This window comes from Streptomyces sp. NPDC052236 (genome assembly GCF_044548015.1).
Taxonomy (GTDB): domain Bacteria; phylum Actinomycetota; class Actinomycetes; order Streptomycetales; family Streptomycetaceae; genus Streptomyces.
In genome coordinates, this window is record NZ_JBIUBL010000002.1 from 276,760 (window position 1) to 505,059 (window position 228,300).

Genomic DNA, 228,300 nt, shown 5'->3' on the forward strand with positions numbered 1-228,300 from the left:
TCGTCGTACACATCCGGACAGCAGAGCCCGACGTCGCACGTGTCCCAGCACACGTCACCGCACAGCACCCCGATGCGCTCGGAGCACACGCCTGCCCAGGTACCACTTCCCCCGCCGGCGGCGGCATCCGGAGGGTTCCCCGCCCTCCCCACTCCGGCGGCATCGGCGATTCTGCGGGTCGTCGTCGCCGACGACAACCCGGTCGTACGAGCGGGGCTGCGCGTCCTGCTCTCCGGCCGCGAGGACATCGCGGTGGTCGCCGAGGCCGCCGATGGGCGCGAGGCTTACGAGATGGCCCGGCAGCACCGCCCGGACGTGGTGCTGCTCGATGTGCGGATGCCGGGCGTCGACGGTATTTCGGCGCTGCCGCATCTGGTGCGCATCGCACCGGTGATGATGCTGACGTACAGCCGCGAGAGCGAGATCGTGCAGGAGGCGTTGCGCCTGGGGGCGGGCGGCTACCTGGTCCACGGGGAGTTCAGCGCGGACCAGCTCGTCGACGCCGTACGGGACACCCGGCACGGCGGGGCCCACTTCACGGTCACGGCGGCGAACGCGCTGCTGGCCCATGTGCGGGGCGAGGCGGCGTCGACGGAACCGCAGCCGCTGCCGGAGGGTCTGGGGCAGGCCTTCACGACGCAAGGTGCGACTGCACACGCTCCGCCATCGCAAACTGATCCGCCGTGGGCTATCAACTCCAGCCTCAGGGGCGGGCCATACGCGGCAAATGTATCGAGCTCGTTTCAGTCGCCGCATGAGACTTCGCGTATGCAATCAACTATGGGACAGTCTAGAGACGGGTTCGGTCTGAGTTCGCGAGAGGTGGAGGTCATGGATCTGATCGCGTCGGGCATGACCAACCAGCAGATCGCCGCCACCTGCTTCATCAGCGAGAAGACGGTCAAGAACCACATCAACCGCATCTTCGCCAAATTGCAGAGCACCAGCCGCAGTGAGGCCATCGCCGTATGGCTCGGCACGGCACGGGGTCACGGCGGCGGCGGTGCGCCCGAGGGGGGAGGCAGGCCATGACGGACAGGATGGCGAAGCGGGGCGCGGGCCCAGGGACCTCCCGGCTGTTGAGCGGAGAGGCCCAATTTCCCCTTTGGGCCTCGGATTGGGCCCTGGGGCCCTCTTGCAGGGCGGGCGATCCAGCGTACGTTTCTCGTGCTGGAAGCGGCACCGGCCAGGAGGAAGCCGGAAACGCGGAAGGCGCCCAGGAGACTTGCGAACCGGCCGGTGTGCGGCCGGCCGGACCCGGAGGGGAACACCATGTCGAAGAACACCGCGCTCAAGGCGGCCGTCGCGACGCAGCTTCGTGTGAGCGGCTGGAAGAACACCGCGATCGAGCGGCTGAACCGCAGGGCGGACAAGGGTCAGACCTCGGTGGAGTACATCGGCATGCTGGTGGCGGTCATCGCGATCATCGCGATTGTCGCGACCATGAGTTCGGACATCGGCGACGCGATCGGCACCAAGATCAAGACAGTCATTGGCACGTCCGGCAAGTCCGGCGGCTAATCGCTGGAGTAACGAGCAGGCAGCGCGAGGCAGGGCAGGCTTTCCCCATCTACATCACGGTGGTGGCGGGCCTGCTCTTCCTCGCGTTCGCGTATTTCGTGGTCGGCGCGTCCGCCGACCAGCGCAATGGCGCCCAGGGCGCTGCTGACGCCGCCGCGCTGGCGGCGGCGCGGGAGGCGCGGGATCAGCTGGTGGGTGACCTGCTCGCGGAGGAGCTTCCCAAGAACTGGGCGGATCTCATCCTGGGGCGGGGGAACTTCGACACCTTTGGCCCATGTGGCGCTGCCGTTGACTACGCGAACAAGAACGGCTCGGACCTTGCTGGCCGCCGCTGTGAGGCCTATTTCGGGGAGTACTGGGGCTTCACCGTCGGCGTCGAAACCCAGAAGACCCTCGGTGATTCGGTCATCCCGGGTACAGCGGACGAGAAGGGGACAGCCGAGGCCACAGGTGTCGTGGTGCCGAAATGTTTGGTGAGCGACGCGAAACTCGATTGCGACGGCCTTGGCTCGTTGATCGACCCCAGTGATCTCGGTAGCGTGCCGGATCTGGCTGATCTCTTCACTGTCCGTCTGATCGACCCGAACTGACCACGTGACACCTAGACCACGTGACACCTAGCAGAGGAAACGCAGAGATGAGCATGCGGCAGATCTCACGGGCGCACAGGGCGGCGGCGGCCGTCACCGCGGCAGCGGCGCTGACCTTCGCGCTGGCCGCGTGCGGCAGCGACGGTGACAAGCCCGAGAAGAGCACCACCGCCGGCCAGTCGTCGGCTCCCGACAACGGGGGCGCGGTCGACAAGGGGCAGAGTGGAGACCCGGGCAGCGCGAACGCGCTACCGGACAAGGTCATCGCCACCCTGAACGGCACAAAGGGAATCGAGCTGGATATCACCGCCGCGGTCCGGGACTCCGGCGGCTTCGTGACGGTGCAGGGAAACCTTCGGAATACGACGGGCGAGGATTTCTTCGAGACCGCGGCCTGGCGCGGGTCCGAGCTGGAGATCTCTCAGGCTGTCGGCGGCGGCTCGCTGGCCGGGGCGACCCTGGTGGATTCCAAGGAGAAGAAGCGCTACTACGTTCTCCGGGACACTGAGAACAGGCCGCTCGTCACCACACTCGGCAGCGTCAAGGCCAAGTCCACCGTCCCGGTCTTCATGCAGTTCCCGGCGCCTCCCGAGACGGTGAATCAGGTTCTGTTCTCGCTGCCGACCTTCCAGGCCGTGACGCTCCGCCTCGGAAGCGAGTAACGGCATGAAAGTCAGTTCAGGATTCGTTCGTGGCAGGGCCGTGTTCATCGGCTCCCTCGCCCTCGCTCTGACCGTGGTCGCCCTCCCGTCCGCAAGCGCCGAAGACGGACCCCGCCCCAAGGCCACCTCGGTCTTCCAGGGAGAGATCGACGTCACCGACCCCGACCTCAAGATGGTCGACGGTGCGACGCTCGCTCCGGGCAAGGTTCTGGAGATCAAGCAGGTCGTCGGCGACGAGGCGGGTAGCGAGCAGCGCGAGGATTCCAACTCCGAGGTCAAGTTCAGCCTTCAGGCCGAAGTCCTGTTCGGGAAGGACAGCGCCAAACTGAGCAGCGACGCCAACGCCCGCATCAGGGCGATCGCGGATGAGATCAAGAAGCAGAACGCCAAAAAGGTCCGGGTGTTCGGCTTTACGGACGACCTGGGGTCGGCGGCGCACGGAGATGTGCTCTCCAAGCAGCGTGCCACTGCCGTGCACGGGGTGCTCTCGCGGGAACTCGCCGCGGCGGGCATCAGCTACGAGATCCGGGGCTACGGCGAACAGTTCCCGATCGCCGAGAACAACTCCGAGGAGAACCGCAAGAAGAACCGGCGGGTCGAGGTGTCCTTCCCTCGCGGAGCGGCCTCCTAGCGATCCGAGCCAGCGGGCCCCGCCGCGGATTTCTTGCGGTGGGGCCCACTGCTGGCTTTGGGCCCTGGGGCCCACGACTGCGCACGGCAGCTGTCATAGCGTCAGGCGCATGTCGCGTATGGGGGTAGTGCGTCAGCTTCGACGGCGGTTGCGTGCGTTGATGCCGCGAACAGATGCCCGGGCGTTGGGGCTGCGGCGAACGCAGTCGGGGCAGACGGCCGTGGAGTACATCGGTCTGGTCGTGGTGGTGATCGCGATCATGGGCGCGCTGGTGGCGACCGGTGGCGTTCCCGAGGCGGGCAAGGCGCTCGGGAACAAGATCTGCCAGGCGGTCGGCGGGAGCTGCGGCGCCGACGACGGGGTAGACACCCAGGTGCAGGGCGACCAGGGCGACGACCCGGGTAACCCCGACCCCGACCCCAACGGCGACCCGGTCACCGACGACGAAGGCGACGGCGGGCAGAAGACCCAGACCGCGATCGACTACGAGAACGCCCTCAAAGAGCTCCAGGACGCCCAGGCCGCCGAGAAGGCCGATCGCGACAAAGCCATCGAGGCCGCCAAGGAACTCGCGAAGATCCTCGCCGACGAGCTCGGGATCACCGATGCGCTCGACTGCATCACCAAGGGCGACATGGGCGCCTGCACCGAGACGCTCGTCAATGTGCTCCTCAGCCTGGTCGGCGGCGCGGTCGGAAAACTCGCCGCGAAGTACGGCGCGCCCTGGAAGTGGAAGAAAGCCGTCGAGCTCGTCCAGAAGCTCAAGAAACACGGCGGCGATCTGTATGACGGTCTCAGGGGTCTCATCAAGAACCGTAAGCGGGTCGGGGACGCCGAGGACAAGCTTGCCGACGCAAAGAGGAAGCTCGACGCGGAGAAGAAGGAAAAACCGGCCGCGTGTCCGGTCGGCCACAGCTTCCTGCCCGGTACGCCGGTGCTCCTCGCGGGCGGACTCAGCGTCCCCATCCAAGCGGTACGCGTGGGGGACCGGGTCATCGCGACCGATCCGGCGAATGGTGTCACGGCGTCGCGCCGCGTCACCCAGACCTTCACGACATACGACGACAAGCACTTCACCCGGATCAGTACCCCCGTAGGCGCGGTCACGGCCACGGACACGCACCCCTTCTGGCTCCCCGACGAGCGGCGGTGGGCCGAAGCGGGCGCGCTCGCGGCCGGCGATGAACTGCGCCTGCCGGACGGGACCCCGCTCAAGGTCACCGCGGTCTCCCGGTACACCCAGCGGCAGACCACCCACGACCTGGCGGTCGCAGACGTCCACGCGTATTACGTGGGGATCGGGTCCGCGTACGCCCTCGTGCACAACAACGATCCCTGTAAGGAGTGGGCCGCAGATCCCGGCGTCAGGGGGCCCGCGGCCGGGAAGACGCTCAAGCCTCCGCATAAGCGTCATACCGTCGCCGGTGCGAAGAACGGCATAGTGAAGCCGAAGAACACCATCATCCTCAAGGGCCGCGAGGCGGAGATCGACGCCGACATCAAGGGCATCGCGGAGGGCAAGGCCAAGCTCGTCGACAACGGCAACGCGTACGAGATCAATGGCCGCAAGTACGGTGTCGAGGAGAGCGGCCGGACCTTCCCGATCGGGGGCGACGGGCTGGTGCAGCTGGACCGGTTCGAGTACGCGGCGCTCAAGGAGATCGCCAAGGCAGGCGGTAGAACGGACTTGCCTCCGTTGACGAGGGACCCGAAGTTCACTCCCGAGATGGTGGCGAAAGCGAAGAAGATCTACGACGGGACCTATCCATGACGGGTGATCTGTTCACGGTGGGCGTGCTCGCCCCTGCTGAGCTGGTGGCGGCCCTTGCCGAGGCCGTGGGCGTAAGCCCCACCGAGGTCGATGTGGCCGATGCGGACAAGGACCAGGAGAGGCGGAGGTGGGACGCGCCGGTGTTGTGCGCGTACACCCGGCTGCCCGCTGGCGGGCTCGGTCTGCTGCTCGATGTGTACGTCGCGGAGGAGAAGGCCCCCGGTCCGTCGCTCACCGAGCCCGAGCTGGCGCGGCGGCTCGCGGCGCGGGGCGGGACGACCGTGCTGTATCCGGCCGAACCGTTCCCGCCGAGCGCGTACTGGGCGGTGACCCCAGACGGTCTGGTGACGCGCGCCAGGCTGCTGGACCCGGACGAGGACGGGGATCCGTACACCGTCGACGCGGTCGAGGCGCCGGTGCCGGAGCTGCCCGGCGCCGAGGTGACCGTACTGCCGGAGATCCTGCGCGAGGAGAGCATCCCCCTTCCGGTGACCGACGCGTTCAACGCGGCGGTCCCGGACAGTTCCGCGGGAAGCGAAGCGGACGCCGCCCGCGTCGGGCTGCTGATCTGGGAGCGGCTGGCGCGGCGGCTGGAACGGGACTGGGCCCCGTCCGGGCGGTATCGCGCGGATCTGTACGAAGAGGATCTGGCCGCGCGCGACGAGCTGGAAGTGCTTGGCCCGCGGCTGCCCGAGGCGTATGTGCGACCCTTCCATACGGCACTGGAGCAGGTCGACGCCCTGTTCCGCGCGCATACGAGTCCGGGCGAAGGCAGCGGTGGATGGTGGCGATGCCGCCGGCCGCGGCGCGTCCCCTGGGGCGGAGGGTGAATGACAACGGTCGGCGTGCCTTTTGACGTGCCGTTCGGGGCGCGGCTGCGGGACGAGCTGGGTACGCCCCGGCGGGTGCGGCTGCTCGACAGCAGTCCGCGGTCCGCCGTATGGCGCGTCGAGCTGCCCGGCGGCCCCGCCGTCGTCAAGCAGCTCGTCGCCGGCGCGGACGCCGAGGACCGGTACGCGCGCGAGGTGACCTCGCTGCGGCTCGCCGCCAGGGTCGATCCACCCGTCGTGCCGCGGCTGCTCGGGGTGGACGCGGACACGCGCGTACTGGTGCTGGAGTACGTCGAGCACGAGCGGCCCCGCAAGGGGTGGGAGGTCGCGTACGCGACAGCACTCGCCCGGCTGCACGCGGCGGGTGAGGGTGAGGGTGAAGGCAGGCCGGGAAGTGAACTGCCGCCCTGGGCGGGGCCCGGCGCGGGAGACGTCGCCTCCTTTCTGGGGTTCGCGGGCGAGCTCGGGGTCGGCGTACCGGCGCGGGTCGAGGACGAGCTGAACCAACTCGTCGTGCGGCTGGGCAGGTTCAGCGGGCGGACCGCTCTGCTGCACGGCGACCCGTGTCCCGGCAACGATCTGCACACCGCCGACGGAATCCGCTTCGTCGACTTCGAGCAGGCATGTCTGGGTAACGGCCTCATGGAACTCGCGTATCTGCGCATCGGCTTTCCGACCTGCTGGTGTGTGACCGCCGCCCCCGAACCGCTGCTGGCCGAGGCCGAAGCGGCGTACCGCACCACCTGGCGCGAGGCGACCGGTACGGACGTCGAGGGCGAGCTCGCCGACGCCTGCGCTGGCTGGCTCATCCGGGGCGACGCGCTGGTCGAGCGCGCGCACCGGGGGACCGTCGACCAGCTGGCGCGGGCCGTGGAAGGCGACTGGACGTGGGGGACGGTGAGCGCGCGCGAGCGGCTGCTGCACCGGCTCGGGGTCGTCGCCCGGATGACCGAGGGCAGCGACACGCTGGGCGGACTGAGCCGGGTCGGTACGGAGCTGCGGCGGCGCATGCGCGAGTGCTGGGCCGCGCTCGCGGCGGCCCCGAGCCGTCGGCCGTAGAAGGGCGTGGTTTGGGCCCGTGGGCCCATGTGGTGGCGGGAACAGCGCTGTTAGCGTGCGTGCGGCGACGACGACGACGCGGGAAGTGGGGCGCGGATGAGGCAGCGCACGGCAGTGGCGGCAGCGGCCCTCGCCCTGGCGATGGGGCTTACGGCCGCCTGCGGCGCCGGGAGCGAGGACGGCGGCGGCAGTAGCAGCGACAAGGCCGCCCATACGACGAGTCCGAAGGCCGAACAGCCGAAGCCCAAGCCAACGCCAGAGCCGGAGACCTCGGCCACGCCCACGGGGGCTGCCCCCAAGAACCTCTCCCAGGCCGAACTGGACAAGGCGATCCTCGCCAAGGGCGATGTGCCCGGCTTCAACGTCGGGCCGATGGACGCCCCACCGCCCCAGGGCGAGACCCCCGACAAGGCCGAGTGCGCCCCGCTCACCTCCGTCATCAGCGGCAGGCCCGAGCCCCTCGCCCAGGCCTCCGCCTACCGTCAGCTCACCGGCCCCAAGGACGACCGGCCCGCCGTCTCGGAGTTCCTCACCGCCCATGGCCAACAGGGCGCGGTGAGTGTGCTCAGCCGGCTGCGGGCCGCCGTCGAGGCGTGCGAGGGCGGCTTCAAGGCGACTGGCGCCGAAGGGCCGTCGACGTACACCGGCGTGAAAGCGCTGCCCGTCGCCAGGGTCGGGGACGACGCGGTCGCCTACCAGGTGACCGGCGACTTCGCGGGCGCGCCCGTGCCCCTCGTCTTCGAGGTCGTACGCTCCGGCTCCACGCTGGCGACCTTCTACACCGCGAACTTCGAGGGGCCGCGGACACCGCGGGTCCCGCCCGCCCTGCTCACCGCCCAGGTCGCCAAGCTCAGCCGCTGATCGTCAGCTGTACGCCCGGACGCAGGCCCCACTCCGCCATCGCCCCGGCCTCCGCCTCCAGCACATGCCGGGCCCGGAACCGGGGCCTGCCGAGCCGCCCCGGCTTGATCGTGTGGACGTCGATGACCCGCAACTTCTCGTCCAGGTACGCCACATCGATGGTGAAGCGCATCCGGAAGGTGTGCACGCTGTTGCACGGGGTCAGCAGGATCGCGCCCTTGATTCCGTCCCGCCCCAGCAGCCCGCGCCGTCGCGGCCCGTACGTCGCCGCGATTTCCACCGAAACCGGCACCGGCACCGATGCCTCAGTAATGCGCAACGTCCCCGTGCCGTTGTGCCATTGCCGCCGTCGACCCATGGTCGTAGACCGTAGCGCTCAGCACCGGCAATGGGTCCCCGGGCCCATGACCGGACGGGCAGGTCCGCCTACGCTCGCTGCCGTGTACGTCACGCTGATCGCCGTCGCCGCCCTCTGGGGCGCCGCCGCGGGGCTTCTCGTCCCGCGCGCCGCGTACCGGCTCTCTGTCGAGCCGGAGGAGCCGTGGCGCACCGCCTGCCCCGCAGGGCACGCCTTCACCGGGCCCGCGCGCGGCTGGCTCGGGCCCGCGCGCTGCCCGGTCTGTGTGGCTGCCGCCGCCGTGCCCGTCGCGGCGGCGCCCCGTACGGGCGACCCGGCGGACCTCGCAACTCCGGCAGACCCCGTCACCCCGGCCAACCCGGCGAACCCCGCGACCCTGGGGGACCCTGCGGATCCTGGTGGTCCAGGCGAACTCCGCGACCCCGCCGGCCCCGCGGGCCCCGCCGACAGGGCGGCACTCCCCGGACGCCTCCTCGTCCCCGCCCTCCTCGCCCTCTCCTGCGCCGTCCTCGCCGCCGCCACCGGCCCACGTCCCGAGCTCGCCGCCTGGCTGCTCCTCGCGCCCTTCGCCGTGCTCCTCGCCCTCGTCGACCGCCGCGTCCACCGCCTGCCCGACCAGGTGACGCTGCCGCTCGCCGCCGCGGCGGCCGTACTGCTCGGGCTCGCCGCGCTGCTCCCCGGCGGCGCGGGCTCCTGGCCCGCCGCCCTGCTCGGCGGGCTCGTCCTCGGCGCCGCCTACCTCGTGCTCTTTCTGATCCACCCGAACGGCATGGGTTTCGGCGACGTCAAACTCGCCCTCTCGCTCGGCGTCGCCCTCGGCTGGTACGGCTGGGCGGTCCTCTTCGCCGGCGCCTTCGCGGGCTTTGTGCTGGGTTCGCTGTACGGGATCGGGCTGCTGGTCCTGGGCCGCGCGAACCGCAAGACGGGGATCCCGTTCGGGCCGTTCATGATCGTGGGCGCGCTGGCCGGGCTGCTGCTCGGAGCCCTCGCCGGAAGGGCATGACGGGCGCGCGTAAACCACAGGACAACGCGCCCGCCCCCGCGTCACCATGGAACTCATGGCCGACCCCAAGCGTACGTTCGACGAGCTCATCGCCGAGGCCGAAGCCGTCTCCGTCGACGGCTGGGACTTCTCCTGGCTGGAGGGCCGGGCCACCGAGCAGCGCCCCTCCTGGGGCTACGCCCGCTCGATGGCCGAGCGGCTGGCGCGCGCCTCCGCCGCCCTCGACATCCAGACCGGCGGGGGCGAAGTCCTCGCCTCCGCGCCGAAGCTGCCGCCGCTGACCGTGGCCACGGAATCCTGGCCGCCGAACCTCGCCCGCGCCACCGCCCTCCTCCACCCGCTCGGCGTGGCGGTCGTCGCCGACCCGGACGAGCCCCCGCTGCCCTTCGCGGACGAGGCATTCGATCTCGTCGTCAGCCGCCATCCCGTCAGGGCCTGGTGGGGCGAGATCGCCCGGGTCCTGCGTCCCGGCGGTACGTACTTCTCCCAGGAGGTCGGTCCGGCCAGCGTCTTCGAACTGGTCGAGTACTTCCTCGGGCCGCAGCCGCCCGAGTCCAGGCAAGCCCGCGACCCGGAAAACGCCAGGGCCGAGGCCGAGGCGGCGGGTCTCGATGTCATCGACCTGCGCGCCGAGTCGCTGCGTACGGAGTTCTACGACATCGGGGCGGTCGTCTACTTCCTGCGCAAAGTCATCTGGATGGTGCCCGGCTTCACCGTCGGCCAGTACCGCCCCCAACTGGCCGCCCTCCACGACCAGATCCAGTCCGAAGGGCGATTCGCCGCCACCACGACGCGTTTCCTCATCGAGGCAGTCAAGCCCGACTAGCACCGATTCCCCCGTCTAGCATCGGGGCACATGCGGACATTCTCTGACAATGCGACGATGCGGCGCGGCACGCTGTGCTCCCTCGTCCCTGCCTCCTCCGCGGGGCCCGTTTCCCGCGCCGCTGCCCGCTTTCCCGCGGCTCTGCTCCCCTGGGGCTGGGCCGCGGTGTTCTTCGCGCTCTACGCCACCGTCGCCGTACGCCGTCACACGCTGCTCCGTACCACCGGCTACGACCTGGGCATCTTCGAACAGGCCGTACGCGCCTACGCCCAACTGCGCTCCCCGATCGTGCCGTTGCGCGGCGAGGGCTTCAATCTGCTCGGCGACCACTTCCACCCGGGGCTCGCCGTCCTCGCGCCCCTCTACCGGCTCTGGCCGTCGCCGCTCTGCCTGCTCCTCGCCCAGTCCGCGCTGCTCGCCCTCGCCGTCGTGCCCCTCGCCCGCTGGGCCATGCGTACGCTCGGCCGGCCCGCGGCCCATGCTGTCGCCCTCGGCTACGGCCTGAGCTGGGGCATCGCCTCGGCCGCCGCCTTCGACTTCCACGAGGTCGCGCTCGCCGTGCCGCTGCTCTCCTTCGCCCTGGCGGCGCTGGGGCGGCGGCGCTGGGGCCCCGCCGTCGCCTGGGCGGCCCCGCTCGTCCTGGTCAAGGAGGACCTGGGGCTCACCGTCGCCGCCCTCGGCTGCTACATCGCCTGGAAGGGCCCGCGCCCCCTGGGCGCCCTCACCGCCGTGGCCGGTCTGGCCGCATCGGCTGTCGAGATCAAGCTGCTGCTACCGGCCGTCAACCCGGCGGGCGGCTACGCGCACGGCGCCAACCTCGCTGAGGGCGCCCACAGCTCGCTCCTGTCCACCATCGCCTTCGCCCCGCTCGACGCGCTGCGCCCCGACATCAAGGCCATGACCCTGGTCCTGGTCTTCGCCCCGTCCGCGCTGCTCGCGCTGCGCTCGCCGCTCGCGCTCCTCGCGCTGCCCACGCTGGCCTGGCGGATGCTGTCGCAGATCGACTTCCACTGGGGCACGGCGTTCCACTACAGCGCCGTACTGATGCCCATCGTCTTCGCCGGCCTCATCGACACGCTCCGGCAGTGGCGCGGCTCGCCCGCCGCCCCCGCCACCCCGATCGCCGCCCGTCATGTCCGCGCCTCGCTCGCCACCGTCCTGGCCGTGACCGTCGTCATGCTGCCGTCGTTCCCGCTCGCCCAGCTGGCCCAGCGCGCCACCTGGCGCACCACGCCCCATGTCGAGGCCGCCCGCGCGCTGCTGGCCCGGATCCCGGACGGGGCGAGAGTCGCCGCCTCCAACCGCCTGGTGCCGCAGCTCACCTCGCGCTGTCACGTCGTCCTCTTCCCGGCGTTCCCGGTCGACGCGCGGCTGTACGAGTACGACACGACCCGGCTGCCCCGCCCCACCGCCGAGTGGATCATCCACGACAGCCGTGCGCCGGAGGCCTGGCCGTACCGTACGGGCCACTGGCCCTACCCGGCCGAGCGGCAGGAGGCCGAGCTCGCCGCCGCGGAGCGGACGTACGGCTACGAGCGCGTCGCGCGGCGCGACGGCATCACCCTGCTGCGTCTCAGGTCCGCTCCCGCTGCCACGCCCGCGGCCCGGATGTGAATGTCCACACCCTTCACTCCCGTATTGTGGAGTACTGCCGAAATGGTAAGTGACTGAAAAGTCGAGGAGTTGCCATGAGCAAGGCCAAACCTTCCTACACCTGCGGTCTCGACGCCGCGGTGGACGTCGTCGGCGGAAAGTGGAAGCCGCTCATTCTGTGGGCGCTGCACGACGGGACGCACCGCTTCGGGGAGCTGAAGCGCCATGTGAGCGGCGTCAGCGAGAAGATGCTGATCCAGCAGCTGCGCGAGCTGGAGGCCGACGGCATCGTGCACCGCGAGGTGTACCGGGAGGTCCCGCCGCGTGTCGAGTACTCCCTCACCGAGCTGGGCGAGGCCCTGAACGCGGCGCTGACGCCGCTCGGCGAGTGGGGCGACACCTTCATGGAGCTGATTCTCGCCAATAAATCCAAGGAGCCCGTGGCCTGAGAAGCCCCGGGCGGGCCGGGCCGTCAATGCGGCGCCTGTGAGCAGGGGTCCCTCGTGTGGGGGACGGGCCCGGGTGCGCGGCCCGGCCCGGATCCAGCCACTCACCGGGCCGGACCCGCGCCCACACCGCCGTAGAACCCATTCGGAGCGTGGTTACGGCATGGCGTGGCACACAGCAGCACTTACGAAGGGTTATGGTGGAAACCCCCCCTCGGGCCGGTCCGTATCCCCCCCACGGACCGGCCCGTTTTAATTTCTCCCGTTCCCGGGGGTCTCGCGCCCGCCGGCTCAGCCCCGCCCGGCCCAGATGTTCGTACCCTCGGTGTCCACGGCGAAGGCGTCGATCTCCTGCAGCTCCTCGTCGCTCAGCGGCGCTCCCGCCAGCGCGGCGATGTTCTCCTCCAGCTGACGCACGCTGGACGCGCCGATCAGCGCGGAGGTCATCCGCTCGTCCCGCAGCACCCAGGACAGCGCCAGCTGGGCCAGCGACTGACCGCGCCGGGCGGCGATGTCGTTCAGCCCGTTCAGCCGCCGTACGACCTCACCCGAGAGCAGATCCGGGTCCAGCGACTTGCCCTGGGTGGCCCGCGAGCCCTCCGGGATGCCCTTGAGGTACTTGCCGGTGAGCAGTCCCTGCGCGAGCGGTACGAAGGAGATGCAGCCCATGCCCGCGGACTCCAGCGTGTCGAGCAGTCCGTCGTCCTCGATCCAGCGGTTGATCATCGAGTACGAGGGCTGGTGGATCAGCGCCGGGACACCGAGCTCCTTGAGCAGCCGCGCCGCCTCGGCGGTCTGCTCCGCGTTGTACGACGACACGCCCGCGTACAGCGCCTTGCCCTGCTGTACGGCGCTGGCCAGCGCCCCCATCGTCTCTTCGAGCGGGGTGTGCGGGTCGAAGCGGTGCGAGTAGAAGATGTCGACGTACTCCAGGCCCATCCGCTGCAGGGACGCGTCGAGCGAGGAGAGCAGGTACTTCCGCGAGCCCCACTCGCCGTAGGGCCCGGGGTGCATCAGATAGCCGGCTTTGGTCGAGATGACCAGTTCATCGCGGTATGGGGTAAAATCCTGTGCGAAGATCTTCCCAAAGTTCAGCTCTGCGGAGCCGGGCGGCGGACCGTAGTTGTTGGCCAGGTCGAAGTGCGTCACACCGAGATCGAAAGCGCGGCGCAGCAGGGCGCGCTGCGAGTCGAGCGTCCGGTCGTCGCCGAAGTTGTGCCAGAGGCCGAGCGAGATCGCCGGGAGCTTGAGCCCGGAGCGGCCGGTACGCCGGTACTCCATCGACTCGTAGCGGTCGGCGGCGGCTCGGTAAGAAGGGGTATCAGTCACACAACCCTCCCTATCACGGACTTGTGACAGGCCGGGTTGGGCCCCCAAGGCCCGTGAGCAGTACTGTGGCGCCTCCGGGGACTGCCGCATGGCCGGAATCAAGGCCTGTGTCGCGTCTCGCGGGGACCGTGCCAGAGGGCTGTGACAGCAGCGGCCGGCGCCGCGGGCCCCCGGACCCCGGGCAGCGGGCAGGCAGCCCGACGGAAACCGAGAGGTGAACTCAGTGAACTTGCGCGACCTGGTGTACGGGCTCTACGCACGCCGGGTGGAAGCCCGCCTCGACCACGACCAGGTGCCCAAGCACATCGGTGTCATCCTCGACGGCAACCGTCGCTGGGCGAGGGCGTCGGGCGGCACGGCCGAGCAGGGGCACAAGGCGGGCGCCAGCAAGATCCAGGAGATGCTGGGCTGGTGCGCCGAGACCGATGTCGAGGTCGTCACCCTCTGGATGCTCTCCACGGAGAACCTGGACCGCCCCGAGGTGGAACTGACCCCCCTCCTCGGCATCATCGAGAACGCGGTCCGCGACCTCGCGGCGGACGGCCGCTGGCGTGTGCACCACGTCGGCACGCTGGACCTGCTGCCCGGCCGTACCCAGTCCGTACTGAAAGAGGCGGAACAGGACACAATCGGCAGAGACGGCATACTCGTGAATGTCGCCGTCGGTTACGGCGGCCGACAGGAGATCGCCGACGCGGTCCGTTCCCTTCTGCTGGAACACTCCGACAAGGGCACGAGCTTCGAGGAGCTCGCCGAGATCGTCGACGTCGAGCACATCTCCGAGCACCTCTACACCCGCGGTCAGCCCGACCCCGACCTGGTCATCCGTACCAGCGGCGAGCAGCGTCTGTCCGGATTCATGCTCTGGCAGAGCGCCCACTCCGAGTACTACTTCTGCGAAGTCTTCTGGCCCGCCTTCCGTAAGGTCGACTTCCTGCGCGCGCTGCGTGACTACGCCGCGCGCCACCGCCGCTACGGCGGCTGACGCGCGGCTGACACGAGAAAAGGCGCTCCGCACGGGTCCGCTGTGGCGGGTGCACCGGCTGTTCATCTGCGTGTCGTCATATGCCCTGGCATGGCTGCGCGTGTTCGAGGGAATACCCCTTCCAGGTCGACGTCCGATCCACGAACGTCGTTTCTCAGTGAGCGGCAGAGTCCGCTCACCCGGGAGGCCCCTTGCACACGAAGGACCGCACCCTGCGTGCGGACTACGCGGAGGGCCGGAGCCGGTCCCGCGCACGGGGGCCCGAGCCCGGCCCGTCTCCTGCTCTCAGGCAGGGGACACTGTCCGCGACGCCGTCGCACCCCAACCTCATTCGAGGGGGTACGTCCTTCCGTGGTGAACAGCACAAAGCGCCGCATGCCCGACCGGCGCACCTACGTTCTCGACACCAGCGTCCTGCTGGCCGATCCCAGCGCCCTCACCCGCTTCGACGAGCACGAAGTAGTGCTCCCGATCGTGGTGATCACAGAACTGGAGGCCAAGAGGCACCACCCGGAGCTCGGATACTTCGCCCGCCAGGCGCTGCGCCTGCTGGACGACTTCCGTATCCGCTTCGGTCGCCTCGACGCCCCCATCCCGCTGGGCGACCTCGGCGGCACGCTCCGCGTCGAGCTCAACCACTCCGATCCCGGCGTCCTTCCGGCCGGCTTTAGATTGGGGGACAACGACTCGCGGATTCTGGCGGTAGCGCGCAATCTGCAGGCCGAGGGGTACGACGTCACGGTCGTCTCGAAGGACCTGCCGCTCCGTATCAAGGCCTCGTCCGTCGGCCTGCTGGCCGAGGAGTACCGGGCGGAGCTGGCCATCACCGACTCCGGCTGGACCGGAATGGCCGAACTGCCCCTCACCGCCGATCAGGTGGACCTGCTGTACGGAGAGGAGACGCTGTACGTCCCGGAGGCATCCGCGCTCCCCGTCCACACCGGTCTGGTCCTCCAGTCCGAGCGGGGCAAGGCGCTGGGCCGGATCTCGGCCGAGGGCAATGTGCAACTGGTCCGCGGCGACCGGGAGGCCTTCGGCATCCACGGCCGCAGCGCCGAGCAGCGCATCGCCCTCGATCTGCTCCTCGATCCGGACGTCGGCATCGTCTCGCTCGGCGGCCGGGCGGGCACCGGCAAGTCGGCGCTCGCGCTCTGCGCGGGTCTGGAGGCGGTCCTGGAGCGCAGGCAGCATCAGAAGGTGATGGTCTTCCGGCCGTTGTACGCGGTCGGCGGGCAGGAGCTCGGCTATCTGCCGGGCACCGAGGCCGAGAAGATGAGCCCTTGGGCGCAGGCGGTCTTCGACACCCTCTCGGCCGTGGCGGGCCGTGAAATCATCGAGGAAGTGCTGGGCCGCGGCATGCTGGAGGTCCTGCCGCTCACCCATATCCGCGGTCGTTCGCTGCACGACGCGTTCGTCATCGTCGACGAGGCCCAGTCGCTGGAACGGAACGTCCTGCTGACCGTTCTGTCCCGTATCGGCGCCGGCTCCCGGGTCGTCCTGACGCATGACGTGGCGCAACGGGACAATCTGCGCGTCGGCCGGTACGACGGAGTCGTGGCCGTCGTCGAGAAGTTGAAGGGCCATCCGCTGTTCGCCCATGTCACCCTCACCCGCTCCGAGCGCTCACCGATCGCGGCGCTGGTGACCGAAATGCTGGAGGACGGGCACATCTAGGTATAACTCGGCACAAGTTGCTGCCGCCCGGCGAAGCGCGAAAGCTTAGCCGGGCGGCATCGCGCTGTCCGCCGCTTCCCGAAAAGCACCGGGCCCACGCCGGGTGTGAGCTTTCACACCCGGCGATTAATTGCCTTGCGGTGCGGGCTTCCGGCAGAGTCTTGCTTCCGTCAGGCCCCGCATACGACAACTCCCGCACCTCCCAAGGCGCACAGCACCACACAACTCAACAACAGCCGTCGTATGCCGCCCGCGAGCTTTACGCGGCGACTCCCGCAGGGGAGTTGCCCACCGGGCCCGCGCCTCCCGTGACCAGTACGGAGGCCAGCGTCAGGGGCACGATTGCGCCCGCGAGGTCACTCAAGCGGGCGTTGCTGGAAGGAAACCGTGTGAGCCGGATCTCGGTCCGGGGATTCGCCGTGGCATCTGCCACCGCGGTCACCACCGTTGGCGCTGTCGTGGGCGTCGCCTCAGGCGACACCCTGCCCTCGAACGACAATCTTGAGACGTCCGCAGCGGATATGACGCTCCTCGCGGACATCCCCATGGGTGAGCAGGCCCAGGTTCAGGTCTCGTCCCTGGCGCAGCAGGCCGACGCACAGGCCGCTGCCGCCGACGACACCGCGCGGAAGTCCGCGGAGGAAGCGGCTCGTGCCCAAGCGGCCAAGGCCGCCCTGGACAAGAAGGAAGCCGCAGACGACAAGGTCGCCGCCGATCGCGCGGCCGCGCAGGCGCGCGCAAGCCGTGACGCGGCGAGCGACACCATTGGCGACACCACTAGCTTCACCCAGCAGGCCTCGTACACCGTCGCCGAGGTCAAGGCGATAGCGCGGCAGATAATCCCCGCGGACCAGTTCCAGTGCTTCAGCAACATCGTGGACCACGAGTCCACCTGGAACTACCGCGCGCAGAACCCGTCCTCCGGTGCGTACGGTCTCGTCCAGGCATACCCGGGTTCGAAGATGTCCTCGGTCGGCGACGACTGGCGGACCAACCCGGCGACCCAGATCAAATGGGGCCTGAAGTACATGAACGAGAGGTACGACAGCCCCTGCGGCGCGTGGGAGTTCTGGCAGGCCAACAAGTCTTACTGAGTTCCCCCACGGCTCAACTTCACGGAGCCCCTCGCCGTCCTACGGTGAGGGGCTTTGTGCGTGTACGGTCGAGCGGGAAGGTCCGGGGGAGCCGTGGGGGGAAGAGGAACGATCATGTCGAGACTGCCAGGGTGGCTCGCCGGGCTGGGTGGACGACTGTCCCGGATCGGGGAGCGCTTGGAGGCGCGCCGCAGCGAGGAATCCGACGAGGAACGCCCGGGTCCTGACGCGGGGTCCGACGCGAAGGCCGGGGCGGGGGCCCAGGCGGGATCCGAGCCGGGATCCGAGGCGGGGCCTCCTGCTGGGTCCGGTCCGGGTCCGGCCGCTGGTCCGCCTGCCGGTCCGCCCGCGGTGGAGAGCGTCCCGCTGCCGCCCGCGTACGCTCCCGCCGTCCCCCGCATGCCGGACCCCGTCGCCGCGATCCCCTGGGGCCTCCGCGTCGGGGCCGAGGCCGGCTGGCGGCTGCTCGTACTGGCGGGCACGCTCTGGGTGTTGATGCGCGTCATCAGCGCCGTACAGCTGGTGGTGCTCGCCTTCGTCTCGGCGCTGCTGGTCACCGCGATGCTCCAGCCCACCGTGTCCCGGCTGAGGAAGCTGGGTCTGCCGCGCGGGCTCGCCACCGCCGTCACCGCGATCGCCGGGTTCGTCCTGATGGCCCTGGTCGGCTGGTTTGTGGTCTGGCAGGTCATGGACAACCTCGACGACCTCTCCGACCGGGTCAGGGACGGCATCGAGGAGCTCAAGCGCTGGCTGCTGGACAGCCCGTTCCATGTCACCGAGCAGCAGATCAACGACATCGCGAAGAACCTGAGCGACACCATCGGGACCAACACCGAGGAGATCACCTCGGCCGGTCTGCAGGGCGTGACGGTGATGGTCGAGATCCTCACCGGGATGCTGCTGGCGATGTTCTCCACGCTCTTCCTGCTGTACGACGGGAAGCGCATCTGGAACTGGGCGCTCAAGCTGGTCCCGGCGCAGGCCCGCGACGGGGTCGCGGCGGCGGGACCGCGCGCGTGGCGCACGCTGACCGCGTATGTGCGCGGCACGGTGATAGTGGCTCTGATCGACGCGATCTTCATCGGCCTCGGCATCTACTTCCTCGATGTGCCGATGGCCGTGCCACTGGCCGTCTTCATCTTCCTGTTCGCCTTCATCCCGCTGGTCGGCGCGGTCGTCTCGGGCGCGCTGGCGGTCGTCGTCGCGCTGGTCACCCAGGGCGTGTTCACCGCCCTGATGGTCCTGATAGTGGTCCTCGCCGTGCAGCAGCTCGAAGGGCATGTGCTGCAACCCTTCATCCTGGGCCGGGCCGTCCGCGTCCACCCGCTGGCCGTCGTCCTCTCGGTCGCGGCGGGCGGGCTGACGGCGGGCATCGGCGGCGCGGTGGTGGCGGTGCCGCTGGTGGCGGTGACCAATACGGTGGTCGGCTCGCTGCGCGCGTACAGCAAGGAGCAGGCGCTGCGGGCGGCGCCTGCTCCTGCGCCTGCTGCTCCTCCCCCTCCCGAATAGCTGACGTACTACTGCTCCGTCTCCTACTCCGTACGCAGGCCGTCCGGGCGCATCATGTGCCACAGCGGCGGCAGCGAGAGCAGGGTCACCACCAGGATCAGCGCCGCCCCGACGCCTGTGATCGGCAGGAACGCCCACCAGTCGGCGACCTGTTTGCCGACCAGCTTCAGCAGGACGAGCCCGAGGCCGATGCCGCCCGTGACCGCGAGGACGAGCCCCAGCGCGATCGGGACGGCGGTCTGCCACAGCACCGACCAGCTCAGCGTGGACCGCCGGGTGCCGAAGGCGACCAGCACCGACAGCAGCCGCTTGCGGTCGCGCAGTTGCTCCAGTGTGGAGACGAGCATCGAGGCGGCGATCAGCAGCATCGTCGCGGTCGCGCCGACGAACAGGCCGGTGCGTACGCTGGAGAACTGGCTGTCGCGTTCGAGGTTCTGGAGCGTGGAGACCCGGGTCAGCGGGTCGATGGCCGCCGCGGTGTTCCTGGCGTACTCGGCGGCGTCCGCCACCTTCGGGTCGAGCCTGATCATCGCGGTGGCCGTGGGAGCCGCCAGCTGCGACACATCGATGGCGGACGGCGTGGCCATGACGCCGAAGGACATGTCGCCCATCGGGTCGGTACGCGAGTCCACGGTCCGGGCGGTGGCGGGCAGCCGCCACAGCAAGGGCTCGGTCTTGACGGGCATGCCGTCCGGCGCCCGCTGCGGCAGGCGCAGGTTGACCTGGGCGCCGGGCCTGGCGGTCTCGGCGAGATAGGCGTCGTCGGGCCCCTGATGGCCATGGGGCTGGGCGATGAAGACGTCGCCGTCCTTGCACGACGGCAGGGTCGCCAGCTCCCGCAGGGACGCGCAGTCGCCGACCGTGAGCACGGTGGAGGGGGTGAAAGATTCGCCCGCGCGCTGCGGTCCCGCCCGCTCGACGGACGCTTCGATGATCCCGATCACCCCCAGGACGCCCTTGGTCGCCGAGTACTTCTCGATCATCTCGCGGGCCGCGGAACCGTCGGCGGCGTTCGCGGTCGTCTCCAGCTGGGCGCGGGCCGCGTCCATGCCGGTCGGCTTCATGAAGTCGCTCTGCACGGCGGCGAACAGCATCTGGAGCGCGATCGCACCGGCCGCCGCGACGACGATGCCGCTGACCGCGCGGGCCGCCGTACCGCTGCTCAGCTGGAGCCTTCGGACGGCCAGTTGCCACGACACAGGGCCACCGCGCAGGCGGCCGACCACGGCCTCCACCAGCCACGGCAGCAGCGCGGTGACGCCGATCAGCACCAGCAGCGCGCCAACGGCGATCTGATGCGCGGCGAACTCGGTGTCGCTCAGGCCGACCTGGCCGATCTGCGGCAGCAGCAGGGCGAGACCGGCGACCGGCAGCAGCACCCGCCACCACACCCGGCGGCGGCGCGGGACCGTGTTCCGTACGACGCCGAGCGGCTCGATCGACACATTGCGCAGCGTGAAGAGGGTGACGCCGATCGCGGAGGCAGGTACGGCGAGGACGATCAGTGCGGTCAGCGCCGCGCCTGGCACGACGTCGGAGGGAAAGGCATTGACGTCCCAGACCGTCACCGAGCCGACGAACTGCCGGATCAGCGCGAGGAATCCGGCGCCCGCGGCCAGCCCGAGCAGCGCGCCGGACAGTGACTCACCGGCGGCGATCCGCCGGGTCATCGCCTGGTCGGAGCCGACCAGGCGGAGCGCGGCGAGCCGCCGATCGCGCTGTTCGCCGCCGAAGCGTACGGCGGTGGCGATGAACACGGCCACCGGCAGGAGCAGCGCCACGCAGGCCATCAGGATGACCAGCAGGAGCACCGCGCTCATCGGTTCTATCGCGTCCGTGTTGCCGCCGAAGCTGTCCGAGCGGCCGGCTGCCTTCTCCAGCGAGAGGGTGGAACTGCCCGCGTAGTAACGGAGCTCGCTGGGGCCGACCAGTCCCCGGTCCTGGATGGTGGCGCTGATCCGGTACGGCAGCCGTTCCTTCAGCAGGGCCCCTTCGGGGGAGGCGAGGAGCTTGCCGAGGGCGGGGGAGACGGCCATCTCGCCGGGGTCCGGGAGCTCGGCGAGGCCGGGCGGCACGGGGGCCTCGCCGCCGTCGGGCTGGAGTGCCGTGCCCCTGATGGTGTCCCCGCGGTAGTCGGTTTGGGTGTCGGCGAAGAGGAACGAGCGCTCGGAAGGGGTCACGCCATAGCCGAAGGTGACGTTGCGTTCCGAGACGCGGGTGTCGCGGCTCTGGACGAGATGCGGGATGGAGGCGGCGACCAGGAGCAGAGAGACGCCGAGGCCGACGCCGACGGCGGTGAGGATCGTACGGGTCCAGCCGCGCGGGCCACCGGTGAGGGCGAACCGGGCGCCGAGACTGAGATCGCGTATCCACGCGCGGCCTCGCCCGGTGATGCCGCTTCCGCTCATGCGGCGCCCGCCATGTCGCGCACCTTGCCGTCGCGGACGACGACCTCGCGGTCGGAGTACGCGGCCACCCGTGCCTCGTGCGTCACCAGGACGACCGCGGCGTTGGTGTCGCGGGCGGCGTCGGTGAGCAGCTGCATCACGCGCTCGCCGTTGAGCGAGTCGAGGGCGCCGGTGGGCTCATCGGCGAAGAGCACGCGCGGCGAGGTGACGAGCGCGCGGGCGACGGCGATGCGCTGCCCCTGGCCGCCGGAGACTTCGCCGGGCCGCTTGTGCCCGACCTCGGCGACCTCCAGGCGCTCCATCCACTCCAGGGCGGCGCGCTCGGCGTCCTTGCGGCGGGTGCCGTTCAGCCGCAGGGGCAGGGCGACGTTCTCGGTGCAGGTCAGCTCGGGAACGAGCTGGCCGAACTGGAAGACGAAGCCGTAGTCGCTGCGGCGCAGGGCGCTGCGCCCGGCGTCGGGCATAGCGGTGAGGTCGCGCCCGCCGTAGGTGATGGTGCCGGAGTCGGGCTGGACGATCCCGGCGAGGCAGTGCAGCAGCGTGGACTTGCCGGACCCGGAGGGCCCCATCACGGCGACGACCTCGCCGGGGTGGATGGAGAAGGACGCGCCGTCGAGTGCGGGGGTGGCCCCGTACGCCTTGTGCAGCCCGGCGGCGACGAGGAGAGAGCCGACGGGGGTCATCCGCGCACCTGCCGACCGAGCTGGTCGAGCCGGGCGGCGGTCAGTTCCAGCCAGCGGAGATCGGCTTCGAGGTGGAAAAGGGCGTGATCGCAGATGAGCTGATCGGCGAGGTCGCCGCGGCGCTTGCGGTCGGTGAGGACCCGCATCAGCCGCAGATGCTCGGCCCGCTGCGTATCGAGCAGCTCGGCGGCGCCGCGGCCGGTGAGCAGGGCGAGGACGACCTTGGTGTAGAGGGTCGACTGGAGGTAGGGCTCGGGTTTCTCGGGCTGCGTGAGCCACTGCGAGACGTCGGTGATCCCGGCGTCGGTGATGGCATACCGCTTACGGTCGGGCCCGCCGCCGGCCTCGATGCCGTCGACCTCGACGAGGCCGTTCTTGAGGAGGCGGGACATGGTCGCGTAGACCTGCCCGTAGTGGAGGGGCCGGTCGTGACCGAATTTTTCGTCGAAGGCGCGCTTGAGGTCGTAGCCGTGGCGCGGGCCGGACTCAAGGAGCCCGAGGAGAGTGTGACCGATGGACATGGGTGGGACTATACACACCATGTATACGCGGTGTGTATAGCGGTGCGTATGGCCGCCTTTCCCTCGGCTCGCCCCAGGGGGACGGGAGATGCACGCTGGTGGGAGGAGGGCTTTGGCCCTACGAGCCAACGAGCAACCGGAGGTGGCGGGCGATGACCACATTCATGGACGTCCACCACAACATGCAGGGCATTACGGCCGAACAGCTTTCGGCGGCGCACCGGGCGGACCTGGCGATCGAGGCGGAGGAGGGAGTGCACTTCGAGCGGGCCTGGGCGGACCCCGACGGCGGAGTGGTGTACTGCCTGTCCGAGGCGCCGTCGGCGGACGCCGTACGGCGCATCCACGAGCGAACGGGCCACCCGGCGGCGGAGATCCACGCGGTGCCGCTGTCGGTCTAGCGACCCCTCGGGCCCTTGTCGGGGGCTCCGCCCCCGAACCCGCCCCCTACGCCCTGGCGGGCGTGGGGGGGACCCCCAGCGCCTCAATCGCCGGCGAGGCTTGAATTGCTGGGCAATTCAAGCCCGTCTGGGGGTACCTCCCATGCCGAAGGCTATGGGGGAGATTGAGGACACCGCCCGAAGGGCGGTACGGGGTCTGGGGCGGAGCCCCAGTTACGGGAAAGGGCGGGGTGGGGAAAGGCCCGCCGCAGGCGCACCACAGGCCAGGCCTCAGTGCACCGCTGACGCGTGGGCCCCCGGCACGGGGGCATCGGGTGCCTCGTACCCGCTACTCCCCGTCCCCCTCCGGTGGCGGTGGCCGCCTCGGCGGCCGCCCCCGGCGCGCCACCGGCGGCACACCCCCCGGCAACCGCCCCGCCTCCGCCAGGGCACGGCGCAGAATGAACTCGATCTGCGCGTTCGCGCTCCGCAGTTCGTCCGATGCCCACCGCGCCAGCGCCTCGTACACCGCTGGATCCAGCCGCAGCAGCACCTGCTTCCGCTCCGGTGGCGGGGTCACTGGTAGAGCGTGCCCGTGTTGAGGACCGGCTGAGCCGAGCGGTCGCCGCACAGCACCACCAGCAGATTCGACACCATCGCCGCCTTCCGCTCGCCGTCCAGCTCCACGAGCCCCCGCTCCTCGATCCTGGCCAGCGCCGCCTCGACCATCCCCACCGCACCGTCCACGATCTCCCGCCGCGCCGCTACCACCGCGCCCGCCTGCTGGCGTTGCAGCATCGCCGACGCGATCTCCGGCGCGTACGCCAGGTGTGTGAAGCGCGACTCGATGATGTGGACGCCCGCCGCCTCGACCCTCGCGCGCAGCTCGACCGCCAGCTTCTCGGTGATCTCCTCCGCGTTGCCGCGCAGCGACAGACCGGCCTCGTCGTGCGAGTCGTAGGGGTACTCGATCGCGATGTGCCGTACCGCCGCCTCCGTCTGCGTGGAGACGAACTCAAGGAAGTCGTCCACCTCGAACATCGCCTGCGCGGTGTCCTTGACCTTCCACACCACCACCGCCGCCAGCTCGATCGGGTTGCCGTACGCGTCGTTCACCTTCAGCACCGCGGTCTCGTGGTTCCGCACTCGCGTCGAGATCTTCTCCCGCGAGGTGAGCGGGTTGACCCACCGCAGACCGTCTGTACGGATCGTGCCCCGGTAGCGCCCGAAGAGCTGGACCACTCGCGCCTCGCCGGGCGCGACCGTGTTCAGCCCGCCCATCGCGAAGAACGCGGCGGCCATGACCACGGCGCCGGCCGCGATCAGCCCGGCCTTCGCCCCCGCCGAGAAGACCGTCGCCCCGACGACAATGAGTGCCGCCCCGCCGACGACTCCGATCAGGCCGAGCAGCAGCGCAGCGCCTCCGTGGACGCTGTGCGCCGGAAGTTCGCGTACCTGAGGCGTCACCCGCAATGTGACGTCGTCCGTGGCCGGCGTGCTGGTGGCAGGCATGATCGCTCCCCGTTCGCGCGGTCGGCGACAGCCGCCGACCTACTATCTAAGTGATATCACATTAACTTTCTTCACAACCTTGCGTGCCTGTCATGAGTCGGTTCCTTGAGACAGGGTGTGGATTGTCACGCCCGGAAAAGACCGGATCGGTAACCCTTTGTCTGCAAGTCCGGTGTTAGCTTGCTGCGCTGATCCGACGTAACCAGCGCGACCACAGATCACATATGACCGGAAGAACCGAAGAGCGGAGCTACGAAGCGATGGGCCGAGCGGAAGCGCGACAAGCCCGGCAGCGCGGCGCGCGCCGGGCGGAGAAGCCCAAGCCCACAGGCATACGGCGCTTCTTCACCTGGAAGAAGCTGCTCGGCACCTTCTTCGGCTTCTGCCTGCTGGCGATAGGCACCTTCTTCGTGATCTATCTGATCGTTCCGGTGCCCTCGGCCAACGCCCGGGCCGAGATGCAGAGCAACGTCTACAAGTACAGCGACGGCAAGATCCTCGCCCGCACCGGCAAGGTCAACCGGGAGATCGTCGAGCTGGAGAAGATCCCCAAGGACGTCCAGTACACCTTTGTCGCGGCCGAGAACAAGACCTTCTTCAAGGACGCCGGAGTGGACCTCAAGGGCACCACCCGCGGCCTGATGAACACCCTCACCGGCAAGGGCAAGCAGGGCGGCTCGACCATCACCCAGCAGTACGTCAAGAACTACTACCTCGACCAGGACCAGACGGTCACCCGCAAGCTCAAAGAGCTGGTGATCTCGCTCAAGGTGGACCGCAAGAAGAGCAAGAACGAGATCCTCGCCGGGTACATCAACACCAGTTACTACGGGCGCAACGCGTACGGAATCCAGGCCGCCGCCCAGGCGTACTACGGCGTCGACGCCGGCAAACTGGACGTCGCCCAGGGCGCGTACCTTGCCGCGCTGCTCCAGGCCCCCAGCCAGTACGACTGGGCCGTCGCCTCGCCCACCAGCAAGAAGCTGGTGACCGAGCGCTGGAACTACGTACTCGACAACATGGTCGGGGAGGACTGGCTCGACTCCGCCGAGCGCGCCACGCTCAAGTTCCCCACGCCGAAGGAACCCAAGGGCGCCCCCGGCATGGAGGGACAGACCGGCTACCTCGTCGAGGCCGCCAACAAGGAGCTCGCGAGCCAGGGTGTCAGCGAGGAGGACATCAACGCCGGCGGCTGGACGATCACGCTCAACATCGACTCCAAGCGGCAGAAGGCGCTGGAGGAGTCGGTCAAGCGACAGCTGGAGGACGATCTCGATCGCAAGGGCAACAAGGTCGACGCGACCGTGCAGGCCGGTGCGACCTCCGTCGAGCCCGAGACGGGCAAGGTTGTCGCACTCTACGGCGGTGTGGACTACGTGAAGCACTATCTGAACAACGCCACCCGCAGCGACTACCAGCCCGCGTCGACCTTCAAGCCGATCGTGTTCGCCTCCGCGCTGGAGAACGACTCCGAGACGCAGGACGGCGACAAGATCGGCGTCAACACGATCTACGACGGCACCAGCAAGCGGCCGGTCGTCGGCAGCGACACCCCCTTCAACCCCGAGAACGAGGACGACCGCGACTACGGCCCCGTCAACGTCCAGAAGGCCATGAACAGCTCCATCAACTCGGTCTTCGCCCAGATGATCGTGGACGTGACCCCCGCCGAGGTGAAGAAGACCGCACTCGAACTCGGCATGAAGGACGGCGACGACTTCCCCGAGCGCCCCGCGATCTCGCTGGGCACCATGGGCGCCTCGACCTGGGACATGGCCGGGGTGTACGCGACCCTCGACAACCACGGCAAGAAGGTCACGCCCACCATCGTCGCCAAGGCCGAGCACAAGGACCGCGAGGTCGAGCCGGCCGATCCGATCGGCAGCCAGGTGATCAGCCGCGAGACGGCCGACACGGTCACCAGCGTGCTGACCGGCGTGGTCAAGAACGGCTCCGGCGACGAGGCCAAGTCGAACGCCTACGAGGCGGCCGGCAAGACCGGCACCTCGGAGGACAACAAGTCGGCCTGGTTCGCGGGCTACACCCCCGAGCTCACCACAGTGGTCGCTCTGTTCGGCGAGTCGACCGCCGAGGGCGGCGGGCAGGTCACACTGACCGGTACCGCCAACTCCGGGCGTGCCAACGGCGGCGGCTTCCCCGCCAAGATCTGGGCGGACTACACGCTGGGCGCGCTCGGTGGCGGCTCCGACGCCAAGTTCGACCTGGAGGTCGACGAGATCGCGACCGCGGACCCGGACCCGGACCCGACGCCGACCCGGTCGCCGTCCCAGTCGGCCACGAAGAGTCCGAGCCGGGAGCCGGAGGACACTCCGCCGCCCACGCCGACGAAGACGCCCACGAGTACGCCGCCGCCCACGCCGACGAAGACCCCTACGAGTACGCCGCCGCCCACGCCGACGACCACCCCGCCGACCGACCCGGCCGACGGCGACCCCGGCGGGCCGGACGGCGATCCGGGCGACAGCCTCCTCCAGCCCTGACGGCATGACCGTGCCCGCGGACCTCAGCGTCCGCGGGCACGGTCATGTTGTCGGCAAGCCGCGGTTCACGCCTCGTACGGCGGCAGCTGCGCGTCGCCTACGGGCGCGTGGACAGCTCGAACCACACCACCTTGCCGCTCGACAGCCGCGTCGCTCCCCACCGTCTGGCCAGCCGGTTCACCAGGAAGAGCCCGCGCCCGCCCTCGTCCGTGTCCCGCGCCCGCCGCTGCCTCGGCAACTGCGGGGAGTCGTCGCCGACCTCGCAGCGCAGTACGTCCGTACGCAGCAGACGCAGCGTCACCGGCCGCTCGGCGTACCGGACGGCGTTGGTCACCACCTCGCTGACCAGCAGCTCCACGGAGTCGCTCAGCTCCTCCAAGCCCCAGCGGGTCAGCGCCCGCCGGGCCAGCCGCCGCGCCCGGCCCGGCGCGGCGTCCTCCGGCTCCAGGAACCAGTAGGCGACATCGCTCGGCGCGATCCCGATGAAGCGGGCGGCGAGCAGCGCGATGTCGTCGTCCCGGTCGCCGGGGCCCAGCACGTCGAGGACGTCGTCGCAGAGGGCTTCCAGGGGCGGCGGGTGGTCGGGTCCGGTCAGCTGTGCGGTGGCGGCGAGCCGCTCCCGCAGCTGCTCGATGCCCGTCCATACGTCGCGCAGCCGGGACTCGACCAGACCGTCGGTGTACAGCAGCAGCGTCGCGCCGGCCGGGGCGTCGAGTTCCACGGCCTCGAAGTCCACCCCGCCGACGCCGATGGGGGCGCCGGGCGGTACGCGCAGTACCTCGGCCCGCCCGCCCAGGTGCAGCAGGATGGGCGGCGGGTGGCCCGCGTTGGCGATGGTGATGCGGTGCGCGACCGGGTCGTACACCGCGTACATGCAGGTGGCCATCCGGTCCGTGCCGAGCCGCTGGGCCTGCTCGTCGAGGTGGTGCAGGACCTCCTGCGGCGGCAGGTCGAGACCGGCCAGCGTCTGCGCGGTGGTGCGCAGCTGGCCCATGATCGCGGCGGAGGTCATGGAGTGGCCCATGACGTCGCCGACGACCAGCGCCACGCGGCTGCCCGGCAGCGGGATCGCGTCGTACCAGTCGCCGCCGACCCGCGCGGTCTCGGCGGCGGGCAGATAGCGCGAAGCGAGCCGTACGCCGGTGGGCTGCGGCAGCGAGTCGGGCAGCATGGTGCGCTGCAGCTCGTCCGCGATGTACGCCTCGCGGCCGTACAGCACGGCCTTGTCGATGCCCAGCGCGGTGTGCGTGGCCAGCTGAGCCGCCACCAGCAGGTCGTTCGGCTCGAAGGCGGGCCGGTCGGGCCTGCGCAGGAACACGGCCGCGCCGATCACGCGCCGCCTGCCCCGGAGCGGGGCGAGTATCGCGCGATGGCCGCCCGGCACCGAGCGCCCGTCGCCGAGCAGTTCGGGCAGCGCGGCGCGAGCCGCCGCGGAATCGCCGAACACCGGCCGTACGCCACGCAGCACCTCGGACAGTGCCCCGCCGGAACGCACCTCGCACCGCTCGGCCGCCGGTGTGAGGGCGGTCTGCGGATCGATGCCCGGAATGGGGACGGCGGTGCCGGGATCGGCGTCCTCACCGGCTAAACGCAGCCGGTCGGTACGGCGCAGGCGTAGCACGAACGGCTCGACAGGCCGCTCGTCGCCGACTGGCAGCGGGTCACGCAGATAGACGAGGATCGCATCCGAGAACGTCGGCACGGTCGCCCGGCACAGCCCGAGCACGATTTCGTCCAGATCTATGCCCCGCGCGATACGCCGGGTGGCGGCCCCTACGAAACGCAGCCGGTCGCCCTCGCGGCGCGCCGTCCCGGCGAGATCCTGGGGCGGCGGCCCGGCGGGCGCGGGCACAGCCGAGGCCCCGGTCGCCTCCGCCCGCGGCCGGGTGCGTTCCTGCGGCCGGGCAGCCAGGGGCTGCCGGCCTTCGTGGGAGGTGGGGTGCTCCGTCACGCGTGGGATTCCGTCCGTCCGGGCCGGTGATGCGATGCGATCGCCTCGTGAGGCGGTATACCCGCTCTGCGGGCGCCGTCGACTGGGTGGCGGGCATCCGGCACTGCTCCACCCCCTGCAATGACTCGTGGTGACTTACGGTCAGGTCGTGCGCTGCGGTTAATAGTCGCTGGTAGTTGCTGGTAGGGCGAGTGTTGCGGAGGCCGATCCTACGTTTGTCCCCTGGGGGTTCATCAAGAGTCTCACGAGGTCCTCTGCGCCGGAGGGTCTTCGCGGGCCGAAATCAGTCACTTGGCAGGCGGCACACGCGCGGGCAGCGAGCCGGGCTTCTCGGCGGGCGGGGTGGTCAGGAGGCCAGCCTCGCGGGCGTACGGCCCCAGTCCGCGGGCAGCCGCGGCACCTGCCACGCCGGGTCCGGCCGCCACCGCTCCCACCCCTCGGAGAACGGCGCGCCCCACTCGCTGATCACCTCGACCGCGGCCTGCCCCGCCTCCCGTACCCGCTCGGCCTTCGCCGCGTCCATCAGCCCGACCTGCTGGGCCTGGTCGAACTCGTCCTCGTCCAGCCACTGCCAACTGCGGTCCGGCTGGACCAGGATGTCCAGGAAGTGATCCTCGGAGTCGATGCCGCCCGCCCAACGGGTGTGCGGCTCCTCCAGGTTCACGTACCAGTTCTTGAACCGCCACCCCCGCTGCCAGAACAGCCACACCGACCACGGCTGCCCGGGCCGCGCCAGCTTCAGCACTCCCGTGCCGGACCAGCGGGCGCGGGCGACCGTGCGCGGGGCGGTGTAGCGGGTGTCGAGCGGCTCCTGATGCACGGGCGTGCCGTCCGCGAGGACGGGCTTCACGCACTCCGTGCCCGGAGCCATCCACACGGCCAGCAGCTCGTCCGTGTCGCGTACGACGGTGACGGGCCGGCAGATGTGCACGCTGGGGCCGCCTGAGCCATGGCCGGTGTAGCGCCAGAGGATGTGGTCCCCGGGCGTCCAGCGCGCGACGCGTTCCGTACCTGTCATGAACAGATCTTAGGAGTACGGGCGGGAGCCCCGCAGCGACCCACGTCACCCGTCACCGGCGCCGCCTCACGGACGCGTCATACGCAGCACATCCAGCGCCTCGTCCAACTGCTCGGTGGTGAGATCGCCCCGCTCCACATAGCCGGACTCGAGGACCACCTCGCGGATCGTCTTCCGCTCGGCCAGCGACTTCTTGACGACCTTCGCCGCCTCCTCGTAGCCGATGTACTTGTTCAGCGGGGTGACGACGGAGGGTGAGGACTCCGCGTACTCACGGGCCCGCTCGACGTTGGCTGTGATGCCGTCGACGGTACGGTCCGCCAGCAGGCGCGAGACGTTGGCGAGGAGCCTGACCGACTCCAGCAGGTTCTTGCCGATCACCGGCAGCATGACGTTCAGCTCGAAGTTCCCGGCGGCTCCGGCCGTGGCGACCGTGGTGTCGTTGCCGGTCACCTGGGCGGCCACCATCAGCACGGCCTCCGGGATGACCGGGTTGACCTTGCCGGGCATGATCGAGGAGCCGGGCTGGAGGTCGGGCAGATTGATCTCGGCGAGGCCCGTGCGCGGGCCCGACGCCATCCAGCGCAGGTCGTTGGAGATCTTGGTGAGCGAGACCGCGATCGTACGCAGCTGGCCGGAGGTCTCCACGAGCCCGTCGCGCGCGCCCTGCGCCTCGAAGTGGTCGCGGGCCTCGGTCAGCGGCAGCCCGGTCATCCGGGCGACCTCGGCGATGACGGCGGCGGAGAAGCCGGGCGGGGTGTTGATGCCGGTGCCCACCGCCGTACCGCCGAGGGGCAGTTCGGCGAGGCGGGGGAGGGCGGATTCAAGCCGCTCCACGCCGTACCGGATCTGGGCCGCGTAGCCGCCGAACTCCTGGCCCAGGGTGACGGGCGTCGCGTCCATCAGATGCGTACGGCCGGACTTGACGACGTCCGCGAACTCGGCGGACTTGCGCTCCAGCGAGGCCGCGAGGTGAGCGAGCGCCGGGATGAGATCACCGGTCACGGCTGCGGTCGCCGCGATGTGGATGGAGGAGGGGAAGACGTCGTTGGACGACTGGGAGGCGTTGACGTGGTCGTTGGGATGCACCGCGCGCCCGAGCCGCTCGGTGGCGAGCGTGGCGAGAACCTCGTTGGTGTTCATATTGGAGGAGGTGCCGGAGCCTGTCTGAAAGACGTCCACCGGAAAGTGCTCGTCCCAGCGGCCTTCCGCGACCTCTTCGGCGACGTGGATGATCGCCGCGGCGATCTCTTTGTCGACGACGCCGAGCTGCGCGTTGACGCCGGCGGCGGCGGCCTTGATACGGGCGAGGGCCTGGATGTGGGCGCGTTCGAGGCGCTGCCCGGAGATGGGGAAGTTGTCGAGGGCGCGCTGGGTCTGGGCGCGCCATTTGGCGTGGGCGGGGACGTGTACGGGGCCCATGGAGTCGTGCTCGGTCCGGTATCCGGTCATACGGCTTATAGTGCGGGCGCGAGGTGGCTTTGTTCCCGAGCGGCGCCGGGGGCGTGTCGGGGGCGCTGCCCCCGAACCCTCCCTCTACGCCGGACGGGCTTGAATTGCCGGGCCACCGGCAACCTGAGCCCCGCCGGCGATTGAGGCGCGGGGTCTGGGGCGGAGCGCCCCAGTTCGCGGCTACCCGAGGCCCGGGCCCCGCACCGGGATCGAGGTGAACGTCGGCGCCGCCGCCGGCTCCGTAAAGAAGTCATTCCCCTTGTCGTCCACGACAATGAACGCCGGGAAGTCCTCGACCTCGATCCTCCACACCGCCTCCATCCCCAGCTCCTCGTACTCGACGACCTCGACCTTCTTGATGCAGTCCTGCGCGAGCCTGGCCGCGGGTCCGCCGATCGAGCCCAGGTAGAAGCCCCCGTGCGCCCCACACGCGTCCGTGACCTGCTTCGACCGGTTCCCCTTGGCCAGCATTACCTTCGAGCCCCCCGCCGCCTGGAACTGCTCGACGTACGAGTCCATCCGTCCCGCCGTCGTCGGGCCGAAGGAGCCCGAGGCGTAGCCCTCGGGGGTCTTGGCCGGACCGGCGTAGTAGACGGGGTGGTCGCGAAGGTACTGCGGCATCTCCTCGCCCGCGTCCAGCCGCTCCTTGATCTTCGCGTGTGCGATGTCGCGCGCCACGACCAGCGGCCCCGACAGCGACAGCCGCGTCTTGACCGGGTACTTCGTCAGCTCGGCGAGCACGTCGTCCATCGGCCGGTTCAGGTCGACGCGTACGACGTCACTCTCATCCAGCTGCTCATCCGTCATCTCCGGCAGGAACCGCGCGGGATCCGTCTCCAGCTGCTCCAGGAACACACCCTCCGCGGTGATCTTCGCCGTCGCCTGGCGGTCCGCCGAGCAGGAGACCGCGATCGCGACCGGTAGCGACGCCCCGTGGCGCGGCAGCCGGACGACCCGGACGTCGTGGCAGAAGTACTTGCCGCCGAACTGCGCGCCGATGCCGATTTTCTGCGTGAGTTCGAAGACCTTCTCCTCCAGCTCCTTGTCCCTGAAGCCGTGACCGGCCGGGGACCCCTCGGCGGGCAGCTCGTCCAGGTAGTGCGCGGAGGCGTACTTCGCGGTCTTCAGCGCGAACTCCGCGGACGTGCCGCCCACGACGATCGCGAGGTGGTACGGCGGGCACGCGGCCGTGCCGAGCGAGCGGATCTTCTCCTCCAGGAACTTCATCATGGAGGCCTCGTTCAGGACCGCCTTGGTCTCCTGGTAGAGGAACGACTTGTTGGCGGAGCCGCCGCCCTTCGCCATGAAGAGGAATTTGTAGGCGCCGCCGTCCGTCGCGTACAGCTCGATCTGCGCCGGGAGGTTGGAGCCGGTGTTCTTCTCCTCCCACATGGTGACGGGAGCCATCTGCGAGTAGCGAAGGTTGAGCTTGGTGTACGCGTCGTAGATGCCGTGCGAGAGCGCTTCCTCGTCGCCGCCGGCCGTCAGGACGTGCTGGCCGCGCTTGCCCATCACGATCGCCGTGCCGGTGTCCTGGCACATGGGCAGTACGCCCGCGGCGGCGATGTTCGCGTTCTTCAGCAGGTCGAGCGCGACGAACTTGTCGTTGGAGGAGGCCTCCGGGTCGTCGATGATGCGGCGCAGCTGTGCGAGGTGCGCGGGCCGCAGGTAGTGCGAGATGTCGTGCATGGCCTCGGCGGCGAGCGTGCGCAGCGCCTCCGGCTCGACCTTGAGGAACGTACGCCCGTCGGCCTCGAAGGTGGAGACCCCCTCGGCGGTCACCAGGCGGTAGGGCGTGGTGTCGTCTCCCAGGGGGAGCAGATCGGAGTACGTAAACTCTGGCATTACGGGCCATTCCTCACTCGGCAGGCGGCGACGCGGCCTCCATTGGCAACGCGCCCAACGCGCCCTTCAGCGTAGAACGCGGCGGTCCGCGCCAGCTTGTGAGGTAAGGCTCACTCGCCCCAGGGGCCCGCCCGAGAGCCCGGCGCGGAACTCCCTCCGCGTTCGGTCCGCTTGCCCTCCGCGCGACGCCCCCGGGCGCGTACCACTAGTCGCGATCTATCGCGTTTCGCTACGCTGGCTATGTGGACCTCGAAAAGCACCCCCAGAAGCCGGTCGCCCCCGCGGAGCCCGGGGACGCCATCCGTGCCTCGGATGCCGACCGTGACCGGATCGCCGACATTCTCCGGGACGCCCTGGCCGACGGCCGGCTGGACGCCGAAGAGCACTCCGAGCGGATCGACGCCGTCTACCGGGCCAAGACGGTCGGGGAGCTGGAGCCGCTGGTCCGGGACCTGCCCACGACGCGTACGCGCACGGACACCAGTACGTACGCGTACGGCCCTGACGAGCCCGACGGCCCCGCCGAGAACCTGATCGCTGTCTTCTCCAGCACCACCCGCAAGGGCCGCTGGCGCGTCGGCCGCCGCACCAACGCGTTCTCGCTCTTCGGCAACATTGAGATCGATCTCACCGAGGCGCTCTTCGGGCAGCGGCTGACCGTCATCAACGCGACCTCCATCTTCGGCAATGTCGAAGTGACGGTCCCGGAGAACATCTCGCTGCGCGGCAGCGGCAGCGGGGTCTTCGGCAACTTCGACGTGCTCACCCTGGAGGCTCCCGATCCGGAGGCCCCGGTGGTCGTCGTGAACGGGTATTCGGTTTTCGGCAACGTCGAGGCCAAGCCGAAGCGGGGCCGCCTGATCGCCGATCTCCACAACCGCCTGCGGAAACACCTCGGCTGACGACTCCGTGCCGGAGCGCTTTTCGGCCGCGAGCGCCCATCCGCAATTCCGTACCTCGGAACTCAGTGCCACTCAATGAATAGGAGTGCGCACAGCGGGTAGGGACTGCTGCATCGTCTCTCGCTCGCGAAGCCGTCGTCAGGAGTAGACCGTGCTGCAACTGCCGCATCAGTCCTTGCAGGTCGCCGCCGTAACGCCGCAGCGAATTCCTGCTCGGGAAGATCAGGCCGGCCCCTGGCATGCGGAGGCGGTGTGCCGCCGGGACGAGGCCGGACTGTTCTTCGCGCCGTCCAAGGAGCCGACGGCCGCGAGGCTGTCGCGTGAGGAGGCCGCGAAGCGGGTCTGCGCCCGCTGCCCCGTGATGGTCGAATGCCGGGAGCACGCGCTGCTCCAGCCTGAACCGTACGGGGTGTGGGGCGGGCTGACCGCGGCCGAGCGCCGGGTGGTGCTGGCGCGGCGCAGGCGGCGCGAGGTCGAGGTCGAGGTCGAGAAGCCCGCGTCGGCGGCCTGACGCGGCCTGATTCGTGGCGTACGCAGAGAGGGACTAGGGGTCCGGAGGGGCGCTCCCACCGCACGGCGGTCGGGGGGCGCCCCTTCGGTGTTCTCCGGCTCTTCCGGCTCTGCTGCTTCTTACGGGTCTTCCGGGTCTTCCGGATTTATTGCGCGCGGTCGAAGTCGATGGCGCTGTACGCGCGCAGCTTCGACAGACGATGGGTCGAGTCGATCTGACGGATCGTGCCCGACTTGGAGCGCATCACCAGCGATTGGGTGGTCGCGGTCTCCGAGCGGTACCGCACCCCGCGCAGCAGCTCGCCGTCCGTGATGCCGGTGGCGACGAAGAAGACGTTGTCGCCGCTGACCAGGTCGTTCGTGTGCAGCACCCGGTCCAGATCGTGCCCGGCGTCGATCGCGCGCTGCCGCTCGGCCTCGTCCTTCGGCCACAGCTTGCCCTGGATCGTGCCGCCGAGGCACTTGATCGCGCAGGCGGAGATGATGCCCTCGGGCGTGCCCCCGATGCCCATCAGCATGTCGACGCCTGTGCCTTCGCGTACGGCCATGACCGAGCCCGCGACATCGCCGTCCGTGATGAATTTGATGCGCGCGCCGGTCTCGCGGATCTCCTTGACGATGCCTTCGTGGCGGGGGCGGTCGAGGATGACGACCGTGACGTCGTCGGGCGTGGAGTGCTTGGCCTTGGCGAGCCGGCGGATATTGACGGCGACGGGGGCGTTGATGTCCACGAAGTCGGCGGCCTCGGGGCCGGTGACCAGCTTGTCCATGTAGAAGACCGCGGACGGGTCGAACATGGCCCCGCGGTCGGCGGCGGCGAGAACGGCGATGGCGTTGGGCATGCCCTTGGCGTTGAGCGTGGTGCCGTCGATCGGGTCCACGGCGATGTCGACCTCGGGGCCGGTTCCGTCGCCGACCCGCTCGCCGTTGAACAGCATCGGGGCTTCGTCCTTCTCGCCCTCGCCGATGACGACGATGCCGTTCATCGAGACGGTGGAGACGAGGGTCCGCATGGCCTTGACGGCGGCTCCGTCCGCGCCGATCTTGTCGCCGCGGCCTACCCACCTGCCGGCGGCCATGGCGGCGGCTTCGGTGACCCTGACGAGCTCCAGGGCGAGGTTGCGGTCGGGAGCCTCGGGTGAGACCTCCAACTGGGAGGGCAGATTGTTGTGCTCGGTCATCGGAACGCACCCTTCTGTACGGCGACGGCCGGAAGAGAGCCGGGAGAGACGAGAAAGAGCCAGAAAAGTCGGTGCTGTGACTCTATCTCCAGATCGATAGATTGAGCAGAGGGGCCCACGTTTGAGCGCGCCATGGTGATGCGACCATGGAGGCGTGGCAGGTATGCGAGGCAGGCAGACGGTGCGGGACATGATGCTGTCGATGGTGGTGATCGGCGCCGTCGTGGCAGGGATCTACATATTCATTCCGCATGACGAGGACGCGGACCCGATCAAGGCGGTCGACTACCAGGTGGAGCTGCTGACGGTACGGCGCGCGGCGCCGTACCCGGTGGCGGCGCCGGAGGGCCTGGGGGCGGGCTGGAAGCCGACCTCCGTCTCGTACAGCCGTGCGAACGGGGATGCCTGGCATCTGGGCTTCCTGGACCCGGACGGCGAGTACGTCGCGGTTGAACAGTCCACGGCGCCCGCCGGGAAGTACATCGCGAAGGTCAGCCAGCATGCTCAGGAGACGAAGCAGAGCCGACAGGTGGACGGCGAGACCTGGCGGCGCTGGGAGGGCACGAAGTACGACGCGCTGGTGCGCGCGGACAAGGGCTCGACGACGGTGGTCACGGGGACGGCGTCGCCGGAGCGGCTGGCGGAGATGGCGGCGGCGCTGGAGTCGAAGAACACGCCCTGAGCAGGTCTCCATGTCCCGGCGCGGCGCGGGCATCCCGGAAGCAGGGCCCGGGGCGCGGCACGCGGTCCATGTGAGGGTCACGGGGGCGTCCCCGTGGCTCGCCCCGCCGCGGACGGGCGGCCCTCCGTCCCTCCGCTATCCCTCCGCTATCCCTCCGCGGGTTCCTCGCTGTCCGCCCCCGCCAGCGCCGCGTCCAGGCGGGCGCGGGCGCCTTCAAGCCAGTGGCGGCAGACCTTGGCCAGCTCCTCGCCGCGCTCCCACAGGGCCAGCGACTCCTCCAGCGTGGTGCCGCCCGCCTCCAGGCGGCGTACGACCTCGATCAGCTCGTCCCGTGCCTGCTCGTAGCCGAGCGTGCCCTCTTCTGTCTTGGCTGCCATGCGAATCACCCTATGTGTGCGGTCTCAGCGTGCGATCTTGACGTGTGGGGGTGCGGTACGTGCGGTAGTGCGTAGGCGCGGTACGGCAACGGGGGTCACTCGGCGACCCGCACCGCGAACTCCCCCTCCGACACCCGCGCCCGCAGTTCGTCGCCCGCCGCGACGTCCTCCGGAGAGCGGACGACCTTCCCGTCCGCCCGTTGCAGCACCGCGTACCCCCGCTCCAGCGTCGCCGCCGGTGACAGCGAGAGCACCCGTGCCCGGGTGTGCGACAACTCGGAGTCCGCGCGGTCCAGAAGGTGCCCCAGCACGCGCCGGCTGCGGGCCACCAGCGCGTCCACCTCCGTCTCGCGCTCGTCCACCATCCGGTGGGGCCGCTCCATCGACGGCCGGGCCAGCGCATGGGCGAGCCCCCGCTCCTCGCGGTCGAGCAGCCCCTGTACGGTGCGCAGCGCGCGGTCCCGGAGCAGCCGGACCCGGTCCAGCTCCTCGCCCACGTCCGGGACGACCTTCTTCGCCGCGTCGGTCGGCGTCGACGCCCGCAGGTCGGCGACCAGGTCCAGCAGCGGCGCGTCCGGCTCGTGCCCGATCGCCGACACCACCGGCGTACGGCACTCGGACACCGCGCGCAGCAGCTGCTCGTCCGAGAACGGCAGCAGATCCTCCACGCTGCCCCCGCCCCGCGCCACGATGATCACGTCGACCTCCGGGAGCGCGTCCAGCTCCTTGACCGCCTGGACGACCTGGGTCACCGCGTGTACGCCCTGCACGGCCACATTGCGCACCTCGAAGCGGACGGCGGGCCACCGCCGCCGCGCGTTTTCCAGTACGTCGCGTTCGGCGGCGGAGGCCCGGCCACTGATCAGCCCCACCCGGTGCGGCAGGAACGGCAGCGGCTTCTTCCGGTCGAGGGCGAACAGGCCCTCCGCCGCCAGGGTCCGCTTCAGCTGCTCCAGCCGCGCCAGCAGTTCGCCGATGCCCACCGGCCGTATCTCCACGGCGCGCAGCGACAGCTGCCCGCGTGGCGCGTACCACTCCGGCTTGGCGTACACCACGACGCGCGCGCCCTCCGCCACCACATCCGCGACCGCGTCGAAGACCTGCCGGAAGCAGGTGACGCCGACGGAGATGTCGTACGAGGGGTCGCGCAGCGTCAGGAAGACAACCCCGGCACCCGGCCGCCGGGACAGCTGGGTGATCTGCCCCTCCACCCAGACCGCCCCGAGCCGGTCGATCCACCCCCCGATCAGCCGTGACACCTCGCCGACTGGCAGGGGAGCTTCCGCGGATGTGTTGAGAACCATACGAACGAGCGTATCGGCCGGGTACGACAACGCTTCCCGCTCAGTGCGTCTTCGGGCGGCCTTACGATGGTGGGCATGACTGCTACGACTCCCGCCCGACGCGTCCTGCTCGCCGCTCCCCGTGGCTACTGCGCGGGTGTGGACCGTGCCGTGATCGCCGTGGAGAAGGCCCTGGAGCAGTACGGGTCGCCCATTTATGTCCGGCACGAGATCGTCCACAACAAATACGTCGTACAGACCCTTGAGAGGAAGGGCGCGATCTTCGTGGAGGAGACGGCGGAGGTCCCGGAGGGATCGATCGTCATGTTCTCGGCGCACGGAGTCGCTCCTGTCGTCCACCAGGAAGCCGCCGACCGCCGGCTCGCGACCATCGACGCGACCTGCCCGCTGGTCACCAAGGTTCACAAGGAAGCCGTCCGGTTCGCGAACGAGGACTACGACATCCTGCTGATCGGCCACGACGGCCACGAGGAAGTCATCGGCACGTCCGGCGAGGCCCCCGAGTACATCACTCTGGTCGACGGTCCGAAGGACGTCGCCAACATCAAGGTGCGCGACGAGTCGAAGGTGGTCTGGCTCTCGCAGACCACGCTCTCGGTGGACGAGACGATGGAGACGGTGGACAAGCTGAAGGAGAAGTTCCCGCAGCTGATCTCCCCGCCCAGCGACGACATCTGTTACGCCACACAGAACCGCCAGATCGCGGTCAAGCAGATGAGCGACCAGGCGGACCTGGTCATCGTCGTCGGCTCGAAGAACTCATCGAACTCCATCCGGCTGGTCGAGGTGGCCCTGGGCGCGGGCGCGCGCGATGCCCGCCTGGTGGACTTCGCCTCGGAGATCGACGAAGCGTGGCTGGAGGGCGTCTCGACGGTCGGGCTCACGTCCGGCGCCTCGGTTCCGGAGGTCCTGGTCGAAGACGTACTGGAGTGGCTCGGCAAGCGCGGATTCGAGGATGTCGAGATCGTCAAGGCGGCCGAGGAGTCGATCATTTTCTCGCTGCCCAAGGAGCTCCGCCGCGATCTGCGCGCGGAGGCGGCGGAGCTGTCGAAGCAGCAGTCGGGGCCGACGGAGTGACTGTCAGCGGTTCCCCGTAACGTTGTGTCCATGAACGTGTTCGGAGTGGACATCGGCGGTTCGGGCATCAAGGGCGCACCTGTGGACCTTGAGCGGGGTGAGCTGGCGCAGGAGCGTCATAAAGTCCTGACCCCGCAGCCCTCGTCGCCTGCCGCGGTGGCGGACGCCGTCGCCGAGGTGGTCGGGAATTTCGGCTGGTCGGGCCCGGTCGGCATCACCTTCCCCGGCGTCGTCACGAGCGGCGTCACCCGTACGGCGGCCAATGTCGACAAGGGCTGGATCGACATGGACGCGTCGCGGCTGCTCGGCGACCGGCTCGGGGGCATGCCGGTCACGGTGCTCAATGACGCGGACGCGGCGGGCGTCGCGGAGGTGACGTTCGGGGCGGGCCGTGGCCGCAAGGGCACGGTGATCCTGCTGACCTTCGGTACGGGGATCGGCAGCGCGCTCTTCATCGACGGCCGGCTGGTCCCCAACACCGAGCTGGGCCACCTGGAGCTGCACGGCCACGACGCGGAGAGCCACGCCTCCACGAAGGCCAAGGAGGACGAGGACCTCAGCTGGCAGCACTGGGCGCACCGGGTCCAGAAGTATCTGGCGCATGTGGAGATGCTGTTCTCGCCGGAGCTGTTCATCATCGGCGGCGGAGTGAGCCGTAAGGCGGAGAAGTTCCTGCCGCTGATCGAGGGCATCAGGGCGGAGATAGTCCCGGCGGAACTGCGGAACGACGCGGGGATCGTGGGCGCGGCAATGGCGGCGGCGGGCCGGTAGGCGATACGCGTAGGGCTTGCGTTCAGCCGCGCCGGGTGGGCGGTGCCGGGCGGCGGCGCGGCCTGCGGCCCATCGTCCGTACCTTCCGTACGCAGGTGATCAACCCGGCCACCAGCGTGCCGCCGTACAGCCAGCCCGCGTGCACGGCGAGCGCGGTGACCACAGCCATGATCTGCCCGCCCATGCCTCCGGTTCCGCCGGAGATCGGCACGATCCCCACGGCGAAGGCGATCGGCACACTGATCGGCGCGGTGACCAGGTCGGCTTCCCGCACCCACAGTGCGGTCAGCGCGCAGACCGGCAGGAACAGCAGCCCGTACACCACGGCGGAGCCGTCGAGGAGCAACCAGTCCAGGCAGCCGAGCACGAACATCGTCACGGCGCTGAAGAACCCGCCGCCGAGTCCGGTCAGCCGGGGGCTGGGCAGTCTGCGCAGCGCCAGCACCACGGGAGGCACGGGGCGGGCGGCGGGCCGCGCGGCGACCCGGTACACGGGGGCGCTCTCGGCGAGCGCGCCTTCGGCGAGGGCGCCCTGCGGGGCGAGGGGGACTTGTGGGGGAAGAGGGGCGGCCTGTGGCCGCTGTCGGGGCTGAGGGTGACTTCTCCTGTGCTGCTCCACGTTGACAACGTAGGACGAAAAGGGGGAGGAATCAGGCATGGGACACGCCCTTGCGGTGAACATGGCGTTGTATTCGACTCCGGGCGGCCGTCGTGGAGCGGCTTGACCCGCCCGTAAACTGGGGGATCGGCCCGCCTGCGGGCGTCCCCCTTTTCCCCACTCCTTACTTCAGGAAGTCGCCAACGTGTCGCTCACGATCGGAATCGTCGGCCTGCCGAATGTCGGCAAGTCGACCCTGTTCAACGCCCTGACCAAGAACGACGTGCTGGCGGCCAACTACCCGTTCGCCACGATCGAGCCGAACATCGGCGTCGTCGGCGTCCCGGATCCCCGTCTCGCCAAGCTCGCCGAGATCTTCGGCTCGCAGCGGATCCTTCCGGCGACGGTGGACTTCGTCGACATCGCGGGCATTGTGCGCGGCGCGAGCGAGGGTGAGGGCCTGGGCAACAAGTTCCTGGCGAACATTCGTGAGTCCGACGCGATCTGCCAGGTCATCCGGGCCTTCAAGGACGAGAATGTCGTACACGTCGACGGCAAGGTATCGCCGAAGGACGACATCGAGACGATCAACACGGAGCTGATCCTCGCCGACATGCAGTCGGTCGAGAAGGCGGTGCCGCGCCTGGAGAAGGAGTCCCGCCTCCAGAAGGAAAAGGTCGCGGTCCTCGCGGCGGTCGCGGAGGCGCAGAAGATCCTCGAATCGGGCACGACACTTTTCGCGGCGGGCATCACGGCCGGTACGGAGAAGGGCCGTCTCCTCCACGAGCTGCACCTGCTCACCACCAAGCCCTTCCTCTACGTCTTCAATGTGGACGAGGACGAGCTGGTCGACGAGGACTTCAAGAACGAGCAGCGCGCGCTGGTGGCCCCGGCCGAGGCGATCTTCCTCAACGCCAAGATCGAGTCCGAGCTGATCGAGCTGGACGACGAGGAGGCGCTGGAACTGCTCCAGGCGATGGGCCAGGAGGAGCCGGGCCTGGCCACGCTGGGCCGGGTCGGCTTCGACATCCTGGGTCTCCAGACGTACCTGACGGCGGGCCCGAAGGAGACCCGCGCCTGGACGATCAAGAAGGGCGCGACGGCTCCGGAGGCGGCCGGTGTGATCCACACCGACTTCCAGAAGGGCTTCATCAAGGCCGAGGTGATCTCGTTCGCCGACCTGGTGGAGACGGGTTCGGTGGCGGAGGCCCGCGCCAAGGGCAAGGCGCGCATCGAGGGCAAGGACTACGTCATGCAGGACGGCGACGTGGTCGAGTTCCGCTTCAATGTGTAATTACATCGTTACTGTGCGCTAAGTGACCCGTCAAGCGTGCAGGTCGGAAGGGGTTGGGCTCCGCTGAGCCCGGCCCCTTCTGTGATCCCGTGCTGACTTGGTGCTGACCTCGGAGGGTGCCTCGCCGTTGGGGTTAATGTCGTTATGGTGAGTGAACGAATGCGAATTGTAACTTTCGTTGGGCGCTTGATATCCTGCGCGCAATGAAAGTATCCCCGAGCCTGCTCCCCATCCTCCGGTCCCGTATGCAAGGTGAGCTGCTCGCCCTGGTGCTCCTGCACCCGGAGCGTGAGTACGGCATCACCGAGCTCGCCACCGATTTCAGCGTGACGCCCACGGCTGTCCTGCGTGAGGTGGTCCGGTTGGTCGACGGTGGCATCCTGGCTGATCGGCGAGTAGGACGCAGCCGCCTGGTCAGGGCTCGCACGGACACGCCTCTGTTTCGCCCGCTGAGCGACCTCATGGCCGTCTCCTTCGGTCCCATGCCTCTGCTCGCCGAGGCGCTGGCGGGACTCGAAGGTGTACGGCGGGCCTACATTTACGGTTCTTGGGCCGCTCGGTACAACGGTGAGCCCGGGCCGCCGCCCGCTGATGTCGATGTCCTCGTTGTGGGTTCTCCCGATGCTGACGCGCTCTTCGACCTTGTCGAGGAGGTCTCCCGGCGTCTGCGCCGTGAGGTCAACGTTCATCGGGTTTCCGCCGAGGCGTGGGAGTCGCACACGGATGATCCATTCCTCACCAGCGTTCGCGAACGTCCGCTGGTCCAGCTGAACCTCGGCCAGGAGGCGCAATGACGCGTTGGAATCCAGGGCGGGCGACGGTCGACGCACTCATCGGCAGTGGCGAGCTTGAACGCGTACCCGCTTCCCAGCAAGCCGCTGAATCGGAATTGGTCCGGGCGCGTAAGCATGTCGGCTCCGTGCAGCAGTTGCTGGCCACGGACCCGGAGGGCGCGTACACACTGGCTTATGACGCCGCACGCAGAGCGCTGGCAGCGGTATTGCAGAACCAGGGACTGCGCGCTACGAGTCGTGGTGGTCATACCGCCATCTACGAGGCCGTGCGCGCCCAACTCGATCCGCCGCTCGGGTCCATTCTGCGCCCCTTCAATCGCATGCGCGCCCGGCGCAACGAGGTCGAGTACCGGTCGTCAGAGGCCCCCACCGTGACGCCGGAGGAGGTCGCGGCCGACCTGGTGAAGGTGGAGGCGCTCATCGAACTCGCGGAGAAGGCGATCCCGAACATGCCGCGCTATTGAGGGCTTGTCACCTGGGCCGAGTTGACTGTCGCCTCGGCCACGGTCTCGCAGTCCTCGGCGAAGACGATCTCGGCCTCGATCGCCTGCGCGGCAAGCACTTGAGGCAACCAGTACCGAGCGTCGTCCCACATCTCCTCGAAGGGGAGTTGCTCGACAGGAAACCATGCGCGCGATTGCTGACTTTGGCCCCTCAGAACCACGTTGCGCCCCGTCGCTTTCCTTACCGCCCAGGCACTGATCACCGTCCGGCAGGACGACACCTTCGCGAGAACGTCGTCGCCCGCTGGGACCAGAGCCCGGACCTGGCCGGACACGGAGTCGGGTTCCTCCTGCACGGCCTGCTGGACCACGTCGTCGACGGGCACTTCGCCGCGGTGCAGCAGCTCGACGACAGCGTCGAAGAGCTGGAGGGCCTGCTCTTCGAGGAAGGACGCCACCAGATCCGGACCGTGCACCGCCGTTTGTACGCGCTACGCAAATCGCTGGTCCGGCTGCGGCGCGTGGCGCTTTCGATGCGAGAGGTGGTCAGCGCTCTCATGCGCCCCGGCACGCACCTGGTCACCGAAGATCTCGTGCCTTACTACCAGGATGTCTACGACCATGTGCTGCGCGCCACCGAACAGACGGAATCCGTGCGGGACATGCTGGACTCTGCGATGGAGACAAGTCTCTCGGCCCAGTCCAACCGGATGAATCTGATCATGAAGAAGGTGACCAGCTGGGCCGCGATCATCGCCGTACCCACCGCGATCACCGGCTTCTACGGGCAGAACCTCCCCTACCCCGGCTTCGCCCACCAGTCGGGATTCATCGTCTCCACCGGCGCCATCGTGATCATCTCCGCACTGCTGTATGTCACCTTCAAAGGCAAGGACTGGCTCTGACAGCCGCAGGGCATGCGGTGCGGCCCGGCAACCACCGTGTAAACATCCTGATGCCCTCTTCCAGACCGGCCACGGGACCCGCTCCAGGACTATGCTGCTGCATGGACGTCCCAGACCTCGGCGGCCAGCTTCTGCTTGGCACATATGCCGCGGAGAGCGGATCATCTGATTCCGTTCGCCCAGGCATCCCCGAGGGGAACCGGCTGGGTCCTACGCCACGGAACACCGGCTGTTGGATCGGTCATTCACCTGCCACCTGAGAGTGCGACCGTACCGGGAAGCCCGGCCGGTCTCGTGAACCGAGGCATTATGCCCACGACCGTCCTGCCCACTCTGCACGTCTCACGGCACGACATCCGCAACCAGGCCCTGATCACCCTGTCCGGTGAGATCGACCTGGACACGGCACCCTTGGTCCGCGCGACGCTGGAGCGGTGCCTGCACGACGGCATCCGCGCCATCGACGTCGACCTCACCGACGTCACCTTCTGCGACTGCAGCGGCCTGAATGCCTTCCTGTACGCGTCACTGCGCACCGCCGGAGCCGGCGGATACCTGCGCCTTCACTATCCGAGTCCGGCGGTGGAACGGCTCTTCGCCATCACCGGCAGCGGGTCCCTCTTCCTCAGCCTTCCCAACCCCCTCGCCGGGAGCGTTCCGGCCCCGCAGCAGCCCTCCCCTTTCCATGAGACGGGAGACCCGCTCGCCGCGCCCGCGCTCGCTCTCAGCGGGGGTGCGGTGTGGTAGTCCGGCCCCCCTCCGGCCGGCCACGGAAACCCGAGGACCGCGATCCGCCCGCCAGGCGCAGGTTGCGCTTGCGCGGGCTGAACCGCCGACAGGCCGAGGATCTGCGGGAGGACTTGGCGGACCTGTATGTGAAGTCCTCCTGCCACGGCGCCCGGTTGGGAGCACCGCAGCAGGGAGGACTTCCCCACCGTCTCGCGGGTGACCTCCGGTACCCCGGTTCGCCATGCTGGTCGCGGAATCGCCGGTGCCGGCGGCGAAGCCGGGCATCCCCGCACACCGCACACCGGCTGAGCGACCGCAGGGAGACCAGGGATGAGCCACCAGGATCACCGGATGACCGACGGGGCGGCAGGTGCGCCCCGTGACGGCTGATAGCCGGTCGGCCCGGATCCAGATGCTGGTGGCCGAGCAGGCGGCCCGGCGGGGTGCACGCGTCAGCGTGATGGACGTATGTGCCGCGGCAGTGGCCGCGCTGCCGATCGGCGGAGCGGGGATATCGGCGATGTCTCGGACCACGGCCAGTCATCCGCTGTGCAGCACCGACGACATCAGCGAGCGGCTGGAAGAACTGCAGCTCACCCTGGGGGAGGGGCCCTGCGTGGATGCCTTCGCCCTGGGCGGCGCCGTTTTGACGCCCGACCTGCGGGCCGATGACGTACACGCCCGATGGCCCGTGTTCGCCCCAGCGGCTGCAGACGTCGGCGCGGGGGCGGTCTTCGCGTTCCCGCTGCAGATCGGGGCCATCAGCCCCGGCGTACTCGACATGTACTCCAGCGTCCCGGGCGGCCTGGACACAGAGGAGCTGGCCGATGCGATGGCCTTCGCCGACACCGCGACCCTGGTACTGCTCGATACCCGGACCGACGGACCGGAAGACGGAGGCCTCGGGGACCTGGGCGGGTACCGGGCCGAGATCGGCCAGGCCACCGGCATGCTCACCGAACAGCTCGGTGTCGGCATCGAGGAGGCCTTCATCCGGCTGCGCGCCCACGCCTACGCCCACGGACGCCGACTGGCCGACGTGGCCGACGACGTGGTGGCCCGCCGCCTCCGCTTCCCCCAAGGCACCGACAAGCCTCAGACTGACAAAGAAGCCTGACCCCACGTCCTGCCCCGGCTGGCCGAACTCAACAGAGGGTGTGCACGATGGATCAGCAGCTCCTTTCCAAGACATTCGTCGAACTGGCGGACAGCCTCGTCGCCGACTTCGATCTGATCGACTTCCTGCGGATGCTCACCGACCGCTGCGTGGACATGCTCGACGTCAGCGCCGCCGGCGTACTCCTCGCCGACCGGGACGGCAAACTCCGGGTGATGGCCGCCTCCGACGAACAGGTACGCCTGCTGGAACTCTTCCAGCTCCAGAACGACGAAGGACCCTGCCTGGAGTGCTTCCACCACGGCACACCGGTGTCCGTCCCCGACCTGGCCGCCGAGGCCCACCGTTGGCCCCGCTTTGTCGCGCAGGCCCACCAGAGCGGGTTCGCGGCCGTGCAAGCCCATCCGATGCGCCTGCGGGACGAGGTCGTCGGCGCCCTGAACCTCTTCCGCTCCAGCCCCGGCCCTTTCGACCCGGCGGACGCACCCGTCGCGCAGGCCCTGGCCGACGTCGCCACCATCAGCCTCCTGCAACAGCGTTCCACCCTCCGCAGCAGCGTCCTCAACGAACAACTGCAGTCCGCTTTGAACAGCCGCGTACTGATCGAGCAGGCCAAGGGCAAACTCGCCGAACGGCTCAACATCGACATGGAAACAGCCTTCACCGCGCTACGCGGCTACGCCCGCGCACGCAACATCCGCCTGTCCGACCTGGCCCGTGCCTTCGTCGACGGCACCGAACCCCTCACCGGCCTGGTGATCTGATCACCCGTGACGGCAACCCAGCACATCGCATCGCATCAGTCGGGAGCACCCGGACACCTCCCACCAGCGGCCACCCCAGGCCCGGAAAGCACCCGGGCGGCGCGCCCCCGTCCGTTTTCGCCCGGACCCCGCGGAACACAGGGAATCTCCCTGTGATCATGTGGAGGCGCGGTCATGATCCTCTGGATTGTTCTCCTGCTGCTGGTTCTGTTCTGGTTCGGCTTCACCACGCACATGCTCTGGATCGCCGCGGCCGTACTCCTGGTCGTCTGGGTCTTCGGCTTCAGCCGCCACCGCCGACCGGAAACAGGCGGCTGAAGAGGGAAGGGAAGACCGACCGGGTCACGGGCAACCTGAAGCAGTCCGGCGAGAAGGCCAAGAACGCCTTCAAGCAGTGACCACGACTGCCTGGGCGGCACCCGAACGACTTTCGCCCGGAGGTCTTCGGCCTGCTCAGGTTCGGGGAACGGCGCGCCGGGCGCCTGCCGGGTGGCACAACGGTCATCGTGGCCCGGACACGCCCGCGCCACTACGCTGACAACTCATCGCCCCGGACCCCGGCGTGCCCACCGTCCGGCATCCCGCCGGACGGAACCGCACCTGGGGAGCAACGATGAACCCGATGGTCCCGGCGGCAACCGCTCGTCACCACACGCCGCATTTCCTCAAAACCGTCTCGACCCTGGCACAAGACCCCCGGCCACTGTGGTGATCACCCCGGGCACGTCACGTACCGGCACTCCGCTGTGCGGCATCGAGGATGACAAGCTCCTCACCCGCAGGCGCTCGATCAGCGACTGGTGCGACCGTCACTTGATGACCATCCACGCCCTGTCCACCCTCATGACGAACGACCCGCACGTGGTCACTGCGGCCCTGACAGAGTTGCTCAGCGCTCCGGGAGTCCCCCCAGCCTTCGGCCGAGGGGAGGACCCTCCCGCTGCGCTCGCGCCACAACGCAGAACACTCCCGACACTCCCGCAGTCCGCTCCCGCCCGCCTCCTCACCCCCAGAGACCAGTGCCCCAACGACGCCTCCTCCCCACTGGACCGACTCGAACTAGCCCTGCACCTCATCGGTGAACGCACCTGCGCCACGGTCTCCAAGACCCTAGGCCTCCCCGAACACGCCGTCGCCGCCCGGCTGCGCGCGGGACTGTGGGTGTTGTTCACCCCGTGCGACGGCGACGCCGCGTACTCGGCAGGGCAGCGGACCTCATAGCGCAGTAGTGGCCGTTCCCTACGTGGACGGGAAGCCGCTCAGACAACTCACCGAAGGGGTCCAACGGGCGAGACGGTGACCGAGGGTCTGTCCCCGCCTGCCGGGCAGGTCCCGGATGCTCCGGTGGCCTGCGCGGACGTCGTAGCGCCGAAGCGGACGGCGGTGGCGGGATTGGTGGTGCCGCACCGTATGCGGGGCAGCCGGTGACCGTGCCGGCGCCGGGTATCAGCGGATCGTGGCGGTCCTGGAGTCGCAGGCCGGCCGGGGCGGGGTGCGGGCCGGGCAACTGACCGGGCTGCTGGGGCTTGAGGTGGTCCCGGCGAAGGTGGAGGGAGTGCGGTCGAAGGCGAAATGCCTGGCGGACCGCGGGTGGACGTGTGTGGACGTGCCCGGGATGTTCACCGCGGCCACGCCGCCAGTGCCCGGGGAGTCCGTGGCCGCGTGACCGCAGCGGGCCCGGGGGCGGTGCGGCGGGCCGGGCGGCGGCCCATCTCGGTGTTCGCCGCACACGAGGCATGGACGAGCGGCCCGGCCCTCAGGCCGCACGCGCAGGGCCTCGGCCTCGCCACGTACAGCGGTGGGTTTCGCCGCTGGATGCCTCTTCTCCCGGCGTGGGTACGCTGAGGGTGGGTGTTCTTCATGGATTGGCTGACACGGCTTCCTATGATCGCACCGCTGATGCGTACGCACGTGTGGCGGGCGTACGCGCGGCTGGTCACGGCCCACTGGGCCCGGCTCGCCGCCGCTATCACCTTCACCAGTTTCGTCGCTCTCTTTCCGCTGATCACCGTGGGCGCGGCGATCGGCGCCAGGCTGCTGAGCGAGGACCGGCTCGGGGATCTCCAGGACAAGATCGCCGACCAGGCGCCGGGCCTTTCCGACCTGCTGGACCTGAACACCCTCGTCGCGCACGCCGGAACCGTCGGGCTCATCGCGGGCGTACTGCTGCTCGTGATCGGCATCAACTGGGTCGGCGCCCTGCGTGGGTGCCTGCGCGCGGTGTGGGAGAAGGAACAGGATCCGGGAAATCCGATCCTGCTCAGGATCAAGGACACTGGGGTGCTGATCGGCCTCGGAGCGGTCGGGCTCCTTGCGATCGGCAGTTCAGTGTTCGCGAACACTGCCGTTGGCTGGGCCGCCGACAAGGTCGGGATCGAGGGCGGGTCCGGACGGGCGCTGCTGTTCTTCGCCGGCCTTGCCATTGCCCTGCTCGTCGACTTCCTGCTGTTGATCTACCTGCTCACCCGGCTGCCGCAAGTGCATCCCGGCCGGCGTGCGGTCGTGGTCGCCGGCCTGATCGGCGCGGTCGGCTTCGAACTGCTCAAGCTGCTGCTGACCAGCTATCTGCAAGGCGTCGCGGCGAAGAGCATGTACGGCGCCTTCGCCGTGCCGGTCGCCGTCGTACTGTGGATCAACCTCATGGCCAGGCTGCTGCTGTACTGCGCCGCCTGGACAGCGACAGAGACGGCGACGGCGGTGCAGTCCGGCGAAACAGCCGAGGGCGAGGGACCGGAGCCCGGGATCAGCCCCGCAGCCGACGACGCACCACAGCGGGCGTCCGCCAACGACAGCACACCAGCAGCGCCGCGCCGCACGGCGCCTCCAGCGCGCGGCCGGTGATGCCGAGCGCGGTAACTGGTCAAAGCCGCCGATGCGCGTGTCTGTCTTGCCGGTCAGGCTGGTCGGCCCCGACGGGTTCCACCACCGTCACGGCTACCGGTCTCGGCGGGCTGCAACCCCGTGGGACGGTTCACACCGGCCGGGTGGGGCTCAGAAGGACAAGCCATGACCCGGACCGCCGATATCCGTGAGTGGTCACGCACATGCCCTGGATCGCCGCGGCCGTACTCCTGGTCGTCTGGGTCGTCGGCTTCAGCCGCCACCGCCGAGCCACTGACCGACGCCGGCCCAGCAAACGAGATCAGGGAATGGGAGAGCCATGAGCCTTGCAGCGAAGTTCATAGACAAGACGCAGGTAGTCAAAGGCAGAATCAAGGAAGGCTGCGGCCGTGCCACCGGAAACCTGAAGCAGTCCGGCGAGAAGGCCAAGGACGCTTTCAAGCAGTGACCACGACCGCCGAGTGGCACCCGCCTGGCTGGTGAGGGCGTCAGCCGCCGCGGCAGCGCATCGCGGGCGGCCCTGGGCAACCACTCATAGGCGGCGCCAGCGCGCCGACGCGAAGGAGAAACCACCGAAGAGAATCAGTCCGACGGCAATCGCGACCAGCAGCCACGGCCCCACCGGGGTGTGGGCGAAGCTACGGAGCGTCGCGTCCATGCCCTTGGCCTCGCGCGGGTCGAAGCGGACGGCCGCCACCAGGGCGAAGACCCCCACCCCGGCGAACACGATGCCACGTGCCACGCCGCCGGCCACGCCCAGACCGGTGACGACCTCACGCGCGCGGCGGCCCATCGCGGCGGTGTCCAACTCCCTGAGGCAGCGTCGCATCGCCGCCCGTACCGCAAGGGCCACGCCGACGCCGATCAGCACACAGCCCGCGAGACCCACCAGCACCTGGCCACCGGGCAGCTTCAGCGCCGATGCCGTCCAGTCCTGCGACTTCGCATCACCACTGGAGCCCCCGCCGCTCCCGGCGGCAAAGACGGCAGTCCCCCAGCAGACCGACGCGTAGAAGACCGCCCGGCCCCCGTCGAGAAGCCGCGAACCGGACTTCCGCTGCGGCCCATTGGTCATCAATGCCCGGGCACCCCGCCAGATCGCCATAGAGCCGAATCCGACAACCAGCATCCACAGCATCACGTTCCCGAAGGGCTGCGCAGCGACCTGCTGCAGCGCACCCTGACGGTCCGCCTCCTGGCCACCGCTCCCGAGAGCGATCCGGACGGCAAGAACGCCGACGAGGACGTACACGACGCCCCGCGCGACGAAGCCGGCCCGCCCAGTGGCGGTCAGCGCTTCTTTCCCTTCCGACTGTCCCTTTGAGTGGTGCCGCCCAGCGGGCCTCGCGGTCCGGCGGCCCCACCTGTGCGCGTGAGACGACGTCATGATGCCTTTCCTGGAAACGTGGGTGCGCAGTACGCAGCCCTTACGCTCGTCTGCCCCCGGCCGGAGATTCGATGTGTGCTGCCGATCGAATGGGTCGCCTCAACCTGGTTGCGCCTTCACGGGATGGGCGTAAGGGGACGGGGACTCGCCCACGACAGGGAGATGAGCACGGCTGTTGACACTTTCGTTCTCGACGAATTACCGCGCGCTCACGGTCCACCGGACCGGTCAAGCCATACGCGATGGCTTCGACCGCAGCGTGGTTACTACCGGGGACAGCACTCGCGAACTGACGGCAACCGCAACAGGATCGAGGAACTCCCGCTCCCGGTTCTCGTACCGTGAGAGTCGGCCGGCGAGGCTGCGTGGTCAGGCGATCCCCGTGCCGCGCAGCAGCAACAACGCCACGTCCACCACCGCCACGGCGACAGCTGCCGCGAACGCCGCCCGCTCCCAGCGGCGTCCCAGCACCGTCCCCGCCACCGCGACCAGTGCGGCCACCACGAGCGCCGCCACTCCCCACCTGCCGGGTGGTCCGGCGGGCCCCAGCACAAGAACCGCGGACGCCACCGCCAGCGGCACCGGCAACAGCAGCCGCGCGCGGTGCGGCCCCAGCCGGTGCGGCCATCCCCGTACGCCCGTCGCCAAATCCCCGCGGATGTCCGGCAGCACGTCGCCCAGATGGGCGCCGACCCCCAGCAACGCCCCGGCGGTGACGACCCACCAGGCCGGCCACGGATGCCCCGGCAGGCCCAGCGCCACGAACGCTGGGAGAGCGGCGAAACCCACCGCGTAGGGCGCCCAGGACCACGCTGTCGCCTTGAGCCGCAGGTCGTACGCCCACGCAGCCGCCACCCCGGCCAGGTGAACAGCGCCCGCCCACAGGCCACAGGCGAACGACAGCGGCACGCACAGCACCAGCGCGGCATACGCGGCCGCCCACACCTCCGTCACACCGACCGCGCCGTCGACGACGGGTTTGCCATGGCGCCCGGCGGCGATGTCCCGGCGCGCGTCGAACGCGTCGTTGCACCAGCCGACGGACAACTGCCCGGCCAGAACGGCAGCGCCGGTCAACCCACAACGCACGGCGCTCTGACCGGCGGTCACGGCCAGAGCAACCATCAAGACGGTGACCGCCACGACAGGCCCTGGGTGACACGACCCGGCCAGGCCGCCCACCCGGCCGGCCAACCGCATGGCCGCGCCGCCGGCCGTTGACTGCTCAGGAGTGCCCACCCGGCCGATCGTAAGCGCAACGGCCCCACCCGGCTGGAGCACCGCGCCCCCGGACGAACGGCCGGACGGGCGATCAAGGGTGTCGAAGCCCCGGTCCGGGGAAGGCGTGCAGAGCAGGTCAGCCAAGTGCAGGAACCAGACGGGAACCGTATGACCCGGATCGCAGCTGTTCACGGTGCCCTCGCACCGTATCGTCACACCCAGCACGAGATCACGGACATGGTGGCCCGCACCTGCCTGCCCGAGGGCACCGACCGCCGGGTCCTGGACCGGCTGCACCGCAGCGCGAAGGTCAGCTCGCGCCACATGACGCTGCCGCTCGAACGGTACGAGGAACTGGACGGATTCGGCGCCGCCAACGACGTCTTCATCGACGCCGCCACCGACCTGGGCGCCAAGGCCGTCCGGGGAGCTCTGCACGCCGCCGGCCTGACCGCCGCCGACGTGGACCTGCTGATATTCACTTCCGTCACCGGCATCGCCACCCCCTCGATCGACGCACGGCTGGTCGGCCGCCTCGGACTGCGGCCCGACGTCAAACGGCTGCCCCTGTTCGGCCTGGGCTGTGCAGGCGGGGCCGCCGGCCTGGCCCGTATGCACGACTACCTGCTGGGCCGGCCCGACCACGTGGCGGTGCTGCTGTCGGTCGAACTGTGCTCGCTCACCTTCCAGCGCAACGACGCCTCCATGGCCAACCTGGTCGCCACCGCGCTGTTCGGCGACGGCGCCGCCGCGGTCGTCGCGTGCGGCGCCGGCCGACCGGGCCGACCGGATGAGACCGCCGGTCCGACGATCGTGGACACCCGCAGCCACCTGTATCCGGACACCGGGCGCGTCATGGGCTGGGACATCAAGGACTCCGGCTTCCAGGTCGTCCTCGACCCGAAGGTCCCCGATGTGGTGCGCCGTTACCTCGCCGATGACGTCGAGGGGTTCCTCGGCGACCACGGGCTGAAGCCGAGGGACGTGACCGCCTGGGTGTGCCACCCGGGAGGCCCCAAGGTCTTGGAGGCCGTCACCGAGGCCCTCGACCTGCCCGATGACGCACTCGATGTGACCTGGCGTCATCTGGCCGACGTGGGCAACCTGTCCTCGTCATCGGTGCTCCACGTGCTGCGCGACACCCTGGCCGAACGCCGGCCGCCGCCGGGAACGCCGGGTGTGCTGCTGGCGATGGGGCCCGGCTTTGCGTGCGAACTCGTTCTGCTGCGCTGGTAGTTCGGACCGTGGAAGGACACAGGAAACATGATCTGGTACGGACTGCTGGTGGCCGCCGTCGCCGCCGAGCGCGTCGCCGAACTCGTCGTCGCACGCCGTAACGAGCGGTGGAGCACCGCCCGCGGCGCGACCGTGACCGGGCAGGGCCACTACCCGGCGATGGTCACCCTCCACACCGGCCTGCTGGCAGGCTGCCTGGCCGAGGTATGGCTGGCCGACCGGCCCTTCGTGCCCGCCCTGGCCTGGCCGATGCTGGCCGTACTGGCGGCCTCCCAGGCGCTGCGGTGGTGGTGCATCGCCACCCTGGGGCCCCGCTGGAACACCCGGGTGATCGTCGTACCCGGCCTGCCACTGGTGACCGGCGGCCCCTACCGGTGGCAGTGGCTGCGGCATCCGAACTATGTGGCCGTCGTCGCCGAGGGCGTGGCCCTCCCACTGGCACACACCGCCTGGGTCACCGCGGCCGTGTTCACGGTCCTCAACGCCGCCCTGCTCACCGTACGCATCCGCTGCGAGAACCGGGCGCTGGCCGCCGCGGCCATGCCCTCGTGATCGACGTACTGGTGGCCGGTGGCGGGCCCGCCGGGCTGGCCGCCGCCATCCACGCCGCCCTCGCCGGCCTGGAGGCCGTTGTCGTCGAACCCCGGCCCACGCCCGTGGACAAGGCCTGCGGAGAAGGCGTCATGCCCGGCGGTGTCGCCGCGCTGCGAGCACTGGGCGTCGAGGTCACCGGCCGCGAACTGCGCGGCATCCGTTACGTGGACGGCGCAGCACACGCCGAGGCGCCCTTCCGCGACCATAGCGGGCTGGGAATCCGCCGCACCGCGCTGCACTCCGCACTGCACCAGCGCGCCATCGGCCTCGGCGTGCGGATGCTGCCGGGCAAGGTCGGCGAGGTCCACCAGAGCGCGGACACCGTCACCGCCGCCGGCACCACGGCCCGCTGGCTGATCGCCGCCGACGGCCTGCACTCCCCGCTGCGCCGCAGCCTGGGCCTGGACCTGCCGGGCCCCGCCCATGGCCGCTACGGACTGCGCCGGCACTACCGAGTCGAGCCGTGGACAGATTTCGTCGAGGTCCACTGGTCGGCGCACAGCGAGGCCTACGTGACACCGGTCGGCGACGACCTGGTGGGCGTCGCCGTCCTCAGCCGCAGCCGCCGCGGTTACGACGAGCACCTGGCCGACTTCCCGGCCCTCACCGCGTCCCTGCGCGGCCCGGCCGCGACCCCCGTGCGCGGGGCCGGACCGCTGCGGCAACGAGTGCGGCGCAGAGTCGCCGGACGCGTCCTGCTCGTCGGCGACGCCGCAGGCTACCTGGACGCCCTCACCGGTGAGGGCATCGCCCTCGCACTGGCGACCTCCGGAGCCGCCATCCGCTGCCTGGCCACCGACCGACCGCACGACTACGAACGCGCCTGGGCCCGGCTGACCCGGCGCCACCGGCTGCTGACCGGGGCCCTGCTGGCCGCGAGCCGCGGTCCACGCACCGCCCACCTCATCGTCCCCGCAGCGTCCCTCATGCCCCCGGTGTTCTCGGCTGCGGTCCACGCACTGCAGTAGTGGCCATTCCCCCACCTGACGCGGCGTGACAATGCCAGAGGCCGCACGCACCTGCTCTTCCGACGTGGACGGGACACCGCTCAGACAACTCACCGAAGGAGTCCAGCGGGCCGAACTGCGCCAGGGCGAATGCGGAACGACATCTGGCAACAGACCGCCGCACCAGTCAGGGCGGTATCCAACGGTCAGCAGCGGATAGCTTTGGTGACCCACCCTGCCGTCCATCGACCTGAGCACAGGCCGCCTGACTCGCGCACACACCGATCAAGGCGCCCGAGATTCCCAAGCTCAGAGCGCGAGTTCGATTCTCGTTCACCCGCTTCAGCGCGAAGCGGTACCACCGCTGTACGCGCGCATCCCAGACCAGCCCAGCCGCCTTGCCGGTCAGGACGAGGTCGGCGAACTTGGCCACCTTCGGCAGAGTCTGTTCTCAGGGCCTGGACACCGCCCTGGAGGCGGCACGCTCCGACGGGGGCGCGCCCGGTCGGCACCCCAGCGGCCCTGTGGCCGGAGCTGCCTACGAAGGGTGCAAGCCGTCACCTCACTCAGCGCCGGCGTCCGCGCCCCCTGGGGGACCAGCCGGACCCCACGCCGCCCGAGTGCACAGCGAGGAGGGCAAGTCCGACAAGCATCAGACTCGTCGGGCTGAAGATCGCCTCGGTCGCCGTCTCGGTTACGTGAATGACGAAGGCGATGACGAAGAGCACGGCCGCCGCGAATGCCAGCATCTGACTTCTCCTGCCGATGGACGGCGAACCACACGTGATCCCGGTGGCTGCGCCGCTACCAGTCGGCTTCCCTGTTCAAGGCCGAGCATTCGTTGGCGATGGGCGTGTGCGCGGTGCCCGGCCGCGGGGGCCGTACACCACTTCCGCGCTGGGCGCGCAGGCACGCCACCCAGGATGAGGCCGCCCGAGGTCACCAGGACGCGGCGCAGTCGTGACGCAACAGGCGCAGATCCCTTCCGGGCCCCTGCGGGGCCGTCTACGTCTCACGGCGGGGGACCTGGTCCCCTTCGATGGCGTGTTCTATCCCGAAGTGGAATGAGCGCCTTTCGTCGTACCACCCGGGTCCTCCTCTGCGAAAGTCATGCGTCGGCTGTCACTGGTGGCTGTGGGCGGATCGGCTACCGCCACGGACCGCGAAGTTGAGGATCCAGATGGCCAGGAGTACGACCGCGACGTACCAAAGGATCAGCATCGGTAGGCCGAATCCGAACAGAATCAGCAGGAGAAGGAGAATCCAGAGAAGCATGGTCGGGCCTCCAGGTCGCGGAAAATTTCCTGTGTTCCGCGGGGTCCCGGCGAAGCGGAAGGAGGAGGACTTCGCCCGGAGAATCCGAAGCGTCAAGGCCCTGCACCGTCGTCGTAAGTCAACGCCGGGCAATGTCTCCTGTCAACGGATCAGTAGGACCGGGAAGTTCTGGGGCTTGATTTCGAGGTTGCTGGTGTGAGAAGCGCCTCGGGGGAGGCCGGGCCCGACCCGGCCGGTAGCAGGAGACATGGTCCTCCCACTGGAAAGGGATGGTGGCACCCTCCCTTTCCAGGACGAGCTGAACCCTTCGTCGTCAAGGAACGGGCGTGAGCAGTGCAGCTCCGGCCACATGGCCCGAAGCGGCACCGCTTCCTCGCCTGGTGAGAATCTGACCGGCTCGGGGCGGGTGGGAATCATGCGGTCTGCCGCCGGCGCCGCGGCTCGGAGATCAACAACTGCCTCCAAGTTCGACGCCGACGGCCTCCCGCTCCGACCTGCATGGCCGGCCACTCACATGCGAAGCAGCCGCTCGGTGATCTCCCGGTACTGCCGTAGGGCCAGCCGCAGTTCCTCTGTCTCCGCTTCGGTGTCCTGGCCCTGCCAGCTCGCTCGCAGGACGCGCCGCCGTTCGGCGAGTGCCTCGGTGAGGTGGGTGGCGACTTCGTCGAAGGCGCTGTCTGCCTGATCCACCGCCTGGCGCGGGCTGTCCACGAAGTTGTTGAGGGCTTGCTGGAGGCGCATGGCCAGCTTGTCTCGTTCCCCCTGAGGGAACAACTGCTGCTCCGAGCCCGGGGTGCGGGCGGGGCTGTCGGCGCTGCTGACCGGATCGCGCGGTTGCCGGGCCGATTCGGTGCGAGGTGCGTGTGGGGCGTTCTGCTCAGCGGGAGCCGGGCTCTGGGCCGGGGGCTGCCCTGCGTGCTCCGCGTTGTACGTCATCGCGTGCCACTTCCCTTCGCGTGGCGCCGGCTACGCGTCCACGGCGTGTGTCGCTGGTCGTCGGGGGATTGCTGACGGCGTCGGCTCGAGTCGGCCGACTGTTCTGTGATCAGTGCGTCGAAGAGGCCTCGAGCCTCGACCATGGCCACCCGCATCTCTTCCGTGTCGCCTTGGCCACGCGCCACCGTGTGCATCCTGAGGTAGCCCTCGACATGGTCGGCGTGGTGCACCGAAATCGCGGCCGCCTGCTCCTCGAACTGCTCGCCGTCGGGGAAGCCCCGGTCCTTCGCCAGCCGCGCCAGCAGCGCGTCGGCCTCGGTGACCGCCTTCTGCGGCGACTCCACGAACTGCTCTTGGATTCCGGCCCACTGGGCCACGTACTGCTCGCGGGCCTCGGGCGGCAGCGGCTGCTCAGCGAGGGAACCGTGCCGCTTCACTCGCTCGTCGAGTTCCCGCTCTGCCGCCTTGGTGTCGCCGTCGTGGCGGGCGACGGCACGGTCGTACTCGGGGCCGAAGCGCCGCTTCAACCCGCGGCCGCCACCGCCGCGGCCGAGTCTGACGAAGAGAGCGGCTGCCACGACAACGACCGCGAAGGCAATGATCACGGCCGTGAACATGGCTGCCCTCTCTGGCTCTTGTGTTGCATTTTCCTCTGCTGCATTCCCATCAACCCCTTTCGGCTCGTGCCCAGCATCGTTGCCTGCCGGGTGATGCCCACGCGACGTGACCACCACCCGGGGCGGTCCTGGTCAGCGCCTGAAGGCGTCCTTGGCCTTCCCGCCGGACTGCTTCAGGTAGCCGACGACTCGGTCGGTCTTCCCTTGCCTCTTCAGCCGCTTGTTGCGGGTGGCTCGGCCAATGCCCTGCGTGATCCGGCCCTTGAGTTCCTGTGCCGTGTTCCTGATCTTCTGTTCGAAGCTCATGACTGTCCTCAACTCGGTACTTGGGTGGGGCTCCCGCGCGGGATTGCCGTACAACTGGCCATTCCCGCAGGCGGGACGGGTCTTGGTACGGGTTACCCGCGGCTTCGGCCATATCGGCGCCCGCCTCGACTGCGACCACCACCGCGGCCGCGCATGGCGAACCCGGCGATCCAGACGACCAGCAGTACAACCGCGACGTACCAGAGGATTTGCATGGTGAAGCCGAACCCGAACAGAACCAGGATCAGCAGAAAGAGAAGAATCCAGAGCAGCATGGCTGCGCCTCCACGCGGTCACAGGGATATGTCCTGCGTTCCGCGGGGGCTGGGCGAAGCGAAGGTGAAGGCTTTGCCCGGGGAATCCGGAGCACCACAGCCCTACGCCGTCGGTGTCAGTCAACGCCCGTCGGCGACCCCTGTCAACATGCCCCTTTTGCTGGGGAGTTGCGCTGGAGCCGTTGGGGCCGCTGGTGTCGACGGAGCCTCGGCAGGGGCTTCAGACGGCTCGGCCGGTGGCAGGACATGGTCCTCCCACCAGGACAGGCCCATCACGGTGCCGAGCAGAACGAAGGGGAGAGCAGCCGGAACGATCAGCGCGTACATGTGTACCGCCAGTTGTCGGATACGTGCGACGTGGCGGGCAGCGGAAGAGGTGCCCGCATGGGGCGCATCGAGGCGGCGCCGGGATCGCATAGCGACGGCGACTGCGGAGCGGCCACGCTCGTGACGAGGCGGGGCTCCTGCATCGATGGGCAAGGTGCGCCCCCGAGGGAGCGCGGTAACTTCTCGACGCTGCCGGGGGCTCGGGCCGCACCACACAAGCTAGTCGTCGACGCACTCCCTGAACAGGCGGCAGGGGCATCTGGCGACGGGCAGGGCTGTCCCACGCAGGGCTGTCTACGGCGTACGGGCAGGACTGCGCTGGTCGGAGAGTCTCGAGCCCCCGGCAGCGATGACCTGTTTCCGCTCCGCGGAGCTTGTGGCGCACAGAGGGGCCGGTTTCTCCCCCATCGCCCTGGGCGCTCTCTATTTGGGGGGAGGCTGCGCAGAGCTCAAAGTCGCGAGCGCGATGCGAAGCCCATGAGCGGTCGCAGAGTGCGTGCGCTGGTTTCGGCGAGCAGGCAGAGACACACTGAGGAGCGCGCAGGCCACAGGCCCGAGTCCAAGTGCTGCTGCCACTTGAACGCGCACGCCCCGAGCCTCGGGGCCTCACGAAGGGACCCAGGATGATCCAGGTGGGCGATATCCGCGACTGGCGCGGCCACGACGTCGTCGACCGCGACGGCCACAAGATCGGCACGCTGGAAGCGATCTACGTGGACACCAGCACCGACGAGCCGGCCATGGCGACCGTCCAGGTCGGTCTGCCCACCCGTAACCGCCTGGTCTTCGTACCGCTGGACGGCGCGACCGTAGGGCCGGGTCACGTCAGGGTCGCCCACGACAAGGCGTTGGTGAAGGACTGCCCCTCGATCGGCACGGACGACGTCCTGCCCGCTGAGGAGGAGGAACCGGTCTTCCCGCACTACGGCCTGACCTACCAGCCGGGCACCGACGGTGAGCGGCAGCTCGCCCGGCGCTGAGCGCGTCCTGTTCCTTCTCGTGCTCGTCGTGGCCATCGTGCTGGGCATCATCGGAGCGGCCGTCGAGGGCATGCTCTATCTGCTCTCCATCGGCGTAGTGCTCCTCGTCGCCGGTGTGGCGTACCTCGCTGTTCGCTCCGCATTGGGCTCACACCGACGCCCGGTCCGCTGATGTGTCGGCTCACACCCTGTCCGCCGAGCGCCGAACGTCGCCCGAAAGTACCGCCGGGTGGCCGCACGCCTGTTGCGCGTGCCGACGCCGCGGGAGGGTGGTCGTGCCGACGTGCGGCAGGGCGAAAACCAGTCCAGATGCCGGGTCGTGCTGCCGGGAACGGATTGGGATGATGCGCGGGAGCCTGCACCCTCTACCAGTAGTGCCGTCGTCCGCCGACCGCGTGACCGAGCGATCCCAGGATCCACAGGACTGCCCCGATGACGAGCAGAATGATCCCGATGGTCCACAGGATGGCGATGTTGGCCACGAAGCCGATGACGAGCAGGATGATTCCGAGGACGATCATGGTGTCCTCCGATCTCGCGGAGTAAATCTCCCTGCCTCGCTGGTCCCCGCCTGCTTTCGGGACAAACCCTGGCACGGTGTTCGGATAACGACGGCCCCTGTGGCAGTGGCTTCCTGATCGGCACAGATCTACCGTAGGAAGATACGAAGCAGATCCTTGGAGCGCGTCATGATCGTCATCCTCGGACTCATCATCCTGCTCGCCGCGGTAGTCGTCGGCGTGGCCGCTGTTGTCACCAACAGTGGCAGCGCGCATGAGCTCACTGGCGGGTTCTCGGTATTCGGCTTCGAGGCGACCGGCTCCACCGGCACGCTCTTCCTCTACGGCATTGTCGTCGGGGCGGCGGCGCTGTTCGGGCTGAGCCTGCTCTTGGCCGGTGCACGCCTCACCTCTCGCCGGGGCAGCACCGGGCGCCACGGAATACTGCAGTCGCGCCGGGAGACGGCCGCGGCCGGCCAGGGTCGCGACGACCTGATCGACCAACGAGAGACCCCCCGCGCGGAGACGCCGTATGCGCAGGGGAACCACTCACCCCAAGGCGATCGCCCTCTGGACCGGGGCAGCGGTCGTCGGAGCAGGCCGCACTGGTTCGGGCACCGATCAGCCCCCCAGTAGGCCGCCGCCGCACGCGCAGGTCGCTCACCGGCAAGCCGCCACCGATGTCCCCCCTCGCGCCCCGACAGAAACTCACCCAGGTGGCCACCCATGAGTATCGCGAAGAAGATTGCACACAAAGCCGAGGCGGTGAAAGGCGGCGCCAAGAAGACTGTCGGCCGCGTCACCGGCAGTCGGCGCCTGCAGGCCGAAGGCCGCGGTGGTCAGGCGAAGCTGGGTGTGATGTTCCGCTGCTACGTTTAGTGCCGACCGGAGGATCGACGCGGCGGATTAGCAAATATCCAGGTCAAGCGGGTCGGCCCGTCGGGCGGCCAACCCCGTCCGCGTTCCCTGTGCTGGATGATCTGGCGTTTCGTCACCTGCCGTCATCCCGGGCTCCAGGCCGACCCCGAACTGCGTGCAGCGCGCACCTCCGACACCGGCGTGGACCACGGCCCGGTGCCCGCACCTGAAACTGGCTGACGACATCCGCGGTTGCCGAGGAGGGCCGCACCTTCCTGGCGGCCTCTAGCATGGTGGCTGGCGAAAGACACCTTCACCACGTACCTCCGAGAACCACGAGGTCTCCCTGTGACAGCCGTACGCGTCCTGCTCGCCGATGACGAGCATCTGATCCGCGGTGCGCTCGCCGCCCTGCTCGCTCTCGAGGACGATCTGACGGTCGTCGCGGAGGCGGCCAGTGGCCCCGAGGCGCTTGCGATGGCGCGGGCGCACCGGCCCGACGTAGCCGTACTGGATCTTCAGATGCCCGGTGCCGACGGTGTGAATGTGGCCACATCCCTGCGTTCCGAACTGCCCGCCTGCCGGACCATGATCGTGACCAGCCATGGCCGCCCCGGTCATCTCAAGCGCGCCCTCGAAGCGGGCGTACGGGGCTTCGTGCCGAAGACCGTCAGTGCGCAGCAACTCGCCGGGATCATCAGGACTATCCACGCCGGAAACCGTTATCTGGACCCGGAGTTGGCGGCGGATGCGATCTCTGCGGGTGACTCCCCACTCACCGCACGCGAGGCCGAGGTGCTCGAGTACGCGGTCGATGGGGCGCCCGTCGCGGAGATCGCGGAGCGGGCGGCGTTGTCGCCGGGCACCGTCCGCAACTATCTCTCGTCGGCCGTCTCCAAGCTTGGCGTCGAGAACCGTCACGCAGCGGTGCGTCATGCCCGCTCGCGGGGTTGGCTATAGCCAGGCGCGCACCATGCGATGTGGAGCATACGAACGTAGCTCAGTTGGTAGAGCGCAACCTTGCCAAGGTTGGTGGCGAGTTCGAATCTCCTCGTTCACAGTCCCGCTTCAGCGAGGATTGCAGCTTTCGTCGGCTGTGGCAGCTCGGGCTTCCAGCTCTCTGGCCGCAGTTGGGCCTATGCGGGCGAGGAGGTGTCAGGCGACTGCTTGTCCTTGGCATAGGGCCGATGCCCGCCGTTGAGGGCCGCGAACCCGCCGCCCGCGCGGGGCGGCGGGTCGCCTGCGGGGGTGGTCGCTCCCCTACTTCTTCGTGCTCCTGACCGCGAGGTAGGCCACGATCGCAATGCCGATGCCGATGCAGATCCACACTGCTACGTTCATGTGCTCTCCAACTGGTATGCGTGCGGTTGGGGTGATCCTAGGGTGGCGTTAAGGCGGTGTACGGCGACACGAAGATCATTTCTGGATCCTGCTCGGTGTCGTAACCGGTGGCTCGCGCCAGGGCGAACTGGAATCCCTCGACGCCTTCTTCTCCGTCACGGCGGACGCGTTCCCTGAGGTACTCGGTGAGGACGCGGTAGCCGGGGGTGCGCTGGACGGTGGAGAAGTTCTTGTCGAGCAGCTGCAGGATCTCGCTGCAGATGTCGAAGATGGCCTTCTCCGGGCGCCGCGTTGGGAACCAGAAGATCTGTCTGAATTTGCGCCCCTCTATGACGTCGACCCCCTTCCAGAGGGACGTCTCGCCCGACGCGTTGAGCGTGCGGTAGAAGAAGTGGTAGTCGTGCTGGGCCGGTTCGGGGGCGAAGAAGCGCCAGTTCGGAAGGGCCGAGAAGCCGTCCTTGAGCTGGATGCGGTTGAACGCCGGGTTCGGGTGCTGGTTGGCGATGGTGCCGACCAGGAGCGTGGCGCCGGCGATCCTGGCCCAAGCGCCTGGGCCGGTGAAGGCAGCCTTGATGAGGGTGTTCACTTCTCGGCTCCCTTCCGGGCAGAGGCAGAGGCAGAGGCAGGAACAGGAGCAAGGGCGTTGGCTGTCGCTGCCGCCGCCGCGCTCAGGAACTTCCTTATGGTGGCGGCGACTTCGGTGCCGTATTGGGCGTTGGTCAGCAGAGAGTCGTGGGTGGACTCGTCCACCACGACGGTCTCCACGTGCCGGCCTTCTCCGCGGTGGGCCTCGGCCAGTTCGTTGTGCATCAGAAGCTGTTCGGCGTCCCGGTCTACTGTCTGCTGTGCGGAGATCACCAGGGCGTCGGTGGCCAGCGCCGGGAGGGGCTCATGGAAGGCGCGGAACTCCTCCTCCACGGCGTTCCACTCGCGGATTCCCGCGCTCCACAGTCGCGCGTCGGCGAGCTGCGCGAAGGCGCGTTCCCTGGCGTACGGGGGTAGTTCCTCGACCCAAGCCGGGCGGGGCATCAGGACCCCAAGACCCCCTTGGAGCGAGAGCTTGACGATGGTGAGCGCCTTGCTGACGCGCTTCGCGGAGTCGTCCTGCTGCTTCGATCTGTTCAGCTCTTCGGGGTGGGAGGAGTCGAGGTAGACGACGGCGTGGACGCGGTCACCCAGCTCCGCCGCTGCGCGGCGGGCCAGTTCGCCGCCAAGGGAGTGGCCCACGAGGACGACGGACTGGTCCTCCTCGGCGTGTGCGTGGACCAGGTCGATCAGGTCGTCGACGGATTCACCCAGGTGGTAGTGGGTGGGGCTGTGGCGTTGGCTGCCTGCGTAGCCCGCGCGGGCGTAGGTCAGGATGCCGTACTTGCTGTCCTTGCGCAGGGCGTCGATGATCCAGCTGAAGTGCTCGGACGTGGAGATCATGCCGTGGGCGAAGACGAGGAGGGGCTGACCAGCCCCGGCCGGGCGCAGCTCGTAGCGGAGCTCGTTGCTATGACGGGTCGTCAGGGACTGGGTGCCCGGCTGTCCTTCGACGGCTCTCAGTCGCCGCTGCACGGCGAGGATCCCGGAGGCGGCTGCAGCTGCTGCGAGCGCGGTGGCCGCCGCGGCGAGGGCGCGGTCGTCGCGTCCAGCGACGGCGGGGTGGTGCCGCGGTGTCGAGGTGTAGGCGACCGCCGGGTGCATTGCGGTGAAGGACGTCACGAAGCGGCCGAGGCCCATCAGGAAGCCGTTGGCGATGTGGAAGGCGCCGGCGCTGGCGATCATAGGGCGGGCAAGCCTCCCGCCGCCGAGGTAGGCGAGCGGGAAGAGACACTCGAGGGCGAGGACGCCATGCGTCAGGTAGCGGGCTGCCCTGGGGTACTTCTGGGTGAGCCGGTACGCGCCTTCGTGGCCGTACGTCCTGGTCCTCATCACGCCGCCCAGGGCGGTGGCGTCCAGCCAAGGCCGGCCGAGGAGCTTTATCCAGCCGGAGACCGTGTAGGAGAGGTTGGCCTGGAGGGCCACGTACCACAGCAGCGCGTCCTGGGTCTGCGGCGAGCGCGAGAGGCGGGCCGCGCCGGTGGCGGTCTGCACGAGGGCGGAGACCTGGTCGGAGCCGTCGGTGCCGTAGCGGTGGCGGGGGTAGAGGGCGAGGGAGCTCGCGCCGAGGAAGAGGCTGCCTGCGCCGCGCCAGCGGCTGTTGCCGGGCAGCAGCATGCCCGCGGAGACCGCTGTCCTGGCGAGGTGGAGCGCGATGGTGGCCTTCTCACTGCTGACGATGTCGAGCGCCTTGCGCGTCAGTGGGGAGGAGAGGGCCGAGGATTCCCGGCCTGTCGCCCAGTTGTTGAGGCCGCCCTTGCGGATTTCCTTGCGCTGGGTCAGATATTCGAGTGACGAGGTGAGCGTGGTTAGGGCGGCGAGCCTTTCGGACAGCCCCATCGCCCTTTTTCGTGGTATGGGTACCGGTCCGAATAAGGCAGCAGCGAGCTTTCTGGGAACGGTCACCGTGGCCTCCATCGGCGGGGGATATGACGGACGCATGGCCCTGCTGGACCGGTTGCCGGTCCAGCAGGGCCTGCAGGGCTGTGCTGCCTAACCGAATGGCCTTACGGCCAAATAGTCGGGGCGCTCAATGGCCGAATATCAGCCGCGGCCGGCCTCGAAGGCGCCTACCAACGCAGAGGAGATGGCGACACCGCCGAGAAAGGCCGCCGGTGTCGCCAGAACCGGTGCGGACTCCGGGAAGACGATGGCCTTGTCATTCGACATCTCGGCGTCCATAAGGGCGGCGGACGAGTTTATCTTGGCGAGGACGTCTTTCATTCCTGCTCCCGTCAGTGCGATTGAAGTGGGGATGTTCCGTTACGGCTGGCGGAAGTGCTAGCCGACGGCCTTGCCGAGCGCGAACGCGCCGGTGACGAGGGCGGCACCACCGAGAAAGGCCGACGGGGTCGCCAGGACCGGAGAGGCCTCCTGTGCGACGTGACCGGTCTCCTCCTTGGTGAGGGGCCCCTGCTCGGCGAGAGAGTTGATCTTCTCTTCCAGCATTTCAATCTCCTTTCACATGATTCACGGATTGTTTCCGGACAGGGGAGGGCCAGTCTTGCTTTCAGAATGAAGGCACCCAAATTTCATGGGCATCACCGAACGAGCGGCGATGTGATCCGCTTCCCCGTGTGGTCCGCAGTCCGCGGACGGCGGCTACGAGAGAGATGAAATCACTCTCTCAATCACTCCCCTATGACGCACATCACATAGAAAGCGGAACCCTTGACACCAAACCGCTGACATTTGTCATGTGAGGCCATGGGAAGACTCACCAAAAGCGGCTACGGGTGTCGGTGAAAATTGGTTCATGAATTCTCCATCGTACGTGATCCGTGTTCTGCCGGCCGACGACGAGCACCTTATCTGTGGCGCACTGGCGACCCTCTTCTGGGAACACCGGCCCGACATCGGTGTGCTCGATCTCCACATGCCGACCATGGATGGGATCGAGGTCGCCGAGACGTTACGAGATGAGGAGCCGTGCCCCCGAATCGTGATCGTCACCAGCCACGGCCTGCCGGGCCAACTCCGGCGCGCTATGGCCGCCGGGGTGTGCGGCTTCCTGCCCCAGACGGTCCCCGCGTAAGACCTCACCGGCGTGTTGCGCACGGTGCACGCCGGGCATCGCTATGTGGACGCGCAGCTCGCGGCGGAGGCCATCAGCGCGGGCGATTCCCCGCTGTCCTACCGGGAGGCTGACCTCCTCCACCTGGCGTCGGACGGCGCGTCCATCGCCAGGATTGCGCAGCGCACGGGGCTGTCGCAGGGGACGGTGCGCAACTACCTGTCGTCCGCGACGATCAAGTTGGGGGCGCAGAACCGGTACGAGGCCTGCCATATCGCCCGCAAGCATGGCTGGATCTACTGACCGAGCGGGACGTTCGGGGGCAGGCAGGCAGGCAGGCAGGCAGGCAGCGCAAGGGAAAGGGCGCGGGCCGGCACCGAAGTGCCGGCCCGCGCCCGGGCGGGAGTGGTGTCCGCGGTCAGCGGAGGGTGTGCGGCCTCGTATCCGTCCAGTGCTCGTCGATGTGGGCGAGGGCCGACTGGCGGTCCAGGAGTTCGCCGAGGAGCGCTTTCAGCCTGCTGCGCGTCTCCATGGCGAGCCGGAAGGAATAGCCGGGCAGGTCGGTGCACTCCTCGCGCCACTGTGCGGTGGGTCGGTGCCGGTACTTCACATGGAACAGGTCCCAGTACTGGCCCTGGGTGTGTTGGACGATGTCGAGGATCCGCACCGGGCCGCCGCGGGACACCAATAGGGCCGGCCCGCCGTCGCCGTTGACGGTCACGGGGTGCCGGTAGCGGGTCGCCGCCGCAGGTCTGCTGCCGTGGACGATCAGGACGTGGTCCGACGACCGGTCGGCTGCGCGCACACCGCGGGCCACGAGGAGCGCAGGCGTGATCGAGACGCAGCCGAGGCCCCCACCGAGAAGACCGTCGCTGTCTCGGCTCCGAGCAGGTGCTGAAGGCGCGTCGGCTCGGAGCTGAGGAGGGTCTCCGGAGCCCGGGACTCCACCGTGACCAGCGCGCCCAGGTCGCGGGCGGCGAGTCCGGCGCGGTCCAGGGCGCGGCGGGCGGCGCGCTCGGCGAGGTCGACTGCACCCAACTGGTCGTCGACACCCACCGTTTCGATGCCCAGTCCCTGCCGGGTGCGGCGTTCCGCCTCGTCCCGGGCCGTGAGAGTGGCGACCTCGACGGCCCGCTCCGGCAGGTACGAGGCGGCGGCGCGAACCGCGAGGGGCGCGGGGGCGGGGCGGGGGTGTGCGGGGCCATGCGTCCTGCCTTCCGTGCTTGGGGAGTTCCGTACTCGCGGATTCGTTGCTGTGGGCTTCTGTTACGCGTCCTCGCGCGGCGCGAGACTCGGCGCCGTGCGGATCCCGTGCTCGCGGCGGAGCGCCGAGAGCGCGGCCAGGTATCCGGACATGCCGTGCACACTGGGGCCCGGCGGTGTGGAGGCCGAGCACAGGTACACGCCGGGCAGCGGGGTCCGGTACGGATCCCACTGTGCGGTGGGGCGCAGCAGGGACTGGCGGACAGTCATGGCCCCAGCGCCGATGTCGCCGCCAACGTAGTTGGGGTTGTACGTCTCGTACTGAGCGGCGCTCACTCCGCGCGCGGCGACGACTGTGTCGCCGAAGCCCGGCGCGTACCGCTCGATTCGGCGGGTGATGAGGGCGACGGGGTCGCGGGTGTCGCCGTGCGGGACATGGGCGTACGCCCACACGGGGCGTTTGCCGCCGACGGCCCGGTCGGGGTCGGTGGCGGCCGGGTCGACGAGCAGCACGAACGGTTCGGGGTCCTGGATGCCGCGTACGGCCGCCGATTCCGTACGGAACATGTCGGCGCGCGTGCCACCAAGGTGGACGGTGCCCGCCCGGCCGGTGTCGGGATGGGCCCAGGGGATGGGCCCGGACACCAGGAAGTCGGCCTTTGCGGCGCCCGGCCCATACCGGAAGCGGCCCAGGGCCCGGCGGTAGCGGCCCGGCAGCCGGTCTCCGGCGAGCTGGAGGAGGCCCTTGGGGCTGGTGTCGAGCAGTACCAGGGGCACGCCGCCGAGTTCGGCGAGGTCCTTGATGGGCTGCCCGGTGCGGATGCGTCCACCGTGCGCCACGATGTCCGCCGCGAGAGCGTCGGCGATGCGGGCGCTGCCGCCCCGGGGCAGCGGCCAGCCCGTGGTGTGCGCCAGGTGCCCCAGGAGCAGCGATACGGCGCTGGCGGCGAGCGAGGGGAGCCTGCCGACGGCGTGTGCGGCGACGCCGGTGAGCAGGGCGCGGGCGCGTTCGGTGCGCAGCGGCAGACGGGTGGCGTGGGCGAGGACGCGGGGGGCGAGGAGGAGCGGGGCCACCAGGTCGCGGGGGAGGTCGCGCTGTCCGGAGAGGATGAGGTCGACGACGCCCTGGCTGTGCCCGGCGAGCGGTGCCATGAGGCGCCGCCAGCGCCTGCCGTCGGCGCCGAGTCCTCCACTGGTCGCGGTGAGGTCGCGGTGGGCAAGGACGGTGTCGCCGCTGTCCAGCGGGTGGGCGTAGGGGATCTCGGGCTGGAGGAGCTCGACGCCGCGCGCGGTCAGGTCGAACTCACGGAAGAAGCGGGACGCCGCCGCCATCGGGTGCACCGCGGCGCAGATGTCGTGGTGCACGTCGGAGTCGAAGAGCGCCTCGGTGCGCAGGCCGCCACCGATTGTGTCGTGCGCTTCGTACAGTTCGACGCTGAGGCCGGCCCGCAGGAGGGTGACGGCGGCGGAGAGCCCATTGGGGCCCGTACCGACGACGACGGCATCCGTCATGCCACGCCCTCCTTGGTGATCTCGTGGACCCGTCCGCCGTCGATGGCGAGTTGGGCGGCGGCGGCACGGATGGTGGTTGGCCGGTGGGCGATCGCCACCACGGCCCGGTCCTCGGCGATCCGCACGACGGTCTCCAGCAGGGTGTGCTCGGCGGCAGCGTCGAGGTTCGCGGTGGCCTCGTCCAGCAGGAGGATGCGCGGGCGGGTGAGGAGCGCGCGGGCGACCGCGAGGCGCTGCTGCTGGCCACCGGACAGGCCGGTGCCGCGTTCGCCGAGTTCGGTGTCGAGGCCTTGCGGCAGGCGGTCGACCACGTCGGCGAGCTGGGCCTGTTCGAGGGCGGCCCGGATCTCGGGGTCCGTGGCGTCGGGGTGGGCGTAGACGAGGTTGTCTCGGATGGTGCCGCGCATGAGGGTGTGGGCTTGGTCGACGTAGCCGATGAGGGAGCGCAGCTGATCGAGGGGCATCGTGGCGATGTCGGTGCCGTCGATGTGTACCGTCCCGGCGTCAGCGATGCGCAGCCGGGTGAGGAGTTGGAAGACGGTGGTCTTGCCTGCGCCTGACGGTCCGGTGATGGCGGTGAGGCCGCGGTCGGGGATACGGAAGGAGACGCCGTCCAAGACGCGGTGGTCGGCGCCGGGGTAGGTGAAGTCGACGTCCTGGAAGACCACACCGGTGGCGGAGGCGCCGGGGGCGAGGGCCGTCGCCTCGCGCCGCGCCGCGACTGTCTCCTCCTGCTCCAACCGGTCGAGCTCCATGACGCGGCCGAGGGCCGCGCGGCCCTGCTGGAACTGGCTGATCGACAAGAAGAGCAGCACGAGCGGCGATACGAGGTAGAAGAGGTACATCATGAAGGCCGTCAGGTCGGCTGCGGCGAGACCACCGGTGGTGACCCGGGCCATCCCCCACGTCAGGATGACGGTGAGCGCGACCTGTGTGCCGACGTTCATGGCCGGGGTCATCAGTGCCTGCAGTGCGGAGACTCTGATCCCGGACCGCCGTGCGGTGGCCGACGCTGCGGTGATGGTGTCGGTCTCCCGTTGCTCGGCGCGCGAGGTCTTGACGACGGCGGCGGCCTGGACGGCGCGCATCAGGGCGGATCCGAACGCAGCCGTGTCCTGGTGGTTGGCGACGGCCGCGCCGCGCACCTTGCGGGCGATGCCCAAAGCGACAGCTGCCGCCGCGCCCAGGCACACGAGGGTCGCGCCGAGCAGCGGCAGGTCGATCCAGCTCATCAGGACGATCCCGCCGATCGCCATGAATCCCGAAGTGATCATCTGGGCCAGGGCGTTGGACACGGCGATGCGGGCGAGACCGGTGTCGGCGACCATCCGCGTGAACAGATCACCTTCCACCCAGCGGTCAAGCTCCCGCAGGCGTGCCCGCAGCAGGCGCCCGGTGAGGGTGCGGCGCAACTGGTGCACCACGTCCTCGCCGGTGCGCCCGATCACGTAGGCGTGCGCGGCCGCGAGCGCGGCGTCCGCCGCGAACAGCGCGGCGGCGAGCAGCACAGGCCACAGGAGCGTCTCGTCCGCCGCGACCGCCTTGATGACCTCGCCGATGACGAGCGGCTGAGCGAGCGTCGCCGCAGCGCCGAGCAGCCCGAGGAGGGTGCCGGTCGCGAGGAGGGCACGGTGCTGGACGATCAGCGCGCGCAAGGTCACGGTGTCGCCTTGCGGTATATGGCGGTGACCAGCGGGGACGCCTCGCTGTACTCGGTGAAGTCCCAGTCCCCGTAGCGGTGCTCGGGCGTGAGGCCGGCGTTCCGCGCGTAGGCGTCGATCTCGTCGGGCGCAGTGAGACGCGACAGTTCCGATCCGACACGTGTCGTGCCGCCCGCGTACCAAATGTGAGAGCAGTGCCACAGCTCCCCGTCGAGGAGGGTGGAGTGGGTCTGGAGACCGGTGTCCGGCTCGGGGTAGGGGACGAAGTACGTGGTGCGCCGCTGTCCCTCGTGGAGGGCAAGCACTGCGGGTTTGTTGTGGGTCTCGACGATCAGTCGCCCGCCCGGCACGAGCGAGGCGGCGGCCCGGTCGATGACTGCCTGCTGGTCGGCCGGGTCGGTGATCATAGAGAGGGTGGCGCAGATGATGTAGACGAGGCCGTACGTCTCGTCGCTGCGCCAGCTCCTGATGTCCGCGTGCACGGACGTGACCAGGGCGGATTTCGGGTCGCCGCGCAGTGCGTCGAGCATCTCGGGCGAGGAGTCGACGCCCGTGACCTTGCCGATGATGCCGCTCAGCGGGATGGCGATGCGCCCGCTGCCGACGCCCAGTTCGCAGGTGCCTGCGCCGGGGTCGGGGTGCCAGGCGGCGATCCGCTTGGCGGTGTGCGCCGCCGTGGCGTCCTTGGGGAAGATCCGGTCGTACCAGCCGCCGAACTGGGCGCCGTACCCGATGTCCGCAACGTCCATGAGTTCCTCCAGGTCAGGTGTGGGTCACGCCATCGGGGTGTAGGGGGAGACGAAGAGCATTTCCGTCTCTTCGCCGGGGTCGTAGCCGCTCGTCCTGACGTAGGCGAACTGGAAGCCTTTTGCGTCGTTTCGGCCGCTCTCGCGGATCTCCCGGCGTAGGTGGTTGACGAGGAGGCGGTAGGAAGGCAGGCGCTGGACGGTCTCGAAGCCCTTGTCAATGAAGCGGAGGATCTCGTCGCCGATGTCGAAGATCGCCTTGCCGACACGCCGATCGGGGAACCAGACCATGTGCTGCACGGTGCGGTTCGGGACCAGTGAGAGCTCCGTCCACTCCGAGGTTTCACCGGCCCGCGACAAAGTGCGATAGAGGAGGTTGGAGTCGTGGACGGCCGGGTTGGGGGCGAAGAAACGCCAGTTGGGGATGGCGTGCAGCGCGTCCCTCCGTCGGACCCGGTCGAACAGGTCGCTGGGGTGCTGAGCCACTACCGTCGCGGTGAGGGCGGCGGCTCCGGCGATGCGCCAGCCGGCGCCGGGGCCGCGGACCGCGTCCCGCAGGATGTCGACGGCCTTCATCGTGCGGTCCCTTCCTTGTGCCTTTGGTGGTCGGCGGCGGGAGAGCCCAGGGCCGAGGTGGCGACGCCGATGGAATCGGCGGCGAAGGTGGCGATGAGGCGCGCCACCTCAATGGCGTGTCCGGGCTTGGTCAGCAGCCCGCTGTGGTCCGCTCCCTCGATCACCGCCGTGTGGGCGCCCTCCTGGTGCGCCTTGGCGAGTTCGCCGTGCATGAGCAGCTGCTCGGGGTCCCGGTCGACGGTCTGCTGCGCGGAGACAACCAGGCCGCGGCCTGGGACGGACGGCAGGTTGCCGCACGCATCGCTGAACTCCGCCTGCACGGCGGCCCATTCGCGGCGGCCGGCCCGCCACAGCAGACCGTCGGCGTACTGCGCGAAGACCCGACTGCGTACCGATTCGGGAAGGTCATCCAGCCACGTGGGGCGAGTCAGTAGGGAACCGGTGCCCATGCGCAGGAACCACTCCATCTGCTTGAAGTTCTCTGAGAGCCGGCCGGCCGCCTTCGCCTGCCAGGTCGAGCGCAGCAGCTCTGCGGGGTGGGAGGAGTCGAGGTACACCACGCCGTCGAGGCGATCGGCGAGGAGGGGCGCGGCGCGCCGTGCGATGTCTCCGCCCAGCGAATGCCCAACCAGGATCACTCGGCGTCCCGGGGCTACCGCGCTCTGGACGAGGTCCGCCAGATCCGCCACGGATTCCCCCAGGTTGTAAGGCCCTTCGGCCTTACGGAGCGAGCCGTTGTATCCAGCCCGGGCGTAACTGAGCAGACCCAAGCGGGTGTTGTCCTCCAGGTGGTTGATGATCCAGGAGAAGTACTCGGGTGTGGCGACCATGCCGGTCTCGAAGACGAGGACCGGCTGGCTGGAGTCGCCTTCGGTGTGGGACTCGTACTGCAGGACGTTCCCGGACCGAGCTGTGAACAGCGTTCCGCCAGAAGGTCCTTGACGGACCCTCATGCGCCGCTGGATCGCCGACACTACGGATCCGGCTGCCGACAGGCTCAGCGCCGCGGCGGCGAGCGGGAGGAGGCGGTCGTCGCGCCGGGCGCCGACGGGGTCCGACTTGGGGATGGCGGTGTAGGCGACGAGCGGGTGCATGGAGGTGAAGGCGGTGAAGAATCGACCGAGGCCCATCAAGTAGGCGTTGGCACCGTGGAACAGGACAACGGAGCCGATGACCGGGCGCACAAAGCGCCCGCCGAAGGCGTATATGAAGGGGAAGCCGCACTCCAGGGCCAGCACGGAGTGGGTCAGCAGCCTGGACGCCTTGGGGTGCTTCTGCGTCCAGGCCCACATGCCGGAGTGGCCGTACGTGCGGGTCCGCATGACGCCGGGCAGGGCGGTGGCATCGCGCCACTGCTTCCCGAAGAGCTTGACCCAACCGGAGATGGCGTAGGAGAGGTTGGCCTGAGCCGCGATGTACCAGATCAGGGCGTCCTTGGCGGAGTCGGACGGGACGAGCCGCGCGGCGCCGGTGGCCCCCTGCACGATGAGCGATACCTGGTCGGACCCGTCGGTACCGTAGATGTGACGGGGGTAGATGAAGAGGCCGCTCGCGGCGAGGTAGAGGCTGACGGCGCCGCGCCACTTCTGGTTGCCCGGCGTCAGCAGCGCGGCGGCGGCGAGGGAGCGGCTCACGTGGATCGCAGTGGTGGTGCGGCTCCCCGAGACGCCGTCCAGAACCTTCCGCAGCATGGGGCTGGTCTGAAGCTGCAGGTCGCGGACGATGCTCCAATCGCTCAGCCCACCGGGCTCCGTCTGCTTCCGCTGAGTCAGGTACTCCAGGGAGGAGTTGAGCGTGGTCAGCGCGCCCAGGCGCTCGGAGATGCCCAGAGCGCGGTCGCGGGACAGGCTGGGCGGCTTCAGCACTGCCTGGGTGAGCCGGCGCAGGACATACCCGGGTCGTCGCATGGCGCACTTCCCCTTCTGAGGATGACGAAGGCGGATGGGGTGAGGTGTGTCGGGACGGAGTAGACGGCCCGGCCGGAGGGAGACCGGTGGAAGTCGTCGGACAGGTCCGGGGGCACTCCGCCCGAGGGGCGAGGCAGAAGTCTGCGTACACGTCCGCTGCACGCAGACCCCTGCTTGGCTCCCGCCGGGTGTTACTCGATTACCCGGCTACTCGTTCACTTGCCGAAGATCTTGCCGGCGGCGAAGCCGGCCGCGAACGCTACGGTTACGGCGGCGACGGGGGTCGCGAGGACCGGGGTCTGCGGGATGTTGATCTGGCCCTTGTCCGTCTCGGACAGCTTCGACTCGGCCTTCACAGTGATCTCGCGCATAGCGAACTCCTCAATGAGAATTGATCATTTGATGGCGGCAGTCACAACAACACCGCTGGCAATGGTGACAACGGCGGCGGGAGTGGCCAGGACCGGGCTGTGCGCCACGTAGATCTGACCCTCGTCCGTCTCCAACAGCGTCGCTTCGGCCCTCACGGTGATCTCGCGCATGGCTACTACTCCCTAGTTGCTGCTACTTGTTCACGAAGGGGACTGCCGTTCTCCCGCGCACGGTCATCCCCGTACGCGAGGGTGCCCAGGCCCCCGATCCGTTCCGCCGGGTGGGGGAGCGCCGGTCACGCAGTGGATACAAGCAGCCTCTGAGGGCTACGGTTATGACGCAGGTCACACTCGCGACTTGAGGTGATCCCTCCAATCGCTTGGCACGCGTCACAGTCCTGATGTGACAGATGTCAGAGCAATCCATGACTCTGCTAATGCCGTGACCTGCGAATTCGCTGCCAGGATCAAGGGCGTGACCATCACCGAGCCCAAAAATGTGATCGACGCCACAGCCCTTTGGCGGCGGTATGGCAGTGAGACCGACGGTTACACGGCGGTACGCGGCATCGACCTGACCGTCCCTGCCGGCCGGGTCTTCGCCCTCTTGGGGACCAACGGTGCGGGGAAGACCTCGACCCTGGAGCTCCTCGAAGGGCTCGCCGCCCCCACTCGGGGACACGTCCGCCTCTTCGGCGACCAAGATCCCTTCCTGCAGCGCCGCAGCACCCGCTCCCGGATGGGCATCATGCTCCAACACGGCGGCTTCTCCCGGGACTTGTCGGTCCGCGAGACGCTCCGCATGTGGGCGAGCTGCACCACGGCGCCCCGCCCGATCGGCGAGGCCCTGTCCATGGTCGGTCTCACCGACCGCGCGGACGTCATCGTCAAGCACCTCTCCGGCGGCGAGAAACGGCGCCTCGACCTCGCACTCACCACGCTCTCCCACCCCGAACTCATCTTCCTCGACGAGCCCACCACCGGCATGGACCCGGAGGGCCGCCACGACACCTGGAAGATCATCAAGGAACTCAACGAGCAGGGTGCGACCGTCGTAGTCACCACGCACTACCTGGAAGAGGCTGAGCAGCTCGCCGACCAGCTCGCGATCATGCACGAAGGGCAGATCGCGACGACCGGGACCGTCGGCCAGATCGTGGCGGCGCACCCGTCCACGCTCAGCTTCCGACTGCCCGTCGGGGTCCCCGTCGACCGGCTGCCCTCCATCGAGCATCTGCAGGCGACCGCGGTCGACGACACCGGCTCCCGAATCCACCTCCAGACCCGCGACCTCCAGACCACCACGCACCTCCTGTTGGACTGGGCGGGTGGGCAGCGCGTCCGCCTGGAGGAGTTCGACGCCCGCTCCGCCTCGCTGGAAGAGGCGTTCCTGCACATCGCCCGCTCGTCGGAAACGGACCCCCAGCTATGACCGCCCCTGCCCCCGTCCGTACCGCTGCGCCCTCCTACTTCACCGACGCGGTGCGCCACCTCAAGGGCCTGAGCCGCGCCGAACTCGCGCTGTTCGCGCGCTCGCGGATGAACCTCTTCAACGTACTGGTCATCCCGGCAATGATCATCTGCTCTATGCTGGCCATGACGCGCCAGTACTCCCTGGACGAAGAGACGGGTCGGGGGCTGGGCCAGATGATGATCGCCACCTCCCTCGTCATCATCCTCATCCTGGTCATCTACTCCCCCCTCACGGCCGTGTACGTGGTCCGCCGCGAGGAGGCCGTGCTCAAGCGGCTGCGCACGGGCGAGGTAGCCGATCCGGTCATCCTGATCGGCTGCGCGATCCCCTATCTCGCCGTCGCCGTCACGCAGTTCGCCGTGATCGCGGTCGTGCTCTCGGCCGTGTCGGTCGGCGCCCCGGACCTGCCGCACCTCGCAGTCCTGGCCCTGCTGCTTGCCATGCCGCTGTGCATCGGCCTCGCGGCCGTCTCCAGCGTCGCCTGTCGGACCTCCGAGGCGGCGCAGGGCGTGGCCACGCTCGGGCTGCTGGTGCTGCTGCTGACGTCCGGAGCCGCCGTACCGCTGGAACTCCTTCCCGACCCCGTGGAATCGGTGCTGCACTTCTTTCCGCTCACACCCGTCGTCGATCTGGCCAACTCCGCCTGGACCGGGGAGGGAAATTCGGCCGGAATAATCGCGATCAGGTGTGCGACTCTTTTGGGATGGTCCGTGGTCATGTCATTCGCAGCACGTCGCGTCTTCCGCTGGGACCCGCGCCATTGAACACCCCTCGCCGAGATGCCGCGAAATTAGCGAGGCAAACCCGCCAAGGGTTGGCCCTCTGCCTGGGAGCTCCCCCACTGGCATTCGTGGCTATCGCGGATATCCCGTCCCCGCACCCCATCCTCATACTTGTATCCGTCCTTTACGCCCTGCACATGGCAGCCCTGCTGCGGCCTGTGTGGACCGGAACTCCCTACCGGGTCACTCCGCTCGTCCCGCTTGCCCCCACCCTCGTGTGGCTGGCCTGCCTGTGGCTCCTCCCCCTCGCCGACGCGCTGGCGCAGACGGATGTCGCCTCGCTCGCCGGGGTCGCCGTCGTCCCCGCGGCGATAGCGGTGGCCGACCTCTCCTGGCGCGTGCGGGTGTACACGGGCGTGGCGTGCATCGCCGTCGCCGCGGTTTTCACCCTCCCTACCCCGCTGCCTGCCTCGGCCGCCGCCGGCGGTGTGTTCCTCACCGTCATCGCCGCCATTCACTCGACGATGTGGCCGGTCTCCGTCATCGGTCGGCTGGAGGCCGCGGCGGAGGTGGAGGCACAGCTGGCGGTGGCCGAGGAGCGGCTGCGGATGGCCCGCGACCTCCACGACACGCTGGGGCGGAATCTGGCCATCATCGCTCTCAAGTCGGAACTGATCTCCCGTACAGGTGCGCTGGAGGAGATGGAGGAAGTGCAGAAGTTGGCGAGGAGTTCCCAGAATGAGATACGCGCGGTGGTGAACGCCGCCCGCAGACCCTCCCTCCTGGGCGAACTGGAGGGTGCCAGGTCGCTGCTGCGCGCCTCCGGGATCCAATGCACCGTCGCCGACGTCAATCGTGTAGCGGAGCTCCCCGACGCTATCCGCGAAGTGCTTGGCTGGGCCGTGCGGGAAGCGGTTACGAACGTCATCAGGCATGCCGCCGAGGCCAGCACGTGCACCATCTGCCTCACGTCTCCCCGCCCGGGTGAGGTCGCACTGGAAGTCGTCAACAACGGCGCGCGCCCCGCGTCAGAACAGCCCCTGGCAAGCGGCACGGGCTTGGCCGGCTTGGAGCAGCGCATCACCCCGCTCGGCGGGCGGCTGGAACATGGTCCGCTGCCCCGTGGCACGTACCGCCTCTTCGTCACTCTCCCTCTTTAAAGAAAGGCTGAGCCATGCCGATAAGAGTCCTCCTTGCCGACGACGAGAAGTTGATACTGGGAGGACTGTCCGCCTTACTGGCCACGGAGGAAGATCTTACGGTCGTCGCGGAGGCGGAGGACGGCACCAAAGCGCTGAACCTTGCGAAGAAATACATTCCCGATATTTGTGTCCTTGATCTGAATATGCCGGGCAAGGATGGAATCAGCGTCATACGAGACCTGCACTACGCTCACCCTTCCATTCGCTGTCTGATCGTCACCTCCCACGCGGCCCCCGGCTGTTTGAAGCAGGCGCTGATGGCGGGGGCCCGCGGTTTCCTCCCGAAGACGACGTCTGCGAGGGAACTGGCGTCGATCATCCGGGTGGTGCACGGAGGGGCGCGCTACATCGATCCGGACATGGCGGCCGATGCGATCTCGGTGGGCGAGTCCCCGCTAACGAAGCGGGAGGCGGACATCCTCTCGCTGGCCGCGGACGGCGCGCCGATAGACGAGGTGGCGGAGCGCGCGGTGCTGGCACCGGGGACGGCGCGCAATTACCTGTCGAACATCACGGTGAAACTGAAGGTGGCGAACCGCCACGAGGCGGTGCACATGGCGCGCCAGTACGGATGGATCTGATCCCGCGCCGCTCGACGTCGCAGGCCCACCCAACGACCCAACTCCCGAGCGGCACAGGGCCCGTCTGCGAGGTTGTTGGTCCACTCGACGTCGAACCGGGTGGAGAACGGCGGAATCTCGGGGGTCCACACCACACGGCAGTCGTGAGCCGCTGCCACGTGTCGCTCTACGCGTGTCGCCCGCCGCGCGGAATACGACCGGGGTGAGCCGTTCCGGACGGCGAACCGGTTCCGCCGCAGCCACGCCGAACGGCAGGTCGCTCCCTTCGCCGGGTGGAAAGGAGTTGAGGAGGACTACTCGTGTGCTCCAGCCTCAGGCCGGTGCAGGACGTGGCTGGTGAGGGCCCCGGGCTGGACCGGGACGGGGTCGCGGAGTGGTGGCGTCTGCGGGGACGCGGCCGAGGCGTTGGAGGAGTCGGGCGCGCAGCGGATCCGTGTCCGGGAGACCGAGTTCGTCGGTGACGGTCATGGCCTGGGTCCAGGCGGCGCGGGCTGTGTCGGGGGCGGTGCCGTGGTGGATGTCGCCGAGGCGGACGAGCCCGGCGGCTTCGCTGTGGCGGTCTCCGGTCTGGTGGAACAGGTCGAGGGACTCCTGGTAGTCGTCGACGGCCTGGGAGTGCCGGCCGAGGTGGTGATGGATGTAGCCGAGGCTGTCCCAGATGTGGGCCTGCCCGTTGAGGTCTCCGGTCTCCTGAGCCAGGTCGAGGGCCTGGCGGCAGTGTGCGAGGGCCTGGCGGTGGTCGCCGAACTGGGCGAGGATCCAGCCGATGTGGTTCAGGGCGGCGGACTGCCCGGCCCGGTCCCCGGCGGCCCGGTGATGCCTGAGGCTGTGCTGAGCGTGGCCGAGTGCTTGCTGGCGGTGGCCCAGGGCCTCGGCCATCCGGGACAGGTGCTGGTGGATGCGGGCCTGCCCGGCGTGGCTGCCGACTTCGCCGAACAGATCCAGCGCGAGCAGGTAGTGCGCGCGGGCGTCGTCGGGACGGTCCAGCCGGTCCTGGGAGAGTCCGAGACCTCGGTGGGCGTGGGCCTGTCCGGCCTTGTCGCCCTGGCGCCGGGCGGCATCCAGGGCCGTGGTGTGGACGGTGGTCAGCGTCCGCCAGTATCCGTGCCGGTCGAGATAGGTCGTGAGCGCTGAGGCGAGCCGCCAGGTATGGATGTCGAAGCCGGCGGTGGGCGCCTGCTCCACGGCGGCGAGGAGGACAGGGTGCTCGGCGGTGAACCAGGCCTGTGCCTGCCGGTGGTCCGACAGTTCCCCGGGTGTGGCGCCCGGCTGGGCGGGTGGCAGGGGAGTCGGATTGGGCCGGGGAGTCAGCAGGGCGTCGGCCCGGTGGGCGGTGTGCAGGTAGTGGTCCAACATTCGGTGCGCCGCGGTGTGCCGGGCGTCGTCGCTGTCGTGCGTGGAGACCAGTTCGGCGGCGTAGGCGCGCAGCAGGTCGTGGAAGACGTACCGGCCGGGCGCGTGTTCGGTGAGCAGGTGTCCGCGGACCAGTTCGGCCAGCAGGACACGGGCGCGCGCTGCCGGTACGTCGGCCAGTGCGGCGATGGCCGGCAGCGCGGCGTCGGGCCCGGGCTGGAGGCCCAGTAATCGGAAGAGCCGGGTGGCCTCGGTGCTGAGCGCGTGGTACGACCAGGAGAACACCGCCCGCACCTGGCTGGTCGCCTCCCCGCCGTCCAGGGCGTCCAGGCGTCCGTCGGCCCGGCGCAGCTCCCCGGCGAGCGCCGCGAGCGGGAGACCGGGCTGGGTGGCGGCGCGGGCGGCAACGATCGCGAGCGCGAGCGGCAGGCCCGCGCACCGGCCGACGATCTCCCGTACAGCGGCGGGTTCGGCCGCCACCCGCTCCGCGCCCAGCCGGCCGATCAGCAGCTCCCGTGCCTCAGTGGAACCGAGCAGGCCGACGGTCAGCAGATGGGCCCCTTCGGCCGCGGCCAGCCCGGTCAGCGATTTCCGGCTGGTGACCAGCGCCAGACACCCTGGCGCTCCGGGCAGCAGCGGACGGACCTGTTCGGCATCGCGGGCGTTGTCCAGCACCACCAGCACCCGCCGCCCGGCCAGCAGGCTGCGGTACAGCCCGGCCTGTGCCTCCAGACCGGTAGGGATGCGGGCCGGCGACACCCCGAAGGCGTCCAGGAACCCCCGTACCGCCTCTGCCGGGCTCATCACCGACCCGCCGGGAGCGAACCCTCGTAGATTCACGTACAACTGACCGTCAGGAAAGGCCCGTTGGGCCCGGCGCGCCCAGTGCACGGCCAGTGCGGTCTTGCCCACCCCCGCGGTGCCCGACACTGCCGAGATCACCACCGCCGACGGCTGATCCGCCGCTGAGGCGAGGATTTCCTCAAGCCGGGCGAGTTCCTCGTCGCGGCCGGTGAATCCGCGTACGCCCATGGGCAGTTGTACGGGGATCTCGCCCGGCCACGGCACTGTTGCCCCTGAGGACGGCCGCGCCGGGGGAGGAGCGGGGGGAATGGCCCCGACCGGCACCCGGGGAGTCGGCCACGGGGAGGGCTCGGACAGGCCTCCCCGCAGGATCGCCTGGTGCACCTCCCGCAACCCCGAACCGGGGTCGGCCCCCAGCTCCTCGGCCAGCCGCTGCCGGACGGCGGCGTAGCAGTCCAGCGCCTCCGCGCCACGCCCGGCGGTGTGCAGCGCCCGCATCAGCGCCTCGGTCAGAGGCTCCACCAGCGGATACTCGCCCAGCAGCTCGGTCAGCGGGCCGATCGAAGCAACGGGATCACCGACGCGCGACTCCATATGGGCCCACCCGACGACAGCGTCCACGCGCTGCCGCCGCCATGCCTCGCGTACACGCGCCGCCCATTGCCCGCCGAGCCCGGCCAGTGGTTCCCCGCGCCACAGTCCGAGCGCCTCGCGCAGCAGCGCCGCCCGTGCCTCATCAGTCCGCCCCGCTTCCCGGGCTTGGCCGACCAACTGCCGGAACCGGTGTACGTCCACCTGGTCCGGGCGTGCCTCCAGAACGTACCCGCTCGAACGGCGCACCAGGCGTAACCCGGGATCCCCTTCGTCTCCGCTCTGCTCGCACACCCGGCGGAGCCGGGCGATATGGGCATGCAGCGCGCGCCGCGCCCCGTCCGGCGGATCCGCGTCCCAGACCCGTTTGATCAGTACGTCGGCCGCGACGGGCCGGCCGGTGTCCACCGCCAGCGCTGCGAGCACGGACCGGCGCTGTGGTGGCCCGATCTCCGTTGTCCGGCCCCGTACCGACAGCTCCACCGGACCAAGAAGCCGCAACTCCATCATGATGTATGCACCCCCGTGCAGATCTGCTTCACAATTCGCGCACACTCTCACGCTGGGCGACAACCTATCGACAACGTCCTGACCCACACGCGGACTTCAGTCTGGTGAGGCGGAAACGGCGTCCACGCACGGGCGGCGCTCCGCACACGGGGAGCGGCGGCGTGAGGCGTCGGGGGAGTCGTACGAAGCGGGCGGTCCGCCTGCTGGGGGCCATGAACGGATCTTCGAGCCGGCCGCGCGATCGCGGCCCGGGCCGGCTTTGCGTCCTTCCGGGCTGTCGTCCACGGCCCGACCGTCGGTTCGGGGCGCTCACCTGCCCCCGGCAGCGGTACCGCTGCCGGGGCATCGACCTACGGGGGCATCCGCCAGATGGCTGGGACGACAAGGCCAATGGGCACAAGGCCAATCGGCACAAGGCCGGTGGGCGCCGAGACAGCGCTGATGACCGCCGCGATGGCGCGGACAACTCCAGGAGGGCGGCAGGCATGAGCTCTGGCGGTACGACGGACGCGACGGCAGCGGGCTCGGTGATCTCCTTGCCGCAAGGAGGCGGCGCGGTGAGCGGCCTGGGGGAGAAGTTCACCCCCGACCTGTTCACGGGGACGGGGAACATGTCAGTGCCGTTGGCGGTGCCCGCAGGGCGCCAGGGAGCAACACCCACGCTGTCCCTCGGGTACAGCACCGGCGGCGGTAACGGACCGTTCGGCCTCGGTTGGCAGTTGAGCCTGCCCGGGGTGTCGCGGAAGACGTCGCACGGGGTTCCGAGGTACGTCGACGCCCCCGGCGAGGGTGGCGACCCGGCAGACGTGTTCGTGCTGGCGGGCGCCGAGGATCTGGTGCCGGTCGCCGGCAGCTACCCGGGCCGGGTGCGGTACCGGCCTCGTACCGAGGGACTGTTCGCCCGGATCGAGCACGTCAGGGACGCGACGGGGGACTACTGGGAGGTCCGGAGCAAGGACGGCTCGCTCACCAGGTACGGGACGCCGCGCCCCGCGGAAGCGCCGGAGACCTGGAAGGACCCCGCGGTGATCGCCGACCCGGGGGATGCGAGCCGGGTGTTCGGCTGGCGGGTGACCGAGACCGTCGACGCGCTCGGCAACCTGGTCAGGTACACCTACCGTCCGGACGCGGGCACTGGGCAGAGACGGTTCTGGGCCCAGCCGCTGCTCGCGCGGGTTGCCTATGCCGACTACGGCGACCGTGCCGAACCGGCGTTCCTGGTCAGCGTCGACTTCGCGTACACATCGCGCCCTGACCCGTTCTCCGACTACCGGGCGGGATTCGAGGTGAGGACGTCGTTGCGCTGCGACACGATCCGGGTGACGACGCATGCCGCGGACGGAGTGGCGCGGATGGCGCGTGAGTACCGGCTCGCGTACGAGCAAGCCGCGTTCAACGGGGTGTCGCTGCTCGCGAGCGTGACCGCGGTCGGCATCGACGAGTCGGTCACGGCCTCGGGCAGCGGCAGCCCGAGTGACGGGCCGGCGGAACCGGCAGCTGTGCCGGGGCCGGGCGAGGGACCCGGTGGCGTTCCCGGATCCGCTCCGCGGTCGGCGACGGCCGTCACAGCTCCCGCAGAAGAACCGCTGCCGGCGTTGGTGTTCGGGTACTCGGCCTTTGATCCGGGCGGGCGCAGATTCTCCCCGGTGACCGGAACCGGCTTCCCGGCCACCGCGTTGAACAGCCCGACGCTCGCCCTGGTGGACCTGCACGGCGCCGGCCTGCCCGACATCGTGGAACTCGGCGCGGCTGCGCGAGTGTGGCGCAATATGGGCGGCGGACGGTTCCAATTGCCCCGCTCGATGGCCGAGGCGCCCCCGTTCTCGCTCGGCGAGGCGGGCGTGCGATTCCTGGACGCCGACGGCGACGGGCGGCCCGACCTGGTCGTGCCGTCGATGGGCAGGACAGGAAAGGACACCGGCCCCGCGGCGGGCTACTTCCCGATGGCCTTCGCGGGTGGGTGGAGCCGCCGCGCCTTCACGGCCTATCCGCAGTCCCCGGGTGTGAGCCTCGCAGACCCGAAGGTGAAGCTGGTCGACCTCGACGGCGACGGGCTGACCGACGTATTACGGTCGGGCACTCGGCTGCAAGCGTGGTTCAACGACCGCGATCCCCGCCTGGCGTGGCGGCGGACCGCGGTGAGCAACGGCAGCGGTCCGCAGGTCGACCTGGCCGATCCGCGGGTGCGGCTGGCCGACATGACCGGCGACGGTCTGCAGGACATCGTGCTGCTGCGCAACGGGAACGTGTCCTACTGGCCGAACCTGGGGCACAACAGGTGGGGGGCGCAGGTATCGATGCGCCACGCGCCGCGCCTGCCCGACGGGTACGACCCGCGCCGTGTGCTGCTGGGCGACGTCGACGGCGACGGCGCCGCCGACCTGCTGTACGTCGACAGTGGTCGGGTGCTGCTGTGGGGCAATCAGTCCGGCAACGGCTGGAGCGAAGCGCCGGTCGTCATCCGCGGCACCCCGGCGGTGGCCGACATCGACGCGCTCGAACTGTCCGACCTGTACGGCACCGGGATGGCCGGGCTGCTGCTGAGCCGGGCGGCGGGCGTCTCCGGCGGGCCCCAGGCGCGATTCCTCGACTTCACCGGCGGAGTCAAGCCGCACCTGCTCACGATGGTGGACAACCGACTCGGCGCCGTCACTCGGGTGACGTACACGCCGTCGACGCAGGAGTACCTGCGCGACACCGCCGATCCGGCCACCCGATGGCGCACCACGCTGCCCTTCCCCGTACAAGTAGTGACGAAGGTCGAGGTCGCCGACCGGATCTCGGGCGGCACGCTGACCACCGAATACCGCTACCGCCACGGCTACTGGGACGGCATCGAGCGTGAGTTCCGCGGGTTCGCGCTGGTCGAGCACCTCGACACGGAGTCGTTCGCCGGGGCGGCGGGCGCAGGCGTGCCGGAGGGCCACTACGCGCCGCCCGTGCTCACCAGAACCTGGTTCCACTCCGGTCCGGTCGCCGCCGACGAGGCCGGGGACTGGACCGAACTCGACCTCAGCCACGAGTACTGGCGAGGCGACGCGCCCATGCTGTCCAGGCCCGCCGGGCAGGTCGCGTTCCTGGCCGGGCTGGAGCGCCGCGCCCGCCGCTCGGCATTGCGCACCCTGCGCGGGCAGGCCCTGCGCACCGAGGTGTACGCGGTGGACGGCAGCGCGCTGTCCGACCGGCCCTACACCGTGACGGAGACGCTGTCGGGCGTGCGGGAGGAGGCGGCGGGCGGCGGGCCCGACCGGGAACGCGTCTTCTTCCCGTTCTCGCTCGGCGGGCGCACGACCCAGTGGGAGCGCGGCCCCGAGCCCATGACTCAGTTCACCTTCCCCGCCGGGCACGACGCGTACGGGTGCGCGACCGGGGAGGTCTCCATCGCTGTGCCGCGCGGCCGCGACCCGCTGGCGGGCGCCGCGCCGGCCACGGTGCCCGAGCCCTACCTGGCCACGTACGCGACCACGGAGTACGCCCGCCGCGACGACGCCGACCACTATCTCGTCGACCGGGTCGCCAGGACATCGAGCTACGAGGTCGTCAACGACGGCGGCCTGCCGGTGCCCGCCCTGCGGGACGCGGTCCTGGCCGGCCCGGTGACAGGGACGGGACTGTCGCTACGGATGATCGGACATACCCGTACGTACTTCGACGGTGACGCGTTCGTCGGGCTGGCCCTCGGCGTGCTGGGTGAGTACGGCCTGCCGGTGCGCACCGAGTCCCTCGCGTTCACCGACGCATTCCTCGATGACCTGTACCGGGCCGGCGACCCGCTCGCGGTCGGCCCGCGGCCGGTCGTCCTGGGCCCCGGGCCGGTGAGCGGGTGGCCGGCGGAATATCCGGCCGAGTTCCGTGCCGCGCTACCGGCCCTGGCCGGGTACCGGCGCTATGCCGTTGGCGACGTGCCCGGATCGCCGGGCGGTTTTTACGTGGTGTCCGGCCGGCACCGCTACGACGTCCATGTCCCGGGCCGGGTGCCGCGCGGCATGCCGGTCGCCACCCTCGATCCGGTCGGCGCGCAGAGCACGATCGACTACGACGAGCACGACCTGCTGGCGGTCCGCACGGTCGACGCCGCGGGCCTGGCGGTCTCGGCGGTCAACGACTACCGGGTTCTGTACCCGCGCGAGGTGACCGACGCCAACGGCAACTCCACCTCGGTGGCCTTCTCCCCGGCCGGGCTGGTCACCGCCCAGTACGTGCGCGGCAAGAACGGCGAGGGCGACCGCGACGCGCCCGGTGTGCGCACGGTCTACGACCTGCACGCGTTCGCCGGGCGCGGCCGGCCGGCCGCGGTGCGCAGCATCCGCCGGGTGCACCACGACACCGAACCCGATGTCGCAGCCGGACAGCGGGACGAGGTGATCGTCTCGGTGGCGTACTCCGACGGTTTCGGCCGGGTGCTGCAGACCCGGTCGCAGGCCGAGGAGACACTCTTCGGCGACCCGGCCTTCGGCGGCAACGCCATCCCGGCCGGCGACCTCACGCCCGTGGGTGACTCGACGGGCCGGACCAGGGCGCCGGACAGCCCGGACAACGTGGTCGTGTCCGGCTGGCAGGTGTACGACAACAAGGGCCGGGCGGTGCGGAAGTACGAGCCGTTCTTCTCCGCCGGGTACGACTACGCGCCGCCGCTCGACGCTCAGCTCGGGCAGAAGATGATCACGTTCTACGACCCGCGCGGACGGGTCGAGCGCACGGTGAACCCGGACGGCAGCGAGCAGCGTGTCGTCTTCGGTATCCCGGCCGACCTGGCGGATCCGGACCACTATCTGCCAACGCCGTGGGAGTCCTGCACCTACGACGCGAACGACAACGCCGGCCGCACCCACCCGGCGCAGGCGCAGCCGTACGCGAGCCACTGGAACACCCCGGCCGGCGTCGAGATCGACGCGCTCGGCCGCGCGGTCACCGCGGTCGACCGCAACGGCCACGCGCCGGCCGACTGGTTCACCACCCGCTCGGCGTACGACATCCAGGGCAACCTGGTGGCGATCACCGACGCGCTGGGCCGCGAGGCGTTCCGGTACTCCTTCGACCTGGCCAAGCGTCGTTGGCGGACAGACAGTATCGACGCCGGCCGCCGCGACACCGTCCCCGATGCCCTGGGGAGCGTCGTCGAGAGCCGCGACAGCAAGGGCGCGCTCATCCTGGGCGCGTTCGACCTGCTGCACCGGCCGACGCGGGTCTGGGCCAGGGACGACGCCGCCGGCCCGGTCACCCTGCGGCAACGCATCGACTACGGCGACGCCGGCACGCCCGCCCAGCGCCCCGTCGAACGGGACGGCGCCCGCACCCGCAACCTGCTCGGCCGGGCGGTCCACCACCGGGACGAAGCCGGGTACGTCGCCACCGTCTCTGTCGACTTCAAGGGCAACGCGGTGCAGAGCACCCGTACGGTGATCGCCGACGCGCCCGTCCTTGCCACCTACGACCGGGCGGCCACCGCCGGCTGGCAGGTGCAGCCGTTCCGGGTCGACTGGACGCCCGGCCCCGGCCAGACCCAGGCCCAGCGCGACGCGCAACTGCTGGAGCCGGCCCCCTACGCCACGTCCGCCCAGTACGACGCCCTGAACCGGGTCAAGAGGCGCTTCCTGCCCACCGACGTGGAGGGCAAGCGGCACGTGCTCTACCACACGTACAACCGCGCGGGCGCGCTGGAGCAGGTGCAGCTCGACGGCACCGTGCACGTCAAGCGCATCGCCTACGACGCCAAGGGCCAACGATCGCTGATCGCCTACGGCAACGGCGTGATGACCCGCTATGCCTACGACCCGCACACGCTCCGACTGGTCCGGCTGCGCAGCGAGCACTACAGCCAGGTCGACGCGACGACATACCGGCCGACGGGACCCGCTCTGCAGGACCACGGCTATGACTACGACCTGTCCGGCAACCTCATCACCCTGCGCGACCGCACACCCGGCAGCGGCATTCCCAACAACCCCGAAGCACTGACCAGCGCCCACCCTCCGCTGCGCGCCCTGCTCGGCAGCGGCGACGCGCTCAACAGGCGCTTCTCCTACGACCCCACCTACCGGCTGCTGTCGGCGACCGGCCGCGAGCACTCCGCACCACCGCCGGGTGACCCATGGCCGGACACGCCGCGCGGCGCCGACGTGACCAAGGCCCAGACGTACACCGAGTCCTACATCTACGATCCGGCAGGCAACATCCTCACCCTGGCCCACGCGGCGACCGGCGGCTTCAACCGCACCTTCACCCTCGCACCGGGCAGCAACCGGCTCCAGCGCATGGACCTTGGGGACAGTTCCTACGCCTACATGTACGACGCCAACGGCAATGTGCTGTCCGAGACCACATCCAGGCACTTCTCGTGGGACCACGCCGACCGGCTGAACACGTTCGCGACCCAGACCAGTGGCGCCGAGCCTTCCGTGCACGCCCAGTATCTGTACGACGCGGCGGGCCGGCGGGTGAAGAAACTCGTCCGGCGGCAGGGCGGAGCCGTCGAGGTCACCCACTACGCCGACGGGATGTTCGAGCACCACCGCTGGGCCGGCTCGCAGAGCGGACAGAACAACCACATCCACGTCATGGACGACCGCCGGCGCGTCGCTCTGGTGCGCATCGGTCCTGCGTACCCCGCCGACCAGGGCCCCGCGATCGCCTATCACCTCCCCGACCACCTCGGCAGCAGTACCGCCGTCCTCGACGGCACCGGCACCCTCACCAACCGTGAGGAGTACACCCCTTACGGCGAGACCAGCTTCGGCAGCCACACGCGCAAGCGCTACCGCTTCACGGGAATGGAACGCGACGAAGAAAGCGGGCTGGCGTGCCACGGCCTGCGGTACTACCTGTCCTGGGTGGCGCGCTGGGCCTCGTCCGACCCCACGGGCCCGGCGGGCGGAATCAATCAGTACCAGATGTGTGGCGGCAACCCGATGAATCGAACCGACACCGAAGGTACCGACTGGGAATTCACGTGGGACCCACGTGAATGGGCGCCGCTCGAATTCGCGAAGGAGGAAATAGCCCCGAGAGTGGAGGGCGGCCTCAAGGTCGCGGCCGGTGCCGGGGCGTTCGTCGCGGGAGCCGCGCTGTGTGAGACGGGAATCGGCTGCCTCGCGGGTGGACCGCTGATGCTCATGGGTGCCGATGTGGCTGGGTCGGGTGCGGTTCAGGCGTTTCGTGGCAGCCCGGCGCCGACTGCGCTCGGCCAGGTGGCCGGGCCCTCCGTGCAGCGGCTGGAGGAGGATTTCGTGATGGCTGCCGGCGTCGCGCATGCGGCTGCGCAGGGCTATGCGATGTGGCAGACCGGCAGGCCGCTGGGGGCCACATACGGGCCGCCTGCGCCAGGCGCCGGGACGAGGAGCACGGGAACAGGGGGCAAGCCGCCGGCCGAGCCGACGATCCTCAATTCCAAGCCGAGTGCGCCCGTTGGTCCGGCCCATGGTGCGGCCCCGGCACCGCCTCCCACTCCGAACGCCGCTGCTACTGGTAACTGGAAGTTGTCGGACGTCATGGCCGCGTCCCGATACAAGCCGACGCAGAAGGCTGTCTACAAGGAAACCGTCGAAGAAATGGCACAGAAGATGAAGACCGGGACCTTCGAATGGCCGACCTCTCCGACAGATATCGTCCGCGTCGATGCCCGCGGAAAGATCACACAAGGACATCACAGAATCGTCGCGGCGGAAATGGCAGGCAAGCCGATTCCCAAGGGCGCCATCGACGTGAGCCCGAAAGTAGACACCATCACGGACTCGCGGCCGTGGGCGAACGTCGCCGTCAAGCCAGGGAAGAAGCCGTGACGCCTCCCGCCGTGGTCCGCGATGCCACACGTCGACGGCTCACCGCAAAGGGCTATGTCATCGATGAGGAAGGCAGAAAACCGTGAGTGTTACCGTACAGATCAATTCACCGACCGCGAATGCGGTGATGGGTCGCACGGCCACCGTGACCGCCCAGGTGAACGGCCTCGTCGCGCAGAGCGGTGACCACGACCCGTACGACATTCTCAACACTGTGATGGTGTCCGTCGCCGGGCTGCCCGCGGTGCAGGCGAGCAGCGCGGGCGGGGCATGGACGGCCCAGGTGCCGCTGCCGGCATCCGTCGCGCCGGGCACGCAGATCTCGGTCACGGTGACCGCCAATTACCGTGCGATTTCCTTCTACATCCCGTATCCCGAGCAGTACCCCGACCTGTGGTCGGCGAATTCCGCCGCGCTCAGCAGCTCCCGGACCGTCCAGGTGCAGATGGCGTTACCGCCTGCGTTCACCTGGGTGACCCCTGCCGGCGGCAGCACGGTCGACCTGCTGGAGGGGGGCGGACAGGTCAATGTCCAGCTGAACATCACGCGTGCCCAGCGCCTGCCGCTCACGATCGCCATCACACGGGACGGTACGACCACGTCCGCGCCGTTCACCGGCGGCGCCTCGTACCAGGTGCTGGTGAGCCTGCTGCCCATGCCACTCGGGGCACGGTCCATCACCGTCACCTGTAGCGATCCCGACGGCCTCACCGCGACGCAGACCCGCACATTCACCGGCCGGGACGCGGCGCCGCCCAGGTTGCAGGTCGCGGCCACCACAACAGTCGTGGGCGACGCCAACGGTGCCGCGACGGTATCCCTGCAAGGGACGGCGCCCGACGCGCAGAGCGGCATGGTCGGCGGCAGCGCCAAGGTGGAATGGGCGCTGTCCGCCACCGGCACGAGGACGGCGGCGAAGCCGGTGTCCGGCAATGATTTCAGCAACTGGACGGCGGACGTACCTCTGTCCGGGTTCGGCGCGCACACCGTCTACCTGCGAGCGACCGACAACGCGGGCACCACGGCGGCCAAGGACATCCAGGTCACGGTGATCAGCTCGTACGTGCCCACGACGCTGGAAGAACGGCTCAACGAACGCGAATATCTCGCCGCGCTGTTGTCCTTCGCGCACGAGCAGGTCAACGTGCCCGGCCCGCCCGCCGCTCCGCTGGACACCGCGACCCTGGTCGCCGCACTCGGGCAGCCGGTCGACCGGCTCAGCCAGCCGCTGTCGGCAGCGGCCGACCGAGGCACCCGCGAAGTCAACCAGCTGCGGATACCGGTGGAGCTCCTGAGAGCCCGCATCGCGGCCACGAACACCCCCACCGGCCCCGGCGGCAACCTGGAACTGCGGTACCGCACCACGTCCTACGCGTCGCTGCTCGCAGCCGCCGGAACGTCCTATGCGGAACTGCGGCTGGCGCGGGGCACCGACACCGTGACCCGCCAGGCGCTCGCCGCCCGGCTCGGCATCACGCTGTCGGCGACCGCGCCCGACGAGCTGGACCAGCTGCTCATCGACAGCCCCGCCCTCACCGAGACGGCGCTGGAGACACTGTTCGGCCTGCCGTCGACCACCGCTTCCGACCCGCTGCGCGCCCCCGGTGTGCCACTCCTGCTCAGCTGGCGACTGTCCGCCCAGTCACTGGCCTGGGCCGCGCAGGACCAACACCCCAACGCGCCGCGGGCCTTCGGAGTGCTCGCCGACCCCGACGTGATCAACGCCGCCGACGTGATCAGCGGCCCGGTCGGCGATGCCGTCCGCACGCTGCTGACGGACCGGGCTCAGGCACTGACCACGTTCACGGGCACCCTGTCGGCCCTCAGGCCGGGCAAGACCCCGGCGGCCGGGCTGGCGGCGATGCTCGCGCTGGCGCAGCCCGGCCTCGATCTCGCGGCTCTCGCGGCCAAGGACGCACAAGGCATCGACATCAGCGGCACCCTCACCGCGCAGGGCCTGACCCGCGCCGGCTTCGTCCACCTCAGGAAGCTGAGCGCCCTGGCAGGCACCGGGACCGTCACCACCGCCGAGTGGGACGACGGCCTGGCCGTACTCACCGCTGCGCACAAGCGGCGGAACCTGTACCCCTCCTGGCGGGCGGCCGAGTCGGGCTTCGTACTCTCGCCGGACTTCTTCGTCCGTGGCGGTACTGGTCCCACACCCAGCCCGTACCGGGCAGAGGGGGACGCCCGCGCAGAGTGGCAGAGTGTGCTGCGGGCCAGGATCGCTCAGCGCCAGGACCTCATCGACGCCAACGCGCAGGCCGTGGCGGCGACCGAACAGGCCGCTCTGCCCATCCTGCGCGACGCCCTGCTCACCGACCTGGCCACCGACCTGGCCACCGCCACCGGCAGCGTGGGCGAGGCGTTGTCCGCTCGGTACTTCGTCGACATGCTCGCGGGCGGGACACTGCGCACCACCCGCATCAGGCAGGCCGTCGAAAGCGTGCAGTCGCTGCTGTCGGCGAAACGGTCGGGCGAACTCGCCGCGGACCACCCGGCGGCGGGCTGGGCGCTCAAGAACGGCGTCGACACCTTCGCCGCCGCCTGGGCGTGGCTGGGCGAGCAGGGAAGCTGGCAGGCGGCCACCACGGCCTTCCTGTTCCCCGAGCGGCACCTCGACCCCACCCTGCTGGTCCCGAGCACCAAGACCATGACGTCAGGATCGTCACAACTGCCCCTGGACATCCTCTTCGCCCAGATCAGCGCGCCGGGGGCCACGTTCACCGCCGGGACCGCCGTCAAGCTGGCGGCCGAGTACCTGGTGAACAAGAAGATCACGTTCCCCGCGTCGTACACCTATCTCGATCCGCAGCGTACGGACGACCACCAGACCAGGCTCTCGGGGGACCCGAAGCATCCGGACGACCCCAAGCCTCCGGACGAGCCGGTCCGCAAGGAGGTCTTCTGGGTGGTGCCGATGCTGCTTGCCCAGCGCCTGCAGACGGCCGGCGACTACCGGGCCGCGCTCGACTGGTACTGGACCGTCTATTCGTACGACCGCGCCGGCCCGAAGTCCATCTACAGCGGGATCAACAACGAGACGATCTCCAGTCCCGACCTGACCTTCCCGCCGGGCTGGACGGCCGGCCTCGACCCGTTCACGCTGGTGGGCTCGGCGTCGGCCAAGCGTCCGAAGCCTTACACCCGATACACCCTGCTGTCGATCATCAGGTGCCATCTCGACTACGCGGACGCCGAGTTCGCCCGGGAGACCGACGAGTCGGTCGCGCATGCCCGCACCCTGTACGTCACCGCACGCAGGCTGCTCGACTCCCCGGCTCTGGTGCCGCAGAAGCCGACGAACACCGGGGAGCCGGCCCTGCCGATCCCGGAACTTGTCATCCTGCGCACCCGGGTGGACATGCAACTGGCCAAGCTGCGCCAGGGCCGCAACATCGCGGGCATGCCGCGCGCGCAAGGGCTCGCAGCCGCCACGGTCAGCCAGCCGACCCCGTACCGCTTCAAGGTCCTGCTGGAGCGGGCCAAACAGCTCACCGCGCAGGCCGCCCAGATGGAGGCCGGCTACCTCGCCGCCCTGGAGAAGTACGACGAGCGCAACCTGCGCCTCTACGACGCGGTCAAGGCGGTCGACCTCAGCGCGGCGCAGGCCACGGTGGCGGCGAGCCGGGTCGGCGAGGCCAAGGACGCCGCCACGGCGGCGGAGGCCCAGAAGACGAAGGCCGACACGCTGGTCACCACTTACACCGCCGCCATCGAGGCGCCTGCGAACCAGTACGAGCGGGACCTGCTGGACAGCTATGCCGACATGCGCGACATCAGAGACCACATCTCCGAGACCGATGCGACGATCGGTGTCCTCCAGGCGGCCTCTCAGGCAGCCAACTCGTGGGACGCGCTCTTCTCCTTCGGGATGAGGCAGGGGCTGGCCCTTGGGATCTCCACGGCCACCGTGACCAAAGCCGTCTTCCAACACCAGCAGAACGACCTCGAAGCGCAGATGCAGGCCAACCAGTTGCGGGCCGGCGTCGAGCAGCGCAAGGACGAGTGGCGGCGCCAGGTGGTTGCCGCCCAGCAGGACGTACAGATCGCCGGGGCACAGATCATCGTGGCCAAGGACCAGGTCACGATCGCCCTGGGGGAACAGGCCGTCGCGGCGCTGCAGCACGACCAGGCGATGGGCACCCTGACGTTCCTCAACGGACAATTCACCAACGCCGACCTGTACCTGTGGATGAGCAACACGCTGGGCGGGGTGTACCGGTACTTCCTGCAGCAGGCCACCGCGACCGCCCGGCAGGCGCAGGCCCAGCTGGCGTTCGAACGGGCGGAGCCGGCCCGGGTCCTGATCCGTCAGGACTACACGCAGTCGCCCGCCGAACTCACCACCAACGCGGGACCCAGCCGCCAGGGCCTGACCGGCGCCGAGCAGCTCAGCGAGGACCTCACTCGCCTCGACGAGTACGCCTTCACCTCGGCCCGGCGGCGGTTGAACCTGACGCAGACGCTCTCGCTGGCCCGGCTCATGCCGGTGGAGTTCCAGGAGTTCCGGCGCACCGGAACGCTCGCGTTCACCACGCCCACGTCCCTGTTCGACGCCGACTTCCCGGGGCACTACCTGCGGCTGATCCGCCAGGTGCGGGCCAGCCTGGTGGCCCTCGTCCCGCCCGACCGCGGAATCCGGGCCACGCTGTACTCCAACGGGATCTCCCGGGTGACCACAGGAGGCGACGGCACCTTCCAGGATGTCGTGGTACGCAGCGACCCCGGTATCGTCGCCCTGACGTCGCCGGTCAACGCCAGCGGGGTATTCGAGCTCGACGCCCAGTCGGACATGCTGCTGCCCTTCGAGGGCAGCGGTGTGGACACCAGCTGGGAGTTCCGGTTGCCGCCCGCTGCCAACCCGCTCGACTTCTCCAGCATCGTCGACCTGCTGGTCACGGTCGACTACACCGCCGCGTACGACGACACCTACCGCGACCAGGTGGTCACCAGGCTCAACGCCAACCGGGACCGGGGCGCCGACTGCGTGTTCAGCCTGGCCCGCGACTTCCCCGACCAGTGGTACGACCTCAACAACCCGGCCGACCCAGCGGCCAGGTCGGCGACGCTCGCGCTGCGCGACGTCGACTTTCCGGTCGGGATCGACGACCTCGCCGCCGCGGCCGTTGCCGTTCGCCTGTCGAGCGACGCCACGGTCCCCGAGACCACGATCTCGCTGCGGCATGGTGCTGCCGGGGGCACGGCCACGGCAACCAACGGCATTGCCAGCACCCGGCGTGGCAACGCCACAGCCTGGACGTCGTTCCTCGGTACCAGCCCGGCGGGGGACTGGCAGCTCAGCTTCGGCAGCGAAGCAAGTGCCCTGTTCGATTCCGGCGCACTCGACGACATCCTGCTTGTTCTGAGCTGGACCGGGCAGGGCCCTGCCTGGGCGCGCTAGGCGCGGTTGGCGCGGGAGGGCTACGCCTTATCGGCCGCGACGGCGTCGCGGCGGGTGCGTGGCCGGCCGGCGGGGCCGCGGACCTTGATGCGTTCGATGACGGTGGTGAAGCGGGGACTGTCGGCCGCTTGTCCGGGGGTGAGGACAAACGACAGGGGCCGACACCGGCGGTCCGCGGCGAGGTGGACCTTGGTGGTCGGCCCGCCACGCGAGCGCCCGAGCCGGGCGGCCTTCAGCCGTGCCCGGTGGCGTCGTGGTGCGCACGGGCCACGGTCGAGGAACCCACCGCCTGTGACACCCCACCCCTGAGAAGCACTGGTCCCTGTGAGCAGGGAGTGTCATGAAGACGGTCACTTCTCGGTGAGTTCCTTGAGTGCGATGTTGAGGTTGAGGACGTTCACCCGGGGCTCGCCGATGAAGCCGAGGATCCGGTCGTCGGTGTGGTCCTTGACCAGCTGCTCGACCTGCTGGACGTCGAGGTGGTTCCGCTCGGCGATCCGGTGGACCTGGATCTTGGCGTACTGGGGGGAGATGTGCGGGTCCAGGCCGGAGCCGGAGGAGGTGACGGCCTCGGCCGGGATGTCCTCCGGCTTGACCTTGTAGTCGGCTGTCGAGTTGTCCTTGATGACGGCGTCCCGCGCGGCGAGAACCTGGGCGCAGAGAGTGCCTTCCGCCGCGTCCGTCGGGCAGCGTCCGTTGACCGCGCCGTTGTCACCCGCGAGGTTGGTCGCGCCGGAGAGGATCAGTTTGTACTGGGTGTTGACGCTGTTCGTCCCGAGCCCGTTGGACGGCCGCGGCTGGAACCACTTCAGGTCCGGCTCCGGCGTCTCCTGGCCCTTCTTCAGCGGCAGGTCATAGCGCTGCCCGATGAGTTCGGAGCCGACGACCTTGCCGTCGGACGTGATTTCGGAGCCGTTGGCCTTGTGGTTGAAGAAGGCCTGCGCGACGCCGGTGACGGCGAGTGGATAGATGACGCCGCAGATGACGGTCAGCACAAGCAGGGCGCGGAGCCCGGCCCCGAGGAGCCGTGCGGTGCCGCTGAGAGAGTTGTTCATGACGTCACCCGATGCCAGGAATGAGGGAGATGAGCAGGTCGATGAGCTTGATGCCGATGAACGGGGCGATCAGGCCGCCGAGACCGTAGATCCCGAGGTTGCGGCGGAGCATCCTGTCGGCGCTCATCGGCCGGTACCGCACGCCCTTCAGGGCCAGCGGCACCAGGGCGATGATGATCAGCGCGTTGAAAATGACCGCGGACAGGATCGCCGACTCGGGCGAGGCCAGGTTCATGATGTTGAGCTTGTCCAGGCCTGGGTAGACGACGGCGAACATCGCCGGGATGATCGCGAAGTATTTGGCGACGTCGTTGGCGATCGAGAAGGTCGTCAGCGCGCCCCGGGTGATGAGGAGTTGCTTGCCGATCCCGACGATCTCGATGAGCTTGGTGGGGTTGGAGTCCAGGTCCACCATGTTCCCGGCCTCCTTGGCGGCCGAGGTGCCGGTGTTCATGGCCACGCCCACGTCCGCCTGCGCGAGAGCCGGGGCGTCGTTCGTACCGTCGCCTGTCATCGCGACGAGCTTGCCGCCCGCCTGTTCGCGCTTGATGAGCGCCATTTTGTCCTCGGGAGTGGCCTCGGCGAGGAAGTCGTCCACGCCCGCCTCCTCCGCGATGGCACGCGCGGTGAGCGGATTGTCGCCCGTGATCATGACGGTCTTGATGCCCATCCGGCGCAGCTCGTCGAACCGCTCCCGCATGCCGTCCTTGACGACGTCCTTGAGGTGGATGACACCCAGGATCCGGGCGCCCTCGCCGTCCTCGGCGGCGACGAGCAGCGGCGTACCGCCTGCCTGGGAGATGGCGTCTGTGAGGGCCTGAGCGTCGGTGGCGACGGCGCCGCCGCGTTCCTTCACCCAGGCGATGACGGAAGCCGTCGCACCCTTGCGGACCTTGTGACCGTCGACGTCGACGCCCGACATGCGGGTCTGCGCGGTGAACGGCACCCACTCCGCATGCTCCAACTCCCCTTGGTGGTGCTCGCGAAGCCCGTACTTCTCCTTCGCCAGTACGACGATGGAGCGGCCCTCGGGGGTCTCGTCGGCGAGCGAGGAGAGCTGGGCGGCGTCCGCCAGCTCGGCCTCCGTCGTGCCCTTGACGGGTACGAACTCGGCGGCCTGGCGGTTGCCCAGGGTGATGGTGCCGGTCTTGTCGAGCAGCAGCGTCGACACATCGCCCGCCGCCTCGACCGCGCGGCCCGACATTGCCAGTACGTTGCGCTGCACCAGCCGGTCCATGCCCGCGATGCCGATCGCGGACAGGAGCGCGCCGATGGTGGTGGGGATCAGACAGACCAGCAGAGCGGTCAGCACGATCATTGACTGCTTGGCGCCCGCGTAGATCGCGAACGGCTGCAGGGTGACGACCGCGAGCAGGAAGACGATCGTCAGCGAGGCCAGCAGGATGTTGAGCGCGATCTCGTTCGGGGTCTTCTGCCGGGACGCGCCCTCCACCAGGTTGATCATCCGGTCGATGAAGGTCTCCCCGGGCTTCGTCGTGATCTTGATGACGATCCGGTCGGACAGCACCTTTGTACCGCCCGTGACCGCGCTGCGGTCACCGCCGGACTCGCGGATGACCGGAGCGGACTCCCCTGTGATGGCCGACTCGTCGACACTCGCCACACCCGCCACGACGTCTCCGTCGCCGGGGATGATGTCGCCTGCCTCGCAGACGACCAGGTCTCCGATGCGCAGGTCGGCGCCGGGCACCTGCTCCTCGGTCGCACTGTCCTTGGTCAGGCGCCGTGCGACGGTGTCGGTCTTGGCCTTGCGCAGGGTGTCGGCCTGCGCCTTGCCGCGGCCCTCGGCCACCGCCTCCGCCAGGTTGGCGAAGATCGTGGTCAGCCAGAGCCAGGCCGTGATCGCCCAGCCGAACCAGTCGCCCGGGTCCTTCAGCGCCAGCAGAGTGGTGACCACCGAACCGACCAGCACCACGAACATCACGGGCGACTTGACCATCACCCGCGGGTCGAGCTTGCGGACGGCGTCCGGGAAGGACGTGAGTAGCTGTTTGGGGTCGAACAGACCCCCGCCGACCCGTCCGGGCTCGGTCTTGCGATCGGTCGGCACGTCGGAGTGCGGCGCCTGGGTCGGAGTGACTGTGGACATGGAGTCCTCTTGCTTTTCTGTACGAGTGGTCATGACGCCAGCCCCTCGGCCAGCGGTCCCAGCGCGAGAGCCGGGAAGTAGGTCAGACCAGTGATGATCACGATCGTGCCGACCAGCAGCCCGGTGAACAGCGGCTTCTCGGTACGCAGGGTGCCCGCGGTCTGAGGGACCGGCTTCTGCTCGGCCAGCGAGCCGGCCAGCGCCAGGACGAACACCATCGGCAGGAACCTGCCGAGCAGCATCACGAGACCGATGGTGGTGTTGAACCACTGCGTGTCCGCGTTCAGACCCGCGAAGGCCGAGCCGTTGTTGTTGGCGCCCGAAGTGAACGCGTAGAGGATCTCGGAGAAACCGTGCGCACCGGAGTTGGTCATCGAGTTCACCGGGGTCGGCAGGGCCATCGACGCGGCGGTGAAGCACAGTGCGAGCGCCGGGGTGATGAGGATGTAGCAGGCCGCGAGCTTGATCTCGCGGGTGCCGATCTTCTTGCCGAGGTACTCGGGCGTACGGCCCACCATCAGGCCCGCGATGAACACCGCGATGATCGCCATGATCAGCATGCCGTAGAGCCCGGAGCCCACACCACCAGGAGCGATCTCACCCAGCTGCATGCCCAGCAGGTCGATGCCGCCGCCCAGTCCGGTGTTCGACGACTGGGACGCGTTGACCGCGCCCGTCGACGTCAGTGTGGTGGAGACCGAGAAGATCGCCGAGGCGGCGATGCCGAAGCGGGTCTCCTTGCCCTCCATCGCACCGCCCGCGACCTCGAACGCCGGACCGTGGTGCGCGAACTCGGTCCACATCATGAGCAGGACGAAGCCCACCCAAATGGTGGCCATCGTGGCGAGGATCGCGTAGCCCTGCCTGATCGAGCCGACCATCCTGCCGAAGGTGCGGGTCAGCGCGAACGGAATCAGCAGAATCAGGAAGATCTCGAAGAGATTCGAGAACGGGTTGGGGTTCTCGAAGGGGTGGGCCGAGTTGGCGTTGAAGTAACCGCCGCCGTTCGTGCCCACTTCCTTGATGGCCTCCTGGGAGGCCACCGCGCCGCCGTTCCACTGCTGCGAGCCGCCCATGAACTGCCCCACCGAGTGGATGCCGGAGAAGTTCTGGATGGCTCCGGCCGCGACCAGCACGATCGCGCCGATGACGGAGATCGGGATCAGGACGCGTACGACACCACGCACCAGGTCGGCCCAGAAGTTGCCCAGTTCACCGGTGCGGGACCGGGCGAAGCCGCGTACGAGAGCGACCGCGACCGCGATGCCGACGGCGGCGGAGACGAAGTTCTGCACCGCCAGGCCGCCGGTCTGCACGACGTGGCCCATGGCCTGCTCGCCGTAGTACGACTGCCAGTTGGTGTTCGACACGAATGAGGCGGCGGTGTTGAATGCCTGGTCCGGGTCGATGGAGGCGAAGCCCAGCGAGCCGGGCAGGCCGCCCTGGATCCGCTGGAGCGCGTAGAGGAAGAGGACACTGACGGCGGAGAAGGCCAGGACACCGCGCAGATAGGCGGGCCAGCGCATCTCGGCGCCGGGATTGGCGCCAATCGCCTTGTAGATCCACTTCTCGACACGCAGATGCTTCGTGGAGCTGTAGACGCGGGCCATGTAGTCGCCCAGCGGGCGGTATGCGAGAGCCAGCGCCGCGATGAGCGCGAGCAGTTGGAGCACACCGGCGAGGAACGGAGTCATCGGGGGCTCAGAACCTCTCCGGGTGCACAAGGGCGAGGACGAGGTAACCCAGCAGGGCGACGGCCACGACGAGACCGATGATGTTCTCGGCAGTCACAGCTTTGCCACCCCCTTGGCGATGAAAGCCACCAACGCGAAGACCGCGATCGTGGTGACGACGAAGGCCACGTCGGCCATCGTGAGCTCCTGGAAGAGGTTCGGAAATGTGCGGGCATCTGGAGGAAAGCCTGTTTCCGAACCGAAATGGCCGCCGTTGACGGGTCCCTTACGGTCATGGGCACGTTCTTGACGACGCTCTTACGGCAGCCGTCTGATCGAGTTCTTCATGCCTCTCAAGGCAGTGCGGTCATGCCTTTGACCAGGTGGGGCGACATACCCTCGCGTCGTGCTCAATGTGACCGGGTACTCAAGCGGCTGGTGATCGGCCGGGCCAGGCGCAGCGAGGAGCTGGGCGAGACGCTGCTGCCCAAGAGCCTGGCCCTGCCGATCTTCGCTTCCGACCCGCTGTCCTCGGTGGCATACGCCACCCAGGAGATCCTGCTGGTGCTCACCTTGGGCGGGTTGGCGTATCTGCATTTCACGCCCTGGATCGCGGCCGCGGTCGTCGCGCTGATGACCGTGGTGGTCCTGTCCTACCGCCAGGTCGTCCACGCCTATCCGAGCGGCGGCGGGCCCTACGAGGTGGCCTCGACGAATCTGGGCCCCTCCGCCGGTCTGGTGGTGGCCGCCGCACTGCTGGTGGACTATGTGATCTGGCAACTCACCTCCTCCGCCCGCGCCGACCACCCGGCCGCCCGCGCCCCCGGCTCCGTACGCCGCGGGGAACCCCTCACCACTCCCAAGAGCCAAGACGCCACCACGCACCGATAGCTCGGTCAGCCGACGCGGGGGTCGTGCCCTCAGATCGCTCCCGCCCGCGCGGCCGCCAGGGCGGCCGTCGCCGCGCGGTCTGCGGCGCCCTCGTCCAGCGGTTCCCCGGTGTTGAGGAGGGCGTAGTAGAGGGGAGCGGAGACCTGGGCGATGACGAGGCGGGGGCTGGTGGCTGGGGGGAGTTCGCCGCGTTCGACAGCGTCGGTGACGCAGCCGCCCCATTCGTCGAGGCGGACGGCGTAGAAGCGGTGCAGGGCCTGGGCGGCCTGCTCGTTGCAGAGGGAGGCGGCGATGAGGGCCTTGAAGAGGCGGCCCTGGCGGGGGTCGGTGAGGGTCTTGACGACCAGGCGGGCGTTCTCCCGGAGGTCTGTGTCCACGCTGCCGGTACGGGCGCGGGGCAGGGATTGCTCGGCCATGTCGTCAAGGAGGTCGGCGGCAAGGGCTCCGGGGGTACCCCAGCGGCGGTAGACGGTGGTCTTGCCGACGCCGGCCGTGCGGGCGATCTCGGCGAGATCCAGGGTCGCGAAGCCGTGTTCGGCCAGGGCGTCGCCTGCGGCCCGGAGGACGGCTTCGCGGACGCGGGCGGTGCGCCCGCCGGGTCGGACGGTGCCGGGCGGAGACGTGACGGGCATGACTTGTTCCTTGTCCAGGGAACTCGAAACGGGACTCTGGTTCCCTCACGGCGGCGGGCGGCGCTACGGTCTCCATCGTAACGGAACGGGGGGACCGTTTGGTGGGTTCCTCCCTCTGGGTGTTACCGCGTCGCTTTCTTCGATGGGGGAGATCTTTGTTCTGGTCGAGGTCGCGGCGTTCCGCGGGCTCGCCGGTCCTGCCTTGAGGCCTCGAAAGCGGTACGTTATTTCGTACCACTTAGTGAAGGCGGTCAGGTCATGTCCATCACTGCGAGCGAGGCCCGCAAGGCTCTCTTTCCGCTGATCAAGCAGGTTAACGAGGATCACGAAGCCGTAGAGATCGTCTCCAAGCATGGGAACGCCGTGCTCATCTCCGCCGACGACTACGCCGCTCTGCGTGAGGGCTCCTATCTTCTGCGCTCGCCGGCGAACGCGCGTCGGTTGCTCAAGGCCTACGAGAATGCCCTGGCCAATACCAACGTCTCGGAGCGCGAGCTGATCGATCCTGACTCGGCAGACGCCGGGACGGGCGCCGCGTGAGGCTCGTCTTTGAAGATCAGGGCTGGGAGGACTACACGTCCTGGCGCAAGAACGATCGCAAGATGCTCGCTCGGATCAACAAGCTCATCGACGACGCCAGGCGTGACCCCTTCTCGGGGATCGGCAAGCCCGAGCCCCTGAAGTACCACTTGCCCGGTGCTTGGTCACGGCGGATCGACGACGAGCAGCGCCTCGTCTACCTGGTCACCGACAGAGAGATCATCATCCTCGCCGCTCGCTACCATTACTGAGGGGAAAGTGAGCACGGGCTGGGCGTGCCCCGACGACCGCGCCGTCCGGCAAAGGAGGGCAGGATGCTGTCGTCCAAGACTTGCTCTCCCCATTCGCACGTTCGCTGCGGTCGCTGCCTCGGGAGTGGACTGCTGAGATTTCCGTGCCGGTGTATGCCAGGTTTCCTCATTCTGCGTCAGATTGATTCAGGTGTCGTAGACCGTGGATCGATGTCCGACGTGAACGACCCACACGATCAGCTCACCGTTGTCGATGGTGTAGACGATGCGATAGTCGCCGATGCGAAGACGGCGGCGCTCAGGCTGTGACACGAGCGCAGTGGTTTTGAAGCCGAGGGGGTCGCTCTCCAGTTCTGTCAGCTTCGTCAGGATCCGGAGGGCCATGTCTCGGGGGATCTTGCGAAGCTCGGCCTGAGCCTCAGGACGAAAGACGGTGCGGTACTCACTCACTGCGGGCCAGCGTCTCCTTCATCACGTCCTCGATCGGGACGCCGGCAGAGCGGTTCGCCATCCGCTCGTCAACGATGCGGTTGATCTCGCGCTCTTCCCACTGCTGGTACTTGCGCAATGTGTCTATGGAGACGACGGCGGCGACCTCTTTACCTCGGCGCGTGATGACTGTGGGCTGGTCGTCGCGCTCGGCACGCTCGACAACCTCTGCCAGGTGGGCTCGGACGTCGCGAATGGACTCTATGGGCATCTCTGTCATGCGCTCAACGGTACCGAGTGTGCCATGTGTACACAACTTTTGTGGCTGTGCCGCTGTGTGGGCTCCGGGTCAGCCTTTCGGCGCTGGGCCGGTGGAGCGGCGGACGATGAGTTCGACGGGGACCATGGGCTCGACCTGCGGCGTGGCCGGGTCGTCGATCTGGGCGAGCAGGAGCTGCAGCGAGCGCCTGCCGATCTCCGCGAAGTCCGTGCGTACGGTGGTCAGCGGCGGAAGCAGATGCGCGGCCTCAGGGATGTCGTCGTAGCCGACGACGCTGACATCATCCGGGACACGGCGTCCCGCTTCGTGGAAGGCGCGCAGTACGCCGAGTGCCATCTGGTCGTTGGAGGCGAATACCGCTGTGACCTCCGGGCGCCGCGCCAGCCGGCAGCCCAGTGCGTATCCGGAGTCGGCGCTCCAGTCGCCGATGAGCGGTTCGGGGACGACCGCGCCGGCTGCCGCAAGGGTTGCCTGCCAGCTCGCCAGCCGTCGGTCGGCGGATGTCCAGCCCGTCGGGCCCGCGATGTGCCAGACGGTGGAGTGGCCGAGCCGCAGAAGGTGCTCGGTGGCCTTGCGGGCTCCGGTCCAGGAGTCCGCGGTGACCAGTGGGGTGCCGTCCTTGAGGTCGTTCTCCAGCACCACCAGGGGAGTGTCGAGACGAGGGTCCGCGAGCGCTCTGCCCACCCACCGCTGCGGGGCGATGGCGATCACACCGTCCGCTCCCTCCGCCGACAGGCGGTCAACGGCGCGTACCACCGTGTCCCGGTCGGCCGTGCCGATGGCAATGGAGCTCACCAGGTAACCGGCAGCCTGGGCAGCGGTGTTGATCGCGGTCAGGACGGAGGCGGGCCCGTAGCGCGCCGCGTCGAAGGAGATCACGCCGAGCATCCTGGTCCTGCCGCTGGCCAGGGAGCGCGCGCTGCGGCTGGGGCGGTAGCCGAGCGAGCGCATGGCGTCCTGAACCGCCTCCCGCGTTTCGGGGCGGACGGCCGGATTGTCGTTCAGTACGCGGGAAACCGTCTGCTTGGAGACACCCGCCAGCCGGGCCACATCGTCCATCACTGGGCGTGATCCCGCGAAGTTGCGTCTGCTGCGCCCCTTGGGAACAGGGGTGTCAGCGGCACTTCGGGTCATGGGGGGTGGTTCCTCGACTCGACTGGACTTGACTCGGCGGTCTGCTTTCCCGCCGGGCAGGACACAGGATAGGCCGGGCTCAGCCCGCCCGCGTCACCCAGGAACGCGTCGTGATCCACTCGGCGCGCGCGACCACGGCCGTTCCGCCTGCGCCGGCCGCCTGCGGCGGCAGGTACACCGGGGCGTCGGCGGACAGGGGAAGCAGCCGCAGGAGCAGACCATGGGCGCGCAGCTCGTCGGCGGGGAGCCGGTCGAGGCCGATGTCCCAGGCGCCGCCCGAGAAGAACTGATCGGCCACGAGCGTGTCTCCCACGTACGCGCGCGCCACGTCGCCGGTCCAGTGGATGCGCAGCAGCGTCCCCGCCGCCGGGCGTACGAGATCGTCCGGTACGTCGACGTGGTACACGGCCGCCGTGGTGTCGAAGTGCTTGTCCGCCGGGACGCTCGCCCGGCCCAGCGGACCCGTCACGGTCCCGGGCGCCGGTCCGGCCGGCCGGACCAGGGTGATCACCGGCAGGGCGGCTTCCTGGGCGCCGGGCCGGGTGCCGGACCCACCGTCGGCCAGGATCGTGTAGCGCGTGAGCACTCCGTCGGCCGTCTCCCGTACGGACGCCCCGGCCACCACCGGGGGCCGCCCGGGAGCGGGCAGGACCGCGAACGACGGCTGCGCGACAGGGCTGTGTACGCGCACCTCCTCGTGGTCGAAGACGACGCCGTCACCGCAGAGAACCAGCCGCTCGGCCCCCCACGCCACGCCCCGGTAGGCGGTACGCGCCGTCGCTGCGTCCAGAACCAGCAGGCCGACCCGCCCACCGTCCGCCGTCTCCACCTCGACCAGGGCGTCGGTGCCGGGGCGCAGCCCGGTGAGCAGGATGCGGCCGGCGACGTGGGTGACGTCTCCGGACGGTGCCGTGACCGATGCCACCGTGGCGGCGTCCAGGGCGAGTTCCGGGGTGATGCCGTCGGTGGCGGCCAGAACCAGGACCGTACGCCCGTCGTCCTCGACGCGGCACACCGGCTGGGCGGTGGCCCAGTCGAGCCGCAGACCGGCGACGTCGAGCCGCAGCGGCCAGCAGAAGTACGCGCCGACCGGGACGCTGACCGGGGTGCTCGGGAATGTCAGGGCGAGGGCTTCGGGGAAGTCGACCGTGAAGGTCGTGTCGGGATGGGGTGGCAGCGGCTCGTGCGGCTGGTGGTTGTTGACGAAGAGGAAGCCCGAGGAGCCGTCGCTGCGTACGGCCCACCGCAGGGTGTCCCGGTCGTGCTGCCCCGCGGGCTGCCGCTCGGAGAGCACCGATTCCATGGGGGCGATCAGATGGCCGAAGTCGGCCAGCAGCAGGTGCTGGAGACGCAGTTCGTGGTACGAGGGCCGGTACTGGCCGTACTCGCCGAGGGGCGCCTGGAAGTCGTACGTGAGGAGAGGGAGGTCGTTCGGGTAGTCCGTGGCATGCGACTCCTGCAGGGTGGTGAGGTCGCCGATCGGGTTCGTGCCGCCGTGGAACATGTAGTAGCCCTGCCAGACCGAACCGCAGCCGATCTTGGTGAGGCCGAGCGCGCCCACGTCGTCCGGCTCGACCCTCGGCCTGCGGTGGTAGGCGACGGCCATGCCGCCGCCCAGTTCGCAGGTCGCCCACGGGAAGCGGTCCGTAGGGGCGGGATCGCCGCTGCGCACGGTCGTCGGCCGCAGGTCGGCGCCGATGCCCTCGTCGTCGCGCTGGTGGGTGAAGAAGAAGTGCTTGCGGCAGGTGTCGGGCCAGCCGCCGTCGGCCTCGGTCCAGAACGTCTCCGGGTAGCCGCCGTACAGCGGCAGCAGCTCGTCGGGCGGCAGCTGGACCCCGCCCCAGGCCGTCGACGTCCACAGTGGTGCGCTCAGGCCGGCCTCCCGCGCCATCCGCTTCAACGTCAGCAGATGTCCCGGCTGGTCGTAGAGCTCGTTCTCGATCTGGATCGCGACGATCGGCCCGCCGTGGGCCCGGTCAAGGCCGCGCAGCTGCTCGGCGATGGCCGCGAACCAGGTGCGTACGGGTGCGAGGTACCCGGGATCGTCGGTACGGGGGGCGCGGGCGCGGGCCGGCAGCCAGTCGGGGAATCCGCCGTTACGTACCTCCGCATGGCACCAGGGGCCGATGCGGGGGATGAAGTCCAGGCCGTGGCGGGCGCACAGCTCGGCGAAGCGCCGCAGGTCGCGGTCGCCGTCGAAGCGGATGCGGCCCTCCACCTCCTCGTGGTGGATCCAGATGAGGTAGCTGGCGACGCAGGTCACGCCGCCCGCCTTCATCTTCAGCAGTTCTTCCTCCCAGTCACGGGCCGGGTAGCGGGTGTAGTGGAACTCGCCGGAGACAGGGAACCAGGGGCGCCCGCCGCGGGTCAGGTAGCGGCTGGTCACCTCGATCGGGTCGGACACTCCCGGAGCGTCGGCGAAGGGCAGGTGGCCGGTCAACGGGGGTGCGGCGGGCGCCGGCACGCGCAGCAGGTGCGTCATCAGGACTTCTCCGGTCCGAGGTCGGCGGTGTCGGTGAGCAGCGCGCGGGTGGCGGTGGTGGCCTGCAGTTCCAGCAGGACCAATTCGTTTGTGCCCGGGTGCAGTACGGGTGCGGGGACGTACAGGGTGTGCTGCGGCCCGCGGTTCCAGTAGCGGCCGAGGTGGAAGCCGTTGATCCATGCCTGGCCCTTGGTCCAGCCGGGGAGGGAGAGGAAGGAGTCGGCCGGGACACCCACCTCGAACGTGCCGTGGTGAAAGGCGGGTACGGCGGCCGTATCGGCGCCGGAGTCGGCGAAGGGCACCGCGCGCAGGTCGTCCAGGGGCAGGGGGTGGCAGTCCCAGCCGTGTAGGACAGTGCCGTTGAAGGTGACCGGGCCGAGCAGGCCCTTGGGTGCGCCGATGCGCGGCCCGTAATTGACCCCGCCCATGTTCTCCACGAGAACCTCCAGCGTGGCACCGGCGCGTGGCACGCGGACCGGCAGGGTCTCGTCGTGGCGTTCGCGTTCGAGTACGCCGACGGGGGCGCCGTCCACGAAGACCTGGGCGCGGTCCCCGACACCGCCCGCGAAGTGCAGCAGGCCGTCAGCCTTTACGGGAACAGTGGTGCGGTAGAGCACGTACCCGGCCCGCTGCCCGAGTTCGTCCATCGTCACCGGGTCGTCGGTGTGCACGGGCGTGGCCAGTGTGCTCACCTGCGGCAGCAGCGGGGCCCGGCGGTCCAACGCGACGGCAGTGTGCGGGAGCCTGGCACCCGGCGCCGGGACCGGCTCCTCGGGGACCGGCGCGTGGCGGGCGATGACCTCGCGGAAGGCGTGGTACTTGGGGCCGGGGTCACCGCTTTCGGTGAGCGGGGCGTCGTAGTCGTACGACGTGACCGTCGGGGAGTACGCGTGGTCGTGGTTGGCGCCGTTGGTGAAGCCGAAGTTGGTCCCGCCGTGGAACATGTAGATGTTGACGGACGCGCCCGCGGCGAGCAGCCGGTCGAGGTCGGCGGCGGCATCGGCGGCGTCCCGCACGTGGTGCGGCTCGCCCCAGTGGTCGAACCAGCCGATCCAGAACTCGGAACACATCAAGGGGCCTTCGGGCTGATGGGCGCGCAGTCGGTCGAGGGATTGCTCGATCTTGCTGCCGAACGTGCCGGTGGCGAGTATGCCGGGCAGGCTTCCGGCGGCCAGGTGCTCCGGGTCGGCCTGGTCGCAGGTGAACAGCAGTTCGTGGACACCGCGTGAGCGCAGTGCCTCTGCCAGGTGTTCCAGGTACGCGGTGTCGTCGCCGTAGGCTCCGTACTCGTTCTCCACCTGTACGGCGATGACGGGACCGCCCGACGCGGCCAGGTGCGGCAGCAGCGGGGGCAGCAGCAGGTCGAGGAAGTCGTCGACGGCCTTCGTGAAGCGGGGGTCGCTGCTCCGCAGCCGGATGTCCGGGTCCGCGGTGAGCCACGAGGGCAGCCCTCCGCCGTCCCACTCGGCGCAGATGTACGGGCCGGGGCGCAGCAGCACGTGGAGCCCCTCGGCGCGGGCCAGACTCAGATAGCGCGGCAGGTCGAGCAGACCGTCGAGGACGAGGGTGCCGGGGTCCGGCTGGTGCAGGTTCCACGGCACATAGGTCTCGACGGTGTTGAGCCCCATCAGCCGGGCCTTGCGCAGCCGGTCGGCCCACTGGTCGGGGTGGACGCGGAAGTAGTGCATCGCGCCGGAGATGATGCGGAACGGCTCGCCGTTGAGCAGGAAACCGTCGGACGTCGTGGTCAGAGCGGACATGCGGTGGCCTTCTTTCACTTCGGGTGGAGTGTTTCTCGCTCAGTGGGTCGTGGTGGCGCGCGTGGCCCGGATCAGCCAGAGCGTGGCGGCCAGGCACAGCGCCGAGATGCCGCACAGCAGGAGCGGGACCGCGCGGATCCCGGACCACTCGATCGCCTTGCCCAGGGCAGGCCCCGCCGCGACACCGCCGACCATGGAGGCGGCGATGACGACGGCTCCGGCCCGCCGGGCCCGGGGGGCCGCCCTGTTCAGCCAGGGCAGCCCGGTGGGGAAGATCGGCGCGATGAACAGGCCGACGCCGGCGTACGCGTAAGGAGCCAGCCCAGGCACTGAGGCCAGCAGCAGGCAGACCGTCATGCCCGCGCACGAGACGGTGATGATGGACTGGGCCGAGAAGCGCAGCGCGATCGGTGCGGCCAGGAACCGGCCGACGGTCATCATCAGCCAGTACACCGAGGTGGCGGTGGCGGCGACGCCCGCGCCGTAGCCGACCGTCTCCAGGTGAGTGGGTTCCCAGCCGCCGACGCCGGCCTCGATGCCCACGTGCAGGACGTAGAGCGCGACGAACATGGCGAGCACCGAGCCCAGGCTGCGGCCGAGTACCAGCCCGCGACCGGACTCCGCCCGGGTCGCGTCGGCCGGCTCCGGTGCCCGGTCCCGTACGCCTCTCAGGCACAGCAGCAGCGGCAGGTTGACGAGCGCGAAACCAAGAAAGATCGCCGGGTAGTGATCGGAGCCGACCACGCCGATCAGTGCCGGGCCGAGGATCGCGCCCACCCCGAAGTGCGCGTTCAGGATGTTGAGCATGGCGGCCGAACGGCGGCCGAAGCCGATGGCGAACAACTGGTTGAGGCCGTAGTCGATGCCGCCGAAGCCAAGACCGGCGAGCAGTGCCATGGCCAGGCCGATGGGCCAGTTCGGTGCCAGCGCGAAGCCCGCGGCGCCGACGGCCATCAGCAGATACGAGCTGCCGAGGAGCTGCCGGTTGCCGATCCGGCCGTAGAGCCGGTCGAAGAGCAGCACACCGCCGACCCCGCCGACGAAATGGGCGCTCAGCCCGAGGCCGGCCGCGGAGGGGGAGAGCACGAACTCGTCCCGGAAGGCCGGGATCGCCGGCCCGTACAGGGCCTGGAGCGCGCCGATGAGGACGAAGCCCACACAGGAGGCGACCACGGCGGCCGGGCTGAAGACGGGGGTGTGCGGTGCCGCCTGGACACTGGCGACGCCCTGCGCGGTCGGACGTTCGGTCACGCGGACTCCAGACGACGGACTCATGCTCCGGAGCGGAAGCGCTGATGATGTTACCGGTAACATCATTGACGTCAAGATCCCCTGCGATCTCTGTTTCAGAGGGCTTGAGCGGGCGGCGTGCGGAGTTCCGTCGGCCCGCGGACGGCCGGTAGGTCAGCGCGCCCGGCGCACCGTCAGCTCCCGCACCCCCGCCGCGTTCTCCGCGTCCTTCGAGCGCACCGTCAGCCGGATGTGCCGCGCCACCGCCCCCGGCCGGTACGGCGCCCAGTGCGCCGCGTTCTTCGACGTCTGCACCGTGTACGAGAGGGGCCTGACCTCCGTCCACCTCGGCGTCACCGCCGAGATCGCCGTCGCCCTGCCCAGGTCCGCCGTCAGTGTCCCGGTCCCGCCTGCGGGCACCCATGGCGTCGCCGAGCTGCCGTCGACCGCCGCCCCCGCGTACAGCCCCGGTTCCTCCGACGAGGCGGTCGTCCGCGCGCACCGCGCCGCGTTGTCCGTCCGGGCCAGGTCCGGGCGGCGCGTGGCCAGCGTGACCGTGTCCTCCAGACGGATCCGGCCCGCCGCCGGAGTGGTCAGCGTGAACGGCTCGCCCGACGTCAGCCGTACCGTCGTCTCCCGCGCGCCGATGGCGATGTCGTACGTACGCCCCTGCCAGCGCAGCCCGCGCAGCGTCACACCGCGCCCCAGCTGCGGCGGCAGCATCGGATCGAGCCGTACGCCGTCCTCCCGCAGCCGCAGACCCGTCAGCCCGTGCGTGAAGACCTGGAGGAATCCGCCCTTCCCGGTGAGGAAGTCCTGCGCGGGCGAGCCCGCCAGCGGATCGTCCGCGCCCGCCTTGTCGCCGCGCGCCTCCGCGAAGGAGGCGAAGGGACCGCGTACGAACGGGCGGATCGCGCGCTGGAGATACGTGTACGTCGAGCAGCCCGGCGCGCCGGTCGCGGCGGCGTCGACGGCGTGCACCGAGTCCGTCATCGCCGGGCCGTCCGGATCGGTGCGCTCCGCGTAGTACTCAAGGGTCGCGGCGTCCGCGCCCGGCTCCATGGGCCACTCCAGCGGGTACTGCAGCAGGACCGTGTCCGCCTGTTTGATGCGTGAGCCGGTGTAACCCGCGTACTGGAGGTAGACCTTCCGCTTCGGGTCGTACGGGACGCGCAGGCCGTCCGCGGTCTTCCGCCACTGTGCCGGGGCGCTCCTGCCCAGCAGTTCGGCGGCGCGGGCCGCGTGGCGCAGGGCGGTGGCCGCCACCGCGTTGGTGAACACCGCGTCGGTGACGCCATTGCTGTACTCGTCGGGGCCCGCCACCTCCTTGATGGAGTAGCTGCCGTCCGTGTTGGCCGTGACGCGCGAGGCCCAGTAGTCGGCGATGCCCTTCAGCAGCGGCCAGCCGCGCTCCCGCAGCCAGTCGCGGTCGCCGGTGGCCAGGTAGTACTGCCAGGCGGCGAGCGCGATATCGCCCTGGAGGTGGTTCTGGGTGACGCAGTGCGGCGGGTTCCAGCTGTGGCACTCGGACCACAGCCTGGCCTCCGAACCGCTCGTCCAGGGGTAGAAGAGCCCCTTGAAGCCGAGCTTGGCGGCGTTCTCGGCGGCCCCCTCGCGGGTGCGGTAGCGGTACTCGACGACGGAGCGCGCCAGTTCGGGACGGGTGGCCAGCAGCCCGGGGTACATAAACGTATCGGCGTCCCAGAAGATGAGCCCCCCGTAGTTGTCGCTGGTCAGGCCGGTGGGGGCGAGGCTGTCGGCGGCGCCCCGGCGGCTGCTCGCCAGCAGTCCGTACTGCGCCGAGCGCAGCCAGGACTGCAGCTGTGGCTGACCGGGGGTCGTGACGTCCGCGGCCCACAGGGGCGCCCACGCCGCGGAGTTGGCGTCCAGCAGCGCCCGCCAGCCGCGGTCGGCGGCGCGCCGGGACGCGGCCCGGGCGGAGGCCAGCGGCTCGCGCGAGGTGAGTGCGGTGTCCACGCCGACGTACTTCACGTACTCGTACGTGGCATCGGTCCGCTCTCGCCTGAGCGTCGTGGCGATAGCGCCCTCCGTCCCCGTGCCGTCGGTACGGAAGGTGGACTCACCCGTACGGGCGATACGGCGCGCGCCGGTCCAGTCGAGGCGGTCGGTGACGGCCGGTTCGGCATCGCCGTGCGGGGTGACGCGCAGCCGTACGGCCCCGGTGTGCGGGTCGGAGCGGTCGGTGACGACCTCGTACGTCAGGTCGGCGGCGCGCCCGTCGGCCCTCGTCCAGGTCAGGGACGTACGCACCAGACCGCAGCGCAGGAAGACGGTCTGGCGGTAGTCGGAGACGCGCGAACCGGGCCCGAAGGTCTCGTCGCCCATGCGCACATCGAGCGTGGTCCAGTTCGGCAGCGCGGCGAGGACCTGGTGGTCCGCGGTGGTCTGCGGGTTGTGGGCGTACAGACCGGAGACGAAGGCCCCGTCGTAGCGCGGTGTGAAGAGCGGCCAGCCGGTCTTGGCCGGGCTCTCCGCGTAACCGGCGCCGGTCGGCGGAACGCGGACGCCGAGGTAGCCGTTGGCGGTGTACGCGTGGTGGTCGCCGGTCGCGGCGATGCTGGTGGAGGTGGGGGCCCAGGCGGGATCGGTCTCCCGGTCGCAGGACGTGGGCGAAGTCTCCGCGTACGAAGTCTCGGTGTGCGGAGTTTCCGGGGTCGGAGTCTCCGCGGACGAGGAGCTGGGGACGGCTGCCGCGATCAGGGCACTCGCGACCAGTGGCGCGAGGAGAGGCATGCGCGAGAGGCTCATCGCAGGACCCTATTGATCCGCCCGTGCCGTGTGGTGCGGGACACGCGGTGAAGAGGTGAAGGCTGACAGTGACGATGAGGAGAGGTTATGTCGTACCCCGACCCGAAATATCTGGACGGCGAAGGTGAGATCACGGCGGAGTTCCGGCCGGCGGACACCCCCGCTCAGCTGGAGGGCAAGAACGGGTCCCGTACGCACTATCTGGCCACCGGCGCCGCCACGGGCGGGGAGTTCGGGCTCTACCGGATGGACATGGCGCCGAAGGCGGGCGGACCGAAGACGCATTTCCATAAAGCGATCTCGGAGTCGTTCTTCATCATCGAGGGAACGGTGCGGCTCTACAACGGCGAGAGCTGGATCGACGGGACGGCGGGGGACTTCCTGTACGTGCCCCAAGGCGGGCTGCACGCCTTCCGCAATGACTCGGACGCGCTCGCGTCGATGCTGATCCTGTTCACACCGGGCGCGCCGCGCGAGGAGTACTTCGAGAAGGTCGCCGAGGTCCACACCGAGTGGTCGCCGGACAAGCAGGCGGAGTTCTACATCAAGCACGACACCTACTGGACGACGGACTGACGGACTGACGGGCTAGGGGGCCAGTCCGGTCTTGAGGCCCGCGCCGCAGAGCGGGACGACCGCCGTACGGTCCCGGTACCGGTCGCTGTCACTCCACGCGCTCGCCGCCGCCCAGCAGGCCACCCCCGTCGACTCGACGTAGAGCCCGCGGGCGGCCAGATCCCGCTGTGCCGCCCGGATCTGGTCCTCCGTCACCGTCTGGAAGGTCCCGCCCCACTCCCGTACGGCGCGCAGGATCTGGCGGGCGCGCGGTGGGCGCGGGATGGCGATGCCCTCGGCGAGCGTGGGCGCCGCCTGACCGGGAGTCTCGGGGAGCAGATCGTCGGCCCCGGCGTGGAACGCCGTGGCCAGCGGCGACACCGCCCGCGCCTGCACCGCGATCAGGGCGGGGCGTTCGTCGATCAGGTGGTGGGCGTGGAGTTCGGCGAGGGCGAGCGCCGCGCCGAGGAGCAGGGTGCCGTTGCCCACGGGCACGACGATCGCCTCGGGGAGCCGGCCGCCGAAGTCCTCCCACAACTCGTAGACGTAGGTCTTCGTGCCATGAAGGAAGTACGGGTTGTAGACGTGGCTCGCGTAGAAGGTGCCCGGGGTGTCGGCGGCGGCGCGGGCGGCCGCGGCGGTGGCCTCGCGGTCGCCCGGGACGAGTTCGAGGCGCGCGCCGTGCGCCCGGATCTGCTCCACCTTCTTGGCGGAGGTGGCCTCGGGGACGTACACCGTGCAGTCCAGGCCCGCCCGCGCGCAGTACGCCGCGACAGCCGTGCCCGCGTTGCCGCTGCTGTCGGCGATCACGCGCTGGGGCGCGAGCCTGCGGGCGAGTTCCGCCAGCAGCACCGCGCCGCGGTCCTTGAAGGAGAGCGTCGGCATCAGGAAGTCGAGCTTGGCGGAGACGGTGGGGGTGAGCGGGACGAGCGGGGTGCGGCCCTCGCCGAGGGAGACGGCGGGGGCGGCCAGCGGCAGCGCCTCCTCGTACCGCCACAGGGAGTTGACGCGGCCCGAAAGAGCCTTGCGGTCGACGGGCAGGGCGGCGAAGTCGAGATCCCAGGGGCCGCGGCAGTCGGGGCAGCACCAGGCGGGCGGGCCCGCGAGCGAGCGGGCGGATGTTTCAACGGGAGAGCCGGTGCCGCAGTCGGGACAGCGATAGGAGATCATGGCTCGCCAGCATGGCAGTTGTGTGGAGCATGCGTTACGTCACTTTCCCGCTCTCTTGTGCGGTTCCTGTGGATCCGCCAATCTTTCGCTCGGCAGGTAAGACACAGACGGCGCGAAGTTCTGCACCACGCTTCATTGTCATGCTCCTGTCCCACCCACAGCAGCGCACCACCTATGAGGAGGACCCCTCACATGACTGTGACGCGCAACTCGCGGCGAAGATTCGCCGTGGTAAGCGCCATAGCCGTCGCCGGGCTCGCGCTCGGCACGACGTCCGTTCTCCCGGCCTTCGCGGCCGACGCTCCGCGAGGCTCCATTCAGAACGCCGGAGCGCCCGGAGTGATCGCGGGCAGCTACATCGTCACGCTCAAGGAGTCGGCCGCCGACGCCGGTTCCACGGCGGGCAAGGCGCTTGCCAAGGAGTACGGCGCCAAGATCAAGAGGACCTACAACGCCGCGCTGAACGGCTACTCGGTCCAGCTCTCCGAGGCGCAGGCCAAGAAGTTCGCCGCGGACCCCGCCGTCGTGTCCGTCGTGCAGAACCGTATTTTCAAGGCGTCCGGCATCCAGCCCAGCCCGCCGTCCTGGGGCCTGGACCGGATCGACCAGAAGGCCCTGCCGCTGGACAAGAATTACGCATACCCGGACACCGCGGGCGAGGGGGTGACCGCGTACATCATCGACACCGGCGTACGGATCACCCACAGCAACTTCGGCGGCCGGGCGTCGTACGGCTATGACGCCGTCGACAACGACCTCGTCGCGCAGGACGGCAACGGCCACGGCACGCACGTCGCGGGCACCGTCGCCGGGTCCACGTACGGCGTGGCGAAGAAGGCCAAGATTGTCGGCGTCCGCGTGCTCAACAACGCGGGCCAGGGCACAACCGAGCAGGTCATCGCGGGCATCGACTGGGTGACGAAGAACGCCGTCAAGCCGGCCGTCGCCAATATGAGCCTCGGCGGCGAGATCGACACCGCGCTCGACGCCGCGGTGCGCAACTCCATCGCCTCCGGCGTGACCTACGCGGTCGCGGCGGGCAACGAGGGCAACAACGCGTCGAGCCACTCGCCCGCGCGCGTGGCCGAAGCCATCACCGTCGGCTCGACCACCAGCGCCGACGCCCGCTCCAGCTTCTCCAACTACGGCAGCGTGCTGGACATCTTCGCCCCGGGCTCGTCCATCGGCTCGGCCTGGCACACCAGCGACACGGCGACGAACACCATCTCCGGTACCTCGATGGCGACGCCGCACGTCGCGGGCGCGGCGGCGCTCCACCTGGCCGCCAACCCGACCGCGACTCCGGCTGAGGTCTCCGCGGCGCTGACCACGGCAGCGACGAGCGGCGCGGTGCGCACTCCGGGCACCGGCTCGCCGAACCGACTGCTGTACGTCGGCACCGGTGTGACGCAGCCGCCCGGCGCGCGGTTCGAGAACGTCACGGACTACACGATCAAGGACAACGCCACCGTCGAGTCGCCGATCACGGTCAGCGGCGTCACGGGGAACGCGTCCGCGACCCTGAGCGTGCCGGTCGACGTCAAGCACACGTACATCGGTGACCTGCGGATCGACCTGGTCGCTCCGGACGGCACGGTCTACAACCTCAAGGCGTATGTGTCCGGCGGCAGCCTGGACAACGTGATCACCACGTACACGGTGAACGCGTCGTCCGAGGTCGCCAACGGCATCTGGAAGCTGCGGGTCGGCGACAACTCCGGCGGGGACGCCGGGAAGATCGACTCCTGGGCTCTGCAGTTCTGAGTCTCTGATCCTCTGAGTCTCTGAGTCCGAAGCTGATCTGTCAGTGCGGTAACGAAGGGGGAGGGGACGGTCGCCGCGGCGGCCGTCCCCTCCCCTCTTGTCGTTCTACGCGTAGAATCCGCGCCCCGTTCGCTGTTCGCCCGTTCGTACGATCTTGATGAGGAGCACCGGAGTCGTGGACCCCTCCAACCAGGGTTGGCAGCAGTACCCGCAGTACCCCCCGTACCAGTACCCCCAGCCCGCCCCCAGGCCGGCTGTGAACGGCCTCTCCATCGCCGCCCTCGTCCTGGGGATCGTGTGCTGCCTGCCGCCGCTCGGTCTGATCCTCGGGCTGGTCTCCCTCTCGCAGATCAAGAAGCGGGGCGAGCGCGGCAAGGGCATGGCCGTCACGGGCATCGTCCTCTCCTCGATCAGTACGGTGCTGGTCGCCCTCGCACTCGCCACCGGCGGGGTCGGCGACGCCTGGGGCGGGTTCAAAGAAGGCATGGACGAGGCGTCCCGCTCGCGCGGCATCCTGGATCTGCGCAAGGGCGACTGCTACAACATCCCCGGCAGCGTCGAACTGGAGAGTGAGACCACGGCTGTGGAGATCGTGGACTGCGCGGGCAAGCACGAGGCGGAGGTGGCCGGCACCTTCAAGGTGAGCGGCTACGACAGCTATCCCGGTGAGGACCGCATGGACGTGGTCGCCGAGAAGCGCTGTGTGGAGATCAACGACGCGTACTCGATGGATCCCTGGGCCCTGCCGAAGGAAGCCGAGATCTACTACTACCTGCCGACCAAGGAGAGCTGGCGGCTCGGGGACCATGCCGTGACCTGTTCCTTCGCGAGCGACACCGACAGCGTCAAGCTCCAGGGCTCGGTACGGCACGACGCCACCAACCTCGACGCCCACCAACTGGCCTATCTGAAGGCCGAGCTGGCTGTCTTCAACGCCGAAGCGGGAGGACCGGACGGCGAGTTCGTGGCGGAAGCCGACGCGTACCGGGCCTGGGCGCGCACTACGTCCCTCGCGCTCGGGGCGCAGGCACAGGGCCTGCGGACCCACGCCTGGGCGGCGGATACGGTGGCGCCGGTGACGGCACGGACCAAGGAGTACGACCGGGCGCGCGCTCACTGGGACAAGGCCGCCCGCGCGAAGGACGAGGACACCTTCTGGGACCACATCTACGACGCGCAGAGCGCGCTGGCGCAGAAGACGGAGATCTCGGTGCGCGGGCCGCTCGGGCTCACGGTTACTCCGCCGCCGGAAGAGGAAGACGCCTGAGCCGCGCCAACCCCGCCACCGGCGACAGCCCCGCCAACCCTGCCAAACTCCGCCGGCCCGCGGCGACTCCCCGGCCCACGCCTGCTCAAACACGCATCATCACATCGAGTGAAGCTCTGGCCGTTGCTTGCGATCAGCGACTGAGGGTCGTCACGATGTTGCTGTCTGTCAACCTGTTGGGAGCGGCCAGTGACACTCGGTGAGCAGCCCGCCTATCTTCGCGTTGCGAGCGAACTCCGTCAGAAGATCATCAACGGCTCGCTGCCGCCGCACACCCGGCTGCCCTCGCAGGCGCGCATCCGCGAGGAGTACGGAGTCTCGGACACCGTCGCCCTGGAAGCCCGCAAGGTGCTGATGGCGGAGGGCCTGGTCGAGGGCCGCTCCGGCTCCGGTACGTACGTCCGTGAGCGGCCCGTTCCGCGCCGGATCTCCCGCTCCGGCTACCGCCCGTCGTCCGGGGCGAACCCCTTCCGTCAGGAGCAGGCGGAGGGGGAGGCGGGCCGGGGCGCCTGGGAGTCCAGCAGCGAGCAGGCGGAGGCGGGCCCGGAGATCGCCACCCGGCTCGCCGTCCAGCCCGGCGCCCGCGTGATGCGTACGCGCTATCTCTTCCGGGACGCGGGCGAGGCGATGATGCTCTCCACCTCCTGGGAGCCGCTCGATGTCACCGGGCGCACCCCCGTGATGCTGCCCGAGGAGGGCCCCCTGGGCGGCTGTGGGGTCGTCGAGCGGATGGCGGCCATCGGCATCGTCGTGGACAACGTCCTGGAGGAGGTCGGCGCGCGGCCGGGGCTGGCGGAGGAGCTCCTGGCGCTCGGCGGCGTACCGGGCCATGTGGTGATGGTCATCGAGCGGACGTACTACGCATCGGGGCGGCCGGTCGAGACGGCGGACGTGGTCGTCCCGGCGGACCGCTACCGGATCGCATACCACTTGCCGGTGAAGTAGCGCCCGTCGCGCCCGCGCAGGGGCGGGCGAAGAGCTCAGAGGACCCCCGGCGCCGCCGCGTCACCGGTACCCGGACATCCTGTCCGGATGTCGTGACCGCGAGTTAACCGGGTCTCGCTTCCCGTAACGGCCGGGCAATCGCCCGGCGACGCGTTGTCATGTCCGGCTCCTACCTTCCCGTCCGTACCGCCTCCCGCGATCCCAGCGGGCCGACGAACGGGAGTCACCGATGACGGACACCGCCGCATCTGTCACCAGGACGCCGGAGCCGGGCGAGCGGCCGTCGCCGCCCCGGCGCAACTACGCGAAACTCGCCGCCGACGAGAGCCGCGAGGACTACTCCCTCCGCTATGCGCCGCACTCCTTCCGGCGCTGGTCCCCCTCGATGGTCGCGGGCACGGCGCTCGGCGGCATCGCCTATCTCGCGGACTTCGCGATCGGCGCCTCGATCGTCTTCACCTACGGCTTCACCAGCGGTTTCGCCTCGATCCTCACCGCTGCGGTGATCATCTTCCTGACCGGCATTCCGATCGCCAGGGCATGCGCGCAGTACGGCCTGGACATGGACCTGGTCACGCGCGGCGCGGGCTTCGGCTACTTCGGCTCCACGCTGACCTCCCTCATCTACGCCTCCTTCACCTTCATCTTCTTCGCGCTCGAAGGCTCGATCATGGCGCAGGCCATGCACCAGGCAGTCGGACTGCCCGTCGAGGCCGGCTATCTCATCACGACGCTGATCGTCATCCCCGTCGTCTTCCGGGGGATGGGCGCGCTGGCGAAGGTGCAGGCATGGACCCAGCCGGTCTGGATCATCGGCATGGTGCTGCCCTTCATCGTGCTGGCCTTCGAAGCCCCTGACGCCTGGGGCGCGTTCGGCTCCTTCGGCGGTACGGAAGGGGCCGGCTCCGCCTTCAACTGGATCAGCTTCGGCCTCGGCACGGGCGTCGCGCTCTCCCTCATCGCGCAGATCGGCGAACAGGCCGACTATCTGCGCTTCATGCCCGCCAAGACGGACGCGAACAGGCGGCGCTGGAACCTCGCCGTGCTCGCCGCGGGACCGGGCTGGGTCATCATCGGCGCGGCCAAACAGCTCGGGGGCGCCTTCCTCGCCTTCGTCGCGCTGGAGGCGGTCGGCAAGACGCATGCCCTGGAGCCGATCGCCCCGCAGATCGAGGCGCTCAAGCCCTGGCTCGGCTCGGTGGCGCTGCCCGCCGCCGCGATCTTTGTGATCGTGTCGCAGGTCAAGATCAATGTGACCAACGCGTACAGCGGCTCGCTGTCCTGGTCGAACTTCTTCTCCCGCATCACGCACAAGCACCCGGGCCGTGTCTGGTACATCTTCCTCAACCTCGCCATCGCGCTGACGCTGATGGAGATGAACATGTTCGCGGCCCTGGGCGAGCTACTGGGCTTTTACTCGAACGTGGGAATCGCCTGGATCGCGGCGGTCGCCGCCGACCTGGTCATCAATAAGCGGATGGGCTGGAGCCCCAAGTACATCGAGTTCAAACGGGCGTACCTGTACGCGGTGAATCCGGCCGGCTTCGGCGCGATGACGGTCGCGTCGACGGTCTCGATCCTCGCCTTCTTCGGCCTCTTCGGCCGCTACGCCGAGGCCTTCTCGACCTTCATCGCGGCCGGACTCTCCCTGGTGCTCTGCCCGTTGATCGCCTGGGCGACGAAGGGCAAGTACTACCTGGCCCGGCCGAACCCGGTGAACGGGCCCGGCGTCGAGATCGAAGACATCACCGCCACCCATACCTGTTCGGTGTGCGAGACAGCCTACGAACTGCCGGACATCGCGGACTGCCCCGTCCAGTCCGGGCCGATCTGCTCGCTGTGCTGCTCGCTCGACTCCGAGTGCGGGGACGTCTGCCGCAAGAGCCCGGCGGCCGGTCCGGTGCTGATGCCGATGCCGACGATGCCCGTGGCGCCGACGGTGCCGGTGGACTGAAGGCGACAGACGGGACAGGGGGCGCATTCGGCCGGATGCGCCCCCTGCCTCCTGCCGCTTTGTGTAAATTCGTATCCGCTGAGTGAAGGTCAGGCGTAGGCTCAGGCATATGCGTCATGCGTTTTCCCGGTGATCCTCACAGACTGAAAGACCGGCCCGGAGAGGGGAGCGATGAACGACAGTGGAGCTGTGCTGCCCTGGCTCGTCGTACGGCAGGACGACAACGGCAACCGCTATCGCGTCGGCAGGTACGCCACCAAGGACGAGGCGCAACAGACCGCCGACCGCCTTGACGATCGTGAGCACAAGCAGCTTTATTCGGTAGAGCGCGTCGGCCAGACCACCACGCACTAGCCACCACGCACCAGCCACCACATGCCAGGTGCCACGCACCAGGCACCACTGGCCGCCAGGTACTGAGCACCGCCCACCGGCCGCCGCCGGTCCGGCGCACACTACGCTCCGGCGCATGAGCGATCGCGTTGTTGTGGTGGCCGGCGCTGTTTACGACCGGGGGCGGCTGCTGGCCGCACGCCGCAGCGCTCCCGAGGAGCTCGCCGGCCGCTGGGAGCTGCCCGGCGGCAAACTGGAGCCGGGCGAGAGCCCCGAACAGGCGCTGGTGCGCGAACTCCGCGAAGAACTGGGCGTGGAAGCGGAGCCGGTGCAGCGGATCCCCGGCGAATGGCCGCTGAAGCCCGGTTACGTACTCCAGGTGTGGACCGCCCGGTTGCTCTCCGGCGAGCTGCGGGCGCTGCAGGACCATGACGACCTGCGCTGGCTCGCGCCGCACGAAACGGATGACGTCGACTGGCTCGACCAGGACCGGCCCGCTGTGGCCGAGGCAGCCCGAATCCTGCGCGACAGCACCGGCGCCAGCGACAACGGCGGCACCAGCGGCACCGGCGACAGCGACAACGCCTGGGCCGGAGGGCTGGACGGCGCGCGCGACTGACCTCTACGCGGTTTGCCCCACCGCGTGCTCATTGCCGCCCGGTCGCGGCACCTCGCCCCGGATATCGGATATGTGACGTATGTGCCGTTAGTCCTTGAAATGGGGACGCGCGACCTGACGGAGCGGCAAGACGGTGTGGTTCGAGCTGGCCCCGACTGGTTAGGAGAGTCAGGGGACAACGATCACGTCGCACTCGGCTCAAAATGAACGAGACCTTGCTGTGATCGTGAACGCCGTGTCGGTCAGGGCCGTAGTGCTGAATACTGCGGTCATGGCCGGTCCGGTGCGGTGAGCTGGAGGGGACGGTCGCGTGAGCGAGATACCTGAGACGGCGAGCGACGTCGTGTGGCAGAGCAGTCCGCCTGGCTCGATCTATGACTACATCAAGGTCGCTTCTTTCTCGATTGGTTCCGACGGGCTGGTCGATCAGTGGAGCCGGCGCGCCGTCGATCTCTTCGGTATCACCGCTGACCAGGTCAGAGGCAGGGACCCGGTCGAGGTCTTCATGCCCGCGGAGTTGCGCCCCCGGGGCCACCGCAAGGTCGCCGAGATACTCGACGGCAAGGAGTGGACCGGTCTGGTTCCTTTCCGGATGCCGGGCCGGGACGGCGCGCACGGCATAGCCGAGATCTATGTGATGCCGAGCGAGACGGAGAGCGGCGAAAGAGCCGCCGTCTGCATCGTCGTGGACGTTCGCGCGCTGCGACAGATCGAGACCGACCTTGCCGCCTCGCAGGCGATTTTCGGCCAATCTCCTTTCGGCTTTCTTCTCTTCGGGACGGACCTCACGGTCCACCGCGCCAATACGCGGGTCGCCACTGTCTTCGGCGGCACCGTCGAAGACCACCGCGGACGCACGGCCCACGACTATCTCCCCCGTCCCGAGGCCGAGCGGATGAACGCCTGCCTGCGCCGCGTCCTGGAGACCGGCGAGCCCGCCATCGACCTCCAGATCATCGGTACGCTGCCGGGCAGTTCGGAACGCAGGCACTGGTCGGTCAACCTCTACCGGGTGCACAGCGGAGCCGGCCGCCCCATCGGCGTCGCCGGGATCGGCACCGATGTGACCCGCCGTCACCTCGCCGCCCGCGAGGCCGCGAGCGCCCGCCGCAATCTCGCGCTCCTCAACGAGGCGAGCGCCCGCATCGGTAACTCCCTCGACCTGGAGACCACCGCCCGCGAACTCCTCGACGTCGCCGTCCCCGGCTTCTGCGACCTCGCGTCGGTCGACCTCTTCCAGGGGCTGCTCACCGGCGAAGAGGCCGCGCCCGGGCGCTGGTCCCCGCACGGAGAGAGCTATGGGGGAGGCAGCGCCGCGCTGCGCCGGGTCGCCTTCGCCAGCGCCGTGTCCGGTGCCCCGCTGGAGATCCCGGGGGACGCGAATGAGAACGGCACCCCCACCGCCGTCGGCGAGGTCCACCACTACCCCTTCAGCTCGCCCTACGCCAACGCGCTGCGCGCCGCCCGCGTCCAGTCGATCCCGGGCGTGGAAGGCAGCCTCGTCCAATCCATCCTCGCGGTGCCGATGGTCGCGCACGACACTGTCGTCGGCCTGGTGCAGTTCGCCCGGACGAAGGGCAGCGAGCCCTTCGGGGAACGGGACCAGGCACTGGCCACCGAACTCGCCGCCCGCGCCGCCGTCTGCATCGACAACGCCCGCCTCTACCGCAGGGAGCACGAGCGGGCGCTCATCCTCCAGCGCAGCCTGCTCCCGCCCGGCGACCCGGAGGCCGCGGGCCTGGACATCGCCTGCCGCTATCTCCCGGGCAACACGGCCACGGAGGTGGGCGGCGACTGGTTCGACGTCATCGAGCTGCCCGGCCACCGCACGGCCCTGGTCGTCGGCGATGTGATGGGACGGGGGCTGCGCGCCGCCGTCGCCATGGGCGAACTGCGCACGGCCGTACGCACCTTGGCGCTGCTGGACCTGGAGCCCGCCGAAGTCCTCTCCGCGCTGGACGAGATCGCCCGCGGCCTCGGCAGCCCCAGCGGCACCCAGCAGGCCTCGCGCGTCGCCCACAAGTCCCGCGAGGCCGACCTCTCCGAGGTCTATCTCGCGACCTGCGTCTACGCCGTCTACGACCCGGTCACCCGCCGCTGCGCCTTCGCCAACGCCGGTCACCTGCCACCCTTCCTGGTCGAACCGGGGCAGGAGGCGCTGCTCCTCGACGTACCGCCGGGGATGCCGCTCGGAGTGGGCGGCGAACCCTTCGAGGAGGTCGAGGTCGAACTGCCCGAGGGCTCGCTCCTCGCGCTCTACACCGACGGCCTGGTGGAATCCCGCGACCATCCGCTCGACGAGGGACTGCGCGCCTTCCGCCAGGCGCTCACCGATCCGGTGCATCCGCTGGAGGACGTCTGTGACCATGTGCTGAACACGCTCGACACCCGGCACGGCGAGGACGACATCGCCCTGCTGATGGCCCGCATCCAGGGACTGCCCGCCGACGCGGTCGGCGACTGGCGCCTGCCGCGCGAGCCGCGCTCGGTGGGACGGGCCCGGGAACTGGCCCGCGGTCAGCTGCTGGCCTGGGACCTCGATCCACTCGTGGACACGGTCGAGCTGCTGGTCAGCGAACTGGTCACCAACGCCCTGCGGTACGGCGAGGGCGAGATCCGGCTGCGGCTGCTGCGCGACCGCACCCTCGTCTGCGAAGTGTGGGACGCGGGCCTGGTGCAGCCGCGCCGCCGCCGGGCGCGCGACACCGACGAGGGCGGCCGAGGCCTCCAGCTGGTCGGGCTGCTCAGCGCGGCATGGGGCTCGCGTCGGACCCCGCGCGGCAAGACGGTCTGGTTCGAACTGGCCCTGCCCGACGGTGACTCCACGGGCGGGCCCAGCGCTGAGCAGCTGCTCAGCATGTACTGACAGCCCAGTCACGGTCATGCCCCCTTCCGCTGTGCGCTTCCTGCTTCTTGTACACCGCCCGGTCCCGATGGGTTCCCACATCCCGCGCACGTTTTTCGCGGAGGCAGCGGAGGCAGCGGAGGTAGTTGGAGGCAGCGGAGACAGTTACGGCCGCGATCCGCCTCCCACCAGGTGAGCCCGGTGGGAGGCGGATCGCGGCCGTGAGCGATTCGGGATCCCTTAGTCCGTCGCCCCACGGCGCCTGATCTTGTTGCCCAGCCACACCAGCGGGTCGTACTTACGGTCCACCGCCCGCTCCTTCAGCGGGATCAGCGCGTTGTCCGTGATCCTGATGCCCTCGGGGCACACCTCCGTACAGCATTTGGTGATGTTGCAGTACCCGAGACCGTGCTCGTCCTGAGCGGTCTTCTTCCGGTCGAGACCCACCTCGGACGCCGCGTCCAGCGGATGCATGTCCAGCTCCGCGACCCGCATCAGGAAGCGCGGGCCCGCGAATGCCGCCTTGTTCTCCTCGTGGTCGCGCACCACATGGCAGGTGTCCTGGCACAGGAAGCACTCGATGCACTTGCGGAACTCCTGCGACCGCTCCACATCGATCTGCCGCATCCGGTAGTCACCGGCCTTCACCCCCGCCGGCGGTACGAAGGACGGCACCTCCTGCGCCTTCGCGTAGTTGAAGGACACATCCGTCACCAGGTCCCGCACCACCGGGAACGCCCGCAGCGGCGTCACCGTGATCGTCTCCTCGCGCGTGAAGACGGACATCCGCGTCATGCACATCAGCCGCGGCCGGCCGTTGATCTCCGCGCTGCACGAACCGCACTTGCCCGCCTTGCAGTTCCAGCGGACCGCGAGATCGGATGCCTGCGTCGCCTGGATGCGGTGGATGATGTCGAGGATCACCTCACCCTCGTTGACCTCGACGGAGAAATCCTTCAGGTCCCCGCCGTCCGCGTCGCCGCGCCAGACCTTGAAGGCCGCTTTGTAGCTGCTGCTCACTCGTAGAGCTCCTCTTCAGCGAGGTACTTGACCAGCTCCTCCTTGTCGAAGAGAGCAAGCAGGTCGGCACGGATGGGTTCGGTCGTCTTCCGGGTGAGCGAGATCTGCCCGCGTACGGGATCAGTGGCCGCCAGACCGCCTGTCGGGTCGACCAGCCGGCACAGCAGATTGGTCCGCCGCCACTCGCGCTCCATCGCGGGGCAGTCCTCGCGGGTGTGCCCGCCGCGGCTCTCCGTGCGCTCCAGCGCCGCCCGCGCGATGCACTCGCTGACCAGCAGCATGTTCCGCAGATCCAGCGCCAGGTGCCAGCCGGGGTTGAACTGCCGGTGCCCCTCGACCCCGGCCCGCCGCGCGCGCAGCCGCAGGTCGGCCAGTGACTCCAGGGCCTGTTCCATCTCCGGTCCCCGCCGGATGATGCCGACCAGGTCGTTCATCGTCTGCTGGAGTTCCTGGTGGAGGGTGTACGGATTCTCCGGCGGCTTCCCGCTGTCCTCGCCCGGCTGCGGTCCCTCCGCGCTGAACGGGCGCAGCGCCTCCGCCGCCGCGGCGTCGATCTGGCCTTCGTCCACCGCCGGACGCGCGGCGAGCCCGTCCGCGTACTCGGCGGCGTACAGACCTGCCCGCCGCCCGAAGACCAGCAGGTCGGAGAGGGAATTCCCGCCGAGCCGGTTCGAGCCGTGCATGCCGCCCGCGACCTCGCCCGCCGCGAACAGGCCCGGCACCGCGAGCGCCGCCGCGGTGTCGGACTCGACGGCGATGCCGCCCATCACGTAGTGACAGGTCGGGCCCACCTCCATGGCCTCGGCCGTGATGTCGACGTCCGCCAGCTCCTTGAACTGGTGGTACATCGACGGCAGCCGCCGCCGGATCACCTCGGCCGGCATCCGGGTGGACACGTCCAGGAAGACGCCGCCGTGCGGGGAGCCGCGGCCCGCCTTCACCTCGGAGTTGATCGCGCGGGCCACCTCGTCGCGCGGCAGCAGTTCGGGAGGACGCCGGTTGTTGTCCGGGTCTTCGTACCAGCGGTCGCCCTCCTCCTCCGACTGCGCGTACTTCTCCTTGAAGACATCGGGGACGTAGTCGAACATGAACCGCTTGTTCTCGGAGTTGCGCAGCACTCCGCCGTCGCCGCGCACCGACTCGGTGACGAGGATCCCCTTCACCGACGGCGGCCAGACCATCCCGGTCGGATGGAACTGCACGAACTCCATGTTCAGCAGCGGCGCGCCCGCGAGCAGCGCCAGCGCGTGCCCGTCGCCGGTGTACTCCCAGGAGTTCGACGTGACCTTGAAGGACTTGCCGATGCCACCCGTGGCGAGCACCACCGTGGGGGCCTCCAGCACGAAGAAGCGCCCGGACTCCCGCTCGTAACAGAAGGTCCCGGACACCGCGTCACCGTCCTTGAGGACGCGGGTGACCGTGCACTCCTGGAAGACCTTCAGCCGGGCTTCGTAGTCCCCGAACTCGGCCTTGTCCTCCTGCTGGAGCGAGACGATCTTCTGCTGGAGCGTACGGATCAGCTCCAGGCCGGTGCGGTCGCCGACGTGGGCGAGGCGCGGGTACTCGTGTCCGCCGAAGTTGCGCTGGGAGATCCGCCCGTCGGCCGTACGGTCGAAGAGCGCGCCCCAGGTCTCCAGCTCCCACACTCGGTCGGGAGCCTCGCGCGCGTGGAGCTCGGCCATCCGCCACTGGTTGAGGAACTTTCCGCCGCGCATGGTGTCGCGGAAGTGCACCTGCCAGTTGTCCCCGGCGTTCACATTGCCCATGGAGGCGGCGATGCCGCCCTCCGCCATCACCGTGTGGGCCTTGCCGAACAGGGACTTGCAGATCACCGCCGTACGAGCGCCCCGCTCGCGTGCCTCGATGGCGGCGCGCAGGCCGGCACCGCCCGCGCCCACCACCACGACGTCCCACTGCTGTCGTTCGAGTTGCGTCATGTCAGAAGGCCCCACCCATCAGAAAAACCTCGGATCGTCGAAGGCGCCGGACGCGAGGAGATAGACGTAGAAGTCGGCGAGCGCGACGCTGATCAGCGACGTCCAGGCGAGCAGCATGTGCCGGTCGGTCAGCTTGCTCACCCAACCCCACATGCGGTAGCGCACCGGGTGTTTGGAGAAGTGCTTCAGCCGGCCGCCGATGATGTGCCGACAGGAGTGGCAGGACAGGGTGTACGCCCAGATCAGCACGATGTTGACCAGGAAGACGAGGGTGCCGAGGCCCATGTGGCCCCACTCGTAGTGTTCGTCGCGGAACGCGAGCACGGTGTCGTACGTGAGGATTCCGGCGACCGGGATGGCGGCGTAGAAGAAGTACCGGTGGATGTTCTGCAGGATCAGCGGGAAGCGGGTCTCGCCGGTGTACTTCTTGTGCGGCTCGGCGACCGCGCAGGCCGGGGGCGAGGCCCAGAAGCCCCGGTAGTAGGCCTTGCGGTAGTAGTAGCAGGTGAGCCGGAAGCCCAGCGGGAAGATCAGGATCAGCAGCGCGGGGGACAGGCCCCACCAGCTGCCGAAGATTTCCCAGTTCGGTCCCGACTGCATGGGCAGGCAGTTCTCGGCGAGGCAGGGCGAGAAGAACGGCGAGACGTACGGCGCGGCGTAGTAGTCGGCGTTCGCGAAGGCGCGCCACGTCGCGTAGACGATGAAGGCGAACAGCGCGCCGGCGGTCAGGGCCGGCGTGAGCCACCAGCGGTCCGTCCGCAGATGGGAGGCGCTGATGGCGGCGCGCTCGGCGCCGTGCACGCCCGTATTGACTTGTGGTCGTTCGGTGCCAGTGGCCAACGAAGGCTCCGTAGTGGAGTGGGTTCGGGTGCGGAGAAGTGGGGCGGCCCGGGCCGGTCAGGGCGCGTGCCGGTCGCGTGCGCCGAGCCCCTCGTCGTCCGAGTCCGTCCACAGCGCGTGGTTGTACGGAGTGTCCGGGATGGTCACCAGCTCGGGACGGCTCTGCGGTTTCGGCTCCGACGGCTTCGGCGCCGACGTGGCCGGACCGGCGGTCCGCAGCTGATCAACGGTCTGTTCCAGCTCTCCGACACGCTCGACCAGCTCATCGAGGCGGTGCCGCATCGCTGCGAACTCTTCCTGCTCCGACATGATTTGCCCTCACTTCCCCGGGGGTGCGGTGGCGTCACGCATGCGCCTGAGAGTGTTTCGCGTCACATCCCCGCTTGTGAAGGGACGTGCAGGGATTCCTGGCGCAGGCGCGCTGCGGGCGCGCCCCTGGTGGTTCGTATGTCGCTCCGCTTTATTTTTCGCTGTTTTCTCTCTTTATACGCATGTGTACCGGATTTCGTGTTGGTCCGCATGGGTGGAAATGGGGCGAGTTCCGCCGTGTCATCGCCAGGTGACGGGTTCCGTCCACTTCAGTGGGCGGTAATCGGTGTGATCATCTCTAAATTCCATGAAATAGGACGAAGAGGTATAAGTCGTGCCCCAGGTCGACGCCACACGCGGGAGGACACGCTCCCGAACGCTCCGCTCCCTCGCGCTTCTGACCAGTGGAGTGCTCGCTCTGCCCGTCCTGGGCGCCTGCGACTCGGACGAGGACGGCGGCGAGGCCGCGGCGGCGGCTGCGGACATCGCTCCCGTACGGCGGGATCAGGTGGCCGACGGGGGCACGCTGCGGTGGGCGGTCGAGGCCCTGCCCGCCACCCTCAACGCCTTCCAGGCGGATGCGGACGCCAGCACCTCGCGTATCGCCGGGGCCGTGCTGCCCGCTCTCTTCACGCTCGACGGGCGCGGCAGGCCGCAGCGCAACCCCGACTACGTCGAGTCCGCCGAGATCGTCGAGCGCGAGCCCAAGCAGGTCGTGCTCTACAAGCTCAACCAGAAGGCGGTGTGGAGCGACGGCCGGGAGATGCAGGCGGCCGACTTCGTGGCCCAGTGGCGGGCCCTTAACGGCAGGGACTCCGCGTACTGGAGCGCCCACAACGCGGGCTACGAGCGGATCGAGAAGATCGAGCGGGGCGCCAGCGACCTCCAGGTCAAGATCACGTTCAATAAGCCGTACGCGGACTGGCAGTCCCTCTTCACTCCGCTCTACCCCAAGGAAGTGACGGGGAGCCCGGACGCCTTCAACGACGGGGCCCGCTCCACGCTCAAGGCGATGGCCGGTCCCTTCCGGCTGTCGGGGATCGACCGCAAGGCGGGCACGGCCACCCTCGTACGCAATCCCCGCTGGTGGGGAGGTCAGGCCAAGCTGGAGCGCCTGGTGCTGACCGCGGTGCCGCGCGAGAAGCGCGGGGAGGCGCTCGCCGCCGGGAGCCTCGACCTCGCGGAGATCGACCCGCCCGTGGCGCAACGTATCTCCCTCGCGACGCAGGCCAAGGGAGCGAAGGGTACGAAGGGATCGGGCGGAGCCGAGGCGGCCGGCGCGGCGGCCCTGGACGGCTTCGTGGTCCGCAAGTCGCTGGAGCCGGCGTACACCCAGCTCGCGCTGAACGGTGAGAGCGGCCCGCTCTCCGACGCCCGCGTGCGCCGCGCCGTGGCCCGCGCGCTGAACCGCAAGGAGCTGGCCGAGACCGTACTGACCCCGCTCGGCCTGCCCGCCGTACCACCCGGCAGCCATCTGGCTCTGGCCGGTCAGCAGGCGTACACGGACAACAGCGACGCGCTCGGCGGGCAGAGCACCCAGGAGGCGCGGGCGCTGCTGGCCGACGCGGGGTGGACGCCCGGTGGCGCGGCGAAGAAGCCCGCCCCGGCCAAGGCGGGCAATGAGGCAGAGCCGGACAACAAGACCGAGCCGGACAAGAAGGCCGAGCCGGACAAGAAGGCCGAGCCGGACAAGAAGGCCGAGCCGGACAAGAAGGCCGAGCCCAAGAAACCCGCGCAGGCGACGGCGCAGGCGACGGCGCAGGCGACGGCGCGGGCAACGGCCAAGGCAGCGGAAAACACCCCGTCCAACGAGGGGCTGTACATCGTCGGCGACGAAAAGCCTGTCGAAGGGCCTGGCGAAAAGCCCGCCGGAAGGCCCATCGGCGGCCACGGTCCCGGGACCGGCACCAGCGGTACGCACGTGCTGGCCCCCGCCCCCGCCGCCGCCCTCCAGAGCGTGGCCCTGGAACGCCAGGCCCAGGCACAGACCCGGCCGGAGACCCAGGCGCGGACCCGGCCGGAGACCCGCCGGACCAGGATCGCGGGAGCCTACGCCCCGCGCGGCACCGCCGCCCCCGCGAACGTCGCCGGCCCGCTCACCAAGGACGGCAAGCCGCTCACCCTGCGCTTCGTCCTCCCCGCGGGCCCCGGCTCGGAGTCGCTGCGCGCCGTCGGCGACAAGATCGCGCGGATGCTCGGCCGTATCGGCGTCCGGACCGACGTCACCAAGGTCCCCGACACCGGTTTCTTCCGGGACCACATCGCCTCGGGCAATTTCGACCTGGCGCTCTACACCTGGCCCGCCACCGCCTATCCGGCGACCGAGGCGCGGCCGATCTTCGCCAAGCCCGAGCCCGCGAGCGACGGCTCGCTGGTGGTCGAGCAGAACTACACCCGCGTCGGTACGGACTACATCGACCAGCTCTTCGACGAGGCCCTCGCCGAGCTGGACGAGGAGGAGGCCCGCGAGCTGGTGCGCCGGGCCGATGCCCGGATCTGGGCCGCGGCCGGGTCGATCCCCCTCTACCAGCGTCCCGAGCTGGTGGCGGCCAGGCCCCAGGTGGTCAACGCGGGCGCCTTCGGCTTCGAGACGCCCCACTACGAGGACATGGGCTTCAGGAAGCCGGGGAAATCAAAGAAGCCGCAGAAACCGCAGAACTAGTCAAACCCCGATCGAACCCAACCAAACCCCGATCAGACTCAGAGAGTCTCGGAGAATCTCGGAGCGTGTCGAGAACTAGCAGGTCAGGGCGGTAAGACCGGCTGACGGCACCATCGGCGACCCGGCACGGATCCCCGTCCACGAGCCCCGTTGCCGGGCCAGGACCCCCTCCCGGTCCGGCTCGGGAAGCCCTGTACCCCAACGGCCCCGTACCATGGGACCAGCCGAGGCGTGTCCGCCCGGCGGGCGGACGAGGATACGACCGTCAGACGCCTGATCCCCGATCGAGAGAAGCGCCAGTCAGTATGCCCACGCGCCATGACATCCGTAACGTTGCCATCGTCGCTCACGTCGACCACGGCAAGACCACTCTGGTCGACGCCATGCTGAAGCAGGCCGGCGCATTCGCGGCGCACGCCGCCGAGCACCTCGACGACCGCATGATGGACTCCAACGACCTGGAGCGTGAGAAGGGCATCACGATCCTGGCCAAGAACACCGCGGTCAAGTACCACACGAAGGATGGCGCGGGCCCCGTCACCATCAACATCATCGACACCCCCGGCCACGCCGACTTCGGTGGCGAGGTCGAGCGCGGTCTGTCGATGGTGGACGCCGTTGTGCTCCTGGTCGATGCCTCCGAGGGGCCGCTGCCCCAGACCCGCTTCGTGCTGCGCAAGGCGCTGGCCGCGAAGATGCCGGTCATCCTCTGCATCAACAAGACGGACCGTCCCGACTCCCGGATCGCCGAGGTCGTCGACGAGACGTACGACCTGTTCCTGGACCTGGACGCGACCGAGGAGCAGATCGAGTTCCCGATCGTCTACGCCTGCGCGCGTGACGGCGTCGCCTCGCTGACCAAGCCCGAGAACGGCACGGTCCCGACCGACAGCGACAGCCTTGAGCCGTTCTTCACGACGATCCTCGAGCATGTCCCGGCCCCGGAGTACGACGAGTCCGCGCCGCTCCAGGCCCACGTCACCAACCTCGACGCCGACAACTTCCTCGGCCGTATCGCGCTCTGCCGGGTCGAGCAGGGTGAGCTGAAGAAGGGCCAGACCGTCACGTGGATCAAGCGTGACGGCACGATGTCGAACGTCCGCATCACCGAGCTGATGATGACCGAGGCGCTCACCCGCAAGCCGGTCGAGAAGGCCGGTCCCGGCGACATCTGCGCCATCGCCGGCATCCCGGACATCATGATCGGCGAGACCCTCGCCGACCCCGAGAACCCGATCGCGCTGCCGCTGATCACGGTCGACGAGCCCGCGATCTCCATGACCATCGGCTCGAACACCTCGCCGCTGGTCGGCAAGGGCGGCAAGGGCCACAAGGTCACCGCCCGCATGGTGAAGGACCGTCTGGACAGGGAGCTCATCGGTAACGTCTCGCTCCGCGTCCTGGAGACCGAGCGCCCCGACGCCTGGGAGGTCCAGGGCCGTGGCGAGCTGGCGCTGGCCATCCTGGTCGAGACCATGCGCCGCGAGGGCTTCGAGCTGACCGTCGGCAAGCCCGAGGTGGTCACCCAGCAGATCGACGGCAAGCTGCACGAGCCGATCGAGCGCATGACGATCGACTGCCCCGAGGAGCACCTGGGCGCGATCACGCAGCTGATGGCGACCCGCAAGGGCCGCATGGAGACCATGACCAACCATGGCTCCGGCTGGATCCGCATGGAGTGGATCGTTCCGTCGCGTGGCCTCATCGGCTTCCGTACGGAGTTCCTCACCCAGACCCGCGGCACCGGCATCGCGCACTCCATCTTCGAGGGCCACGAGCCGTGGTTCGGTGACCTCCGCACCCGTCACAACGGCTCGCTCGTCGCCGACCGCTCCGGCACGGTGACGCCGTTCGCCATGGTCAACCTCCAGGAGCGCGGCGTGATCTTCCTGGAGCCGGGTACAGAGGTGTACGAGGGCATGATCGTCGGCGAGAACTCGCGCGCCGACGACATGGACGTGAACATCACCAAGGAGAAGAAGCTCACCAACATGCGAGCCGCTTCCGCGGACACCACCGAGAACGTGGTGCCGCCGCGCAAGCTGTCGCTGGAGCAGTCCCTGGAGTTCTGCCGCGACGACGAGTGCATCGAGGTGACCCCGGAGACCGTCCGTATCCGCAAGGTTGTCCTGGACCAGAAGGAGCGCGGTCGCACCGCCTCCCGCGCGAAGCGCAACTGACACAACTGACGCAACTGACGCAACTGAACGTGGCAGTGCACCTGACGTAGCGTCATAAACGGCTTGGCCCCCTGCGAAACGCGTAGGGGGCCAAGCCGTTCGTCAACTCCATTTCTCATCAGGCCATCCGGATATCGAACTCTGTTCTCCGGAACATGTGTTAACGGTCCGTTTCGGGGGTGTCTGTCTGTGCTCAGTTTGTCCGGCTTTCGGGCATACAGGGTCTGGCGATGTTGTCAAAACGAGACCCTTTAAGTGTGGTTTACGGGTCGGGCGTACTTAATAGTTGGCTCATTGAGCTCGGGTCAATGGGTCACGCGCTGTGGGGGGCGTCGACTCACGAGCACTCACCGAGGCACTTGACGTGTCCGCTGTCAGGGGTGTCAGCGCGCGTAGATGTGCCTTTCTTGTAGTTAAAAGTGGACTCATGAGGAGGAACCCATGCGCGGTGCCAACAGCGCCAAGTGGGTAGCGGGTGCGATTGTTGTTGCCCTGGCAGCGACTGCCTGTGGCGGCGACGACTCGGGCGGCGGCAGCGACGGGGCTGTCGATCCCAACGGCATTTTCTCGGTCGAGCTCGGTGAGCCGGAGAAGTTGCTGCACACGGGTGACACGATGGAGGCCAACGGCTCCCTTGTCATGAGCGGCCTGTTCTCGGAGTTGGTCGACTACACGACCGACGGCAAGCTCACCATGACGAACGCCGAGTCAGTGGAGAGCGCCGACTCCAAGACGTGGACCATCAAGCTCAAGAAGGGCTGGACCTTCCACGACGGGACTCCGGTCACGGCCGAGTCGTATGTCAAGGCGTGGAACTGGAACGCCAACGTCAACAACGCTCAGGGCCTCTCCTCCTGGTTCGCCGACATCAAGGGCTACGACGCCCTGCACCCGGAGAAGGAAGGCGCCAAGCCGACCGCCGACAAGATGGAGGGTCTGAAGGTCGTCGACGACACGACCTTCACCGTCGAGCTGAAGAACAGGGTGCCGTACTTCGCGTACAAGCTCGCCTACGTCGTCTTCGCGCCGCTGCCCGAGTCCTTCTACAAGGACCCGAAGGCCGCCGGCCTGAAGCCGGTCGGCAACGGTCCCTACAAGTTCGCGAGCTGGGACCGCAAGAAGGAAATCAAGATCGTCCGGTACGACGACTTCAAGGGCGAGAAGGCGAAGAACGGTGGTGTGACGTTCAAGAACTACACCACCCTGGAGACCGCCTACGAGGACCTGAAGTCCGGCAACGTCGACGTGCTGCGTCAGCTCGCGCCGAAGGACCTCCCGGTCTTCAAGCAGGACCTCGGTGACCGGGCGGTGGAGTCTCCGCAGTCCACGATCCAGACGCTCGCCATCGCCTTCTACACCGACCAGTGGTCGAAGCCGAAGCAGGTCGACCCGAAGGTCATTCAGGGACTTTCGATGGGCATCGACCGTGCCACCATCACCAAGACGGTGCTGCAGGGTACGCGTGAGCCGGCCACCGGCTGGGTCGCCAAGGGCGTCCTGGGCTTCCAGGAGAACGCCGCCGGTGACGTCACCAAGTACGACCCGGCCAAGGCCAAGGCGCTGATCAAGGAGGGTGGCGGCGTTCCCGGCAACGCCATCTCCATCCAGTTCAACACGGACGGCGGCCACAAGGAGTGGGTCGACGCTGTCTGCAACAGCATCACCCAGTCCACCGGCGTCAAGTGCACCGGCGACGCCAAGGTGGACTTCCAGGCCGACCTCGAAGCCCGCAAGGGCAAGAAGGTCAAGTCCATCTACCGCTCGGGCTGGAACCTCGACTACCCGGTGAACGCCAACTTCATCAGCGACCTCTTCCGGACGGGCGCGGCGGGCAACCAGGGCGACTTCTCGAACAAGGACCTCGACGCGAAGATCGCCGCGGCGGACTCCGCGGCAACGCTGGACGAGTCGGTGAAGCAGTACCAGGCGATCGAGAAGGAGCTTGCGACGCTCATGCCCTCGATCCCGCTCTGGTACTACAAGGTCAACTCGGGCTACTCCGAGAAGGTCTCCGGCGTCAAGTACGGCCAGGACGGCGACCCGATCCTCGCCAACATCGAGGTCAAGAAGTAACCACCCGAGCGTAGTCAAGCAAACCGCATGTGGGGCTGACGGTCCGTCGGCCCCACATCGGACGTCTTACGCAGTGGCTGGGGGGCCCTTCCACGGCATCCGCATACCCACCGGGGGCGGTTGGCCGGGGGAGGGCCCGTCTGCTGCCGCTGTCACATCTCAACGGAGGCATGATGGGGCGCTACGTCGTACGCCGACTGCTCCAGATGGTCCCGGTCTTCATCGGGACCACCCTGCTGATCTTCCTCATGGTCTATTCGCTGCCCGGCGACCCCGTGGCGGCACTGTTCGGCGACAAGGCCGCTGACCCGGCCATCGTCGCCAAGATCACCCAGGAGCGAGGGCTGGATCTGCCGATCCTTCAGCAGTACTGGAATTACATGACGGATATCGTCTTGCACTTCGACTTCGGCAGGGAACTGGCCAGTGATCGTCCGGTCACCGACATCCTGGGTGACGCCTTCCCGGTCACGCTGAAGCTCACCGCTCTGGCTTTCGCCATCGAGCTCATCTTCGGTATCGGCCTCGGGGCCATCGCCGGTCTGCGTGCAGGCCGCCTGGCGGACAACGCGATCCTGATCTTCACCCTGCTGATCATCTCGGTGCCGGTCTTCGTGCTCGGCTTCCTCGTCAAGCTGGTCTTCGCCTTCGAGTTCGGCTGGATCGCTCCGAATGTCGGCAACGACGAGAAGTGGTCCGACCTCATCGCGCCGGCCATCGTGCTCGGCGGCCTCTCGCTCGCGTACGTCGCCAGGCTCACGCGCACCACGATGGCGGAGAACCTGCGCGCCGACTACATGCGCACCGCGATCGCCAAGGGGCTGCCCCGGCGGCGGATCATCGGCGTACACCTGATGCGTAACTCGATGATCCCCGTGGTGACCTTCCTCGGCACCGACATCGGCGCCCTGATGGGCGGCGCGGTCGTCACCGAGAGCGTGTTCAACGTCAAGGGCGTCGGCGGCACGATCTACGAGTCGATCAGTCGCCGCGAGGGTGTGACCCTGGTCGGACTTGTCACCGTCCTGGTGCTCATCTATCTCCTCACCAGCTTGCTCGTCGACCTCCTGTACGCGGTCTTGGACCCGAGGATCCGTTATGCCTGACGTGACCAAGACCGCAGCGGCCGCGACCGAGGACGCCATGGCGCCGCCCTCCGCCGCCGACCCGGCGCCCCCGAAGTCCGAGAAGGCGCGCAGCCTGTGGGGTGACGCCTGGCAGGATCTGCGCCGCAACCCGTACTTCCTGGTGTCGTCGGTCCTGATCTTCTTCCTGTTGCTGATCGCGGCCTTCCCGGGCATGTTCACCAGTGCCTCGCCCACCAGGGGCGACCTGGTCAACCACTTCGTGGGCAAGCCGGAGCTGGCCAGCATCGGTTCGGAAGGCTGGCTCGGCTACGACGGACAGGGCCGGAGCGTCTACGGCCGGCTGATTCACGGCACCCGTGCCTCGGTGATCGTCGGTGTCTGCGTCACCCTGATCGTGACCGTGGTCGGTTCCATCATGGGCATGCTCGCCGGATACTTCGGCGGCATCACGGACGCGATCCTGTCGCGGATCACCGATGTCTTCTTCGGTGTGCCGTTCCTGCTCGGCGCGATGGTGGTGCTGCAGTCCTTCACCGAGCGCACGGTATGGGTGGTCGTCTTCGCCCTCGCGTTCCTCGGCTGGACCCAGCTCACCCGCGTCATGCGCGGTGCCGTGATCACCATCAAACAGGCCGACTACGTCCACGCCGCCAGGGCGCTGGGCGCCAGCACCAGCAGGATCCTGCTCCGGCACATCCTGCCGAACGCGATGGCACCGGTCATCGTCGTCGCGACCATCGCGCTCGGTGGCTATATCTCGGCCGAGGCGACGCTGTCGTACCTGGGTCTGGGACTCTCGTCCCCGACGATTTCGTGGGGTGTGGACATCTCCGGTGGTGTCAACCAGATCCGGGTGGCGCAGCACATCCTGCTGTTCCCCTCGATCATGCTCAGCATCACCGTTCTGGCGTTCATCATGCTCGGCGAAGCCGTCCGCAACGCCCTCGACCCCAAGCTGCGCTGAGGAGGGCGTACGACATGACCATCATCAGTAAGACCGCGACTGTCACCGCCCCGCGCGACGGTGACGACTACAACGGGCCACTGCTCGAAGTCCGAGACCTGCATGTGGAGTTCCACACCCGCGACGGTGTGGCCAAGGCGGTCAACGGAGTCAACTACAGCGTCAACGCCGGTGAGACGCTCGCCGTGCTCGGTGAGTCCGGCTCCGGCAAGTCCGTGACCGCCCAGGCGATCATGGGCATCCTCGACATGCCACCCGGCAGGATCCCGCAGGGCGAGATCTTCTTCCGCGGCGAGGACATGCTCAAGATGTCCAACGAGGACCGGCGGCAGATCCGCGGCCGGAAGATCGCCATGATCTTCCAGGACGCGCTGTCCTCGCTGAACCCGGTCCTCTCCGTGGGCTACCAGCTCGGCGAGATGTTCCGGGTCCACCAGGGCATGTCCAAGAAGGAAGCCAAGGCCAAGTCCATCGAACTGATGGACAGGGTCAAGATCCCGGCCGCCGCGGCCCGGGTGGGCGACTATCCGCACCAGTTCTCCGGCGGTATGCGCCAGCGCATCATGATCGCCATGGCGCTCGCGCTGGAGCCGGACCTGATCATCGCGGACGAGCCGACCACCGCCCTCGACGTGACCGTCCAGGCCCAGGTCATGGACCTGCTCGCGGAGTTGCAGCGCGAGTACCACATGGGTCTCGTCCTGATCACCCACGACCTCGGCGTGGTCGCCGATGTCGCGGACAAGATCGCGGTCATGTACGCGGGACGGATCGTCGAGACCGCCCCGGTGCACGAGCTGTACAAGCGCCCCGCACACCCGTACACCCGCGGCCTGCTCGACTCGATCCCGCGCCTCGACCAGAAGGGCCAGGAGCTCTTCGCCATCAAGGGGCTGCCGCCCAACCTGCTGCATGTACCGTCCGGTTGCGCGTTCAACCCGCGCTGCACCAAGGCGGACGACATCTGCCGTACGGACATCCCGGCGCTGCTCCCGGTGACCGACCGGGACGGCACGGAACTGGTCGGCCGCGGCAGTGCGTGCCACTTCTGGAAGGAGACGATCCATGGCTGAGTTCAAGAAGTCCGACGCGACCGAGTCGGGGATCGTCGACGCCACCCCGAATGTCACCGAGGTCGAGACGGTCGACGCCGCCACCGAGGCCGAGGCCGTTGCCGCCATCGAGGCGCCCGTCTCGCAGGGCGAGCCGATCCTTCAGGTGCGCAACCTGGTCAAGCACTTCCCGCTGACCCAGGGCATCCTGTTCAAGCGGAAGGTCGGCGCGGTCAAGGCCGTGGACGGGATCTCCTTCGATCTCTACCAGGGGGAGACGCTCGGCATCGTCGGCGAGTCCGGCTGTGGCAAGTCCACGGTCGCCAAGCTGCTGATGACGCTGGAGCGGGCGACCGCGGGCGAGGTCTTCTACAAGGGCCAGGACATCACCAAGCTGTCCGGGCGCGCGCTGAAGGCCGTACGCCGCAATATCCAGATGGTGTTCCAGGATCCGTACACCTCGCTCAATCCGCGGATGACGGTCGGCGACATCATCGGGGAGCCGTTCGAGATCCACCCCGAGGTGGCGCCCAAGGGTTCACGGCGGCAGAAGGTCCAGGATCTGCTGGACGTGGTCGGGCTCAACCCCGAGTACATCAACCGGTATCCGCACCAGTTCTCCGGCGGTCAGCGCCAGCGCATCGGCATCGCGCGCGGCCTGGCGCTCAACCCGGAGATCATCATCTGCGACGAGCCGGTGTCGGCGCTCGATGTCTCCGTCCAGGCGCAGGTCATCAACCTGATGGAGAAGCTGCAGGACGAGTTCAACCTCTCCTATCTCTTCATCGCGCACGACCTGTCGATCGTCCGGCACATCTCGGACCGCGTCGGTGTGATGTACCTCGGCAAGATGGCCGAGATCGGCACGGACACGCAGATCTACGACCACCCGACGCATCCGTACACCCAGGCGCTGCTGTCGGCGGTCCCGGTGCCCGACCCGGAGGCCCGCGAGGGCCGCGAGCGGATCATCCTCGTCGGCGACGTGCCGTCCCCGGCGAACCCGCCGTCCGGCTGCCGCTTCCGCACCCGCTGCTGGAAGGCGGAGGACAAGTGCGCGGAGGAGATGCCGCTGCTGGCGGTCCCTGAGCGTTTCAAGGGCATGGACAGCCCGGTGGCACACGAGTCCGCGTGCCACTTCGCCGAGGAGAAGGACGTCGTCCACGCGGCGTAGCGCGTAGTACGTGTGATGAGGGCGCCCCAGCCGGACAGGCGGGGGCGCCCTTGTCATTGCCCGGCGTCGCTGCGCGTCCGGACGGCTGCGTAAAATGTGCGCTCTGCATGCATATGGGGTGATATTGGGGACTGAGTGAGACTCAGGACACTCAGGACTCGGGAGGCCTCCATGCGTCGAGCCACGCGCGCCCAGTGGGCCGCATGCGCGCTGGCCGCCTCCCTGACGGCAGCAGCCTGCGGCGGCGGCAGCGACCGCGGCGCCGGTGGCCCCGACGGAATCGTGAGCTCCTCCTGGGGCGACCCGCAGAACCCTCTGGAGCCCGCCAACACCAATGAGGTCCAGGGCGGCAAGGTCCTCGACATGATCTTCCGCGGTCTCAAACGGTACGACCCGAAGACCGGCGAGGCCAAGGACATGATCGCCGAGAGGATCGACACCCCGGACTCGGTCACCTTCACCGTCACCATCAAGGACGGATGGACCTTCAGCAACGGCGAGAAAGTCACCGCGAGGTCCTTCGTGGACGCCTGGAACTACGGCGCCCACATCGAGAACAACCAGAAAAACGCGTACTTCTTCGGCTATATCGAGGGCTACGAGCAGGTCCACCCCGAAAAGGGCGAGCCCAGCGCCGAAACCCTCTCCGGCCTCAGGACCGTCAACGACCGCACCTTCACCGTCAAGCTCTCCCAGAAGTTCTCCACCTGGCCCGACACCCTCGGCTACGCCGCCTTCGCGCCGCTGCCCAGGGCGTTCTTCGACAGCCATGACAGCTGGCTCTCCAAACCCGTCGGCAACGGCCCGTACACCGTCGACTCCTACATCAAGGGCGCGAAGATGTCCCTGCGCAGATGGGACGGGTACACGGGCCCCGACAAGGCGCGCAACGGCGGCGTCGACCTCAATGTGTACACGGACAACAACACCGCCTACACCGACCTGACCGCGGGCAATCTGGACCTCGTCGACGATGTCCCGGCCGCGCAGCTGAAGAACGTCAAGGCGGACCTCGGCGACCGGTACCTCAACACCCCCGCGGGCATCATCCAGACCCTCGCCTTCCCGCACTACGACAAGGCCTGGTCCACCCCGGGCAGCGCGAAGGTCCGCACGGGCCTGTCCATGGCCATCGACCGAGAGCAGATCACCGACACGATCTTCCAGAAGACCCGTACGCCCGCGAAGGACTGGACCTCGCCCGTACTCGGCGTGGACGGCGGCTATCTGGACACCCTGTGCGGGCAGGCCTGCGCGTACCACCCCACCGAGGCGAAGCGGCTGGTCTCCGAGGGCGGCGGCATCCCCGGGGGCCGGCTGAGGCTCTCGTACAACGCGGACACCGGCTCGCACAAGGAGTGGGTCGACGCCGTCTGCAACAGCATCAACAACGCCCTGGGCAACGACCGGGCGTGCGTCGGCAACCCCGTCGGCACCTTCGCCGACTTCCGCAGCCAGATCGGACGGCACAAAATGCCGGGTCCGTTCCGGGCGGGCTGGCAGATGGACTACCCGCTGATCCAGAACTTCCTGCAGCCGCTCTACTACACCAACGCCTCCTCCAACGACGGCAAGTGGAGCAACGCGGACTTCGACCGGCTCATCGACCGGGCCAACGCCGAGACCGACGAGAAGAAGGCCGTGGAGATCTTCCAGCAGGCCGAGGAGGTCGTACGGGACCAGATGGCGGCGATCCCGCTCTGGTACCAGAACGGCAGCGCCGGCTACTCGGAGCGGGTCTCCAACGTCGCGCTGAACCCGTTCAGCGTGCCGGTCTACAACGAGATCACGGTCAACTGACGGGGAAGGCAGCGAGCAGCCCATGGGACGTTATGTGATCCGGCGTCTGCTCCAGATGATCCCGGTCTTCTTCGGCGCGACGCTGCTGATCTTCCTCATGGTGCATGTGATGGGCGACCCCATCGCGGGCCTCTGCGGCGACCGGCAGTGCGACCCGGCGACGGCCGCCCGGCTGCGCGCGGAGTTCGGCCTCGATCAGCCGGTGGTGCGGCAGTACGCGACGTACATGGGCAACGTCTTCACCGGCGACTTCGGCACCGCCTTCAACGGCCAGCAGGTCACCGACCTGATGGGCGAGGCCTTCCCGGTCACCATCCGGCTCACGCTCGTCGCGATCGTCTTCGAGATCGTCATCGGCATCACCCTGGGTGTGCTCACCGGTCTGCGCCGCGGGCGGCCCGTCGACACCTCCGTACTCGTGCTCAGCCTGGTGGTCATCGCGGTCCCCACCTTCGTCACCGGTCTGCTCCTCCAGCTGCTCCTGGGCGTCGAGTGGGGGATCATCAAGCCCGCCGTCTCACCGGAAGCGCCGGTCGACGAGCTGATCGTCCCCGGTCTGGTCCTCGCCTCGGTCTCGCTCGCCTACATCACCCGGCTCACCCGCACCTCGATCGCCGAGAACGCCCGCTCCGACTACGTCCGCACCGCGAAGGCCAAAGGCCTGCCGCGCCGCCGCGTGATCACCCACCACCTGCTGCGGAACTCGCTGATTCCCGTGGTCACCTTCATCGGTACGGATGTGGGCGCCCTGATGGGCGGTGCGATCGTCACCGAGCGCATCTTCAACATCCACGGCGTCGGCTACCAGCTCTACCAGGGCATCGTGCGCCAGAACACCCAGACAGTCGTCGGCTTTGTGACCGTGCTCGTCATTGTCTTCCTGCTGGCGAACCTGCTGGTGGACCTGTTGTACGCGGTGCTCGACCCGAGGATCCGCTATGCCTGAGCCGGAAGAAGGAGCAGTCGCCCCGACCGGCGCGGGCGGCGCGAGTGACCTCGCGATGAGCGAGGGCGAGACGCTTTCCTCCACAGAACCGGCACAGAAGCCGCGCAGCCTGTGGTCCGACGCCTGGCGCGAACTGCGGCGCAACCCCGTCTTCATCGTCTCCGGCCTGATCATCGTCTTCCTGGTCCTCATCGCGATCTGGCCCTCGCTGATCGCCACCGGCAATCCGCTCCGGTGCGACCTGGCCAAGGCCCAGGAGGGCTCGCAGCCGGGCCACCCCTTCGGCTTCAACGGCCAGGGCTGCGACGTCTATACGCGTACGGTGCACGGGGCGCGGACCTCCGTCGTCGTCGGCGTCTGCGCCACCCTCGGCGTCGCCCTGCTCGGCTCCGTCCTCGGCGGTCTGGCGGGCTTCTTCGGCGGGGCGTGGGACGCGATCCTGTCCCGGACCACCGATGTCTTCTTCGGTATCCCGGTGGTCCTGGGCGGTCTGGTCCTGCTGTCCGTCGTCCACAGCTCCACGGTCTGGCCCGTGGTCGGCTTCATGGTGCTGCTGGGCTGGCCGCAGATCTCCCGTATCGCGCGCGGCTCGGTCATCACCGCCAAGCACAACGACTACGTACAGGCGGCGCGGGCGCTCGGCGCGTCCAACGCCCGGATGCTGCTGCGCCACATCGCCCCCAACGCCGTAGCGCCGGTCATCGTCGTGGCGACGATCGCGCTCGGGACGTACATCGCCCTGGAGGCGACCCTGTCCTACCTCGGCGCCGGGCTGAAGCCGCCGACCGTCTCCTGGGGCATCGACATCTCCTCCGCGTCCCCGTACATCCGCAACGCGCCGCACATGCTGCTCTGGCCGGCCGGGGCGCTGGCGGTCACGGTGCTCGCGTTCATCATGCTCGGCGACGCGGTGCGCGACGCCCTCGACCCCAAGCTGCGCTGAGGAGCCCGCATGCTGCTTGAAGTGCGCGATCTGCAGGTGGAGTTCCGGACCGGAGACGGCGTCGCCAAGGCGGTCAACGGAGTCAGTTACAGCGTCGACGCCGGCGAGACGCTCGCCGTGCTCGGCGAGTCCGGGTCCGGCAAGTCCGTCACCGCCCAAGCGATCATGGGCATCCTCGACACGCCCCCGGGGAAGATCACCGGCGGCGAGATCCTCTTCCGGGGACAGGATCTGCTCAGCCTCAAGGAGGACGAGCGGCGGAAGATCCGCGGGGCCAGCATGGCCATGATCTTCCAGGACGCGCTCTCCGCCCTCAACCCCGTGGTGAGCGTGGACAACCAGCTCGGCGAGATGTTCACCGTCCACCGGCGGCTGCCGAGGAAGGCGGCGCGCGCCAAGGCCGTCGAGCTGATGGAGCGGGTGGGCATCCCGGGGGCGCGGGAACGGGCCGGGCAGTATCCGCACCAGTTCAGCGGCGGTATGCGCCAGCGCATCATGATCGCGACGGCGCTCGCGCTGGAGCCGGACCTGATCATCGCGGACGAGCCGACGACCGCGCTGGACGTCACCGTCCAGGCCCAGGTGATGGACCTGCTGGCACACCTCCGGCGCGAGCTGAACATGGGGCTGATCCTGATCACCCACGACCTCGGGGTCGTCGCGGACGTCGCGGACAGGATCGCGGTGATGTACGCGGGCCGGATCGTCGAGACGGCTCCGGTCCACGACATCTACAAGGCGCCCGCTCACCCGTACACCAAGGGGCTGTTGCGGTCGATCCCGCGCCTGGACCAGAAGGGCCAGGAGCTGTACGCGATCAAGGGCCTGCCGCCGAACCTGATGCGCATCCCGCCCGGCTGCGCCTTCCACCCGCGCTGCCCGCTGGCCCGGGATGTCTGCCGTACCGAGGTGCCGCCGCTGTACGAGGTGTCACAGGACCGCGGGAGCGCGTGCCACTTCTGGCGGGAGGCGCTCCATGGCTGAAGCGATCCTGGAAGTAAGCGGCTTGTACAAGCACTACCCGCTGACCCGGGGCATTGTCTTCAAGAAGCAGATCGGCGCGGTCAAGGCGGTGGACGGCGTCGACCTGGACCTGATGGCGGGGGAGACGCTCGGCATCGTGGGGGAGTCGGGCTGCGGCAAGTCCACTCTCGCCAAGCTGCTGGTCAACCTGGAGAGGCCGACGGCCGGGGCGATCCGGTACCGGGGCGAGGACATCACCAAGCTGTCCGGGCGCGCGCTGAAGGCCGTACGCCGGAACATCCAGATGGTGTTCCAGGATCCGTACACCTCGCTCAATCCGCGGATGACGGTCGGCGACATCATCGGGGAGCCGTTCGAGATCCATCCCGAGGTGGCGCCCAAGGGTTCGCGGCGGCAGAAGGTCCAGGATCTGCTGGACGTGGTCGGGCTCAACCCGGAGTACATCAACCGGTATCCGCACCAGTTCTCCGGCGGTCAGCGCCAGCGCATCGGCATCGCGCGCGGCCTGGCCCTCCGGCCGGAGATCATCGTGGCCGACGAGCCGGTGTCGGCGCTCGACGTCTCCGTCCAGGCGCAGGTCATCAACCTGATGGACAGGCTCCAGAGCGAATTCAGCCTGAGCTATGTGTTCATCGCCCATGACCTGTCGATCGTCCGGCACATCTCCGACCGGGTGGGCGTGATGTACCTGGGCCGGATCGTAGAGCTCGGCAAGGACGCCGAGATCTACGACCACCCCACGCATCCGTATACGCAGGCGCTGCTCTCGGCGGTCCCGGTGCCCGACCCGGAGGCCCGCGAGCACCGGGAGAGGATCATTCTGTACGGCGATGTTCCGTCGCCCGCCAGGATCCCTTCCGGGTGCCGGTTCCGTACGCGGTGCTGGAAGGCCCAGAGGCGGTGCGAGCTGGAGGTGCCGCTGCTGGCGGTCCCGGCGGAGTTCCGGCTGCTTGAGGGCCCGGCGCACCATCCGTCGGCGTGCCACTTCGCGGAGGAGAAGCAGGTGGTGCGGGGGGCGTGACGGGTTGTGTCGGCGAGGGCCCTTCCAGTTTTTTTATCTGCGGATATAAGACACTAAACGCGGATCAATTTCGTTAACACGGAGGCAACTTGGCCGTCGCGGCTCCGATATACGAACGGGTCACGCTGAACAACGTACGGCCGTGCGGGTGCCGTAGACCGGCCGGGGCTCGCCATGTGGCCCCGGCCGGTCGCACGCGCGGTGCGAGCCCTTGTTCCCCGATGAGCGGCGATGCAGGATCCACGTGTGACTCTTACGCGGAGGGCCAGAATCGCCGGAGCGGTGCTGTGCGCCGTGCTCGCGCTGGTCGTGGGAGCCTGGATCGTCCGCGATCTCACCACGGCCGCCGCCCCCCTCGACCTCTGGCGTCACTGGACCGGCAGCCGCGGCGACGCGTCCGCCGCCCCGCTCACGACCACGCTGGAGGACCTGGCGCTGCTGGCGGTGTACGTCACCGTGGCCGTGGCCTCCCTGCGCTCCGCCGTCGCGTCCGCCGCGCTGGTCGCCGCCGGGGTGATCACGCTGGCGGTCCGATTACCGGGCCTGTGGGTGCTGAGCACATCGTGGATGGATCTGCGGGCGACGGAGGCGTTACGGACACGGGCGCTGTACTGCGCGTTCGTGGCGCTCGCACTGGGCATCGGACTGCTCATCACCGCGGCGGCGGGCCGGCGTCCGCCCGAGGCGTCGTACGCCCCGTATGACCCGTACGCGGCCCCGCGCGCCCCGTATGACCCGACACCGACCCGGCCCGGCCAGGGGGTCTCGGTGCTCGCCTTTCTGCTGCTCGGCGCGGCCGGGGGCGTCCTGGCGGCCTGGGAGATCCATACGGCGGCCGAGTACGGCGGCTCGCTCTACGCGGACCGGATCACCGGCAGCGAATCCCTTCTGCTCCCGCTGCTCGGTACCCCGCCGGGCTGGCTGGCCGCGGTGCTCGTGGCCCTCACCCTGACGGCGGCGGTCGGCGCGCTGTTCCACGCGGTCTTCTCGCGACCGCTGGGGCTGGCCGTCGCGGTCTTCCTCGTGGCGGAGGGCGGCCGCGGCCTGGCCACGGCCATCCGCTACGACCTGCTCACCACGGTCGGCGACCTGCCGGTCCGGGAGCAACTGCTCGTCAGCACGTGGCTGTTCGAGCTGGGGGCAGGGGCGGTGCTGCTGCTGGCGCTGGCGCGGCGGGGGGTGAGCGGGGAGCCGGCGATGGGGACGGCCGGGGGCGGGGCCGGGGGAGGGGCCGGGGGCTTCGGGGCGCCGCCCCCGCCGTCGTCCCGGCCACCGGGGTGGTAGGCCCTTGTCGGGGCTCCGCCCCGAACCCCGCGCCTCAAACGCCGGCGGGGCTGGATTTTCCAGCCCGTCTGGGGGCACCTCCCACGCCGCGCTGGGGGTCCCCCCACGCCCTCAGGGCGTAGGGGGAGGGCGGGTAGGGGCAAGCCCCGCGCAGCGGCTACCGCTCCGGAAGCGACCGCTTCAGGAAGTCCACTTGCAGCAGCAGCAAATTCTCCGCGATCTGCTCCTTCGGCGTCATATGCGTCACCCCCGTCAACGGCAGCACCTCATGCCCCCGCCCCGCCCCCAACAGCCCCGACGACAGCCGCAGACTGTGTGCCATCACCACATTGTCGTCCGCCAGACCATGGATGATCATCAGCGGCCGCGCCGGGCTCTCCAGCGCCGTCAACCCCTCCTCCGTCACCAGCGAATTCGCCGCGTACACCTCCGGCCGCTCCGCCGGATCCCCCAGATACCGCTCCGTATAGTGCGTGTCGTACAGCCGCAGATCCGTCACCGGCGCGCCCGCGATCGCCGCGTGGAAGACGTCCGGGCGGCGCAGCACCGCGAGCGCCGCCAGGTAACCCCCGTACGACCAGCCCCGGATCGCCACCCGCCCGAGGTCCAGCGGGAAGGATCCGGCCAGCGCGTGCAGCGCCTCGATCTGGTCGTCCAGGGTCAGCGGGAAGTTGTCCTTGATCGCCTTCTCCCAGGCGGGGGAGCGCCCGGGCGCGCCTCTGCCGTCCGCGACGAGCACCGCGAAGCCCTGGTTGGCGAACCACTGCGACGTGAGATTGGGATTGTGCGCGGCGAGCACCCGCTGCCCGTGCGGCCCCCCATAGGGATCCAGCAGTACCGGAAGCGGACCATCCGACTCCCGGTAGTCGGAGGGAAGCAGGACGGCGCACGGAATCCGGTGTGCGCCCCCCTCGCAGAGCCGTACGTGCGCCGTCAGCACCGGCTGCTCCGCGTACGACGCGACAACCGCGAGCTGCTTGCCGTCCCGCAGCACCTGCACGGACGCGCCGCTCACATCCGTACGCGAGGAGGCCAGCACCGTCACCCCGCCCGAGCGCACCGCCGAGTGCACCCCCGGCCCCTCCGAGACGCGCTCGATCCCCAGCTCATTGACCCGGTACACATGAATTTCGCCAATCTCGGGCTCCGCCGCCTCCTCGCCGGCCGCCGCCGAGATCAGCACATCGTTCTCGCCGATGTCCAGGACCGACCGCAGCTGCAATTGAGCTCCGGTAAGTGCCCGGTCGCCGACCGCGAGCACCCGCGCCCCGCCCTCGTCCGCGATCCGCACCAGCCGCCCGTCCGGCGCCCAGGCGGGCACCCCGGAGAAAAGATCCAGCCACACCGGATCCTCGTCCACATGCACCGTCCGGGTCGTGCCCGACGCCGGGTCCACCGCCAGGTACAGCTGCGTCCGCTGGTCCCGCGACTGTACGAGCAGCAGCGGAGCGCCCGCCGACGACCAGTGCACACGCGCCAGATACGGGTACCGGGACCGGTCCCAGACCACCTCCGTATGCTCTCCGGCCAGCGTGACGAGAAACAACCGCACCTCCGCGTTCGGCGTCCCCGCCGCCGGATACGCGACCCGCTCCGGCTCGCGCTCCGGGTTCGCGGGGTCCGAGATCCACCACCGCCGTACGTCCCGGTCGTCGACGCGCGCGACGAGCAGCCGGTCCGACTCCGGCGCCCACCAGAAACCGTGCGAGCGGTCCATCTCCTCCGCCGCGATGAACTCCGCCAGACCGTAGGTGACATGTTCGTTCTCGGGCACGGCCAGCGCCCGGTCCGCTTCGCCCTCCGCGCCGGTCACCCGCAGCGCGCCGCGCGCCACATAGGCGATGTGGAGCCCGTCGGGCGAGGGCCGCGGGTCGATCACCGGCCCCGGTGTACGCAGTTCGCGCGCGGTCCCGGCACGCAGCTCGGCCACGTACAGGCGCCCGGACAGCGCGAACGCCGCCAACTCGACCGCCCGGTCCACCGCGTAGCCGACGATGCCCGCCGACCCCTCCCGGCTGCGCTCCCGCCGGGCCCGCTCCTCGGCAGGCAGCTCCTCCGCCGTTCCGCCGAGCAGCAGGTCCGGGTCGGCGGCGAGGCGTTCCTGCGCCTGGCGGGCGTCTCCGTCGAGATCCAGCACCCAGAGCCGGCCCGCGCGGTCCGTCCCCGAGGCCGACCGAAGGAAGACCACCCGGGAGCCGTCCGGAGACACGGTGAATCCACGCGGTGCGCCGAGCGTGAAGCGCTGGGTCCTGGCGTACTGACGCGGGAAGGAGAGCGGGTTGGAGAGCTGCGGCTTCGAGGTCATGTGACCGAACCTAGCGTTCGTGCGCCCCCGTGTGCTGCTGTGCACCGATCGATGCGTTGGTACGGATAGTTATGATCACTGACGCAAGGTGGGTATGAACTTCCTGGCACATGCAACCTGCCCGATCCGGCTCGAATATTTGTGGAGGTGAACCGCCGTGGCACTCTCGATTTCGGCGGTGGTGCTGCTGGCGATCATCGTCGTCATCCTGGTCCGGAAATCCGGGCTGAAAGGCGGACATGCGGTGGTTTGCGTTCTGCTCGGGTTCTATCTCGCCAGCTCGTCCATGGCGCCCTCGATCACCCAACTGACCACGAATGTGGCCGGCATGATCGGCGACATCAAGTTCTAGCGCGGGCGGCCCACCGGGCCTCGTAGGCTGTCCTGTATGAAGGATCTTCCCGCCCGTCGTCTCCTCCTTGTGCACGCGCACCCGGACGACGAGTCGATCAACAATGGCGCGACCATGGCCCTGTACGCGGCCGCCGGTGCCCAGGTCACTCTGGTGACCTGCACCCTCGGTGAGGAGGGCGAGGTCATCCCGCCCGCCCTCGCCCATCTCGCGTCCGACCGGGAGGACCGGCTCGGCCCCCATCGCGTCGGCGAACTGGCCGCCGCGATGAAGGAGCTGGGCGTCACCGACCACCGCTTCCTCGGCGGCCCCGGCCGGTTCCGGGACTCCGGGATGATGGGGCTGGCGCAGAACCGCCGCGAGGGCGCGTTCTGGAACACCCCCGTGGACGCCGCCGCCCCGCATCTGGTCGAGGTGATCCGTTCCGTACGTCCGCAGGTGCTGGTGACGTACGACCCCGACGGCGGTTACGGACATCCGGACCATATCCAGGCGCACCGGGTCGCGATGCGCGCCGCCGAACTGGCCGCCGAGACCGCCTTCCGGCGCGACCTCGGCGATGCGCACGCCATCGCCAAGATCTACTGGAACCGGGTGCCGCGCTCGGTGGCCGAGGAGGGCTTCGCCCGGCTGCGCACCGCGAGCGGTACGGACTTCCCGGGCATCGCGACGGTGGATGACATTCCGGGCGTGGTGGACGATTCCGGGATCACCGCCGAGATCGACGGCACGGCGTACACGGAACGGAAAGCGGCGGCCATGCGCGCGCATGCCACTCAAATCGCCGTGGACGGCCCCTTCTTCGCACTCTCCAATGAACTGGGGCAACCGATCTTCGCTACGGAGTACTACCAGTTGGCGCAGGGCGAGCCCGGCGCACCCGCGGGCGAGCGGGAACATGACCTTTTCGCAGGGGTGTCGGCGTGAGTGCACAGACATGGTCGAAGCCCGTCCGGATCGCCGCGTACCTCGCACTCGCGGTGCTCGGCGTGCTGGTCGGCGTCGCGGGCTCGCTGGTCCAAGGCGCCTGGCTCCCGGGCGGGTTGGCGCTCGCGCTGCTCGGCGCGGCGGGACTGTTCTACGGCTCGATGCAGGCGACCGGGACCCAGCTCGGGGTGGCGGCGCCCGCCGTGGGCTGGCTGGCCGCGATCGTGGTGCTGAGCAGTGGGCGCCCGGAAGGTGACGGGATGTTCACAGCGGGGACCGGGCCGCTCATCTTCGTTCTGGGCGGGATGGTGTTGGCTGTGATGTGTGCCACGATGTCGCGGCCCCGGCAACCTGGGGGCGGGCCCGGCCGACTAACCCGGTAGGAGCTGTGGGACCCTCGGCACGCAGCCGGAACGGCGTGCCCCTAGGGTGGGCGCCTCCAGGCCGGAGAGTGACTGAACTGACCATGCCCGTACGGTCGGCGGAACGTCGCTTTCCATAGTCCCGGGGGTGTCTGTCGGCGGCGGCCAGTATGGTGGAGCGCGCCGCCGAGCCGCCCGCAGTAGTTGCTGTCCAGTAAGAAGCGGGCGGCGGAGCCAACCGGGAGAACCTGCTTTGAGTCGTGAAACTGACAGTTCGTCCGCCGGGCCCCACGGGCGCGGTGGAGCCGCGTACCCCTCGGGAACACCGCCGTACGGATCCCGCCAGTATCCGTCGCCGCATCCCACGCAGGACGCTCCGGTCCTCGGAGACGCCGATGCGGCCGTGGAGCCGCAGCCGGACGAGCCGAGGACCGAGACCACGCTGACGACGCGGATCCGGATCAACATCCCGGGTTCGCGGCCGATCCCGCCGGTCGTCATGCGTACGCCGATGAGCGACGTGGATGCTCCGGCGAAGCCGGAGAGACAGGACAGCTCTCAAACGGGCAGCACCCCGCGGCCCGATGTGACGCAGGAGATGGCTCTGCCCGTGGCGGAGCCGCAGGCCGAGGGGAAGGCCCCGAGCGACTGGTTCGCGCCGCGCAAGGCCGGTTCGGGTCCCGCGCCGGGGCCGGGCGCCGGTCCGGCAGGTGCGAACGGGCTGGGCGGCAATGGGGCAGGTCTGGCGGCCTCGGCCGCGCAGCCCTCCGTACCCTCACCCTCACCTTCTGCGCCCGCTGGTCCGGGTGCCGGGCTGCCGTACTTCTCCGAGGGGCAGCAGGGCGGCCCCGGCGCGCCGCGCAGCGGCGGTTCGCTGAGCGACCTGGCCGCGGGCGCCGAAGGCCCGCCGTCCGGCGCGAACCGCTTCCCTCCTGGGAGCTTCGCAAAGCCCCCAGGGGCGGCAGGAAGCGGTACGCCTCCGCTGGGCGTCCGTCCGCCGGGTTCGCCGGAGCGCCCGCTCGGCCCCACCGGGCCGACCACGGGACCGGTCACCGGCACCATGCCGCTGCCCCCGCGCCCCAGCGGCAAGCGCAGGGCGGCAGGCTCTGGTTCCGTAGGCCCTGGTTCCGCAGGCCCCGGTTCCGCCGGTCCGGGTCCCGTCGGCCCCGGTTCCACAGGCCCCGGTCCTGTCGGGCCCGGCCCCGGAGGTCCGGGTCCTGTCGGGCCCGGCGGCCCCGGCACAGCGCCCCGGATGTCCGACGACACCGCCGTCCTCACCCCGCAGAAGCCCGGCCTCGGCGCCGGCAGCAGCGGCGGCGGCCATGTCTCCGGGGACACGCTGACCAGCGGCATCCCCGTCGTCCCGCCGGAGCACCGTTCGCCCTTCCCGCCGCTCGGCAACCCGCTCTCCGGACCGCAGGGTTCCGCTCCCGGCGCCCCCGGCTCGGGACCGAACCCGCTGCTGTCCCAGGGCCCCGGCCCGCAGGGTTCCGACCAGGGCGGCTTCTCCGCACCGGAGTTCCCGGCCGGTACGGGAGGCGGCCCCGGCAGCCCTGCCGCGGCCAAGCCCAAGCCCGCACCCGCAGCAACCTCCCGGTCCGCGCCCGCCAAGAAGAAGGGCCGCTCCAAGCTGGTGCTCGCGGCGGTCGCGGTGGTCACTCTGGCCGGTATCGCGTACGGCGCCGGCCTGCTGCTCAACCACTCCGACGTACCCAAGAGCACCACAGTGCTCGGCGTGGACATCGGCGGCGGCACCAGGGACCAGGCGGTCAACAAGCTCGACGCCGCCCTCGGCAAGCGCGCAGTCAGCCCGCTCCAGCTCACGGTGGGTGGCAAGCAGGAGCAGCTCGCCCCGGACAAGGCCGGGCTCTCCCTGGACAGCCAGGCCACGGTCCGCGCCGCCGCGGGCAGCGACTACAACCCGATCTCGGTGATCGGTTCCCTCTTCGGCGGCGAACGCGTCGCCGAACCGGTGATCCTGGTCGACGAGGAGAAGCTGAGCGTCGCGCTCACCGACCTGGCGGGCGTCTCGGGCTCGGCCACCGAAGGCACGATAAAATTCGAGCCGGGCAAGGCCGTCGCAGTACCTGGCAAGGCGGGCCAGACACTGGACGTGGGCCGCTCGATGATCTCGGTCAAGGACGCCTACCGCGCCCAGGTCGAGACGGGCCGTCCGGACGTCGTGGAGCTGCCGGTCACCACCCGTGAGCCGAGTATCGGCCAGGCCGAACTGGACCGGGCGATGAAGGAATTCGCGGAGCCCGCGATGTCCGAGGTGATCACCATCAAGGCGGGCGGCGAATCGATCGATTTCGGCCCGCAGAAGTCGCTGCCGAAGATCCTTTCGATGAAGGTGATCGACGGCAAGCTGGTCGAGTACTACGACAAGAAGGCGATCATCGAGCTGCTGGACGGGGCTTTCGACGGCGTCACGATCACCAGGGCCGACGGCAAGAAGCACCCGGTCGCCGCGGAGGACGTCGTCCAGGCCATGCGGCCGGCCCTGCGCGGCAAGACACCCGAGGAGCGCGTCAGCGTGATCGACCTGGACCCCAGCTAGCCGTCCGACGCCTCAATCGCCGGCGAGGCTTGAGTTGCCGGTGGCCCGGCAACTCAAGCCCGTCTGGGGGTACCTCCCATGCCGAAGGCTATGGGGGAGATTGAGGACACCGCCCGAAGGGCGGTACGGGGTCTGGGGCGGAGCCCCCAGTTACGGGAAAGGGCGGGGTGGGGGCAAGCCCGCCGCAGGCGCACCCCGCACCCCACCCCGCACAGGCCGCCCCCGCCGCGCTGTCACAACTGACCGGTCCGTTCCGTCATCGCTACGTCACCGCACTGAGGAGATGGGACCGATGGACGGATACGGCCGAGCGTTTCGAGACGCACCGGCCTCACCTGCGGGCCGTCGCCTACCGGATGCTCGGCTCGCTCAGCGAGGCGGAGGACGCCGTACAGGAGGCCTGGCTCAAGGTCAGCCGCTCCGACACCGACGACGTCCAGAATCTCGGCGGCTGGCTGACGACCGTGGTCGGCCGGGTGTGCCTGGACATGCTGCGCTCGCGCGTCTCGCGGCGCGAGGAGCCGCTGGGCGTGCGCCTGCCCGATCCCCTCGTGAGCCCCGCTGACGGCGTCGACCCCGAACACGAAGCGCTGCTCGCCGACTCCGTCGGCCTCGCGCTGATCGTCGTCCTTGAAACGCTGGCCCCCGCCGAGCGCCTCGCCTTTGTGCTGCACGACCTGTTCGCCGTGCCCTTTGACGAGATCGCCCCCGTCGTCGGCCGCACCCCGGCCGCGTCGCGCCAGCTCGCCAGCCGCGCCCGCCGCCGGGTGCAGGGAGCGGCCCCGGCGCCCGACACCGACCTCACCCGCCAGCGCGAAATCGTCGACGCCTTCCTCGCGGCGGCCCGCGGCGGCGATTTCGAGGCGCTCGTCGCGGTCCTCGACCCGGATGTCGTGGTGCGCTCCGACGGCGGCGTTCTGCGCCCCGGAAGCGTGATCCGCGGCGCCACGACCGTGGCCGGGCGGGCCATTACCTTCGCGCGGCTCGCCGAGATCGCGCAGCCCGCGTTCATCAATGGAGCGCCGGGAGTCGTCGCGTACGCGGAGGGGCAGCCGGTCTCGGTCATGGCGTTCACGATCAGGCACGACAAGATCGTCGCGATCGACACCCTCAACGATCCCGAACGCCTGCGCCGTCTCGACCTGAAGGTCTAGCGCTCAGTTCAGCATCGCCCGTGCCGCCCGCGCCTTTCGCCTGATCGCGTCCGCCGTCGCGCCGTCCACCGCCGCCACCACCTCCGCGTACGCGTCCATCTCCGCCGCCCCCGTCAGGAAGTCCCCGCGCTGTACGAGCAGCTGGGCGCGCTCGTACCGCAGCCGCGCCGGGTGCGAAGGCAGCAGAAGGGACAGTTCGACCGCCCAGAGCGCCACATCCGAGCGCTCCGGGCGGGCCGCCGCCCAGGTGCGGATGTTGTTCAGGATGCGCAGGACCACTTCGAGCGGGTCCGCGGGCGTCAGCATCGACGGGTCGAGCGGCGCCCCTGTCGCACCGGCGACCAGCAGCTCCGCGTCCGGCCCCGTCAGGATGCGCCCGCCCGCGAAGGGGTCCGCGAGCACCTGCTCGTCCGATGCGGAGGAAGACGAGGAGGCGGACGTGGACGTAGGCGGGTCGCCGAAGCCGACCACGAAGTGACCCGGCAGCGCGACCCCGTACACCGGCGCGCCGGCCCGGCGGGCGACCTCGATCCAGACCACCGACAGGAGGATCGGCAGGCCACGGCGGCGGCGCAGCACCTCATGCAGCAGCGAGGACTCCAGACGCTGATAGTCGGCAGGAGACCCCCGGAAATCGCAGCGCGCCCCGAGGAGTTCGGTCAGCGCCGCCGCCCACGCGCGCGGCCCGACCAGGCCGTAGGGCAACATCCCGGCGAGCCGGTCCAGTTCGATCTGGGCCGCGTCCATCGTGGCCTCGTCCACGGACGGGTCCGCCTCCGCGCCCACCAGCAGGCACAGCAGGGCGAGGTCGGGCCGCTCCGAGCGAGCCTCCTCGGCGAACCGCCGCCGTCGGTCGGCGGGCCTGTCGGGGCGTGGGGGCTGGTCGGGTGATTCGTCGTGCATATGCGTTTCGTACCCGCCTACGGGGATCGGAAGTGGTGGTAGAAGTGGTGGGTCTCAAAGCCCATCCCCTCGTACAACGCGCGAGCCCCGCCGTTGTCGTCCTCGACCTGGAGCCAGGCCGCCGATGCGCCCTCCTCCAGCGCGCGCCGCGCCAGCGCGCCCATCACCGCGGTCGCGAGCCCCTGACGCCGGTACGCCGGGTCCACCTCCACCGCCATGAACCCCGCCCAACGGCCGTCGACCACACACCGGCCGATCGCCGCGAGGGACTCGCCCTCGCCAGGTATGGCGGCGAACCACACCGAAGGACCGCTGCCCAGCACCTTCAGCACATGTGGCCCGGCCACACTGGACCGCTGGTAGCGCTGTAGCCAGGCGGCGTCGCAGGTCCGCGTGAGCCGGACCCGGGCGACGTCCAGGTGATCTCCCTGGTCGCCGACAGGGGCCAGGGCTCCGATCCGTACCTCCGCCGAGACCTCGCGCCGCCACCCGCGCGCCGCCAGCTCCGCGCAGAGCCCCTCCTGCGTCCCCGCCGCCCCGGTCGCGGCCTGAACGTACGGGGGCAGGCCCCGCTCCTCGTACCACGCACGCACCCGTGCCAGCGCCGTATCGAGCGGCGCACCCGGGTCACCGAGCGGCAGCACCGAATTGGCGCGCCGGGTGAACCCGGACGACGCGCGCAGCTGCCAGTCGCCGAGCCGCTCGCTCTCCACCGGCTGCCAGGCGCGCGCCGTCACCCGCGCGAGCTCCTCGAAATCCGCCGCGGGCCCCCTCCGCCGGGCGGGCGCGGCGGGTACGACCTTGCCCGCGACGAGCGTCGATTCCGGGATGCGGACGGTTTCGCCGGTCCGTCGGGTGATCAGCAGCACACCCTCGTCCCAGGATGTGAGAACACCGACCGTGTCGGTGAACCTGCCGCCCGTGACCCCCGGACCGGTCAAGCACCGCACCGACACTCGTTTACCCACGTCAACAGGTGTAATACGGACTTTGAGGCGTCCGCCGCCGGTGAATTCCACAGCTCTGCGAGCCCCTCATGTTCGGATCCGTCCCAAGAACGGAGATACTAGAGGCGGGCATCGACGACGCCGCGCTCCCGCGCAAGCCAGCCCTACCGAGGAGGAACGACAGCGTGACCTACGTCATCGCGCAGCCTTGTGTCGACGTCAAGGACAAGGCGTGCATCGAGGAGTGCCCCGTCGACTGCATCTACGAGGGCTCCAGGTCCTTGTACATCCACCCGGACGAATGCGTCGACTGCGGGGCTTGTGAGCCGGTCTGCCCGGTGGAGGCGATCTTCTACGAGGATGACACCCCGGAGGAGTGGAAGGACTACTACAAGGCGAACGTCGAGTTCTTCGACGAACTCGGCTCGCCCGGTGGTGCCTCCAAGCTTGGCCTGATCGAGCGGGACCACCCCTTCATCGCCGCGTTGCCGCCGCAGAACCAGTAGCCAGTAGCCAGTAGGACCCGGTCCCGTGCGGTTCGTCGTCCGTACGGGACCGAGGCGTCTCACGCCGCACGCATGAGCCGCACGCATGAGCAGAGAAAGAGAACAGAGAAAGAGAAGCCTGTGTCCGCTGCGTCCGCAGTCTCTTCCCGCCTCCCCGCCTTTCCCTGGGACAAGCTGGAGCCGTACAAGGCGACGGCCGCGGCCCACCCGGACGGCATCGTGGACCTCTCCGTCGGCACCCCCGTCGACCCCGTCCCCGAGCTGATCCAGCAGGCCCTCAGCGCGGCCGCCGACTCGCCCGGGTATCCGACGGTGTGGGGGACGGCGGCGCTGCGTGACGCGCTCACCGGCTGGGTCGAGCGGCGGCTCGGCGCCGTCGGCGTCACCCACACGAACGTACTGCCCGTCGTCGGCTCCAAGGAGTTGGTGGCCTGGCTGCCGACGCAGCTGGGCCTGGGCCCCGGCGACAAGGTCGCCTACCCGCGCCTCGCCTACCCGACGTACGAGATCGGCGCGCGGCTGGCCCGTGCGGAGCCCGTGGCCTACGACGACCCGACGCAGCTCGACCCTGCCGGACTGAAGCTGCTCTGGCTCAACTCGCCCTCCAACCCGACCGGCCGGGTGCTGGCCAAGGACGAGCTGATCCGTATCGTCGCCTGGGCGCGCGCCCACGGCGTACTGGTCTTCAGCGACGAGTGCTACCTGGAGCTGGGCTGGGAGGCGGAGCCGGTCTCGGTGCTGCACCCGGATGTGTGCGGTGGTACGTACGGGGGCGTCGTGGCCGTCCACTCGCTGTCCAAGCGCTCCAACCTGGCCGGGTACCGCGCCGCCTTCGCGGCGGGCGACGCGAGCGTGCTCGGCGAGCTGCTCCAGATCCGCAAGCACGGCGGGATGATGACCCCGGCGCCGGTGCAGGCCGCCACCGTCGCGGCGCTCGGCGACGACACGCACGTCTCGGAACAGCGGGCGCGGTACGTGGCCCGGCGGGAGGCGCTGCGTACGGCCCTGGAAGCGCACGGCTTCCGCATCGAGCACAGCGAGGCCAGCCTCTACCTGTGGGCGACGCGCGACGAACCGTGCTGGGACACGGTGGCGCACCTGGCGCGGCTGGGCATCCTGGTCGCGCCGGGCGACTTCTACGGAACGGCGGGGGAGCGGTTCGTACGGGTGGCGTTCACCGCGACGGACGAGCGGGTCGAGGCCGCGGTCAAGCGCCTGGGCTGAGGCGGCGACACGGCACGCGCGGCACGCGGCTGACGCGGCGCACACGGGAGAGGGGCCCCGGGAGTACGTACTCCCGGGGCCCCTCTCCGTAGCCGCGTGCGCAACCGCGCGTGCTAGCCGCCGAGCGGCAGGGTGTTCAGCGGCAGCGAGCCGGCACCCAGGCCCTCGGCGCCGAGGGAGTCGGTCGGCAGGGTGCCGCCGCCCAGGGACTCGGTGGCGCTGCCCGCGGTCTTGCCGACGACCTTGCCGGCGCTCTGCGTGGTGTCACCGGTTACCTTGTGCGTGGCCGCTTTGCCCGCCTTGCCGACGGCCTTGCCCGCGGCCGGGACGGTCTGCTTGACCGCGTTGCCGCCGGCTTCGCCCGCCAGCTCCGTGGTCTTCTGCGAGGCACCGTCGACAGTGGAGCCGAGGGCCTCTGCGTCGAGCGCGGTCAGGCCGTCCAGGGGCGCCTGCGGAAGGGCCAGGGCGCTTGCGGAGCCGGCCGCACCGACCACGGGAGCTGCGCCCGCGGCGATGAGCAGCGCGGCACGGGCGATCCGACGGGTCAGGGGGAGGGACATGGTGCTCCTTGAGACGAGAAAGGACGTTGGGAATGGTGCCTGTCCTGGAGCCGGTTCCGCTGGCGGTCCGGCGCTCGGACGCAGTGACAACAGCTCGGAGGGAGGTAGAAGTTGCGGTGGATCAAAGTAAAGAATTGGTAATGTGTCGCATTATCGGCTCTGGATAAAGACGGGCAAACATTCCAATACGTAACGCCTTGCTGAACCGTCACTTCCCTTTTGGCGCAAGGGATTTGACGGGCGGGTCACTGACGGCGCGAACGGCCGGTCGACGCATGGTCCGGAGGTGGGCACGGTGCCTCGTACGGGGGAGGCCGTGGACTGCTGTGCGATGCGAATTCGGGTTTTGTCGCTGCTGGAATCGGCACCGGAATCGTCACCGGAACCGCACTGGAGCCGGTGCCGCAATCGATGTGGCTCCCGGGTGAGCAGCCCACCGCGTTAAGGTCGGGGTCATGCCCGAAACTGCGCTTGACCTCACCCTTGACGCCCCGGCGCTGACCGCGGACCTGGTCGACTTCCGCTCGGTGAGCGGCGAGGAGAAGCCCCTCGCCGACGCGATCGAGCAGGCCCTGCGCCGTCTGCCGCACCTCACCGTCGACCGGCACGGCAACAACGTCGTGGCCCGCACCGCCCTGGGGCGCGGCGAGCGCGTCATTCTCGCCGGGCACATCGACACGGTCCCGATTGCCGACAACGTACCGTCGCGGCTGGACGGGAACGGCGTGCTGTGGGGCTGCGGCACGAGCGACATGAAATCGGGCGTCGCTCTTCAGCTGCGGATTGCCGCGACCGTTCCCGAGCCCAATCGGGACATCACCTTCGTTTTCTACGACAACGAAGAGGTCGCCGCGCATCTCAGCGGTCTCGGCCGGGTGGCCGAAGCCCATCCGGAGTGGCTGGAGGGCGATTTCGCCGTCCTGCTAGAACCGTCCGACGCGCAGGTCGAGGGCGGCTGCCAGGGCACGCTGCGGGTCATTCTCCGTACGGCGGGGGAGCGGGCGCACTCCGCGCGCAGCTGGATGGGGTCGAACGCCATTCACACCGTCGCGCCGATCCTGGCGCGCCTCGCCGCGTACGAGCCGCGCCGGCCGGTCGTCGACGGACTGGAGTACCGGGAAGGGCTCAACGCGGTACGGATCGAGGGGGGCGCCGCCAACAACGTCATCCCCGACGCGTGTGCCGTGGTGGTCAACTACCGCTACGCGCCGGACCGGAGCATGGCGGAGGCCGAGGCGCATGTCCGCGAGGTCTTCGCGGAGTGCGACATCGCGGAGTTCATCGTGGACGACCACACGGGCGGCGCGCTGCCCGGCCTCTCGCACCCGGCCGCCGCGGCTTTCATGGAGGCGGTCGGCGGCACCGCGCAGCCGAAGTTCGGCTGGACGGACGTGGCGCGCTTCAGCGCGCTCGGGGTGCCCGCGGTCAATTACGGACCCGGTGACGCGCTCTTCGCGCACAAGCGGGACGAGCATGTGGCGGTGGAGAAGATCACCCACTGTGAACAGCGGCTCCGCGAATGGCTCACAGCCTGACCGCACATATTTCAACGTTCGTAACGTTCGTCGTCCTACCCTGGCTCAAGGCAATGATGTTCGGCGGAGGGAGCAGGTCATGAGCAACCCCGAGGGGATCGAGGGATTGCGGGCGCTGGAAGAGCAGCGACTGGGACCGGTACTGCGCCGCAGGGGACAGGTCCAGCAGGGCACCACGGATCAGCGGTTGCTGGACACGAAGGGCGACACGGAATGGGTGCACACCGATCCCTGGCGGGTCATGCGCATCCAGTCGGAGTTCGTGGAGGGCTTCGGCGCGCTGGCCGAACTCCCCAGTGCCATCAGCGTGTTCGGCTCGTCGCGCACGGCCGCGGGGACCGCTGAGTACGACGCCGGCATCCGCATCGGCACGGCGCTGGTCAACGCGGGCTTCGCGGTGATCACGGGCGGCGGCCCGGGAGCGATGGAGGCGGCGAACCGGGGCGCGCGGGAGGCGAAGGGCATCTCGGTCGGGCTCGGCATCGAGCTTCCTTACGAGCAGGGCCTCAACCCGCACGTCGATATCGGGGTTAACTTCCGCTACTTCTTCGTCCGCAAGACGATGTTCGTGAAGTACGCACAGGGGTTCGTGGTTCTGCCGGGCGGCCTCGGCACGCTGGACGAACTGTTCGAGGCCCTGACCCTGGTCCAGACCCGCAAGGTGACACGCTTCCCGATCGTGCTGTTCGGCACGGAGTACTGGAGCGGTTTGGTGGACTGGCTGCGGCACACGGTGGTGGCACAGGGGAAGGCGTCGGAGTCGGATCTGCTGCTGTTTCACGTCACGGATGAGGTGGAGGAAGCGGTGGAGCTGGTGACGAAGGAGACGGCCCGCTAGGGGAGCGGCTGCGCGTCGGGCCCTGGTCGGGGGCGCTGCCCCCGAACCCTCCCCCTACGCCTAGCGGCGTGGGAGGTGCCCCCAGCGCCTCAATCGCCGGCGGGGCTGGAGAATCCAGCCCGTCCGGCGTTTGAGGACCGGGGGTCTGGGGGCGGAGCCCCCAGTTACGGGAAGGCCCGCCGCACCCCGCACCACCGCACCCCGAACCCACCGCCACCCGCAAGCGCACGCCCCCGCTCCTACCCCAGCCCCCGCCTCCCCACCGCCGGCGCCCGGTGCCCCGCGATGGACGCCACCATGTCCAGCACCTGCTTCGTCTCCGCCACCTCGTGCACCCGGTACACCCGCGCCCCCAGCCACGCCGACACCGCCGTCGTCGCCAGCGTGCCGATCAGGCGCTCCTTCACCGGCTTGTCGATCGTCTCGCCGACGAAGTCCTTGTTCGACAGCGAGACCAGCACCGGCCAGCCCGTCTCCACCAGCTCCCCGAGCCGCCGCGTCGCTTCCAGGCTGTGCCGGGTGTTCTTCCCGAAGTCATGGCCCGGGTCGATCATGATCCCGTCCCGGCGGACGCCCAGCCCCACCGCCCGCTCGGCCAGCGAGACCGTCACCCGCAGAATGTCCGCCACCACGTCCTCGTACGTGATCCGGTGCGGCCGCGTCCGCGGCTCCGCGCCGCCCGCGTGCGTGCACACCAGGCCCGCTCCGTACCGCGCGGCCACCTCCGCCAGCTTGGGGTCCACCCCGCCCCACGCGTCGTTCAGCACGTCCGCGCCCGCCTCGCAGACCGCTTCGCCCACGTCATGCCGCCAGGTGTCGACGCTGATCACCACCTCCGGGTGGCGTCTGCGGACCTCGGCCACGAAGCCGACCGTGCGCCGCGCCTCCTCCTCGGCCGTCACCTCCTCCCCGGGTCCCGCCTTCACGCCGCCGATGTCGATGATGGCAGCGCCCTCTGACACCGCCTGCTCGACGCGGGCGAGAGCCGGCTCGTCGCGGAAGGTCGCGCCCTGGTCGTAGAAGGAGTCCGGCGTCCGGTTCACGATCGCCATGATCACCGGCTCCCGCGCGTCGAATTCGCGCCGTCCCAGCCGCAGCATCAGCGGTTTTCCTCCTCAGGTCGGTCGCCTGCGACCCTAACTGTCAGACCGCCGTGGCACGATCAGAGGCGGACGGTTTTCCGCTCGGTGAGAGGGTCGCTCGTGTTCTTGTTCTTGCTGATCGCCATGGTCGTGGTGGTCGCCGCGGTCACGCTCGCCGTGGTCGGCGGCGGCGACAGTGCGGCCCTGCCCGAGGCGGCGCCTGAGCAGTTGGTCGACCCGCTGCCGCAGACCCGCCCGGTCGGCCGCGCCGATGTCGAGGCGCTGCGGCTGCCCGTCGCGGTGCGCGGGTACCGGATGGTGGATGTTGACGATGTGCTGGGCCGCCTCGGCGCGGAGCTTGCCGAGCGGGACGCCCGTATCGCCGAGCTGGAATCCGCGCTGGCAGGCGCGCAGGCCACCGCGGTCGGCGGGCCCGACCTGTTCGCCAAGCCGGGCGAGGAGCGTGAGCAGTGAGCGGCGCCCTGCCGGGGCCCGACGGGAAGCTGCGCTGCCCCTGGGGCTTGTCCGCGGCGGACTATGTCGCGTATCACGACGAGGAGTGGGGCCGCCCGGTCCACGGCGACGATGCGCTGTTCGAGCGGCTCTGCCTGGAGGCCTTCCAGTCCGGCCTGTCCTGGATAACCATCCTGCGCAGACGCGAGGGCTTCCGCAGCGCCTTCGACGGCTTCAAGATCGCCTCGGTGGCGGAGTTCACCGACACCGACAAGGAGCGCCTCCTGGCCGACGCCGGGATCATCCGCAACCGCGCCAAGATCGACGCGACGGTGGCCAACGCGCGCGTGCTCGCCGACTGGTCGCCCGGCGAGCTGGACGAGCTGATCTGGTCGTACGCCCCGGATCCGGTGACGCGCCCTGTCCCGCACACCCTCGCCGACGTCCCCGCGGTCACCGATGAGTCCACGGCGCTGGCCAAGGCCCTCAAGAAGCGCTCCATACGCTTTGTCGGGCCGACGACGGCGTACGCCCTGATGCAGGCATGCGGTCTGGTCGACGACCACCTCAGCGACTGCGCGGCCCGCACCACGAGCCGTACCGCGACCTAGCGGCCGAGGTACTTCGGCTTCGCCTTGTCCAGGAACGCCTGGACCGCGATTCCGTGATCCTGTGACGCGCCCGCCCTGGCCTGGAGCTCCTCCTCCCGGGCCAGCGCCTCGCCCAGGGTGTGACCCGCGCCGTACGCCAGCGACTCCTTGAGCGCCGCGTACGCCACGGTCGGGCCCTCGGCCAGCGCGCGGGCCACCGCGGCCGCCTCGGCGGCCAGGTCCGCAGCCGGGACCAGCTTGTTCGCGATGCCCCAGTCCCGCGCCTCGTGCGCGGTGAACGAGCGCGGGAAGAGCAGCAGGTCGGCGGCGCGGCTCTGGCCGATCAGCCGGGGCAGCGTCCAGGACACCCCGGAGTCGGCGGTCAGCGCGACGCCCGCGAAGGCGGTGGTGAATGTGGCCGTTTCGGCGACCACCCGGTAGTCCGCGGCGAGGGCGAAGCCGAGTCCCGCGCCCGCCGCCACGCCGTTGACGCCGGCCACCACGGGCTTCGCCATGTCCGTGAGGGCGCGCACGATGGGGTTGTAGTGCTCCCGCACGGTGCTCATGGTGGCGCCGGTGCCCGCCTCGCGGTCGGCGGCGAGCAGGGCGATGTGCTCCTTGAGGTCCTGCCCCACGCAGAAGGCGCGCCCGGTCGCGGTGAGCAGGACCGCGCGTACGGCGGGGTCGGCGGCGGCCGCCTGTGCCGAGTCCCGGAGGGCCACCTTGGCCTCGGTGTTCATCGCGTTCATGGCCTCGGGCCGGTTGATCGTGATCGTCGCGAGTCCGTCGCTCACCTCGTACAGCACGGAGTCGGCCATGGCGGGGTCCCCTTTGGTTCGGCTGGTTCGGCTGGTCTGGCTTGTTCGGTTCGGTTTCGTTCGGTTCTACGGCTCAATCGCTGGTGCTCAGGGCCAGCATGGCGGAGATCGACGGGCCGAACATGTGACCTGCGTCAAACAATCGTGAGTGCCGGTTGGGTGCACGGCGGCGAAGTATCGCAGGCGGATCGCCGCTTTGGGTGGTTTTGCGAGAGCGCGTTGCGCAAGCGATGCAGACCGATGTTGGTCATCGGGTCCCGCCATGCGGGATAATGACCTGGAAGCAATGTGTTCGATGCCGGTGACACCTGGGTTGTCGGCTGCGATGAGCTGGTTTCAGGAAGGGGAACGAGCATGGCGGCCATGAAGCCGCGGACGGGCGACGGCCCGCTCGAGGTGACCAAGGAGGGGCGGGGCATCGTCATGCGCGTTCCGCTCGAAGGCGGCGGTCGGCTCGTGGTCGAGCTGACTCCGGACGAAGCCGATGCACTCGGCGACGCCCTGAAAAAAGTCGTCGGCTGACGCGGGAAGCGCCCAAACTTTCACTGCCCCGGCACCCATGGGTGCCGGGGCAGTGTTGTGCCCGGGGGCGTGCTGTAGGTGCAGGCGTGCCGTATCGGGGCGCGGTAGGTGGTTGGGGTCAGCCGCGGCGTACAGCGCAGAGCAGGCCGTCGCCGACCGGCAGCAGCGAGGGCAGCAGCTCCGTGCTCTCCCGCACCGCCCGCAGCAGCTCCCGAAGGCGCAGCACCTCCACGGGCTGCGCCGCCGCATCGAACGTGCGGCCGTCCGCGAAGACGCCTTCGAAGCAGACAAGACCGCCAGGTCGCAGCAGGCGCAACGATTCAGCGAGGTAGTCCAGCGACTCCATAGGGTCGCCGTCGCAGAAGACGAGGTCGTAACCGCCGTCCGCGAGCCGCGGAAGTACGTCCAGGGCGCGGCCGGGGATGAAACGCGCCCGGTTTCCGGTGAAGCCCGCCGCCCGGAAGGCCTCGCGGGCGAACTGCTGCCGGTCCGGCTCCGGGTCCACCGTGGTCAGCACACCGTCGGGCCGCATGCCGTCCAGCAGATAGATCCCGGAAACACCGGTTCCCGTGCCGATTTCGGCCACCGCTTTCGCGTCAACCGTGGCAGCCAGCAGTCGCAGCGCGGCGCCAGTGCCTGGCGACACCGGGCGGAGCCCTGACTCCTGGGCCCGGTCCCGGGCCCAGTGCAACGCTTCGTCCTCGGCGACAAAGGCGTCGGCGAGCGCCCAGCCCGTCTGCCGGTTGGCGGTAATGACCCTCTCCTGTCCCCGTAGGTGGCGCGACGCTGACTGTATCCGTTGCGCCCGGGAACCCGCAGATGGGACCAGGCGTTAAGGAGGGGCAGGGGGGAACGCATGAATCAGGGCCGGAAGCAGCACCCAAATTCGCGTAAAGATTCTTATCCGGAGCTAACGGGCGAGGTGGCTATGGTAGGGGCTCCGCTGGACACCGCCAGAGCCGACAGGGGAGGTGCGGCTGCACCTGTGGACCGGAGAGGAGTGCTGAAGCGCTTCCTCAGGTCGGCGGGTGAGCCGAGATCCGTGACCTACATTGCTGACCACTCCACCGACTCCGCAACTACAGCGACCTTCGCATCGGATGCGGACTCGCAGGCGTGGACGCCTCCCACCTGGGAGGAGATCGTCAGCACGCACAGCGGCCGGGTCTACCGCCTCGCCTACCGGCTGACGGGCAACCAACACGACGCGGAGGACCTCACTCAAGAGGTCTTCGTCCGGGTCTTCCGGTCCCTGTCGACGTACACCCCCGGCACCTTCGAGGGCTGGCTGCACCGCATCACCACCAATCTCTTCCTGGACATGGTCCGCCGCAAGCAGCGCATCCGTTTCGACGCGCTCGGCGACGACGCGGCGGAGCGGCTGCCCAGCCGCGAGCCGTCTCCCCAGCAGGTGTTCAACGACACGCATTTCGACGCCGATGTGCAGCAGGCGCTGGACACCCTCGCGCCGGAGTTCCGCGCCGCGGTGGTGCTCTGTGACATTGAGGGCCTGTCGTACGAGGAGATCGCGGCGACCCTCGGTGTGAAGCTCGGCACCGTCCGCAGCCGGATCCACCGCGGCCGGTCCCATCTGCGCAAGGCCCTCCAGCACCGTTCCCCGGAGGCCCGTGCGGAGCAGCGCACGCTGGTGGCGGGAGCGGTCGGCCTGGCGGGGGAGGTCGGAACGGCGTGAGTGGCTCTGGCCCGACCCCCGCGGAGCAGCATTTGGGGGACCGGCTCGCCGCGCTTGTCGACGGTGAGCTCAAACACGACGCCCGGGACCGGGTACTGGCCCATCTGGCGACCTGCCATCGGTGCAAGGCCGAGGCCGACTCCCAGCGCCGGCTGAAGAACGTCTTCGCGCACGCCGCGCCGCCGCCGCCCTCCGAAGGGCTGCTGGCACGGCTTCAAGGACTGCCTGCGGGACCCGGATCGCGACCCGGCTCCCGACCCGGAGGTGATGACGACCGGCGGGGGGATCCCTTCGAGGGGGAACAGCTCACCGACGGGGTCTTCACCGCGCTGAACCCCTCCGCGGGACACGGCCTTGACGACCGGACAGAGACCTTCGGCTATGTGCCCGCGGGCATGCGCGCGGGGCTGCTTCCCGGCGGCTCCGGTGGCGCCGGCCGTTTCGGTGGCTCAGGTGGTTCCGGTGGCTTCCGGGTCCATGACGTGGGTCGTACGGACGCGGAGCGCTCACCGTGGCGCGGGCGGAGGTTCGCCTTCGCGGCGGCCAGCGCGGTGTCGTTCGCGGCGATCGCGCTCGGCGGCGCGCTGCCGGCCGACTCCTCGGGCCAGACCGGCCCCAGGGGCGAGGGCGCGGGGAACAACGTGACTCCGCTGCGCACCGCGACCCCGACCGCGGCGAACCCAAGCCTGGGCGGCGGCGTGGGCAATGGCGTGAACGGCGGATCGGCGACCGAAGCGAATCTCCTGCGAAGCGCGGAGGCCGAGCGCCGTCGTAACCAGGGCAATGGCATCGCCAGGTCGCAGAGCCGTCCCACGATCCCCGAAGCGACCGGCCTGCTGGCTCCCGCGGCGCCGCTGAACCACCCCTTCTCCGTCCCGGTTCTGACGAATTCCTCTTCCTCCTTGTCGCCGCTGATAGTTCCGGCGGGCGCGGCCATTGTCCCCACCCACCTCGCCGCACCCATCAAGACCGGCGGACCCGTGTCGTCCCACCGCTGAGCGGATGCGTGCGCGGAGATTCGCAAACCTGGTTGAATCTTCTGAGGGTGCCCCACAGGGGTGCGCAGTTGGTCGGCAGTCTGCGGGGAGAGCATGGACGACGGGAAGCCCACCGGGCCGAAGGCGAAGTGGTGGAGTCGGCCCAGTGCGGGACGTGCGACGACTCACTCCGAGCCGGAGGCGACAGGGCATCAGGAGACCGACGTGACGGCCGAACTGCCTCCTGTTCAGCCGCCGCTGCCGGTGCCGGTCCCTCAGACCGCGGAAACGGTCGGCACGACCGACGAGCCCGGGCAGTACGCGCAGCCCGTACCGGCTCAGGGCCGGGCGAAGCCGCTGCACGAGCCCGATCCGTACGGCACACCGCCGTACGGCGGGCCCGGGCCCTGGGCGCCCGCGCCGCCCGTGCAGAGGCCCATGCCGACCCCGGCGCAGGGCACACCGATGCCTCCCCCGCAGTACCCGGCGCAGAACGGCACGCTCGCCGGCGCGTACGCCCCGCCGCCCCAGGTTCCGCCGCCCCCGGCCCCGCCCGGGCAGCAGCAGCCGACCCAGCCCACCCACCCGCAAGCTGTCCAGCCGCAGCCCTTGTCCTCGCTCTGGCTCCAGTACGACCCCTGGAGCGCGCCAGGGCAGCCGCTGACGCACCCCGGCGAGCCCGCGAAGAAGAAGCGCCGCCGTGGGTCCCTGCTGGTCGGTGCCGTCCTGCTCGCGCTCACCGCCGGCGCTGTCGGCGGAGGCTTGGGCGCGTACGTCGAACGCAACGGCGGCGTCAGCCAGATCGAACTCCCGCAGGCCGCCAAGGACAACGGCAACCGCCCGCCCGACAGCGTCGCGGGCATCGCCGCCAGCGCCCTGCCGAGCGTCGTCACCCTCCACGTCAGCGGCGGCGGCGAACAGGGCACCGGCACCGGCTTCGTACTCGACCAGCAGGGCCACATCCTCACCAACAACCACGTCGTCGACCCGGCGGGCTCCTCCGGTGAGATCTCGGTCACCTTCAGCGGCGGCGAGACCGCCAAGGCGAAGCTGGTCGGCAAGGACAGCGGCTACGACCTCGCCGTCGTCAAGGTCTCCGGCGTCTCCGGCCTCAAGCCGCTGCCCCTGGGCAACTCCGACAGCGTCCAGGTCGGCGACCCGGTCGTCGCCATCGGCGCGCCCTTCGACCTTCAGAACACCGTGACCTCCGGCATCATCAGCGCCAAGGAGCGCCCCATCACGGCGGGCGGTGAGAAGGGCGACGGCAGCGACGTCAGCTATGTCGACGCGCTGCAGACCGACGCCCCGATAAACCCGGGCAATTCGGGCGGCCCGCTGGTCGACATCAAGGCCCGTGTCATCGGCATCAACAGCGCGATCCGCGCCGCCGACAGCGGCTCGGGCGCCGAGGGCGGGCAGGCGGGTTCCATAGGGCTCGGCTTCGCGATCCCCATCAACCAGGGCAAGCGTGTCGCCGAGGAGCTGATCTCCACCGGAAAGGCCACCCACCCGGTGATCGGTGTCAGCCTCGACATGAAGTACACGGGCGACGGCGCCCGCGTCGGCGAGAAGGGCAAGGACGGCGCGCCCGCGGTCACCCCGGGCGGTCCCGGCGCCAAGGCGGGGATCAGGCCGGGCGACATCATCACCAAGGTCGATGGGCAGCGGGTGCACAGCGGCGAGGAGTTGATCGTCAAGATCCGCGCCCACCGCCCCGGTGACCGGCTGGAACTGACCCTTGCCCGCGGCGGCAGCGACCGGAATCTGACACTGACGCTAGGTTCCGCGGACGGCACATGACGGTCCTGGGTTCCGGCGGGTACGGTGGACCGGGCGCGGACCCCATCCCGCCAGCGGACCGCAGAGAACACGAGGAGCAGCAGGGTGTTCAATGACATAGGCGCACTTGAGCTGGTGGCGCTCGTGGTGCTGGCTGTGCTCATCTTCGGTCCCGACAAGCTGCCGAAGGTCATCCAGGATGTCTCCCGGTTCATCCGGAAGGTCCGCGAGTTCTCCGAGAGCGCGAAACAGGACATTCGTAGCGAACTGGGCCCGGAGTTCAAGGATTTCGACTTCGAGGATCTCAACCCCAAGACGTTCCTCCGCAAGCAGCTGGACGGGAACGACGACTTGAAGGAACTGAAGGAACTCGGCTCCAGCTTCGACTTCAGGAAGGACCTCAACGAGGTCGCCGACGCGGTGAACGGCACGGAGCCGGACGTACCGCCGGTCGCCGCTGTTCCCACGGTCCCCGCTGTCGTCAACGGCACGCCCGGCGCGCCCGAGCCGTCCGGTTCGTCGTCCACGCCGGATCTGCTCAAGAAGCGCCCGACCAGCGAGAACAGCGCCAGGGACGAGCGCCCGGCCTTCGACGCCGACGCCACCTGACCACCGTCAATCCCTGCGCGCCCGGGCAGGGTGGCTATCCTCCATCTGTCCGGACGTGAGGACGCCCGAGGGGGGCGGGTCCGCTCCGGGCCTCGAAAGACAGAGGAGGCGGCCGGGTAGATGGAGACGACTAGTCGACTGGCGGCGCAAGGAACGGGCAGCGGTTCCCCCGCCCGTGGCGGGGAGAACCCGCTCACGGCGCAGCGTGGGACGGCGGCGGCCCGGCGTGCGGTTGACGGATTCCTGCGCGCGTCCTTCCCCTGGTACGGGCTGGACGAGGCGTTCACGGGCCCGCGCTGGCTGATGCAGGTGGGGATCGCGGCGGACGGCATGGTCCAGCACGGTTCCATGGGCCATGGCGACGAGCCGTCGATACGGTCGGAGGCGGTCGCCTCGGAGAAGGAGCGGTTCGCGGTCGTCGTCACGGTGGCGGCGAGCCCGGTGCGGCGCAGCGGCGACGGTACGGGTGTGCTGGACGCCACGACGGTCTCCTCCGCGGCATGGCTGGCGGGCTCGGGCCTGCTGGCCCACACCTGGCCCGGCCAGCTGGACCACTCGCTGCGGGACGACTGGTTGGACCAGCAGACCGAGACGGCGTTCGAGCTGGCGGACGATTTGGCGGGACCGGAGTGGTCGATGCTGTCGCTGCCGGTGGACGGGGTGCCGACGCCGTTCTATTACCGCGAGTCGGAGTTCGGGTGGGTGCTGGCGGGGTCGGCGGAGTCGGCGGGTGGAGAGGCTGGAGCGGCTGGGCCGGTTGGGGGAGGGGTGCATGTGGGGGCGTATGGGCGCGGGATGAGTGCGTATGGGTTGGGGTTTTCGGCGGTGCGGGATTTGGGGGCGTACGGGTAGGTGGGCGCGGGTTGCGGGTTGCGGGTTGCCGTGGCGTGCGGGTTGCGCCTGCGGCGGGCCTTTCCCCACCCCGCCCTTTCCCGCAACTGGGGGCTCCGCCCCCAGACCCGCCCCCTACGCCCTGGCGGGCATGGGGGGACCCCCAGCTCCTCAAACGCCGGACGGGCTGGAAATCCAGCCCCGCCGGCGTTTGAGGCGCGGGGGCTCGGGGGCAGCGCCCCCGACACGGGCCCGCGCCCCGCGCCCCCGAGACGCGCTTAGAACTTGTTGCGTGGGGTGATGCCCAGCGACATCCCCGCCAGGCCCCGCGCCCGCCCGCCCAGTTTTGACGCGATGTCGCGCAGCGCCACGCCCGCCGGGGAGTCCGGGTCCGTGAGGACGACCGGCTTGCCCTCGTCGCCGCCCTCCCGCAGGCGTACGTCGATGGGGATCGTGCCCAGCACGGGCACATTCGTGCCGGTGATCTTCGTCAGGCCCTCGGACACCCGCTGTCCGCCCCCGCTCCCGAAGACGTCGACCACCTCGTCGCAGTGCGGACACGGCAGACCCGACATGTTCTCGACGATGCCCACAATCTTCTGGTGGGTCTGCACGGCGATCGAACCGGCTCGCTCCGCGACCTCGGCCGCCGCCTGCTGCGGGGTGGTCACCACCAGGATCTCGGCGTTGGGCACCAGCTGCGCCACGGAGATCGCGATGTCGCCCGTGCCCGGCGGCAGGTCGAGCAGGAGTACGTCCAGGTCGCCCCAGTACACATCCGCGAGGAACTGCTGGAGCGCGCGGTGCAGCATCGGCCCGCGCCACACCACCGGGGCGTTGCCCGGGGTGAACATCCCTATCGAGATGACCTTCACACCGTGCGCCGACGGCGGCATGATCATGTTTTCGACCTGGGTGGGACGGCCGTCCACGCCCAGCATGCGCGGCACGCTGTGCCCGTAGATGTCCGCGTCGACCACGCCGACCTTGAGCCCGTCGGCCGCCATCGCCGCCGCCAGGTTGACCGTGACCGACGACTTGCCGACGCCGCCCTTGCCCGAGGCCACCGCGTACACCCTGGTCAGCGAGCCGGGCTGGGCGAACGGGACCTCTCGTTCGGCGGTCGTGCCGCGCAGCGAGGCCGTGAGCTCCTTGCGCTGCTCGTCGCTCATCACGTCCAGCGTGACGTCGACGCTCGTGACGCCCTCGACGCGCGCGACCGCGTCCGTCACATTCTTGGTGATCGTTTCGCGCATCGGGCAGCCGGAGACGGTGAGGTACACCGTGACGGCGACCGCGCCGTCCGCTCCGATCCCGACCGATTTGACCATGCCGAGTTCGGTGATCGGACGGTTGATCTCGGGGTCGTTCACCGTCGCCAGTGCTTCAAGCACCGCGTCTTCCGTAGCCATACGGACGATGGTACGGCGCTGGGTCCCACGACCGGGAAGGTTGGTCAGCGGTCTTCTTCGTCACTCCGGCCGGGCGCGAGGCGCCGTTCGTCCAGATCCTTGATCAGGTCCTGGAATTCCGAGCGGATCCAGTCCCTCGTCGCGACCTCGCCCAGCCCCATCCGCAGCGCCGCGATCTCCCGGGTCAGATACTCCGTATCCGCGATGGAGCGCTCGTTCTGCTTACGGTCCTGCTCGTACGTGACCCGGTTCCGGTCGTCCTGCCGGTTCTGTGCCAACAGGATCAGCGGGGCCGCGTACGACGCCTGAAGCGACAGCATCAGCGTCAGGAAGATGAACGGGTACGGGTCGAATCGCAGCTCCTCGGGCCCGAAGATGTTCCAGGAGAACCACACGATGATGGTCACCGTCATTCCGACGATGAACCGTCCCGTACCCAGGAACCGCGCGAACCGCTCCGAGAACCGGCCGAAGGCCTCGGGGTCGTACTCGGGCAGCGGACTGCGCCGCGGCGCCCGCGGCTGGTCGAGCCGGACCCGGTGGCGCACACCGCTCGCCCCGGCCGGCAGGCGCTCCTTCGACTCGCCGCGCTCGCCCGGTCCGTACTCGCTGCCGCTACCCATGGGCGGGTTCCCCCGCGGCAGGTTTCCCCGCCGGGGGCTTCCCGGGGGTGGCTTCTACGTGCGGGGCCTCCTCGAATTCCGTCTCGCGCCAGTCCTCCGGCAGCAGATGGTCGAGTACGTCGTCCACGGTCACCGCCCCCAGCAGCGAACCAGTCTCGTCCACGACCGGCGCCGCCACCATGTTGTACGCCGCGAGATAGCTCGTCATGGCGGGCAGCGCGGTGTCCGGCGCGAGCGGTGGCAGATCGCTGTCCACGAGAGAGCTGACCAGCGTGAACGGCGGCTCCCGCAGCAGCCGCTGGAAATGCACCGTGCCCAGGTACTTCCCGGTCGGCGTCTCGTCCGGCGGCCGGCACACGTACACCTGCGCGGCGAGCGCGGGAGACAGGTCCTGCTGGCGTACCCGCGCCAGCGCGTCCGCGACCGTCGCGTCCGGCCGCAGCACCAGCGGCTCGGTGGTCATCAGGCCGCCCGCCGTCCGCTCCTCGTACGACAGCAGCCGCCGTACGTCCGCGGCCTCGTCGGGACGCATCAGCGCCAGCAGCCGTTCCTTGTCCGCCTCCGGCAGATCGGAGAGCAGGTCGGCCGCGTCGTCCGGGTCCATCGCCTCCAGCACGTCCGCGGCGCGCTCCTCCTTGAGCTTGCCGAGGATCTCCACCTGGTCGTCGTCGGGCAGCTCCTCCAGTACGTCCGCGAGCCGGTCGTCGTCGAGAGCCGCGGCCACCTCGGCGCGCCGCTTCGGCGACAGGTGGTGCAGCACGTTCGCGAGGTCGGCCGGGCGCAGCCGCTCGAAGGTAGCCAGCAGGCTCTCGGCGCCCTGTCCGTGCTCCTCCAGCGAGAAGCCGGTGACGGCCGACCACTCGACGGTCAGCGCCTCGCCCTTGCGGCGCAGAGCCCCGCCCTTGCCCTTGCGTACGAAGACCTTGTCGATCTCCCAGTCGCGGCGGGCGGGCAGCTGCTGGATCGCCACATCGAGGACGGTGACCTCTTCGCCGGTCTCCACCAGCCGTACGCGCCGGTCCAGCAGCTCGCCCAGGACCAGGCGCTCGGTCGGACGTTGCTCGAAGCGCCGCATGTTGAGCACGCCGGTGGTGATCACCTGGCCCGTCTCGACGCCGGTCACCCGGGTCATGGGCAGGAAGATCCGGCGGCGGCTGAGGACCTCGACGACCAGGCCGAGCAGGCGCGGCGGCCGGCGGCCGACGCGCAGCATCGCCACCAGGTCGCGCACACGGCCGACCTGGTCGCCGTAGGGGTCGAAGACAGGCACACCGGCGAGGTGCGAGACGAAGATCCGGGGAGTGCCCGCCACCATGTTCAGCGCCTCCTCCTCTGTGCAGGCAAATGGGGGCAAAAGTATGACTGATAGCGCCGATAGGGCTATATGGCTTGTGTGACCTGTATGAGTGGTGTGACGGCTTCAGGCTAGCCCGTACCGTTCCAGGGTGCCCTGGCTGGACGTCCGTACGGCCTCTTACAAGGGACGCGCGTGGCACGGGTACGCTGCGATCTGCCACCCGTGGTCCGTGACTTGTGACTCGCAGATGAGAGGCAGTGCGTTGGTGACACCCCTCCCTCCGGCTCTCCGTGCCCGCCGTGCCGCACTTTCCGTGGTGCTCTGTGCCGGACTGACCGCGGCTCTCACGGCCTGTGGTGGCGGCGAGGACCTGGACGCGGGAACCAATGGCATCGGCAAACTGTCCGCGACCGAGATCGAGACGAAGGCGCGCGCGACGGCGGACGCGGCTGCGTCGGTACGGCTCTCCGGAACGCTGGTCAGCAAGGGCGGAACGTACAAGCTGAACATGCGGCTCAAGCACGAGGGCGGCACGGGCTCGGTCACCTCGAAGGACAATAAGTTCGAATTGCTGCGGGTCGGTGATGTGCTCTATCTCAAGGCCGACGCGGGCTTCTGGAGCCGGAAGGAGCCGACCCAGAGTGACCTGGACGCGGCGGGCAAGCTGCAGGACAAGTATGTGAAGGTGCCGGAGGGCGACCCCGCGTACAAGCAGTTCCGCGGCTTCACGGACATGGACGTGTTGCTGGAGGGGCTCTTGGGAATGCAGGGGGAGCTGAGCAAGGGTGACCGGACGGAGGTGGGCGGTATACCCACCATCAAGGTCATCGGCGGCGAGGGCGAGGGCGGCACGCTGGACGTCTCGCTGGCGGGAAAGCCGTACCCGTTGCAGTTCGCGCGGGCGGGCGGGGCGGGTGTGCTGACGCTGGGCGACTGGGACAAGGACTTCGTGCTGGAGGCCCCGGCGAAGGACGAGACGGTCGACTACGGCCGCCAACTGCCCAAGACGAGCGACGACTAGGGCGGTTTCTGCGCCTTGGCCGGGCTCGCCTCCCCGAGAACCGGTGGCCTGGCGCGGCTCCGGCCGGGGCCCCGAGCCGGCCGGTCCTGGTGCGGGCGCGCGCCTCGTTCACGCCGCAGGGCGCGGCTGGGGGTAATCCCCTGTAGCTCTCAGGACCACGCGGCCTGAAGCCGCGCACCTCACCGCTTCTTTTTGCGCTTGAACAGCAGCCTCGGCAGCCCCGCCGGCGCCTGCTCCCGCGTCGTCGCCCCCGTCGGCAGCGGCACCGCCGCCAGGGAGCCGTCCGGCAGCTCCCTCGTCGCGTGCCCCGGCGCCAGGCGCAGTACCCGGCACTCGCGTGCCCAGCGCTCCGGGATCCGCTCCGCGTCCTGCGCGTTCAGCCGTTTGCCCTTGAGCTCGGCGACCGCCGCCTCCCACTCCTCGGAGTGCGGTGCGAGCTCCTCCACCGTGGCCGTCCAGACGATCAGCCGGCCGCCCTTGTCCTTGCTGCGCACCGTGACCTCGGCCGTCGCGCCCGCCGACAGTCGCGGCAGTGGCTGCTCGTCGGGGCCGTCGCCGACGATGTACGCCGCGCCCTCGTGCCACACATGCCACAGCGCCCGTACCGGACCGTCGCCCCGCACCCAGATGAGGGCCGACTTCTTGGTGGCCTCCTCTACGAGCGCCTGGTCGAGCAGCTGATCTGTCATGGCCGCAGCCTAGCCGTAGCCCACACGCATGGCCGGGCCCGCAGCCCAGTAGCCGCAGCCGGGTCTACAGCCAGCCGTTGCGCTTGAGCATGCGGTGGATCGCCAGACACGCGACGGCGATGCCGGTGAGCACCATGGGATAGCCGTACTTCCAGTGCAGCTCCGGCATGTGGTCGAAGTTCATGCCGTACACCCCGCACACCGCCGTCGGCACCGCGATGATCGCCGCCCAGGAAGTGATCTTGCGCATGTCCTCGTTCTGCGCGACTGTCGCCTGCGCCAGGTTCGCCTGGAGGATGGAGTTCAGCAGCTCGTCGAAGCCCACGACCTCCTCCTGCACCCGCACCAGGTGGTCGGCGACATCGCGGAAGTACTTCTGGATGTCCGGGTCCACCAGCCGCATCGGCCGCTCGCTCAGCAGCTCCATCGGCCGCAGCAGCGGTGACACCGCCCGCTTGAACTCCAGTACCTCGCGCTTGAGCTGATAGATCCGGCCCGCGTCGCTGCCGCGCGGACTGCCCTTCGCCGGCGCCGAGAAGACATCGATCTCGACCTCGTCGATGTCGTCCTGCACGGCCGCGGCGACCGCGATATACCCGTCGACCACATGGTCGGCGATGGCGTGCAGTACGGACGAAGGCCCTTTGGCCAGCAGCTCCGCGTCCTTCTGGAGCCCGTGCCGCAACGCGCGCAACGAGCCCTTGCCGCCGTGCCGGACCGTGATGACGAAGTCCCGCCCGGTGAAGCACATCACCTCACCGGTCTCCACCACCTCGCTCGTCGCCGTGAGTTCGGCGTGCTCGACGTAGTGGATCGTCTTGAAGACGGTGAACAGGGTCTCGTCGTACCGCTCCAGCTTGGGCCGCTGGTGGGCGTGGACCGCGTCCTCCACGGCCAGCGGGTGCAGCCCGAACTCCGCGGCGATACCCGCGAATTCGGCCTCCGTCGGCTCATGCAGCCCGATCCAGGCGAAGCCGCCTCCTTCGCGTACCCGCAGCATTGCCTCGCGCGGTGTCTGGCAGGCCGCGGTGTCCATCCGCTTCCCGTCGCGGTAGACCGCGCAGTCGACAACCGCGCTGGAGGCGGACGGATCGCGGGTGGCGTCATACGTGCTGTACGGGGCGTTGCTCTTGCGCAGTGACGGACGGACCGCTGCACGCAGGTCACGGATCATCGACATGGCTGGCTCCTTCACGGAGAGGCCGTCGGCGAGTGGCGTGGCACAGCCCGGAATGGGGACGTGATGCGTACGTCCGCAAAGCGGGCGGCACCGCGGGGTCGCGGTGACGGCGTTCGCTACAGACAGGCAAAAACGAGGTGCTCTTCCGTCGTGCGAAATGCCATGGGCCCCGTGCGGGAAGGCCTCAGATCACAGAGGAAAGTGTCGTGCGGAAGAGCGGTTGGTACTGCACGGTCGACTTGGATCCACCGCAGCCCCACCTCCTCCGGCCAGTCCCCCGTAAGGGATGACGTGTTGTCGGGACTTGAGAGACGCTTCTGCGTACCGTCCCGACCAGCGGCCAAGACTATCAGCCGACAGGGGGTCAATCTGTAAGATTGCCCGATCCTTGCTCCGTTTATGCTCGCGACATGGAAGATGTTCTTGTTCTGGTCGAATCCCGGTTGCGTACGGCTCTGGGCGAACCGGACGCGCGCGCCGCGGTCACCTTCCTCGGCACCGACCGCATCGAAGTGCTCCGCTTTGTGAGCCGAGACGACGGCGATGGGGACAACGGGGACGTCGTGCGATACGCCACCCTCGGCATGTCCGCCCACCCCATGACGGACCCCACCGCCACCCTCGCCGACCCGGTGAAGGGCCCCCGCGCCGAGCTGCTCCTCTCCGTACGAGCCGGGGTCGCCGACACCGACAAGGTGCTCCGCGCGCTCGCCGTACTCGCCGCGTCGCCGCAGGTCGAGGGCGTCGTCGTGGCCCCCGGCGCCTCGCTGGACCTCGGCGGCCCGCTCTGGCCGTCCGCGCCGTTCAGCTCGGTGCTCGTCGCGGAGCCGGGCGGTCTGGTGGCGGACCTGGAACTGGATCCGCCGATGGATCCGGTGCGCTTTCTGCCGCTGCTGCCGATGACCGCGAACGAGGCGGCGTGGAAGCGGGTGCACGGGGCGCGCGAGCTCCAGGAGCGCTGGCTGGCACACGGCACGGACCTGCGCGATCCGCTGCGCGGCTCCGTAACTCTCGAGTGACTTCCGACTGGCTCCCAAGTGACTCCCGGCGGATCGACCGGGCTCGGATCGAAGCCGCATTCGGGTCTATGTTCGGATTTGGACATGAAGTGCACACGCCGGACGGGTGATCGTCCTTGACGCGGCGACGGCCGGGGAGGACCGTTGGGCCCTATGAGGGGCGAACCCAGTTGCCCGAAGTGCGGTGGCCGGGTGAGGGCGCCCGGTCTCTTTGCCGACTCCTGGCAGTGCGATGTGCATGGCGCCGTGCACCCGTTGCAGCCGGTGATACCGCCCAGCGTCGAGGCCCTCGGTGTGGTCGTGCACCGCGCCAAGGTTCCCGTCTGGATGCCCTGGCCGCTGCCCGTCGGCTGGCTCTACACCGGAGTCGCGTACGCCGGGGACGACCGCAGTGGCGGTCGCGCCACCACGGTGGCCTGCTCCGGACCCGGCCCACTCGGTGGTATCGGTGAGCTGCTGCTGATCGCGGAAGAGCTCGGCGTGGGCCTCGGTGCGCGTTACGCCGGGATCGCCGGACCCGACCCGGGCCCGCATATGCGCGTCGACAGACCGCCGCAGGCCAAGGTGCTCGCCGCGGGCCGTCCGACACCGCTGTGGCATGTGGCCGACGCGCCCGATGACCGCGCGGTCTTCGCGGGGGAGGCGCGTGGGCTGTGGCTGTGGGCGGTCGTCTGGCCGGAGCAGTCGGGGCTGCTGATGTACGACGAGCTGGTGCTGACGGATCTGCGGGACGCGGGCGCCGAGGTGGAGCTGCTGCCGTGCGGGGCGCTGAGCCCGCGGCTCCTGTCCTGACGCGTAGTTTCCGGACGCGCAGCTGTGGACATGAGCGGGGGCTGTCCGGATCGCCGTTACACTTGACCGTCCCTTTGTCCCGCCTCCGGCCCTGGAGTCATGCGTCGTGCGCATCGATCTGCACACTCACTCCACGGCGTCGGACGGTACGGACACTCCCGCCGAGCTGGTACGCAAGGCCGCCACGGCCGGGCTGGACGTCGTCGCGCTCACCGACCACGACACGACCCGCGGCCACGCCGAGGCGATCGCCGCGCTCCCGCAGGACGTGACTCTGGTCACCGGCGCGGAGCTCTCCTGCCGTATCGACGGCGTGAGCCTGCACCTGCTCGCGTACCTCTTCGACCCGGACGAGCCCGAGCTGCTGCGCGAGCGCGAGCTCGTCCGCGACGACCGGGTGCCGCGCGCCCAGGCGATGGTGGTCAGGCTCCAGGAGCTCGGCGTGCCCATGGAGTGGGCCCAGGTGGCCCGTATCGCCGGACACGGCTCGGTAGGCCGCCCGCACATCGCGACCGCGCTCGTCGAGCTCGGCGTCGTACCGACCGTCTCGGACGCCTTCACGCCGGAGTGGATCGCCGACGGCGGCCGTGCCCATGTCGGCAAGCACGAACTCGACCCCTTCACGGCGATCCGCCTGATCAAGGCCGCCGGCGGCGTCACCGTCTTCGCGCACCCGCTCGCGACCAAGCGCGGCCGTACGGTTCCCGAGGCCGCCATCGCCGAGCTCGCCGCGTACGGCCTCGACGGCATCGAGGTCGACCACATGGACCACGACGAGCCCGCACGCGCCCGGCTGCGCGGCCTCGCCGCCGAGCTCGGGCTGCTGACCACCGGGTCCAGCGACTATCACGGCAGCCGCAAGACGTGCGTGCTGGGCGAGTACACGACCGACCCGGAGATCTACGGGGAGATCACGCGGCGGGCGACCGGCGCGTTTCCGGTGCCGGGCGCGGGCGGACGCCTCCGCTGAACGCACGTAGGGCTGGTTGCGGGGGCGGAAGCCGCCGTAACGACCCGCCGTCGTGCCACACGCCGTCGTGTCACACGCCTCCGTGCCACCGACCTCCGTGCCACCGACTTCCTTGACGACCTCTCTTCACGACTCCTCTTCGCGCTAGGCCCTCACTGTGTTCGACGCTGCCGTTTTCGGTTCCCTCTTCCTCACCCTCTTTGTGATCATGGATCCTCCCGGGATCACCCCGATCTTCCTCGCCCTCACCTCGGGACGCCCCGCCAAGGTGCAGCGCCGGATGGCCTGGCAGGCGGTGGCCGTTGCCTTCGGCGTGATCGCTGTTTTCGGCCTTCTTGGCCAGCAGATCCTGGACTACCTGCACGTCTCCGTACCGGCGCTGATGATCGCGGGCGGCCTGCTCCTGCTGCTCATCGCGCTCGACCTGCTGACGGGTAAGACCGACGAGCCCAAGCAGACCAAGGACGTCAATGTCGCGCTCGTACCGCTGGGCATGCCGCTGCTCGCAGGGCCCGGTGCGATCGTCTCGGTGATCCTGGCCGTGCAGCACGCGGACGGCGGCGCGCAGCAGGCCTCGGTGTGGGTGGCGATCGTCGCGATGCACGCCGTGCTCTGGGCGACCATGCGCTACTCGCTGCTGATCATCCGCCTGATCAAGGACGGCGGTGTGGTGCTGGTGACGCGACTGGCGGGCATGATGCTCTCCGCGATCGCCGTGCAGCAGATCATCAACGGCATCACCCAGGTCATCCAGGGAGCCTGAACGCACTGCGCCCCCGTACGGTCGGTCCGTACGGGGGCGCAGTGCGTTCACATCACACCGTCTTAAGCTTCTTAAGCTTCGTAAGCATTATGAGGCCGAAGATTCGGCCGGTCGGATGTAGATGCGCTGGCCTATCGAAGCGGCCTGCTGCACGATCCGGTTGACGGAGGCGGCGTCTACGACAGTGCTGTCGACGGCGGTGCCGTCGACATCGTCGAGACGCATGATTTCGAAGCGCATGGCTTCTCCCTTCGTCTGATCCTCCTGCTGGAGAACTACTGAGAACTACTGACTGTGTCTCTGTACGGGTACAACGAGATGCACCCCTGCAAACATTCCCTACGCTAACGAAATTTTTTGAATGCCTAACTATCTGGCTGGCGGCACCGTATGAATGAGCACGTTATGGACTACCTGGACGACGTCGGGACCGAGGCAATCGGAGCCCGCCTGGAGCGCACCAATGAGCTTCTTCAGCGGATGCTCGCCGAGGTCGCGAAGACCCCTTCCACTCACGCCATCTTCGTGGACGCGGGTTACGTCTATGCTGCGGCCGGGTTGCTTGTGGCGGGCACCGAGGACCGGCGCTCCTTCGACCTGGACGCGGAAGGGCTGATCGAGGCCTTCATCGACAAGGCCCGCACGATCTTCGCGGACAGCAGGCTGCTGCGGGTGTACTGGTACGACGGGGCCCGGCGCCGTATCCACACCCCTGAGCAGCAGTCCATCGCGGGACTCCCGGATGTGAAGGTGCGCCTGGGCAACCTCAACGCGAACAATCAGCAGAAGGGCGTCGACTCACTCATCCGTACGGACCTGGAGTCGCTCGCCCGCCACCGCGCGATCAGCGACGCGGCGCTCGTGGGCGGCGACGAGGACCTCGTCTCGGCGGTCGAGGCGGCGCAGGGGTACGGCGCGCGGGTCCACCTGTGGGGCATCGAGGCCGCGGACGGGCGCAATCAGGCGGAGCCGCTGCTGTGGGAGGTCGACAGCCAGCGGACGTTCGACCTGGACTTCTGCGGCCCGTACATCACGCGCCGCCCGGTCACGACGTACGAGAACGAGGGCGCGCCGCCGCCGTCCCGCGAGGAGGTGCGGTTCGTGGGCGCGCAGATCGCGGCGATGTGGCTGGTGGAGCGGGGGCGGGAGGCGATGGCTGAGGTGCTGCCGGGGCATCCGTACCTGCCGGGGCCGGTGGACCAGGACCTGCTGATCGAGGCGGAGAAGGTGCTACAGCGGTCGCTGCGGGGGCACGCGGTGCTGCGGCGGGCGCTGCGGGACGGTTTCTGGCAGCACCTTCAGTCTCAGTACTGAGCTAAGTGCTGAGTTCAGTACTGGGAACTGAACTCAGTTCTGAGCGACCTGCTCGTCCCAGAAATCGATCAGGGCCCGTGCCGTCTCCTGGGGGCGGTCGGTGTTCGGCGAGTGCTCGGCGCCGACGATGACGGTCCGGCGGGCGCCGAGCCGCCGCGCCATCGCGTCGAACTGCGGCACCGGCCAGGTGTCGTCCCGCTCGCCGGACAGCACATGCTTCGGCAGCGGCTGTACGGCGGCGAGCTCATCGACCCGGTCGGGTTCGACGGTCAGCGCGTGGCCGGTGGCGATCAGCTGGGCGGGGTTGTGGGACAGCCAGCGGCGGCGCAGGTCCTCGCCGTCGACCTCGGCGTCCTCGGGCGGATCGAGCGCCTTCATGGCCTCCCAGACCTTCTCCATCCCCATCACCGTGAGGGCGTCGCTCAGCAGCCGGACCTTCTGCTGCTGGGCGAGGACGATGTGGGCGGGGCCGGAGGACATGAGGGTGAGGGTGGTGAAGGGGGCGGCGTCGAGCAGGACGGCGGCGCGGGCGATCTGCCCGCCGAGGGAGTGGCCGACCAGATGCACGGGCCCGCCGACGGCCTCGGCCTGAGCGAGCACATCCTGCGCCAACTCGACCTGGGTGTACGCCTGTCGGTCGTCCGGTCCGGCGGTCTCGTACTGCCCGCGGCCGTCGATGGCGACGGCACGGTAACCCGCGTCGGCGAGCGGCTCAAGGAGAGCGATGAAGTCCTCCTTGCTGCCGCTGAACCCGGGCAGGAGCATGACCGTCGCCTTCGCGGTGCCGGCGGCGGGCTGAGCGTCGAGCGTGGCGAAGGGGCCCCGGGAGGTGGCGAGAGCGCGGGTGCGGGCGCAGGGGGGCGGGATGAACGTGGGCGGCCGACTCATGCGATGAGGCTAACCCGGGGCGGTCGGCGGCGTGGCGGTGCTCCCCGGAAACGCCGATGGCCCGGTTCCCGCAAGGGAAGCCGGGCCATCGGCGTCTGTACGGGGGGCGTCAGCTCTCGGGCTGAGCCGCCTTGACCGCGCGGGAGCGACGGCGGGGCTTGGTCTCCGGCTCGGCGTCGACCGTGGCTGTGGCTGTGGCTTCGGTCTCGACCGCTACCGGTGCGACGGCCTTGACGGCGCGAGTGCGGCGGCGCGGCTTGGTCTCCGGTTCGGCCTCGGTTGTGACCGGTGCGGCCTCGACCGTCTCGACGGCCTTGACGGCGCGGGTGCGACGGCGGGGCTTGACCTCGGGTTCGGCCTCGGCCTCGGTCGCTACCGGTTCGGTCTCGACCGCTACGGGTGCGACGGCCTTGACCGCGCGGGTGCGGCGGCGCGGCTTGATCTCCGGCTCGGCCTCGGCGTCGACCGTGGTCGTGGCTTCGGTCTCGACCGCTACGGGTGCGACGGCCTTGACGGCACGCGTCCGGCGGCGGGGCTTGACCTCGGCCTCCGGCTCGGTTGCGACCGGTGCGGCCTCGACCGTCTCGACCGTCTCGACGGCTTCGACGGCCTTCGCAGTACGGGTCCGGCGGCGCGGCTTGGTCTCCGGCTCGGCCTCGGTCGCCACCGGCTCAATTACTGCCGGCTGGACCACTACCGTCTCGGCCTGGGCCGACGCTCCCACACGGGTGCGGCGACGGCGGCGCGGGGTGCGCGGCTCCGGCGCGGCTCCGGCCGCCTCATCAGTCAGCTCCGGCGCGGCCGGAGCTGTGGCTGTCGCCGAGGCGGCAACCGCTGCCGCCACCGCGGGCTCGACGCCGTTCGGCGTGGACCCGGCGCCACGGGTACGGCGGCGCTGGCGCGGGGCACGGGCCGGCCGCTCCTCACGTGCTTCACGTGCGGGAGCCGGGCCCGACGACGCGGACGACGCGGACGACGTGGATGACGCGGACTTGCGGCCTCGGCCGCCCGTCTCGCCGAGGTCCTCGATCTCCTCGGCGCGCAGACCCGCCCGGGTCCGCTCCCCACGCGGCAGCACGCCCTTCGTGCCGGCGGGGATGGACAGCTCCTCGTACAGGTGCGGCGACGTGGAGTACGTCTCGACCGGGTCCGGGAGCTTCAGGTCCAGCGCCTTGTTGATCAGCTGCCAGCGCGGGAGGTCGTCCCAGTCGACCAGCGTGATCGCGATGCCCTTGGCGCCCGCGCGGCCGGTACGGCCGATGCGGTGGAGGTAGGTCTTCTCCTCCTCCGGCGACTGGTAATTGATGACGTGCGTGACGCCCTCGACGTCGATGCCGCGAGCCGCGACATCGGTGCAGACCAGGACGTCGACCTTGCCGTTGCGGAAGGCGCGCAGCGCCTGCTCGCGGGCGCCCTGGCCGAGGTCGCCGTGGACCGCGCCGGAGGCGAAGCCACGCTGCTGAAGCTGGTCGGCGATGTCCGCCGCGGTCCGCTTCGTACGGCAGAAGATCATCGCGAGCCCGCGGCCGTCGGCCTGCAGTATGCGCGAGACCAGCTCCGGCTTGTCCATGGAGTGCGCGCGGTACACGTACTGCGCGGTGTTCGCGACGGTCGCGCCCTCGTCGTCCGGCGAGGTGGCGCGGATGTGCGTCGGCTGCGTCATATAGCGACGGGCGAGGCCGATGACCGCGCCCGGCATGGTCGCTGAGAACAGCATGGTCTGGCGCTTGGCCGGAAGCATCTTGATGATCTTCTCGACGTCGGGCAGGAAGCCCAGGTCGAGCATCTCGTCGGCCTCGTCCAGGACGAGCGCGCGCACGTGCGAGAGGTCGAGCTTCCGCTGTCCGGCGAGGTCGAGAAGGCGGCCGGGGGTGCCGACAATCACGTCGACGCCCTTGCGGAGCGCCTCGACCTGAGGCTCGTACGCACGGCCGCCGTAGATCGCGAGCACGCGGACGTTACGGACCTTGCCGGCGGTCAGCAGGTCGTTGGTGACCTGCTGGCACAGCTCGCGGGTGGGGACGACGACGAGCGCCTGCGGGGCGTCGGTCAGCTGCTCGGGCTTCGCCCGGCCCGCTTCGACGTCCGCGGGGACCGTGACGCGCTCCAGGATCGGCAGGCCGAAACCGAGCGTCTTGCCGGTGCCGGTCTTGGCCTGGCCGATGACATCGGAACCGGAGAGCGCGACGGGGAGCGTCATCTCCTGAATGGGGAACGGGGACAGGATGCCGACGGCCTCAAGAGCCTCGGCGGTCTCGGGAAGGATCCCAAGATCCCGGAAAGTTTTAGGCTGCGTAGTCAGGGTGTTGCCTCTTCTGTGAGACGCGGCATGAGGCGAACGATGGGGGTCGTACCGCGCCTGGGTACTGGGCCGGCCTTGGATTGGCCGGATGGCGCGGGACCACTGCCTTCGCTCGAGCGTCGTGCCGCTGAGGGGGCCCCTCAGCTGCGGTCGTACGCGCTATTGCGCACAGTCCGCGTGGAGGGCGGTCGGGGCGGAGCCGATCGGGCCACCGACCGGGCATCCTCGAGGGAGCTCTGGGAGAAAAACTCCCAGTCATACACTGCGATCGCCCACCGAGTAACCAGAACGCTCGGCAGGCGCATTACCACTGTACCCCGGAATCGCGCATGTGTGTTGGGTGAATTGGTGGGAACCGAAGTGCGGGGGTGATTGACCAGGACCTTCCCTCGCGCAATGAGCGGGCTATTGTGCGCTTCATGCAGACGCCTGACAATGCCCCTGAACCCACCGGGATCGCCGCCCAGGACTGGGCCACGGCATCCGCCGACCCCCAGTACCGCGCCGCTGTTGTGGATCTGCTGGGCGCGCTCGCGTACGGCGAGCTGGCGGCCTTCGAGCGGCTCGCCGAGGACGCCAAGCTCGCGCCGACGCTCGGCGACAAGGCCGCGCTGGCGAAGATGGCCTCCGCCGAGTTCCATCACTTCGAGCGGCTCCGCGACCGCCTCACCGCCATTGACGTCGAGCCGACGGCCGCGATGGAGCCGTTCGCGCAGGCTCTGGACGACTTCCACCGCCAGACCGCGCCGTCGGACTGGCTGGAGGGCCTGGTCAAGGCGTACGTCGGCGACTCGATCGCCAGTGACTTCTACCGTGAGGTCGCGGCCCGGCTGGACACCGACACCCGCGCGCTGGTGCTGGCGGTGCTCGACGACACCGGCCACGGCAACTTCGCGGTCGAGAAGGTCCGCGCCGCGATCGAGGCTGAGCCGCGTGTCGGCGGACGGCTCGCGCTGTGGGCGCGACGGCTGATGGGCGAGGCGCTGTCGCAGGCGCAGCGGGTGGTGGCGAACCGCGACGCGCTCTCCACGATGCTCGTGGGCGGCGTCGCGGACGGCTTCGACCTCGCGGAGGTGGGCCGGATGTTCTCCCGGATCACCGAGGCGCACACCAAGCGGATGGCGGCGCTGGGGCTCGCGGCCTGAAGCGGGCCCGTAGCGGGGGAACGCAGCCGCGGCCTGAGGGCGTGCCTAGAGCGGATGCGGATTCTCCGGCGCCTCAGGCTGCGGCGGCCGGTCGTGCGGCGTCAGAAAGGGAACGCCCGGCGCAGTCGCCGCGCCGAGGGGCGGATCAGCAGCGAGAGCAGTACGGCTCCGATGGCCGCCGCGCCCACCAGCGTCGCCAGCAGGTGGCCGGGGCCGAGCGCGGCATGCGTCACATAGGCGCCGAAGAGCGCGCCGAGCGGGCCCGTGGTGAAGACCACGCGCCGGGCCGGGAGGCGGTCGGGCAGCTGCCCGACCGCGGCCCAGGCGAGGGCGAGCCCGAGCAGGACTGAACCGAGCGTTTCCAACAGGAGCACTGCTGATCACCTCACGGACGCCGGGGCGGGCAGATCGTTTCGTAGCCCGTACTACCCGTCGTCCACGGAAAGCAACCCTCCGCGACCACTCCGCTACGAGCGGAAGACCACCCGAACGACCAGCGGAACCACCGGCGGAACGACCAGCGGATGAGGGCCCGGCGGGGATTCCGCCGGGCCCTCATCTGTCTGTCATGTTCTGGTCGCTTATGACGGCCCCAGAGCGTTGCTTCGCGGTGCTACAGCGCGCCGAAGCCCACGCGTCGCGCCGCCGGCTCGCCGATCTCGACATACGCGATCCGGTCGGCCGGCACGAGGACCTTGCGGCCCTTGTCGTCCGAGAGGACGAGCAGCCGCACCTTGCCGGCGAGCGCCTCGCCTACCGCGCGCTCGACCTCCTCGGCGGACTGCCCGCTCTCCAGAACGATCTCCCGGGGCGCGTGCTGCACGCCGATCTTGACCTCCACGGCTATGTCCCTTCGAACGGTCAGTGTGTTGCGCGGTCAGCCGCGCTGGACGCAGCACACATTAGCCCGGTGAGTGCAGGCGGCAGGGATCCGAGGTCAACGCCAGGAGCGAACACCCCGCATTCCCCCTCGGCCCTCGCGTCGTCCCTTGCGCCTCAGTGCTGGTCAGTGCTGGTCGGCGCCGTGCAGCGGGAAGCCCGCGATGCCCCGCCACGCCAGTGACGTCAGCAGCTGTACCGCGGTGTCGCGCGGGATGACGGAACCGCTGGAGAGCCAGTAGCGGGCGACCACCTGGGAGACCCCGCCCAGGCCTACGGCCAGGAGCATCGACTCCTCCTTGGACAGGTCCGTGTCCTCCGCGATCACATCGGAGATCGCCTCGGCGCACTGGAGCGAGACCCGGTCCACGCGCTCGCGCACCGCGGGCTCATTCGTCAGGTCCGACTCGAAGACCAGCCGGAAGGCCCCGCCCTCGTCCTCGACGTACGCGAAGTACGCGTCCATCGTCGCGGCGACGCGCAGTTTGTTGTCGGTCGTCGACGCCAGCGCCGTACGGACCGAGTCCAGCAGCGACTCACAGTGCTGATCCAGCAGAGCCAGGTACAGCTCCAGCTTGCCCGGAAAGTGCTGATAGAGCACGGGCTTGCTGACGCCTGCCCGCTCGGCGATGTCGTCCATCGCGGCCGAGTGGTAGCCCTGGGCCACGAAAACCTCCTGGGCAGCGCCCAGAAGCTGGTTCCTGCGGGCTCGGCGTGGCAGACGCGTGCCTCGCGGGCGCGCCGCCTCTGTCTGCTCGATGGCTGTCACGCCGCCTCCCAAAATTTCTTCCGTGCGCGCTGTGCGCCGCGCCGCCATCGTACTTTTGGGTAACCCGACTGTGCGTGTCGCGGACGCAGAATTTCACGGACCGGACGGCCGCGGTAGCTCCCGATTCGGGGGCAAAAAGGGGCAGGTCACCGGTAGTCGTCCTCATCCATGGCGACGACCCGGGCCTGTTCCGCGGCGTCGGCCTCATTCGCGGCGTCGGGGTTGATGCCTGTCAGCGGGTCGTCGTGCTCCGGCCGCACCTCTGTGCGCTGCTCGGCGGCATCGGCCTCGGGCACCTCTTCATCACGTTCATCACTCGCGGCGTCCCGGTCGTCGGCTGCTTTTTCTTCGATTTCCTCGAAGGTTTCCGGATCTGTGGGATCTACAGGCATGCAGCACCGCTTTCCATGGAGAGCGCCTTTACTACGAGCGTAGGAGGTACCCCCTTGTGGCGCTATGCGATGTGTGACGCCGAACACACGATCCAGCGTGTGATCGTCTCGTAACATTGCCGCATGTCTTCGACCGAGCTGCCGGGAGTCCGCGCCGCCACTGCCGCCGTGTCCCCGAGGGTCGCGACCGTGCGCGTCGCCGAGGGCGAAGAGCTTCGCGCCGTCGCGCTGCCCGGACTGACGCTCACCGTCAGAGCCCGGCCACCGGCCCGCGCCGGTCTCGCGCCCGCCCTGTATGTGCACGGTCTCGGCGGCTCCTCGCTGAACTGGTCCGACCTGATGCCGCTGCTCGCGGACGTCGTGGACGGCGAGGCGCTCGACCTGCCCGGGTTCGGCGACTCCCCGCCGCCGGACGACGGCAACTACTCGCTCACCGGCCACGCCAGAGCGGTGATCCGCTACCTCGACGCCGCCGGGCGCGGGCCCGTGCATCTGGTGGGCAACTCGCTCGGCGGAGCCGTCTCCACCCGCGTCGCCGCCGTCCGGCCGGACCTCGTGCGTACGCTCACGCTGGTCTCGCCCGCCCTGCCCGAGATCAGGGTGCAGCGCTCGGCCGTGCCCACCGCGCTGGTGGCACTGCCCGGAGTCGCCTCGCTCTTCAACAGGATGACCAAGGACTGGACGGCCGAGCAGCGCACCCGGGGGATGCTGGCTCTGTGTTACGGAGATCCCTCGCGCGTCACCGAAGAGGCGCTGCGCCACGCCGTGCAGGAGATGGAGCGGCGCGTCCAGTTGCCGTATTTCTGGGACGCCCTGGCGCGCTCCGCGCGAGGCATAGTCGACGCGTACACCTTGGGCGGACAGCATGGGTTGTGGCGACAGGCGGAGCGGGTGCTTGCGCCGACACTCCTCGTTTACGGAGGACGGGACCAGCTTGTCTCGTATCGTATGGCTCGCAAGGCAGCGGCGGCCTTCAGAGTTTCCCGGCTGTTGACGCTTCCGGACGCCGGCCACGTTGCGATGATGGAGTACCCGGAAATGGTCGCCCAGGCCTTCCGGGAACTGCTGGACGACTGCGGTAGGAGCTGATCCGGGGCGTGGGACGACACAGCCGTAAAGGCCCCGCACCCAAGGGCTCCGGCTCCGGCGACGGGGCCGGTACAGGGCCGGGTACGGGCGCGGGCGCGGCCACCGGCACGGATACGGCGGCCACCGGCGAGTGGGAAATTGTCGGCGAGAGCTCGGGCGGCGGGCGGCGCAGGCACGCCCCCGGGGCCGGTCCTGAGCAGCACGCACCTTCTGGATACGGCACGTCCCAGGCACGGGGCGGACACCCCGAGCAGCACGAAGCGGGCGGCGGCTGGGGCAGCACGCCGCAGTCCCCGTCGCAGTCCTCGTCTTCGTCCTCTTCCTCTCCCTCGTCCCCGTCCTCTTCGTCGGCTTCGTCGGCGCAGCGGTTTGGCGACTGGCCTCGTACGGCACCGGGCGGAGCCCGCAAAACGGGGCCACGCCCCGAGTTCGTACAGGCGTTTGAGGCTTTCGAGAACTTCGACGCCTTCGGGCAGACGCAGGCCGCAGGGCGCGCGTCGCCGTCCGATTCGCTCGATCCGTACAGTCCTGTCGTCGGCGCGGACAGCGAGTCGAACGGCGACTCGAAGCGGAAAGACAGGGCCACGGCGGACGAGCCTGACCCGTCCGACCCGTCCGACCCGTCCGACCCGCCCGGGACTCCCGGGAAGGAACCCGTCAAGGGTGGCAAGGGGCGCACCTTCACCGGGATCGCGGCAGCCGCGGTGATCACCGTGCTCGGGGTCGTGGTCGCGGGACAGGTCATCAGCGACAGCCGCGACAAGCCGAGCGCACAGTCCGGCGACCCGGACCGGGCGGCCGCCAAGAGCCCGGCATCCCGCTCGAACGCCCGCTTGGTGCCGCCCAAAGCCGGAGCGCCCGCCGTGCCCGTTGCCCCTGCCGCGCCGGTCACATACGCCAAGCTGATGGCCACCCAGTTCACGCTCGACCCGAAGCTCACGGCCTCGGGCAGCTTCACGGCCGTGCCCGGCTTCGAGAAGGCGCCGGGCAAGGGCCGCAAGGTCCCCTATCGGGTGGACGTCGAGAAGGGCCTCGGCCTGGACGGCACGCTGTTCGCCAGGGCGGTCCAGGAGACCCTGAACGACGACCGGAGCTGGGCGCACGGCGGGACGATGTCGTTCGAGCGGATCTCGTCCGGCAAGCCGGAATTCGTGATCACGCTCGCCAGCCCGGGAACCACCGCTGTCTGGTGCGCGAAGTCCGGTCTCGATACGACCGTCGACAATGTCAGCTGCGACTCCGCGTCGACCGACCGCGTGATGATCAACGCGTTCCGCTGGGCGCGGGGCGCGGAGACGTACGGCCCCAAGGCGATGCTCGCCTACCGGCAGATGCTCATCAACCATGAGGTCGGGCACCGGCTCGGCTACGGTCATGTGAACTGCAGTACGCCGGGCGCGCTCGCGCCGGTGATGCAGCAGCAGACGAAGACCCTGGACGTCGAGGGGATCAAGTGCCGAGCCAACCCCTGGGTGTATCCCACGGGCTGAGCCGTAGGCCGTAGCGAGAGAGAACGCTGGGCGCGCAGGAAAGTTACGTGCATTCACCCCTTCCGGTGGCGCGATGGACAACCGTCCGTCGCGCCACCGTCGTATCCGCTTAACGTCGTCCCGCTGCGAGTCGCCGGACCAACGGCGGCCCACCATGAGGGAGATCGAAGGTGCGCTCGTGCGGATCGGACTGCTTACGGATGGTGGTTCCCCGTGTGCGGCGGGTGAGGCCATGCTGTGGTGCGACCGGCTCGTGCGCGGGCTCGCGCAGCACGAGTTCGACGTCTACGCGCTGAAAAGCGCCGCCCGGCGCGAAGAGCGCGACGGGAACAGGCGCGCGTACGGACGGCGCGAACGGCGTCTCTTCGTCGGTCACTTCACGGACCTTGTCGCCGCCGTCTGCGCCGGCGGCGACAAGAGCGACGGCTTCGCCGAAGGGCTCTACGGACTCGCCGAACTGACCCGCGTGCACGGCGGACTCCACGCCGCTCTGCGCTCCGAAGCATCCGTACGCGCCCTGGAAGCCGCCTGCCGCGCCCCTGGCGCGCACCGCGCCGTGCACGCCGCGACCGTCGCCGACCACCTCGCCTTTGCCGACCTGCTGGAGCGCGCCCTGCGCCCGCTCTCGCTGGGCTGGTATGGCGCGGACGTACTGGGCGCGGTGGACCTGTGCCACGCCACCTCCGGCGGGGCCGTTGCCCTGCCCGGTCTGCTGGCCAAACGCTTCTTCGGCGTGCCGTTGCTGGTCACCGAGTACGACGTACGGCTGCGCGCGCACTACCTGGCCGCGGGCGACAGCGGACCGGGCGGGCTCAGCGCGCCCGCACGGGTGCTGCTCGCCGCCTTCCACGGCCTGCTGGCGGGCGAGGTGTACGAACAGGCCTCCGTCATCACGGCGGGCAGTGCCCATGTACGCCGCTGGCAGGAGAAGTGCGGCGCCGACCGCGCCAAGCTGCGCGTCGTCTATCCCGGGATGGAGGCGGACCGTTTCGCGGCGGTGGGCGAGGGCGACGGGACCGGGGACCCGTACACCCTCGTCTGGGTCGGCCGGACCGAGCCCGCCAAGGACCTCGTCTCGCTGCTCCACGCCTTCGCGGTCGTGCGCAGGGAGGAGCCGCGGGCCCGGCTGCGGCTGTTCGCCGCGCCCCCGGAGCCGGGGTCCGAGGCGACGACGTACCTCGCGCACTGCAAGGGGCTGGCCACCGCGCTCTTCCCCGACGGAGCGGCCGACGGGTACGCGTCCTTCGACAACGCCGTCTCCTTCGAGGAACTCGGCGGACCCGGGGCGCCCGGGACGCCCGGAGTACCCGGGATCACCGACGCGGAGGCTTACGCCTCCGGAGGCGTGGTCGTCCTCTCCAGCATCGTGGAAGGCTTCCCGGTCAGCCTGGTCGAGGCGATGTTCAGTGGCCGCGCGACGGTTTCCACGGACGCGGGCGCCGTGGTCGAAGTCATCGGTGGTACGGGGCTGGTGGTGCCCGCGCGCGACCCGCGGGCGCTGGCGGACGCCTGCCTGGCGCTGTTGCGCGACCCGGAGCGCCGGGAACGGCTCGGCGCGGCGGCGCGCGCCCGTGCGCTGGAGCTCTTCACGGTCGATCAGCACCTGACGGCGTTTCACTCCAGCTATCTGGAGCTCATCTCGCACTCCCCGGTACGGCGCGAGGCGGCGGCTCTCGACGCCGACGGTGAGCCGCTGCCCTTCGCCCACCCGCCCGAGGCCCATGTGCCCGGCCGCTGGGCGGGCAGCGGCACGGCTTCGCGTGGCCGTACCCCGCGCTGGGCGGAAGAGCCGGATCCGAAGCTGGTCGGCGCGGCCGTAACGCCTGTATCGGCGGTCTCGGCGGTCTCGGCGGTCTCGGCGGTCTCGGCCGAGGAGGCAGGCTCATGAACACCGCCCGTACCACCGTCCCCGAGAGCGCCGGCGAGGGCTATGCCGACCCCGTCAAGGCGCTCATGCACCGCCACCGCGAGCTGTGCGAACGCGCCGTCGACCCCCTGGAGATCGCCGCGGGCCTCGAAGCCCACGGCGTCACCGACCGGACCGCCGCCCGTTTCCGCCACCGCGATGTCTTCTCGCTCGCCGAGGAGCTGTACGCGCGCGTGCCGCACGGAACAGAGTGGGAGTCGTCGGGCGAGGCGGCGGCCGTCGGCCACTCGGCGTGCGCCACCGACCCACGCGCCCGGCGCGCACACCTCGCGCTCCATGCACTCCTCCCGCTGCTGCCGGGCACCGTCTGTGCCCTCGCCGTCATCGGCACGGAGGCCACCGAGGGAGCGGTTCGCCTCGCCGCCGGGTCGGTGGGCGGGCTCGCCGTCGCCGCGGCGCTCGCGGTCTGCCTGCGCTACGGATCACTGCGCGCAGTGGAGCGCACCGCCCCGGCCGTACGCCTGTGGACGTGGACGCTCTGGCTGCTGGCGTACACGGCGTACACGGCGTACGGCGCGGGGCTGCCCGCCCACCTCGCCGCCCCCGGCCGCCCGCTCGTCGGACTCGCGTTCGCCGTCGCTCCCGCCGTGTGGTGCGCGCGCCTCTTCGCCGTACGCGCGCGGCGCGGGCTGGACTCCAGCCGCGGGCTTGCGGAGTTCGCGTCCGGGGCGCGCCCGCTGCTGCTCGGGGTCGTCGCCCTGTACGTCAGCGCCCTCGCCGCGCTCCTCGTAGTCACCGACCTCGTCCTCCCGCACGGTGCGCTCGTCCCCGTCACCGCCCTCGGCACCCTGCTCTTCCTGGCGCGTCTGCTCATCGTTCACGGCTTCCCCAGGTCCGCGTCCGCGGGCCTCGCCACCGCCTGCGCGATCGAAGCCGCCGCCCTCGCCCTCCAGCCGGCCGCACGGCTGCTCCCCGGCTACGGCTTCCTGGCGAGACCCGTAGAGGCGGTGACCGGAGCGTGGGGCGCCGGAGCCGTACCGGCTCTCGCCTGCGGGGCCGCCGCCCTCGGACTGCTGGCCCACGCCACCGCGGCCCTGTCCCGGGCCTCGGCGCACGTCCACTGAGAGCCCAGGCAACACCCGGGCAACACCAGGCATCACCCTCGGCAACACCCTCGGCAACACCTTAAGGAGACAGCGACATGACCCCCGAATCCCCAGTTCCGGCCCGTCGGCACCGAGGGGCGGGCACGCGATGAGGGTGCTCCTGCTCGGTGCCAATGGATTCCTCGGCCGCTTCGTCGCCGACCGGCTGCTCGCCGACCCCGCCGTGCACCTCACCGCCCTCGGGCGCGGTGACGACGCCGACGTACGCTTCGACCTCGCCGGAGGCAGCCCCGGCGCGCTCACCCGCTTCCTGGGCGCGGTCCACCCCGGCGTCGTCATCAACTGCGCGGGCACCACCCGCGGCGGCGCCCGCGAACTGGCCCGCCACAACACCGTCGCCGTCGCCACCGTCTGCGAGGCCCTGCGCCGCAGCGGCTGCGGCGCCCGGCTCGTCCAGCTCGGCTGCGCCTCCGAGTACGGGCCCTCGCAGCAGGGTTCGTCCACCGCGGAGGACGCGGTGCCGCGCCCCGGCGGCCCGTACGGCGTGAGCAAGCTCGCCGCCACCGAGCTGGTACTCGGCGCGGGCCTGGACGCCGTCGTGCTGCGGGTCTTCTCGCCGGTCGGTCCCGGCACCCCGGCGGGCTCCCCGCTCGGCCGGCTCGCCGAGGCGATGCGCCGCGCCATGCAGGCGGGCGACGGCGAGCTCAAACTCGGCGGCCTCGGCGTCCAGCGCGACTTCGTCGACGTACGGGACGTGGCGCGCGCCGTGCACGCCGCCTCTCTGTCCGCGGCGCAGGGCGTCGTCAACATCGGTACGGGTCGTGCTGTGCGGCTGCGCGACGCCGCCGCCGTCCTGGCGCGGGTCGCGGGCTACGGGGGCGGGCTGCTCGAACTGGACACGCCCTCCGGCAGGCACACGATCGGCGCCCCACGCAGCGAGTCCGTACTGGACCACCTGACGGCGACCGCGACCCCGGCGCCGTACCCCGACGGCTGCGGCGGCTGGCAGCAGGCGGATGTGCGCACCGCCCGTGACCGGCTCGGCTGGCGGCCCCGTATCAATCTCGAAGAGTCCCTGGCGGACATCTGGATGGAGGCGGCTTGCCGCATCTGACCACTGCCCGGCTTCTGGGACGGCATCGTCTCGCAGACCGGACCGGGTGTCTCGGAATGAGGAGGACCGTGGCAGTGTTACGGACAGAACAACCGTACTGACTCACACCGACCGACGGAGCCCCCGTGTCGTTGCCACCCCTGGTAGAGCCAGCTGCTGAGCTCTCCGTAGACGAGGTCCGCAGGTACTCCCGCCACCTGATCATTCCCGATGTGGGAATGGACGGGCAGAAGCGGCTGAAGAACGCGCGTGTGCTGTGTGTGGGTGCCGGCGGCCTGGGTTCGCCGGCGCTGATGTATCTCGCCGCGGCGGGCGTCGGCACGCTCGGCATCGTGGAGTTCGACGAGGTGGACGAGTCGAACCTGCAGCGCCAGATCATCCACAGCCAGGCGGACATCGGCCGCTCCAAGGCCCAGTCCGCGCGCGACACGGTCCTCGGCATCAACCCGTACGTGAACGTCGTCCTCCACGAAGAGCGGCTCGAAGCCGAGAACGTGATGGAGATCTTCTCCCAGTACGACCTGATCGTTGACGGCACGGACAACTTCGCGACCCGCTACCTCGTCAACGACGCCTGCGTACTGCTGAACAAGCCGTACGTCTGGGGCTCGATCTACCGCTTCGACGGTCAGGCCTCGGTGTTCTGGTCCGAGCACGGGCCCTGCTACCGCTGCCTCTACCCGGAGCCCCCGCCCCCCGGCATGGTTCCGAGCTGCGCCGAGGGCGGCGTGCTGGGCGTGCTCTGCGCGTCCATTGGCTCCATCCAGGTCAATGAGGCCATCAAGCTCCTCGCGGGCATCGGCGAGCCGCTGGTCGGCCGACTGATGATCTACGACGCTCTGGAGATGCAGTACCGCCAGGTCAAGGTCCGCAAGGACCCGGACTGCGCGGTCTGCGGTGAGAACCCCACCGTCACCGAGCTCATCGACTACGAGGCCTTCTGCGGCGTCGTCTCCGAGGAGGCGCAGGAGGCGGCGGCCGGTTCGACCATCACTCCCAAGCAGCTCAAGGAGTGGATGGACGACGGCGAGAACATCGACGTCATCGATGTGCGCGAGGTCAACGAGTACGAGATCGTCTCGATCCCCGGCGCGCGGCTGATCCCGAAGGACGAGTTCCTGATGGGCACCGCCCTGCAGGGACTGCCGCAGGACAAGAAGATCGTCTTGCATTGCAAGACGGGTGTCCGCAGTGCGGAAGTACTCGCGGTGCTGAAGTCGGCGGGCTTCGCGGACGCGGTGCACCTCGGCGGCGGCGTGATCGGCTGGGTCAACCAGATCGAGCCGACCAAGCCGATCTACTGAGCCCAGCGGAGATCTGCGGGGCCCCGGACCAGTGCTCTGGCCCGGGGCCCCGGCATTTCCGCGCCCTGCACGCCCTGCGCACGCTGTGCCGCGGGGCAGTATCGCTACGAGCAGGTCTTGCCGTTCGCCGGTACCTTGCCGTCCAGCAGATACGCGTCCACCGTCTGGGTGACGCAGCCGCTGTTGCCGTACGCGCCGTGCCCCTCGCCCTTGTTGGTGAGCAGCACCCCCACGCCCGCGCCCAGTTCGTCCGCCATCTTCTTCGCGCCCTCGTAGGGGGTCGCGGGGTCGCCCGTGGTGCCGACGACCAGGATCGGCGCCGCGCCCGCCGCGCCGACCTCCGGGGTCTCGGACGCGCCGGGCACCGGCCAGTTCGCGCACCAGCCCGCCAGGTCCCAGGCCAGATACGGGCCGAAGACCGGCGACACCTTCGTGAACTCGGCCAGATGGCGGGACCTGACCTCGGCGGCCGTCGCCCGGCCCTGGGTGTCCGCGCAGGATATGGCGCGCTGTGAGTGGTTCTGGGTGCTGTAGTGACCGTTCTCGTCGCGGTTGTTGTACGACTCGGCCATCAGCAGGAGCCGGGTGCCGTCACCGTTCTCGGCCTCCTTCAGCGCGTCGGTCAGCAGCGGCCAGTTGTCCTCGGAGTACAGCGGCAGGATGATTCCGGTCAGCGCGAGGCTCTCGGTGAGCTCGCGGCCCTCGTCGGTGGGCAGCGGCAGGCGGTCCAGCTCGTCGAGCAGTTTCACCACGCGCGCGGTGCCGTCCTTCGCGCTGACGCCGCGGCTCTTGAAGTAGTTCTCCAGGGCACGCTGGAACCCGAGGGCCTGATTGCGGGAGTGCCCGGCATAGTCGGCGGCCGGGTCGACCACGGCATCCAGGACAAGCCGTCCGACGCGCGACGGGAACAGGTGGGCGTAGACGCCGCCCAGTTCGGTGCCGTACGAGAAGCCGAGGTAGTGGAGCTTGTCGTCGCCGAGCACCTGACGTATCAGATCCATGTCGCGGGCGGCGTTGTCCGTGCCGACATGCGGCAGCACCTGCCCGGACCGCTCGGCGCAGCCCGCGCCGAAGGCCGTCGAGTCGGTCAGGTACGCCTTCTCCTCCGCGGGTGTGTCGGGAGTGAAGTCCAGCCGCAGGGACGACTCTGTCTCCTTGTCGCCACGGCAGATTACCGCGGCGCTCTCCGCGACCCCGCGCGGGTCGAAACTGACCAGGTCGTAACGGCTGTGGAGCGTCTTGAAGCCCTCGGCCGCGCCGGGCAGGGAGGCCACGCCCGAGCCGCCCGGCCCGCCGAAATTGAACAGTAGCGAGCCGATCCGCTTGTCCTTGTCGCGCGCCGTGGCGCGGATCAGGGCGATGCCGATCGTGTCACCGGCGGGTTCGGTGTAGTCGAGCGGCGCTGTGAGCACGGCACACCGCCACTGCTTGCCGGGCGTCCGCGCGTAGCTGCCGGATGCCTTGGTGGGGGCCTCGCAGGCCTCCCAGCTGAGCTTCTGGCCGGTCAGGGCGGCGGGCAGCGTGGCCGGCTCCGGAGTGTTCGGCGTGCTGCTCGTGCCGCGCGCGCCGGGAGCCGTCGGGGAAGTGGACGGGGACACGGACGGTGCGGCGCTGCTCGTGCCGTTGCCGCCGCTGTCGCAGGCGACGGCCGTTGCCCCCAGCAGCACCGCGGCCAGGGCCAGGGCCCCCGCCCGTACTCGCATCGTCATCCCGCGCCCCCAAGGCTTCGAAAACAATCAACGGCAGTCGAAGATTGTTTCGACATCCTAGGTGGCGCCACTGACACCGGCCCACTGACATCGGCCCACTGCCGCCGGGCTACTGACGCCAGCGCTACTGACAGCGGCTCACTGGCAGACCGTCCCGGCGGTCGGCGCCCTGCCGTCCAGCAGATAGGCGTTCACGGCCCGCTGCACGCACGCGTTGCCGCTGTTGTACGCGCCGTGCCCCTCACCCTTGTAGGTGAGCTCGACGCCGACACCCGGGCCGAGTTCGTTCGCCATCTTCTTCGCGCCTTCGTACGGGGTCGCCGGGTCGCCGGTGTTGCCGATGACAACGATGGGGGGCGCGCCCGCCGCGGACACGTCGGGGTCGGACCAGGTGCCGGACACTGGCCAGTCGTTGCAGCCCATCAGCCCCCACGCGAGCCATTCGCCGAAGACCGGCGACGCCGCGCGGAACTCCGGCAGTTTCGCTTTTGCCTGCTCCAGGGAGTAACGCTCCTTGTAATCAACGCAGTTGATTGCCGCGTTGGCCGCCTGGAGATTGCTGTAGTCGCCGTTCTCGCTACGGCCGTTCATCGCGTCGGACAGCGCGAGCAGCAGCGCGCCGTTGCCGCCGTCGGCCTCGTCCAGACCCTGCTCCAGCAACTGCCAGTACTTCTTGGAGTAGAGGGCCTGCGCGATGCCGTTGGCGGCCTGGGTCTGGGTGAGTTTGCGCTCGGCGCTGCCGGTGATCGGCTTGGCGTCGAGCCTCTTGAGGAGCGCGAGGATCCAGTCCTGGATCTCCTGTGGGGTGGAGCCGGGGAGCGGGCACTTGTCGCCGCGGGCCACGCAGTCCTCGGCGAAGTTGGTGAGGGCCAGCTGAAAGCCCTTGGCCTGGCCGAGGGAGCCCTGTTCCACGGTGTCGGTCGGGTCCACGACGGCGTCGAAGACGGCCCGGCCGACATTCGCCGGGTACAGGTGGGCGTAGACGCCGCCCAGTTCGGTGCCGTACGAGATCCCGAAGTAGTGGAGCTTGTCGTCGCCGAGGACCTGGCGCATCAGCTCCATGTCGCGGGCGGCGTTGAGGGTGCCCACATGCGGAAGCTGCTTGCCTGAGTTCTGCTCGCAGGCGTCGGCGAAGGACTTCCGGCCGTCGATGAGGGCCTCCTCCTCGGCAGCGTCGTCAGGGGTCGCGTCGAGCGCGAAGTACGCGTCGAGCTGACGGTCGTCCTCGCACTCCACGCCCGCGCTGCGGCCGACCCCGCGCGGATCGAAGCTCACCAGGTCGTAGCGGTTGCGCAGGGCTCCGTAATCCTTGGCGGCGGAGGGCAGGGTGGCGACCCCGGAGCCGCCGGGGCCGCCGAAGTTGAAGATGAGGGAGCCGATCCGCTTGTTCTGGTCGAGGGCCCTGGCACGGATGAGGGCCAGCTCGATGGTCTCGCCGTCGGGCTTGTCGTAGTCGAGCGGGACGTCCATGAAGGAGCACTCCCAGGCGGTGCCGCCGGGCAGCGGTGAGGGCGCGGGCCCGCCGCCCTCGGCCTCGGACGGGGCCGGGCACTTCCGCCAGTTCAGCTTCTGGGAGGTGAGACCCTGCGCGCCCTTCCGCTCGTTCTCCTGCTTGTCGTTGTCGCCGTTGTCGGTGCAGCCCGCGGCGACCAGCAGCACGGCAGAGGAGGCGGCGAGAGCGACGGCGCGTACGGCGACAGGCAGCGCGGTGCCTACGACGGTGCTTACGGCGGCGCGTGCGGCGGCCCGTACGGCGGAGGCAGGGGTGGTCGGCATGCCGCCATCGTCCGCCGTACGGGCGCGGGGCGCGCGTCGGGACGTTCCGTACGGGTGGGCCGGCGGGGCCAGAGCCCGCCCGCTACAACTACAGCGCGCCCTTGCGTGTGAGGTGGTTGAAGGCGAACCACCCCGGCAGCACCGGCAGCCAGAGCGTCAGCATCCGGTACAGCAGCACCGCGGGCGCCGCGACCTCCGACGGCACCCCGGCCAGCACCAGACCGAAGGTCAGCGCGCCCTCGACCGCGCCCACACCACCCGGTGTCGGCGCCGCCGACCCCAGCGCGTTGCCCGCCAGGAACACCACGGCGATGCTCGCGAAACTCAGCGGCTGCGTGCCGTCGCCGAAGGCCCGGATCGACGCGTCCAGACACATCACGAACACACCGGTCAGCAGCAGCATCCCGCCGATGCCGGTGAGCAGTTTCATCGGCCGTTGCAGTACGTCCAGCATGCGCGGCACCACGCCCGCGAACAGCGAGCGCAGCCGCGTCGAGACGAACTTCCGCAGGAACGGGATCGCGGTCACCACCAGCACGAGCACCGCGACCGTCAGCAGACCCGCGATCACCGTCCTCGACGGGGTGAGCGAGGCCGTCTTCTCCGTGCCGGTGAGATAGCCGAAGGAGAGCAGCAGCAGGATGTGCGCGCCCAGTCCGAAGAGCTGCGAGGCGCCCACACTCGCCACGGCGAGCCCGGGGCGTACGCCCGAGCGCTGCAGGAAGCGCGTGTTCAGGGCGACACCGCCGACCGCGGCCGGTGCGACGATCTTGACGAAGGACCCGGCGACCTGGGCGACCACGGTCCGCCGGAAACCCACTCGCTCCGGTACGAAGCCCAGCAGGCTCATCGCGGCGGCGACGTAACTGAGCGCCGAGAACGCGACGGCGACGGCCACCCAGCCCCAGTGGGCCCGCCCGAAGACGTCGCCGAAGTCGATCCCGGCGAGCTGCGAGAGCAGGAAGTACGCGGCGACCGCGCCCGCGATGAGGCTCAGGAGCGTACGTGGCCTGATCCGCTCCAGACGGACCGGCTCGACCGGCGCCTGTGGTCGGATGAGCAGCACCTGCTGGCGGATCTGGGAGAGCAGATCCTCCTCGCGCACCACGTTCATGGCCTCGTCGATGGCCTTCTTGTCGGCCAGCCGCTCCGCGCGCTCGGACTTGCGCAGGGCCTTGCGGTCGTCGCCCATGGCTTCTGCCGGAGCCGCCTGCCCCGCAGCGGCCGTCTCCTGCTGTTCCTGCTGTTCCTGCTGTTCCTGCGTTTCCGTACGGGAACGCCTGGCGGCCACGGACGCCTCAAGCACCGCGTCCCGCTCACGCTGCGAGCGCTCACGGGCCAGCCTGCGCAGCGTCGCCCGGGTGGAGCGGCTCAGCGCGATCGGCTGGAGCAGCGGCAGACAGTCGGCGACCACGTCCGGGCCGAGCACCCCGACGGCGGTGGCCACCGCGCGCTTGGCGCCCACCCGCAGCCCGATCGTGGTGAGGAGCTGCGCGACATCCATGCGCAGCACCACATCGCCCGCCGCGATCTCGCCGCCGCGCAGGTCGGTCAGAATCACCTTGCCGGAACGATCCACCAGAATCGCGTCGCCGGTCAGCCTGCGATGCGCGATGCGCCGGGAATGGAGCGCCTTCACCTGCCGCCAGGCCCCCCGTACCACGTCGTCGGTGATCTCTTCGTCCGCCATCGAGTCCAGGGAACGCCCGCCCAGGTGCTCGTACACCAGCATCACGGCGTCCGGACCGAGCTCCGAGGTGGCGATCAGCTTGGGGGCGTTGGCTCCGGCGGCGATCGCCGCGTACGCGAGGAGCGCCTCCTGTTCCAGTGCCTGGCGCAGCGACTGGATGGAGCGGCGGGTGGTGATGGAGCGCAGGGTCAGCCGCCGCCACACGCGGTAGAAGAAGCCCTGGGCCTGCTGCTCACGGTCGACGACGGTGACGTCGAGCGGCGGGCCGTCCTCCAGCGTGACCAGATAGCGGCGACCGCGGTCGCCCTGGTCGGCGGAGTCGGGCACGTCCTCGGCGCGCATCGCGGTGACCGGGCGGAAACCGACGTGGCGCAGACCGGCCAGCAGGGTCTGGCCGGTGGGCCGTACGTTCGGGGAGCCGACCGCGTACAGCGTTCCGTACGCGACGGTCCAGCCGAGCAGCACGGTGAGGATGATCGAGAACGGCGTGGTGTAGCCGGCGACCAGCATCGCGAAGGCGTCGAGCAGCAGCACCACCCACAGGATCACGCGCCAGCGCGGCCTGCGGGACATTCCGACGGCCGTCATATACGCGATGACGGGCGCGAGATAGCCGTGCACCGGGTCCGTCAGTCCGCCGCCGCTCTGCGTCTGGGTCAGCGCGTCCTGGATGGAGCCGGGAGCGGCCTCGGCGACCCAGAGGTCGGTGGCGAGGGTGACGCCGTGCGCGAGCACGGCGGCGAGCACGCCGTCCGCGATGCGCAGCCCGTCCCGTTTGATGAGCCGCTCGATCGCGAAGGCGACCGGGACGAGCAGCACGGCGATGCTGGACACCAGTCCGGCGATCTTGACCAGCAGGTCCGGGGCCTGGTCGGTGCCCTTGTTGATGTCCTCTTCGAGGCCGGAGGTGGTGCCGTGGGCGAAGGCGGCGATGGCGAGCAGCACGGCGATCGCGAGGATGCCGATGAGCAGACGCAGCAGGTCGGAGGGGCGGTGAACGCGGGCGGCGAGCAGCGGCTCGTCTCCGGAGACACGGTCGACGAGGGCTACGTCGGTGACGGAGGGGCACTCGGCGCTGCGCGCGTCGTCCTCGCCGAGGGGGCCGTCGGGAATGCCGTCGGGGGTGCTGTCAGGGGTGCTGTCAGGGGGGCCGTCGGGCGCGCCGTCGGGCTCGGGCGCGTCCGGGTGTGACTCAGCCGCAGGGGTGCTTGCCGCCTCCGGAGGCTGCACACCCTGCTCCTTCGTCTTCTCGGTCTCTTCTTGATCTCGTATCACCAGTCACCGCCCGGACGATGGTGGCATGACCCTCTGGCGGAGGGGGGCATCAGGGTGCATCGCCGGGGTGTGAGATGCGCAAGATGCTCCTTTTTGCCTTTCCGGTCCCACACTCTCCTCACTGTCCACACTGCCCACTGTGCCTGCTGTTCAGGGCGTTGTCGGTGGTGTGCGGCAGGATGGGCCGGATGGATGAGCTGCCGGAGTACGCGGAGCGGGTGCTTGAGGTCGCGGAGCTGATCCCGCCCGGCCGCGTGATGACGTACGGAGACATCGCCGAATGGCTCGGCGAGGGCGGACCGCGTCAGGTCGGCCGGGTAATGGCGCTGTACGGCGGCGGCGTGCCCTGGTGGCGCGTGGTGCGCTCGGACGGCACGCTGCTGCCCGGCCATGAGCTGCGCGCCCTGGAGCAGTACCGCTCGGAGGGCACGCCCCTGCGGGAGGCCGCACGCAGTGCCGAGGATCACGTGCCGCGGCTGGATATGAAGCGCGCGCGGTGGGACGGCGGCGAGGGCGGGGCGGTGGCGCGGGCGGGCGACGGCGCTCACATATGAGACCGTCATGGGCGTCGTACGGCCGAAGCTGTCCGGGATGGTCCGAGGACCAGTCCTGGTCCGGGTTCGGTGCGGAGCCGGGGTGCGCGGCCGACTCGCTGCGTCCCCGCCCCGCGGCGGCGTAGCGTCTCCAGCGCGTCCAGCGCGCGGCACGAACCGCTCCATCACCACCAGCACACCCACCAGGACCGGCGATCCACGTGAGTTCCTCCTCCACCTCGGGGCGTACGACGTACCAGCGACAGGTACGTCAGGGGGCCCCCGCACGCCCGCAAGGGCACAGGGGGAGGACCCCGAGCGCGTACCGACTGGTGCGTACCCCGCCGGACCCGGTGGATCCCCCTCTCCTTGACGCAAGTCAGCGCGCGGTGGTTGACCATGGTCGCGGTCCGTTGCTCGTGCTGGCGGGCCCGGGCACCGGCAAGACCACGACGCTGGTGGAGGCGGTCGCCGCGCGGGTCGCGAAGGGCGTGGATCCGGAACGGATCCTGGTCCTGACCTTCAGCCGCAAGGCGGCGGTGGAACTGCGCGACCGGATGGCGCTGCGGCTCGGCGCCCTGCACGCTCCGCGGGCGACGACCTTCCACTCCTTCTGTTACGCCCTGGTCCGCGCGCACCAGGACGCCGATCTCTTCTCGGAGCCACTGCGGCTGCTGTCCGGTCCGGAACAGGACGTCGCGGTACGAGACCTGCTGGCCGGCCAGCTCGACCTGGAGAAGGAGGGTCTTGCGGGGAAGGGCTGGCCGGACGAGCTGCGGGCCTGCCTCACCACGCGCGGCTTCGCCGACGAAGTACGGGCGGTGCTGGCCCGCAGCCGGGAACTGGGCCTCGGCCCCGACTCCCTGGCCCGCTTCGCGGCACGCACCGGCCGCCCCGACTGGGGGGCGGCGGCGACGTTTCTGGCGGAGTACCTGGACGTGCTGGACATGCAGGGCGTGCTGGACTACGCGGAACTGGTGCACCGCGCGGTCCTGCTGGCCGAGCGGATCGCGTCCCCGCACGACGTTCCGTACGACGCGGTGTTCGTGGACGAGTACCAGGACACCGACCCGGCTCAGGTCCGGCTGCTCCAGGCGCTGGCGGGCCAGGGGCGGACGCTGGTCGCGCTCGGCGACCCGGACCAGTCGATCTACGCCTTCCGAGGCGCGGACGTGAACGGCATCCTCGACTTCCCGGACACCTTCCGGCACGCGGACGGCAACCCGGCGGGGGTGGCGGTCCTGACGACCTCCCGACGCAGCGGCTCGCAGCTGCTGGCGGCGACGAGACTGCTGACCCGCCGGATGCCGCTGACCCGCCTTCCGTCGGAGAAGGTCAGGGCGCACCGGGAGCTGCGGGCGGTGCGGGAGGGCGGGAAGGTCGAGACGTACACCTTCCCGACAGCTTCCACGGAACTGGAGAACATCGCGGACATCCTGCGCCGGGCCCACCTGGAGGAGGGCGTGCCCTGGCACGACATGGCGGTCCTGGTCCGCGCGGGCGGCCGCACGATCCCCGCGGTCCGCCGGGCGCTCACATCGGCGGGCGTCCCGCTGGAGACGGACGGCGACGATGTGGCGCTACGCCATGAACCGGCGGTATCGCCGCTGCTGACGGCACTGCGAGCGGTGGCAACGGCGGCACTCCGGAGGGCCCCGGCGGGGGGCGGTGCGGGTGCGGACCCGCAGCCCGGCGAGACCGGAGCGGAGGGGCCTGACTCTCAGGCTGCCGCCGATTCGGGTGCCGAGGCCTTGGTGTTCGCGCCCGGCGAGAGCAGGGCCGCGGGTTCGGGGCCGGTGTCCGGCGAGGCCCGTGCTGACGGTTCGGGACCGGTGTCCGGCGAGGCCCGTGCTGACGGTTCGGGACCGGTGTCCGGCGAGACCGGGGCCACCGGTCCGAGAGCCTTCACTCCACTCGACCCGCCCGGCGAGACCGGAGCGGAGGGGCCTGGCCCTCAGGCTGCCGCCGACTCGGGGTCCGAGGCCTCGGACCCCATGCCCCCCATGCCCGGCGAGACGGGCTCCGACGACGCGATGGCTGTCGGTTCAGGAACCATCACCCCACTCGATCCACCCGGCGAAGCCCGGGTGGATGGGGTTGGCCCTGCGGCTTCCCACCTGGGTACGCCGCAGCCGGGTGCCGAGGTCTCGGAGTCCACGCCGGGCGAAGCTGGAGCGGAGGGGTCTGGAGGGCCTGCCCCCCAGTTTCGGGATGGGGGTACTCCCCCTGGCTTCGCCGGGGACACCGCCACCCAGGCGAAGCTCTGGGGGAGGCCGGGTGAGGGGAGCGAACAACCCCCGCACCCCGGCCACTGGCTTCCCACCGACACCGCCCTCACCCTCCTCGCCTCCCCCCTCGGCGGCATGGACACCGCCGACCTCCGCCGCCTCGCCCGCGCCCTCCGCGACGAAGAGCGCGCCGGTGGCAACCGCGTACCCCCGCCCTCCGACCAGCTCCTCGCCCGCGCCCTCGCCGAGCCCGAGCGGCTCGTCGCGCACGACCCCGCGTACGCCCGTGGCGCACAACGCCTCGGCGCCCTTCTGCGCAAGGCGCGCGAGCTCCTTGAGGGTGGCGGCACCGCCGAGGCCGCCCTCTGGGAGCTGTGGGACGGCACCCCCTGGCCCACGCGCCTGGAGCGCGCCGCCCTCCGCGGCGGCGCCTCCGGTCGTAACGCCGACCGCGATCTCGACGCCGTCTGCGCCCTCTTCGACACCGCCGCCCGCGCCGAAGAACGCACCGGCGGCCGCGGCGCCCTCAACTTCATCGAAGAGCTCGAAGCCCAGGACATAGCCGCCGACACCCTCTCCAGGCGAAGCGTCCGCCCCGACGCCGTACGCCTGATGACAGCCCACCGTTCCAAGGGCCTCGAATGGAGCCTGGTCGTCGTCGCCGGCGTCCAGGAAGGTCTCTGGCCCGACCTCCGCCGCCGCGGCTCCCTCCTCGAAGCCGACCGCATCGGCCGTGACGGCCTCGCCGAGCCCCTCACCCCCGGCGCTCTCCTCTCCGAGGAGCGCCGGCTGTTCTACGTCGCCGCCACCCGCGCCCGCGACCGCCTCGTCGTCACCGCCGTCAAGGCCCCCGCCGACGACGGCGACCAGCCCTCCCGCTTCCTCCCCGAACTCGGCACGGAACCGAAGGACATCACCGGCCGTCCCCGCCGCCCCCTCGCCGTCGCCCCGCTCGTCGCCGAGTTGCGCGCCACCACAGTGGACCCGCGGGCCAGTGACGCCCTGCGCGACGCCGCCGCGCACCGGCTCGCCCGCCTCGCCGCGCTCACCGACGACGAGGGCCAGCCGCTCGTACCGTCCGCGCACCCGCACCGCTGGTGGGGCCTGTACGAGCCCACCGAGAGCAAGATCCCGCTCCGCGACCGCAACCAGCCCGTCACCCTCTCCGGCAGCGCACTGGACCAGCTCGCCAACACCTGCGCGCTCCAGTGGTTCCTCGGGCGCGAAGTGAAGGCGGACGCACCCGCCACGGCCGCCCAGGGCTTCGGCAACGTCATCCACGTACTCGCGGACGAGGTCGCCTCCGGCCGGACCCCCGCCGATCTCGCCGTCCTGATGGAACGCCTCGACTCTGTCTGGAACGCGCTCGTCTTCGACGCGCCTTGGAAATCGCAGCAGGAGAAGGAGCACGCGCGCGTGGCGCTCGAACGCTTCCTGCGGTGGCACGTCATGGACCGCGGCGGGCGGACTCCCGCCGTCACCGAGCACGACTTCGACGTGACGCTGGAGGCGGGGGAGTACGAGGTACGGATCCGGGGCTCCATGGACCGCGTCGAGCAGGACGAACACGGCCGCGCCTACGTCGTCGACTTCAAGACCGGCAAGCTGGCGCCCACCAGGGACGAGGTCGACCACCACCCCCAGCTCGCCGTCTACCAGCTCGCGGTGCGCGAAGGCGCGCTGGACGAGGCGTTCGACGGCCGCCGCCCGGAGGCCGGCGGCGCCGAACTCGTACAGCTGCGCCAGCCCGCGCCCAAGAAGGAGGGCGGCGACGGCCTGCCCAAGATCCAGGCTCAGGAGCCGCTGAACGGGGAGTGGGTCGGCGAGCTGCTCGCCACCGCGGCAGGACGCGTCCTCGATGAACGCTTCACCCCGAGTGCCGGGCAGCACTGCACCCACTGCGCCTTCCGCGCCTCGTGCAGCGCGCAGCCGGAGGGCCGCCACGTAGTGGAGTGAACGGCGGCGCGCCGCGGCACGACACGGCGCGACACGGCACGACACAACGAGATGTGACGCATGTCACGCTTGTTCGCGTACGTCCATGCAAGCTCCACGGCGGTCGCATAAGCGCGCGATAAACAGATCGACGAGGAGACGTACAGATGGCGGTCAACCCGAAACTTGTGGTCATGGCGATGGTCTGCGTGACCTAGATCGCCGGCCTGACAGGCTGTGCCAACAAGGACGACGACGCCAAGGGCAAGGCCGACTCCGCAAGCAGCAAGGAACCTACGGCTGCCGCGACGTCGAAGGCCCCGGTCTTTCCTTTCGCGGGTCTGACCGCCGACCAGATAGCCGAGAAGGCGGTCACGGTCATGAAGGGCGCCCAGTCGATCAGGATGGCGGGTGAGTTCACGTCCGAAGGCGAGCAGACGAGCATCGACATCGCCGTGGACACCAACGGGTCGTGCACCGGCACGATGGGGATAGACGGCTCCAAGGCCGACCTGCTGCGGGTCAGCAAGATGATGTACATGAAGGGCGACGAGAAGTTCTGGCGGGCCTCGATGGAAGGGGATGGCACCAGCAAGGCCGACACCCCGAGGCCATGGTCCAGCTGCTGAAGGGCCGCTGGTTCAAGATGGGAGCGGAAGGCCCCGAGGAGCTGGGCGGGATCTGCGAGTTCGAGCTCATGACGGCGGAGACGAGCGAGGACAAGGCCGAGCGCAAGGGCATGACGAAGGGCCCGGACGCCGAGATCAACGGCCAGAGCGTGGTCACTCTCATCAAGAAGATGGCGGCAGGTCATACGATCACCGTGTACGTGGCCAAGGAGGGCAAGCCCTACCCGCTCAAGGTCGTTGAAGTGGGCGGCGACGAGCCGGGCGAGATGGTCTACTCCGACTACGACAAGCCTGTGAACGCCGTGGCCCCGCCGGCCGACCAGGTGGTCGACCCGGAGAAGCTGGGCGCTGAGTCCGGGCTCGGCTGAGGCCCAAGGCCTGAGGCCCAGGGTCTGAGGCCCGAGGTCCCTGAGCCTCGATAGCCGATAGCCGATAGCTGATATCTGAGGCCCGAGGCCGAGCGCGGTGGTGAGGCCGATGGGACCACCGCTGTCAGTGGTCCCCATTAGCCTCTCTGAGGTGACCGCACTCATCACCGACCCCGAGCAGCTCAATGAGCTCCTCGGCATCCCCTTCACCCCGGAGCAGACGGCCTGCATCATCGCGCCGCCCGCCCCGCAGGTCATCGTGGCCGGAGCCGGTTCCGGGAAGACGACGGTGATGGCCGCGCGCGTCGTGTGGCTGGTCGGGACCGGACAGGTCGCCCCCGAGCAGGTCCTCGGACTCACCTTCACCAACAAGGCCGCGGGCGAGCTCGCCGAGCGCGTCCGCAAAGCTCTCGTACGGGCTGGAGTGACGGACCCCGACGTCATCGATCCGGACAACCCGCCGGGCGAGCCCCGCATCTCCACGTACCACGCCTTCGCCGGGCAGCTCCTCACCGACCACGGTCTGCGCATCGGCCTGGAGCCCACCGCGCGTCTGCTCGCCGACGCCACCCGCTTTCAGCTCGCCGCGCGCGTGCTGCGCGAGGCGCCGGGCCCGTATCCCTCGCTGACCAGGTCTTTCCCGTCGCTGGTCAGTGATCTGCTCGCGCTCGACGCGGAGCTCGCGGAGCATCTCGTACGGCCCGGGCAGCTCGCCGCGTACGACGCCGAGCTGCTGCACACCCTGGAGAGCGCCCGGCTGAGCAACGCCGAGCTGCGCAAGGTCCCCGAGGCCGCCGCCGCTCGCCGTGAGCTGCTGGACCTGACCATCCGCTACCGCGAGGCGAAGCGCGCCCGCGACCTTCTCGACTTCGGCGACCAGATCGCGCTCTCGGCGGAGCTGGCGCTGACCCGGCCGGAGGTGGGCGCCATCCTGCGGAACGAGTTCCGGGTCGTCCTGCTCGACGAGTACCAGGACACGTCCGTGGCGCAGCGGCTGCTGCTGTCCGGCCTGTTCGGTCAGGGCACCGGTCACGCGGTGACCGCGGTCGGCGATCCCTGCCAGGCCATCTACGGCTGGCGCGGAGCCTCCGTGGCCAACCTGGACGACTTCCCGGCACACTTCGCCGACGGCGACGGCCGCCCCGCCACCCGCTTCTCCCTCAGCGAGAACCGCCGCAGCGGCGGTCGGCTGCTGCACCTCGCCAACGGCCTCGCGGCCCCGCTGCGCGCCATGCACGAGGGCGTGGAGGCACTGCGGGCCGCCCCGGGTGCGGAGCGCGACGGCATGGTCCGCTGCGCCCTGCTGCCCACACACGCGGAAGAGATCGACTGGCTCGCCGACTCGATCGCCCACCTCGTGGCTACGGGCAAGGAGCCCGGCGAGATCGCGGTCCTGTGCCGTACGGCGGGCGACTTCCCCGAGATCCAGGGCGCGCTGGTCGCGCGGGACATCCCGGTCGAGGTCGTCGGCCTGTCCGGGCTGCTGCACCTGCCCGAGGTCGCGGACCTGGTCGCGATGTGCGAGGTCCTGCAGGATCCCGGCGCCAACGCCTCTCTCGTACGTCTGCTCACCGGGCCGCGCTGGCGGATCGGCCCGCGCGACCTGGCACTGCTGGGCCGCCGCGCCCGCCTGCTGGTCCACCGCACCTCCGCCGACGAGGCGGACCCGGACGAACGCCTGGCCGCGGCCGTGGAAGGCACCGACCCGGCCGAGGTCATTTCGCTCGCGGACGCGCTCGACACCTTCCTGGAGTCGGCGGGCGGCCAGAACGACGGCCTTCCCTTCTCCCCGGAGGCCCGGGTCCGCTTCGCCCGCTTCGCCGCCGAACTGCGTGATGTGCGCCGCTCGCTGGCCGACCCGCTGATGGACGTCCTGCACCGCGTCCTGGCCACCACCGGCCTCGAGGTCGAACTCTCGGCCTCCCCGCACGCCCTGGCCGCGCGCCGCCGCGAGACCCTGGGCAACTTCCTGGACACGGCGGCCGGTTTCGCGGCGCTGGACGGCGAGGCGACGCTGCTCGCCTTCCTCGCCTTCCTGCGTACCGCCGCGCAGTACGAGAAGGGCCTGGACAACGCCCTGCCGGGCGGCGAGAACACGGTCAAGGTCCTGACGGCCCACAAGTCCAAGGGCCTGGAGTGGGATGTCGTGGCGGTCCCCGGCCTGGTCGCCAAGCACTTCCCGAACGACCAGGCCCGCGAGGCCTGGACCGCCCAGTCCAAGGTCCTCCCGCACGCGCTGCGGGGAGACGCGGCGACCCTCCCGGATGTCCCGTCCTGGGACGCGCAGGGCCTCAAGTCCTTCAAGGAGTCGATGAAGGGCCACCAGCACACCGAGGAGCTGCGCCTGGGCTATGTCACCTTCACCCGCCCCCGTTCGCTGCTCCTCGGCTCGGCCCACTGGTGGGGCCCGACCCAGAAGCGCCGCCGGGGGCCTTCGTCGTTCCTGCGCGCGCTGCACGACCACTGCGTGGAGGGCTTCGGCGAGATCGAGGCCTGGGCGGACGAGCCGGAGGAGGACGCGGAGAACCCGTCCCTGCACAGAACGACGGCCGACCATGTATGGCCGCTCCCGCTGGACGCGGCATCCCTGGCCCGCCGCCGCAGGGCAGCGGACACGGTGCTGGCCCACCTGACGAGCCTGTCCGACCCGCCCGCCGCACCGGGGGAGCCTGCGGACCTCCCGCTCTGGGACCCGTGGGAAGGCCCTCTCTTCCCCGAGGACACCCACGACCACGCGTACGAGGGTGAGCCAGGACCGTGGGACGCCCCGGAAATCCCGGCCCCGAGGACGCACGAGCCGTGCGGTACGGAGCCGGTACCTGAGGCTGAGGCGTGGGAGGCGTTCGACGACGACGGGGGCCCGACGGAGCGGCGGTCCGTGCCTGAGGGCGAGGCACGGGAGGCGTTCGCAGCAGAGGGCGCGGGCGGCGGCGAGTCCGTGCCCGGCGACGATGCCTGGGTGGCGTACGACGCTGATGGCGCCCCCCGTCCGCAGGAGCGTCCGGGCGGGACGGACCCCGTGCCCGGCTACGACGTCTGGGAGGCGGCGTTCGACGCTGATGGCGCCCCCCGTCCGCAGGAGCGCCCGGGCGGGACGGACCCCGTGCCCGGCTACGACGTCTGGGAGGCGGCGCACGACGCTGACGGCGCCCCCCGTCCGCAGGAGCGCCCGGGCGGGACGGACCCCGTACCCAGCTACGACGCCTGGGAGCCGGCGTACGACGCGGACGCCAGCGGCGGAACGCAGTCCCCGCCGCCCTACGCTCCCGCCGACGGGGCCACGCTTGCCGCGCCGCAGGCAGCCGACGGGCGCAGCCCGGCAGGGGCCACCCCCCGGCGGCCCGCGCCGCATCCGCGCCGCGAAGCCGGCGCTCCAGGGGCTGTGGGGGCGTCAGCCCCCACGCCCACCCCCACCTGGGGGGCCGGGGGCCCGCCCCCGGTTTCGGGAAAGGGCGGGGTGGGGGACATCCACCCGCCCCCCGAAGACGCCCGCACCATCGACTCCTGGGACCGCGACCTCGACGCCCTCGCCCGCGAGCTCCGCCGCAGCCGCGCCGCCGTGCGCGACGTCCCCGTGCCGCCCTCCCTCTCCGCCTCCCAGCTGCTGCGCCTCGCCGCCGACCCCGACGGATTCGCCCAGGAGCTGGCCCGCCCCATGCCCCGCCCCCCGCAGCCCGCCGCCCGCCGTGGCACCCGGTTCCACGCCTGGGTGGAGTCGCGGTTCGAGGCGCTGCCCCTCCCCATGCTCGGCCCGGACGAACTCCCCGGCGGCTCCGAGGACGACCCGGAGATCGCGGACGAGCGCGATCTTGCCGCGCTCAAAGAGGCCTTCGAGCGCACCCCGTACGCCCACCGCACCCCGTACCGCGTGGAGGCCCCCTTCCAGTTCACCCTGGCGGGCCGCGCGATCCGCGGCCGCATCGACGCCGTCTACCGCACCACCAGCCCCACCACCCTCCGCCCCCACACGTACGAGATCGTCGACTGGAAGACCACCCGTACCCTCTCCGCCGACCCCCTCCAGCTCGCCGTCTACCGCCTCGCCTGGGCAGAACAGCACCGCGTCCCGCTCGAAGCCGTTGACGCCGCATTCGTCTACGTACGCAGTGGAGAGGTCGTGCGGCCCGCCGCCCTCCCCGGCCGCGCCGAGCTGGAGCGCATCCTGCTTGGCGAGACGGGCGACGGGACAGCCGCCGGGTCCCGTTAGGCTCGGGGACATGAGCGACACCCCGGACAGCGTCGTCCGTACGTACATTCACCAGCACCGCGCCGCCTTCCTCGACGACCTCGCCGACTGGCTGCGCATCCCGTCCGTATCGGCTCAGCCCGACCACGACGCGGACGTACGGCGCAGCGCCGACTGGCTCGCGGCCAAGCTCAGGGAGACCGGCTTCCCGGTCACTGAGATATGGCCCACACCCGGCGCCCCCGCGGTCTTCGCCCACTGGGACTCCGGCGACCCGGACGCCCCCACCGTCCTGGTCTACGGCCACCACGACGTCCAGCCGGCCGCCCGCGCGGACGGCTGGCACACCGACCCCTTCGAACCAAAAATCATTGACGGCCGGATGTACGGGCGCGGCGCGGCGGACGACAAGGGCCAGGTCCTCTTCCACACCCTGGGCGTACGCGCCCACCTCGCCGCCACCGGGCGCACCGCCCCCGCGGTCAACCTCAAGCTGCTGATCGAGGGTGAGGAGGAGTCCGGCTCCGCGAACTTCCGCGCCCTTGTCGAGGCCAACGCCGACCGTCTCGCCGCCGACGCCGTGATCGTGTCCGACACCGGCATGTGGTCGGAGACGACGCCCACCGTCTGCACCGGCATGCGCGGCCTCGCCGACTGTGAGATCGAGCTGTACGGGCCGGACCAGGACATCCATTCAGGTTCGTTCGGCGGCGCGGTGCCCAACCCGGCCACCATCGCCGCCCGCCTGGTCGCAGCCCTGCACGACACCGACGAACGCGTCACGATCCCCGGCTTCTACGACGGCGTCGCGCCGCTGACCGACGCCGAGCGTGAACTGTTCGCGGAGCTCCCTTTCGACGAGGAGGCGTGGCTGAGCGCCGCCAAGTCGCACGCCACTCTCGGCGAGGCGGGCTACTCCACCCTGGAACGCGTCTGGGCCCGCCCGACCGCCGAGCTGAACGGCATCGGCGGCGGTTACCAGGGCCCCGGCGGCAAGACGATCATCCCGTCATCCGCGCAGCTGAAGCTCAGCTTCCGCCTTGTCGCGGGCCAGCACCCGGAGAAGATCGAGCAGGCCGTCGCCGAGTGGGTGGCGGCCCGCGTCCCCGCCGGCATCCGCCACAAGATCACTTTCGGCGCGGCGACCCGCCCCTGTCTGACCCCGCTGGACCATCCCGCGCTGCGATCGGTCGTACGGGCCATGGGCCGCGCCTTCGACGGCCAGAAGATCCGTTTCACGCGCGAGGGCGGCTCGGGTCCCGCGGCCGACCTCCAGGACGTACTGGACGCTCCCGTGCTCTTCCTGGGCATCTCCGTACCGTCCGACGGCTGGCACGCACCCAACGAGAAGGTGGAACTGGACCTGCTCCTCAAGGGGGCGGAAACGACCGCCCACCTGTGGGGCGACCTCGCCGCCGCCGCCCTTCACTGACCTGAGACCCGATCCACCCGGGGGAGTTGGAAGTACCGTGACCACCAGCACAAATGATTACGCGGCCGCAGCCCACGCCGTCAGCCCTGACAGCCCCATCGGCTCCATTGGCCTCACCGCCCCGAGCGGCATCGACCGCGAGGCGCACCACCGTCTCGACGAGGCCTGGCTCGCGGCGGCGTGGAGCCACCCCACGACCCGGGTCTTCGTGGTCTCCGGCGGCCAGGCGCTGGTCGACCAACCCACCGACAGTACCGACAGCGCGGACGGCCGCACCGAACTGGTCATGACCCCCGCCTTCGAGGCCCCCGCCACCGAGACCCACCGGTACTTTTTGGGCACGGACGAGGACGGAGTGCGCTACTTCGCCCTGCAGAAGGACGCCCTTCCCGGCCGCATGGACCAGTCGGCCCGCCCCGCGGGGCTGCGCGAAGCCGGGCTGCTGCTCTCCCCGCGCGACGCGGGTCTGCTGGTGCACGCCGTGGCGCTGGAGAACTGGCAGCGGCTGCACCGTTTCTGCTCACGCTGCGGCGACCGCACGGTCATCGCCGCCGCGGGCCACATCCGCCGCTGCCAGGCCTGCGGAGCCGAGCACTACCCGCGCACCGACCCCGCCGTGATCATGCTCGTCACCGACGAGGAAGACCGTGCGCTGCTGGGCCGCCAGGTGCACTGGCCGGAGGGGCGCTTCTCGACGCTCGCGGGGTTCGTGGAGCCGGGCGAGTCGATCGAGCAGTCGGTGCGCCGCGAGGTCTGGGAGGAGGCGGGCGTCATGGTCGGCGAGGTCGAGTACGTCGCCAGCCAGCCCTGGCCCTTCCCGTCCAGCCTGATGCTGGGATTCATGGCGCGGGCGACCTCGGCCGAGATCAATGTGGACGGCGAGGAGATCCACGAAGCGCGCTGGTTCTCCCGGGAAGACCTGCGGGCCGCGTTCGAGTCCGGGGAGGTGCTGCCTCCGTTCGGAATCTCGATCGCGGCCCGTCTCATCGAGCTCTGGTACGGCAAGCCGCTTCCCAGGCCCGCCGGAGCCTGAGCGGCGGTGCCGCCGGGCTCCGCCGCTACTGGGACTAGGCGCCGATCTTCTGCTTGACCTGGGCCAACGAGGGATTGGTCAGCGTCGAACCGTCCGGGAAGAGGACTGTAGGCACGGTCTGATTGCCCCCGTTGGCCTTCTCGACAAAGGCCGCGGACTGCGGGTCCTGCTCGATGTTGACCTCGATGTACGCGATGCCCTCGCGGTCCATCTGGCCCTTCAGCCGACGGCAGTAGCCGCACCACGTGGTGCTGTACATCGTCACAGTGCCCAGCATCGTCTCTGCGCTCCTCTGTTGAGTCGTTGTGCGGGGTGCGTGTTCGCACCGCGTAGAACGTACGTGACCTGGTCGCCATTCCCGCAGCGCCTGCGTTGGTACGACCGCATTAGTACGACCGCGCCCGGTCACCTGTGGACAACCGTCCCAGCCACCTCTGCAGACCTGGCAGCATGGCGGTGTGACAGCAGCAACGCACTCCTCTCTTTTCCCGCAGGTCCCCGAGTCGGCGGACGCGGTGCTCGACGGGCTCGACCCCGAGCAGCGCGCGGTCGCGACGGCCCTGCACGGCCCGGTGTGCGTGCTGGCAGGAGCCGGCACGGGCAAGACCCGCGCGATCACCCACCGCATCGCGTACGGCGTGCGTGCGGGGATACTGCAGCCCGCCAGCGTGCTCGCCGTCACCTTCACCAACCGCGCTGCGGGCGAGATGCGGGGGCGGCTGCGGCAGCTCGGCGCGGGTGGCGTCCAAGCGCGCACATTCCACTCCGCCGCGCTGCGCCAGCTCCAGTACTTCTGGCCCAAGGCGGTCGGCGGCGAGCTGCCCCGGCTCCTTGAACGTAAGATCCAGCTGGTCGCCGAGGCCGCCGCGCGCTGCCGCATCCGGCTCGACCGCAATGAGCTGCGTGACGTCGCCAGCGAGATCGAGTGGGCCAAGGTCACCCAGACCGTGCCCGCCGACTATCCGGCCGTGGTGGCCAAATCACACCGCGACGCCCCACGCGACCCGGCCGAAATCAGCCAGGTCTACGCGATGTACGAACAGCTCAAGCGCGACCGCTCGGTGATCGACTTCGAGGACGTGTTGCTGCTCGCGGTCGGCATCCTCCAGGACCGGCACGACATCGCCGACCAGATCCGCAGCCAGTACCAGCACTTCGTGGTGGACGAGTACCAGGACGTCAGCCCGCTCCAGCAGCGACTGCTCGATCTGTGGCTCGGCGACCGGGACAGCCTCTGCGTCGTCGGCGACGCCAGCCAGACGATCTACTCCTTCACCGGCGCCACCCCCGACCACCTGCTGAACTTCCGCACCCGACACCCCAGTGCGACCGTGGTCAAACTGGTCCGCGACTACCGCTCCACGCCCCAGGTCGTCCAACTCGCCAACGGCCTGCTCAACCAGGCCCACGGCCGGGCCGCCGAGCACCGCCTCGAACTGATCTCACAGCGCGAGGCCGGCCCCGAGCCCGCTTACACCGAGTACGCGGACGAGCCCGCCGAGGCCGAGGGCACCGCCCGCCGCATCCGCGACCTCATCGCCGCAGGCGTCCCGGCGGGCGAGATCGCCGTGCTCTACCGCGTCAACTCCCAGTCGGAGGTCTACGAGCAGGCGCTCGCCGATGTCGGGGTTCCCTACCAGCTGCGCGGCGCCGAGCGGTTCTTCGACCGGCCCGAGGTGCGGGAAGCGAGCGTCGCCTTGCGCGGCGCGGCCCGAGCCGGCGGCAACGACTCCCTGCTCGACTTCGCCGATGGCCTGCCCGCCGAGGTCCGCGCGGTGCTGTCCACCAAGGGCTGGACCACCGAGCCGCCTGCCGGATCGGGCGCGGTGCGCGACCGCTGGGAGTCCCTGGCCGCGCTGGTCCGCCTGGCCGAGGACTATGTGCGGGTCAAGCCCGAGGCGACTCTCAGCGATCTGGTGGCCGAGCTGGACGAGCGCGCCGCCGCCCAGCACGCCCCCACCGTCCAGGGCGTCACGCTCGCCTCGCTCCACTCCGCGAAGGGCCTGGAGTGGGACGCCGTGTTCCTGGTCGGACTCACCGAAGGCATGATGCCGATCACGTACGCCAAGACCGACGAGCAGGTGGAGGAAGAGCGCCGGCTGCTCTACGTCGGTGTCACCCGGGCCCGTCTCCATCTCTCCCTGTCCTGGGCCCTCTCCCGCTCGCCCGGTGGCCGCGCATCCCGCCGCCCCACCCGCTTCCTGAACGGCATGCGCCCCGGCTCGGTCGCCCCCGGCGCCCGGGGCACGGGCGGTGGAGGCGGTGTCGAGCGCGGCAGCGCCGGTCGGCGCAAGCGGCGCGGCCCGGTGCTCTGCCGCGTCTGCGGCAAGACGCTCACCGACGCCGGCGAGATGAAACTGATGCGCTGTGAGGACTGCCCCTCCGACATGGACGAGGCACTGTACGAGCGCCTGCGCGAGTGGCGCTCCGAGCAGGCCACAGAGCTGGGCCAGCCCGCGTACTGCGTGTTCACCGACAAGACGCTGATGGCGATCGCCGAAGCCGTCCCCGGCAGCGCAGGGGACCTGGCGGGGATCTCCGGCGTCGGTGGCCGCAAGCTTGAGCGGTTCGGAGCCGATGTGCTGACTATCTGTGCAGGCCAGGAGGTTGAGGGGGCCGACGAGGAGGATTGATTCAAACTCGTCGAAAAAATAGTTTGCGCCCGCCCCAGCGGGCCCCATAGGTTCTTAACCACGGGAACAGCGACTTCTCTGAAGCCCTGTCCCCGTGCTGTACTTATCCGAATACGCGTGACTGGCCCCGGCCGGTCCCAGAGACGCCGAGAGGAGGCGATTTCCAGTGATCAGCATCGACAGCAGCTTCATCAGCGCCGTCAGCACCGTCAAGTCCGTTAACACCGGCGAGAAAATGACCGATCGCTCGGTCGTCGCCACCTGGCCGCTCGGCTTCTCCGCGGCGTTCAACGGAACGGCGCCCAACGGCTCCGTGTTTATCGGCACCGGTCTGTCCGGCAACTCCGCCGTGCTTCCTGTGTCCCCTCTGGGCGGCATGCCCGTCCGGGAGCGCACCGAACGACCGACCAAGGCACTGGAAGCAGTAGCAGCAGCGGCTAAGGCTCGCGCCTATGCCTGTGCGGCGACCAGTGCCGAAGCCAAGCGGCAGACGAAGCACCAGACGAAGCAGCAGCACCACACGATGTGGGCCTTCCGTGGGCTCGAACCCTGGAGTGATCCAGCCTGATCAGCATCAGGCCGGCGCCTTCAGGGCCGCGGAACCCCACCCGGGATCCGCGGCCCTTTTGTTTTCCCGAAATCGGGACGACAGAGCGAAGGGGCCTCGGGACAAGCAGCACCCGGTACCAGCCGACCCCCGGCCAACAGGCCGGACCGACCAGACGAGGAAAGACACCACCGTGCAACTCGAAGCGCACGCCCCGTCCGTACCGCCTTCCCAGACGATCACCCCGGCCGCCCTCACGGAGGACTCCACCTTGACTCCGCTCACCGCGCTCACCGCGCTCGACGACGCCATCGAGAACCTCGGCGTGCCCGTCCCCTGCCGTTCCTACGACCCGGAGGTCTTCTTCGCCGAGTCGCCGGCCGATGTTGAGTACGCCAAGTCCCTTTGCCGTACCTGCCCGCTGATGGAGGCCTGCCTGGCCGGCGCCAAGGAGCGGCGTGAGCCGTGGGGCGTCTGGGGCGGAGAGCTCTTCGTCCAGGGCGTGGTCGTTGCTCGCAAGAGGCCGCGTGGGCGCCCGCGCAAGAACCCGGTTGCGGCATGACCGCTCTTGGAACCATCGACCGCCCCGTCACGCACGATCCCCAGAAGCTGGCCCCCATGACGTTTTCAGCCTCAACAACTTCAACGAGTGAGCCGTCCGGCTCCGCCGCCCCAGCAGTCACCACCATTGGCGCGTACGGCTCGCGTCAGAACAGGACCCGTGAGATGCAACTCATCCCAGAAGCCATGGCACGTGCGCATATGCACGAACGCATGCGGGAAGCCGACGCGGAACGCCAGGCCGTGCGCCTGGTCGCCGCCCGGCGGATGCAGCGCCGCGCCGAGCGCGTGTCCCTGCGCGCCCGCCGCGCCCTGGCCATGGCCGTCATGAACTGACCGCAGGCAAACTGAACGCACCTGTCGACCCGCGGGGGCCGGTCCGAACGGACCGGCCCCCGCGGTGCGTTGCCCCTGCGGCCGACGCAGTACGGGGTTATCGTCGCGAGGTGGACCAGCACCAGGCTCATCACGCCGCACAGCCGGGCGGGGAGGGAGTCCTGTGTTCCCGCTGTGGAGCGCCCGCCGAGGGAACCCCGCTCACCTGGACCTGCTCCGTGGAGAACGGCACCCACCACTACTTCTGCGAAGAGTGTGCCCGCGCCAACATCAGAGCGATCGAGGGCAGGCTCGACTCAGCCTGGTGGTGACCCCTGGCGGTAACCCTCTGGTGGTCACCCCTTTGGGTGACCGCGCGCGTCACCATGCCGCTCGGCGGTGATCGATCAGGCCGGGGTCTCCACCGCCGTGCCCTCCTCGTCCTGCGCCTCGTCCTCCTCCTCGTACTCAGGCAGGAATCCCGGGAGCCACGCGTCGAGTTCGTCCCGCAGCCGCACTGTCGCGTTCAGCTGGCACAGCACTCCGATTGTGCTCAACGTCACACGGTGTATCAGCAGGTACGAGGGCGGCAGGTTCAGTTGCTTGCCCAGCTGATGTGCGGGGGAGCGGATGTCGGCGATCCTGGCCGCCTGGGTACGCATCCAGCTCCGGGTGAAGGTGAACTCCTCGGCCTCCGTCGGCTCGATGATCGGCAGCAGATATTCGAGGACCGCCACCGGGTCGAGCTCTATCGAATCCTTGACGAAGCCTTCCTCCCGCAGCATCTCGTAGACCGCCTCGGCCTCGCCCTCGATCGTCATCCGCAGACAGTCGCCGATCGTCTGCGGCAGTCCGCCGGGCAGCCGGTCCACGGTCCCGAAGTCCAGTACCCCGAGCCGCCACTGCTCGCCGTCCTCGTCCCACAGCAGCCGGAAGTTGCCCGGATGCGGATCCGCGTGCAGCAGTCCCGTACGCGCCGGGCCCGAGAAGAGGAAGCGAGCCAGCAACTGTCCCGCCCGGTCACGCTGTTCGGTCGTACCGTCGGTGATCACCTCGGCCATCGGGATCCCGTCGATCCACTCCGTCACCAGCACCTGATCACTCTGGTGCACCACATCCGGCACCACCACATCCGGATCGTCCGCGAACTCCGCCGCGTGCTCGTGCTGGGCCTGCGCCTCCAGTTCGTAGTCCAGCTCCTCCGACACCCGGTCGCGGAGCTCCGAAATGAGCGGCTTGATGTCCATCCCGGGGATCAGCGGCCCCAGCAGTCGGGCGAAGCGGCTGAGCTGGGTCAGATCGGACAGCAATGCCTCGCCCGCCCCCGGGTACTGCACCTTCACCGCGACCTCGCGCCCGTCGTGCCACACGGCCCGGTGCACCTGGCCGATGGAGGCCGCAGCCGAGGGCTTGTCCTCGAAGGTCAGGAAAAGCTCCCGCCACTCCTCGCCCAAACGCTCAGCCAGGATCGCGTGGACCGTGCGCGTCGGCATCGGGGGCGCCGCTTCCTGGAGCTTGGTCAGGGCCGCCCGGTAGGGGCCCGCGACCTCCTCAGGCAGGGCCGACTCGAAAACGGACATGGCCTGCCCGAATTTCATCGCACCCCCTTTCAGCTCCCCGAGCACCTTGAAGAGCTGGTCGGCCGTACGTTGTTGCAGCTCCCGGGCGACGATCTCCGCGGACTTGCCGCCGATCCGTTTGCCCAGACCCCACGTGGCACGTCCCGCGAAGCCCAGCGGCAGTGCGGCCAGCTTGGCGGTCCGGGTGACCGCCTTCCGGGGAAGATCAGACATGCGCCCCTCCAATTCCCAGTGAGCCGCGCCGCGTGTGCCTTGGGGCATACCTTCGAAGACGGCGGTTACCTGGCCATTGTCTCGTGCTGAGGGCCGATCCCCGAGGTGTGCTCCCTATCACTCTTCCCGTTCGCGCCACAGAGACAGCCGGAGTGCGGCGTGATCCCCTCCGAACGCCAGTCGAACAGGGGCAGCGAAGCCTCCCAGCGCGCCCCGGTGGTCGCGGGCAGATCTCCGTCGAGAAAGGACAGCGCGTGCGCGGCCGTCATCCCCGCCACGGCCGAGGCCAGTGCGATATCGCAGGCCGGCACCGCCCTCCCGCGGCCGGAGCGCCACTGTGCCAGCAGCCTGGGCCTGCCCGGGTCGCGCTCTGTCCGGTTCAGCTCCAGGCAGCCGGCGCAGGCCGTGGAGCCGGGCAGCACCAGCGGGCCGACCACACCCGTACCCTCGACGACGCCCGCGTACAGATGAGGCGTCCCCGTGGCGATCCAGTCCTCGGCGGCGGCCGGATCGGGGGCGTAGGCCGCCAGCCCGTCCCGCGGAGCGACAACAATCATGGACAGGCCGGGCTCACCCCCGCCTCCCCCTCGGCATCTGCTCGCCGCCGGCTCGACCGCTCGCGGCGGACGGTCGGGCGCCGACCTTCGCACGAGCTGCCGGGCTGCCGCGTCCCGACGCATACCCACCGCTTCCACAGGCAGCCCACCGGGTGTCACGTCCCACGGCTCCACACATCCGCCGTCCAGCACCTCGACGTGACCCACTCCGGAGGCCGACAGCACTGCGGCGACCGTCGCGCCGACCCGGCCCGCGCCCCGCACCCGCACGCGCATGGCCCGCCGGGCCGCCAAGCGCTGTATCCCGCCACCCGGTTCCGGATGGACGACCGAGAGCGACGCCAGATCGGGGCGCAGGCGGTCGAGGACGCCGGCCCGCTTCCGTAACGCATCGGCCGCCGGACCGCCCGCCGTCGGATCATCGAGCAGACCTGCTGCCGTCAACCGGTGTACCAGACCGTCTACTTGTCCGTCCGGAAGCCCTATATCCCGCGCCTCCTCGCGCAGCAGCGGCAGTCCCCGCGTCCCGTCCAGCAGCTCGATCAGCGCGCCTGTCGCGGTGTCCACCGGGCCGACCATCACCGCATGCGCGGGTGTCGCGCCGAACTGCACGGTCTGCCGCTCCCGCCATGCTCGCCTCAAGGCGGGCTTCACCATCGGATGCATATTCGCTTCCCCCGTTTCCGACCCGTGGAGCAGTTGTTTGATCTCTCCTGCGCTCTGTTGTCAGAATGCCCGGCGGTGTCGGGAGATGTGAAAAGTTATCCACAGGTGCGGGCATTAGTCGTTCAAATGGTGCACACCATGGATCAGATCAAGCTTGAACCGTCCCGGAGGCGGGACTTCACCCACTGAGACCGGGTAACGTCAGGGCGTGCCCGTCGATCCTTCCGCTCGCTTCGCTGGGGAGACCCCACCGCACAACGCGGGGAGCCAACAGCGCAGCGCGAAAAGCCGTCCGCCCCGCGCATTGGGGACGAGTGCGGTCGAGGTCCGCAGGAGTGCCCGGCGCAGCAGAACAGTCTCCGCCTATCGGGAGGGCGACCGGACCATCGTCCTCATCCCCGCCCGGATGTCGGAGGCGGAGGAGCAGCGCTGGGTCGGCGTGATGCTCGACAAGCTCGCTGCGCAGGAGAGCAAGCGGATCCTTGGCGACACCGAACTGGCCGAGCGTGCCGAAAGGTTGTCAGACCAGTACTTCGACGGACGAGCGAGACCGACATCCGTACGCTGGGTGACGAATCAGAACACCCGCTGGGGTTCCTGCACTCCGGCGGAGGGCAGCATCCGGCTGTCGCACCGCCTGCAGGGAATGCCGGAATACGTGGTCGACTATGTGCTCGTCCATGAGCTGGCCCATCTGCTCGTGCCCGGACACGGTCCCCGCTTCTGGCGGCTCTTGGAGGCGTATCCCCGCACCGAGCGCGCCCGGGGCTATCTCGAAGGCGTCGTCGCGGCCGACCGGCTGCCCCACCTGCCCGCGGCACGCGGAGAGTGACTGTCGACGGTCCTGTACCGAATGTGTACCGGCTTGGCTGAATCTCGGCGTCAGCCGTTAGCCTGGCGCGACGCATTTACATTTCGGGATGGGGGACGGTCGTTACGTATGGCCAGGGAATTCCAACGCGGCCACAAGGCCAAGATCAGTGATCTCACGCCGGGAACGGACCTGTACGTAGGTGTGCAGATCGCCGCTCCGGGGCTGACCTTCGACATCAGCTGCTTCGGGCTCGATGCCAAGGAGCAACTCTCGGACGACCGGTACTTCATCTTCTTCAATCAGCCCAAGTCACCGGAAGAGTCCATTCAGTTGCTGGGCGCGCAGTCCGGTGACACCGAGTCGTTCCGCGTCACTCTCGACCGCATTCCGGCGAACATCCACCGCCTCTCCTTCACCGCGACGATCGACGGGGCGGGACAGATGTCTCACATCGGCCCCGGTTACATCCGCATTGTCGCGGGTGGCGAAGAGGTCGTCCGATACGCCTTCAACGGCTCGGAGTTCTCCACCGAACGCGCGGTGATGCTGGGTGACTTCTACCTGAAGGACGTGTGGCGCTTCGCCGCCATCGGCCAGGGTTTCGACGGCGGACTCGACGCGCTGCTGAAGAACTTCGGCGGTGAGGTCGCGGAGGAGCAGCCCGCCGCGCCGCAGCCCCAGGGTGCCGCGCCGTCGTTCGCGCCGCCCCCACAGGCCGCCGCGCCCGCTCCGGCGTTCGGCGCACCGCCCGCGCCCCAGGCGCCCCAAGCCCCGTACGCGCCGCAGGCTCCTCAAGCTCCGCAGCCCGCGCCCTCTTTTGGCGCGCCGGCCGCCCCGGCGCCCGCCCCGCCGCAGAACCCGCAGATGCATGTCTCGCCGACCATCGCGGCACCGATGGCCCCGCCGTACGGCCAGGCCCCGGGCCAGGCTCCGGGGCAGATGCCGGGACAGCCGCCGGGTCAGCTGCAGCCACCGGGTGCGCCCGCGCCGTACGGACAGCAGCCGTACGGTCAGCAGGCGCCCGCCCCATATGGGCAGCAGCCTCCCGGTATGCCCCCACAGGGCATACCGCAAGGCGTCCCCCAGGGAGCCCCGCAGGCCGGTGCCGGTCTTCAGGCCGCGCTTCAGCCCTACCGTGAGACGGCCACCGGCCAGCGCTGGACCCCGCAGAACCAGCAGCTCATGCGGGTCGACCTGACCATGGGCGGGATGGCCGTGCTCGCCCGACAGGGCAGCATGGTGATGTATCAGGGCAAGGTGGACTTCAGCCACAAGGGCGCCGGTTTCACCGGTCGTATCGTCGGCAATGCCACCGGCCAGGAGATGCAGCTGATGCGCTGCACCGGCCGCGGCCAGGTCTTCCTCGCCGAGGACGGTTCACATCTGCACTCCATTGAGCTGCAGGGCGACGGCATCTGCGTCTCCGCCGAGAACGTTCTCGCCTTCGACGAGTCGCTGCAGCACGAGGTCCGCAGGATCGAGGGCCACGGTATCCCCGGCGGCGCCCTGTTCACCATGATGTTCCAGGGCACCGGCACGGTCGTCGTGAAGACCCACGGCATTCCCGTCGTCCTGCCCGTCACGCCGACCACCTTCGCCGACTGCAACGCCGTCGTCGCCTGGTCGGCGGCGTCCCAGGTGATCCTCTCCACCCAGGTCCGGCTGCGCCGCAACGCGTACCCGGGACACAGCGGGGAGACCGTCAATCTCCAGTTCCGGGGCGCCCCCGGAAACTTCATCGTCGTCCAGCCGTACGAGGTCTGAGGGAGCCCGAAGAATGAACCAGCAACTCGCGGGCTTCGCCCCGACTCCGATCATGGCCCGGATGGAGAACCACGGCCGCACCATGCTCAAGGTCGCCATGGCCACCGGCCAGGACCTGTACGCGCGCACCGGCTCGATGGTCGCCTACGAGGGTTTCGTCCAGTACGAACCGAATCCGCCCGCCGTCCGTCAGATCGCCTCGCAGTGGGTGACCGGCGAAGGCGCGCCCATCATGAAGTGCTCCGGTGACGGCCTGCTCTACCTCGCCGACTACGGCGCCGACGTCGTCGTGATCAACCTCAACAACGACTCGCTCTCGGTCAACGGCACCAATGTGCTGGCCTTCGACGCGCACCTCCAGTGGGGCGTCGCGAAGGTAAAGGGCATGGCCAAGTTCGCCGGCCAGGGCCTGTGGAACGTCGAGATCACGGGCACCGGCTGGGTGGCCCTGACCTCGCGCGGCACACCGATCGTGGTCGACTGCGGCCGCGGCGAGGACGAGACGTACGTCGACCCGGACGCCCTTGTCGCCTGGTCCCCGAACCTCAAGGTGAAGGGCAAGAGCAGCTTCAAGGCCTCCTCGCTCATCGGGCGGGGCAGCGGAGAGGCCTACCAGATGGCCTTCTCGGGCCAGGGCATCGTCGTCGTACAGCCGAGCGAGGACAGTACCGACCGCCTGCGGATCCGGCGCTGAGGGGAGCGAAACACATCATGCAGAGTCCGCTTTTCAGCTACACGGAACAGCAGTCCCAGGACCGGTACACCGTGCAGAACCCGCAACTGCTGCGGGTCGCGCTCACTGGCCAGGACGACATCCTCGCCCGCAAGGGCGCCATGGTCGCGTACCAAGGGCTGGTCGATTTCGACGGCGAGTACCAGTCGAACAGCCGACGGCGGGCCGCCGCGGCCACTGGCGAGGGCCTGGAACTGATGCGCTGCTCCGGGCAGGGCACCATCTACTTCGCCAACCTCGCGCAGTACATCCACGTAGTGGATGTCGACCAAGAGGGCATGACCGTCGACAGCGCCTATGTCCTGGCGCTCGACTCCACGCTGCACACCGAGGTCATCGCGGTGGACAGCCAGTACGGAATCTCAGGATCCGGCAAGTACCAGCTCAACATCTCCGGCCGGGGCAAGGTCGCGCTGATGACCTCGGGCCAGCCGCTGATGATGCTGGTCACACCGGACAAGTACGTCAGCGTCGACGCCGACGCGATTGTCGCCTGGTCATCCGGGCTGCGGGTGCAGATGCAGTCGCAGACGCACTCCTCGGGTGTACGGCGGCGGCGCGGCAGCACCGGCGAGGGCTGGGAACTCAGCTTCCTCGGCCAGGGCTTCGCGCTCGTACAGCCCAGCGAGGTGATGCCTCCGCAGGGTGCGGAGATCGGAGAGGGGCTGCGGGCCCAGTTCGGCGTGGGCCAGCAGGGCGCACACGCGCAGAACCAGAACAACGCCTGGAACTAGAGCGAAACAGAAGCCCAGAACGCATGGGTAAGGGGCGACTTCCTCGGAGGCCGCCCCTTACCCATGTCTCGCCATGTCGCTAGAGCGCCGCGCGCGTACGCTCCAGCAGCCGTACGACCGACTCGTCGGCCACACCCGCGACCTCGTCGTACGCGAACCAGCGCAGGTCCAGCGACTCCTCGCTGATCCCCTCGACCGCCCCGGGCGGAGCCTGCGCCGCGTACTGGACATCGAGATGCCAGTGGCAGGGCGCCGGAATCGGATGCCGGTCCAACTTCACAGGCCCGCCGGGCAGCAACGTCAGCCCGGTGATCCCGGACTCCTCCGTGGCCTCGCGGAGAGCGGCCCGGTCCAGCGTCCGGTCACCCGGCTCGCAGTGGCCGCCCATCTGGAGCCACATGCCGAGCTTTTTGTGCAGCGTCAGCAGCACCCGGCCGCGCTCCGGGTCGATCACCAGCGCACTTGCCGTGAGATGCCCGGACCCGCAGGCCTTCCACATCCCGTCCGGATGGGCCGCCAGATGGTCCAGATAGAGCTGCCGCAGCTCCTCCTGATCCTGGTCGCTCGTCGGACAGTTCTTCAGTACGAGTACGGCGTTGTCGTGCAGGCTCACCGGTTCCTGTCGCCCTCGCCGCCCTTGTCGTCCTCGCCGTTCCCGGCCTTCCCGGTGTCGTCGTCCTTTTCGAGCTTCGGCTTGGCGCCGCCGCCCGCGGCCTCGCCGAGGATCCTGTCCAGCTCCGAGAAGTCCAGCTGCTCCCGGTGGACGAAGCCGTCCGGGTCGTCCAGGTCGGTGGCAGTCGGGAGCATGTCGGGATGCGCCCACAGGCCGTCGCGCCCGTCCACGCCCCGCGCGTCGGTGATCGAGGCCCACAGCCGGGAGGCGTCACGCAGCCTGCGCGGACGCAGCTGAAGCCCGATCAGCGTCGCGAACGTCTGCTCGGCGGGACCACCCGAGGCGCGGCGCCTGCGCAGCGTCTCGCGCAGGGCGTCCGCGGACGTGAGGCGGGGTGACGCGGCCTCGTGGACCACCGCGTCGACCCAGCCCTCGACCAGCGCGAGCGCGGTCTCCAGACGGGCCAGCGACGCCTTCTGCTCCGGGGTGTCCTCCGGCTGGAACATGCCCTGCTGGAGGGCCTCCTGCAGCTGCTCGGGCTGCGTGGGATCGAACTGGCCGACCACGTCCTCCAGCTTGGTCGTGTCGACCTTGATGCCGCGGGCGTACGCCTCGACCGCGCCGAACAGATGCGAGCGCAGCCATGGCACATGGGCGAAAAGCCGCTGGTGGGCGGCCTCGCGCAGGGCCAGATACAGCCGCACTTCCTCCTTGGCGACGCCGAGGTCCTTGCCGAACATCTTGATGTTCAGCGGCAGCAGCGCCGCCTTGCCCGCCGGGCCGAGCGGCAGACCGATGTCGGTCGAGCCGACCACCTCGCCCGCCAGCACACCCACGGCCTGCCCGATCTGCTGGCCGAACATCGCGCCGCCCATGGAGCGCATCATGCCGATCAGCGGGCCCGCCATGGCCTGCATCTCCTCGGGCAGCACATCGCCCATGGCCAGCCCGACACGCTCGGCGACCGGGTCGACGAGCTGCTGCCACGCGGGGAGGGTCGCCTCGACCCACTCCGCGCGGCTCCACGCCACGGAGGTGCTCGCGCCGGAGGGCAGCGAGGTCACTCCGTCCAGCCAGTGGTCGGCCAGCCGCACGGCCTCATCGATCTCGGCGCGCTCGACCGGGCCCACGCTCTCGTCCTTGGTGCCGTCCGGCGTGCCCTGTGAGACCGTCTGGCGCGCGATCTGCTTCGCCATGTCCCAGTTCACCGGGCCGCCCTCATAGCTCAGCATCTGGCCGAGCTGCTGGAAGGCCGCGCCCAAGTCGCTCGGGTTCAGCGAACCGAACATCGCGGCGAACGGATTGTCCGCGCCGCCCTCCCCGGGGTCGAACCCGAAAGGATTCGCCGGGAACTGCCCGCCGGAGCCCTGGCCACCTCCGGCGGGATCCTTCTTCTTGCCCTCGTCGCCGTTCTCCGGCTCCTCCGGCGGAAGGCCGAATCCGAATGGGGTGTCACTCACGGGTTTCCTCGGATCGTAGGGCCGACGGCTTCCTGCCGACGGCGAATGCCCGACAACACCACCCAGCGTAGACATCCGGGCCGTGAATAGGCTCGGTGCTCCGCCGGCTCTTGGCCTGCGGCAGGATGGACGCCACCTGGTACGTACGCGTCATAGGCTCATTTACTGAAGACAACCGCTGGAGACGCCTGGTGAGTTCCCCAGATCCGCAGGTTCGCGCAGCGCGAAACCGCTCAACCTCGACCCTGGGCGGCGGGTCCGCCGGCCGCGGCCCCGTCGTCGCGGTCACCGGAGCCGCCTCGGGCGTCGGTGACCTGCTCACCCGCCGTCTGGCCGCCTCGGAGGAGATCAAGCAGGTCGTCGCGATCGACGAGCGCCGGGGCGAGGTTTCCGACGCCCAGTGGCACATCCTCGATGTACGAGATCCAGCCATCGCCGAGAAACTGCGCGGCGTGGACGTGGTCGTGCACCTGGCGCTCGATCTCGACCTGGAGACCGATGCCGCCACCCGTACCGCGTATAACGTACGCGGTACGCAGACCGTGCTGACCGCCTCGGCGGCGGCAGGCGTGCACCGGGTCGTCCTGTGCACCTCGGCGATGGTCTACGGGGCGCTGCCCGAGAACGACATCCCGCTCTCCGAGGACGCGGAGCTGCGCGCCACCGCCGAGGCCACGGGCGTGGGCGACCTCCTGGAGATCGAACGCCTGGGCCGCCGGGCGCCGCGCGCCCACCCGGGACTGAACGTCACGGTGGTAAGGCCCGCCGTCCTGGTGGGCGGTACTGACACCGCGCTCACCCGCTACTTCGAGTCGCCGCGGCTGCTCGTCGTCACCGGATCGCGTCCCACCTGGCAGTTCTGCCATGTCGAGGACCTGGTGAGCGCGCTGGAGTACGCCGCCCTGGAGAAGGTCGAGGGCGAGCTCGCGGTCGGCTGTGACGGCTGGCTGGAGCAGGAGGAGGTGGAGGAGCTCAGCTCGATCCGCCGGATGGAGCTGCCCTCGGCGGTCGCCCTGGGCGCGGCTGCCCGGCTCCACCGGATCGGCCTCACGCCGTCCCCGGCCGGAGATCTGGCGTACACCATGCATCCCTGGGTGGTCAGTGTGAGCCGCCTCCACGACGCGGGCTGGCGTCCGCAGTGGACCAACGAGGAGGTCCTCGCCGCGCTGCTGGAGGAGGTGGAGGGCCGCCACACCGTCGCGGGCCGCCGCCTGGGCCGCAAGGACGCCACGGCGGCGGGCGCCGCGGGCGCGACCGTCGCACTGCTGGGTACGGCCGCGCTGGTCCGGCGGGCTCGTAAGGCGCGACGGCGGTAGAGAGGGCTGTGCGGGGCCTTCCCGTTCCCCCGGACGGTGGAAGGGGCTGTTACGCGTTGTCAGTGGGGTACGGCACGATGGAAGGCATGGCAAGCATGTACGACCACCCGGGCGAGCGAGTGGCGAATGACCCCATCCGCCTGCTGGCGATCCGTGACACCCCGATCTCCGTCGACGAGGTCTTCGCGGCCGTCGGCGATGACGCGGCAGGCGGCACCGCGCTCTTCGTCGGCACCGTGCGCAACCACGACAGCGGGGCCGATGTCGACACGCTGGGGTACTCCTGCCACCCCACGGCCGAGGCGGAGATGCGCCGTATCGCCGAGAAGATAACCGCGCAATTCCCCGTGCGGGCGCTCGCCGCGATCCACCGGGTCGGTGACTTGAAGGTCGGAGACCTGGCGGTCGTCGTCGCGGTGTCCTGCGCGCATCGGGGGGAGGCGTTCGTGGCCTGCCGGAGGCTGATCGACGACCTCAAGCATGAGGTGCCGATCTGGAAGCACCAGAAGTTCTCGGACGGGACAGAGGAATGGGTGGGCGCGTAGCGCCTTCGTCGAGGGGTGGTGGTCGGGCGACGGGAGGGCGGGTGGGCGCGTAGCGCCTTCATTGAGGGGGCGGTCGGCCGGCCGAAACCTGGATGGTCCGCATGCGCCCCGATTTGCGTAATCGCCCCCCTGCCATGAGCGTTGATCTCGCAGATGACTAGTCTGCTGATCACTCAGTTGCGTCAGCTCATGGGGTAGGGAGGTTGCGATGGCAGCGCTCGCTTGGTTGCTGATTCCGCTTTTCGCTGCCGTCGGTGCCGCGATATGGGGAAGCTGGGCTTCACGAAACCGCACAGCCGGGGACGTGGCCGAGCTTGCCGGGTACGCGCGGTTCCGCGATGCGATGGAGCGAGAGGGCTCCTCCGGCACCGACTCGTACTGACCCTCCGCCCGACCGTACGCAGTTGCCACGTCTGCCACGTCGTTGACCTGGAGCCGAACCG

Annotated in this window: 205 protein-coding genes and 3 pseudogenes (1 of these 208 only partly in view); 124 read left to right on the plus strand and 84 right to left on the minus strand. The window is 69.7% G+C overall.

Features of this window, described 5'->3' with window-relative positions:
* The 9 genes from ACIHCQ_RS05245 to ACIHCQ_RS05285 all read left to right on the plus strand — a co-directional run.
* Positions 1–1,032, plus strand: partial view of a response regulator gene (locus ACIHCQ_RS05245; protein WP_399658157.1) — the 3' portion only. Its footprint begins 12 nt before the window's first position; the window shows 1,032 of its 1,044 coding nt (coding positions 13–1,044); the start codon falls outside the window, past its left edge; its stop codon occupies positions 1,030–1,032.
* Between the two features lie 240 nt (positions 1,033–1,272).
* A complete protein-coding gene (locus tag ACIHCQ_RS05250) occupies positions 1,273–1,521 on the plus strand; it encodes a hypothetical protein (RefSeq protein ID WP_399658159.1) in 249 nt (82 codons plus the stop codon).
* Positions 1,522–1,583: 62 nt separating this feature from the next.
* Positions 1,584–2,111, plus strand: a complete 528-nt coding sequence (locus ACIHCQ_RS05255) for a hypothetical protein (protein ID WP_399658161.1) — start codon at positions 1,584–1,586, stop codon at positions 2,109–2,111.
* 47 nt (positions 2,112–2,158) lie between these two features.
* Positions 2,159–2,773 (plus strand): hypothetical protein, encoded by a 615-nt coding sequence (locus tag ACIHCQ_RS05260; protein WP_399658163.1) that lies wholly within the window; start codon positions 2,159–2,161, stop codon positions 2,771–2,773.
* 4 nt (positions 2,774–2,777) lie between these two features.
* The gene (locus ACIHCQ_RS05265) at positions 2,778–3,404 is read left to right on the plus strand and encodes an OmpA family protein (RefSeq protein WP_399658165.1); all 627 of its coding nucleotides are present in this window, start codon (positions 2,778–2,780) and stop codon (positions 3,402–3,404) included.
* 160 nt (positions 3,405–3,564) lie between these two features.
* Complete coding sequence (locus ACIHCQ_RS05270; protein WP_399658167.1) at positions 3,565–5,175, plus strand: polymorphic toxin-type HINT domain-containing protein; 1,611 nt, start codon at positions 3,565–3,567, stop codon at positions 5,173–5,175.
* Entirely contained in the window at positions 5,172–6,005 is an 834-nt protein-coding gene (locus ACIHCQ_RS05275) for a hypothetical protein (protein WP_399658169.1), read from the plus strand. Before ACIHCQ_RS05270 ends, ACIHCQ_RS05275 begins: the two co-directional genes overlap by 4 nt.
* Entirely contained in the window at positions 6,006–7,064 is a 1,059-nt protein-coding gene (locus tag ACIHCQ_RS05280) for a phosphotransferase family protein (RefSeq protein WP_399658171.1), read from the plus strand. It begins immediately after the preceding gene.
* A gap of 96 nt (positions 7,065–7,160) precedes the next feature.
* Positions 7,161–7,925, plus strand: a complete 765-nt coding sequence (locus tag ACIHCQ_RS05285) for a hypothetical protein (RefSeq protein ID WP_399658173.1) — start codon at positions 7,161–7,163, stop codon at positions 7,923–7,925.
* On the opposite strand, the gene ACIHCQ_RS05290 is transcribed toward ACIHCQ_RS05285, so the two are convergent.
* Positions 7,915–8,283 carry a DUF192 domain-containing protein gene (locus ACIHCQ_RS05290; protein ID WP_399658175.1) on the minus strand — a complete coding sequence of 123 codons (369 nt, stop codon included), beginning with the start codon at positions 8,281–8,283 and terminating at the stop codon, positions 7,915–7,917. The genes ACIHCQ_RS05285 and ACIHCQ_RS05290 overlap by 11 nt on opposite strands.
* Positions 8,284–8,365: 82 nt before the next feature.
* On the opposite strand from ACIHCQ_RS05290, the gene ACIHCQ_RS05295 reads away from it, so the two are divergent.
* From ACIHCQ_RS05295 to ACIHCQ_RS05310, 4 genes are all read left to right on the plus strand, one after another.
* Positions 8,366–9,286, plus strand: coding sequence for a prepilin peptidase (locus ACIHCQ_RS05295; protein WP_399658177.1), 921 nt, complete (start codon positions 8,366–8,368; stop codon positions 9,284–9,286).
* Positions 9,287–9,341: 55 nt separating this feature from the next.
* Entirely contained in the window at positions 9,342–10,112 is a 771-nt protein-coding gene (locus ACIHCQ_RS05300; RefSeq protein WP_399658180.1) for a class I SAM-dependent methyltransferase, read from the plus strand.
* Between the two features lie 30 nt (positions 10,113–10,142).
* On the plus strand, positions 10,143–11,726 hold the full coding sequence (locus tag ACIHCQ_RS05305; RefSeq protein WP_399658182.1) for a DUF2079 domain-containing protein: 1,584 nt from the start codon (positions 10,143–10,145) through the stop codon (positions 11,724–11,726).
* 74 nt (positions 11,727–11,800) lie between these two features.
* A complete protein-coding gene (locus tag ACIHCQ_RS05310; protein ID WP_399658184.1) occupies positions 11,801–12,154 on the plus strand; it encodes a winged helix-turn-helix transcriptional regulator in 354 nt (117 codons plus the stop codon).
* Between the two features lie 288 nt (positions 12,155–12,442).
* On the opposite strand, the gene mgrA is transcribed toward ACIHCQ_RS05310, so the two are convergent.
* The gene (gene mgrA / locus ACIHCQ_RS05315; protein WP_399658186.1) at positions 12,443–13,480 is read right to left on the minus strand and encodes an L-glyceraldehyde 3-phosphate reductase; all 1,038 of its coding nucleotides are present in this window, start codon (positions 13,478–13,480) and stop codon (positions 12,443–12,445) included.
* A 223-nt stretch (positions 13,481–13,703) separates the two neighbouring features.
* Between mgrA and ACIHCQ_RS05320 the strand changes: the two genes are divergently transcribed.
* From ACIHCQ_RS05320 to ACIHCQ_RS05335, 4 genes are all read left to right on the plus strand, one after another.
* The gene (locus ACIHCQ_RS05320; RefSeq protein WP_399658189.1) at positions 13,704–14,465 is read left to right on the plus strand and encodes an isoprenyl transferase; all 762 of its coding nucleotides are present in this window, start codon (positions 13,704–13,706) and stop codon (positions 14,463–14,465) included.
* Between the two features lie 351 nt (positions 14,466–14,816).
* Positions 14,817–16,139, plus strand: coding sequence for a PhoH family protein (locus tag ACIHCQ_RS05325; RefSeq protein WP_399658191.1), 1,323 nt, complete (start codon positions 14,817–14,819; stop codon positions 16,137–16,139).
* Positions 16,140–16,528: 389 nt separating this feature from the next.
* Entirely contained in the window at positions 16,529–17,233 is a 705-nt protein-coding gene (locus tag ACIHCQ_RS05330) for a transglycosylase SLT domain-containing protein (protein WP_399658194.1), read from the plus strand.
* Between the two features lie 114 nt (positions 17,234–17,347).
* Positions 17,348–18,742, plus strand: a complete 1,395-nt coding sequence (locus ACIHCQ_RS05335; protein WP_399658196.1) for an AI-2E family transporter — start codon at positions 17,348–17,350, stop codon at positions 18,740–18,742.
* 23 nt (positions 18,743–18,765) lie between these two features.
* Here ACIHCQ_RS05335 and ACIHCQ_RS05340 read toward each other — a convergent pair whose 3' ends face one another.
* The 3 genes from ACIHCQ_RS05340 to ACIHCQ_RS05350 are packed head-to-tail and all read right to left on the minus strand — an operon-like array spanning position 18,766 to position 22,354.
* Positions 18,766–21,150 (minus strand): FtsX-like permease family protein, encoded by a 2,385-nt coding sequence (locus ACIHCQ_RS05340; RefSeq protein WP_399658199.1) that lies wholly within the window; start codon positions 21,148–21,150, stop codon positions 18,766–18,768.
* Positions 21,147–21,833: an ABC transporter ATP-binding protein gene (locus ACIHCQ_RS05345; RefSeq protein ID WP_399658201.1), complete on the minus strand. Its 687-nt coding sequence runs from the start codon at positions 21,831–21,833 to the stop codon at positions 21,147–21,149. Before ACIHCQ_RS05345 ends, ACIHCQ_RS05340 begins: the two co-directional genes overlap by 4 nt.
* Positions 21,830–22,354, minus strand: coding sequence for a PadR family transcriptional regulator (locus ACIHCQ_RS05350; RefSeq protein WP_399658203.1), 525 nt, complete (start codon positions 22,352–22,354; stop codon positions 21,830–21,832). The genes ACIHCQ_RS05345 and ACIHCQ_RS05350 overlap by 4 nt, the downstream gene beginning before the upstream one ends.
* A 152-nt stretch (positions 22,355–22,506) precedes the next feature.
* Between ACIHCQ_RS05350 and ACIHCQ_RS05355 the strand changes: the two genes are divergently transcribed.
* Positions 22,507–22,755 (plus strand): SCO4226 family nickel-binding protein, encoded by a 249-nt coding sequence (locus ACIHCQ_RS05355; RefSeq protein WP_399658205.1) that lies wholly within the window; start codon positions 22,507–22,509, stop codon positions 22,753–22,755.
* A gap of 328 nt (positions 22,756–23,083) precedes the next feature.
* On the opposite strand, the gene ACIHCQ_RS05360 is transcribed toward ACIHCQ_RS05355, so the two are convergent.
* Positions 23,084–23,314 (minus strand): hypothetical protein, encoded by a 231-nt coding sequence (locus ACIHCQ_RS05360; RefSeq protein WP_399658207.1) that lies wholly within the window; start codon positions 23,312–23,314, stop codon positions 23,084–23,086.
* On the minus strand, positions 23,311–24,246 hold the full coding sequence (locus ACIHCQ_RS05365; RefSeq protein ID WP_399658209.1) for an SPFH domain-containing protein: 936 nt from the start codon (positions 24,244–24,246) through the stop codon (positions 23,311–23,313). Before ACIHCQ_RS05365 ends, ACIHCQ_RS05360 begins: the two co-directional genes overlap by 4 nt.
* Positions 24,247–24,506: 260 nt before the next feature.
* Between ACIHCQ_RS05365 and ACIHCQ_RS05370 the strand changes: the two genes are divergently transcribed.
* Positions 24,507–26,747, plus strand: coding sequence for a transglycosylase domain-containing protein (locus ACIHCQ_RS05370; protein WP_399658653.1), 2,241 nt, complete (start codon positions 24,507–24,509; stop codon positions 26,745–26,747).
* A 97-nt stretch (positions 26,748–26,844) separates the two neighbouring features.
* On the opposite strand, the gene ACIHCQ_RS05375 is transcribed toward ACIHCQ_RS05370, so the two are convergent.
* The 4 genes from ACIHCQ_RS05375 to ACIHCQ_RS05390 form a co-directional block, all read right to left on the minus strand.
* Complete coding sequence (locus tag ACIHCQ_RS05375; protein WP_399658211.1) at positions 26,845–28,698, minus strand: SpoIIE family protein phosphatase; 1,854 nt, start codon at positions 28,696–28,698, stop codon at positions 26,845–26,847.
* A gap of 346 nt (positions 28,699–29,044) precedes the next feature.
* Positions 29,045–29,716: a DUF402 domain-containing protein gene (locus tag ACIHCQ_RS05380; protein ID WP_399658213.1), complete on the minus strand. Its 672-nt coding sequence runs from the start codon at positions 29,714–29,716 to the stop codon at positions 29,045–29,047.
* Between the two features lie 66 nt (positions 29,717–29,782).
* Positions 29,783–31,168, minus strand: coding sequence for a class II fumarate hydratase (locus tag ACIHCQ_RS05385; RefSeq protein WP_399658215.1), 1,386 nt, complete (start codon positions 31,166–31,168; stop codon positions 29,783–29,785).
* Positions 31,169–31,348: 180 nt separating this feature from the next.
* Positions 31,349–33,013, minus strand: coding sequence for a fumarate hydratase (locus tag ACIHCQ_RS05390; protein WP_399658217.1), 1,665 nt, complete (start codon positions 33,011–33,013; stop codon positions 31,349–31,351).
* 242 nt (positions 33,014–33,255) lie between these two features.
* Between ACIHCQ_RS05390 and ACIHCQ_RS05395 the strand changes: the two genes are divergently transcribed.
* Both ACIHCQ_RS05395 and ACIHCQ_RS05400 read left to right on the plus strand, forming a co-directional pair.
* Positions 33,256–33,915, plus strand: coding sequence for a DUF1707 domain-containing protein (locus ACIHCQ_RS05395; protein WP_399658219.1), 660 nt, complete (start codon positions 33,256–33,258; stop codon positions 33,913–33,915).
* Between the two features lie 151 nt (positions 33,916–34,066).
* Positions 34,067–34,426: a WhiB family transcriptional regulator gene (locus tag ACIHCQ_RS05400; protein WP_399658221.1), complete on the plus strand. Its 360-nt coding sequence runs from the start codon at positions 34,067–34,069 to the stop codon at positions 34,424–34,426.
* A gap of 145 nt (positions 34,427–34,571) precedes the next feature.
* On the opposite strand, the gene glpX is transcribed toward ACIHCQ_RS05400, so the two are convergent.
* Positions 34,572–35,606: a class II fructose-bisphosphatase gene (gene glpX / locus ACIHCQ_RS05405; RefSeq protein ID WP_399658223.1), complete on the minus strand. Its 1,035-nt coding sequence runs from the start codon at positions 35,604–35,606 to the stop codon at positions 34,572–34,574.
* A 163-nt stretch (positions 35,607–35,769) separates the two neighbouring features.
* On the opposite strand from glpX, the gene ACIHCQ_RS05410 reads away from it, so the two are divergent.
* The gene (locus ACIHCQ_RS05410) at positions 35,770–36,288 is read left to right on the plus strand and encodes a DUF4245 domain-containing protein (RefSeq protein ID WP_399658654.1); all 519 of its coding nucleotides are present in this window, start codon (positions 35,770–35,772) and stop codon (positions 36,286–36,288) included.
* Positions 36,289–36,434: 146 nt separating this feature from the next.
* Here the strand turns inward: ACIHCQ_RS05410 and ACIHCQ_RS05415 are convergent, their stop codons facing one another.
* Positions 36,435–36,665 (minus strand): exodeoxyribonuclease VII small subunit, encoded by a 231-nt coding sequence (locus tag ACIHCQ_RS05415; RefSeq protein ID WP_399658225.1) that lies wholly within the window; start codon positions 36,663–36,665, stop codon positions 36,435–36,437.
* A 95-nt stretch (positions 36,666–36,760) separates the two neighbouring features.
* Complete coding sequence (gene xseA, locus ACIHCQ_RS05420) at positions 36,761–37,969, minus strand: exodeoxyribonuclease VII large subunit (protein WP_399658227.1); 1,209 nt, start codon at positions 37,967–37,969, stop codon at positions 36,761–36,763.
* Between the two features lie 75 nt (positions 37,970–38,044).
* Between xseA and ACIHCQ_RS05425 the strand changes: the two genes are divergently transcribed.
* Both ACIHCQ_RS05425 and ppgK read left to right on the plus strand, forming a co-directional pair.
* Complete coding sequence (locus ACIHCQ_RS05425) at positions 38,045–39,046, plus strand: 4-hydroxy-3-methylbut-2-enyl diphosphate reductase (RefSeq protein ID WP_399658229.1); 1,002 nt, start codon at positions 38,045–38,047, stop codon at positions 39,044–39,046.
* 30 nt (positions 39,047–39,076) lie between these two features.
* Positions 39,077–39,817, plus strand: a complete 741-nt coding sequence (gene ppgK, locus ACIHCQ_RS05430) for a polyphosphate--glucose phosphotransferase (RefSeq protein WP_399658231.1) — start codon at positions 39,077–39,079, stop codon at positions 39,815–39,817.
* A gap of 22 nt (positions 39,818–39,839) precedes the next feature.
* Here the strand turns inward: ppgK and ACIHCQ_RS05435 are convergent, their stop codons facing one another.
* Positions 39,840–40,436: a DUF6542 domain-containing protein gene (locus ACIHCQ_RS05435; protein WP_399658233.1), complete on the minus strand. Its 597-nt coding sequence runs from the start codon at positions 40,434–40,436 to the stop codon at positions 39,840–39,842.
* A gap of 184 nt (positions 40,437–40,620) precedes the next feature.
* Between ACIHCQ_RS05435 and ychF the strand changes: the two genes are divergently transcribed.
* The 3 genes from ychF to ACIHCQ_RS05450 all read left to right on the plus strand — a co-directional run bounded on the left by ychF (position 40,621) and on the right by ACIHCQ_RS05450 (position 42,967).
* Positions 40,621–41,709 carry a redox-regulated ATPase YchF gene (gene ychF, locus ACIHCQ_RS05440; protein WP_399658235.1) on the plus strand — a complete coding sequence of 363 codons (1,089 nt, stop codon included), beginning with the start codon at positions 40,621–40,623 and terminating at the stop codon, positions 41,707–41,709.
* A 203-nt stretch (positions 41,710–41,912) separates the two neighbouring features.
* Positions 41,913–42,503 carry an ArsR family transcriptional regulator gene (locus tag ACIHCQ_RS05445; RefSeq protein ID WP_399658237.1) on the plus strand — a complete coding sequence of 197 codons (591 nt, stop codon included), beginning with the start codon at positions 41,913–41,915 and terminating at the stop codon, positions 42,501–42,503.
* Positions 42,500–42,967 carry a hypothetical protein gene (locus ACIHCQ_RS05450; protein ID WP_399658239.1) on the plus strand — a complete coding sequence of 156 codons (468 nt, stop codon included), beginning with the start codon at positions 42,500–42,502 and terminating at the stop codon, positions 42,965–42,967. Before ACIHCQ_RS05445 ends, ACIHCQ_RS05450 begins: the two co-directional genes overlap by 4 nt.
* On the opposite strand, the gene ACIHCQ_RS05455 is transcribed toward ACIHCQ_RS05450, so the two are convergent.
* Positions 42,961–43,332 (minus strand): hypothetical protein, encoded by a 372-nt coding sequence (locus tag ACIHCQ_RS05455; RefSeq protein WP_399658241.1) that lies wholly within the window; start codon positions 43,330–43,332, stop codon positions 42,961–42,963. The genes ACIHCQ_RS05450 and ACIHCQ_RS05455 overlap by 7 nt on opposite strands.
* A 9-nt stretch (positions 43,333–43,341) precedes the next feature.
* Between ACIHCQ_RS05455 and ACIHCQ_RS05460 the strand changes: the two genes are divergently transcribed.
* From ACIHCQ_RS05460 to ACIHCQ_RS05505, 10 genes are all read left to right on the plus strand, one after another.
* On the plus strand, positions 43,342–43,851 hold the full coding sequence (locus ACIHCQ_RS05460; RefSeq protein ID WP_399658243.1) for a magnesium transporter CorA family protein: 510 nt from the start codon (positions 43,342–43,344) through the stop codon (positions 43,849–43,851).
* 309 nt (positions 43,852–44,160) lie between these two features.
* A complete protein-coding gene (locus tag ACIHCQ_RS05465; protein ID WP_399658245.1) occupies positions 44,161–44,598 on the plus strand; it encodes an STAS domain-containing protein in 438 nt (145 codons plus the stop codon).
* A 361-nt stretch (positions 44,599–44,959) separates the two neighbouring features.
* Positions 44,960–45,697 carry a GAF and ANTAR domain-containing protein gene (locus tag ACIHCQ_RS05470; RefSeq protein ID WP_399658247.1) on the plus strand — a complete coding sequence of 246 codons (738 nt, stop codon included), beginning with the start codon at positions 44,960–44,962 and terminating at the stop codon, positions 45,695–45,697.
* Between the two features lie 47 nt (positions 45,698–45,744).
* Positions 45,745–46,461, plus strand: coding sequence for a GAF and ANTAR domain-containing protein (locus tag ACIHCQ_RS05475; protein WP_399658250.1), 717 nt, complete (start codon positions 45,745–45,747; stop codon positions 46,459–46,461).
* 174 nt (positions 46,462–46,635) lie between these two features.
* Positions 46,636–46,779, plus strand: a complete 144-nt coding sequence (locus tag ACIHCQ_RS05480; protein ID WP_399658252.1) for a hydrophobic protein — start codon at positions 46,636–46,638, stop codon at positions 46,777–46,779.
* Positions 46,780–47,166: 387 nt separating this feature from the next.
* Positions 47,167–47,682, plus strand: a complete 516-nt coding sequence (locus ACIHCQ_RS05485) for a hypothetical protein (RefSeq protein WP_399658254.1) — start codon at positions 47,167–47,169, stop codon at positions 47,680–47,682.
* Between the two features lie 235 nt (positions 47,683–47,917).
* Complete coding sequence (locus ACIHCQ_RS05490) at positions 47,918–48,127, plus strand: hypothetical protein (RefSeq protein WP_399658256.1); 210 nt, start codon at positions 47,918–47,920, stop codon at positions 48,125–48,127.
* Entirely contained in the window at positions 48,124–48,306 is a 183-nt protein-coding gene (locus ACIHCQ_RS05495) for a hypothetical protein (protein ID WP_399658258.1), read from the plus strand. Before ACIHCQ_RS05490 ends, ACIHCQ_RS05495 begins: the two co-directional genes overlap by 4 nt.
* Positions 48,307–48,321: 15 nt before the next feature.
* Positions 48,322–49,302 (plus strand): YihY/virulence factor BrkB family protein, encoded by a 981-nt coding sequence (locus tag ACIHCQ_RS05500; protein ID WP_399658655.1) that lies wholly within the window; start codon positions 48,322–48,324, stop codon positions 49,300–49,302.
* 319 nt (positions 49,303–49,621) lie between these two features.
* The gene (locus tag ACIHCQ_RS05505; protein ID WP_399658260.1) at positions 49,622–49,750 is read left to right on the plus strand and encodes a CsbD family protein; all 129 of its coding nucleotides are present in this window, start codon (positions 49,622–49,624) and stop codon (positions 49,748–49,750) included.
* 84 nt (positions 49,751–49,834) lie between these two features.
* On the opposite strand, the gene ACIHCQ_RS05510 is transcribed toward ACIHCQ_RS05505, so the two are convergent.
* Together ACIHCQ_RS05510 and ACIHCQ_RS05515 are read right to left on the minus strand one after the other, a co-directional pair.
* Complete coding sequence (locus ACIHCQ_RS05510) at positions 49,835–50,689, minus strand: DUF1206 domain-containing protein (RefSeq protein ID WP_399658261.1); 855 nt, start codon at positions 50,687–50,689, stop codon at positions 49,835–49,837.
* A gap of 369 nt (positions 50,690–51,058) precedes the next feature.
* The gene (locus ACIHCQ_RS05515) at positions 51,059–51,928 is read right to left on the minus strand and encodes a UbiA family prenyltransferase (protein WP_399658264.1); all 870 of its coding nucleotides are present in this window, start codon (positions 51,926–51,928) and stop codon (positions 51,059–51,061) included.
* Positions 51,929–52,078: 150 nt separating this feature from the next.
* Here ACIHCQ_RS05515 and ACIHCQ_RS05520 point away from each other — a divergent pair, with 150 nt between their 5' ends.
* Genes ACIHCQ_RS05520 through ACIHCQ_RS05530 form a run of 3 tightly spaced genes read left to right on the plus strand, consistent with a single transcriptional unit; the run spans position 52,079 to position 54,708 of the window.
* Positions 52,079–53,146 carry a type III polyketide synthase gene (locus ACIHCQ_RS05520; protein ID WP_399658265.1) on the plus strand — a complete coding sequence of 356 codons (1,068 nt, stop codon included), beginning with the start codon at positions 52,079–52,081 and terminating at the stop codon, positions 53,144–53,146.
* A gap of 27 nt (positions 53,147–53,173) precedes the next feature.
* A complete protein-coding gene (locus ACIHCQ_RS05525) occupies positions 53,174–53,698 on the plus strand; it encodes an isoprenylcysteine carboxyl methyltransferase family protein (protein ID WP_399658268.1) in 525 nt (174 codons plus the stop codon).
* A complete protein-coding gene (locus ACIHCQ_RS05530) occupies positions 53,695–54,708 on the plus strand; it encodes an NAD(P)/FAD-dependent oxidoreductase (protein WP_399658270.1) in 1,014 nt (337 codons plus the stop codon). Before ACIHCQ_RS05525 ends, ACIHCQ_RS05530 begins: the two co-directional genes overlap by 4 nt.
* A 545-nt stretch (positions 54,709–55,253) precedes the next feature.
* Here ACIHCQ_RS05530 and ACIHCQ_RS05535 read toward each other — a convergent pair.
* The 6 genes from ACIHCQ_RS05535 to ACIHCQ_RS05560 form a co-directional block, all read right to left on the minus strand.
* The gene (locus tag ACIHCQ_RS05535) at positions 55,254–55,436 is read right to left on the minus strand and encodes a hypothetical protein (RefSeq protein WP_399658272.1); all 183 of its coding nucleotides are present in this window, start codon (positions 55,434–55,436) and stop codon (positions 55,254–55,256) included.
* Positions 55,437–55,809: 373 nt separating this feature from the next.
* Positions 55,810–55,962 carry a hydrophobic protein gene (locus ACIHCQ_RS05540; RefSeq protein WP_399658274.1) on the minus strand — a complete coding sequence of 51 codons (153 nt, stop codon included), beginning with the start codon at positions 55,960–55,962 and terminating at the stop codon, positions 55,810–55,812.
* Between the two features lie 510 nt (positions 55,963–56,472).
* A complete protein-coding gene (locus ACIHCQ_RS05545; RefSeq protein ID WP_399658276.1) occupies positions 56,473–56,898 on the minus strand; it encodes a hypothetical protein in 426 nt (141 codons plus the stop codon).
* Complete coding sequence (locus ACIHCQ_RS05550; RefSeq protein ID WP_399658278.1) at positions 56,895–57,515, minus strand: hypothetical protein; 621 nt, start codon at positions 57,513–57,515, stop codon at positions 56,895–56,897. The genes ACIHCQ_RS05545 and ACIHCQ_RS05550 overlap by 4 nt, the downstream gene beginning before the upstream one ends.
* 132 nt (positions 57,516–57,647) lie before the next feature.
* Positions 57,648–57,821 carry a CsbD family protein gene (locus ACIHCQ_RS05555; protein WP_399658280.1) on the minus strand — a complete coding sequence of 58 codons (174 nt, stop codon included), beginning with the start codon at positions 57,819–57,821 and terminating at the stop codon, positions 57,648–57,650.
* A 92-nt stretch (positions 57,822–57,913) separates the two neighbouring features.
* The gene (locus ACIHCQ_RS05560) at positions 57,914–58,096 is read right to left on the minus strand and encodes a hydrophobic protein (protein ID WP_399658282.1); all 183 of its coding nucleotides are present in this window, start codon (positions 58,094–58,096) and stop codon (positions 57,914–57,916) included.
* 950 nt (positions 58,097–59,046) lie between these two features.
* Here ACIHCQ_RS05560 and ACIHCQ_RS05565 point away from each other — a divergent pair.
* The gene (locus ACIHCQ_RS05565) at positions 59,047–59,403 is read left to right on the plus strand and encodes a PRC-barrel domain-containing protein (protein WP_399658284.1); all 357 of its coding nucleotides are present in this window, start codon (positions 59,047–59,049) and stop codon (positions 59,401–59,403) included.
* Positions 59,404–59,431: 28 nt separating this feature from the next.
* The gene (locus tag ACIHCQ_RS05570) at positions 59,432–59,575 is read left to right on the plus strand and encodes a hypothetical protein (protein WP_399658286.1); all 144 of its coding nucleotides are present in this window, start codon (positions 59,432–59,434) and stop codon (positions 59,573–59,575) included.
* Positions 59,576–59,768: 193 nt separating this feature from the next.
* On the opposite strand, the gene ACIHCQ_RS05575 is transcribed toward ACIHCQ_RS05570, so the two are convergent.
* Positions 59,769–59,924, minus strand: coding sequence for a DUF6131 family protein (locus ACIHCQ_RS05575; RefSeq protein WP_399658287.1), 156 nt, complete (start codon positions 59,922–59,924; stop codon positions 59,769–59,771).
* Between the two features lie 168 nt (positions 59,925–60,092).
* Between ACIHCQ_RS05575 and ACIHCQ_RS05580 the strand changes: the two genes are divergently transcribed.
* The 3 genes from ACIHCQ_RS05580 to ACIHCQ_RS05590 all read left to right on the plus strand — a co-directional run bounded on the left by ACIHCQ_RS05580 (position 60,093) and on the right by ACIHCQ_RS05590 (position 61,721).
* Positions 60,093–60,539, plus strand: a complete 447-nt coding sequence (locus tag ACIHCQ_RS05580) for a hypothetical protein (protein WP_399658290.1) — start codon at positions 60,093–60,095, stop codon at positions 60,537–60,539.
* A gap of 90 nt (positions 60,540–60,629) precedes the next feature.
* On the plus strand, positions 60,630–60,782 hold the full coding sequence (locus ACIHCQ_RS05585) for a hypothetical protein (protein WP_399658291.1): 153 nt from the start codon (positions 60,630–60,632) through the stop codon (positions 60,780–60,782).
* Positions 60,783–61,109: 327 nt separating this feature from the next.
* On the plus strand, positions 61,110–61,721 hold the full coding sequence (locus ACIHCQ_RS05590) for a DNA-binding response regulator (RefSeq protein ID WP_399658293.1): 612 nt from the start codon (positions 61,110–61,112) through the stop codon (positions 61,719–61,721).
* A 418-nt stretch (positions 61,722–62,139) separates the two neighbouring features.
* Here the strand turns inward: ACIHCQ_RS05590 and ACIHCQ_RS05595 are convergent, their stop codons facing one another.
* From ACIHCQ_RS05595 to ACIHCQ_RS05610, 4 genes are all read right to left on the minus strand, one after another.
* Complete coding sequence (locus ACIHCQ_RS05595; RefSeq protein ID WP_399658295.1) at positions 62,140–62,688, minus strand: hypothetical protein; 549 nt, start codon at positions 62,686–62,688, stop codon at positions 62,140–62,142.
* Positions 62,685–64,526 carry an alpha/beta fold hydrolase gene (locus tag ACIHCQ_RS05600; protein ID WP_399658297.1) on the minus strand — a complete coding sequence of 614 codons (1,842 nt, stop codon included), beginning with the start codon at positions 64,524–64,526 and terminating at the stop codon, positions 62,685–62,687. The genes ACIHCQ_RS05595 and ACIHCQ_RS05600 overlap by 4 nt, the downstream gene beginning before the upstream one ends.
* Before the next feature lie 204 nt (positions 64,527–64,730).
* Positions 64,731–64,910 (minus strand): hypothetical protein, encoded by a 180-nt coding sequence (locus ACIHCQ_RS05605; RefSeq protein ID WP_399658299.1) that lies wholly within the window; start codon positions 64,908–64,910, stop codon positions 64,731–64,733.
* A gap of 57 nt (positions 64,911–64,967) precedes the next feature.
* Complete coding sequence (locus tag ACIHCQ_RS05610) at positions 64,968–65,135, minus strand: hypothetical protein (RefSeq protein ID WP_399658301.1); 168 nt, start codon at positions 65,133–65,135, stop codon at positions 64,968–64,970.
* Between the two features lie 307 nt (positions 65,136–65,442).
* Between ACIHCQ_RS05610 and ACIHCQ_RS05615 the strand changes: the two are divergent.
* Positions 65,443–66,003: pseudogene (locus ACIHCQ_RS05615) on the plus strand (response regulator).
* A 115-nt stretch (positions 66,004–66,118) separates the two neighbouring features.
* Here ACIHCQ_RS05615 and ACIHCQ_RS05620 read toward each other — a convergent pair.
* The 9 genes from ACIHCQ_RS05620 to ACIHCQ_RS05660 all read right to left on the minus strand — a co-directional run bounded on the left by ACIHCQ_RS05620 (position 66,119) and on the right by ACIHCQ_RS05660 (position 73,847).
* Entirely contained in the window at positions 66,119–66,505 is a 387-nt protein-coding gene (locus ACIHCQ_RS05620; RefSeq protein WP_399658303.1) for a hypothetical protein, read from the minus strand.
* Complete coding sequence (locus ACIHCQ_RS05625; RefSeq protein ID WP_399658305.1) at positions 66,469–66,756, minus strand: hypothetical protein; 288 nt, start codon at positions 66,754–66,756, stop codon at positions 66,469–66,471. The genes ACIHCQ_RS05620 and ACIHCQ_RS05625 overlap by 37 nt, the downstream gene beginning before the upstream one ends.
* Positions 66,757–66,966: 210 nt before the next feature.
* Complete coding sequence (locus ACIHCQ_RS05630; RefSeq protein WP_399658307.1) at positions 66,967–68,415, minus strand: phytoene desaturase family protein; 1,449 nt, start codon at positions 68,413–68,415, stop codon at positions 66,967–66,969.
* Complete coding sequence (locus ACIHCQ_RS05635) at positions 68,412–70,076, minus strand: ABC transporter ATP-binding protein (protein ID WP_399658309.1); 1,665 nt, start codon at positions 70,074–70,076, stop codon at positions 68,412–68,414. Before ACIHCQ_RS05635 ends, ACIHCQ_RS05630 begins: the two co-directional genes overlap by 4 nt.
* The gene (locus tag ACIHCQ_RS05640; protein ID WP_399658311.1) at positions 70,073–70,825 is read right to left on the minus strand and encodes a class I SAM-dependent methyltransferase; all 753 of its coding nucleotides are present in this window, start codon (positions 70,823–70,825) and stop codon (positions 70,073–70,075) included. Before ACIHCQ_RS05640 ends, ACIHCQ_RS05635 begins: the two co-directional genes overlap by 4 nt.
* 24 nt (positions 70,826–70,849) lie before the next feature.
* Positions 70,850–71,398 (minus strand): hypothetical protein, encoded by a 549-nt coding sequence (locus tag ACIHCQ_RS05645; RefSeq protein ID WP_399658313.1) that lies wholly within the window; start codon positions 71,396–71,398, stop codon positions 70,850–70,852.
* Positions 71,395–73,305 carry an alpha/beta fold hydrolase gene (locus ACIHCQ_RS05650; protein WP_399658315.1) on the minus strand — a complete coding sequence of 637 codons (1,911 nt, stop codon included), beginning with the start codon at positions 73,303–73,305 and terminating at the stop codon, positions 71,395–71,397. Before ACIHCQ_RS05650 ends, ACIHCQ_RS05645 begins: the two co-directional genes overlap by 4 nt.
* A gap of 215 nt (positions 73,306–73,520) precedes the next feature.
* Positions 73,521–73,676: a hypothetical protein gene (locus ACIHCQ_RS05655; protein ID WP_399658317.1), complete on the minus strand. Its 156-nt coding sequence runs from the start codon at positions 73,674–73,676 to the stop codon at positions 73,521–73,523.
* Between the two features lie 24 nt (positions 73,677–73,700).
* Complete coding sequence (locus tag ACIHCQ_RS05660) at positions 73,701–73,847, minus strand: hypothetical protein (protein WP_399658319.1); 147 nt, start codon at positions 73,845–73,847, stop codon at positions 73,701–73,703.
* Positions 73,848–74,118: 271 nt separating this feature from the next.
* Here ACIHCQ_RS05660 and ACIHCQ_RS05665 point away from each other — a divergent pair, with 271 nt between their 5' ends.
* The 4 genes from ACIHCQ_RS05665 to ACIHCQ_RS05680 all read left to right on the plus strand — a co-directional run bounded on the left by ACIHCQ_RS05665 (position 74,119) and on the right by ACIHCQ_RS05680 (position 77,655).
* The gene (locus ACIHCQ_RS05665) at positions 74,119–75,108 is read left to right on the plus strand and encodes an ABC transporter ATP-binding protein (protein WP_399658321.1); all 990 of its coding nucleotides are present in this window, start codon (positions 74,119–74,121) and stop codon (positions 75,106–75,108) included.
* Positions 75,105–75,914 (plus strand): ABC transporter permease, encoded by an 810-nt coding sequence (locus ACIHCQ_RS05670; RefSeq protein ID WP_399658323.1) that lies wholly within the window; start codon positions 75,105–75,107, stop codon positions 75,912–75,914. The genes ACIHCQ_RS05665 and ACIHCQ_RS05670 overlap by 4 nt, the downstream gene beginning before the upstream one ends.
* A gap of 86 nt (positions 75,915–76,000) precedes the next feature.
* The gene (locus tag ACIHCQ_RS05675) at positions 76,001–77,032 is read left to right on the plus strand and encodes a sensor histidine kinase (RefSeq protein ID WP_399658326.1); all 1,032 of its coding nucleotides are present in this window, start codon (positions 76,001–76,003) and stop codon (positions 77,030–77,032) included.
* A 14-nt stretch (positions 77,033–77,046) separates the two neighbouring features.
* Positions 77,047–77,655, plus strand: coding sequence for a response regulator (locus ACIHCQ_RS05680; RefSeq protein WP_399658328.1), 609 nt, complete (start codon positions 77,047–77,049; stop codon positions 77,653–77,655).
* Between the two features lie 312 nt (positions 77,656–77,967).
* Here ACIHCQ_RS05680 and ACIHCQ_RS05685 read toward each other — a convergent pair whose 3' ends face one another.
* Positions 77,968–80,913, minus strand: coding sequence for an AfsR/SARP family transcriptional regulator (locus ACIHCQ_RS05685; RefSeq protein WP_399658330.1), 2,946 nt, complete (start codon positions 80,911–80,913; stop codon positions 77,968–77,970).
* Positions 80,914–81,398: 485 nt separating this feature from the next.
* Here ACIHCQ_RS05685 and ACIHCQ_RS05690 point away from each other — a divergent pair, with 485 nt between their 5' ends.
* Both ACIHCQ_RS05690 and ACIHCQ_RS05695 read left to right on the plus strand, forming a co-directional pair.
* Positions 81,399–88,691: a SpvB/TcaC N-terminal domain-containing protein gene (locus ACIHCQ_RS05690; protein WP_399658332.1), complete on the plus strand. Its 7,293-nt coding sequence runs from the start codon at positions 81,399–81,401 to the stop codon at positions 88,689–88,691.
* 82 nt (positions 88,692–88,773) lie between these two features.
* On the plus strand, positions 88,774–94,095 hold the full coding sequence (locus ACIHCQ_RS05695; RefSeq protein ID WP_399658334.1) for a hypothetical protein: 5,322 nt from the start codon (positions 88,774–88,776) through the stop codon (positions 94,093–94,095).
* A gap of 23 nt (positions 94,096–94,118) precedes the next feature.
* Here the strand turns inward: ACIHCQ_RS05695 and ACIHCQ_RS05700 are convergent.
* The 5 genes and pseudogenes from ACIHCQ_RS05700 to kdpF all read right to left on the minus strand — a co-directional run.
* Positions 94,119–94,349 (minus strand): annotated as a pseudogene (locus ACIHCQ_RS05700) (IS5/IS1182 family transposase); the annotation flags it as partial.
* A 96-nt stretch (positions 94,350–94,445) separates the two neighbouring features.
* On the minus strand, positions 94,446–95,150 hold the full coding sequence (locus ACIHCQ_RS05705; protein ID WP_399658336.1) for a potassium-transporting ATPase subunit C: 705 nt from the start codon (positions 95,148–95,150) through the stop codon (positions 94,446–94,448).
* A gap of 4 nt (positions 95,151–95,154) precedes the next feature.
* A complete protein-coding gene (gene kdpB, locus ACIHCQ_RS05710) occupies positions 95,155–97,293 on the minus strand; it encodes a potassium-transporting ATPase subunit KdpB (RefSeq protein WP_399658338.1) in 2,139 nt (712 codons plus the stop codon).
* Positions 97,290–98,954, minus strand: a complete 1,665-nt coding sequence (kdpA, locus tag ACIHCQ_RS05715; protein WP_399658341.1) for a potassium-transporting ATPase subunit KdpA — start codon at positions 98,952–98,954, stop codon at positions 97,290–97,292. Before kdpA ends, kdpB begins: the two co-directional genes overlap by 4 nt.
* 7 nt (positions 98,955–98,961) lie before the next feature.
* Positions 98,962–99,051, minus strand: a complete 90-nt coding sequence (gene kdpF, locus ACIHCQ_RS05720; protein WP_399658343.1) for a K(+)-transporting ATPase subunit F — start codon at positions 99,049–99,051, stop codon at positions 98,962–98,964.
* 251 nt (positions 99,052–99,302) lie between these two features.
* On the opposite strand from kdpF, the pseudogene ACIHCQ_RS05725 reads away from it, so the two are divergent.
* A pseudogene (locus ACIHCQ_RS05725) lies at positions 99,303–99,728 on the plus strand (hypothetical protein); the annotation flags it as partial.
* A gap of 125 nt (positions 99,729–99,853) precedes the next feature.
* Here the strand turns inward: ACIHCQ_RS05725 and ACIHCQ_RS05730 are convergent.
* The gene (locus tag ACIHCQ_RS05730; RefSeq protein ID WP_399658345.1) at positions 99,854–100,456 is read right to left on the minus strand and encodes a TetR/AcrR family transcriptional regulator; all 603 of its coding nucleotides are present in this window, start codon (positions 100,454–100,456) and stop codon (positions 99,854–99,856) included.
* A gap of 258 nt (positions 100,457–100,714) precedes the next feature.
* On the opposite strand from ACIHCQ_RS05730, the gene ACIHCQ_RS05735 reads away from it, so the two are divergent.
* Both ACIHCQ_RS05735 and ACIHCQ_RS05740 read left to right on the plus strand, forming a co-directional pair.
* Entirely contained in the window at positions 100,715–100,996 is a 282-nt protein-coding gene (locus ACIHCQ_RS05735; protein WP_399658347.1) for a type II toxin-antitoxin system Phd/YefM family antitoxin, read from the plus strand.
* Complete coding sequence (locus ACIHCQ_RS05740; RefSeq protein ID WP_399658350.1) at positions 100,993–101,247, plus strand: Txe/YoeB family addiction module toxin; 255 nt, start codon at positions 100,993–100,995, stop codon at positions 101,245–101,247. Before ACIHCQ_RS05735 ends, ACIHCQ_RS05740 begins: the two co-directional genes overlap by 4 nt.
* A gap of 186 nt (positions 101,248–101,433) precedes the next feature.
* Here the strand turns inward: ACIHCQ_RS05740 and ACIHCQ_RS05745 are convergent, their stop codons facing one another.
* The 7 genes from ACIHCQ_RS05745 to ACIHCQ_RS05775 all read right to left on the minus strand — a co-directional run bounded on the left by ACIHCQ_RS05745 (position 101,434) and on the right by ACIHCQ_RS05775 (position 111,331).
* Positions 101,434–101,697 (minus strand): type II toxin-antitoxin system RelE/ParE family toxin, encoded by a 264-nt coding sequence (locus ACIHCQ_RS05745; RefSeq protein ID WP_399658352.1) that lies wholly within the window; start codon positions 101,695–101,697, stop codon positions 101,434–101,436.
* The gene (locus tag ACIHCQ_RS05750) at positions 101,690–101,956 is read right to left on the minus strand and encodes a type II toxin-antitoxin system Phd/YefM family antitoxin (RefSeq protein ID WP_399658354.1); all 267 of its coding nucleotides are present in this window, start codon (positions 101,954–101,956) and stop codon (positions 101,690–101,692) included. Before ACIHCQ_RS05750 ends, ACIHCQ_RS05745 begins: the two co-directional genes overlap by 8 nt.
* A 69-nt stretch (positions 101,957–102,025) precedes the next feature.
* Complete coding sequence (locus ACIHCQ_RS05755; protein ID WP_399658356.1) at positions 102,026–103,090, minus strand: LacI family DNA-binding transcriptional regulator; 1,065 nt, start codon at positions 103,088–103,090, stop codon at positions 102,026–102,028.
* Positions 103,091–103,169: 79 nt separating this feature from the next.
* Entirely contained in the window at positions 103,170–105,572 is a 2,403-nt protein-coding gene (locus tag ACIHCQ_RS05760; RefSeq protein ID WP_399658359.1) for a beta-galactosidase, read from the minus strand.
* Positions 105,572–107,332 (minus strand): beta-galactosidase, encoded by a 1,761-nt coding sequence (locus ACIHCQ_RS05765; protein ID WP_399658361.1) that lies wholly within the window; start codon positions 107,330–107,332, stop codon positions 105,572–105,574. The genes ACIHCQ_RS05760 and ACIHCQ_RS05765 overlap by 1 nt, the downstream gene beginning before the upstream one ends.
* A gap of 39 nt (positions 107,333–107,371) precedes the next feature.
* A complete protein-coding gene (locus ACIHCQ_RS05770) occupies positions 107,372–108,583 on the minus strand; it encodes an MFS transporter (protein WP_399658363.1) in 1,212 nt (403 codons plus the stop codon).
* Positions 108,584–108,736: 153 nt separating this feature from the next.
* Positions 108,737–111,331, minus strand: coding sequence for a glycosyl hydrolase family 65 protein (locus ACIHCQ_RS05775; RefSeq protein ID WP_399658365.1), 2,595 nt, complete (start codon positions 111,329–111,331; stop codon positions 108,737–108,739).
* A gap of 87 nt (positions 111,332–111,418) precedes the next feature.
* On the opposite strand from ACIHCQ_RS05775, the gene ACIHCQ_RS05780 reads away from it, so the two are divergent.
* A complete protein-coding gene (locus ACIHCQ_RS05780; RefSeq protein WP_399658367.1) occupies positions 111,419–111,907 on the plus strand; it encodes a cupin domain-containing protein in 489 nt (162 codons plus the stop codon).
* A gap of 12 nt (positions 111,908–111,919) precedes the next feature.
* On the opposite strand, the gene ACIHCQ_RS05785 is transcribed toward ACIHCQ_RS05780, so the two are convergent.
* The gene (locus tag ACIHCQ_RS05785; RefSeq protein WP_399658369.1) at positions 111,920–113,056 is read right to left on the minus strand and encodes a threonine synthase; all 1,137 of its coding nucleotides are present in this window, start codon (positions 113,054–113,056) and stop codon (positions 111,920–111,922) included.
* Between the two features lie 192 nt (positions 113,057–113,248).
* On the opposite strand from ACIHCQ_RS05785, the gene ACIHCQ_RS05790 reads away from it, so the two are divergent.
* The 7 genes from ACIHCQ_RS05790 to ACIHCQ_RS05820 all read left to right on the plus strand — a co-directional run bounded on the left by ACIHCQ_RS05790 (position 113,249) and on the right by ACIHCQ_RS05820 (position 122,804).
* Positions 113,249–114,820, plus strand: a complete 1,572-nt coding sequence (locus tag ACIHCQ_RS05790; RefSeq protein WP_399658371.1) for a S8 family peptidase — start codon at positions 113,249–113,251, stop codon at positions 114,818–114,820.
* A gap of 157 nt (positions 114,821–114,977) precedes the next feature.
* Complete coding sequence (locus tag ACIHCQ_RS05795; RefSeq protein WP_399658374.1) at positions 114,978–116,087, plus strand: DUF4190 domain-containing protein; 1,110 nt, start codon at positions 114,978–114,980, stop codon at positions 116,085–116,087.
* A gap of 189 nt (positions 116,088–116,276) precedes the next feature.
* Positions 116,277–117,032 carry a GntR family transcriptional regulator gene (locus ACIHCQ_RS05800; protein WP_399658376.1) on the plus strand — a complete coding sequence of 252 codons (756 nt, stop codon included), beginning with the start codon at positions 116,277–116,279 and terminating at the stop codon, positions 117,030–117,032.
* 229 nt (positions 117,033–117,261) lie between these two features.
* Positions 117,262–118,986: a purine-cytosine permease family protein gene (locus ACIHCQ_RS05805; RefSeq protein WP_399658378.1), complete on the plus strand. Its 1,725-nt coding sequence runs from the start codon at positions 117,262–117,264 to the stop codon at positions 118,984–118,986.
* A gap of 171 nt (positions 118,987–119,157) precedes the next feature.
* Positions 119,158–119,340: an SPOR domain-containing protein gene (locus tag ACIHCQ_RS05810; RefSeq protein ID WP_399658380.1), complete on the plus strand. Its 183-nt coding sequence runs from the start codon at positions 119,158–119,160 to the stop codon at positions 119,338–119,340.
* 115 nt (positions 119,341–119,455) lie between these two features.
* Positions 119,456–119,938 (plus strand): (deoxy)nucleoside triphosphate pyrophosphohydrolase, encoded by a 483-nt coding sequence (locus ACIHCQ_RS05815; protein WP_399658382.1) that lies wholly within the window; start codon positions 119,456–119,458, stop codon positions 119,936–119,938.
* A gap of 310 nt (positions 119,939–120,248) precedes the next feature.
* Positions 120,249–122,804 carry a SpoIIE family protein phosphatase gene (locus ACIHCQ_RS05820; protein WP_399658385.1) on the plus strand — a complete coding sequence of 852 codons (2,556 nt, stop codon included), beginning with the start codon at positions 120,249–120,251 and terminating at the stop codon, positions 122,802–122,804.
* A 219-nt stretch (positions 122,805–123,023) separates the two neighbouring features.
* Here ACIHCQ_RS05820 and ACIHCQ_RS05825 read toward each other — a convergent pair whose 3' ends face one another.
* Genes ACIHCQ_RS05825 through ACIHCQ_RS05840 form a run of 4 tightly spaced genes read right to left on the minus strand, consistent with a single transcriptional unit; the run spans position 123,024 to position 126,889 of the window.
* Positions 123,024–123,803 (minus strand): succinate dehydrogenase/fumarate reductase iron-sulfur subunit, encoded by a 780-nt coding sequence (locus tag ACIHCQ_RS05825; protein ID WP_399658387.1) that lies wholly within the window; start codon positions 123,801–123,803, stop codon positions 123,024–123,026.
* Positions 123,800–125,740: a fumarate reductase/succinate dehydrogenase flavoprotein subunit gene (locus ACIHCQ_RS05830; protein WP_399658389.1), complete on the minus strand. Its 1,941-nt coding sequence runs from the start codon at positions 125,738–125,740 to the stop codon at positions 123,800–123,802. Before ACIHCQ_RS05830 ends, ACIHCQ_RS05825 begins: the two co-directional genes overlap by 4 nt.
* A gap of 18 nt (positions 125,741–125,758) precedes the next feature.
* On the minus strand, positions 125,759–126,580 hold the full coding sequence (locus tag ACIHCQ_RS05835; RefSeq protein ID WP_399658391.1) for a hypothetical protein: 822 nt from the start codon (positions 126,578–126,580) through the stop codon (positions 125,759–125,761).
* Positions 126,581–126,637: 57 nt separating this feature from the next.
* Entirely contained in the window at positions 126,638–126,889 is a 252-nt protein-coding gene (locus ACIHCQ_RS05840) for a hypothetical protein (RefSeq protein WP_399658393.1), read from the minus strand.
* 334 nt (positions 126,890–127,223) lie between these two features.
* Between ACIHCQ_RS05840 and ACIHCQ_RS05845 the strand changes: the two genes are divergently transcribed.
* The 13 genes from ACIHCQ_RS05845 to ACIHCQ_RS05905 all read left to right on the plus strand — a co-directional run bounded on the left by ACIHCQ_RS05845 (position 127,224) and on the right by ACIHCQ_RS05905 (position 145,060).
* Positions 127,224–129,551, plus strand: coding sequence for an ABC transporter family substrate-binding protein (locus tag ACIHCQ_RS05845; protein WP_399658395.1), 2,328 nt, complete (start codon positions 127,224–127,226; stop codon positions 129,549–129,551).
* Positions 129,552–129,856: 305 nt separating this feature from the next.
* Positions 129,857–131,731 carry a translational GTPase TypA gene (gene typA, locus ACIHCQ_RS05850; RefSeq protein WP_399658397.1) on the plus strand — a complete coding sequence of 625 codons (1,875 nt, stop codon included), beginning with the start codon at positions 129,857–129,859 and terminating at the stop codon, positions 131,729–131,731.
* A gap of 441 nt (positions 131,732–132,172) precedes the next feature.
* Entirely contained in the window at positions 132,173–133,804 is a 1,632-nt protein-coding gene (locus ACIHCQ_RS05855) for an ABC transporter substrate-binding protein (protein ID WP_399658399.1), read from the plus strand.
* A 173-nt stretch (positions 133,805–133,977) separates the two neighbouring features.
* Positions 133,978–134,910, plus strand: a complete 933-nt coding sequence (locus ACIHCQ_RS05860; RefSeq protein ID WP_399658656.1) for an ABC transporter permease — start codon at positions 133,978–133,980, stop codon at positions 134,908–134,910.
* Positions 134,903–135,856, plus strand: coding sequence for an ABC transporter permease (locus tag ACIHCQ_RS05865; RefSeq protein WP_399658401.1), 954 nt, complete (start codon positions 134,903–134,905; stop codon positions 135,854–135,856). The genes ACIHCQ_RS05860 and ACIHCQ_RS05865 overlap by 8 nt, the downstream gene beginning before the upstream one ends.
* 14 nt (positions 135,857–135,870) lie before the next feature.
* Positions 135,871–136,929, plus strand: coding sequence for an ABC transporter ATP-binding protein (locus ACIHCQ_RS05870; RefSeq protein ID WP_399658403.1), 1,059 nt, complete (start codon positions 135,871–135,873; stop codon positions 136,927–136,929).
* The gene (locus ACIHCQ_RS05875; protein ID WP_399658406.1) at positions 136,922–138,082 is read left to right on the plus strand and encodes an ABC transporter ATP-binding protein; all 1,161 of its coding nucleotides are present in this window, start codon (positions 136,922–136,924) and stop codon (positions 138,080–138,082) included. Before ACIHCQ_RS05870 ends, ACIHCQ_RS05875 begins: the two co-directional genes overlap by 8 nt.
* Before the next feature lie 171 nt (positions 138,083–138,253).
* Positions 138,254–139,882 (plus strand): ABC transporter substrate-binding protein, encoded by a 1,629-nt coding sequence (locus ACIHCQ_RS05880; RefSeq protein ID WP_399658408.1) that lies wholly within the window; start codon positions 138,254–138,256, stop codon positions 139,880–139,882.
* Positions 139,883–139,904: 22 nt separating this feature from the next.
* Positions 139,905–140,828 (plus strand): ABC transporter permease, encoded by a 924-nt coding sequence (locus tag ACIHCQ_RS05885; protein ID WP_399658411.1) that lies wholly within the window; start codon positions 139,905–139,907, stop codon positions 140,826–140,828.
* Positions 140,821–141,771: an ABC transporter permease gene (locus tag ACIHCQ_RS05890; RefSeq protein WP_399658413.1), complete on the plus strand. Its 951-nt coding sequence runs from the start codon at positions 140,821–140,823 to the stop codon at positions 141,769–141,771. The genes ACIHCQ_RS05885 and ACIHCQ_RS05890 overlap by 8 nt, the downstream gene beginning before the upstream one ends.
* Before the next feature lie 9 nt (positions 141,772–141,780).
* Positions 141,781–142,755 (plus strand): ABC transporter ATP-binding protein, encoded by a 975-nt coding sequence (locus tag ACIHCQ_RS05895; RefSeq protein WP_399658414.1) that lies wholly within the window; start codon positions 141,781–141,783, stop codon positions 142,753–142,755.
* Positions 142,748–143,776 carry an ABC transporter ATP-binding protein gene (locus ACIHCQ_RS05900; protein ID WP_399658415.1) on the plus strand — a complete coding sequence of 343 codons (1,029 nt, stop codon included), beginning with the start codon at positions 142,748–142,750 and terminating at the stop codon, positions 143,774–143,776. The genes ACIHCQ_RS05895 and ACIHCQ_RS05900 overlap by 8 nt, the downstream gene beginning before the upstream one ends.
* Positions 143,777–144,022: 246 nt before the next feature.
* Positions 144,023–145,060: a hypothetical protein gene (locus tag ACIHCQ_RS05905; protein WP_399658416.1), complete on the plus strand. Its 1,038-nt coding sequence runs from the start codon at positions 144,023–144,025 to the stop codon at positions 145,058–145,060.
* A gap of 157 nt (positions 145,061–145,217) precedes the next feature.
* On the opposite strand, the gene ACIHCQ_RS05910 is transcribed toward ACIHCQ_RS05905, so the two are convergent.
* Positions 145,218–147,365 (minus strand): prolyl oligopeptidase family serine peptidase, encoded by a 2,148-nt coding sequence (locus tag ACIHCQ_RS05910; RefSeq protein WP_399658417.1) that lies wholly within the window; start codon positions 147,363–147,365, stop codon positions 145,218–145,220.
* A gap of 157 nt (positions 147,366–147,522) precedes the next feature.
* Between ACIHCQ_RS05910 and ACIHCQ_RS05915 the strand changes: the two genes are divergently transcribed.
* The 5 genes from ACIHCQ_RS05915 to sigJ all read left to right on the plus strand — a co-directional run bounded on the left by ACIHCQ_RS05915 (position 147,523) and on the right by sigJ (position 152,720).
* Positions 147,523–147,717 carry a hypothetical protein gene (locus ACIHCQ_RS05915; RefSeq protein WP_399658418.1) on the plus strand — a complete coding sequence of 65 codons (195 nt, stop codon included), beginning with the start codon at positions 147,523–147,525 and terminating at the stop codon, positions 147,715–147,717.
* Positions 147,718–147,753: 36 nt separating this feature from the next.
* Positions 147,754–148,644, plus strand: a complete 891-nt coding sequence (gene mshB / locus ACIHCQ_RS05920) for an N-acetyl-1-D-myo-inositol-2-amino-2-deoxy-alpha-D-glucopyranoside deacetylase (RefSeq protein WP_399658419.1) — start codon at positions 147,754–147,756, stop codon at positions 148,642–148,644.
* Entirely contained in the window at positions 148,641–149,027 is a 387-nt protein-coding gene (locus tag ACIHCQ_RS05925) for a DUF6113 family protein (protein WP_399658420.1), read from the plus strand. The genes mshB and ACIHCQ_RS05925 overlap by 4 nt, the downstream gene beginning before the upstream one ends.
* 232 nt (positions 149,028–149,259) lie before the next feature.
* The gene (locus ACIHCQ_RS05930) at positions 149,260–151,566 is read left to right on the plus strand and encodes a hypothetical protein (protein WP_399658421.1); all 2,307 of its coding nucleotides are present in this window, start codon (positions 149,260–149,262) and stop codon (positions 151,564–151,566) included.
* Between the two features lie 275 nt (positions 151,567–151,841).
* The gene (sigJ, locus tag ACIHCQ_RS05935) at positions 151,842–152,720 is read left to right on the plus strand and encodes an RNA polymerase sigma factor SigJ (RefSeq protein ID WP_399658657.1); all 879 of its coding nucleotides are present in this window, start codon (positions 151,842–151,844) and stop codon (positions 152,718–152,720) included.
* Positions 152,721–152,723: 3 nt separating this feature from the next.
* Here the strand turns inward: sigJ and ACIHCQ_RS05940 are convergent, their stop codons facing one another.
* Positions 152,724–153,623: a transglutaminase-like domain-containing protein gene (locus ACIHCQ_RS05940; RefSeq protein ID WP_399658422.1), complete on the minus strand. Its 900-nt coding sequence runs from the start codon at positions 153,621–153,623 to the stop codon at positions 152,724–152,726.
* A 17-nt stretch (positions 153,624–153,640) separates the two neighbouring features.
* A complete protein-coding gene (locus tag ACIHCQ_RS05945) occupies positions 153,641–154,642 on the minus strand; it encodes a GNAT family N-acetyltransferase (RefSeq protein WP_399658423.1) in 1,002 nt (333 codons plus the stop codon).
* A 113-nt stretch (positions 154,643–154,755) separates the two neighbouring features.
* Between ACIHCQ_RS05945 and fdxA the strand changes: the two genes are divergently transcribed.
* Positions 154,756–155,076, plus strand: coding sequence for a ferredoxin (fdxA, locus tag ACIHCQ_RS05950; RefSeq protein ID WP_018089397.1), 321 nt, complete (start codon positions 154,756–154,758; stop codon positions 155,074–155,076).
* 72 nt (positions 155,077–155,148) lie between these two features.
* Positions 155,149–156,300 carry a bifunctional succinyldiaminopimelate transaminase/glutamate-prephenate aminotransferase gene (locus tag ACIHCQ_RS05955; protein ID WP_399658424.1) on the plus strand — a complete coding sequence of 384 codons (1,152 nt, stop codon included), beginning with the start codon at positions 155,149–155,151 and terminating at the stop codon, positions 156,298–156,300.
* 113 nt (positions 156,301–156,413) lie between these two features.
* Here ACIHCQ_RS05955 and ACIHCQ_RS05960 read toward each other — a convergent pair whose 3' ends face one another.
* On the minus strand, positions 156,414–156,860 hold the full coding sequence (locus ACIHCQ_RS05960; protein ID WP_399658425.1) for an ATP-binding protein: 447 nt from the start codon (positions 156,858–156,860) through the stop codon (positions 156,414–156,416).
* Between the two features lie 455 nt (positions 156,861–157,315).
* Between ACIHCQ_RS05960 and dapE the strand changes: the two genes are divergently transcribed.
* The gene (gene dapE, locus ACIHCQ_RS05965; protein WP_399658426.1) at positions 157,316–158,395 is read left to right on the plus strand and encodes a succinyl-diaminopimelate desuccinylase; all 1,080 of its coding nucleotides are present in this window, start codon (positions 157,316–157,318) and stop codon (positions 158,393–158,395) included.
* Positions 158,396–158,474: 79 nt separating this feature from the next.
* Positions 158,475–159,233 carry a TIGR00730 family Rossman fold protein gene (locus tag ACIHCQ_RS05970; RefSeq protein ID WP_399658427.1) on the plus strand — a complete coding sequence of 253 codons (759 nt, stop codon included), beginning with the start codon at positions 158,475–158,477 and terminating at the stop codon, positions 159,231–159,233.
* Positions 159,234–159,472: 239 nt separating this feature from the next.
* Here the strand turns inward: ACIHCQ_RS05970 and folP are convergent, their stop codons facing one another.
* A complete protein-coding gene (gene folP, locus ACIHCQ_RS05975) occupies positions 159,473–160,333 on the minus strand; it encodes a dihydropteroate synthase (protein ID WP_399658428.1) in 861 nt (286 codons plus the stop codon).
* A gap of 102 nt (positions 160,334–160,435) precedes the next feature.
* Here folP and ACIHCQ_RS05980 point away from each other — a divergent pair, with 102 nt between their 5' ends.
* On the plus strand, positions 160,436–160,789 hold the full coding sequence (locus ACIHCQ_RS05980; protein WP_399658429.1) for a hypothetical protein: 354 nt from the start codon (positions 160,436–160,438) through the stop codon (positions 160,787–160,789).
* On the plus strand, positions 160,786–161,379 hold the full coding sequence (locus ACIHCQ_RS05985) for a DNA-3-methyladenine glycosylase I (RefSeq protein ID WP_399658430.1): 594 nt from the start codon (positions 160,786–160,788) through the stop codon (positions 161,377–161,379). The genes ACIHCQ_RS05980 and ACIHCQ_RS05985 overlap by 4 nt, the downstream gene beginning before the upstream one ends.
* Here the strand turns inward: ACIHCQ_RS05985 and ACIHCQ_RS05990 are convergent.
* On the minus strand, positions 161,376–162,176 hold the full coding sequence (locus ACIHCQ_RS05990) for an enoyl-CoA hydratase/isomerase family protein (protein WP_399658431.1): 801 nt from the start codon (positions 162,174–162,176) through the stop codon (positions 161,376–161,378). The genes ACIHCQ_RS05985 and ACIHCQ_RS05990 overlap by 4 nt on opposite strands.
* Before the next feature lie 354 nt (positions 162,177–162,530).
* Here ACIHCQ_RS05990 and ACIHCQ_RS05995 point away from each other — a divergent pair, with 354 nt between their 5' ends.
* Positions 162,531–162,698, plus strand: coding sequence for a DUF3117 domain-containing protein (locus tag ACIHCQ_RS05995; protein ID WP_003966491.1), 168 nt, complete (start codon positions 162,531–162,533; stop codon positions 162,696–162,698).
* Between the two features lie 118 nt (positions 162,699–162,816).
* Here ACIHCQ_RS05995 and ACIHCQ_RS06000 read toward each other — a convergent pair whose 3' ends face one another.
* Complete coding sequence (locus ACIHCQ_RS06000; protein ID WP_399658659.1) at positions 162,817–163,494, minus strand: O-methyltransferase; 678 nt, start codon at positions 163,492–163,494, stop codon at positions 162,817–162,819.
* A gap of 132 nt (positions 163,495–163,626) precedes the next feature.
* Here ACIHCQ_RS06000 and sigE point away from each other — a divergent pair, with 132 nt between their 5' ends.
* The 5 genes from sigE (at position 163,627) to ACIHCQ_RS06025 (ending at position 168,608) form a co-directional block, all read left to right on the plus strand.
* Positions 163,627–164,391, plus strand: coding sequence for an RNA polymerase sigma factor SigE (sigE, locus tag ACIHCQ_RS06005; RefSeq protein WP_399658661.1), 765 nt, complete (start codon positions 163,627–163,629; stop codon positions 164,389–164,391).
* Complete coding sequence (locus tag ACIHCQ_RS06010; protein WP_399658432.1) at positions 164,388–165,389, plus strand: anti-sigma factor family protein; 1,002 nt, start codon at positions 164,388–164,390, stop codon at positions 165,387–165,389. The genes sigE and ACIHCQ_RS06010 overlap by 4 nt, the downstream gene beginning before the upstream one ends.
* 93 nt (positions 165,390–165,482) lie before the next feature.
* Positions 165,483–167,168, plus strand: coding sequence for a S1C family serine protease (locus tag ACIHCQ_RS06015; protein WP_399658433.1), 1,686 nt, complete (start codon positions 165,483–165,485; stop codon positions 167,166–167,168).
* Between the two features lie 84 nt (positions 167,169–167,252).
* Positions 167,253–167,756 carry a sec-independent translocase gene (locus tag ACIHCQ_RS06020; RefSeq protein ID WP_399658434.1) on the plus strand — a complete coding sequence of 168 codons (504 nt, stop codon included), beginning with the start codon at positions 167,253–167,255 and terminating at the stop codon, positions 167,754–167,756.
* Positions 167,757–167,876: 120 nt separating this feature from the next.
* Entirely contained in the window at positions 167,877–168,608 is a 732-nt protein-coding gene (locus ACIHCQ_RS06025) for a hypothetical protein (RefSeq protein WP_399658435.1), read from the plus strand.
* A gap of 257 nt (positions 168,609–168,865) precedes the next feature.
* On the opposite strand, the gene ACIHCQ_RS06030 is transcribed toward ACIHCQ_RS06025, so the two are convergent.
* The 3 genes from ACIHCQ_RS06030 to ACIHCQ_RS06040 are packed head-to-tail and all read right to left on the minus strand — an operon-like array spanning position 168,866 to position 171,937.
* Entirely contained in the window at positions 168,866–169,999 is a 1,134-nt protein-coding gene (locus tag ACIHCQ_RS06030) for an Mrp/NBP35 family ATP-binding protein (protein WP_399658436.1), read from the minus strand.
* 44 nt (positions 170,000–170,043) lie between these two features.
* On the minus strand, positions 170,044–170,622 hold the full coding sequence (locus tag ACIHCQ_RS06035) for a DUF1003 domain-containing protein (RefSeq protein WP_399658437.1): 579 nt from the start codon (positions 170,620–170,622) through the stop codon (positions 170,044–170,046).
* Positions 170,615–171,937, minus strand: a complete 1,323-nt coding sequence (locus ACIHCQ_RS06040) for a magnesium transporter MgtE N-terminal domain-containing protein (protein WP_399658438.1) — start codon at positions 171,935–171,937, stop codon at positions 170,615–170,617. The genes ACIHCQ_RS06035 and ACIHCQ_RS06040 overlap by 8 nt, the downstream gene beginning before the upstream one ends.
* 247 nt (positions 171,938–172,184) lie before the next feature.
* On the opposite strand from ACIHCQ_RS06040, the gene ACIHCQ_RS06045 reads away from it, so the two are divergent.
* Entirely contained in the window at positions 172,185–172,940 is a 756-nt protein-coding gene (locus tag ACIHCQ_RS06045; RefSeq protein WP_399658439.1) for a hypothetical protein, read from the plus strand.
* A gap of 179 nt (positions 172,941–173,119) precedes the next feature.
* Here ACIHCQ_RS06045 and ACIHCQ_RS06050 read toward each other — a convergent pair whose 3' ends face one another.
* Entirely contained in the window at positions 173,120–173,629 is a 510-nt protein-coding gene (locus ACIHCQ_RS06050; protein WP_399658440.1) for a hypothetical protein, read from the minus strand.
* 64 nt (positions 173,630–173,693) lie between these two features.
* Complete coding sequence (locus ACIHCQ_RS06055) at positions 173,694–174,809, minus strand: magnesium and cobalt transport protein CorA (RefSeq protein WP_399658441.1); 1,116 nt, start codon at positions 174,807–174,809, stop codon at positions 173,694–173,696.
* Between the two features lie 410 nt (positions 174,810–175,219).
* On the opposite strand from ACIHCQ_RS06055, the gene ACIHCQ_RS06060 reads away from it, so the two are divergent.
* From ACIHCQ_RS06060 to ACIHCQ_RS06075, 4 genes are all read left to right on the plus strand, one after another.
* On the plus strand, positions 175,220–175,828 hold the full coding sequence (locus ACIHCQ_RS06060) for a suppressor of fused domain protein (RefSeq protein ID WP_399658442.1): 609 nt from the start codon (positions 175,220–175,222) through the stop codon (positions 175,826–175,828).
* A gap of 153 nt (positions 175,829–175,981) precedes the next feature.
* A complete protein-coding gene (locus ACIHCQ_RS06065; RefSeq protein WP_399658443.1) occupies positions 175,982–176,620 on the plus strand; it encodes a DUF6758 family protein in 639 nt (212 codons plus the stop codon).
* 106 nt (positions 176,621–176,726) lie between these two features.
* Positions 176,727–177,590, plus strand: a complete 864-nt coding sequence (locus ACIHCQ_RS06070; RefSeq protein ID WP_399658444.1) for a PHP domain-containing protein — start codon at positions 176,727–176,729, stop codon at positions 177,588–177,590.
* 157 nt (positions 177,591–177,747) lie between these two features.
* On the plus strand, positions 177,748–178,353 hold the full coding sequence (locus ACIHCQ_RS06075) for a MarC family protein (RefSeq protein ID WP_399658445.1): 606 nt from the start codon (positions 177,748–177,750) through the stop codon (positions 178,351–178,353).
* A gap of 87 nt (positions 178,354–178,440) precedes the next feature.
* Here ACIHCQ_RS06075 and ACIHCQ_RS06080 read toward each other — a convergent pair whose 3' ends face one another.
* Positions 178,441–178,593: a hypothetical protein gene (locus tag ACIHCQ_RS06080; RefSeq protein WP_399272458.1), complete on the minus strand. Its 153-nt coding sequence runs from the start codon at positions 178,591–178,593 to the stop codon at positions 178,441–178,443.
* 150 nt (positions 178,594–178,743) lie between these two features.
* On the opposite strand from ACIHCQ_RS06080, the gene ACIHCQ_RS06085 reads away from it, so the two are divergent.
* Positions 178,744–179,667: an NYN domain-containing protein gene (locus ACIHCQ_RS06085; RefSeq protein WP_399658446.1), complete on the plus strand. Its 924-nt coding sequence runs from the start codon at positions 178,744–178,746 to the stop codon at positions 179,665–179,667.
* A 33-nt stretch (positions 179,668–179,700) separates the two neighbouring features.
* Here the strand turns inward: ACIHCQ_RS06085 and ACIHCQ_RS06090 are convergent, their stop codons facing one another.
* On the minus strand, positions 179,701–180,555 hold the full coding sequence (locus ACIHCQ_RS06090) for an alpha/beta fold hydrolase (protein WP_399658447.1): 855 nt from the start codon (positions 180,553–180,555) through the stop codon (positions 179,701–179,703).
* A 109-nt stretch (positions 180,556–180,664) separates the two neighbouring features.
* On the minus strand, positions 180,665–182,755 hold the full coding sequence (locus ACIHCQ_RS06095; RefSeq protein WP_399658448.1) for a DEAD/DEAH box helicase: 2,091 nt from the start codon (positions 182,753–182,755) through the stop codon (positions 180,665–180,667).
* A 521-nt stretch (positions 182,756–183,276) separates the two neighbouring features.
* On the opposite strand from ACIHCQ_RS06095, the gene ACIHCQ_RS06100 reads away from it, so the two are divergent.
* Positions 183,277–184,002, plus strand: coding sequence for a ferritin-like fold-containing protein (locus tag ACIHCQ_RS06100; protein ID WP_399658449.1), 726 nt, complete (start codon positions 183,277–183,279; stop codon positions 184,000–184,002).
* 101 nt (positions 184,003–184,103) lie between these two features.
* Here ACIHCQ_RS06100 and ACIHCQ_RS06105 read toward each other — a convergent pair whose 3' ends face one another.
* The 4 genes from ACIHCQ_RS06105 to ACIHCQ_RS06120 form a co-directional block, all read right to left on the minus strand.
* Entirely contained in the window at positions 184,104–184,376 is a 273-nt protein-coding gene (locus tag ACIHCQ_RS06105; protein ID WP_399658450.1) for a hypothetical protein, read from the minus strand.
* A 239-nt stretch (positions 184,377–184,615) separates the two neighbouring features.
* Positions 184,616–184,843 carry a DUF3107 domain-containing protein gene (locus ACIHCQ_RS06110; RefSeq protein WP_399658451.1) on the minus strand — a complete coding sequence of 76 codons (228 nt, stop codon included), beginning with the start codon at positions 184,841–184,843 and terminating at the stop codon, positions 184,616–184,618.
* A gap of 165 nt (positions 184,844–185,008) precedes the next feature.
* Positions 185,009–185,650, minus strand: coding sequence for a TetR/AcrR family transcriptional regulator (locus tag ACIHCQ_RS06115; RefSeq protein WP_399658452.1), 642 nt, complete (start codon positions 185,648–185,650; stop codon positions 185,009–185,011).
* A 146-nt stretch (positions 185,651–185,796) separates the two neighbouring features.
* Positions 185,797–186,042: a hypothetical protein gene (locus tag ACIHCQ_RS06120; protein ID WP_399658453.1), complete on the minus strand. Its 246-nt coding sequence runs from the start codon at positions 186,040–186,042 to the stop codon at positions 185,797–185,799.
* A 123-nt stretch (positions 186,043–186,165) separates the two neighbouring features.
* On the opposite strand from ACIHCQ_RS06120, the gene ACIHCQ_RS06125 reads away from it, so the two are divergent.
* From ACIHCQ_RS06125 to moeZ, 6 genes are all read left to right on the plus strand, one after another.
* Entirely contained in the window at positions 186,166–187,131 is a 966-nt protein-coding gene (locus ACIHCQ_RS06125; RefSeq protein ID WP_399658455.1) for an alpha/beta fold hydrolase, read from the plus strand.
* An 8-nt stretch (positions 187,132–187,139) separates the two neighbouring features.
* The gene (locus ACIHCQ_RS06130; protein ID WP_399658456.1) at positions 187,140–188,621 is read left to right on the plus strand and encodes a DUF3152 domain-containing protein; all 1,482 of its coding nucleotides are present in this window, start codon (positions 187,140–187,142) and stop codon (positions 188,619–188,621) included.
* A gap of 178 nt (positions 188,622–188,799) precedes the next feature.
* Positions 188,800–190,509: a glycosyltransferase gene (locus ACIHCQ_RS06135; RefSeq protein ID WP_399658663.1), complete on the plus strand. Its 1,710-nt coding sequence runs from the start codon at positions 188,800–188,802 to the stop codon at positions 190,507–190,509.
* A complete protein-coding gene (locus tag ACIHCQ_RS06140; RefSeq protein WP_399658457.1) occupies positions 190,506–191,612 on the plus strand; it encodes a hypothetical protein in 1,107 nt (368 codons plus the stop codon). Before ACIHCQ_RS06135 ends, ACIHCQ_RS06140 begins: the two co-directional genes overlap by 4 nt.
* Positions 191,613–191,742: 130 nt before the next feature.
* Complete coding sequence (locus tag ACIHCQ_RS06145) at positions 191,743–192,708, plus strand: NAD-dependent epimerase/dehydratase family protein (protein WP_399658458.1); 966 nt, start codon at positions 191,743–191,745, stop codon at positions 192,706–192,708.
* A 125-nt stretch (positions 192,709–192,833) separates the two neighbouring features.
* A complete protein-coding gene (gene moeZ / locus ACIHCQ_RS06150) occupies positions 192,834–194,012 on the plus strand; it encodes an adenylyltransferase/sulfurtransferase MoeZ (protein WP_399658459.1) in 1,179 nt (392 codons plus the stop codon).
* A 104-nt stretch (positions 194,013–194,116) separates the two neighbouring features.
* Here moeZ and ACIHCQ_RS06155 read toward each other — a convergent pair whose 3' ends face one another.
* From ACIHCQ_RS06155 to ACIHCQ_RS06165, 3 genes are all read right to left on the minus strand, one after another.
* Positions 194,117–195,721 (minus strand): alpha/beta hydrolase, encoded by a 1,605-nt coding sequence (locus ACIHCQ_RS06155; RefSeq protein WP_399658460.1) that lies wholly within the window; start codon positions 195,719–195,721, stop codon positions 194,117–194,119.
* Positions 195,722–195,859: 138 nt separating this feature from the next.
* Entirely contained in the window at positions 195,860–197,497 is a 1,638-nt protein-coding gene (locus ACIHCQ_RS06160) for an alpha/beta hydrolase (RefSeq protein ID WP_399658462.1), read from the minus strand.
* Positions 197,498–197,585: 88 nt separating this feature from the next.
* The gene (locus ACIHCQ_RS06165; RefSeq protein ID WP_399658463.1) at positions 197,586–200,417 is read right to left on the minus strand and encodes a lysylphosphatidylglycerol synthase domain-containing protein; all 2,832 of its coding nucleotides are present in this window, start codon (positions 200,415–200,417) and stop codon (positions 197,586–197,588) included.
* Between the two features lie 224 nt (positions 200,418–200,641).
* Between ACIHCQ_RS06165 and ACIHCQ_RS06170 the strand changes: the two genes are divergently transcribed.
* The 7 genes from ACIHCQ_RS06170 to nudC all read left to right on the plus strand — a co-directional run bounded on the left by ACIHCQ_RS06170 (position 200,642) and on the right by nudC (position 212,806).
* Positions 200,642–201,016, plus strand: a complete 375-nt coding sequence (locus tag ACIHCQ_RS06170) for an MGMT family protein (protein WP_399658464.1) — start codon at positions 200,642–200,644, stop codon at positions 201,014–201,016.
* 200 nt (positions 201,017–201,216) lie between these two features.
* Positions 201,217–205,179 (plus strand): UvrD-helicase domain-containing protein, encoded by a 3,963-nt coding sequence (locus ACIHCQ_RS06175; RefSeq protein WP_399658465.1) that lies wholly within the window; start codon positions 201,217–201,219, stop codon positions 205,177–205,179.
* Between the two features lie 359 nt (positions 205,180–205,538).
* On the plus strand, positions 205,539–205,787 hold the full coding sequence (locus tag ACIHCQ_RS06180; RefSeq protein ID WP_399658467.1) for a hypothetical protein: 249 nt from the start codon (positions 205,539–205,541) through the stop codon (positions 205,785–205,787).
* A complete protein-coding gene (locus ACIHCQ_RS06185) occupies positions 205,772–206,155 on the plus strand; it encodes a hypothetical protein (RefSeq protein WP_399658468.1) in 384 nt (127 codons plus the stop codon). Before ACIHCQ_RS06180 ends, ACIHCQ_RS06185 begins: the two co-directional genes overlap by 16 nt.
* Before the next feature lie 151 nt (positions 206,156–206,306).
* A complete protein-coding gene (locus ACIHCQ_RS06190) occupies positions 206,307–210,362 on the plus strand; it encodes a UvrD-helicase domain-containing protein (RefSeq protein ID WP_399658469.1) in 4,056 nt (1,351 codons plus the stop codon).
* A 10-nt stretch (positions 210,363–210,372) separates the two neighbouring features.
* The gene (locus ACIHCQ_RS06195) at positions 210,373–211,773 is read left to right on the plus strand and encodes a dipeptidase (protein WP_399658470.1); all 1,401 of its coding nucleotides are present in this window, start codon (positions 210,373–210,375) and stop codon (positions 211,771–211,773) included.
* Positions 211,774–211,870: 97 nt separating this feature from the next.
* Positions 211,871–212,806 (plus strand): NAD(+) diphosphatase, encoded by a 936-nt coding sequence (gene nudC / locus ACIHCQ_RS06200; RefSeq protein WP_399658665.1) that lies wholly within the window; start codon positions 211,871–211,873, stop codon positions 212,804–212,806.
* A 34-nt stretch (positions 212,807–212,840) separates the two neighbouring features.
* Here nudC and ACIHCQ_RS06205 read toward each other — a convergent pair whose 3' ends face one another.
* Positions 212,841–213,083: a mycoredoxin gene (locus tag ACIHCQ_RS06205; protein WP_399658471.1), complete on the minus strand. Its 243-nt coding sequence runs from the start codon at positions 213,081–213,083 to the stop codon at positions 212,841–212,843.
* Positions 213,084–213,264: 181 nt separating this feature from the next.
* On the opposite strand from ACIHCQ_RS06205, the gene ACIHCQ_RS06210 reads away from it, so the two are divergent.
* The 5 genes from ACIHCQ_RS06210 to ACIHCQ_RS06230 all read left to right on the plus strand — a co-directional run bounded on the left by ACIHCQ_RS06210 (position 213,265) and on the right by ACIHCQ_RS06230 (position 217,194).
* Positions 213,265–215,439: an ATP-dependent DNA helicase UvrD2 gene (locus tag ACIHCQ_RS06210; RefSeq protein WP_399658472.1), complete on the plus strand. Its 2,175-nt coding sequence runs from the start codon at positions 213,265–213,267 to the stop codon at positions 215,437–215,439.
* A 166-nt stretch (positions 215,440–215,605) separates the two neighbouring features.
* The gene (locus ACIHCQ_RS06215; RefSeq protein WP_399658474.1) at positions 215,606–216,007 is read left to right on the plus strand and encodes a hypothetical protein; all 402 of its coding nucleotides are present in this window, start codon (positions 215,606–215,608) and stop codon (positions 216,005–216,007) included.
* 172 nt (positions 216,008–216,179) lie between these two features.
* Positions 216,180–216,548: a WhiB family transcriptional regulator gene (locus tag ACIHCQ_RS06220; RefSeq protein WP_399658475.1), complete on the plus strand. Its 369-nt coding sequence runs from the start codon at positions 216,180–216,182 to the stop codon at positions 216,546–216,548.
* A complete protein-coding gene (locus ACIHCQ_RS06225; protein ID WP_399658476.1) occupies positions 216,545–216,883 on the plus strand; it encodes a hypothetical protein in 339 nt (112 codons plus the stop codon). Before ACIHCQ_RS06220 ends, ACIHCQ_RS06225 begins: the two co-directional genes overlap by 4 nt.
* Positions 216,884–216,993: 110 nt before the next feature.
* The gene (locus ACIHCQ_RS06230) at positions 216,994–217,194 is read left to right on the plus strand and encodes a hypothetical protein (RefSeq protein WP_399658477.1); all 201 of its coding nucleotides are present in this window, start codon (positions 216,994–216,996) and stop codon (positions 217,192–217,194) included.
* Positions 217,195–217,269: 75 nt separating this feature from the next.
* On the opposite strand, the gene ACIHCQ_RS06235 is transcribed toward ACIHCQ_RS06230, so the two are convergent.
* The gene (locus ACIHCQ_RS06235) at positions 217,270–218,655 is read right to left on the minus strand and encodes an ABC1 kinase family protein (RefSeq protein ID WP_399658478.1); all 1,386 of its coding nucleotides are present in this window, start codon (positions 218,653–218,655) and stop codon (positions 217,270–217,272) included.
* Positions 218,656–218,720: 65 nt separating this feature from the next.
* Positions 218,721–219,878 (minus strand): ThiF family adenylyltransferase, encoded by a 1,158-nt coding sequence (locus tag ACIHCQ_RS06240; protein WP_399658480.1) that lies wholly within the window; start codon positions 219,876–219,878, stop codon positions 218,721–218,723.
* 208 nt (positions 219,879–220,086) lie between these two features.
* On the opposite strand from ACIHCQ_RS06240, the gene ACIHCQ_RS06245 reads away from it, so the two are divergent.
* The 4 genes from ACIHCQ_RS06245 (at position 220,087) to ACIHCQ_RS06260 (ending at position 223,923) form a co-directional block, all read left to right on the plus strand.
* Positions 220,087–220,710 carry a M48 family metallopeptidase gene (locus ACIHCQ_RS06245; RefSeq protein ID WP_399658481.1) on the plus strand — a complete coding sequence of 208 codons (624 nt, stop codon included), beginning with the start codon at positions 220,087–220,089 and terminating at the stop codon, positions 220,708–220,710.
* Positions 220,711–220,818: 108 nt separating this feature from the next.
* Positions 220,819–222,456: a TerD family protein gene (locus ACIHCQ_RS06250; protein WP_399658482.1), complete on the plus strand. Its 1,638-nt coding sequence runs from the start codon at positions 220,819–220,821 to the stop codon at positions 222,454–222,456.
* 13 nt (positions 222,457–222,469) lie between these two features.
* A complete protein-coding gene (locus ACIHCQ_RS06255; RefSeq protein WP_399658483.1) occupies positions 222,470–223,150 on the plus strand; it encodes an AIM24 family protein in 681 nt (226 codons plus the stop codon).
* Between the two features lie 17 nt (positions 223,151–223,167).
* Positions 223,168–223,923, plus strand: coding sequence for an AIM24 family protein (locus ACIHCQ_RS06260; protein ID WP_399658484.1), 756 nt, complete (start codon positions 223,168–223,170; stop codon positions 223,921–223,923).
* A gap of 79 nt (positions 223,924–224,002) precedes the next feature.
* Here ACIHCQ_RS06260 and ACIHCQ_RS06265 read toward each other — a convergent pair whose 3' ends face one another.
* Both ACIHCQ_RS06265 and ACIHCQ_RS06270 read right to left on the minus strand, forming a co-directional pair.
* Positions 224,003–224,536, minus strand: a complete 534-nt coding sequence (locus tag ACIHCQ_RS06265) for an NUDIX hydrolase (RefSeq protein ID WP_399658486.1) — start codon at positions 224,534–224,536, stop codon at positions 224,003–224,005.
* Positions 224,533–225,996, minus strand: coding sequence for a zinc-dependent metalloprotease (locus ACIHCQ_RS06270; RefSeq protein WP_399658488.1), 1,464 nt, complete (start codon positions 225,994–225,996; stop codon positions 224,533–224,535). The genes ACIHCQ_RS06265 and ACIHCQ_RS06270 overlap by 4 nt, the downstream gene beginning before the upstream one ends.
* Positions 225,997–226,187: 191 nt before the next feature.
* Here ACIHCQ_RS06270 and ACIHCQ_RS06275 point away from each other — a divergent pair, with 191 nt between their 5' ends.
* Positions 226,188–227,312, plus strand: a complete 1,125-nt coding sequence (locus tag ACIHCQ_RS06275; RefSeq protein ID WP_399658489.1) for an SDR family oxidoreductase — start codon at positions 226,188–226,190, stop codon at positions 227,310–227,312.
* Positions 227,313–227,398: 86 nt separating this feature from the next.
* Positions 227,399–227,857 (plus strand): molybdenum cofactor biosynthesis protein MoaE, encoded by a 459-nt coding sequence (locus ACIHCQ_RS06280; protein WP_399658490.1) that lies wholly within the window; start codon positions 227,399–227,401, stop codon positions 227,855–227,857.
* Positions 227,858–228,300 lie beyond the last annotated feature (443 nt).

Coding starts and splice junctions, on each gene's coding strand:
- ACIHCQ_RS06015 (WP_399658433.1), top strand. CDS start 165,483: ATGGACGACGGGAAGCCCACCGGGCCGAAGGCGAAGTGGTGGAGTCGG.
- ACIHCQ_RS05510 (WP_399658261.1), bottom strand. CDS start 50,689: ATGACGTCGTCTCACGCGCACAGGTGGGGCCGCCGGACCGCGAGGCCC.
- ACIHCQ_RS05380 (WP_399658213.1), bottom strand. CDS start 29,716: ATGACAGGTACGGAACGCGTCGCGCGCTGGACGCCCGGGGACCACATC.
- ACIHCQ_RS06160 (WP_399658462.1), bottom strand. CDS start 197,497: ATGCCGACCACCCCTGCCTCCGCCGTACGGGCCGCCGCACGCGCCGCC.
- kdpB (WP_399658338.1), bottom strand. CDS start 97,293: ATGACCACTCGTACAGAAAAGCAAGAGGACTCCATGTCCACAGTCACT.
- ACIHCQ_RS05885 (WP_399658411.1), top strand. CDS start 139,905: ATGGGACGTTATGTGATCCGGCGTCTGCTCCAGATGATCCCGGTCTTC.
- ACIHCQ_RS05555 (WP_399658280.1), bottom strand. CDS start 57,821: ATGAGCTTCGAACAGAAGATCAGGAACACGGCACAGGAACTCAAGGGC.
- ACIHCQ_RS05290 (WP_399658175.1), bottom strand. CDS start 8,283: ATGGGTCGACGGCGGCAATGGCACAACGGCACGGGGACGTTGCGCATT.
- sigE (WP_399658661.1), top strand. CDS start 163,627: ATGGTAGGGGCTCCGCTGGACACCGCCAGAGCCGACAGGGGAGGTGCG.
- ACIHCQ_RS05545 (WP_399658276.1), bottom strand. CDS start 56,898: ATGACGTACAACGCGGAGCACGCAGGGCAGCCCCCGGCCCAGAGCCCG.
- ACIHCQ_RS05580 (WP_399658290.1), top strand. CDS start 60,093: ATGATCGTCATCCTCGGACTCATCATCCTGCTCGCCGCGGTAGTCGTC.
- ACIHCQ_RS05310 (WP_399658184.1), top strand. CDS start 11,801: ATGAGCAAGGCCAAACCTTCCTACACCTGCGGTCTCGACGCCGCGGTG.
- ppgK (WP_399658231.1), top strand. CDS start 39,077: ATGAACGTGTTCGGAGTGGACATCGGCGGTTCGGGCATCAAGGGCGCA.
- ACIHCQ_RS06055 (WP_399658441.1), bottom strand. CDS start 174,809: ATGTCGATGATCCGTGACCTGCGTGCAGCGGTCCGTCCGTCACTGCGC.
- ACIHCQ_RS05365 (WP_399658209.1), bottom strand. CDS start 24,246: ATGCCTGCCACCAGCACGCCGGCCACGGACGACGTCACATTGCGGGTG.
- ACIHCQ_RS06060 (WP_399658442.1), top strand. CDS start 175,220: ATGGAAGATGTTCTTGTTCTGGTCGAATCCCGGTTGCGTACGGCTCTG.
- ACIHCQ_RS06125 (WP_399658455.1), top strand. CDS start 186,166: ATGTCTTCGACCGAGCTGCCGGGAGTCCGCGCCGCCACTGCCGCCGTG.
- ACIHCQ_RS05340 (WP_399658199.1), bottom strand. CDS start 21,150: ATGAGCGGAAGCGGCATCACCGGGCGAGGCCGCGCGTGGATACGCGAT.
- ACIHCQ_RS06100 (WP_399658449.1), top strand. CDS start 183,277: ATGCAGACGCCTGACAATGCCCCTGAACCCACCGGGATCGCCGCCCAG.
- ACIHCQ_RS06120 (WP_399658453.1), bottom strand. CDS start 186,042: ATGCCTGTAGATCCCACAGATCCGGAAACCTTCGAGGAAATCGAAGAA.
- ACIHCQ_RS05650 (WP_399658315.1), bottom strand. CDS start 73,305: ATGCGACGACCCGGGTATGTCCTGCGCCGGCTCACCCAGGCAGTGCTG.
- ACIHCQ_RS05465 (WP_399658245.1), top strand. CDS start 44,161: ATGCCCACGACCGTCCTGCCCACTCTGCACGTCTCACGGCACGACATC.
- ACIHCQ_RS06240 (WP_399658480.1), bottom strand. CDS start 219,878: ATGCATCCGATGGTGAAGCCCGCCTTGAGGCGAGCATGGCGGGAGCGG.
- ACIHCQ_RS05730 (WP_399658345.1), bottom strand. CDS start 100,456: ATGCCCGTCACGTCTCCGCCCGGCACCGTCCGACCCGGCGGGCGCACC.
- ACIHCQ_RS05275 (WP_399658169.1), top strand. CDS start 5,172: ATGACGGGTGATCTGTTCACGGTGGGCGTGCTCGCCCCTGCTGAGCTG.
- ACIHCQ_RS05995 (WP_003966491.1), top strand. CDS start 162,531: ATGGCGGCCATGAAGCCGCGGACGGGCGACGGCCCGCTCGAGGTGACC.
- ACIHCQ_RS05750 (WP_399658354.1), bottom strand. CDS start 101,956: ATGACAGAGATGCCCATAGAGTCCATTCGCGACGTCCGAGCCCACCTG.
- ACIHCQ_RS06145 (WP_399658458.1), top strand. CDS start 191,743: ATGAGGGTGCTCCTGCTCGGTGCCAATGGATTCCTCGGCCGCTTCGTC.
- ACIHCQ_RS06095 (WP_399658448.1), bottom strand. CDS start 182,755: ATGACGCTCCCCGTCGCGCTCTCCGGTTCCGATGTCATCGGCCAGGCC.
- ACIHCQ_RS06140 (WP_399658457.1), top strand. CDS start 190,506: ATGAACACCGCCCGTACCACCGTCCCCGAGAGCGCCGGCGAGGGCTAT.
- ACIHCQ_RS05355 (WP_399658205.1), top strand. CDS start 22,507: ATGACCACATTCATGGACGTCCACCACAACATGCAGGGCATTACGGCC.
- ACIHCQ_RS06225 (WP_399658476.1), top strand. CDS start 216,545: ATGACCGCTCTTGGAACCATCGACCGCCCCGTCACGCACGATCCCCAG.
- ACIHCQ_RS06185 (WP_399658468.1), top strand. CDS start 205,772: ATGGTCCAGCTGCTGAAGGGCCGCTGGTTCAAGATGGGAGCGGAAGGC.
- typA (WP_399658397.1), top strand. CDS start 129,857: ATGCCCACGCGCCATGACATCCGTAACGTTGCCATCGTCGCTCACGTC.
- ACIHCQ_RS05550 (WP_399658278.1), bottom strand. CDS start 57,515: ATGTTCACGGCCGTGATCATTGCCTTCGCGGTCGTTGTCGTGGCAGCC.
- ACIHCQ_RS05805 (WP_399658378.1), top strand. CDS start 117,262: ATGACGGACACCGCCGCATCTGTCACCAGGACGCCGGAGCCGGGCGAG.
- ACIHCQ_RS05895 (WP_399658414.1), top strand. CDS start 141,781: ATGCTGCTTGAAGTGCGCGATCTGCAGGTGGAGTTCCGGACCGGAGAC.
- ACIHCQ_RS05525 (WP_399658268.1), top strand. CDS start 53,174: ATGATCTGGTACGGACTGCTGGTGGCCGCCGTCGCCGCCGAGCGCGTC.
- ACIHCQ_RS05810 (WP_399658380.1), top strand. CDS start 119,158: ATGAACGACAGTGGAGCTGTGCTGCCCTGGCTCGTCGTACGGCAGGAC.
- ACIHCQ_RS05605 (WP_399658299.1), bottom strand. CDS start 64,910: ATGAAAGACGTCCTCGCCAAGATAAACTCGTCCGCCGCCCTTATGGAC.
- ACIHCQ_RS05425 (WP_399658229.1), top strand. CDS start 38,045: ATGACTGCTACGACTCCCGCCCGACGCGTCCTGCTCGCCGCTCCCCGT.
- ACIHCQ_RS05445 (WP_399658237.1), top strand. CDS start 41,913: ATGAAAGTATCCCCGAGCCTGCTCCCCATCCTCCGGTCCCGTATGCAA.
- ACIHCQ_RS05690 (WP_399658332.1), top strand. CDS start 81,399: ATGAGCTCTGGCGGTACGACGGACGCGACGGCAGCGGGCTCGGTGATC.
- ACIHCQ_RS05640 (WP_399658311.1), bottom strand. CDS start 70,825: ATGGACGTTGCGGACATCGGGTACGGCGCCCAGTTCGGCGGCTGGTAC.
- ACIHCQ_RS05670 (WP_399658323.1), top strand. CDS start 75,105: ATGACCGCCCCTGCCCCCGTCCGTACCGCTGCGCCCTCCTACTTCACC.
- ACIHCQ_RS05385 (WP_399658215.1), bottom strand. CDS start 31,168: ATGACCGGATACCGGACCGAGCACGACTCCATGGGCCCCGTACACGTC.
- ACIHCQ_RS05890 (WP_399658413.1), top strand. CDS start 140,821: ATGCCTGAGCCGGAAGAAGGAGCAGTCGCCCCGACCGGCGCGGGCGGC.
- ACIHCQ_RS05960 (WP_399658425.1), bottom strand. CDS start 156,860: ATGTCCCTCCCCCTGACCCGTCGGATCGCCCGTGCCGCGCTGCTCATC.
- ACIHCQ_RS05755 (WP_399658356.1), bottom strand. CDS start 103,090: ATGACCCGAAGTGCCGCTGACACCCCTGTTCCCAAGGGGCGCAGCAGA.
- ACIHCQ_RS06080 (WP_399272458.1), bottom strand. CDS start 178,593: ATGCGCTTCGAAATCATGCGTCTCGACGATGTCGACGGCACCGCCGTC.
- ACIHCQ_RS05705 (WP_399658336.1), bottom strand. CDS start 95,150: ATGAACAACTCTCTCAGCGGCACCGCACGGCTCCTCGGGGCCGGGCTC.
- ACIHCQ_RS05335 (WP_399658196.1), top strand. CDS start 17,348: ATGTCGAGACTGCCAGGGTGGCTCGCCGGGCTGGGTGGACGACTGTCC.
- ACIHCQ_RS05660 (WP_399658319.1), bottom strand. CDS start 73,847: ATGCGCGAGATCACCGTGAGGGCCGAAGCGACGCTGTTGGAGACGGAC.
- ACIHCQ_RS05265 (WP_399658165.1), top strand. CDS start 2,778: ATGAAAGTCAGTTCAGGATTCGTTCGTGGCAGGGCCGTGTTCATCGGC.
- ACIHCQ_RS06090 (WP_399658447.1), bottom strand. CDS start 180,555: ATGAGTCGGCCGCCCACGTTCATCCCGCCCCCCTGCGCCCGCACCCGC.
- ACIHCQ_RS05480 (WP_399658252.1), top strand. CDS start 46,636: ATGATCCTCTGGATTGTTCTCCTGCTGCTGGTTCTGTTCTGGTTCGGC.
- ACIHCQ_RS05955 (WP_399658424.1), top strand. CDS start 155,149: ATGAGCCGCACGCATGAGCAGAGAAAGAGAACAGAGAAAGAGAAGCCT.
- ACIHCQ_RS05540 (WP_399658274.1), bottom strand. CDS start 55,962: ATGCTTCTCTGGATTCTCCTTCTCCTGCTGATTCTGTTCGGATTCGGC.
- ACIHCQ_RS05860 (WP_399658656.1), top strand. CDS start 133,978: ATGGGGCGCTACGTCGTACGCCGACTGCTCCAGATGGTCCCGGTCTTC.
- ACIHCQ_RS05655 (WP_399658317.1), bottom strand. CDS start 73,676: ATGCGCGAGATCACTGTGAAGGCCGAGTCGAAGCTGTCCGAGACGGAC.
- ACIHCQ_RS05970 (WP_399658427.1), top strand. CDS start 158,475: ATGAGCAACCCCGAGGGGATCGAGGGATTGCGGGCGCTGGAAGAGCAG.
- ACIHCQ_RS06035 (WP_399658437.1), bottom strand. CDS start 170,622: ATGGGTAGCGGCAGCGAGTACGGACCGGGCGAGCGCGGCGAGTCGAAG.
- ACIHCQ_RS05680 (WP_399658328.1), top strand. CDS start 77,047: ATGCCGATAAGAGTCCTCCTTGCCGACGACGAGAAGTTGATACTGGGA.
- ACIHCQ_RS06050 (WP_399658440.1), bottom strand. CDS start 173,629: ATGACAGATCAGCTGCTCGACCAGGCGCTCGTAGAGGAGGCCACCAAG.
- ACIHCQ_RS06255 (WP_399658483.1), top strand. CDS start 222,470: ATGAACCAGCAACTCGCGGGCTTCGCCCCGACTCCGATCATGGCCCGG.
- ACIHCQ_RS05250 (WP_399658159.1), top strand. CDS start 1,273: ATGTCGAAGAACACCGCGCTCAAGGCGGCCGTCGCGACGCAGCTTCGT.
- ACIHCQ_RS06205 (WP_399658471.1), bottom strand. CDS start 213,083: ATGCTGGGCACTGTGACGATGTACAGCACCACGTGGTGCGGCTACTGC.
- ACIHCQ_RS06040 (WP_399658438.1), bottom strand. CDS start 171,937: ATGGTGGCGGGCACTCCCCGGATCTTCGTCTCGCACCTCGCCGGTGTG.
- ACIHCQ_RS05305 (WP_399658182.1), top strand. CDS start 10,143: ATGCGGACATTCTCTGACAATGCGACGATGCGGCGCGGCACGCTGTGC.
- ACIHCQ_RS05280 (WP_399658171.1), top strand. CDS start 6,006: ATGACAACGGTCGGCGTGCCTTTTGACGTGCCGTTCGGGGCGCGGCTG.
- xseA (WP_399658227.1), bottom strand. CDS start 37,969: ATGGTTCTCAACACATCCGCGGAAGCTCCCCTGCCAGTCGGCGAGGTG.
- ACIHCQ_RS06180 (WP_399658467.1), top strand. CDS start 205,539: ATGAAGGGCGCCCAGTCGATCAGGATGGCGGGTGAGTTCACGTCCGAA.
- glpX (WP_399658223.1), bottom strand. CDS start 35,606: ATGACCGAGCACAACAATCTGCCCTCCCAGTTGGAGGTCTCACCCGAG.
- ACIHCQ_RS05410 (WP_399658654.1), top strand. CDS start 35,770: ATGCGAGGCAGGCAGACGGTGCGGGACATGATGCTGTCGATGGTGGTG.
- ACIHCQ_RS05260 (WP_399658163.1), top strand. CDS start 2,159: ATGAGCATGCGGCAGATCTCACGGGCGCACAGGGCGGCGGCGGCCGTC.
- ACIHCQ_RS05285 (WP_399658173.1), top strand. CDS start 7,161: ATGAGGCAGCGCACGGCAGTGGCGGCAGCGGCCCTCGCCCTGGCGATG.
- ACIHCQ_RS05990 (WP_399658431.1), bottom strand. CDS start 162,176: ATGGCCGACTCCGTGCTGTACGAGGTGAGCGACGGACTCGCGACGATC.
- ACIHCQ_RS05815 (WP_399658382.1), top strand. CDS start 119,456: ATGAGCGATCGCGTTGTTGTGGTGGCCGGCGCTGTTTACGACCGGGGG.
- mshB (WP_399658419.1), top strand. CDS start 147,754: ATGAAGGATCTTCCCGCCCGTCGTCTCCTCCTTGTGCACGCGCACCCG.
- ACIHCQ_RS05630 (WP_399658307.1), bottom strand. CDS start 68,415: ATGACGGATGCCGTCGTCGTCGGTACGGGCCCCAATGGGCTCTCCGCC.
- ACIHCQ_RS05505 (WP_399658260.1), top strand. CDS start 49,622: ATGAGCCTTGCAGCGAAGTTCATAGACAAGACGCAGGTAGTCAAAGGC.
- ACIHCQ_RS06025 (WP_399658435.1), top strand. CDS start 167,877: ATGGAGACGACTAGTCGACTGGCGGCGCAAGGAACGGGCAGCGGTTCC.
- ACIHCQ_RS05500 (WP_399658655.1), top strand. CDS start 48,322: ATGGATTGGCTGACACGGCTTCCTATGATCGCACCGCTGATGCGTACG.
- ACIHCQ_RS05795 (WP_399658374.1), top strand. CDS start 114,978: ATGAGGAGCACCGGAGTCGTGGACCCCTCCAACCAGGGTTGGCAGCAG.
- ACIHCQ_RS05685 (WP_399658330.1), bottom strand. CDS start 80,913: ATGATGGAGTTGCGGCTTCTTGGTCCGGTGGAGCTGTCGGTACGGGGC.
- ACIHCQ_RS06155 (WP_399658460.1), bottom strand. CDS start 195,721: ATGACGATGCGAGTACGGGCGGGGGCCCTGGCCCTGGCCGCGGTGCTG.
- ACIHCQ_RS05910 (WP_399658417.1), bottom strand. CDS start 147,365: ATGACCTCGAAGCCGCAGCTCTCCAACCCGCTCTCCTTCCCGCGTCAG.
- ACIHCQ_RS05765 (WP_399658361.1), bottom strand. CDS start 107,332: ATGTCCGCTCTGACCACGACGTCCGACGGTTTCCTGCTCAACGGCGAG.
- ACIHCQ_RS05875 (WP_399658406.1), top strand. CDS start 136,922: ATGGCTGAGTTCAAGAAGTCCGACGCGACCGAGTCGGGGATCGTCGAC.
- ACIHCQ_RS05415 (WP_399658225.1), bottom strand. CDS start 36,665: ATGGCAGCCAAGACAGAAGAGGGCACGCTCGGCTACGAGCAGGCACGG.
- ACIHCQ_RS05450 (WP_399658239.1), top strand. CDS start 42,500: ATGACGCGTTGGAATCCAGGGCGGGCGACGGTCGACGCACTCATCGGC.
- ACIHCQ_RS05560 (WP_399658282.1), bottom strand. CDS start 58,096: ATGCTGCTCTGGATTCTTCTCTTTCTGCTGATCCTGGTTCTGTTCGGG.
- ACIHCQ_RS05775 (WP_399658365.1), bottom strand. CDS start 111,331: ATGAGCCTCTCGCGCATGCCTCTCCTCGCGCCACTGGTCGCGAGTGCC.
- ACIHCQ_RS06235 (WP_399658478.1), bottom strand. CDS start 218,655: ATGTCTGATCTTCCCCGGAAGGCGGTCACCCGGACCGCCAAGCTGGCC.
- ACIHCQ_RS05585 (WP_399658291.1), top strand. CDS start 60,630: ATGAGTATCGCGAAGAAGATTGCACACAAAGCCGAGGCGGTGAAAGGC.
- ACIHCQ_RS05735 (WP_399658347.1), top strand. CDS start 100,715: ATGTCCATCACTGCGAGCGAGGCCCGCAAGGCTCTCTTTCCGCTGATC.
- ACIHCQ_RS05270 (WP_399658167.1), top strand. CDS start 3,565: ATGCCGCGAACAGATGCCCGGGCGTTGGGGCTGCGGCGAACGCAGTCG.
- kdpA (WP_399658341.1), bottom strand. CDS start 98,954: ATGACTCCGTTCCTCGCCGGTGTGCTCCAACTGCTCGCGCTCATCGCG.
- ACIHCQ_RS05390 (WP_399658217.1), bottom strand. CDS start 33,013: ATGCCAGAGTTTACGTACTCCGATCTGCTCCCCCTGGGAGACGACACC.
- ACIHCQ_RS05840 (WP_399658393.1), bottom strand. CDS start 126,889: ATGTCGGAGCAGGAAGAGTTCGCAGCGATGCGGCACCGCCTCGATGAG.
- ACIHCQ_RS05830 (WP_399658389.1), bottom strand. CDS start 125,740: ATGACGCAACTCGAACGACAGCAGTGGGACGTCGTGGTGGTGGGCGCG.
- ACIHCQ_RS05350 (WP_399658203.1), bottom strand. CDS start 22,354: ATGTCCATCGGTCACACTCTCCTCGGGCTCCTTGAGTCCGGCCCGCGC.
- ACIHCQ_RS06065 (WP_399658443.1), top strand. CDS start 175,982: ATGAGGGGCGAACCCAGTTGCCCGAAGTGCGGTGGCCGGGTGAGGGCG.
- ACIHCQ_RS05475 (WP_399658250.1), top strand. CDS start 45,745: ATGGATCAGCAGCTCCTTTCCAAGACATTCGTCGAACTGGCGGACAGC.
- ACIHCQ_RS06170 (WP_399658464.1), top strand. CDS start 200,642: ATGGGCCGGATGGATGAGCTGCCGGAGTACGCGGAGCGGGTGCTTGAG.
- ACIHCQ_RS06260 (WP_399658484.1), top strand. CDS start 223,168: ATGCAGAGTCCGCTTTTCAGCTACACGGAACAGCAGTCCCAGGACCGG.
- ACIHCQ_RS05575 (WP_399658287.1), bottom strand. CDS start 59,924: ATGATCGTCCTCGGAATCATCCTGCTCGTCATCGGCTTCGTGGCCAAC.
- ACIHCQ_RS05610 (WP_399658301.1), bottom strand. CDS start 65,135: ATGCTGGAAGAGAAGATCAACTCTCTCGCCGAGCAGGGGCCCCTCACC.
- ACIHCQ_RS05565 (WP_399658284.1), top strand. CDS start 59,047: ATGATCCAGGTGGGCGATATCCGCGACTGGCGCGGCCACGACGTCGTC.
- ACIHCQ_RS05865 (WP_399658401.1), top strand. CDS start 134,903: ATGCCTGACGTGACCAAGACCGCAGCGGCCGCGACCGAGGACGCCATG.
- ACIHCQ_RS05370 (WP_399658653.1), top strand. CDS start 24,507: ATGGGCCGAGCGGAAGCGCGACAAGCCCGGCAGCGCGGCGCGCGCCGG.
- ACIHCQ_RS05345 (WP_399658201.1), bottom strand. CDS start 21,833: ATGACCCCCGTCGGCTCTCTCCTCGTCGCCGCCGGGCTGCACAAGGCG.
- ACIHCQ_RS05870 (WP_399658403.1), top strand. CDS start 135,871: ATGACCATCATCAGTAAGACCGCGACTGTCACCGCCCCGCGCGACGGT.
- ACIHCQ_RS06030 (WP_399658436.1), bottom strand. CDS start 169,999: ATGGCTACGGAAGACGCGGTGCTTGAAGCACTGGCGACGGTGAACGAC.
- ACIHCQ_RS05535 (WP_399658272.1), bottom strand. CDS start 55,436: ATGCTGGCATTCGCGGCGGCCGTGCTCTTCGTCATCGCCTTCGTCATT.
- ACIHCQ_RS05780 (WP_399658367.1), top strand. CDS start 111,419: ATGTCGTACCCCGACCCGAAATATCTGGACGGCGAAGGTGAGATCACG.
- ACIHCQ_RS05855 (WP_399658399.1), top strand. CDS start 132,173: ATGCGCGGTGCCAACAGCGCCAAGTGGGTAGCGGGTGCGATTGTTGTT.
- ACIHCQ_RS05645 (WP_399658313.1), bottom strand. CDS start 71,398: ATGAAGGCCGTCGACATCCTGCGGGACGCGGTCCGCGGCCCCGGCGCC.
- folP (WP_399658428.1), bottom strand. CDS start 160,333: ATGCTGCGGCTGGGACGGCGCGAATTCGACGCGCGGGAGCCGGTGATC.
- ACIHCQ_RS05785 (WP_399658369.1), bottom strand. CDS start 113,056: ATGATCTCCTATCGCTGTCCCGACTGCGGCACCGGCTCTCCCGTTGAA.
- ACIHCQ_RS06280 (WP_399658490.1), top strand. CDS start 227,399: ATGGCAAGCATGTACGACCACCCGGGCGAGCGAGTGGCGAATGACCCC.
- ACIHCQ_RS06195 (WP_399658470.1), top strand. CDS start 210,373: ATGAGCGACACCCCGGACAGCGTCGTCCGTACGTACATTCACCAGCAC.
- ACIHCQ_RS06085 (WP_399658446.1), top strand. CDS start 178,744: ATGAATGAGCACGTTATGGACTACCTGGACGACGTCGGGACCGAGGCA.
- dapE (WP_399658426.1), top strand. CDS start 157,316: ATGCCCGAAACTGCGCTTGACCTCACCCTTGACGCCCCGGCGCTGACC.
- ACIHCQ_RS05790 (WP_399658371.1), top strand. CDS start 113,249: ATGACTGTGACGCGCAACTCGCGGCGAAGATTCGCCGTGGTAAGCGCC.
- ACIHCQ_RS05760 (WP_399658359.1), bottom strand. CDS start 105,572: ATGACGCACCTGCTGCGCGTGCCGGCGCCCGCCGCACCCCCGTTGACC.
- ACIHCQ_RS05600 (WP_399658297.1), bottom strand. CDS start 64,526: ATGGGGCTGTCCGAAAGGCTCGCCGCCCTAACCACGCTCACCTCGTCA.
- ACIHCQ_RS05880 (WP_399658408.1), top strand. CDS start 138,254: ATGCGTCGAGCCACGCGCGCCCAGTGGGCCGCATGCGCGCTGGCCGCC.
- ACIHCQ_RS05940 (WP_399658422.1), bottom strand. CDS start 153,623: ATGCACGACGAATCACCCGACCAGCCCCCACGCCCCGACAGGCCCGCC.
- ACIHCQ_RS05300 (WP_399658180.1), top strand. CDS start 9,342: ATGGCCGACCCCAAGCGTACGTTCGACGAGCTCATCGCCGAGGCCGAA.
- ACIHCQ_RS05900 (WP_399658415.1), top strand. CDS start 142,748: ATGGCTGAAGCGATCCTGGAAGTAAGCGGCTTGTACAAGCACTACCCG.
- ACIHCQ_RS05520 (WP_399658265.1), top strand. CDS start 52,079: ATGACCCGGATCGCAGCTGTTCACGGTGCCCTCGCACCGTATCGTCAC.
- ACIHCQ_RS06250 (WP_399658482.1), top strand. CDS start 220,819: ATGGCCAGGGAATTCCAACGCGGCCACAAGGCCAAGATCAGTGATCTC.